The following is a 230,686-nucleotide window of genomic DNA, read 5'->3' as shown; positions in this document are numbered from 1 at the left end:
ATTGTCGCGATTTCAGAATATTGTATTGAAAATCTTATTAAACAAAATGAATTTGCTTAAATTATTCTGATTTAAGATTATTAAGATATTTTTCAACTTCATTGGATTAATGGAGTTGATTTTTTTTTGCTAAATATTTTGATTTTTTTTAACGCAAAGATTGCAAAGTTTTTCTTTAAAATTATTGAGAATATTTTTCGTTCGCAAAGGCGTTTCACTCAGCGAAGTTCACTAAGAGTTTCAATTATATTAAATTGAGAATAATGCTAGATTAATATGCTTCTGAAATCTTTACACGGTAAACGTCCAAAGAATTTCTTTTAATAGATTCTACAAAAAAACCGCCTTCTTCGGGAATTACTTCCATCAGATCAAAGCTTTTGCAATCTTTAGGAAGACCTGAAAATATTAAGGTAAACCAAAAATCCTTCATAAAAGGAACAACCGTCCAGTTTGGAGATAGGGAGATATTTTCTGCGTGGATCAGTTTACTTTTATGGTCTGAATTATTATCGAAAAGATAGGTTGAGTTCCAAATTCTGATCAAATTACCCAAAAACGGAGACGCGGGAAAACAGCAGTGCACAATTACCTGCTTCTCTTCTTCTATTTTTGTTTGAAGAGATTCCAGTAATTCTTTAGCAATAACGGGTTTTACAAGCGTATCTGACATTTTCTTTATGATGAATAATTAGTAATGGGCAATAAGTAATGACTAACCGCAAAATTAATCATTTATTACTCATTGCCCATTGCTTATTACCTATGTTTAATATTCTAATTCTAATTTCTCTTTAGAATAATTTCTTACTTTTTCGGTCAGCTCGGGGTTTCCGGCTAGTTTTTGTCCGTAAGATGGAATCATTTCTAATAATTTGTCTTTCCATTCTCCGTGAAGTTTTTCAGGGAAACATTTTTCAAGAACATTCAACATTGCGTAAGCTGCTGTGGATGCTCCGGGAGACGCTCCTAATAATGAAGCAATCGTTCCGCTTTTATTTACAACGACCTCAGTTCCGAATTCTAGTTTTCCACCGTCTTTTTCATCTTTTTTGATAACCTGAACTCTTTGTCCGGCAACTTTCAATTCCCAATCTGCTTCGTTGGCATCTTTTACAAACTCCCTTAAATGCTGAATTCTTTGAGCCTTCGTCATCGCAACCTGCTGAACAAGATATTTCGTTAAAGGAATATTATGCCACCAAGCACCGAATAGAGATCTGATATTTTTAGTATTAACACTTTCAGGAAGATCAAGATAACTTCCTTCTTTCAGGAATTTGGTTGAAAAACCTGCAAATGGACCGAAAAGCAATGCTTTTTTACCATCAATAATTCTTAAATCCAAGTGTGGAACTGACATTGGTGGAGCGTCTACAGTAGCTTGAGTATACACTTTAGCCTGATGCTTTTCTACCAATTCAGGGTTATGTGTTACCAACCATTCTCCTGAAACAGGAAAACCTCCGTAACCTTCGCTTTCTTTAATATCTGAACTATCCAATAACGGAAGTGCATAGCCTCCGGCTCCGATAAAGACGAAATCTGCAACAACTCCCTGTTTGTGATTGTGAATTCTGTCTTTCACCTTCATTTCCCATTGTCCGTTTTCTCTTGGATCGATATCTTTTACTTCATGATAAAGGAAAACCTCAACATTAGAATCTTCCAACAAATGTCTTCCCATTTTTCTCGTTAAAGAACCAAAATTTACATCTGTTCCAAGATCCATTTTGGTAGCAGCCATCACTTCAGACTCGTTTCTTTTGCTCATTACTAAAGGAATCCATTCTCTTAGTTTGTCGTGATCTGTGGAAAACTGCATTCCGTGAAACAGAACAGATTCTGACATTTTATCGTGACGCTTTTTTAAATATTCAGCGTCTTTTTCACCGAATACCAAACTCATGTGCGGACAAGAATTAATAAAATCTTTCGGCTCCTGAATATATCCTTTAGTTAATAAATAAGACCAAAACTGTTTTGAGATCTCAAACTGCTCTGCAATACTTTCTGCTTTTGAAATATCTATTGTTCCGTCCGGTTTTTCAGGGGTATAATTAAGTTCACAAAAAGCGGAGTGACCTGTTCCTGCATTATTCCATGCTGCGGTACTTTCTTTAGCAAACCTGCCCAACCTTTCGAAGATGGCGATCTCAAGATTGGGATCAAATTCGTGTAATAATGTTGCTAAAGTGGCACTCATAATTCCGCCACCTATTAGTACAACGTCGTATTTTGGTTTCGGCGTTCTGCTCGTAAGCGATTGTGACATAATTCTAAATTTTATATCAAATTTCGGGAAAAGTTTTAGAAGTTTGGGTGTATTTAACGATTTTAACACGTTAATTTTTAGATAAATTTAATGTTTTAATTATCCAAAAAATATGATGGAAATTATCTATTCTACCCGATTGGAATGATGAATTTAGTCTCTAAAAAACAGGTAAAATTTATTCAATTTTAAAATAAAAACTTCGATTTTGCTCGGTTTAATAATCTAAACACATTTGTAATAGACATTTTAACCTTAGCAAAACCGAAGTTTCTGTATTTTGATTTAAATTTTTCTTAATTCAATTTTGTAGTCAGTTTTTTGAACTGTTTTTCTGCATTTTTACCTTCATATAAAATTCCGTAAATCGTATCTACAATAGGAAGTTTAAGGTTCTTCTGTTTTGCTGTTTTATAGATAGAATCTGCAGCGTAATATCCTTCCGCTATCATGTTCATGGACTGGATCGCAGATTTTACGGTATATCCTTTTCCGATAAGGTTTCCTAAGCTTCGGTTTCTTGAGAATAATGAATAAGCTGTTACCAATAAATCCCCTAAATAAGCACTTTCGTTAACGTCTCTCGGTGCTTCATAGATCGCTTCCAGGAAAGTTTCCATTTCACGGATCGCGTTGGATACGAAAACAGCCGTAAAGTTATCTCCATATCCTAATCCACTTGCAATACCGGCTCCGATCGCGAAAATATTTTTCAGGATCGCGCTGTATTCATTACCCAAAACATCTTTGCTTGAATGTACTTTAATGAAATCTGAGTTGAAAATATTAAATAACTTCTCAGAAACCTCATCTTCCACTGTCGCAATGGTAAGGTAAGAAAGTCTTTCCATAGCAACTTCTTCTGCGTGACAAGGTCCCGCAATTACAGCTTGATTTCTGAAACCTATTTTAAATTCGTCTCTTAGATAATGAGCAACGACATCATTCACTTTAGGAATAATTCCTTTGATCGCTGAAACGAAAATTTTGTCTTTATAATCACAATTCATTTTATCCAATGTATCAGATAAATAAATTGATGGTGTTGCCAAAACAACAATATCACAGGCAGAAACCAACTCGTTGATATCTGTTGTTAATTTTAAATTTTTAAGATTAAAAGTTGCCGCTGTAAGGTAGTTCGGGTTGTGACCACGAAGTTCGATCGCACCTTTCACAAACTCGCTTCTTACACACCAATGCACTACTTTGCAGTTTTCAACAAGCATTTTTACGATCGCCGTTGCAAAACTTCCACTTCCCACAACACCCACGGAAACTTCATTTTTATTCTTTTTAGGATTTGAAGATTCTGAAATTATTTTCTTTTTCGCCATAATTGAAATGTGAACTGCAAATATATTAAAACAAAGATTCAACAAAGCTTTTCCAACGACGATAAACGTTATTTTCTGAAAAAATTAACACTTCAGAGCATAATTAAAATCTCAATAATTAATTTTTACGCGAGTCTGTTTCATTTTGATAAAGACTTTTTTAAACTGTTCAAAAAGTTATCGTTAGTTGCTTATAATAAATCTTATTCACAATAGACACCATATGTAAATAAAAACAATCATAATCGATTATTTTCAAATTATCTTTGTTAAAATTAAATTTTAATAGAATTTTTTCAATCCTTAATTAAATTATGACGAAAAACTTACTCATTATTATATTCCTATATTCTACTGCAATATGGGCACAAAAAACTGATGATACTTACGAAAAACTGTACATGACCACTTTGACAGAAGTCGCGGCTAAAGATATGCCCCGAGCACTGAAAATTGCAGATTCTATGACTTTAGCTGCAACAACACCTCAACATGAAGGAAGAAGTATCATGTTGACCGCCAGTCTTTACATGCAGCAAAGCAAATACAACGAAAGTATCAAATTTGCGGAAAAAGCAAAAGATATTCTTGATACAACAGATAATTATGAACTTCAGGCAAAAATCTGCGGACTTTTGGCGACCGAATACAGAATCATCGGGCTGTTACATCAATCTAAAAAGTATGCAGATGAGGGACTAAAAACAGCAGATAAAATCAATGATATTCAGAAACAAGCACAGGTAAAGTCACTTTTCCTACAGGAATTGGCATATTATGAAATTAATAATAATAAAAATTATACGGCTGCCATTACTTATCTAACTCAATCTCTGGAGTATTGTTCAAAAATTCCGGAAGATCAAATCAACTTGGGAAGAACGCACCAAATGCTGGGAGAAGTATATTGCTTTTATTTAAAAAACTATGACCTTGCGGAAAAACATTATCAAATCGCTTTAAAAAACCTTCCCGAAGCTTATTATGTGACTGCACTTGTTCAAGAAGGTCTAGGAAAAATAAGATTTTCACAAAAACGACATGATGAAGCTGAAAAGTTTTATTTAAAAGCATTAAAATTTGCAGAAACAACCGATCATCCTGAAATGAAAAGAAGAATTTACAATGATATTTCAGAATATTATGAAAAAACAGATCAGTATAAAAAAGCTGCCATTTACAGGAAAAAGTTAGCTGAATTAAATTGGAAAGAAGCTGAAAATCACAGTCACACCGTTGACACTGATTATAATAAAATTGAAAACGAAAACCATCAATATGCAATTTGGGACGGATCAAAAAATATTATCATTGGCGTTGCTTCTCTTTTGATTTTAAGCCTTATTGTAATTTTTATTATTAACAAAAAAAAGCAGAAAGCAGAATATCTTAAGTTTAAAACGATTATTGATCATTATAAGGAAAAAGAAGAATATGTTTTAGAAACTAAACTTGAGACTTCAGAACTTGATGAAAGTGAAGAAGAAACTATCTTAGATGAAATTGATGTTAAAAATAAACAGACAGATATCGCCATTAACAAAGAAACAGAAACAAAGATACTTGAATATCTTGATCAGTTTGAAAAAGATGAAATGTTTAATCAAAGCTACATTTCTCTTTCTTTCCTTGCTACGGAATTCAACACAAACAGCAAATACATTTCTTATGTAGTGAAAAAATATAAAAAAACTGATTTTAAGAATTATGTCAATAAACTAAGGATCAATTACATCATCCACAAACTGAATACTTCAGAAAAACACAGAAAATATAAAATGGGAGCTTTAGCCGAGGAATGTGGTTTTTCGTCGCACAGTGCATTTGCAACCATTTTCAAATCTATTACAGGAATTTCACCTTCTACTTTTATTTCATTCATAGAACAGGAAAAAGCAAAGAAAATTTAAATATAATTTCGATACAATTATTAATTTTTTACATGAGTCTGTACTTTACTAAAGTGCAGGCTTTTTTCATGCTTTTTCATCCTATTTTTTAATATAAATCCAAAATTTATTTTTGATTTTCATTAAATAAGGATTATTCCATTTGCTACTATTAAAATTTAAATTATTAAAAATCAAATATTTACAAACACAACCCTTTTGATTTTCCGAAAAACAGAAGGGTCTTTCTTTCCTGATGAAATAGTTTCAGATAAATTTGCAAAACAATGTTAAGCATAGTAACATTTAAACTAAAAACCATCTAAAAAAACTCACCATCCTATTAAAATACTTTTCTATTTCAGTTAAAAACTTATGTAGAAATCATCCATAAAATTTCCCTTTTATCATACGCTGCAAATGATTCTATTACAATTAAAATTTCCCAATTAATTAAACACATAATTGAGTCCTACTATTCCAAATCTGGAATACAGCAAATCATTACACAAAAAATTTAGACTAAGATTCTAAAAATTACAAAAATGAAAAAACAAGTATTAACAACTTTCACTTTGGCAATCGTAATATCTGTAGTTGCCAAAGTCGAAATTAATGCAAAAACATCAACATTAAATATTACGAAACTAGTATAAAATTACTCCTTTTAATCCTCAGAGTAATACCATAAATCATCCATTTAACAAAGCAATGTGCTAACATTTATAATTTATTAAACCACTATTATGAAAAAAAAATTATCGCTGGCTGTCACACTATTTTTAGGTGTATACTCTTACGCGCAAGTTGGTATCAACACAACAACCCCCGCAGCAACATTCGATGTTACAGCTAAAGGGAACGCAACTACCGCAGAAGGTATCATTGCTCCGAGACTTACAGGACTGGAAATTAAAACCGCTACCAGCAGTTCACTTTACACCACAGCGCAAAGTGGTGCTATAGTTTATGCAACTTCAGCTCAACCAATAGCCCCAACTACACCTGCTTCTGCTAATATTAGCGCTCCTGGTTATTATTATTGGGACGGAACTTTGTGGCAGAAATTTGATATCAATTTATACCAACACGACGGTTCTTTAGCCACAAATCGTGTCGTATCGATGGCTGATAGAACTTTAAGCTTTAATCCTGGAGCAACGCAATTGGTAAACCAATTCAGTGTAGATGGCGGTACATTTTCAGTGGATGCTTTAAACAACAGAATAGGTATTAATAATTCGGCTCCATTTAATGAATTAAGTTTGAGTAATAATACCTTTGGTTCCAATCAAACCGATGCTAGTGGAAAGAAATTCGCAATCTATAACGGCGGAAATGCTGATTTCTATGGTCTTGGGATAAGCCCGGGCATACTTCAGTTTCATGCTGCCTCTACTGCTACCGAAGCACCGGGTATGGTGTTAAGTGGTTATGGTTATCTAGGAATAGGTCTTTTGGGAGCAGATCCTAGTCATAGACTTCATATTATTCCTGAGTTAGGTTTTGATCCGGTACGTGTACAAGGTTTGAATGAGGATCTTACCGCACCAAATGTATTGGCAGTTACCAGTACAGGTGTGTTTAAAACAATTCCAAAAACAGGCTTAGGCGCTGCCAGTTTATGGACGCTTACAGGAAGTAACTTATATCCTGCAACCCTTACCAATAATGTAGGTATTGGAACTACTACTCCATCTTCTTTATTACAAGTCAATGGCACGATTACAGCTAATAGAATTCAAGGACCTTCCGATTTTAGATTTAAAAAGAACATCGTCCCAATTGAAAACGCCTTGAAAAAAGTATTGTCATTGAGCGGATATACCTACGATTGGAAGAATGCTTCTGAATTTCCTAATCAGTCACTCGGTAAAGGTCACGACATGGGAGTAATTGCACAGGAAGTCGAGAAAGTATTCCCGGAAGCAGTAACAACCAACAAGGAAGGTTACAAAGCTGTGAATTACCAAGCTCTAGTTCCAGCACTTATCGAAGCAATCAAAGCACAGCAGGAACAGATAAAGACATTACAGGCACAGGTAAACAAGCTTGCCAAATAAGAATAAATTTTAAGGATTATTTGTGACAATGCTGAAAATATGCATTGCGCATAACTGATCCATAATTAAAATATATAACAATGGAAAAATTAAAAAAAACCATACAGGAGTTACTCGCATTAATCCTGATGCTGATGATACTGCCGCTCAATGCGCAGAATAACACAGCAACAGTCAACGGTGCATGGAACAACTGCTCCACATGGAACAGCCCGCCTGCCATATATAACAATTCATCTTCCAATAAAATCATAAATGCCTCTGTAAATGTAACCCTGAACAGCAATTGGTATGCACAAGGTGCAGATTTGGCAGCTTTGGGAGGAATCGATTTTCAAGGCACCAATTGGCTAGATTTTACAGGATCTGGTACTAACCAAACCTGCATTGGAACCCTTACAACTTTGTCTTGTAATGGTGGAACACAGTCTGACAACACAATTAGCGAAAGTCAAGCTATCCCTGCTGGAGTTACACGAACCATCCCCTACACAGGTGGAAATGGAGGAAGTTATCCGGCAGGAAGTTGGAGTGCGAACGGTATTACCGCAGATTTACCGGCAGGAAACTTTGCAACCGGGAATGGCAATCTTGTTTTTAATCTGAGTGGAACACCTACCGCAAACGGCACCATCAACATACCTATTACCGTAGCCGGGATTAGTTGTAATCTAACCGTAAGTGTTTTAGCACCTGTACCTTTAACGATTACAAGTGTTGGTTTTAATATTGCACCAAATTACCCTGTTAGTTATGGCAATGTTACTTACTACCATAATTCATCATCTCCGGCAATATGGAACGGTTCTTATACAGGTTCTCCACAGGTTTTAGGCTCTTTCCAATATAATTATATAAATGGAATAAGAGTTGTTGCCACCAACGGAGCGCCTATCTATTTCCCAGGAGCGACAGTATTTTATGCAGCTGCTAACTTAAGGATGGTAGTGTATGCAGGATGGATTTATCCCGGAGTAAATACGCTTACATGGTCTCTCTATAGAGTAAGTACCAATGTTAATGTTAACTTCTTAGGCGGAATGACTATAAATGTTCTTGGAACAAACCTCAGTTTCGGTTATCAGACAATTAAATCGGGGCTTTAATTAAGAATGAGATTATTCAAATCAAAAATTAATAAGATTTAAAAATTTCATATCAAAACAACGTCCGGTTTAATCTCCGGGCGTTTTTTAATGTTATAGTTAAATTCAAATTCGATTTTAAAATTTAACATTCAGATATTTTATTATAAAAAAATAAACAATAGAAATGAATATTTATCGTTAATTAAGATAGCAATTAAGTTAAAAAATGGGGTGAATATATATTTGCTTGATGACATCTAAACAACAAATACGTTAGATATTTATCAAAAAACAGCCCTTAAAACTTATTTTTAACTAAATTTGCAAGCTTAAAACCGTTTTTTTTAATATACTAAGAGAAGAAATATGAAGAAATTTCTAAGCAGCAAGAAGAACGTAAACATCCTTTTAGGAGGACTTTTATTAGTAGTTTTTGCGCAGGGAATTTTCATAGCTAAATTATTTTCCGATAGGGATGATAAAACCTATGAAGTAAACCTTGTTAAAATAAACACTGAAAAAGACAGTGTAGATTACTTAAAAATGAAGACAGATTTAGGTCTTGTAGATCAAACTGTTGCTCAACTTAATTCATTCTTAAAATCAAAAGATATTTCGAATGAAAAGCTAACAATCCTTAGCAAAGACAGTATTTCAAGTTCTGTTTATCTGGCAAAACAATCTAACCGATACAGCCAGTATTTAATGGACTTACAGAAAAAATTAATGCAAGTTCCACTGGGAATGCCTACTGAAGGTCATATCTCCTCAAATTTCGGGATCAGAAAAAATCCTATTCCTTTCAAAACTGTTTACGCATCCGTAAGATCCGGTGTATCTTCAGAATCTAAACCTGCCGCTGTTGTCGCAGCCGCAAAACCTGAAGTAAAAGCAGAACCTGTTGAAAAAACTATTGAATTAACCGACAGTTACGGAAATAAGCGAGAAGTAAAAGTAATGGTTACACCAAAATCGGCTCCCGTTGCTTCGGCTCCTGCGAGTACTTCTACAAAATCTATTGCCAGTAATTCAAATTCAGGATCTAAAGTTCCTGTTGTTGAAAAAAATAATCTGCCTGCTGAGGCTGATCAGATGCAGTTTCACAAAGGGTTGGATATTGGTGTTGCTTTTGGTTCTGATGTTATCGCAACCGCTGCCGGAACTGTAATTTTCTCAGGACAGAAAGGAGGTTACGGAAACTGTGTGATCATTTCTCACGGAAATGGTTTAGCTACATTATACGGACATTTATCTCAGTTAGTAGCGAAAGTTAATGAAAAAGTAAAAGTGGGTCAGGTGATCGCAAAATCCGGAAATTCCGGACGCTCTACAGGACCGCATCTTCATTATGAAGTACACAAAAACAATACGCCGGTTAATCCGAAATTGTTTATGAATTTATAAATAAAGTTTGAGCTTTATAGAGTTTCGGCGGCACCTTTGGTGCCGCCGAAACTATTTTAATATATCTAAAAACTAGTATGCAGCTGTAAAACGTTCGCGGATATGGTTATTCTGCTCTAATTCATCAACCAAAACTACCGCAACATCCTCTACTGAAAGAATGCTTCTTCCCTCTTCATTTAAAACAGGAGTTTCAAGAGAAGTTCTGTATTTGCCAGTTCTTGATCCTGCATTTGCCTGATTCATTTCGATAGCAGGGCTAAAGAACGTCCAGTCCAATGTATTATTTTCTTTAATTTTATTTAAATAATCTCTTGCTGCCGTTGCTCCCGGTTTGTATGCTTCAGGAAAATCCGGAGTATCAACAATCTGAACACCATCTGCGATATAAAGACTTCCTGCTCCACCAACTGTAATAAATCTTTTAACACCAGCTTTTTCAACCGCTTTCTCGATGTTTTCAGAACCTGTAAGGAAATCGTTGTAAAGATTTGGATTCGTCCAGCCTGCATTGAATGTGCTGATAACCGCATCGTTTCCTTTTAACGCTTCTGACAATTCATCGATATTATTTACATCAATACTTTTTGCAGACACTTTATCGTTTTGCTCCACTTTAGACGCATTTCTCACGATAGCTTCTACCGAATATCCTCTGTTTGCTAATTCGTTTACGACTTGGGTTCCTACAAATCCTGTTGCCCCAATTACTGCTACTTTTTTCATACTATTTTATTTTAAATTAATTGTAATAAAACTTGTTACATTTATAGTTAAAAAATTTTAATCAAACTGATCAGTGAATTGCTTCAATGACTTATCTCCTAAAAATTTTACTACTAATTGATCTGTTTCTACAAACAAATCATTCAGATGATTATTGATTTCACGGCCGACGCTACAAATAGGATTCGGATTATTATTTTTTTTCCCTAACACTTCAGAATTTTTCACTGCTGAATAAATTTCAGAAATCGTTATAGAATCTGCACCTTTTGAAAGCTGGCTTCCACCCTCTTTGCCCTGTCTGCTCGTAATTAAACCCGCTTCCCGAAGAACGCTAATCTCTTTACGAACAACCGCCGGATTTATATTAATGCTACCCGCCATCCACTCAGAAGTTAGCCACTCCTGCGGACTTTTGGCCAGTAAGGTCATAATATGTATCGCCGTAGCAAATCTTGTATTATTCATCTTAATTACATGACAAAAATAGACAAATTTTTAAATGTAACAAATTTTATTACAGTTAAATTTTTCTTAAAGAATTAATTTATCTAAATCCAGCAATAAATAATTGATATTCTGATTAATCGTTCGTGTGGCCGATTGCATTTGATTCAACATGGCAGCCCGATTATGAAGATCATCGGCTCGGTAATACCCTCCATCACTGAAAATAACCGACTGATCGGCTTCTGTTTTACTATCATCAAACTGATAATGCAACCACCTTTCTTTCATGCTCTGAATAATAGAATGGGTTTCTTTATTCGAGAACTTTTTCTCAGTGTACATGTACCAAATGAATGGCGGAAAGTTCGGAGATTCCAATTTTTCTTTCCAAATATCTCTTAAAAGATTTCTTGAATGTACGAATTCAACTTTTTTACCTTTCGGATTTAATGTTGCCAAACCAAAACCGGCTCCCAAAGCTCCACCACCAATATCAATTGCACTGCTCCACGCATCATCTGTTACAATTCCTCCCGCGATAGATGCTGCAGCTCCGGCAACAATTGAATATAAAATCAGTTTATTACTTTTTGAATCATTAAGATTATCAACATAATTTCCAATTTGGGCAACGCGTTCACCTTCACAGTCGAATTCTGCGGCTACAGCGTCTAATTCGGTCAGAGAGATGGTTATTTTGCTATTAATTCTTGTTTTAAGCTGTAAAACTTTAACCTGAGAACTCAAAGAAGAGTCTTTTTTAAGCTCCATAATTTGATGCACCTCATCCAGATTATCCAATGCATTTAAAATCAAAATACTTTGGTCAGAAAACATTGGTTTAAGATCTTTATTCGCCAATAAAATTGAATCAGAATTATAAGAAGGTAATTTATTAGAATAATTATATTGAAAAGGTGCTTTACAATAACTGTCTTTCAAAGTAAGAATGTTCTGTTTTATAGCCTGATTTTTCTTAGAAACACAGGAAGTTATTAAGCTAAAAACAGTAAAAAGGTAAAATATTTTTCTCATTCAATTTTGTTTTTATTAATAATAAGAGAGATTTCTCCTATCGTCGGAATGGCAGACCGCAATATTGAAGTTTTATATTAATACGAATATAACAAAATAAAAAAATTTACCCGAAGTTCAGGTAAATTTTTAATTTATATGTAAGGTAGGATTACTTAATTCCTAACAATTCCACAACAAAAACAAGGGTACTGTTTGGTCCAATCTCTTTGCTAACTTCTTGTTCTCCATATGCTAAATGTGCAGGAATGATCAATCTCCATTTGCTTCCTACAGGCATTAATTGTAATGCTTCCGTCCAACCTTTAATTACTTTGTTTAAAGGAAAAGAAGCTGGTGTCCCTCTTTTCACAGAACTGTCGAAAACTTTTCCGCCAATTGTAGTTCCGTGGTAGTGGCATTTTACCATAGATTTAGGCCCTGGCTTTGCACCGTCTCCTTCGGTAATGATCTCATACTGCAAACCGCTTGGCAATTGCACCACACTTTCTCTTTTACCGTATTCTTCCATGTATTCCTTACCATCGTTAAGGTTTTTCTCTGCTAATTCTTTTTTACGCTTAAATAACAAATCTGCTACTCCCATAATTTAATTTTTTACAAAGATAAGATTTTGAAGCGGGAAGTTTGAAGCTGGATGATGGAAGTTTTGGAAGCTCGTAATTGCCTCAATTCTAAACATCTCCAAAAATTCAAATAAGATTAATATTATTTTAACGTATATCTCGAAACTTGGCGTTATAATTGGATTTTAAAACTAAATGCCAGATCCACTAAAATATAACAAGAAATTTGACCAACTGTCGGACGAGGAAAAAGAACTCCTCGAAATCAATAAAAAAAGCATTGCCGATTTTGTTGAGCAGTCCCCATCAGTAAGCGATGTTGATTATGCTACCCGAAATGCTCACGCGAAAACCTACGCTGTTGCAAAAGGTGAATTTTTAATTGATCCCAATATTCCCGATGAACTGAAACAGTTTTTTGATAAGGAAAAATTTGATTTAACGATACGATTTTCCAATGCTCATTTAAAGGTTAAAAATAGTAAAAAAGATATTCCTGCTTATGGATTTTCCGTGAAAATAAAGGATGAAAACGGTCAGTTGCTTGCCAATTATCCGTTGGTGAATTTCCCTTTATTTCCAATTAATTCTGTAAGTACTTTTTTGAAGTTATTTACTTCAGTTAATCGATTTTTCATTAAAAAATGGAGCTCATTTTCATTAATGATACAAATACTGAAAGTGATTCCGTCTACTTTTACAGGCTCTTTTTTAAAGAATATCATCAAGCTTTTACTTCATAAAAATGATTTTTTCCTTTCCTTAGATTACCATTCTGTGGGGGCTTACCGATTGGGAGAAAATATGATCAAAATAAAGCTGAGTCCAAGATATGTTGATAAGAATTTCGGAAAGAAACTAAAGGTTAAAGATGCTATTGAGAGTTATTTTCAATCTAACGAATTTGTTGCTGATATTTTAATTCAAATCTGCTATAATCTGGAGGATCAACCGATCAATAAACTCAATGTTGAATGGAAAAATTCACCTTTTATAAAAATCGGGGAAGTAAAAATTAAAAAAAATACTCTGCTCGATCCGCGTTCTTGTGAAAACGAAATGCTTTCTTTTAATCCTTTTGAAAGTAAAGCCTTCTTTCAGCCTGTCGGAAAAATACAGAAACTTCGGGATGAAGCGTATAAGGTTTCGATGCAGACGAGACTTAAGATTAATAAGTTGTTGAAATATAAGTAGGTGAATGGTCAATTTTGCTTCGCAAGTGAATGATGAATTTTTGACTAGTTGTAAGTTTCGAGATTATAAGAAATCTATTATTTTTAACGCAAAGTTTGCTAATTTCTTTTGAAAATAATGACTTCCACCCTAGCCCCGATTGGAACGACATCCTTTTTTGTTGCGGCCAGAGCGAAGCGGAGGCCGTAATAAAAAAGATACAGTGAAAAGCGGGATTAAGCTTCTAAAAAAATTCAAATAAAAAAGGCTCTACAATTTGTAAAGCCTTTCTATTTTTAAATTTTAATTGATATTATTCTTCAATTTTATCTTTTTCCTCGTCTTTATCCGGGAATATGATTGATAAAAGAACCGAGATCACCAATACTCCACCCACAATTCCTAATGAAACTGGTGATGAAATGTGAATCCATGGTGCAATTAGCATTTTAACTCCGATGAAAGATAAGATAATTGCCAAACCATACGGCAATTTGCTGAACATGTGAATAAAATTCGCCAACAGGAAATACAATGATCTAAGACCTAAAATCGCGAAAATATTCGATGTATATAAGATAAACGGGTCATTTGAGATCGCAAAGATCGCAGGAATTGAATCCACTGCGAAAAGTACATCCGTAAACTCGATAACCGCAACTACAACTAAAAGTGGTGTTGCCATTTTGATTCCGTTTTGAACTGTGAAGAACTTATCTCCAACATAATTATCCGAAACTTTCCAGAATCTTTTAATTAACCTTGCACCGGCTGTATTGCTGTAATCTTCATCATCGTCATCGTCTCCATCTCCCCAAGATTTGATACCCGCATAAATAAGAAACAAACCGAAAAGAACCATCACAATATTAATCTGAACAGCTTTTCCAAAGATATTCATTTCAGGTAAATAGGTTAAATTAATCAATCCAACTCCTGCAAAAATGAAAATCGCCCTGAAAATCAATGCTCCGATAATTCCCCAGAAAAGAACTTTGTGATGAAGATGTTTCGGAACTTTAAAGAACCCGAAAACCAAGATGAATACAAATAAATTATCCACCGAAAGAGCCTTTTCTACCCAATATGCAGCTTGATATTGTGTGAATTTCTCTACTGCCAATGCATGACTTCCCGGACCTAAATCTGAGTTATAAACCCAATAGACAACTCCTGAAAACACCATAGACAGTGAGATCCAGACAATTGACCATATTGTGGCTTCTTTAGAAGAAACCTCATGACTTTTTTTGTTGAAAACTCCTAAATCCAGGAGCAACATGATAACCACCGTTATCGCAAATCCCCAAACCAAACCAGGATGAAGATCTATAATACTCGTATTTTGTCCCACTTTTTAATGTGCTTATTATATGATAAAAGCAATAACTGTATGATGTACAATTATTGCCCGTTATTTATTTTATTGATTTGTAATTATTTACAAATATTTCTGCTGAACAGTTTTAATAGTTTCCTCTAATTTTCTGTCTGCTGTAGGATCTCCGATCGCGTTGAATTTCCACTCTCCGTTTCTCTTGTAGAAAACTCCCATTACCATGGCAACGTGACCTTTGAAAGAAGCATCATTTGCAATATCATATTTAGCAAAAACTTCTCTTACATTGGTTGGAGTTCCTTCGTAAATTCTGATCGAAGCAAAAGGAATTGTTCCGAAATCCTGACCTCTATAACTGTTTAAAACCAATGCAACGTGCTCTACACTAGCATCTAACTGACTGAAATCAATAGTAATAACTTCGTTATCAAGACCATCGTCTCCATTTACGTCACCTGTTAAATCATCACCGCTGTGCTTTACAGAACCGTTTTTAGATTTTAGGTTTCCGAAATAAATTACTTCAGTAGAATTTTTGTTAGAATCGTATAAAATACAGCTTCCGTCTAAGTCTACCGCCTCTCTTGTAACTCCTCCGAAGAAACCTTTTTTCTCAATTGCACCCCAGTTGATCCCAACACAAGCCTGCGTAAGAGCTGTACCGTTTTCCTTCGTAAGGTTTATTCTTTGACCTTTTTGTAAGTTAATAGCCATCTTTTTATGTTTAGTAGTTTATTATTTGTTTGGGCAAATTTTGCCTTAGCTTTTCAGCTTTTTATTAATTATTTAAATTTAAATTCAACATCGCGCGAAGAATATTCGTTTCTTCATTAATGTCGAATATTTTGCTCATAATATCTACACTTTCGAGATTTCGGAGATAGTCTTTCAAAACATTTGTTACCGCTTCAGGTAATATGCGTTTTCTTTCGTTGATCGTATCTTCCAGCTGTTCGTTTTTTCTTCTCAACTGATTAATAATTGAACTTTGATTTGATTCATTAGGTGTAACATCTATCTTTTCAAGTATTTTAGAATCAATCATGTACATTTTCTTTTCTTCAATATTAAAAATGAAATGATCATCCGACTGAAAAACCTTAAAAAGTTCATACTCATTACCCGTAACAATGTAACCGCATATAAAACGAACTTTAAAACCCTGAATATTAAGCCTTCCCAACAGTTTTCTTTCGATTGAATAATCCAAATACTGATACGATGGAACTGCACTACATTTTAACAGTTCTTCATCAACACTAGATCTGTAAAACTCTGTTGCATATTTTTTATAAAAATACAGAACATTGTCCCACTGCACCCGAAATTTATCTTCTGTAAGATCTTTATAAAGGCTTTTTAACTGATTGGAAAATACACCGCTGTACATTTTCCTGTCGGTTTCAAAACTATCTGCTCTGCCTTCCTCAAAACCCGAAATATATTTATTATTAACATCAATTTCATTAATTACCGTTAACAGATCGTTTTCTTTCTGACGTTTAATTTTCGTCAGCAATTCTATTAAACTGTCTGTATATTGGAGATGAAAAAGCTCAAGTTTACTATAATCCAATCCCTTATTTTCCCGAAATAGATTGTCGATAATATCTGTTTTAATATAAATCGATATGATATCAATATTTTCAAAAAAATTCGAAAGAAGTTTAAGCTTTGTTAATCTTCTTTTACTCTGAGATAATATGGTTATAGCTTCATCATCCACCTTTATACGGTATTAATTATCCTCTGACGTTTGCTTTTAGTTCATGCTCCAATGTCTGTAGATCCTGATCCAGCTTTCTTCTGCCTTCTGCACCTTGCTTTTGGATTTGTTTCACCTCGTTCAAAGTACCGATAAGTTTCGCAGTTGTTTCTCTCAATGTTTCTACAGAAACGATTGTTTGCTCGTTTGCTCTTGCTACATTGATTGTATTCTGACCCAGACGTTCTGCATTTTTTCTCAAAATTTCTTCTGTCGTAGCAGAAACTTTCTGTTGAATCTCAATATTTTGTTGCTGTCTGTACATCGCCACCGCTAATGAAAGCTGATTTTTCCAAAGTGGCAACGTTGTCGTCAAAATAGTCTGCGCTTTTTCAGCGATAGAAACGTTGTTGTTCTGAACCAATCTGATCTGCGGAAGAGACTGCATCATAATCAAACGAACCACTTTAAGATCCGCCAATCTTCTATCTAATCTCGCGATAAAATCTCTTTTATCAGCAATTTGATAATCCTGATAAGTCTGTGGAGCAGCTTCCATTTGAGCTAATTCAACTCCCGCTTTTTCCATTCTCAGATTTCCGACGATTACCAATTCTTCGATTTGCTTGATGGCATTCACATTACTTTCAAAAATAGTCTGCAAAACAGCATTATCTTTGGTAGAAGTAATGATTCCGGCATTTACTTTATAAGCGATCTGATCGATATTATTAACAATCTTATCATATTTTGTAAATAAATTCTCGATCTGCGCCACGATACTCTTCATGAACGGCAGTTTGCTTAAAAAGCTCTTGAATTTATTTTGATTTAATTCATCTACATCTACATAATTAAGCTCCAACAATAAATTATTGATAAGCTCTCCTACTTCTCCGGAATTTGATCTTCTTACATTTCCTAAGAAACTGTCACTCTGATTAGACAGTGTTCTTTGAAGATCAGCTCCAAAATTGACGATAGATCCCGGGTTAGATTCATCGATAGAATCTGCAAGAGTCTCGTATTTTTTACGTTCTTCAATCTGTAACTGAGTCAAATTTACATTTCCGTCTCTGTCTACAAGCGGAGCCGGAGGCATACTTGGAGCAGCCGGTTGAACCGGTGTCGGAGGAGCCATCGGAGTAGGTTCGAATGTCTTTAGAGGTTCAATAGATCCAAGTGGATCAATCGGTTGATTTTCTTGATTATCCATGGTAAATTATTGATAAATTGATACAAACTTGTCAAGACCGTCTCTTTGTCCACTTCCTACAGCTTCAAATTTCCACTCTCCGTTTCTGTTGTAGATTCTTCCGAATTCTACTGCAGTTTCGATTGAGAAATCTTCGTCTAATTCATATTTTAAGATCTCTTCATTCGTTTCTGTATTAAAAATTCTGATGAAAGAATTTCTCACCTGTCCAAAGTTTTGCTTTCTGGATTCAGCTTCGTGAATCGTTACTACTACTGTAATTTCTTTTACAGCATCATCAATTTTAGTTAAATCGATTTTAATTTGCTCATCATCTCCATTTCCGTCACCCGTCAAATTATCTCCTGAATGAATTACCGCTTTGTCCGGAGACTCAAGGTTGTTGTAAAAAATAAAATGATTATCAGAAACTAACTTTTTGTTCTCGCCCAATAAAAATAAAGACGCATCTAGGTCGAATCCTGTTCCTGTAGACGTGTTGTTGGTGTCCCAACCTAAACCTACAGTAAATTTAGGTGCGTTTATGTTTTCTCTTTGTCCTTTTTGTAAGTTAATAGCCATAATATAATTCAGTTTGCGTTAAAGTGTTTATATTGTTTTCGTATTCTTTTATTAAATGATAATTATTGCTGATCGCAAGTTCCAGCAGGTTATCCATATGTTCTTTTGTTACTTTAGACGTAAGATACTCAAAATTACTTGAATCCAGACCTAAAATATATTTCACAATCCTTGTATTGAACTGGAAACTTGGCTTCACCATTACTTCTGCAACATGTTTTACATCTTTCACAGCATAGTAATTGAAGAAGTTTTCAATTTTAGGATCTAACTCAAAATTCATCAATTCAGCGTAATACATGAATAAAAAATCTGCTTTTACATCAAATTCATCCAAGATTTTATTCACTGTAAATTCATGACTTCCCGTAATTTTTATATCGTCTATAAAAATACAAAGTTTTCCTCTTAAAAAATCTTTATCAAGATAATAAGTATCATTGGCAATCAGATTTTTACGGTCTTCAAAACTTAAATTCCCATAATCTGTTGTATAGGTATGATTTCTATTGATTTTTGATAAAATACTCGACTTTTTTCCTTTTTGAAATAAATAAAAATCAAGATATTTTTTTAAATAAAAACATAAAAAATTAGAAGCCGTCGGAATCGCCATGTACGGACTTGGCAACACTACGATTTCTTTATCTGTATTTAAAATTTCTTCGTGTTCAGAAAGAAATCCATCAAATAATTCTTTTGCAAATTTTTCAGCGTACGATTTATCGCCATACTTGAAATAACTGTATTCTGCGGGCGAAAAAGTAAACTCATCCGCCGAATGAATGTGGTGTAAACTGTACCTTTTATTCATTTCTATTAGTTTTTTAATAAATATGCATTAAATCCAAAATCCTTTGCTCCCTTGTAATCTGCAATCGGATTATCACCGATATGCAAAATCTGATCCATCGGCAGATTTTGATTTTTAACTTTATTTTTTACCTCCTGAAAAATAAGAGGATTCGGTTTAGAAATATTCAGTTCATCAGAATAAATATGGAAATCAATGTACTGATCCAAATTTTCATTGATCAGAAATTTTCTCATCGTTTTTCCCTTGATAAATCCTGTATTGCTTAAAACATTAATTGTTTTTCCTTGATTTTTAATTTCGTCAAAAAACTGATGTAAATTTTCGAAAATAACAACAGGTTTATATTCTAAAAACAACTCTTCGCTTTTTAGATAAAAGTCATTTAGTTTTTCTTTATCTATCTGCTTTAAGTCAACATTCAAAGATCCTAAAATCAATAAATAAATTTCAAAAGTATCAATATTCCCGCCCAACACTTCATTGATATTATTACAAAGATCATCATAATATTTTACGACTTTCGCAACTTCTTCAATCGGTTTATTTGCGTTAAAAAATGAGGAGAACAGCTCAACTCTTTTTGCTTTAAATTCAGGGTGAGATTTTATTAAGGTAAGCCACAAATCAAAAGAAAAATGTGAGTGATTGTGGATGTCTATATCTGTTTTCAAAATGGTTTAAGTTAAAAGTTTTTATTTAGCTTTTCTTGAAAAAGATGTTTTAAATGGTTATTATTTGCTGTCATCAATTCGTGTTTAAAATTTTCAGTTTTCCCAAAGATAGAATTTTTCTTATTAATGGATAAATGACTTCTATGTTTTAAGATATTTTTATGATTTCCCGTGATTTTAATTTAATATTTGATGGCGGAAAATTCTTTTTTTAAACGCAAAGCTCGCAAAGTTTTTTTTTAAAATTATTGAGCATATTTTTCGTTCGCAAAGGCGTTTCACTCAGCCAAGGCGTTCTGCTGTCATTTGCTGAACGGAGTGCCTTTGCGAACGAAAAATATTTTCAAAGGATTAAGCAAAACCTAGCGATCATCGCGTTAAAAATAATTTAGCAAATAATGTCTTTAAATTTCAATTTTTTCAATCGTTTGAAAAAAATTGAAAAAAGTTTTTGCCATTTAAATATTTTTTATAATTTCGCAACCGATTAACAATCAACAATGTCAACAAAAATGATAAATATAATAACTTTAAACAATCCTATCAGAGCTGTGTTCTTTGGTAGCACTGAATATTTATCTGAATAGCATCGACCTTTATAAAATCAAAATATAATTAAAGGCCTATCTATCCAGATAGGTCTTTTTTGCTACCCAATTTCCAGCTTTCGAAAATTCAAGTTGGTTGTCTTAAATTTTTAACGAAAAGAAAAATTTTCTTGCTAAAATAAAATGGTAAGATTAACAAAGTTTTGCGTTTAAAAATTTCAATACAGCCTTAAAAATCAACAATTTAAATTTAACAAAATGAAATACAACACACGAAATATAGGGATAATAGCACACGTCGATGCCGGAAAAACAACACTCACGGAAAGATTGCTTTATTACACAGGAATGATCCACAAAATAGGAAACGTAGACGAAGGAAATACTACGATGGATAAAGACATCCAGGAGAAAAACCGAGGAATCACCATTTCATCCGCAGCTATTTCCACGCAATGGAAAAAGGATAACAACGTTTTTAATATCAACATCATTGATACGCCCGGGCACATTGATTTTGCTGTAGAAGTTGAACGATCTTTACGAGTTTTGGATAGCGTTGTCGCTGTTTTCTGTGCTTCTTCGGGAGTTCAGCCACAGACTGAAAACGTTTGGTTCCAAGCAGAGAAACATGGAATTTCAAAAATCTGTTTTATCAATAAAATGGATAGAATCGGAGCTGATTTCTTTGCTGTTTTAAACGAAATCAAGACCAAATTGAATGCAGTTCCTCTGGCTTTACAAATTCCAATCGGTTCTGAGGACAATTTTGAAGGAGTAATTGATTTAATCAAACAAAAAGCCTTGTATTGGATGGATGAAAATGGCGAGACGATTATTGAAAAAGAAATTCCTGAAAATTATAAAACGGAAGCTGATGAATTCAGATTAAAATTAATGGAAACATTGGCCGAATATGACGAAACGTTCTTTGAAGCTTTCATGAATTCTGAAATTCAAATTTCTAAGGAAATGATGATTGATGCGATAAAAAGAGTTTGTCAGGCAAGAGCAATCGTTCCTGTTTTATGTGGTTCTGCTTTTAAGAATAAAGGAGTTCAGCCTTTACTTGATGCGATCGTAAGTTATCTTCCCGCTCCCAATCAATTGGCTTCAATTAAAGGAAAAAATCCTGCAACAGAAGAAACTATTCAATTAGAAAGAAATGAAGAAGAAACTTTTTCAGGATTGGTTTTCAAAGTGATGATCGATAAACATATGGGAAAACTGGCGATGGTAAGAATCTATTCTGGAAAAATAAATTCCGGAGATACTGTTTTGAATGTGAGAACCGATGAAAATTTCAGAATATCTAGGATTTTGCAAATGCAGTCGGACAAAACGTTAACCATTGAAGACGCGAAAGCTGGTGACATTATCGCTTTAACAGGAATAAAAGATGCTAAAACAGGAGATTCTTTATCTTCTCTTCAAAAGCATGTAGTTTTGGAAGCGATTACGATTCCGGCTCCGGTTATCCGAGTTTCGATTGAGCCTAAAACGAATGCTGATGAGAAATCTTTTGGATTGGTTTTAGCTAAAATTCAGGAAGAAGATCCTTCGTTGGTTGTTGAAAGAGACAAACAAACAGGTGAAACTTTATTGAGTGGTTTGGGAGAATTACATCTTGAGGTTACTTTAGAAAAGATCAGATTGAATCACGGAATTGAGATCAATCAAGGAAAACCTAAAGTTTCGTACAAGGAAATTTTAACCGAAACTAAAATTCACAGAGAAAAATTGGTGAAACAAAACGGAGGAAACGGACAATTTGCTGATATTACTTTTGAAATCGGACCTAGAGATCATAATGAAATCGGGTTAGAATTCATTAATAAAATCAAAGGCGGCGTTATTCCTAGTGAATTTATTCCTTCCGTGGAAAAAGGTTTCAGAGAAGCAATGGAAAACGGGGCTTTCAATGGATATCCTTTGGAAAGTATGAAAATTACGCTTCTTGACGGTTCCACTCACTCCGAAGATTCGGGTGCCTATGATTTTGAAATTGCTGCAAGAGACGGTTTTAGAGCAATTGCAAAACAGTGCAAACCAAAATTACTGGAGCCCATCATGCAAGTTGAGATTCAAAGTATAGAAGAATATACAGGAGCTGTGACTGCTGATATCAATAAAAGAAGAGGAATTATTACTTCAATTGATGAAAGATCAGGCAGAAAAATTTTCACTGCGAAAGTTCCTTTGGCTTCTACTTTCGGATATATTTCTGATCTGAGAACGTTGACGAGCGGTAGAGCTTCGATCAGTATGAAATTGTCGCACTATGCTTTAGTGCCTGATTTTATTTCAAATACATTAATAACTTAAAAAGCGAGGGCTGTGAATTTATTTTGCAGTCCTTGTTTGGGTTATGGAGTGAATGGTCAATAGTGAATTGTAAATTTTTTCTCTTGCGGATTTTGCTGATTACGCAGATTTTTTCTTTTTTTGACCACAGATTTCTCAGATTTTCACAGATGTTTGCGTTTTATTTTAAACCTCCATTATCCAACTTCCAACCTAATTCTCAAACACTAAAACCCCTCAAACTCTACAACTCTCCTACTTCTCAGGCATTACCTTATAAGTCGGGTCATCCTGGATGTTGACTTCTATGATTGCTTCTGCGTTTTTCAGCATTTTTCGGCAGTCTTCGCTAAGGTGTTTTAAATGTAATTTTTTGTTTTGCTGGGCATATCTTTTCGATAATTTATCTAAAGCATCGATGGCACTCATATCAACGATTCTGCTTTCTTTAAAATCTATAATTACTGCATTAGGATCATTTGCTGGATCAAACTTATCTGTAAATGCCGTTACTGAACCGAAAAATAACGGTCCATATATTTCGTAATATTTTACCCCTTTTTCATCAACATATTTTTTTGCTCTGATTCTTTTTGCATTATCCCAAGCGAAAACTAATGCGGAAATAATTACCCCAACCAGAACCGCTAACGCAAGATTATGTAAAACAATGGTTATTAAAGCAACCGTAATTCCTACAAAAATATCAGATTTCGGCATTTTATTGACGATTCGGATAGAAACCCATTGAAAAGTACTGATCGCAACCATCATCATAACTCCAACCAAAGCTGCCATTGGAATTTTTTCTATAAACGGAGCGCCGACCAAAATGATAATTAAAATAGTAATGGATGCAATAATTCCTGATAACCTGGCTCTCGAACCTGCATTTAAATTAACTAAAGTCTGCGCTACCATTGCACAACCACCCATTCCACCGAAAAATCCGTTGGTAATATTGGCGATACCTTGCGCAACAGATTCACGGTTTGTGCTTCCTTTTGAGTCTGTTATCTCATCAACCATGGATAAGGTAAGAAGAGATTCTATCAAACCAACACCTGCCATAATCATTGCATAAGGAAAGATAATTTCTAATGTTTTTAATGAAAAAGGAATCTGCGGAATATGAAAACTGGGAAGACTTCCGCTAATGCTGGCAATATCTGCAACCGTTTTTGTATGAATATTAAAACCTAAAACTACCACAAAAACAATTAAAATGCCAACTAAAGAAGCCGGAATAACCTTTGTTATTTTAGGAAAAAAGTAAACAATAGCAATCGTTAAAGCAGTCAAACCCGCCATAATATATAAGGATGTGCCTTGAAGCCAATCTACAACTCCATTGCTGCCTGTGATTTTGAACTGTTCGACTTGAGCCATAAAAATAATCACTGCCAAACCATTCAGAAATCCATACATTACAGGTTGTGGAATTAATCTTACAAATTTTCCGAGCTTAAAAACACCGACCAATAATTGGAAAATACCTGCAAGTACGACCGTCGCGAAAAGATATTCTATTCCGTGAGTTTTAATTAAAGCGATTAAAACGACAATCGTTGCACCCGCTCCACCGGAAACCATTCCGGGACGACCGCCTAAAATTGCGGTTACCAATCCCATCATAAAAGCGGCATACAAACCCGTCAAAGGAGAAAGACCTGCTAAGATTGCAAACGAAAGAGATTCCGGAATCATGGTCATGGCTACTGTAAAACCAGCCAATAACTCATTTTTGTAGTTTATTTTTTTGGAAAAGTCGAAAATATTGAGATAGCTATTCATTTCGGGACAAAGGTATGGACTTGAAATAATTTATACAATTATAAAAATCCAGTACCACAACTTTATGTTAAAATATTCAATAATAATGATGAAAAAATGGTATTATTTCACTAATAAGTGTATTTATTATGATTCTTTTTAATTGAATTTAAATTTTTAACAATATTTATTAATTCATTTTTTGGTTTGATTCTTAATTTTTATATATTTGAATGCAAACTAATTGATCAATTTCTAAGGGTTATTATAGGAGTTATTCAAAATATTTTTTCGAATAAAGCCTGAATAGATCAGGGAAAATCAAAGGTTTAAAACTACATAAATAAAATTGCATGAGAGAGCTTTAATAGGTAATATATTATTCATACTTATAAAAAAAGGAAGTTTGAAATAGGTATATAAGGTTTTATTAAGCAAATGGAGTGAGAATTAAAAGAATCATTGTACAACTTTTATGGTACAAAGAGTTCTTCAATATAAAAACTACCTGAAAACAAATGACCATTAACCAACAAATAATGATCTTAAGCAAACCATATATTAATTATAATTAATTTTTGTATTAGACAAGGCCCAAGTTGGGTTTTATATATTTTAATTAAATTATATTCAAATTATTCTTCAGCTTATAAGTTTCAAAAATAAACGAAATAAATATCATTTTTTTGAAAATAATACATACCTATTTATTCTTTCAATGCACATGTTTAATTAAGAAATATTTATTTAAATAAATGTTATACAAAGAAATACATATAGGAAAGTTCATCAAAGAAAGAGTTCTTGAAAAAGAAATTACAATAGAAAGAATTTGTAATTTCTTAAACAAGGATGAAGATTTTGTTGAAGCAATCTATACAAGCAAATCTGTGGATACGGATCTTCTTTTGAGATGGAGCAAATTATTGGAGTACGATTTTTTCAGACTCTACAGTTCACACCTTATCTTATATGCTCCCCCATCTGCAGTAAATAAAAATGCTAATAAATCTGAAAAAATACCTTATTTCAGGAAAAATATTTATACTCAGGAGATTAAAGAGTTCATTATTAAAAGAATTCTTTCCGGAGAAATGACTCAGAGTGAAGTAATTAGAGAATATTCTATTCCTAAGAGTACCCTTCACAGATGGTTACAGAAAAGCGACGATACTAACGAATAAAAAAAGCCTGATGCGCCCAAATTACACAAAAATTTATCAGGACATGCTAAGGCTGGAGCATCCTGAAAAGCTAAAAGATCCAAAAATTCAACAGCTTATTAAAAATCTTAATACGAGTGAAGATGTATTAAATTTTAATGAAAAATTGTTTGAGCAATCTAAGGAAGCTCAGAAAAATAATCAGAAATTAAAAACTTATGACAAGAAAACAATGCTGAAACTTTTGCAATACCAAAAGAAGCACGGTTTCTCTACAAGTTATATGTCTCGGAAATACAAAATAAGCAGAACCACATTAGCGAAGTGGAAAGTAACTTTTGAAGAAGAGTTTGAAGCTTTAAAATAAAAAAAACGGATGGATTAAATTTCATCCGTTTTTTTTATTCATTTATTATTAATTCAACGACAGATATTTTAATAGTAAAATATTCAAAATAAATCAAACTATTGTTATTATTATTCAAACATACTAAACCAATCTATACATAATAATCATAAAACTGGTAGTATTTTTGCTTCATTGATAGTTTTAGTTTTAATAAATTATAAACTTATAAATCCGCAGTTAAAAACACACCACAATGATTAGTTTCATTAAGAAAAATATTTTATTTCCTACGCTCTTAATTTCAAGTTTAATGCTTTGTCAGAAAAAGAAATTTCAAGAAATCGACAAACTATTAAAAGCTGCAGAAAAAAGCAATACGGAATATAGAGATCTGGAAACATTTGAGTACTCAAAAAAAGCAATTATTTTATCACAGGAAGCCGGAGATTCTAAAAGACTTGCAAACAGTTATTACACAATGGCGCTTTCACTGGCCAATTTAGAATTACTGAAACAAAGCTTAGTGTACATACAAAAAGCCTACGCACAAAAGTCTACAGCCCAAGACACATTGTTATTATCAAAATTAAAAGAATTGAAATTCTATGATTACAACTCGTTGGGCTTAAAGTCAGAAGGTACAAAAGAGTTATTTGAAGCCAAAGAGCTTATTAAAACACAAAAGGATACAGAGTCTGCAAAATTGCTGGCAAGAATTTATGGTGAAATCGGAAATAATTATTACTACCAAGATAACATAGATTCTGCTTTTGTTTACTACAAACTAAAGTTTGATCAGCTAAAAAAATTACCTGAAAAAGACATTTACAAAAACAAAGCATATCTGTATTATTATATGGGAAAATCCTATTTAAAGAAAAAAAATACAGATTCAGTTTTACATTATATTCAAAAAAGCATTGAACTAAAACAAAAATACAAATACCCTTTGCTATTTGCAGATTACACTTTACAGGGAGATTATTATTTTGAGGAAAAAAAATATCACAAAGCACTGGATTTCTATTTAAAATCTCTTCAAAATATAAATGAACACCGTATTCATCGTACTTCCACACCGGAAATTTACAAAAAAATTTCGGAAACATATCGTATGCTGGGAGAGCAAACCAAGTACAAAGAATATGAAAAAATATTTTCCGATAAAGAAAGTAAAATGCTAATTGAAAGAAATAAAAATACAGAATACGCCCTCAATATTATATTAAAAGACAAAGCTGATGAATACGATAAAGCCCAAGAAAAAAATTACATATTCATTTCCGTTGTTATAGTTTCATTACTTATTTTCTTTTTCTTCCTTTATAAATTACTTAATAAAAATATAAAACTGAAAGAAAACATGATCTCGGAAGTAACGAGTACTTTACAGAATAAAGAGGAAATAATTACACAAAAAGATCATGAAACAAAACAACTTCAGCAAAAAGTAAATGATTCTTACCAAGAAGTCATAGAATTAGCGAAAAATAATGACCCTTCATTTTATTTTAGATTTCAGGAAGTTTATCCTGAGTTTCAGAAAAAACTATTGGAAATAAGCCCGGGCTTGAGAACGACAGAACTCATCCTTTGCGCTTACACATTTTTAGGATTTACTATTAAAGACATTGCAGACTACACCTTTAAATCTGTGAACACAGTTCGTAACAGAAAACAGAATTTAAGGAAAAAATTTAATTTACAAACTGAAGAAGATCTGGGAGTTTGGTTAAGAAATTTAATTGATCAAAAAGGAGTAAATTAAATTAAAACAACTCACTATCAACAAGTTAAGCAAAAGTAGTATATGAATGGTATACTGCTTTTTTTGCGTTTTCATGAATTTTGTTTCTCTTTGTATCAGTAAATCAATAGAGAGTATTATTAAAAAATAAATAACACAAATGATGAAAAAATAATTTTAAAATTTTAATCATACCAATCTAAAGATCTACTAAAAAGTAAAAATGAAAAAAAACTTATCCTATTAAGCCCCAACTAAAAGCAATAGGTAAAAAACACAAATGATGAAAAAAAGTATCAGTAAAATGCCCCATTTTTCTGATGCAAACCAAAAACACACAATGATGGAAATTAATAGCTGAGAAAGGGTAATATTCTCATCCAGGTATTTACCCTTCTGCTATTAATTTTCTTTTTACAGGCTCATATTTTATCCCATATTAGTTAATTTTATTAGTTAAAAAAACGAGTGAATTTAGTTTCATTCGTTTTTTTATGTATAGCATTATTAATTTCTCAAAATGCTTATTAATAGTAATATATTCAATACAATTAAAATAAAAGTTACTATTTTCAAACAATTCTAAGTATTTTCTATTTTATTATTATCATAATGATTGTATTTTTGTGCTTCAACATGATTTTAGTTTAAATAATTATTAAGACTAAACCGTAACGTTTAAAAACACATCAATGCTTAGCTTTATTAGAAAAAATATTTTACTGTTTTTAATTTTAATGTCAGGATTTTTATTTTGCCAGGATCAGCAATTGAAAGAGATTGATACACTTTTAAATAAAGCACAAGAAAAAGCTATTGCATTTAAGACATTAAAACAACTAGAATATGCGAAGAAAGCCAACGCATTAGCACTAAAAACCGGCAATTCTGAAAGAATAGCAAAAAGTTATCAGCAACTATCACTAGCGCTTTTTATGCTTCAATTACCCAAACAAAGCTTATTGTACGCGCAAAAGGGAATGGAAGAAAGTTACACAAAAAATAATAAATTATTTCATCTCCAACTATTAGGTCTGAAAGCGGGTAATTATGATGAATTAAATTTAACTTCTCAAGCGGCTAAAGAGAGATTTAAAATAATAAATATCATAAAAGATGATAGTGATGACAGCTCTATAATTTCTAAAGTAGCTCTATTCACAAGTCTTGGAGCCCACTATACTATCGATAAAAAAAACACAGACTCTGCGTTTGTTTATTTTAAATCCGCAAATGAGCAACTAAAAAAAATTCCAGAAAAAAATTATTTCTTATATTCTGATTATTACCTTTATTTAGGAGACACCTTTCTAGCGGCAAAAAAAGCAGATTCGGCTTTATATTATTTTGAAAAAAGCTATCAGCTAAAACAAAAATATAAAATCCCTGTTCTCTATACAGAATATACCTTTTTAGGAAATTATTATTCCGAACAAAAACAATATACCAAAGCATTAGATTTTTATTTAAAAGGTCTTGACAATATAAAAAAGTACTATAACAACTTATCAGATCATGCAGATTTATACCAAAAAATATCAGGAGTTTACGGGAAACTAGGAGATAAAAAACAGCAAACCGAATATCAAAAATATTATTCTGACACTCAGAAAAAAGCATTAGAACTCAAAAATAAAAATATAGATTACGCTCTTAATGTAATCTTAAAGGATAAATCCGATGAGTTTGATCAGGCTCAAAGAAAAAATTACATCTATATTTCTATTGGTATTCTTCTATTACTTATTTTCTTTTTCTTTCTTTATAAATTATTAAATAAAGATTTAAAACATAAAGAAAGTATGATCTCTGAGGTAACCAATAGTTTACAGAATAGAGACGAAATCATTACTCAGAAAAATCACGAAACAAAACAACTTCAGCAGAAAGTAAATGATTCTTACCAGGAAGTAATAGATTTAGCAAAAAATAATGATCCTGCATTTTATTTCCGTTTTCAAGAAGTATATCCGGAGTTTCAGAAAAAATTACTGGAAATAAGTCCAAGCTTAAGAACTACCGAACTTATATTGTGCACCTATACATTTTTAGGATTCAGTATTAAGGACATTGCAGACTATACATTTAAATCTGTAAACACAGTTCGTAACAGAAAACAGAATCTCAGAAAAAAATTCGATCTACAAACCGAAGAAGATATGGGAATTTGGTTAAGAAATTTAACCGGATTAAATTCACAATATTAAATTAAACAATTAATTATCAATAAATTAAATAAAAGTAGTATGCAGATGGTATACTACTTTTTTTGTTTTATCATGAATTTTGTTTCTATTTGTACCAGCAAATCAAACGGAGCATCTGGTTCAAAAAAAACCAACACAAATGATGAAAAAAAAAATTAGAACACTAAAAACAGAATCAGATTTCCATAAAGATTTACTAAAAAAGTAGAAACACAAAAGATGAAAAAATGTATCATTAAAATGCCCCAATTTTTTTATTGATACAAACCAAAAACACACAATGATGAAAATTAATAGCTGAGAAAGGGTGATATTTCTCGTCCAAGTATTTACCCTTTTGCTATTAATTTTCTTTTTTTTCCAACTTCTCATTTAAATTCAAACAAAATACATTTTAATTCATTAATATTATTTCATAATTATTAAAAATATAATTAAAAAGATTATTTATTGATAATTATCCAAAATATCTGTCTATTTTTGCACTAATAAATAATAATCACACATTTTAAGGGGCAAAAGTGATATGATCAAAGAAAAATTTTTCATAAGAAACTGTATAATTATTTTTTTCATTCTACTATCGAATTTGGCGGCATCTCAAGATAGTCAATTAACAAAAATTGATAAATTACTAAAAGAAGCACAGAAAAATCATACTAAATATCGTGATTTTGAAGAACTAAAATTAGCTAAAGAAGCCAATATTCTTGCCGAAAAAACCAATAACTCTAAACTGATATCTGAAAGCAGTTATATAGTAGCCCGGGCATTATGCTCTCTCGAATTACAAAAAGAGAGTCTATACTATATACAAAAAGCTTCAAAACAGAAGTTTACAAAACAGACACCCATTCTTCAAGCCAAACTAATCGAATTAAAATCATATAATTATTACGTTTTATCATTAAAATCTCAAAGTTCAGCGGAACTTCATAAAATCCTGGAAATGTTAAAAGGAAATAAGGATTTTTCTTCTGTTAATATAATATGTAGAACGCATGATAATATCGCCAATCATTACTTTGACGAAAACAAGATAGATTCCGCACTTATATTTTATAGATTATCTACTAAAGAATTAGAAAAATTACCTGTATCTAAATTCCACAATGTATTTTGCGAGCATTATATAAATCTTGGGAATGCTTTCCTGAAAAAGGAAAATGCAGATTCCACATTATATTATTTCAAAAAAAGCTATGAATTAAAACTGAAATACAAAGATCCAATACTTTTCACACAATATATGGTTTTTGGAAGCTATTATGAGAATCAAAAACAATATGAAAAAGCTTTAGAATTATATCTAAAAGCAATTCAAAACATGAAAAAATATTCGGTAAACGAAATTCCCTTTAATTTTATTAATAAAAAAATCTCCGATTTATATGGAATTTTAGGAAATAAGAACAAACAAAATGAGTTTGCAGAACTCTATTCAAAAGAAGAAAATCAACTTACACTTGAAAAAAGCAGGAATGTTGATTATGCCTTGAATATTATCCTGGCTGATAAAAAAAATGAATATAATTCTACTCAACAGAAAAAATATGCATGGATATTTATCGGAGTTTCTGTGCTTATTATAATATCATTATTTATTTATACTCTATTGAGGAATAATTTAAAGCATAAAGAATCTACAATCTCAGAATTCACAAATACTTTACAGCAAAAAGAGGAAATAATTTCAAAAAAGAATGTGGAAACCGAAGAACTTCAACAAAAAGTAAACGACGCCTACACTGAAATAATAGAACTCGCTAAAAACAATAATCCTTCCTTCTATTTTCGTTTTCAAGAAGTTTATCCCGAATTTCAAAAAAAATTACTAGAATATAATCCAAATTTAAGAACTTCTGAGCTCATCCTTTGTGCCTATACATATTTAGGATTTACAATTAAGGATATTGCGGAGTACACTTTTAAATCTGTAAACACAATTCGTAACAGAAAACAAAACCTAAGAAAAAAATTCGCTATACAAACTGAAGAAGATATGGGAATTTGGTTAAGGAATTTAACCCGTGAAAAATCATAAAATAAATTTAAAACATTAATAATCAAAAACTTAATTAAAAATAGTATATGAATGGTATACTATTTTTTTTGTTTTTTTGTGAATTTTGTTTCTATTTGCATCAGTAAATCAATGGGAAAGTTTGGTTAATAAACTTTAAAACACAAATGATGAAAAAAAACAAAAACACAAAGAAAATTAACATTACTATCCAAAAGATTTACTAAAAAGTAAAAATGAAAGAAAACTTACCGGATTGATCCCAAGCCAAGACGGTAAGTTTAAAAACACACAAATGATGAAAAAAAGTATCAGTAAAATGCCCCAATTTTTTCTGATGCAAACCAAAAACACACAATGATGAAAATTAATAGCAGATAAAGGATAATATTTCTCATCCAAATAATTATCCTTTTGCTATTAATTTTTATTTTCAAAAGCCTCAAAATTCCCCCAATATTCTGTTTCATAGAATTTCATTGATCCGTTAAAAAAAACAATTAAAACAAATGTTATCTACCATATTTTTAATATAATTGTTTTATTTTTGCAATAATCCCAAAACCAATTATACAACTTTAAGGGGCGAAAGTTAGTATGATCAAGAAAAACATTTTAATACAAAACAGTATAGCAATTTTCGCTATTCTCATTTCAAATTTCATGTTCTGCCAAAATCAGTTCAAGGAAATAGATCAATTATTACAACAAGCAGAGCAAAGCAGAAAAGAATTTAACAATCTCGATCAATTAAAATACGCTAAACAAGCCAGTATTTTAGCCGAAGAAACAGGAGATTCACAAAAAATAGCGGAATGCTATTATAATATTGCGCGTGCTTTATCCTTTTTGGAACTTCAAAAAGAAAGTTTCTCCTATATCAATAAAGCATCTCAGCAGCCTTATACAAAAAAGAGTAAGCTTATACAGGCTCAACTTAAGGAAATAAAAGCCTTTAATTATTATAGTTTAGGATTAAATTCGCAGTTTAATAAAGAATTGCCTGGCATTGTCAAACTTTTAAAAAAGGAAAATAGCAAAGACGCTATTATTTTACTCCAGCGGACTTACTTAAATATTGGCTCAACAAAACCCGATTCAGCCAAATATTATTCAGAATTATGCTTTAAAGAATTAAAAAAATTACCCGAAAAAGACACTCATTTAGAACTAGCCGATTTTTATAGATACAAAGGCACAGAATTTCAGGAGAAGATTCCGGATTCTGCTCTTTATTATTATCAAAAAAGTATTCAGATAACTCAAAAATATCATGACCCTGTGCTTTTTTTCAATTATACGGCATTTGGTGATTACTACTCTAGTCAAAAAAAATATCATGAAGCGATAAGTTATTATGAGAAAGCCATCCAAAATATAAAAGAGCAAAATATCACTCCATACCATTTTGTAAATAATGATCTTTTTAACAAGATTTCAGATCTTTACGGGAAGTTAGGAGAAAAAGATAAACAAAATGAATATCAGGCAATCTATTCAGATCTTCAAAAAAAATTATTAACTGAAAGAAATAAAAATGTAGAATCTGCACTTAATATTCTTTTAAAAGACAAAGAGGAAGAGTATAAATCGTCTGAACTTCAAAAATATACACTAATCTCCATTGGTGTTTTAGCACTTATTTTCTTATTCTTTTTTATTTATAGAATATTAAGAAAAAACCTTAAGCATAAAGATATAATTATCCAAGAAGCTGCTACCACTTTACAAAGTAAAGAGGAAATAATTGATCAGAAAAATTCTGAGACCCAAGAGCTTCAGCTAAAAATAAATGATGCTTATACCGATGTCGTAGAATTGGCAAAAAAGAATGATCCTTCTTTTTATTTTCGCTTTCAGGAAGTATATCCTGAATTTCAAAGAAAGTTATTAGAAACAAATCCAACTTTAAGAACTTCTGAACTTATACTTTGCGCCTATACTTTTTTAGGGTTCAGTATTAAGGATATTGCAGAATATACGTTCAAATCAATAAACACAATACGCAACAGAAAACAAAATTTAAGGAAAAAATTTAGTATTCAAACTGAAGAAGATATGGGAATATGGTTAAGAAATTTAACTTCTAAGAAAGAATAATAAAATTATACAATTAATTTTCAAATATTTACATAAAAATAGTATACAGATGGTATACTATTTTTTTTATGTTTTCATGATTTTTGCTTCTATTTGCATCAGTAAAATCAATCGGAGATCTGATCATAAAAACTTCCGAACACAAATGATGAAAAAAAATACCACAAGTGAAATTGGTCAGATCCAACCGATAGAAATCAACACAAATGAAAAAAATTGCCGTATTAAAATTCCCAAGTTAAAACGGTAGATTAAACACACAATGATGAAAATCAATAGCTGAGAAAAGGGTAATATTCTCATTTTTATATTGCCCTTATGCTATTAAAAAACGAAAACTAGTATATCATAATAAGGTTTTGACAATAAGGTTCTAAATTATTTATTTAGAGCCTTTTTTATGATTAAAAATATCTACAAATTACAATTTCAATCATTAAAAATTTATCAGCAAAAGGGAGCAAAAAAAAAGATTCATTTTTTTAATTTTAATATAAAACATATATTTTATTAACTGTTCAATAGAGTTTATAAAATACATCGTACGAATCGAATTAAAGAATATCCAGCTACTTATTGGAAATTCAAATGTTTGATTATCAATAATATAAACCAAAATAGTATATTAATGGTATATCTGTTTTTTTGATATAGAAGAAAATTTGCTTCTATTTGCATCAGTAAAATTAATAAGACAGTAAGAGTAAGATTTATTTAAAACACACAAATGATGAAAAATTTATATCAATGAATAATGCCCCCAATTTTCTATGATATAAAAAAAGTTAGTCGTAACAATTATTAAAAAACTCTGATTTTTATTTACCAAACACAAGATGAAAAAACATTAAATGAAAAAGGGCAATACACCATATTGCCTTTTTCTTTTTCTGTTCATAAATTACATTTGAAACATTCATTTTTAAATATATTTTCAAAAAAGCCCGATAAAATAATTATTATCGGGCTTTTGTATTAAAAGGTAACTATCAAGAAAAGTACGGGGCATTCGTTTGCCGGAATCGAACCGGATAACCTTGTTGGAGTTACCAACTTCGCTATTCCTCCCCTTTAAATGGTACGATGGAACTTTTCTCTACGACACTTTTATTTTTATAGAAAACAAGGCAATGAGCAAAAAGCGTAGTCGTGCTCTAACCAACTGAGCTACTCTTCCTATTTTAGATTTTGTGTTTTAGATTGTGGAAGAGACGGGATTCGAACCCGTGACCCCGTCGTAATGAGCGAAGTAACGCTATTCTACGGCACTTGTTTTTTATTTTTAAATTTCTTCTTCAGCGATAAACGTTTTTACAATTGGATGCACTTTTGCATTTTCAGGATGATAGCTCATTCCGAAACCACGCCACCCGGAAGACCAATAGAGCATCATTTCTTTTAGATAAGGAACATCTTTTGTCTTGTCATATTTAAAATTTTCATCAAAAATTTCTTGTATTTCCGGTAATAATTCCGGATAAAACATTTGATCCTCTTCATCAAACACTTGAATATGAATATCAAGATGATTTCTCATTTCATTCAATAGATAAGTTCTAAAATCCCAACCCATAATTACAATATCGGAACCTCTGATAGAAATAATAGGTTTCCATTTAAGGTTTTCATCACTTACTATAAATCTTGTTCCTTTAAGTGGTAGTAGAATTGGAACTCTTGAAAACCATTCATCAAAAATCTCTTTTCTTTTTTCTATAGACTTCGGTTTTAGTCCCCATGATTTTAACCAAACTTTGTTAACAGTTTCAATATCGTCCAACATCCATTCGTAAGGCTCTTTCATGACCTGTAAAATTTCTTCCTCATTTTCTAACCAATTATAGAAAAAAGTATATTCTTCAGTAATAATTTCGCCTTCATCCTCATATTCTATAATTTCTTTTTTATCAATGGCATGGAGAACTTTTAAAAACTCACGGTGCTCAGGAATAAATTTGATTGAATATTTTAATTCAATGGAATTAATCTGTTCTTCAGTGAGTGGCTGCCATTTCGCGCCATAGAATCCTTTAAGACAATCATCTTCATTTGACCATAAATCTTCTGTACGTTTCTTAATCCAATACAAAAATTCAGTGAAATTTTCTGGTATATTCATATTATTAGTTTTAAAAAGAGGCAAAATGCAAGAAAACTATAAAAATATAAACCATTTTCAGGTTTATTCTGGAGTCGAACCAAATTAACCGAAGTAAGTTTTCTCTAACGGAACTCTTTATTTTGTTAAATCAAGGTAAAAAATTATAGAATCTTCCGTGCATTTGCTCTACCTGCTGAGCTACTTCTCCTTTTCGAGGGAAAAGGCAGGAATCGAACCTGCGACCCAATGTTTACTCAATCTCGAAGTATAATTCTAAGACGACACTTGATTTTTATGTTTAAATAATTTTAAAATCGAGCAAAATTTTGAAAGAGTTTTAATTTCAATGTAAAGTAGAAGTAACTCTTTTGTACGGCATCGATTGTTTTAAGTAAGGTAAAAAAGCAAACAGAGACTTACTGGTGAAGTATTACCATTATACTATCACAAGGAGTAGGAATCGAACCTACATCGCCACCCTGAAAACGAAGAAATTCTGTTTTACGACACTTACTTTTTAGTTTTCCATTGGGTTTTTCTGTATTTTTTCCAATTTCTCTGAAACTTAATTTCTTTTGAATTAATTGTTTCGTAGCCATGTGGAAAACAATAAGAACATCCCATATCGTCTCCATATAAAATTCTGGAAATCTGGACATTTGAAATTTTCTTTGGAAAATGAATTAATCCATATTCATTGATTCCGAAAGCTTGTCTTAATGACTTAAATTTTTTCATAAGTATTGAGCATTTAACCTCAATACACTGCTTCTTTAAGACATTTTTTATAATTATTCATGGTTATTGTTTTTGTTGAAGCAAAGATATTACTGTAGTGCGCATTCTTTTTACGCAGTTAAAATTTATTTTTTAATTTGTTCGTTTTGCCTTGAAGCAAAAGAATCAAAAATTCATGACTTCTAGTTCGATTTTACTACTATTCTTTTTGTCATTGCGAGGAATGAAATGACGAAACAATCTCTTTAATCACAGAGATTCCACGCTCCACTTCGTTCCGCTCTGAATGACAAACTAACTGTTAATTAAAACATTGCACTTTCCTAGCCCCGATTGCAACGGCATCCTTTTGTGTAGCGAAGCGTAACAAAAGATATAGTGGAAAGCGGGAAATGGCTCCTAAAAAAATTAATGGTTATTAGTTTTATTTTTAAAAGCAGTGCCTTTTACAGCACTACTTTTTTTATCATTGCTACCGCTGATTTTCGGTCTTCCAAAGCATTCAGTACATCGAAAATTTTGTCGGACCAACCCGCGATAAGGTATACATCATTTTTTCTAACGTCCAACGGTTGTTTTCCGTAACCCGCCAAATCAAAAATATACAATTTTGCATTGGGGTTGAAACTTTTGTATTGACTCCATGAGTTTTCAAAGGAATTTCTACCACCATTACTATCCCAAAGCTGAGTGTCGGTGAACAACATTACTTTATCCACTTTTTCTCTTTTTCTGATCAAATCTTCGATCACCAAATAACCGTTTGTGGAGTAACCAACCTCACCTTCTCTTTTGTAGAATGCATCTACGTTTCTCAGGATACCATTTTTAGGCATCGGAACTCTTTTCCAAGTGTCTCCAAACATACCTGAAACCACATTTTTGCACTGTGACTGCAACATCATCGACATCAACAAACCGATATCGTACAACAATACTTTAGATTTCGGAGAAACCGGCTGTTGCATCGAACCTGAAACGTCTACCGCGATTACCACCGAAGTATCGAAACCAAAACCTTTGATATTTTTTGCACTTACCATCACCGCATCTTCCAATGCTTCCAGGATTGACGAGGTATATTTTGAATCAATCGTTTTCAATTCTCTATACGCCGCCAAAAATCTGAATGGCAATTGTTTTGAATTTCTCACTGCTTTTTCATCCGACAGATAATTGCACACTTTGTACATTGCGTCTGAAGAAACGCTAGCTTCCAAAATATTTCTAAGGTTTCTCAACGTTGCCATATAACCCAGCTTGTTGCTGAAAATCAATTCTTCCCATTTATTTTTGAAAGCTAATTTTCTTTCTGATTCATCAGCAAACTTCGTCTGACCCAACACTGAAAGTTCAACTTCCCAAGTGTATGGAGTTTCCAACGAATCGTTTACGATTTTGTTAAAAATTGCTTGCTGATTTTCGTCTTTTGCTTTTGGGTGAACCAAGAACAAGGCATCTTTCAGAGTTACTTCAGCTTTTCTGTTGTATTTTGCAAATTGGTATTCATCAAATTTATTGAAAGATTTTACCAAACCTTTTTGGATTTGTTTTGAAAGTTTATTCAACTTTTTAGTATCCGTTCTTTCGTTGGCTAATTGGTAATATGCTAACAATTCTGTGATTTCGTCTGCTCTTTGGATAACTCCATCAACGGTTCTGCTTACCAAGTCTGTACCTGAAGTCTGTTTCGCCAATTCTGTCGTCAAAACCAATGGAATCGAACGCAAATACATATCTTTTCTTGCATAAACCGCCAATTTTGCAACGAATTCCGGATCGTTTTTCAGAATCAAAGCTTGGATTCTCGCCAATCTGTCATTTCCTTTTTCATAAGTTGCGTTTGATAATCCTGTTGTAACAACAGCACTGTATAGTTCTTCTGCAGGTGTCATTGTATAAGCTTTTGCACCTTCGTAGTTCATGACTACTTTATTCTCTTTTCTTAAAAAATTAAATTTCATGGTTACTGTTTTTTTGTTAAACATTTGGAAGATTATCACTTCCTCTCTGATTTCTTATGCAAAGTAAGGGTGGCATTACGCAGTCTTTTTGCGTAGTATAGGTTTTTGTGAAAAAGTTTTTATTTCTTTTGATTTAAACACGAATGACACAAATTTTTGCACTAAAAACACGAATGATTGATTGTGATATTTGTGAAAGTATTAGTGTGATTTGTGTTTAGATAAAATCTATCATTCATTTTACATAAAGGAATCGACAGTTTCAGGTTTTTGGAAATCCGTTGTCTAGCTTTGTATACATTAAAATGTAAGCTATGATAAAAGGATTATATGAAACTCACGTACAGGTTAGCAATTTAGAAAACTCGATAAACTTTTATACTGAAGTTTTAGGTTTACAATTTGTTCATAAAGAAGAAAGTCGCAGAATTGCATTTTTATGGATTGGAGAAAATAAAGAAGCAATGCTTGGTTTGTGGGAGCAAAAGGAAAATTTGCAGACAAGACATTTTGCTTTTTCGGCAGATAAAGAAGATATTCTGAATTATTCCGTTGAGTTTTTAAAAAATAAAAATTTAAAGCCGTACAATTTCTTAAAAGACGGAATTGATGAACCAATGGTTTTTGCGTGGATGCCTGCGTTAGCTATTTATTTTAATGATCCGGATGGAAATCAATTAGAATTTATTTCTATTTTGGAAGGTGATGGAAAGCCTGAGTTGGGAGTTATTTCCTATGAAAAATGGTTGGAAAACAAATAAAAAAGCAGGTTCTGATTTCTCAAAACCCGCCTTTATAAAAATGGTTATTAGTTTTATTTTGCGAAGATCTCTTTCAACTGAGAAAGAATATTACTGTTTCCAGAAACGGTGATATCCCCAATTTTGTCGGCGATTTTCTCCATATATTCCATTTCTTTCAGCTTCCATAGGACTTCGTTTTCTTCCATCAGTTTTGCGGTGTTTAGCAAACTTCTTGTGGAAGCCGTTTCCTCACGACGCATGATGCTGTTGGCCTGTGCTTTTTTCTCGGCGATCAAAACCTGATTCATGATTTCTTTCATTTCTCCGGTTAAGATCACGTCACGGATTCCCGCATCAGAAGCTTTCAGACCTAGATCTTCGGCTTTGTTTCCAAGATTTTCAAGAATTTCTTTTCCTACAGAATCTTTTTTCACAAGCAATTCATCCAACGTCAAGGCTCCAACAAATTCACGCAAAGCCAATTGCATCAAAATATACAATTGCTTATCATATTCTTTGTTTTCCATCAAGGCTTTTTCAATATTTTCCACTTGAAAACGCACATAGAAATTGATACGAAGCATCGCTTTATCTTTGGTCAAAAGTTCCTGACCTGCGATTTCCATTTGCTGCATACGAGTATCAATGTTTTTTACCTCAACAGAAATTTCGTTGTTCCAGAAGTAGTAAGTTCCGGCTTCCAGAACTTTGGTCAATTTTCCGTCAATTAATAATAATCCTTTATATTGATTCGTCACAACAAACTTTCTTGTGAAATTTTTCAACTTCATATTTTCCAGGATTGTTTTGGAGATTTTCTCTGTGATCTCAACTTTTGTTAAGTCAACTTTTTGAAATTCTCTATTCAAAACACCCTTCCAGAAAGCATATTGACCAACATTCAATACTTCTTTAAAGATTCCGTTTTCCTGTACCAAAACAATTTCACCATCTTTCACATCAATAACTTCCAACATTGAATTCAAACCTTCATTTTTCAATAAAAGATTCAAGTCTTCTGTTGTTTTAAACTGATTTTTCATTTCATGGATTTCCAATGATTTATTCCCGAAAATCCAATGATTACCTTCTTTTAAAATTTCAATTAAGTTTCGGTTTTTGAAAACCAAACCAACCTGATACGCTTTAATTTGTACATTTTTAAACATCATATTTTATTTTAAGTGTTATTAATTTTAATTAAAAAAGGAAAAATTCGAGATTCTCTCTTCCAAAAATAGCGGAAGGAAAGTTTTTCATAAAATTCCATTCATTTCAGAATAATATTCTTAAACTTATTTCCTAATTATTTAGATCTTGGGCGTGTCCCTTGCCATCGCTAAAGCAACAGCTCGGGTTGTTGTGAACTTTCGTTCGTAAGCTTCATCAAAAGCAATATTTAATTGCTTTCAATTCACTTATACTTCTATCTTTTTTGCGAACAAAAAAGGATATCCGTTACCATCGCAATCGTCCTTCTTAGAAAATTCAATTCAATTAGTGACTATTCATCAACCGAATTTTATTTTCAGAAAAAATCTTTTCTTACAAGCTTTTTCAAAATGTTGATTCAACAACTGAAAAAAACTCAAATTTTCCCATTACAAAATGTTTTTTTAGTGAGAAACATTCAAAACTCTAATAAAAAATAGATTTTAAGCCTATTTTCAACTACAGTGATAGTGTAGTGCTCTAACCAACTGAGCTACCTCATTCGAAGTGAGGGAGGGAGTCGAACCCTCGCATCCAAAAAAGCTATTACTCTAACCGAACTGAGTTATATTCCCTTACGGAAATAGAAGGATTCGAACCTCCGACCCATAGCGCATGGTAGAAGTTTTTTGGCAAACTCCTGAAACCTTCAAGTCAAGTTGAACAGAATCAATAATGTCTCTCAACAAATTCTCCTGCAATGGTGCCATACAGAAACACTCAACAAGACTTGCCTGATATTTTGACTAAAATCTGTTTTTCAAAATTTTAGTGTTGTTTTGTTTTGATGATGCAAAGTAAAAAGGGAATTGCGCAATCTTTTTGCGTTGTTTTTATTTTTATTAATTTTCTTTTGTCTTGAAACAAAAGAAACAAAAGTTCAAGACTTGGAAACTTCCGCTAAAAATTAATTCTGTTCTCTAAAAATTCTAAAACTCGCGCGAATTCGGCATTGGTTCTTCGATTCAATATTGGTCTCGCGCTCAAACAGTAGAATTTTCTTAACGTTCACAAAATTAATTTTCTTAACGCTCCATTTTCCTATGTCAATAAAAAACTCCCTTTTTTAAAGGGAGTCATTGTTACATTTTTAAATTGCTAAATTGTTACATTAATCTTGTTGTAAACACCAATGCAAAATCTTTGCAATATTTTTCGCATCATCCACCCCTCTGTGATGAGTGCCTTCAAGCTTGAAATTCAGTTCGCCTAAAGCTCTTGCCATTCCGACACTTTTTCTGACGGTCGGATGCAATTCTCCGAATAATGTTTTCACATTAATATGATCATCACTCAAAGGATAATCGACATTGAATCTCCTTGCCTGATTTTTAAGCATATTCAAGTCGTAATTTCCATAACTCGCCCAAGTCAGGTCTTCAGAATCGTATTCTGCTCGTAGAATATCTAATGCATCTTCAAGCAAAATGCCTTCTTCATCAAGCATTTTCTGAGTAATGGAAGTCAGTTCCGTACAAAACGGACTTACTTTTGAATATTGAGGTTTCACTAAGATTCCTTCATTTTTCGAAATCTTACCGGTTTTTGCATCCATTATGCAAACTCCGATTTCTATGATTTCACTTTCCTGACCTCTTGGCGGACGGTCATTCCAACACGTGGCTTCGAGGTCTATAATTAATATGTTGTCTGTTGTTTTCACTTTTTTAAATGTTTTAAAAGGTTGGAAGTTTGAAGTTGGGGGCTGGAAGTGAATTATGCACTGCAAAAAAACTTCCCGCTTCCCGCTCCAATCTTCCTTACCAAAATTATTATTCCAAAATTTTTCTTAGAATTCTGGCAGCATTGTAAGCATCGTCTGCTCCGCTGTGATGATTTCCTTCAAAATCCATATTGAAGAACTTTAGGGCTCTTTTTAAACCCATCATTTTATGAAGTCCATGATAGTTTTTGAATTGATTCATCACATTTATATAATTTTCAGAAAAAGGATTTTCGATTCCGAGATAATCACATTGTTCCATGATCTGCTCTTTATCAAAGTTTCCGAAACCTGCCCAAGTAAGCGTGGAAGAATTGTATTCATCCCTTATTTTCTCACAGGCTTCTTCAAAATGAATTCCCTTTTCTTTTATTAATTGTGGAGTAATTCCTGTTAAATCTGTACAAAATTTATTGATTTTAGACCTTTCTGGAATTACATAAATGCTTTGTTTCTTGGAAATTGCTTTTGTTGTTACGTCTAATTCGCAAATTCCTATTTCTATAATATCGACTTTTTGTCCGGCGGGAATTCTGTCGTTTTCCCAACATGTGGCTTCTAAGTCAATGATTAGTATTGTGTTTGTTGTTTTCATGTTTTTTGGTTTAAAGGATGGGAGTTGGAAGCAGGAAGATGGAAGTTTTTACGGTGTGCAATATACTTCCAGCCTCCAACTTCAGACTTCCATCTTATTAATTTCTTGGTGCAAAAGGTGGAGTCCATTTTTTCTTCTTCATCATCTCCTTCACTTCTTCATAAGAAATCGGATAAAAGTTATGACAATCTACGCCCACATCGATACTCAATGCCATCTCGTCATCCGGCAAAGTTCCGTGCGAATGCCCGTAAAGTTGCCAAACTCCGCGGTGTGAACCATTCCAGGTTCTCATTGCGTAATGAAAAAGAATGATTTTCTGTTTGCCATTGTTGTTGTCCGGCTCATCAATTCTTAATTCGTGGTAATCTCGGATGGAAGCAAATCGTTTTGGGTAAGTGAGCGCTGCACCTTCATGATTGCCTTTTATTAAATGAATATTTCCATTCAGTCTGTCCAAAATTTCTTTAGTAAAATCAGGTTTTCCTAAACTCATATCACCCAAATGATAGACCGTGTCACCATCTGTAATTCTTTCATTCCATCTTTTGATGAGTTCTTCATTCATCTGTTCCAAAGACTCAAAAGGTCTTTCGGAGAATTTTATAATATTTTCGTGTCCAAAATGATGGTCTGCTGTAAAAAATATATTGGGTTTCATTTTTTGTCTTGTTTAAATTTTAAATTAATTTTCTCGAAATGCTTTATAAAAAGCAGTTTCAATTTCTAGTTTGTCACTTTCTGTATATCTTCTGGAAAAGTGAATCGGGATGGCTTCTTTCACCTCACATTTATTCATAATTTTTCCTGATGCAGATGCAAAACTGTGATAATTGGTCTTTGCAAATTCCTGATCTTCATCTTTGTAAAATGTTTCTATATAGACCATATCTGCTCCGTTGAAAACAGTTTTTATTTTTTCATAATTGCCTTCACAAACGGCATGATCCATAATTACTCCTAATTTGTAACCTTCATTTCTTGTCAAAAAATGAAATAGATCAGAAGCTTTGTAAACTGTTTCTTCAATCTGAATTTCTTTGTTTAAATCGTTGTTTTCAAAAGCTGTTTTCAATTCGCTGATCCATTTTCCTTTTTTAAATTCGGAAGCGTTTTCATTAAAAGTAACTGAATCTTTTTGTTTAAACAGATAAGCAATGGAATCTGTTTTGTGATCAAGAATTGCGAAATCAACATTCACGTATTCATCTTCAAAAAGGAAATTCTGAGTTGTTACCAATTCAAGATTCCAATGTGGTGGACGAATTTTATAAACATTGATTTCTTCTTTTGAAACAATCTCACGAATTTCATATTCAATCGCATTTTCATCAATTAAGTTCCAAGTGTAAGATTTTAACCTTGCTTCAATTTGTTGATGAATATTTTTCGGTCCGCAAATCACAATTTTTTCTCCGCTTCCAATTTGATGTCTGAAAATTCCATCAAAATTCGAAAAGTGATCAATGTGAGTATGACTAATGAATATCGCTGAAACCGACTGTATTTCTTTCACTGTCAGCAAACTCGCTTCACCGCAATCACACAAATAATGCTTTCCTGAATTGGGAATTTTTATTAATATACTGATGTCTTCTCTTAAAAGACTTTTTATTTCTGCTTGCAACATTTTTTTTTATTTTTTACCACAATTAATCATTCTCAGTGTCATTCTGAATGAAACGAAGTGGAGTGAAGAATCTACTTTAATATTACGAAAATAGATTCTTCCTTCGTCAGAATGACAAACCTTCTGCATATTAAATTGATTATTTTATGGTTTTGTTAAATACATAAAAAAGTTTCGATAATAAATTACCGAAACTAAACTTTAAGAGTCATCAACTCTTCTTTTATAAAGTCGATTACTAAAGAATTCAATTTTTTGTTGATTCTTTTTTGTTCGTCTTTTTCTATAGTTGTGAAAACTTTCGGGAAATCTTTTTCAAAATCTTCCAATATATCCTGTGAGAAAAGACCAATGACTTTTCCAATCATTTTGGGCTCAAATTCACCAATCTTGCTAACAACATTATTCAACCTGTTTACAGTTGCGTATTTTTGGATTTCTTCCCAAATTTCCTGAGCCGTTTCACTGAAATGAACTTCTTTTTGAGCCGGTTTATCTTTTCTAACCATTTTAGATTTTTCGATCCATTTCTCATTTTTATTTTTCAAAATGACCCTTGAACCGTTTCCAAAATATTTGGTTTTCAAAGTTTTTACAATAGTTCCTTCACACATATTATTCTCGATTTCCGGTAATCCCAACCAAGCCGGAATTTTAGAATCGAAAATATTAGGAAACTTCAAAGCCTCATCCAAAGTACCTTGAAACAAAATTTTCGCATAGAAAAATCCAATTTCTTCAAAAATTTGGTTGACCAAATCTGTATCTAAATAAGTTGTTCCATTCAATTTAATATCGAATGCATAAAATTCATTGTAAGGCGCATATTCAACACCTTTTTGAACTTTTATTGCATCTTTTATGGGCTCAACTTCTTTGTGCTTGTAACCACCACCGAACAATTCACCGTAAATAACCACGGTTTCTAAATCAGGGTAAATAGTTTTCACTTTTTCGAAGACATCAATTACGTTTTTTCTGTAACGTTCTAATATTTGATGTGCATTATAGAATTTTTCATCCTTCTCGATGAAAGCGGTTCTTTTAGCGATCTTAATTTCCTTTCCATCGGTAAAGAAAGAGAAATTAGCACCGTGAACTTTTTCCTGTACAATGAAAACCTCATCCCCAAAACCCTGCAACTTGATCTGATCGATCACACGAGTTTGGTAAGTATTTTCTATAGAGTTATATGTTTTGAAAATCATTTTTTTAAATTTTTAATTATTTTAACCACAAAAGAGACAAAAGATTTAACACTTAAGAATACTTAAGTTTTTAAAGCTTAACACTTTGAAAGCATCAAGTACACATAAGAGAAAATCCAAGATTTTCATTTGTAGTTTAACTTATTTTTAATTCGTTATTCTTCATCTGAGTAACGTGTCTTTGGGCATGAAGTGAAAGGAAATAAATGTATTCATACACATTGATTTTTCCCAATTCATTTACGGTCATTGTTGTTTTGCAGAGAAGACCCTCGCCATTTTTCATCAAGTCTAAATAATTTAGACATTGGTGATATTGCTGAGAAATTAAACTTCTGATTTCATTTAAATTTAATTCTCCTTTCGGCTCCATATGTTCTGGTCTAATCCATTCAAAAGCTCCGTACTCACCTACTTTTTCAAACCTTTCTTTATTGAAACTGTAATTTTCAATTTCAAGATTTAAATCATAATTAAGATAATTTCGCATTGCTTTTTTTGAACCTTTTTCAATAAGAATCAACAAATAAAAGTTTGTAAGATAAATATGTTCTAAAATCTGCTGAACCGTCCAACCTCCATTTGAAGATTGATAATTCAACGTTGCATTATCTTTATCAAACCATCTGTCAACCTCATCAAAACTGAGATTCAAATGCTTTTTTATATCTTGAATTAATCTAAAAATATCCATTATAATTTTTTAAAGTTATTCAAAAGACCTTCAATATTTGCCTTTCCAACAGGATTCATGGAGTGGCAATAGAATTTTGGTAAGTCTAGATAATGATCCATACAATATTCTACCAGCCATTTTGCACAATCATATCCTGTTTTCTCTACAAATTCATGAGAATTTGGTTCTAAATAATGTTCATCTGCAAGGTCATGGTCAAAAGAAATCATTTCCGGAAGTCCTTTTTCCAAAATCCTATTGACAAACTGTTCGTAATTACGAACGATATGCCAATCTTTTCTGAGAAAAATATCCTGTTTGGTATACTTATATGCCTCAATCGGATATCTTATATCATCCAGAAATAATAATCTTTTTGTTATTTCCATTGCTTTATTTATTTTTTTGGTTGGAAATTGGAAGCTTGGTGCAGAAAGTTTATATACATTTCAAAAAACTTCCATCTTCCTACATCCCGCTTCCAGCTATTTTACACCATCATATCAGCACAATTTGAACTTGCGAATGCGTAAGGTTTTGCTTTAAACACATATCCCATTCCCAGAATATATCCCATTGCATCTTTCAAAGCGACGTTGGATTTAAAATCCGGATCGGTGTTAATGTCTGCGTGTACCTCCATTTCTACATCATAAGTTTCCAGAATAGAGCAAATTGCATAAGCGATTTCTACAGATTTGTTGACTTCGTTCAACATTCGCTCTTTGATACTGATATTCTGTATTTCTCTTTCTTTTCTGATAAAGGTAAACGCTCCTTTTCCCTCACGAATAAAGACAACTGCCGTAGCATAATTAATGGCGTCACCATAAACGTGAGAGTCTGAACCCACACACACTTTCAGTCGGTGTCCATTTGCCTGTTCGCGGATGATGGCTTCTTCTACCAGCTGTGTGATAGAGTGTTGGAAAAATTTTCCAGTCATATTTTGCCATGTTTGTTGTTGCGCTTCCATTTTTTCTACATGTTTAAGTTTTATACTTTTTATAATTCATAAATGATCATTGATAAATGATTTTTACTTTCAGTTACTGTTCTAATTTCTAACCTCTAGTTTCTAATTTCTATTTTTCTGTTGATTCATCAGGACTCGAACCTGAACAACAAGAGTCAAAGTCTTGTGTGCTGACCAATTACACTATGAATCAATTCATTAGTAATGAGTAATCGGTAATTAGTAATATTAAAATCATATTTAATAATTTACATTCGTAATAATTACTCATTGCACATTACTTATTATTTATATTTTGGCGGAACAGACAGGAATTGAACCTGTACCTTTAGTTTTTCAGACTAACGTGCAGACCTTCTACACCACTCTTCCAAGTTTATTAGTAATGATTAATAGGCAATTAGCAATATTAAAAATCTTCATCAATTACCTATTAATCATATTTTGTACGGGAAAAGGGACTCGAACCCTCAAAACCTTGAGCCTAAATCAAGTGTGTCTACCATTTCCACCATTCCCGCAAATTTTTATGAGTAATCAGTAATGTGTATTGGTAATATTAAAAACGTTCAATATAATTACTCATTGCACATTACCCATTACTCATATTTTGTACTCCATAAGGGAATCGAACCCTTGCTTTCTGCTCGAAAGGCAGGCGTCCTAACCGTTAGACGAATGGAGCATTAAAAAAAATCAACCAACCAGGAATCGAACCTAAACAACAAGAGTACATTTCCTGCATGCTGCCGTTACATTATCAGCTGATTTTTTTGGTGGAAGTAGTAGGATTCGAACCTACTCAGCAATGAAGCAACAGATTTACAGTCTGCCCCGACTCTCCAACTTCGGCGTACTTCCGGATTTTGGTACTAGTTGATTGTTGTTGGTTAATAGTTTTTCAGATGATGCAATATCTCTAACTTCTAATCTCTAGCATCTAACTTCTTTTTTGTGAAGAAAAACAAAGCTTGTCATTATTTTTTTAGTTTGATATATGAACTTCTTCGCTCGACAAACTCTTTTTTTCTTCGGAACTAATCTCATTTTAGTTATTTGAGATGGTTATGGGATTCAAACCCACTCAGTTTTCACAACGGTTTTGCAGACCGCCCCGACTCTTCCACTTCGGCGAACCATCGTTTTTTGTGAGTAATAAGTAATTGGTTAATGAGTAATTTTTCCAATTAACTTTTAACTCTAATTTTTTTGAAGAAAAACAAAGCCTGTCTTAATTTTTTGTTTGATATAAGAACTTCTACGCTCGACAAACTCTTTATTTTCCTCTTTGAAACAATTAACATTTAGTTTTTGCGATTCTGGAAAGATTCGAACTTTCAACTTCCGGTTTAACAGACCGGTGCTCTACCATTGAGCTACAAAATCATTTTTTGTAATTTCGGAAGGACTCGAACCTTCAACCTTCGGCGTATGAAACCGATACTCTAACCTATTGAGCTACGAAATCTTTTATGTGAACTGCCAATTATTAATTCTCTTTGCTATCAATTTTCAAATTCACTTACGAAGTGAAATTCACTATTGACTATTCACATTACTGCACTCCATAAGAGAATCGAACTCTTATCTACTGCTCGAAAGGCAGCCGTCATAAACCATTAGACGAATGGAGCAAATTGTCTGGAAAGCAAGATTCGAACTTGCGACCTCCCGCGTCCAAGACGGGTAAACAACCACCGTTATCTTTCCAGTTTTGCAGATTCATTTCAAAATTCTTTTCCGAGAGACAGTCGGATCGGAAATTATCCATGAATCTTTGCGGTCTATGCGAGAATCGAACTCGCAGTGCCTGAGCGACAGTCAGGCAGGTTAGCCATTACCTCAATAGACCTTTTTTGTGATTCCGACAGGACTCGAACCTGTAACCCTGGGTTTAGAAAACCCATGCTCTATCCAATTGAGCTACGGAACCTTAGTTAACTTGAATTGTGAATTGTCAATTCGCTTTGCTTGTCAATCTTAAATTCACTTACGAAGTAAAATTCACCATTGACTATTCACTTTTTAGTAATCCCAGAAAGATTTGAACTTTCAACCCCCGGTTTAAAAGACCGGTGCTCTAACCATTTGAGCTATGAGATTGTTTTTGTAATCGCAGAAGGGCTCGAACCTTCAACCTTCGGCGTATCAGACCGATGCTCCAACCAATTGAGCTATGCGATTGTTTTTAAACTTGTGAATAGTCAATTGTCAATTCTTAAAATTCACTTGTGAAACAAAATTCACCATTGACTATTCACTATTAATCATTCACATTTTTGGGTTTCTCCGGGGATCGAACCCTGTTCTCCGGTGCACAGACCGACGCTTTACCAAATAAGCTAAAGAAACCATAAAAAAAGCGCCTCTTTTTGGGAGGCGCTCTATATTTTTGACGTATCAGTTCATTAACTGACGCATTTATATAAGCACCTTTTATCCACAAATTCACTATCAAGAATACATGCACATCCCATCGGCTCTTGTCCGTGTAGTCTTGAATACTGATTAGATATGTTATGTAATTGTTTCATTATATTCTTGTTATGTTAAAAAGTTTTTGAAATGTTGAAAACTCTGTTGCTTTCAATTTTCGGTTGCAAAGTAAATGTGATTTTTTTTAACTCGCAAATTTATTTTTAATTTAACTGATTGAAAGTCAATTAATTATGATCAAATTTTAGAATAGAGAATTTCTGTCCGTAATATTTTACAGATATCTTAATTACCTAAATGACTGTCTCTCATCGGGTTTACTTATCACGCTTATTTATCGTATTAAATGTTCATTGTTGATTAAATAATTTTCACTTTTATGGTTATTTTTTTTCATTCTAAATAATTTCTGACCTAAAAACACAAAAAACGCCTCGATTGTCGAAGCGTTTTTGTGGTATTTTGATTAAATTTTTACGAATTTACAGTAAATAATTTCCAAAGCAAGCACATTTCGCTTCATTCCATATCATCCATTCATATCCAAACGATCCCTTTATTGACGGGCGATCGCATAGATTTAAACTGATATGTGCTCTTTGTATTGTCATAATTTTGTTGCCGCAAAGATAAATCTTTTTATTAATTTGTTGGTAATTTTATATTTGTATTGGTTGCTTCGGGAGCCTAAATCAAAAGTTTTTCACTGATTCTACTTCTCGTTTTCTTCATTCATCAATTTATCCAATTTTTCAAGATCTGGAAGTAAGCTTCCTTGATAATCGTATAAACTTTTATACCCCGAAGTGGAAATAACTACAATCTCTTTTGCTTCAATTAAAGAAAGAAGAGGAAATATTTCTCTTATTTTTTTCACTGCAAATAGCTGCATTTTTCCAGATGATATAATTTCATTCACAATTTCAAAAGCATTTTTACCTTCATGCTTTAAATAAAGATATTTCATCATGTTATCCATTTAAAAATCTTTTATTTTAATTACAATTAATTTCTAAACATTTTATTTCTCCCAGTTTTAAACCTAGAAATATCTTTCAAAATAATTTCATCTTTTGGATTGAAATGTTTCAGCTCATTTACGATTTCAGAATGGGTATTCACTTTTTCTGCTATAATTTCGTAAGCTATATTTCTTGTTGTTGACTGAAGCTTTTCATCTTTTTTAAACTCATACTTCAAGGCTTCCAGATAAATATTCTTTTTATCAGATGGAGTTTTCTTATATAAATTTTGAATTTCGCTGTCCAGTTTTTTCACATCAAAAATATTGGCGAAATAATTATTAAGGCAATTGAAAGCATCTTTATTTTCCTCCCACCCCTTTAATAAAATTTGTTGAGCAGCTTCCGGTGTTTCCATTTTTTTGCGATAAATTAAAGAAGCTTTTACCATCTGATTATTGTTTACATAATCATCAACTATCATTTGATAGTAAGTATGGGCATTTTTTATATCATGAATTTCAATGTATAAATCGCCTACTTTTTCCTTTTGCTCAAGTTCTTTATAAAGATCGATCGCTTTTCTATATTGTTTTGCCCTTTCGTAACATGATGCCGCTTCCGATTTATTTTTCAGCTTTTTAAGATAGATTACCGCTGCTTCATTATAAAAACCTCCATCTTCCAATGTTTGGGCACCACGATAATGGTCACGAAGAAGATTCATATACACTTTTGCTGCTCTTTTATAATCTTTTTCGTCGATATATTTTTGCGCCAGGTCTTCATATTTACTTCTAATCTTGTCAAAAAGTGAAGGTTCAAGATAAAAATTTCCACCACCTGCTCCACCTTTACGGCCAGATGCTTGTTTTTCTTTTTCCTTGTCTTCCAGACGAATCAGGACAATAAAAATGATGAAAGCAACAATGGCAAAAATCACCAAAGTCCCAATAACACTCCAAAAACTCTGATGAAAAAGCTGCGCCAGAATCCCGATAACCTTGATGATCACCAGGATAAAAAATGCCGCCATGAACTTGTCTATAAACTTCTGCCTATTCATCTTTATCTGATTTTAAAATAGTTTTATCTTCACTGAAAAGCCTGTAAAGAAGCAATACAACTCCAATAATGAGAAGCCAAACAAACCAGTTGTAGCCAAACATTTCGATCAAAGGGTAGAAAATATATGCTAATAAAGCCACAAGCACAATGATTAGAAAAATTTTAATTCCACTTGGGACATTGTCACCTCCAATATTCAAAGATCTTCTTTTTACGATAAAAGAATACAGTCCGACAACGCCTGTCATGAAAATTATTAACCAAATAATTTCTGAAAAAGAAATGTCATATTTTGAATAAGGTTTTTCTTTTTGCAATGTTTCCACTTTTTGTGCCTTGTTCGGATCAATTGGAGGTTCAATATATTCTTTTGTTCCGTAAAGTCGGCCTAAAGAATCTTCAATTAAAACCTGTTTCTTTTTCAATATTGTTTTTACAATTCCCTGATCGGCTGGTTTTCCTGAACTTATTTTGTTAAGAGAATCTGTAATTTTTTTCTTGTATTTTTTTTCACTTTGAGCAAGATATTTTACAATTTTCTTGCTGTAAACTTTCTTTAATGAATCTTTTGAAACATCTGTTTTATCATTAAGTTTGAAAATTTCATCCTGAATTTTATTAATCGGTTTACCACCATTCTTTAAATATTCTTCATAGCTTTTTCCGTTATCTCGATCGCTAAGATGTAATGATGCTTTCATGTGTTCGTCCATCAACCCACGTCTTTCTCTTCCGTACATAGAATCGATCTTCATATCAATATCTGTAACACCGGATTGATAGGCGACAACAGGATTCATCATGTTTTTATCCACTTCAGAAACCTTTCCAGATGAAGGCATCGGAGGGGTTTGTACAGGTTTTTCTTTATTCAAAAAAATGAATAATCTAAACAATCCGATTACAATTAAAAACACAAAAAATATCCATCGGTATTTTTGAGAATAGGTAGATTTTTCATCATTTGAAGAATTTCCACCGAATAATTTACCGAGCCATGAATTCTGAAATTTAAATTTACCGAAACCGTCACCTCTGGAAGTTCCCATCACGTCAAGTGGAACGCCTAATTCTACTGCTCTGTCGGGATATTTTTCGATATAACTTAAATATTTTTCAACTTCTTTTTTATTTCCTGCCATCACTTTTTTCAAGTCAAAAGGCAGGTTTTTCATCCACTCTTCCTCTGTTTGTGGTTTTTCAAGAGCTTCAAGAATTTTTTCATCATCCATTTCAACAGTGTAACTCTCAATTTTTTGAGGAATTTTTACGCCGTTTGATGGTTTTCGAACAGTAATATTTGATTTTTCAGGATATTGAATTAATGAAATCCAGTCGATTTGTTCTGATAATTTAACCAAACCAAATTCGGGATGCATAATGAGATATTCAGCATCTATATTTTGCCAGTCTTCAGGATTTATTTTAGGATAAAAAATCGTGTTTTCAGGAATGAATAATTTATTATCAAAACATTGGAAATAAGAATTTTTTCCAATTTCAGTTGGTGTATTTTGATCAAAAATTAAAAAACATCCATACAAAATATTCGGTTCGTTGGAAGGAATCGGAAATGACTGAATTTGGTTTAAATCAATTCCTAAAATTTCCATTTCGTAAAGCCAAATCGATGGCGAAGAATCTTTTATTAAAAGTCCTTTTTTCGGAAAATTATTTTTCGGAAAAGGTTTAATTCTAAGCTCCATATTCCAAAATTTGATTAATAAATTTTTCCAGATATTCCGAATACATATCTTCCATTTTCCTTACTTTCAACAACGTATTTTCTGGCAGATAATATTCTGAACCACCGAATTCTACATTAGTCGACAACGACAAGAAACCCTGTTCTGTAGAAGGTATATAAAATGTCGGAATATTTCCGTTACTGCTTTTAAAGGTCAACATTCCGCGGGAATCTGTAATGATCTCACTTCCATCAGGAAAAGTGAATTTGTTTTTATTTTGTTCAGCGAAAATTTTAATCTCAAACTTATTTTTGATGAAATTTATTGAATTTTCATAATTCTTGTTTAATTCACTTCCGGACACGACTAAATTACCCTTTGTATTAATTCCAATTTTACTGAAATTACCTACTATTTTAATTCCACTATAATTTAATCTCGAAGCTTCTGCCAATGCTTTTGTATCATTTTTTTGAATTTCAGCATCGTTTTTTACGGATTCAATAGAGATATTTCCATCAATATTTATTTTAAAAATGGACGGCATGTCTGCATGGAATAAGTAAAAACTCCTGCCAAAATAAATCAGTCTTGAATCTGCAGGAATATTCTGCCCCGTTACATTAAGATCTGAATATTCTTTTGTACTTAAATTTAATTTAGAAATCAACTTCTTATCCGGTTGATATTGACATAAAATAAATTGTTGTTGTTTATTTTTCGCCAAAGCGAACTGTCCTTTGGGTTTTACAGAAATATTTTCAATCAAAACTTCACTTCCATGATAAGTTTTATAATAATCGTAATAATCTCTATTATAATAATTATCAGAAAGATAAGTCTTTAACAACTGCTTTTTATTGCTTAAAATAAAAAATTCACCTTCATATAAAAATTGAGCAATTTTATAAGTCGGCGTTGGAAATAAAATCGGATAATTTAATGGTAAATCTGTCTTTTTACCACTTGACGAAATATCATTATCTCTATTTTTTCTTCTCTGTGGCGGATTTGCCCATAATTCTTTCAGAGGAAGAATTATTTTTTGAACATGCTTTCTTGTTCCTTTATGATGTTTGTAGAAATTTAATTCTCCATCCGCCGAAGTGGTGACTAAAAATTTTAATCGATCTCTATTTTCGTGAATCGTTCGTTGAATATTTTCGTTCGCCAAGTTTTCCTGATGGGTAATGAAGAAAACCTCCAGATCTTTTTCTTTATGTTCCTCTTGAAAAAATCTTTCCAAAGCAGATGAAACTTCTAAAACCGGACTAACCTGATTTAAATTATCAACCACTTCTTCCACTTTATCTAAAGAAATCGCTACATTGGTTTGCCCTAAAGCAAAAACTTTACATTCAGAATGTGCTTTCGGATGTTTGATTACAGCGATGGCTGAAGCAAAAGCCAAAACCTTTGGCGTTCCCCAATTTTTAAGGGAAGTATCAATTAAAATTATTCTTTCAAAAATATTTTCCTCAGGCGGAATTTCACGCTGAATGTACAAGGCTTCATTATTAGCAACACGATTCATGAAAACCTCATCTTCATTCGCAAATTCAGATAAAAGCATTCTTGATAATTCGCCTTTGTTGGTCATATCAGAAATTCCTCCAATAGGCTGTTCTCCTGGAGAAAGATGACGCATTGGAATTTTAAGACCGCTCCAAATTCTTTTTATTAAGCTCCCAACCTGAAATGTTTTTGGGTCTTCAATTAATTCCTGAATAAAGTCTTTGTTGGTTTCAATGGTTGTTTCTTCCTGTACTACTTCATCATCCAGATCGGCAATTTTAATGTTACCTTTCATAGCTTCGATGATTATGGCTGCTGTAGGAAATTTATTATTTAAAGACGATAAAATTCTCAGGTCACTCGAAAATGTCCCAACTGTAAGTCCAATTTTCTGAGCAGAATTGGCAATTTTTTGTGGGTTTCGTAAATATTCAATTAATATATTTTCAGATTGCTTTACTGAAACTGCGTTAAATTCATTACTAAATATTGTCTGTAAAAGAAGAATTCTATTTCTCCCTTTTTTATAATTGTGGGGTAAAGATTTTAGTGTTTCTAAAAATTGAAATGCCGGTTTTATCCAATCTCCAACATATTTCTGCATTGTCAATGGATTTTTTCGCATTTCAATTTTAATACCTTTTAAATCTAAATACCCTTCATTTGTTGCATATAAAGCCAATAAAAGAGGACTTAAAGCAGGTAATCCTATTAATTGAAATTCCTTCAAAACCTCAATTATATAAGCCCTATAAGCAATTGCACCTATATTCGGAATCGAAATAAGATTGTTTTCATTATATCCAGTGTCATCATGAATATCTTCATCAGTTGTCCATTCCCAGAAATAATTTTCATAAGATTGGAAATATTGCTTTAAATCCATTCTTGTGCTTTTTCAGTGAGACGAAACGAGCTTACCGACAGTTTTCGGAAATCATTTTTATTAATTGAAACATAACTTCCGCCTTCATTCCATACAAGCCAGTGATCTTCATTTTCATTATACTTTTTTTGAAGTAATGAACTTAAATTTTTATATTCAAAATCAAAACCTGTGGGCAAAAGATGTCCGTCTTTCGTCCAATATGTTTTCCCAGGAAAACTTAATAATGGAGTTCCGAGAAATAAAGCTTGATCTTCCATCACAATCCATTCAAGTTTTTCTAATTTGAATTTTGGAGTCGCTATAATAACGTCTTTAATTTTAGATATAGAACTTAATAAAGCTGTTGCAGATTGTTCTTCTTCACTTGATTTTAAGTTGACTTTTACTTTTTCATCAATTCCAAAAAAATTATGATTTGATGGCGGAAAAGTCAGACGTAAAGCTTTATCAATTGGAGTCCACAGCAAAGCCGTTCTCACTTTTTTAGTTGGAACTAAAGCATCTTTTCGGAACAATAATCCGTCTCTTAATTCATATAATAAAAAGTTGGGCAATTGCTGAATTTCCGCAGAATCGGCTTGTTCATCGGTAAAGTTTTTCAACCAGATTACATCTTCCTCCAAAGCGATCTGAATATTTTTCCAATCACGAATGGAACCCAGAAAATCTTCATCAGCTCGGGGAAGTTCTGCCCAAAATTCTTTTATACGGTTTGAAGAATCTTCTGCCATAGACTTTCAATTTCTTTTTGAATGTATTGTTTTTGCTCAGGATTTCTGATCCAGTCGCATCGGGTTTGAAGGTATCTTAATTTATCTTTAATAACATTTTGCTCTTCAAAACTTAAAGTACCGCCTTCCCATTTATCAATTAAGATTTTTACGTCTTTCATCACTTCCTCCGGATTCGGCGTCTTGTTTTGTAAAGCTTGAGGATGCGATTTAGGATCTTCATCTTTTTCGATGGTTCGGTTGATAATTCCTTCTAAAATTTCAATCTGTTCTTCTGTATCCCAAATGTGTTTCAATACCCAAAGATCAGAAAGGATCGCTTCATTTCTGCCACAAATCAAAGCACTTGCTGCAATTAAATTTTGCAGTTTTACGGCTCGACGGTCGGAAATTGCAATTCCTGTATTTCGAAGGCTGATAATTGTATTTAGATAGACTTCATAAATCGGTTTCAGATCTATATTTCTACACAAACTTTGAAGTTCTCTGATTTCATCTGAAAGAATCTCAGGCGTTTCTGTTTCAATATTATTTTCTAATTTTCTTCCGGCTAAAAGTACTTGTTGCAGCAGATCCGGATGCACATAATCAACATTAATTCTGATCAAAAAACGGTCGAATAATGCATTCAAAGCTTCATCTTCTGGAAGAACATTACTTGCTCCCACAAACATTAGCGCAGGAAGACTTTTTGTTTCTTTTCCTCTTTTGAAGATCTTTTCATTCAAGGCCATCAAAAGTGAGTTCAATATCGCAGAATTGGCATTGAAAATCTCGTCCAGAAAAACCATTGAGGCTTCCGGCATCATGCCTTCTGTGTTGGTTAAAAGTTCACCATCCTTTAATTTTCGGATATCAAAAGGTCCAAAAATTTCATTTGGCTCTGTGAAACGGGTTAATAAATATTCGAAGTTTTTACCGTCTTTCACTGTTTTTGCCAAGGTTCTCACAATGGCAGATTTTGCTGTTCCAGGAGGTCCGTACAAAAAGGCATTTTCTCTTGCTAATAAACAGATTCCCAGTAAATCGACTACGTCGTTTTTGCCAACGAAGGTTTCTTTAACGTAATTAAGAACTGTGTTTAATTTATTTATATTTTGAGTCATTGATTAAAATTTTAAAATTTCCACCATTTTTTATTTTTTGGTTTTTCCTCTTCTTCCTTTCTTTTTTTAGAGAGAAAAATTGATCTCTGGTAAGCATCAGTAATATCAAAATGGACTTCGGATCCGTCTTCTAGTGTTAAAACATCCAAATATTTATCTTCATGTTGAATTAATCTTTGTTGGATATATTTTTTTTTCAAATGAAGTTCCATGAAATCCTTTTCATCAGAAACCCTAATAACAATGTATGGATTCTCTATTGATCCATCTCCCGTTTTCTCCATACAACTCAGAATATTATGACAGATAAACATTACGCTTTCTGCAGCTTTTGTATTTCCAATCTGCTTTAAAGAAAAATATTTTCTAAAATGAGCTCTTGGGCTTAGCAGTACATTAATCGTAACATAATAATTCAGTTTATCGTATTCTTTATTCTCATATAATTTTTCCATGATATCTAAATCATCAGAATAAGGGTCATAATCGGGATTGGTTATAATTAATTCTCTATGTTTCAGAAAATTTTCTTTTGTGGGGTCTGCCACAAAATCAAATACTGTCTTTTCTCTCATTTTCTTCGGTTATTGTTTTTAATTCTCTCCAAAAAGCATCTTTATGCAGACCAAATTCTGCCATCAATAATTTTTTAATAAACGGAATTTCAGCCAATTTATATGCTTTCTTTTCTACAATTCTTTCAAGATATAGTTTTCGGTAGGTTTTGTCTTTTAATTCTTCTTCCCAATTTACTTTTTCTAAATCAATGTCAGATCCGATTGCTGAATAATGAAATTGTGATAAAATACTTTCCAACATTTTAATTAAAGGATCTTCTGGATCTGCAATCTGTAATCCGTCAACAATTTGCGGTAAAAACCTTAACGATAAATCTGCTGAAAGTATGGAAGAAATGTCTCTTGCTCCTTTATATGGTGGAATCAATTTATTTAAATCCTTTGCTGTATCTCTACGAATTAAATACAATTGAGCACTGTGATATACTATTTTTCCTGCCCAAACTGCTGTTTCTTTATTGCAGTTTATTTGATCTGATAAAAATTCCAGCCTTTCTTTTTCAAACTCGGTTTCAAAATAATCGGATGCATCTTGTTCTTCCTTTTTTGAGATTTCTTTTATATCTGAAAAAATCGTGATGCATTCATCTTTTCGGAGAAGAAATAAGGTGTCTAAAAATGGGGAGGTGTTTTCCAGCATCTAACAAAAATAAAAATATTATTCGTTATTGGTGAATTAAAAAAATATTAATATCTGATTTTAAATCTTGACTTTTAACGTAAGGTTCGCAACGATTTCGTTTATGATATTTGAGAATATTTTTCATCTGTTAAATCGTTTCACTCAGCAATATTTTTTTATTACTAAATTTTCATGAGATTGCTTCACCTTCGGTTCGCAATGACAAATTTTGAAAGAAAGGCAAAGACCATAGCCCCGATTGGAACGGCATCCTTTTTTGTTGCGGCCGGAGCGAAGCGGAGGCCGTAACAAAAAAGATATAGTGGAAAGCGGGAAATAGCTTCAAAAAAAATAAGTAATGAGTAATATTTTTTTTGAGATTGCTTCTTCGCTTTGCTCCCCGCAAAGACTTAATTTATAATCTCAATAATATTATTTTCAGGGTCGAGAATTACACTCTCGTAGTAACCATCGCCGGATGTACGAGGTTCTCCTACAACTTCGTAGCCATCATTTCTCAACGTTTCTGTAAGTGTGTCAACTTTTTCGTTGCTTCCTGTTGAAAATGCAAGATGCACAATTCCAAATTTCTGAGCGTCAAATGAGTTGTTTCCTTCCTGAATATCTGGTCTTGTCATGATCTCCAATCGTGAACCGTTTTCAAAACTTAAGAAATATGACTCAAAGTTTTTTACGGGATTATGGTATTTTTCATTTGAAGTTGCCCCAAAATATTTTTGATAAAATTCCTTAATTTTTTCTAAATCTCTAACCCAAATAGCGATATGCTCTATCTTCATATTTTAAATTTTAATTAAAGATAATAATTGTCTTCTATAAATTGACAAGTTGAGCAAATTGACAATTCGCTTTTCACAGATTTGCTATCTTTGTGCCATTCAAAATAAAATTATGAGTATTCACATTAGTGCAAAAAAGGGAGAAATTGCTAAAGTTGTATTGCAGCCGGGGGATCCGCTTCGCGCACAGTATATTGCAGAAAACTTTTTAGAAAACGCAAAATTAGTAAGTAAAACAAGAGGTATTTTTTATTACACCGGTCTTTATAAAGATAAAGAAATTACTGTGGGAGCCAGCGGAATGGGATTTCCAAGCATTGGAATCTATTCTTTTGAGTTGTACACAGAATATGAAGTGGAGACGATCATCAGAATCGGAACTTGTGGAGCGTATACAACAGATTTGAAAACTTTTGATATTTTAAATGTTGAAAATGCAGCAAGTGAAAGTACTTACGCAAAATATGCCTGGGAAATTGAAGATGAAATTCTTTCTCACCAAGGAAATATTTTTGATACAATTAATGCAACTGCAGAAGAATTAGCTTTAAAAACTAAAGCGATCAACGTTCACAGTAGTGACATTTTCTACAGAAAAGATCAGGCAATTCCTGCGATTGCAACGAAATATAACTGTCCGGCTGTTGAAATGGAAGCTTTTGGATTGTATGCCAATGCAAAACATTTAGGGAAAAACGCAGCAACGATTCTTACCGTAACTGATATTATTCCGACTCACGAAAATATTTCGGCTGATCAAAGAGAAACTGCTTTGAAACCAATGATCGAACTTGCTTTGGAAGCTGCTTGGAAAAGTATTTAAGGAAAAATCGATTTATAAAATTAAAAAGAGCTTTACATTAATTTGTAGAGCTCTTTTCTATATTCTGAAAAATTTTCTGGCGACTTCTGTCGTTTCATCCGCAACTTCGGAAATACTTACTTTCTTTAATTTTGCAATTGTCTGTGCGACATAAGGTAGATAGGATGGTTCATTTCGGCGGTTTTGTGTTCTCGGCATATTTTTCGGCAGCATGAAAGGCGCATCTGTTTCAATCATCATTCGGTCAAGTGGGACATATTTGATGACATCTTCCAAATGTTTAAATCTTTTATCATCGCTGATCGCTCCCGTAAATCCTAGATAGAATCCTTTATTCAAATATATTTTTGCTTCATTCAAAGTTCCTGTAAAACAATGAACAACAGCCTCGGGAAGTTTTGAAAGATATTCGTCAGTAATTTCATTAAATCTTTTAAACGCAGATCTTTCGTGAAGAAAAAGAGGTTTATCAACTTCAATGGCTAATTCCAGTTGAACGCGATAACATTTTTCCTGAATAGGTCTTGGTGAAAAATCGCGATCAAAATCCAATCCACATTCTCCGACTGAAATGACGTGATCTTGTCTTAATAATTTTCGAAGTTCGTTGATGCTTTCATTGTTAAAAGATTTCGCATCATGAGGATGAATTCCTGCGGTTGAAAATAAAATTTCGGGATAATCTTCTGCAATCTCTGCTGATTCTTGGCTTCCGCGGACGCTCGTTCCTGTGAGAATCATTTGCTCTACTCCATTATCCAACGCTCTGTTGATGATTTCTTCGTGTTCGTTGTGAAATTGTTTATTGGTCAGGTTAATGCCAATGTCTATAAATGTTTTCATTTGTTTTTGTTATTATTTTGTTCATTATGTATAGTAAAATATCTTACGACATGAGGACTTGTAATGGCACTTTTGAATGATTTTTCTGTAGCATATTTTCGAAAATCAGAATACTTTTCTCCATTAATTTTTTTTGTAATTTTTACCCAAATCATTTTTTGTTTTTGCTTTCTGGTTTTCCAAAATTTCACTTCTTCAATTAATTGATCTTGAACGGCAGATTTTTCTGTTCTTCTCCATTTTTTATTTCCATACTTTTTTAAATAAGGTGGAATTTTTCCCCATTCATAAGATCGGAAAGTTCCTTTATTGTAAAGATTTTTCATAGCGTTTTAAAAAGGGAAGCAAGCAAGATTTGAACTCGCAACTCCTCTGGGTTTGAGGCATTTTTCCATTTAAACTATTGCTTCCATTTGGGAGATAAGCAGGATTCGAACTTGCAACTCGTCTTAGCAAAACGTATTTTTCCATTACTACTATTATCTCCATTTTGGGAGTACAGCAGGACTCGAACCTGCAACTTTGCCTTGGAAGGGCAGTATTTTTCCAATTATCAACTATGTACTCCTGCGAAACGTACGGGACTCGAACCCGTAACATCTGACTTGGATGGTCAGGGCTCTTCCATTGAGCTAACGTTTCTTTTATTTTACCAAGTATGAATTTTATAATTTTTCAATAAAACTCCACTAAAATAATTACCTCTAATTCCTTCAATAACAGGCTGTAAAATTCTAGCAGCACCATCCACAGAATCAAGTGGCGGAATATATCCCTGTTCAAACTGTTTCTTTCTTAAACTTTCTTTTGCTCCTGTAGAAATCCAGCCAACATCAACTGCACTCATGTAAATCTGATCTTTTTCAAATTCTTTTGCAGAAGTGAGCGTCATCATATTCAAAGCCGCTTTCGTCATATTTGTATGTGGATGAAAAATAGTTTTATTTTCATAACTGAAAATACCTTCAGAAGATGTAACATTAATGATAAATTTTTCTTTGAATAAAGAGTTTCTCATTAATTGTTTTAATTCTTTAATTAAAAAATAAGGGGCAATATGATTGATGAGATTAACCTCTACCAATTCATACATTGAAACTTCTTCCAAAGTAGAATTCCAACTGGTTTTATCGCGATTATCAACAGGTTGCCCAAAACGCGTCAAAGCAACTGTGGTTTCTTCATTTTGAGCATATTCCAATTTTCCGATCTCATTTGAAATTTGTGTTTGATTGGGAATTAAGTTCTGAATATTTTTAAACTCAACCAACATTTCATTTTCACGTTTTATAATTGGAAGATAGTATTCATCGGGATATTTTATAGTTTGAGCAGCATTATTGATCAGAATATCAAGTGTTTCAAAATTATCTTTATAAAAATTGATGAATTCCTGAATTGCTTTTAAATCTCTAAGATCCAATCCGTAAACCCAAAGCCTGTCTTTCCATTCAAGATAATCCTCTTCCTGCTGAAGCTGTTCCAGAGCCAAAGCGGGGAAACGGGTCGTCAAAACCAAATTTGCACCATTTCGCAAAACTTTTAAAGCTGTTGCAAGTCCTACTTTTACACGTCCTCCCGTAAGAATTATATTTCTTCCTTTTAAATTTACAGATTCAAAACGTTTTTCATAGTTTTCTTCTGCACATTTCGGGCATAATCTTGTGTAAAATGAATGTGCATATGTATAGCTTTGATTACAACAGTAACAATTTTTAGGAATCTGAAGTTTTGTAAGTTTTGTTTCATCTTTTTGGTTATCATAAAAAGCAGAAACTCCTGCCAAAGCTTTTTTCAGCAATACAGATTCTGAATTGACTTCCAGATCCTGAGTTTTCATTTGGAAATAACTTTCCTGACGATTTTGTTTTTTAGCGTTCTTATGAATTTTTGTAATCAGCCCTGAAAACATTCTGTTATCAGGATTATGAAAAGGCTCGTCTTTCAAGGCATTTAAAACCTTCAGACATGCTTCCCATTCGTTTTCCGAAAATTTTTGATTAGAAAAATCCATTGCTTCAATTTTATGATGACAAAATTATTAGGCATGTACGCAATCTTTTTACGCAGCTAAAAATATTTTTATTCATTAATAAAAATTTCCAGAAAACCAATCAATTGAGTTCCGCCGTGGCTCCACCGAATTCCATGACCGTCTTTTTCTCTTATCTCAAAAACTAACTCATGCTTATAATGAAAGAAAACATTCCACCAAGTTTGATTGTCGATGATGTAATTAATTTTCTCCATTACTTTTTGTTGTTTTTGTTGATTATTTCCTTTCACTTCACCCCAAAACAGATCGTCCATTCTTCCAACATGTTTTTCCCAAGCGCGTTGGGCAATTGTGATTTCATCATTAAAAGGTTTCATACAACTTTCAATCAAAATATCTTTAGAAGGCGGAATTGCATTTTCATCCCGAATACTCGTTGAAGTTAGTCTTTGGCCTAAAATATCCAGCCAATATTCGAACGGAATTTCCTGTAATTGTTGAGCGATAAACTCATCTGAATCATCGGGTTCAAGAATATTGATGAATGTAGAAAAACTTTTGTCGCGGTCAATTTTTATTTCTTCATTAAAATAAGGCAAATCCCAATCTAAAGTTTTGTCTTTATATTTCCGAATATTTTTTGATAAGCTTTCAAGATGTTCTGGCGACAAAATCGGATGGTACTTTTCTGTCCAAGATGTTGACAGTAATGGAATATATTTTTCGAACAGATTCATTTTAAAACATTTTAATCAGATTAACAGAAAGTTTTTCTTCCTTAATTAAATAATCAATTACGTTAAACCATTTTTTGCAATGATCTAAAATCCATGCATCGGAAGAAGCTATGATTTCGACATTTTTCGCTAAAAATTTATCGGGATTGAATTGTAGGTCAACTTCCCAATTGAGGTTGTTTTCCTGAGCAAATTCGAGAATAATTTGCATGATTCTACCGCTGTTGGAGACGGGTTTATCGAAAATCCAGATTAATTTTTGAAGTTTTGCCTTTTGAAAAAACTGAGAAACCAATTCTATACTTTTTTGAGTCTGATTGACTCTTTTATACGTTCCATAAACCCCGGAAAGGTCGCGATAGCAACCGTCAAGACCTCTAAAAATATAGGCTTCGGAAAGTAAACTTTCCAACAAAATCAAAATATTAAATCCATCCAAATAAATGACCTTATCTTTTAAATCTAAAATTTCAACTTGCTTGAATCTTCTATTTTTAATCTGATTTTCCGATGCAGAAGCACCACGAAGCGCCTGAATTTGTCGGGTTTTTAATTTGTAGTGATTTCCTACCAATTCTGAACTCGCTCTTTCAGCATAATCTCTGCTTAGAAGATAATTCATATCCTGAACAGCCAATTTTAATTTATCAATTTGCTTTTCTGATCCGAATAGTGTGTCGTCGCCTGTGTTTTTACCGCGGTTTCTATTGTTCATGGTCAAATGTAAAAATATTTATTTAAAATTTGAAGCATGAATTGTTGATAAAGATTATTAGGTTCTATTTTGTTTTAAAATAAAAAATAAGAGAATATTTAAAACAAAAAATACAAGAGCACAAAATAATATATAGGATCATATTCTTTCAAATCATTATTTATCACACTAAATACAATGTAAATAAAACAAATAGAATTCGAAACAAGAAAAGCATTCATATTATTCTTTCTATATATCCAGTATAATAAATTATCAACAACTAAACTATAAATTCCGATAATTGAAAAGAAGCAAAATATTGTCATAAAAATTATAATATCGGCTTGATTTTCATATTTATAGAAACTCATATGCAAAATAAATGACACTATTATTCCAATTAAATAAACGAGAATAGTTCTGATAATATTTTTTTTAATCATTATTTAAATAGGGCTCAACTGCTTTTATGAATCTCCATCCATCCTTTTCGAATTCCACATCATAATAACCGTAACCTTTTTCCATCTTTAATTTATGTTTTGGGGCATAAAGTAAATAACCTATTTTGTAACCTTCGAAACGTGGTTTTTGATAAATAATAAACTGAATTGTAGAATCCTCATTAATATAGATAGAATTGGAAACCGAATATTTGTTATTAGCATCCACAACTAACTTTTTATTATATAGGATGTTAATTGGGTTAAAAAAAGTTTTATCTCCTTCCTTTCTTTTTAGTAAATCAAAATAACTTTCATTTGTTACAAAACCCCTTTCTTTACTAAATATTATTTTATCTGAAGGGTTTAAGATCGGTTCTAAATTATGAGTCATAAAGTATTCATGATTTTTGATTATACTATCCTTAGCATTATCAAAGTAAACCATGTCTTTCTCATTTATACTAGGAGTATGAAAGTAATAATAAATACTTCCTACTACTAAAATTAAAATAAATATTAAAAATTTATTTTTCATTATTGAGGTTTAAATTCTGTTAATTTATTATCCAGTCCTTTAGGAGTATTTCCCCCTTTTACACCATTTAATGCTCCTGTTGAATTCCATAATGCATGATCACCATCTTGCCATATTTTATACCCCAGAAAACCTCCTTTTTCAACAGTCTCATCATCTATTTCTATCTTTTTAAAATTCCCATGCCATGTTGGTTGATAGTCTGACCTAGTCTTGAATGCAAAAACAGAAACACCAAGGTATTTTGCTAATTTTTGAGCCAAACTTTGTTCTGAATGAATATCTGAAGGGAAAGTTGATGGCTCATACAAATACACATTTGAAAAACCTCTCTTAAGTTCTTTATACCTTTTTTGAGCAGATTCTTTAGTTAGATGTTTTTCTGTAAAATCAGCTTTCCCTGCAAAATAATGAATAGTATAGTATGGTGTGAAATCATCTTGCATAACATCTTCTTGATTATTTCCTGTTCTACATGCATAAGAATGAACCTGAGCATCCTTTGTAAATATTTTTTTATTTATCTTATTTATTTCTGCAAAAGTAAATGTTTGTGGCCCATTTATATTATCTCCAATATGTCCTAATCCAAAAGTAATTTTGCTAGGCATTCCATGTGAATAAAAATGTAAGGCCTTAATATTTTTATAACTGTTAATTTTATTTATCATTTCTGACACGTTTTTAATTTCAGTATAATCAATTTCAGTATTTGAATATTTTGATAATAAAGATTTTTTCATTTCGTTGATTTCCTCTTGATTATATGACTTCTTTTTTAGAGGTTCTACCGTATTAAAATAAATTAGGCTAACCTTTTTCCATTTGCTTTTATTCAAAAGTAATGTCCTTACTGCTTGTGCAAAAAATCTCATTTTATTACCATATGTCGGTTCATGAAGTTCAGAGCCTACAACCATCACGGCATCACACAAAGTTTCGACATTCGCTTTAACACTTGCATTCTCATTAGGTGCTTTAAAAAATACATAAATCCTGAGCTTAGACGCATTGTTATTATCTAAAACTTTATGTGTTATTTCTTTATAACCTTTACAAGAAATCTCATTAAGTTCATTTACTTTCCCATCATCATATTTCACAGCCCATTTTAAATTTTGAAGCTCTCCTTTTTTAGGCTCTCTATTAAATTTTGCAACTTTGTAAGTATACCATTTATTTTTTTCTATTACATCTACTTTCCTATCGTTTTCATCAAATGGCCCATCTATTTTTAAAATCCTTAGCTCTACTGGAGGTTTTCTATTTTGGTTTTTACTATTATTTATTCCTCCGCTTGATCCATTCTGTAGATGCTTTAATCCTGCGGTATTTTGAGTTCGTTTACTTTCTTCAAGTATTTGACCTTTTGCACTACCCTTTATATTTTTAGCAAAAATTAGAATCTGTCCTTTCTTATTTTCAGTTGTCATAATTTATATTTTAAGCGTTATGACCTTTTTCTCCTGAAAGATTATGAACAGTAGTTTCAATATTTTGTATATAATCTTTTCCAGCAGCAATATCAATATTTTCTGTAGCATTTTTATGAATATCGTTTGCTTCATAAGAATAGTTTTCAGATGCAATCTTTGTGATATTTGTTGCATTAAGCATATAATCCAATGTTGCATTCTGCATCATCATACCTCCTGCAAAGCTACTATGATTAACGCCTGCTGTTTCAGAAATATTCATTCCTGCATTAGATGTAATATTCATTCCCGCAGTAATTGTAACATTCTCTCCTGCCGTAAACGTCATATTCTTCGGTGCATTCACATTAATATTTCCCGCTCCATCCATCAAATATGTATTTCCACTCGGATCTTCTATGAAAACAGAACCCTCCGCATCATTCAAAATAATCTTCGTTCCTGAACGGGTATGAATCACTTTTTTATCGTTTCCTGATGTGTGGTATGAACTTGTCTCACTGCCATTATAATGTGTTCCCGCCACAAAAGGTTTTTCAGCATTCTGGGATTCAAAATCAACCAAAACTTCTTCCCCGATTTCTGGGATAAAATGAAACCCTTTTCCACTTCCTGAATGCGGTTGTATCAGTCTTATCCAAGGTGTTTGCAAATTTTTCTTTTCCTGCCACGGGAACTGAACTCGTACCCTTCCCATTCCCATCGGATCGTTGTTATCCAGAACTTTGGCAGACTGCTTTTCTCCCAACGGTAAGGTTTCATCATCCTGATAAGGTGCTGTAAACAAATCCGGAATGGCTACAAATTCATTGTAATACGTATTTCCGTCATGGAAATGTTTGATCTCAATGATACGGTACGTTTCCATGGCTTTACCATTAATATCGCTGAGCTTGGCTCTTCCGCCTATTTTAAGCTCGGGATCTTTACTTTTTCCACGAACTAAGATCAGGTTTTCTCGTTTTTCCCTTTCTTTTCTTACTGCTTCCTTTAATTCTTTGTCTGAACCTGACGAAATTCCGGTGTGGTTGAACAGCATTTCCGGTTTCTTTTTGTAGACATTTTTTGAAGCATTGATGGCAACCGCCTGAAAAGGGTTTTCTTTATATTGTATCTGTGCCGATGACGAGTCTTTTTCTATTTTACTTCCATTTTCAGCATCGTAGGAGATATAATTGAAGTCCTGAGGTTTAATTTTTAATTCAAATTCAACATCAATTAAATCAATATTTTCTTCCAATACGACGATGGGCTGTACTTTATTTCCGAATATCAAATTCTGACCATTATAGTAGAAGTATTCTCCGTATCGGGTGGCCAGTCTTTTAATAAACTGATAATCTGACTCTTTGTATTGTACGGTATAAGGAATCTGGTATTTTGTGTTTGGATTTTCGATCTGAACTTTGCAGTCTTCAGGATATTCTGACGTTGCCGTTTTGATGATCTGTTCCAGTGTTTTTTCTTCGTAGCTTTGGCAGTCTTGTCCGTTTTCCAATAAGATACTTGGAGCGTAACCGCTGATGTACAGCTTGCCGTAGCCATTTTCTTTTTTATTTTTTACGTTGGCAACAATGCCTGTAAATAACTGTTTCACTTCCCCGAAACGGTGAAGGTTTAAGGTAAGTCTTTTTCCTAAAATATTTTTGGAATTCTCCATGACATAGCCTTCAAAGCTATCCAAAGAATCATCAGGAACGATAATGGTAAAACCGTCATGATCGTTGGTTTTCTGATGAAGCTCCACAGAATAACTCGACTTTTCAAGAAAGTCTTTACCCTCCATTGTCAGCGTACAGTAAACCAACGGATTGGTTTTATCTAAAAGATGATCTTTAAAAGTTTTTGATGAAAAATATTTCTTTAAATCGTCGGGATGATTCAGTCTTCCGCCCTGAGAACTTGAGTACTGGCTGTTATTTTCTTCCATTGCATTTTGTTTTTTTAGTGATAAGCTTTATTGATGAGTAATTAATAATGGGTAATAAGTAATTTTAGATAATATTTCATTATTTATTACTGATTACTTATAAACTATTCTCTCCATGTTTTTTCATGAGTTGCTCCATTCAAATCAAACTTTTTTGCGATAAGATGAAGTTCTATCTGTAAAGGCTCCGTATTTTTAGATTCAAAATGTTCCGAAAATTTGATGCAGTATGCTTTCTCAAAACTCAATTCCTGAAGTTTGCTCATCGCATCTCTTCTGTAATAAATGATTTTTCCGTTTTTGGTCTGATGATGATCCAGCATCCATCCTAGTAATTCAGGGTTTCCTGTACTTTCTATTCTGATGGTGATCTCACCTCCCTGAGGCATTCCCTGGGGTTTTCCCGTACCGTCGGTCTGTTGCGTAAAACTATAATGACATTCAAGTACATTATACGTATTTCCGTCTAATTCTAATTTTGATAAAAATGACATATGTGTTTTTTTGTTATGAGTTGAAAGTATAAATGATAAGTGATGAATGATAATTGATAAATCATAAATGCTTCGACAAATCAGCATGACATCGCTAATACTAACTGTTTAATTATATGTTTAAAAAATATTCTCAATAATTAAATCATTAATCATTTATAAAAAATAAAGAACGGGCAACAAGCAATTACTCATTACCCATTACTTATTATTCATGAATTACACCCATTCGTTTTCATAAGCTCCAGAGCCTAATTCAATTTTTCTTGCAGAAATCGTGAAAGATTCTGTAAGTGGATTATCTCCTGTAGAATCGAAGTTTTCTCTGTGCTTAACCAAGTACCCTTCAGTGAATTTCAATTCTTTCAAAGTAGCGTCGCTATCACGTTTTACAAATACTACGCTTCCGTCTTTTCTTTCGAATGAGTTTGTCATCCATTCAAAAAGGTCTGTAGATCCTGTACCTTCGATGATAATTTCAATTTTACCACCTCTCGTTACTGTAGAAGGTCTTCCTGTTGCATCTGTTTCCTGGAATAATCCGTAGCTTACATTTAGAACGTTATATTCTTTTCCTGCTACTTTTAATTTTGCTTTAAATGACATAATGAATTGTTTTTGTATTAAAATTTGTTGTTAAATTGTGCTTTTTCTCTCGGTTTGGGTAATCTTTTTTCCATCATCAATATATTTCCTTGATATTCCGAATGGTTTGAAAACATAAGAAAACCGTCCTTAAGTATTTTTGTTGTATGTGTTAAATAAAGGTAATATTAAAGGTATATTACACCCATTCATTAACGTGTTTTCCAGTCCCTAGCTGAATCTCTTTGGCCGAAAGTGTGAACGTTTCTGTTAAAGGATTATCTCCGCTGGAATCGAAATTCTCACGATAATTAACGATGTAAGCTTCTTTGAATTTGAGTTCTTTCAATGTAGCATCTCCGTCACGTTTATAGAAAATAACGCTTCCGTCCTTTCTTTCAAATGAATTGGTCATCCATTCGAATAGATCGGTCTCGCCCGTTCCTTCTACCGTGATCTCGATTTTCCCACCTCTTGTAACGGAAGATGGTCTTCCTGTAGGATCTGTCTCTTGCAGTAAGTCGTAATTAATCGACAATACATTGCGGTTCTTCCCCGCAACTGTTAGTTTTGTTTTAAATGACATAATAAATATATTTTTAATTTTAAGAATAAATAATACCAAATATGGAAATATATCTGTCGCTAAGATATAAATAATTTTCCACCGTGCAACTTTCCTATGTGTTTTTTCAACATGACTAACAGAGAGTTACAAATAAAAAACCTCTATTAGTCATGGTTACAAGCAAATTATTTCTGCTCGTATTCAGTGTCCCATTCGTTACCATCATCACCCTTGTGGCCATCCATTTTAATAAGGAAATTTTTAGCCGGGAAATAAGGTTTCATATGAATATCTAAATGGATTCTATCTTTCTGTACAGGATCCTGCTCAAATCTTTTTACATCAAAATTTTCGATCAGTTTTCCTGGACCTGTGATCGCATCAAGGAAACGAACCATCTGACCCATAATTTCTTTTCTTGTAACTGCCGTAAAGTTTTCGAAAGCTCTTCTGTTTAAGAAATCCATCAACACTTTAGTTACATAATCGAAAACTCTTACTACAGAATACGTCTGAAGTCCTAAGTTATCTCCGTTAAATAAAGTTTTCCCTGAAAATGCCATTACTTTTCCGTACTCGTTAACCATTGGGATTAATCCAAGATTTTCAAGATTCGCGATTTCACTTTTCTTAAGGTCGAATTTTACTCCGTCGATTTCATTAATTCCACCGAATTTTTTACCTGCAGTCACCTGAGACATCAACGTTTTGTAAATTTTACCCGCCAAAGCTCCTGAAGGTGGAATAAACAGATCTTCACTTTCATGAATTTCCTCAAATCGTCCTCTTCCTACCAACCAGTTACAAGTCATTAAGACGTTCGATCTGTAGATCTCGCCACCTGTAAGATATGCTTGATCAAACATTTCCATAACATCATCCGGTTCATCCAAATGTTCGAAATCAGTAACCAACATCACTTTGTTTTCGTGCGCAATTTTAGCCCATTTTTCAACCACTTTATTAGATCCCAAATATCCTGGAATTACAAGAATTCCATAATTATTTTTAAGGTCTAATCTATCGTAATTATCAGACAATTCTGCATGAATAGAATCAATAAATCTCGTATTATCAAGATCTTTCAACTGCTCAAGATTGGCGTTGACGATTGTTATATTTTTTACTTTTTCAGCTTCTGTATTTTTATAGAACATCCCAACCGTTCTGTAGTTGGCCTCCAATTCTCTGGTAACATCAACTGCTTTAGAAAGGTTTTTGGTTAATAATCCTTCAGCCATTTTTCTCTGATCTTCACAATCAGCTACCATATCTGTTAAAGATTCGCTTTTGCTGATTACTTCTGCCCAAAGCTGAAGCGTTTTTTTCAGCGTATCTCTTTCTTTTTCCTTGCTTTTTTCTGTTAAGAAAATTTTTCTTCTTGCTTTTCTGTCCGGATTGATGTTCTGTACGCCTTCAATAGAAGTTTCCAAAAGATCAAAACCTCCGTATCTTACTAACTTTTCTAAACTTTTTTCTACAGAAACTTTTCCAGTCTGTACTTTTTGCTGTTCCAATACCGGATTTTCAGCATTTTGTGTTTGTGGCTTATTTGACATAATTTTTTTCGTTTTTTTGGTGTTTTTTTATTTATTTTCTTCTAATTCACTGATCAAAGATTGTAATGTATCATACAATGCTTTCTTAGCATCGGCGTCTTCTAATGCAGCTTTTAAAATTTTATTTGATTTCAACTGCTTAATAATTTTTTGATACTGATCTTTTTCAGTTTCCAAACCTGAAAGAAAATTACTCTGCTCGGTAATTCCTTTCGTTCCAAAGTCTCCTAAATTCTTAAATCTAAGATTTTCCATTTTTACGGCTCCGTCGGCATCTTCAAAATCTACCTTAAATTCGGGCTTAAAATGTTCAAATACTTTGTCAATCGTATTAAGACCTTCTACAAGCTCCGGTTTTACAGGATCATCTGCTGTAAGTTTGTGAGCCAATATTGTTCTGTTTTGAGGGATCTCGGCGATGGCCTCATTTGCGTCGCGTGGAACTTCATTTCCACCAATTCCTTTGTTTGATAACATAAATTGTGTTTTAAAATTGTTTATAATTATTTTTCGAAAATTCTGTATGGATATATGTTTGCTGATTTTTCTTTGAGTTTCAGCAGAAAACTTTCACATAAATATTCCCATTCGGATTGTGCCAGATTGTTTATAACTTCGATATTCCGAACAAGATAAACATCTATTGTTCTGCTAAATCCTCCTTTTAATGAAACTTCTTTTTTGGTTCCTTTTTTTACTTCAATATCTTTAATTGTACTTTTAAAATGACTCATCCCAAAAGCTCTGATATCGGCAACTGTAACAATTCTTCCTCTTGTCAGCAAAGAATTTCTATATTCTAAAATCTTATCCTGTGACGACAAACTTTTTCTGCCACCAACGGAAGCTTTAATCATAACCGCAGATTTATCTAAAACCGAATTCTCAGATTCTTCAACAGAAAGGACTGTTCCGGGTTTAATATCATTTCCCTCTTCCGCCAACGTGAGCCAATACGAAATAGCGCAGGCAATTTCTTTTTCCTGAGAATCTGCATTAATAATCAAATAAGGATTATTGGTTTGAGAAAAACTTTTTTCCTTGGCTAATTGATGTAATGCCGCAATATTCTGACTGATCTGTCGTAAAGTTTCCTTAGCAGAATCACCGCCAATTCCGGCGAAAGCCGCAGTTTCATCTTTAATTAACTCTAACATATACTGCAAAAGTTCGGAAGCACTTCTTTGATCAAATCTTGAAATTCCACCTTTTCTGAGAACGGCAGAAATATTTTCAGATTCAGCATTATAATTTTTAACATCAAATCTCCGTCCTGTTTCATCCGTCACAAAATCCAGATCCAAAAAGCTGTTTTCTGAAATGATCGGAATAATATTAAGCCTTCCTGTCACTCTGTGAAACGATCTGGAATTATTCATATTAACAGCCGGAATACAGTTCAGAGAAATGTGGACATTCTCTAAAATATCTCCAACAATAGCTTCTGAAAATTTGAATTTTAACCAGATTAAATTATCATCTTCACCCAGTTTGGTATTTTTAAAATATTGGGTAAATAATTCCACATTTTCAGGCTTTTCATTATGCTTCAAATTATCTTTTAATGTAAAATAATTAGAAAAATAATACTGATTTACGTCTGTATAAATCTGCTCGAGATCCGAATAATTCTTTGTAATAATATTATCCAGATTAAGATTTTGATTGTCTACATTATATCCCTCCTGCATACCAATTTCCTGATCTCCGAAATATACTTTCACCTGCTTTAAATAATAGAAAAACAGCTCTTTCTGATAATTATTATTGATATCAATATAAAGCATCAACTGATCAAGATCTTCCTTATTCGGGCATCGAATTCCAAACCATAATTCTCCGGGCGGAAGATGGGTTTCACTTTTCGCAATGGTATCACTGAAAAAGAAACTTTCAATATGGTTCAGTGTATTTCCATACGCGATATATTCTGCTTTTGCTGTCGTTAAAGCTGCTTCTAAAGTGGGTGTAAAATATACATCTTTACTAAGGATTTCAGTCGGATTATACACATTATGAATCCTTTTGGAGGTTTTAAAATGATTATAAAGCGATACTTTGACGTTATTTTCCAGAGGCGTCACCTGCAGTAATGTCCTTGCCGGAATTACTCCAGAAACTTCTTCGGGAAACATGATTTCCAACACACGCTCAATAATTCTTGATCTTGAACTTTCAAGCTCAAAACCTAATTTTTCCAATTCGGATGCACAAGCCGATAACAGCAAACTTACAATCGGGTCGAATGAAGTTTCTGCTTCTAGTTCATTATACCCCCAAAGTCTGGCAGCGCGCCGTAATATTCTGTCTTTTATACGTTCCTGATTCATAAATTTAATATGATAATGGTCCTACGAAAAAAGAGTTTTGAAATAAAAAAGGACGGTTTGTTTCTAAAACAAGGCCTTTAACGGCAATGTTTACGCGCTTTTTCATTCTTTTTTTTCCTAATCCTCCAATATTATGGTCATCGATATATATTTCAACATCTCTTAGTTCAAGTCTTTTTTCGTGCATCGCAATTGCTTTTTTCAAAGAATTTCCGATGAATTCTTTTAATATATTATCACTTTTCAAAAGGTCGAAATCCATTTCCCAAATCTCAGAACCGAATGATTCATCGAACTTACATTCACCCAAAGATGTTGTGGCAATAAGAAATATCTGTTGAGCGATAGAATTGTCTATCGATATTTTTTCTGTATCTTTTTTTTCTACTAAAGCACCAAAATCAATTGGTATTTTATAATAAATCCCTTTCATACTTGCGCAATTTGTGTTTGTTTATAAATATATCAGCTTGCTTATATTTCCTTTTTCATCAAATTCAAAATTCTTCGGAATTTTTTTCCTTTTTATGATTTGAAGCTCAACTTTTGGAGTGAGTTTCAATAATTTTTCTCTGTATAAAATATTTCCAATAAAGCTCATTCCATCGTGATTATCAACGATCATAAAATATTGTGAAATATCTTCTGGCTTTTCAAATTCATTAATCTTTCCGGCATACAGCATTACATTTTTTCCATTTCCTGATAATTTGTAGGTAAGATTTTCTTCAGATAAGCTTCTGTACTTTGAAAGATCAAACTTTTCTATACTCTCCAAGTTGGGTTCAAAAGGAATATTTTCATATAAAAAAGAGGTTTTATCAAATCTTTTAAACCCGAAAAAGGATAGAAAACTCTTTTTTGTTTTTGAGGTCACAAAATTTAACGTATCACGTGTAACCTGATAAGCTTCTGTTTCATTGGTTTTATCATCCGTAACCGTTAATTTATAGGTCGGAATTTCAACTTCTTTATTTCCTATTTTCAACTGAATTTTTCCCACTTCCTGATCAGAAATTATCATTGTAATTGTATATTTTCTGAGCTCAGAATCTGTTCTCACAATAATTTCTCCATCACCCTTTGCGTGGGATGAGGAATGAGGATCTTTGGCGATTCCTAAATTCAGATTAAGTTCCGGAAGAGGGCTCATTCTTTCGTGTTCTTTTGTTTTTTAATTTTCACCTCATCTGTCTTTTTAACTTTATAAGCAGTCAGGCAATCAATCTGATTATCAATATTATAATTGTCGATATCGCTTACATAATATTCATAATTCTTTTCGTAAGTATATACTTTAATTAAAGTGATTTCATTTGTCTTTAATTTCTCTAACTCTTTCTTTTTTAACTGCTTTGCAAAAAAACCTTCACAATTCAGAGGATATTCGTTTTTAAGGGTAATTACTTCACCGGATTTAAAATAGATATCCACATTTTTATCTTTTTTAATACAAACATTATTAGCCAAAATCTGGATATACATAAATATTTTATTGTTTCTTTTCCCTAGCTGTAAAGTACTGTAACTGTATTCTTCATTATTCGCTCTTAAATGTAAAGGCGCTGTGCTGGCAAAAAATTTCTTGTTCAGTTTTTGTTTAGTCTGTACAATCTCACAATCGAAACTTACGTACGCAGAATCGGAAGAAGCCTTCTGTGCCTTTGAGAAAAACACCGAAAACAGCAGACTTAGAAAAATAATCTTATATATTTTCATAACAAATCTTGTTATTGTGCCTGATAAAGCTGTCTGCAGACTTCCAAGTCGGTTTTCATTTTATCATATTCATCTTTCAGAGTTTTGTTGATAGAGCTTAAACTATCCATCGTCATCTGATTTCCTGAGAGTTGCTTGATCTGTTTTTTAGCATCAATCAAATCTTTATATCCAATGATCGTATTATTGTATAGAACTTTATTCTTCAAAGTATCTTTGGGAAGTTTGCTATACATTTCCGCAAGAATTGAGAGTGCTAATTTTTCATTAAAAAAATCATTCTGCTTCGGTACTCCGATTGAATCTGTTGCCGCCTTTACTTTTTCTAACTGAAACGAAAAACTATCCTGAATTTCCATTTCTTTTTTCATTTTTGCATTTTCGGATTTCAATAAACTATTTTCTTTAAAAGGGAAATAAGCATTAAAAAGTATCGCCGTTATCAAAACAACAACCGTGATGATAAAGAATAGTATAAACAGTGAAAAAGCCTTTGAACGCTCTCTTTTATTAAGGACCTCCATAAATTTGTGTTTTAATTAAATTAATCTGCCAAGAAAGTTCTACTACGTTTTGCATGAATTACAGAATCTCTATCATCCGTATTTTCTGAAACGAAAATACTTCCGTCACGTTTTTTACCTATATAATCAAGTCTGCTGAGAACTGAATACAGCTCCTCTAAAGTTTTCATAAATCGCTCAATCTTGGCAATTGTAATATCCATTTGATTATGGTTATACTCTGCGTTGATGACATCAGAAAATATCATTTCAAAATTCCCCTGACTTACGTTGCACCATTCTGCAAAATAATTCAGCAATTCTTCCTTTCCGGCTCCAGATCTTGCATCGATGAAGTTTTTCAGTGTTCTTGCCAATGCTACAACGGATAAAAACATGTTTGCAGGTTCGGTATGCGGAGACATCCATCTGAATCGGTTGATTTCTTTTCCTAAGTAATTCAGGGTTTTGTCTGTCATTAATTCCATCATTAAGGCTAATGCGTTAGACTGTTTTTTACCATAAATCTTCTGAGCAATCTGAACCGAATACAACTCAATCTGCCCATAAAAACGGTCGATTTCCATATACAATTCCTGCAGTTTTTTGTGACTTGAAACATACACGGAAGGCGGAATATAATTTTCATCAATCCTTGATTCATTGGCATTAACAAGGATTTTTCCGATTGTAAGATGACTAGATCCAAAACCTAAAGTATTTTTAAGTTCGGCTTCCTGAATTAAATTCAGTGAATATTCCGGTTGCGTATAAGGATATCGTGGCGGATTTTCATCCGGATCCGGCTCTCCGCAAGGAGTTCGCTTAAAATTATTCACCGAAAGACACGCAAAAAGAACCAGACTTTCATTGTCTTTTATCTCATAAGCCGCCTCCGGATAAGGCAATGAAAGGGAAATGGAATCTGCTGCTCCTCCTCCGATATCAATCCTCGATCCATTGGGAGTAATGGCATAACACTGTTCTACTCTTATTCTTAAAAGTTTATGATTATCAATGATCAAATTCATTTTTATGGAATCATTTACAGGCAGTAATCCGTAGTTAATCATCGTCGTGTGGATCCCTACCGAATCTCTTATAGAATCACTGATAAAATCCTGAACCGCATTGAAATGCGTTTTATTAATCTTCATCCCATCGATCCAGTTTACGGGGAAGTGGTTTAATTTTTCTATCATTGTTTTGTTTTTAAATAATTGTTTTATTTTTCAGTTTAATAACTAGGATTATTATTAATACAATTGTCAAATAATTTTCTCCATTTTGCATCAAATTTAAGTTCATGAGCCGTTTCTAAATTTGCAGAAGTATCAAATAGCTTTCCTGTCTTTTTATAATATTTAACCCAACCTATTGTACCTGTCCCACCTGTCTCAAAAAAAAGTTTTGCAGAAACGTATTCTTTATTATCATCATCAATTTCAAGATTAACTTTTTTCTTTTCAATACCCCAACTTGAGAAAGGAAAACTACTACTTCTTACCAATTCAGTTAAGTAATCATAACAGTTTTCAGATTTATTTATATGATTATTTGCTATGTTCGTTGTATCAGTTTTGAAATAACAATCTGTAATTTTGTTATATAATTGATTATCATATTCTAGCTCGATAGGGTCTTCTGGATCATTGGTTATATCTAATATTTTTTTATTATCTGCATCAAAAATTATCCAACCAACAGGATTTTTTGTTGCATCTAAACTATCATATAATTTTAAAGTTAATTGCTTACTTTCTTTTTTATCGATTTCAACATTTAATGTTGATAAAAATGGATTTTTTATTGAAGATGTAGTAATTAGTTTTTTTATTAATAAACTACAATCATCATTTTTAGTTTTCGTTATTTGATTTGCAGAAACTGTTTTTATTATTTCACTTTTTATATCCTTCACTTGTAATTGAGTATTTTCTTTTTTACAAGCATTAAATAAAACGACTATAAATAGTATAATCGAAACTAGGAATCTATTTGTTTTCAAAATTTTATTTTTCATATAATTTGAAAAATTTATTTCTATTTCAGTTTTATTGGAATATGTTAACATTGCATTATAAACATCAACTCCTTCTTTAGGCTCTTTTTGACACAACTTCTCGTGTACTTTTACATCATCAATTTTTAAATTAAAACGGTTTAGTATTTGTTTTTTGTAATGGCATTTCATTATTTCCAGGATTAATAAAATATATAGGATTTCCAGAAATATAATATTCATTATCAGATTTTTCAATAAAAATTAATCCCATGTCATCTGATGATGGATTATAACTTATCTTAATTTTGTCAGTGTCAACTTTTTCTGCTTTTATATTTGGATATTTATTTTTTACACCCTCTTCAGTAACATTTACCAAAATATCTTCCAACGAATTTATAGTTATGTCGAAAATTGTTTTTACACCATCTCTGTTTGATGCTTCAAAATGGTAAGTTCCTTTCCATGAATCGTCTTCAGTTCGTATTATTTTTTCAGAATTTTTAACGGAAAATATTTTTTGTTTTATTAAAACTATTTTTCCTAACGAATTTATTTTGTTTTGTGACCATCTTTCTACACTTGTTCCAGATTCATCTTCTGCTACATCAAGTAAGTAGATATTATCATTATCAATGAAGTAATTTCTTTCTTTTACCGTTAAAGCCTCAGAAAAATTTATTGAGTGATAAATAACAACAGAATCGGTAATCTTTTTGTTAGCTTCTATAAACAATGTTGTCTGATTATATATATCTGCGTTTTCAGTATTGTCAGGTTTAGTAACTTTAATGAAAATTTTGGTTGTAGGATTTATATTTCCTATGAAAATTTTAGAATTTAAAGAGTTTAATTTTTCATAATTAAATTTGATTTTTGATAAAGCACATTTTAAATTATCATCTTTTATTTGCTTATCAGTACGTCCAAAGAAAGAGCTATTTAATTTACATGTTGGCCCAATTGAATTTACGAAATTCAAATCTGAGATTAATTGATCTCCCTGCCATTCTTTATTTAATTCAATTGTTTTTGAAATTGTATTTATGCTAATATTTTCTTGTGCCTTCTTACAAGAGAATAATACTAGAAAAATTATTAGATAAACTATTTTATTTAATTGCATTTCCATCTTTATCAAATTTTGTTTTCATCTATCTTCTGCTTTATAGTCTATTTATAGTCACCATTATCCTTAGACTCTAAAGTATCTATATCAAGATCTTCAAGATTTGTCTTATTTGAAACTTCTTTTGTAGTCCATTCATTCTCTCCTGTTTTTGCACTTATTCCAAAGTTTGCAACAAATAGTTTTTCAATATAAAATTCTTTGTTTTTAAATAAAACAGGAATAGTAACTTTTCTAAAAACATTACCATATTGATCTTTATTTTCAATTTTAATATTAAAGATTTGCCCATATTTGACTTGTAGATCTAGTAACATAGAGTCGCAATAGAATAGTTTGCTGAAAAATAAATTTCCATTTTTATACATTTCCATTTTAAACTCTTGTTGTTGTTCAGTTTTCTGTTTAATAATTATCGAATCACTTATTTTATCATTATCAAAATCAACTTTATATGTATTTTTTACTTTATAATTTGAATCATTAACAGATTCAGCTTCATCATTCATATCTTCTTTAGGAAGCAAAAAATATTTTTGACATTTAGGATCATCACAACCTAAAATTGTAATTTTTGAACCATCTGTAATCTGTAAATTAGAACCACCATTTATAAATAAATTAACCTTGTTTCCTTTTAGATTAAATCCCTTAATATCAATATTACAAGGAGTTATGGGATAGGTATAATGAACTTCCTGAGCATCAATTTCTTTAGATAAACTAATTATTGATAAAACATCACTTTTTGTTAAAGACCATTTTTTTTCTCTCTCAGTTGTTTTCTGGCCTGTGGAATATTCTCCTTCACATTTAGCTTTATAAACTTCAGGCTTTTGCTTTTCTTCTTTATCCTGCCCTTTACATGAACTAAAAATGTATAATGGCATTAATAAGATTAAAATTATATTTTTCATAAATTTTATTTTAAATACTCTTTAATTGCATCGAAAACAATTTGTCCCTCTCCTTTTTCTTTGGGAGCTAAATGTTCATGACAATCAATTTTGCTTATATCTAGACTATAATAATTTAATAATGCCTTAACAAGACATGCAACTGATTTCGCTTGCTTTTCAGTTAAATTTTCCCATCCAGCAACTGGGTTTTGGCCTTTCAAGCCTAATGTTGGTTTACCATCTTTATCAATTGCAAAACCAACGACCTCAATTCCTACAGATTTTGAGTTCCATCCTGCACAATGCCATGTAACTTTTGCTAAATTTGCAGTTTGAGTTATAACTCCATCTTTGCCTACTATAAAATGTGTTCCATAATGATCAATCCCTCCACTCTTGTTTTTTCTTCCATTCTTAAAAGCATTTTTACACGCTTGTGTTGTACCTCCTGCTGTCCTATGTAAAACTATTTTTTGAATACTTGTTTTTGGATCTTTGAATAAACCATGTTCAATAATACTAATATGATCTTTTATAACCTTTGAATGATTTATAAAGCCATCTTCAAACTTAAATGCGGTAGTACATATACAATCATCTGAACCACTTGGACATAAATTATTTTCATTTGGGGTTTCTTTTTCATTTAAACTACAACAATTTTGAGGATACTTAAAAACAACCTTTAATGCATTAACTGCGTTAACTCTTTGATTATATCCATTTATAGAGGATGATTTTGTCGCATTAGGTTTATTAACTAATCTTGAAGTATCAAAAACACTATCTTTATCAGCAAATGGATTTATATTTCCTTTATCATTATATCTCCAATACCATCCACTAGATTTAGCCGCAATTTCAATATTTGTAGAAACCAGTTCTGGGTTATTTACAACGTCAAATTTTGAATCTTCTTTAAATTTTTGGTAGTTTCCTTTCAACGTTAGATGGATAAATCCTCTTCCTCTGTATGGATCATACCAAAATTTATCATCCTTACCTCCTTCCACACTTCTCATAAAAGCGCCTGTTTCATGATAACATTGTGCAAGAAAGTGGATTTTTCTAATACAAGATGTTATCTCATATTTTTCGAACGTACTTTTTAATACTTCCGCAAATTTAGCATAGGATTTATCATTAAATTTTTCATGTCCTCCTGTGAAAAGTAAATCTTTATTCCATTTGTAAAAATTTTCACCCGCATCGTCATAGGTTGCTTTTCTCATTGCAATTACCATTTCTCTTAAAGTTTCGGGTGTAATTTCTTTATTACAAAAACATTCACATTCTTTATTTTCTTTCTTCTTCTCATCAGGTTCAAACACCGTCACCACCTTATTCCCCGTATTCACAGGAGGATTAGTCCCTATTTGTTTTTTAAACTTTCTTTTAACAATAACCTCTTCAATCACAATCCCTTCATAAATTTTTTCGGTATCAACACCACTGCTTACGGTCTGCACTTTCACATAATCAGGATTTTGTACATCTACATTTTTACTTACCGATTTATGCTCGGCAGTTTCCACGACTACATAATATTCATGAAGCTTGTCGTGACTGCCATCCATCATGGCATTGGCAATTTTAGCAAAATTGACATTCAGCTTAAATTCATGTACCATAAAACCTTTTTTATTCAGAGGTTTTTTGATGTAGGCTACCCTATTATTTTTATTCTTTGGACTGTCGCCACCACCCTGAGCATCATCTTCGTACAGACTTAACTTCATCATTTCGTTCTGCATATTCTGGGTGTAGACCTTTACTTTTATAGTCTGACCATACTTCATAACCGTATCGTCCTTGATAGGAGTATCATCTACTTTAAAAAGATCCACACGTGTGATTTTCTTCTCAATTCCCGGCAGAACTTTGATCCTTAATCCCGGCGGAATACGCTTTTCAGGTTCATAAATATAAGCTTCCAGCATCAGTTCGCTTCCAACCAACGATTGATTGGTTACTATAACAGGAACGCGATACCCAATTTTGGGAGGAGTTCCGGCTTTGGGTGTCAGCTCGCGCCAATTACCCTGATGTTTAAAATCTAAAGCATACAATTTCCATCTTGCGGCGTCTACTTTCTTTTTATCATCAAGATCGTATATTCGGCTTACTTCATAATAAGCCGTCTCACCAAGACGAATCTCGGAAGGACCTTTTATTTGCGAAATACCTTTTTTGCTCATCGTGTCTTTGTGTTAAGATTTACATATAATCTGCTTCCTCTTCTTCCATTTCCATATCTTCTGCCATCTCTTTAAAATCAAAAAACGGACATATTTCTACCAAAACATGGTTGTCTGCATTTTTGAAATTCTGAGAAGTTATCTCACTTGTCTGTCCGTGGTTAATGATGTCTATACAATCTTTTCCTCCTATGGGACAAGTGGCCTTGCTGTCTTCCAGCAAAACTTTTCCTTTATTATCTTCTATTACTATTTTTTCGTAATATCCGCTCCACTCTGTTACTACAGCCTGACAAGGATTATTGTTCATTTTTGCACAGCTTCCGAAAGTATTTTTTTCAAAGGTTTTCCCGATGTCTTTGTGGGTAGCCGTTAATTTTTCTTTTCCATCTTTGTCATTGATGTAGCGTTTGCTTTGGGTTTTCACCTTCAGCTTGTCCGGCGTAGTTCCGAACTTACATTTGCAGGTTGCTCCCTGACATACTAAATGTTTTTCGCTCATCTTATGTTGTTTTTTTATAATTGATACAATTCAAAATTGATCAACCTTACATTTTTTTCATCCCTACTTTGTAGACTGATTTCTGCTTGTATCGAAAAAACAGAACCATCTTCTTTATTAAATTGATAGGTTAAGTCTACTTTTCCAACACAGTTATTTTCCTCTTCATCTGATTCTGCTATTTTTCTATTATTAATAATTTGCTCACAACTTCTCGGATCGATACATTTTCCTGAAATTCTCATCACTCCTTTTCCTTCTTCTGATAACTTAGAATCTATAATTTTAATGTTATATTTCACTTTATTCTTAAAAGGAAATACAGGCAGATACAAATCAAAATCATCATTTTCTTCTTTTATATAATCCCGAAACGGTAAAAAATAAAGACGATAAAAAAGGCTATTCAGAATCCTGTTTTGTATTATATTTTTTGATTCTAATTCATCTTCTACATTTTTTATAAGCTCTTGTGTCAATTTTCCTTTATAATATTCTTCAAGCTTTGGTTTTAGGCTTTTCCAACGTTTTCTAATTTCATCTAAATTACTGATATGCTTCAAATTACCATTTTCCAATGTTTCTACTTCCAACGGAAAAAATACATTTCCAATTTTCTCAGAAAGCTGTTCTATAACAAGATCCGGAACTTTATCATTAATTAATATATTCTTTCGTCTGATAGAATATTCAAAAGGTTCAAGCCTTTCAATTTCAGTAATAAAAGTGAGTTTGCTTTTTTCTTTATCGTTTTCAAAAAGAGTCTGCACAACACTATATTCTTTACGGAAAGGATATTTTTTCTCTAAAATATTCTGAATCATCCTTATTGATTTTGATCTATTACTTCTACCTCTTCTTCTTTCTTAGCGGATCTTTTTCTTTCATCTTCTCTTGTAAATTCGTAGTCAGTTTCTTTAATTTCTTCTCTTTCATCGGCCATTACCTGTTCTGTTCTCAGACAAAAAACAACGCTGTTTTCTTCAATTCCATTCATGTAAAGAGTAAGATCAGGGTCAACATATTTGGTAGCTTCATACCATTTGGGTTGCAGAAAAAACACCCAATTAAACAATCCGTTTTGGTCTTCAATCTGAATCTGACCTCCCGGATGTTTATCATTATAATCTAAAACGAAATTATAGAAAAGCTTTCCGAAATCTACTCTGGTTGGTCCTTTTGCCCGATAAACACTATACTTTTTAGCATTTTTATCTTTATCCATTAAAAATGTAAACACGACCATATTTTTCATTTCCGCATCGCTTAATCCTTCATCATCTTTATAATTTTCAGGAAACATCCATGTTTTATAAATTTTTGGAGGAATAGACATTGCTCTGTTGAAAGTATCATTAAGAAATGTCGGAATAAAGAATATAATAAAGTGTCCAAGCATCAGATAAACAAAATCCGATGAGTTAAGGAAAGTATATATCAATGAAAACGGAATCAGGGCATACAACACAGTTATCAAAGCAAAAAGATATTCTGTTCCTATTTTTTGAGAATCAAACTTGTTGAAAATATTTCTGTAAAGAATGCAATGGATAATCCCCATAGTCAATGATGAGATCTGATAAAAAATAAATTCATATAAATTATCATTAGAAAAAAGTTTATTATACCCAAGCAACGCCGCTGTAGCATATATAAAAGCAAAAGAAAATAAATAGGTGTAAAATTTACCTTTATATTTTTGTTTAAAAGAGGGCACTTTCTGACCAAAAACCATGGTCAGAATTATACATAAAGCCAAAACGATGAATAGCATCACCAAAAGTTTTGGATCTAAAAGATTAATAAAATATTTTTTTATGTTTATCTGTGTCATATCATTGTGTTATATCCTTGTATTATATCCTAAAACAGGGGTTTCTGTAGTATTAAATTCAAAATCCTGTTTTTCTTTCGGCAGGAGAATAATCGTATTTATTTCCACTTCAATGGGGAAAAAGTGATCATAAAACATTTCAATAAATTTTTTCTTTTTTCCTTCATGAATATAATCGATGAAAGAAGAGTTTTTCAGAGGCCCAATCTGCAGATCCAAATGACATGAATAATCATCATATGTTGTCCCTGCAATAAGATCTAATCCCAGCCTATTCATGCCCAATTCAATGCTTTGGCTTTCGTCCGAATACTCATGATGTCCTTTATAGGTTACACTCACATTTTCTTCCAATAAAATAGAAAGAATGTGACATGCCTCCTCAATATTTCCTACAATTTTATAGGCAAAAGGCAATAATCTTATAAATTTTGAAATCAATAATGGCGGAAAATCTTTGTCGATACCCCAAAAATCATAAAACATTTCCGGCGCCAGATAACTGTTTAATTCAAATAAAAAATCATTCTCTAAATTTTCAACATTCACGCCATAGCTGAACATCTCATTATCAAAAGGTTGAAAAAAAATTCGGGCAGCTTTCTGTTGTTTTTTTTGAGTCTGATACTCTCTGATCATTACATCAACATCCTTATTCGGAGTATCATTTTGGGTTTGATGAGTAAGGTTTTCAGGAAGCATATCATAGATGCTGTCTCTGGAAAGATTAAGTTTCAGCATTTGCTTACTGTCGTAGTCATAATCTGTAACTTCAGACTGTAAAATATCAAATCGATAGGCACGTGAAAACTGTCCTTCTTTTTGGATTACATATTGATTTTCGTCAATTTCGTTATTTTTAAGCAAGTCATTAATAACAACCTCCGCTCTTATATCATGTTTTAAAGCATTGATTTGCTTTGTAAGATGTTCTAAGTTTTTCATGGTTTATTATTTTTGCTTTAAACGTCCTGCAGCAACGTATCTTAACTGAAAATATTCATCATTGAAATTGTAGATGTTAAGGCCGTTTGTGGTACATGCTACAATCCTGTCGTTATGGAGATAAATCCCAACATCAGAGATGGGATGGCTTTTATCATAACGGAAAAACAATATGTCTCCTTCCTGTAAGAAAGATCTTACTGTAAATAACTGAATATCTTTAGATCTGAAAATACCGTCCGGTGTTTTAGAAAAAGTTTCTCCGTAAACATCACTGAAAAGTGCCTGCACAAAATAAGAAGCATCAACACCAATATTTTTTTCAAGCATTTGTTTTCTGTACGGAGTTCCCAGCCAGCCATCGACATAAGAATACAGTTTGTAATCCTTAATATCTTTAGGCATCACCCCCATAAGGATAGAGTATTTTTCTTTTACTCTTAAAGTATCATCGCTTAAACCTTCTGAATTATCATCTACTATAGAATAAGTAGATGTAGATATTTCTTTTTTTTGAGTCTTATCCTTCAAATATTCATCTGAAGAATAATTGTAGGGAATGTCTTTTATATATTTCTTTGCCCCGCACGAAAGGAGAAGGAGCATAACAAATATATGTATATACCTGTTAATGAATTTCATCGGTGTTGTGTTTCGACAAATATATAAATTTTTTTGAAATAAATAATTTAATTCTCTTTTTTTTGAAAAAATTTTTGCCATATAAAAAATACTGAATATATTTGTCCGAACACAAATGACATCAATGACAAAAAATAATCACACATTTTTCCAAAATGTAGATTACAGAATCTACATTAGCCTTGGAATCTTGCTTCTAGTAAGCCTTTCTCTACTTCTATACCAATATACAAGACATGTCGATTGCGATGATGCGAAGTTTTTTATTCATGCAGATGAATATGTAATTAACCGTGTTGTAGAATATCAGGATAATACAAAAGGAGCCCAAAATTGGGAATGGGATTTTGGTGATAGCACAGCTATAGATAGAAGACAAATCACTTTCCATAAATATAAAAAGCCCGGAAATTATATTGTAAAATTAAAGATAAACGGGAACTGTATTCATGAAAAATTACTTACAATTACCAGCATTAGTCAGGAAACAGGATATTTACCAACTATTATTGCTCCGAATGTAGTGACCATGGGAGAAAGCATTCAGTTTGACGCCGAAAAAGAAGGTGGAGAATCTTGGGAATGGAGTTTTGGAGAAACTTCCAGAACCGATGCTTTAGGAAAAAATCCAAGCTACAAATTTAAATCTGTTGGCGAGAAAAAAATTACTCTAATTGTAAACGGAGATGTAGAACATACTGCCGTAAAAACAATTTATGTCGCTCCAAAAACGATTAAAGCAAAGCAAAAAATAGATATTCAGTCTTATGAATTTGAAAAACAGTCCGTTGCTTTTTCATTGCCAAGAGGAGCCGCACAAAAAGATCCTTTGGTAGACATGCTTCAGTACATTCCGGTTTCTCCAAAATCTAAATCGAAAAAAGACTCAATTATCGCTGAGAAAAAAGCACCGGAAATTTCTAATGAACAATTTCAACTACTTCTTAATCAGGTAGCAGCACAGGCAAAAACAAAAGATGATTTTAAAGATTATCTATGCGGAAATTTTGAAATTCCTGTTGTTATTAATGATAAAAAATTAATGCCTTTCGGGCAATTCTGCCAGAATATTATGGGCAAAAAAATCAAAATTACAGCGCTTAGACTTAATAAAGATTCCAAAAACTGTATCCAAAACATCAATGTTCAGTATAAAGTGAAAAAAATGATGCTTTGGGTGAGAGATTAATTAAAATCCTTAAACATATTCTTTAATAAAACTAATAATATGCTTAGTTAGGGAACAAAACTTATTATTTAAGTAAAAAACACAAAGCCTTATGAATCAAAATGAAATAACCTATAGTCAGGAAGTTACAAAAGCACTAAATATTGCTCAAAAAATAGGTCGAGAAAACCTTAACAAATACTTCAATAGTGCACATTTGCTTAAAGCTATGCTCAACAGAGATCTTGGTCTTTTGAAACAGTTGGAAAATCTGGGAATTGATGTTTTTTATCTTGAAGAATGGGCAGAAGTAAGGATCGAAGAAAGTCCTAAATCTTCAACAAATATTTACTCTTGTGAGCCGGATGAAATCATTGATGAGATCTTTGCAGAAGCCGATTCGGTAAGAGAAATTCTGGACGAAGAGGAAATATCTTTATTTGCTGTGATGACTGCGATCAGTTCTCCAGGAGTGGCATTCAGCTTTGATCAGATGAAAACTTTTCCAACCACAAGAAATGAATTACTGAAAGATGTTAATTCATTTGGATTAAAAACCGAATCTGAACCTTCAATATCAAAAAAGACAAGTAATACTTTTATCAAAAAATACTGTATCAATAAAAATGATCAGGTAAAAAGTAAAAACAAAAAAGAACTTTTAGTAGGTCGAGACACGGAAATTAATAAAATCACAGAAATTCTTTGCCGTTTCAGTAAACAAAATGTATTAATAATTGGTGATCATGGCGTTGGAAAAACAGCATTAATAGAAGGTTTTATTCAAAAAAATATTGCAAAACAAATTCCGGATGTGCTTTCCGGTCTTCAAATTTTCGAGCTGGATATGGGCGTTTTGGTTGCCGGAGCTTCTTATAAAGGTGAAATCGAAGACAGAATCAAAAGTATAGCTCAGGAATTTAAAGCTTTTCCAAAATCTGTTTTAATTATTGAAGAATTTCATTCGCTTTTTGGAAATCAAGGTTCAGATTCAGGGATTGTCAATCTTTTGAAAAGTGAAATATCCAATGGCTTGACGATTATTGCAACCTCAACCATTGAAGAATACACGAAAAAAATAGAAAAAGAACAAGGTCTCGCAGGAATGTTTGAACTTCTAAAACTGGAAGAAACAGAAGATGAAACCCATCTGAGAATGCTGAAACAGACTTTAGAAGATTATCAGATTCACCACAAAATTAAGGTGGATGACGAAACCATGAAGGAAGCTATTCGCCTTTCCAAGCGATACATGAAGGAAAAAAGTCTTCCCGCTTCTGCTATCGATCTGATTGATCATACAATGTCTGTGTTGAAAACTGCAGGAGAATCTTTTTTAAAGGAAAAAAATCATTTATTAACCAAGATTATTCATCTTGAAGATAATTCCAACAATTATAGTGATACTGAACAAAAACAGCACTCCGAGTGGCAATTAAAAGACTTGATTGAAAAAACAAAATATTTAATCAGCACGTCAGATATATATAAGGAAGAAGGTCAAATTCCTGAATTTGAAAATGCGGACGAAATTTTGAAATATTCAAGAGAATTAATTAATAATGTTGAAAAAATAGCTCAACAAAAAAGAACGCATATTACAGAACTTGATTTAGCCTTAATAATTTCTCAAAAAACAAACATCCCGATCGGAAAACTGAAAGAAGAAGAAAAACAAAGGCTCAACGACATGGAAAATGTCTTGGCAAAACGTGTTGTCGGGCAAGATCATGCTATTTCCATTGTTTCGGAAGCTGTGTTGGAAACCCGTTCAGGACTAAGTAAAGCCGGACAACCCATCGGATCATTTTTCTTTTTAGGCCCAACAGGAACCGGAAAAACCGAGCTTGCAAAGTCGTTGGCAGAATTTTTATTTCAGGACGAAAATGCAATTATCCGTTTTGATATGTCTGAATTTAAAGAAGAACATTCCGCGGCGTTGCTTTATGGTGCGCCTCCTGGATATGTTGGTTATGAAGAAGGTGGACTTTTAGTGAATAAAATCAGGCAAAAGCCCTACTCTATTGTTCTTTTTGATGAAATTGAAAAAGCGCACGCATCAGTTTTCGATGTTTTTTTACAAATTATGGATGAAGGAAAACTTCATGACAGACTTGGAAAAGAAGGTGACTTTTCTAATGCAATTATTTTATTTACATCCAATATCGGTTCAGAATTTATTGTTGAATCTTTTGGAAAAGGTGAAATTCCGCCTTCATCTAAATTAATGGAAATGATGAGTCGTTTTTTCCGCCCGGAATTTTTAGGAAGATTAACTGAAACGATTCCTTTTGCTCCAATCAGCAGAGAAAACGCATTGAAAATTTTCGAAATTCATCTTAAAAAAGAACTTTTAGATCTTGTAAAAAATCTAAATATCGAATTAATTATTACTCAGGAAGCCAAAGAGTTTTTATCAATGGAAGGTTACGACATTAAGTATGGGGCTAGACCTTTAAAAGGTATTATCAGAGGAAGTTTGAGACGACCTTTGGCTAAAAAAATTGTTGCAGGAGAATATAAAGAAGGTGATAAAGTAGAAGTTTCTTTGGAAAATAACGATCTGATTTGGAAGAAAATTAATTAGACTTACATTTTATGTTCAACCACAAAATGCACAAATATTTTCACAAATAAACACAACGTTGCTATCAATAGGAGCGAACTTTAGTCCGCTTAAAAATAGATGAAAGATGGTTGGCTTTAGCCAAAGCTTAATTTTTCAAGAATAAAGTTTAGATTTTTTCAAGAATCCAAGATGTGACGAATCAATAGTAAACTGTTTGTATACTCAATTTTCAACATCGTGCAATCAATTATCCAAATTCAAACTTCGGATACCATTTTGGGAGAAAAAATCATTGAAAAATTCTTTTATTTATAATACTTATCATAAAATTTACAATAAGACTATTCCTTAAACGCCTGTAAATAAATACTCAAGAAAACAGTTACCATAACAATTCACAAATTCATAATAATTTATTGAATATTGCATAAAATTATTACATTTAGGAGTTAATAAATAGTTAATTCTAATTATTTAAACATTTATCGATTTTAATTACAATTAAATGCAATCGATTACATTTTTGAATTTAAATATTAGAATTAATAAAAACCATCAATCACAATTAAAACTAAACTATGCAAATTATAGATTCGGGACCGAAATATTCTTCAGGCACAAAAGCGCAGATTAACATGATGTACGTTACAGTATTGACGCTGGTTGCCACATTGGGCGGACTTTTGTTCGGATATGACACTGCAGTAATTTCGGGAGCCGAAAAATCAATTCAGGAATATTTGATCATTCCGCTGGGATTAAGTTCATTAGCGCATGGAGCAACAATTTCAAGTGCTTTAATTGGCTGTATCATTGGAGGAGCAGTTTCGGGGTATTTTTCTACAAAACTGGGGAGAAAAAAATCATTGATGCTTGCTGCATTTTTATTTTTCATCAGTGCTTTGGGAGCTGCTTATCCTGAATTTTTATTTTTTAAGCACGGGGAACATTCAATGGGAGTTTTGCTGGCTTTTAATTTTTATCGAATTATTGGCGGTATCGGTGTTGGACTTGCCTCTGCGGTTTGTCCGATGTACATTGGGGAAATTGCCCCTGCCGAAGTTCGCGGAAGATTGGTTTCTTTAAATCAGTTTGCCATAATTTTCGGGATGCTGGTCGTTTATTTTGTCAATTGGGGAATTGCCGACGGAAAAAGCATTGAATGGATTAACCAGATCGGATGGCGCTACATGTTCTTATCATTAACGATTCCTGCAGTATTGTTCGGAGTTCTACTATTTTTCGTTCCGGAGACACCCCGTTATCTTACTTTGATTAAACAAGATGATGAAGCCTTGAAAATTTTAACCAAAATAAATGGCGAAGCAAGAGCAAAAGAAATATTTTCTGAGATAAAAGGAACCGTTGCAGAACATAAAAGTGAAATTTTCGCTTTCGGAAAAACAGTCATTATAATTGGGATTTTGCTTTCTGTTTTTCAGCAATTTGTAGGAATTAATGTGGCTTTATACTATGCTCCGAGGATTTTTGAAAGTATGGGCGTTCATAAAGATGCATCCATGCTGCAAACTGTTGTGATGGGATTGGTTAACGTAGTTTTCACCGTTGTTGCTATTTTCACGGTTGATAAATGGGGAAGAAAACCTTTATTGATCATCGGTTCTATCGGAATGGCGATCGGAATGTTTGCAATCGCTATTTTCTCTTATTATCATATTATTGGGATTGCAACGTTGGTTTTCATTATTGTTTATACAGCCTCTTTTATGATGTCTTGGGGACCGATTTGCTGGGTTTTAATCTCAGAAATTTTCCCAAATAAAATCAGAGGAAGTGCTATTGCTATTGCGGTTGCAGCACAATGGGCAGCCAATTATTTGATCTCTTCAACCTATCCTTTTATGATGGAATTCAGTGGAGCTTTCACATACGGTTTTTACGGAGTGATGAGCGTTTTATCATTAATTTTTGTCTGGAAAATGGTTCCTGAAACAAAAGGAAGATCATTGGAAGACATTGAAAAAATCTGGAAAAAATAAAGTATTTTTTATATCAGTTAGTAAAATAGGGCATCGATTTTTCGGTGTCCTATTTTGGTTAAATTAACCACGCATTTTTGGTATTTAAATTCATCATTAATTGTCATTTTTTATGATAAGCACCATTGATTATATGCAAGTACAGCTTTTTATCTCATATAGAAAACAGCCTTAAAACAAAGATAACTAAGCATTTAAACAAGTTTTATCTTTAATTTAATCATAACCAACCATAACCTGATATAAAATACATAATATTTCCTTTCTGATAGTTATAATTTGATTAAATTTACCTCAACAACGTATATCGTTTTGATATATAAAAAACAGCTAGAAAAACTCATTTATGAATAAGAAAAGTGCCACCATATACGATATTTCAAAGAAAATTAATGTGAGTGTGGCTACTGTTTCCAGGGCGCTTAATGATCATCCGAGGATAAGTCAGGCAACAAAAGATTTGGTGAAGAAAACCGCCAAAGAAATGAATTATAAACAAAATAATCTTGCCAAAGCTCTTAAAAGTGGTGAAACAAAAAATGTAGGAATTATTGTTCCTTTTGTTAATACCAACTTCTTCTCCTCCGTTATCCGCGGAATTGAAGAAGAACTTTCTCCGCACGGTTATCACGTAATTATTTGTCAGAGTCACGAAGATGTCAATATTGAAAAAAGACATTTGAATACTTTGCTGAATGCTCAGGTTGACGGGATTTTCATGTCCGTTTCAAGAACGACAATTGATACAGAACATATTCAGAGTATTTTAGATACAACCAACACGCCAATCATCTTTTTTGACAGAAAAAAGGATATTCCGGGCATCAGCACCATCGTTATTGATGACTATCGAGGCGGTTACATGGCTACCGAACATCTAATTAAAGAAGGTTATAAAAATATTTGTCATTTTGCGGGAGATCTTAATCTCGAGATCTATCAAAACCGTCTTAATGGTTATAAACAGGCATTACTTGACCATAATTTCCAGGTTAAAGAAGACAATATTATCATCACAGGAAGTTCGATTGATGAAGGAATTGATGCCATCAAAAAACTTTGGGACGGAAAATCTGTTCCCGATGCGATCTTTTCATCCAGTGATTTTGCAGCGTTGGGCGCTTGTCAGGAATTAAAAAAACGTAAGATTAAAATACCTCAGGAAGTAGCGGTTATTGGTTTCTCAAACGAGCCTTTTACCCAGTTTATGGAGCTTTCGATGAGTTCTGTGGATCAAACTCCCGTTATCATGGGAAAAATGGCCGGACAAGTATTTATTGAAAGCGTAAAAGAAAATGGTTCCGGAGTTTCTATTGAGAAGAAAGTGGTGCTGGCGCCGCAGCTTTATATTAGGAAGTCTTCGAAAAGGAAATAGTTTTTTATATTGATTTTCTTTTGTCTTGAAACAAAAGAAACAAAAATTCAAGACTTGGAAACTTCCACTAAAAAATATTTTTGTTCTCTAAAAATCCCAAGACTCGTGCGAATTTGACATTTGTTCTTCGATTTGATATTTGTCTCGCACTCAAACAGTGGGATTTTCTTAACGTTTACAAAATTATTTTTCTTAACGCTCCATTTTCCTATGTCGTTATTGACAATTCACAGTGTAGTTTGTCATTCTGATGAAGGAAGAATCTCAACTTTATCATTAAAAATATTTAAGTTTTGGCTAAAGCCAATCTCGATTGTATATTTATTAAACGGGCTAAAGCCCGTTCCTATTGATGCAAACTTTGTGTTTATTTGTGAAAAAAATTTGTGTCATTTGTGTTTAAACTGAATTTCCTCCAAAAGAAAATGCCTCCCACAAATGTAGAAAGCATTTTCAACCCTAATATTTATATAATTAAAACAATTATAAACTTACTCCCCGTCTCCAGGGAATAAAATCGTTTTGATTTAAAATTGCGGCTTTTGTTTTTACCTCTCCACTTGCCACTTCGATGATAAATTCTAAAAGCTCTTCTGCCTTTTCGTCGATTGTTTTTTCACCTGTAATCACGTCTCCTGTGTTGAAATCGATTATGTCGGGCATTCTTTGTGACAAAGAAGTGTTTGACGAAATTTTCACCACGGGAACAACCGGATTTCCAGTTGGAGTACCCAAACCTGTAGTGAATAAAACTACGTTTGAGCCTGAGCCAACCAAAGCGGTTGTACATTCCACATCATTTCCGGGGGTGCATAATAAATTTAAGCCCGGTTCTTTGATATATTCTGTGAAATCAAGAACGTCATTTATTGGTGATGAACCACCTTTTTTAGCCGCTCCTGCAGATTTCATGGCATCGGTTATCAATCCATCTTTAATATTCCCCGGCGATGGATTCATATCAAAACCTGATCCTGCAGCAACGACTGATTCTTCAAAATCTTTCATTAACTGTAAAAATCTTTCTGCATCATTTTCATTCACACAACGATTCACTAGCTCCTGTTCTACTCCACATAATTCCGGGAACTCGGAAAGGATGGTTGAGCCACCGATTCCAGCCATTAAATCTGATAATTGTCCTAAAACCGGATTGGCAGAAATTCCTGAAAAACCGTCTGAACCACCACATTCCAATCCTAAAACTAACTTAGAAATTGGGGCTGGTTTTCTTTCAATTTCGTTGGCTTGTTTGATGGCTTCGTAAGAATCTTTGATGATTCCGTTTAGCATTTCATCAACCGTTCCGGACTTTTGTTGTTCGTAAACGATGATCGGTTTTTTATTATTCGGACTGATTTTTTGCAATGCATCCGTAAAAATCTGAACCTGTAAATTCTGACAACCAAGACTTAAAACCGTTGCTCCGGCTACATTCGGATTATTCACATAACCTGCCAATAACCTTCCTAACGCTTCCGCATCCTGACGAATACCGCCACAACCGCCTTGGTGCGTGATGAATTTTACATCTATATTTTTAAAAACCCTTGAGTTTTGATCTTCTTCAACAGCAGTTTCAGTTTCAGAGTTATTTATTAATGATCTTAGTAATAATTGATGCTTCGTTGCTTTTTCAAACAATAATTCTTTTTCAAAAACATCTTTTAAAATCTCCACATTCCTGTTCTCACAAAAGACTAATGGAAAAAATAACCAAACATTTTCTGTTCCGACCTGCCCGTCTTCTCTGTGATAACCCATGAAAGTTTTATCCTTCCATTTGTCAACATTCGGGGCAGTCCATGAAGTTGTCTCTGTTTTGCCTTCTACTTTTGCGCTTTGGTGCTTAACGTTTTCAGTCGTGATAACCTCTCCTTTCTGGATCGGCTGACTGGCTTTTCCCACCAAAACACCGTACATAATGATCTCGTCTCCAATCGCAAGATCTTCGGTCACGAATTTGTGTTTCGCCTTCGTGTCTTTTATAATGTCATAAGTAAGTTCACCCAAAGTAACAGTTTCCCCCTGCGTCAGATCAACCAATGCCACTGCTACATTATCTTTGGGATTTACTTTCAGTACTTTCTTTTGCATAATTTTTTAAGAATAAAATTGTATAAAGTTGTGATATGCAGTTTCGATATCGTTGTGATCTATTTCCCACAATGCTTTTGCTACTGCAGATTTCAAACCATTAACCTTTGTAAGATCTGTATCCCAGAAAGATGTTTCGCTTAAAGCCAATTCTGCGACTTTTTCGTAATCTTCGTTTGCCCAGATTTCTTTGAATCTAGTGACAATCACTTCTTCATCATTTATCGGTAGAGATTTTTCACCAAAATTCCCTTGATAGAATCTGATTAAACTTGCCAATGAGAAGGTTAAATTAAGCGGTAATTTATGGTTAATTTCAACATATTTTAACAAACTCGGAAGAATTCTTACCTTAAATTTAGAAACAAAATACAACGCGATACTTGCCTGATAATGCTTGATAAAAGGATTCCTGAATCTGTCGAAAACTTCTTCAGCAAAATCTTTCAATTCATTTTCATCTAAACCTAATGTAGGATTTACTTCATTAAAAATCGTTTCATTTAAAAATTTACCTAAAAATTGATTATCGATAGATTCTTTTACCGTTTCTTTTCCTGATAAAATCGCTGGAGCCAACATCAATGTATGACCACCATTCAAAATTCTCACTTTTCTTAAACGGTACGGTTGAATATCATCAACAACCAAAATCTGTTCGTCAATTTTATCAAAAGGAATTCTTTCGTTTAAATTTGCCGCATCCTGAATGACAAAAAGTAAAAATACTTCCGAAACAACCATCATCTGATCTTCGTAATGCAATTGGTCTTCGTACGTATCTGAGTCATCTTTTGGATAACCCGGAACAATCCTGTCTACCAATGTATTATGGAAATAATTATTTTGTTCAATCCATTGCACAAAGTTAGCTTCTAAATTCCAAAGTTGTGCATATTTTAAGATAATATCTCTCAACGCAAACGCATTGTCTTCAATTAATTCACATGGAATAATTCTCAATCCTTTGTCTTCCGCTCCATTGAAATGTTTGAATCTTTCGTGTAATAAAACGGTTAGTTTTGCAGGAAAATTCTTGTGCGGACCAGCGTAATCATTTTCTGATTCGTCATAAGCAATTCCTGTTTCTGTCGTGTTTGAAAAGATAAATTCTAATTCTTCTTCTTTCGCCAACGTTAAAAATTCATCGTAATTTGTATAAGGATTGATCGACTTCTGAATCGCAGAAATCACCTGTTTTGTATCAATTATCTCGCCTTTTTTAATTCCTCTCGAGAAAAGCGTGTATAAATTATCCTGCTCTTCCAGTTTATGAACCGAACCGCCCGCCGTTGGCTGAACGTTTACGATTCCTGCATTAAATCCTGCTTCTTTATTTAATTTATCAATCACATAATCTGTGAATCCTCTCATGAAATTCCCACCTCCAAACTGTACAATTTTGATTGGGAGTTTTTCCTGAGAACCATGTAATTCACGATTTAATTTTTGTTTTGTCTGATTTTCCATCTTTCTATTGATGATTTTATTTTTAACGCAAAGTCCGCAAAGATTTTTTGACTACTAACTGTTTTTAAGTTCGCAAAGGCGTTTCACTCAGCTAAGACCGCTATAAAATCTTTGGATCTATTTTTTATTTAATCAAACCTTCAAGATTTTTGAAACCTTGAAGGTTTAGACTGGATTTAATTATTTACTTATCACTTTATATTTAGGAACTAATGATTTCATTACTACCCATGCAATCAGGTAAGCGACTGCGCAGATTGAGAAAATGATCATGTATCCTTTATCAATTCCGTCTGAAACTACTGCTCCGGATTTTTTTAACTGCTCAAAGAAACCATCCGGTAAACGATCGTTGATGTATTGAGGATATTTTTCCAACAAAGGAACTCCGTCCACTGTTGACCAAGCTTTATGAGCGTGATCGAATAATACTCCCGAGGATTTATTAATAATGAATGAACCGATTCCTCCTGCCATTCCACCAATTCCGGTGATGGTTGCAATCGCTCTTTTAGGAAACATATCGCCAACTGTCGAGAAAATATTTGCTGACCAAGCCTGGTGTGCTGCTCCTGCAATACCAATAATTAAAACAGGAATCCAATATGTTGCAGTACCTAATGGTTGTGCTAAAAGTGCTAACAAAGGGAAAAATGCGAAAATTAACATCGCTTTCATTCTTCCTGTGTAAGCGTTCATTCCTTTCTTTTCAACAAAATATTTTGGAAGCCAACCTCCGATGATCGACAATAAAGTGATCATATAAAGAACGAATAATGGTAATGCACTTTGTGTGGAATCCATCCCATAAACTGAACTTAAATAAGCCGGTGTCCAGAATAAAAAGAACCACCAAACGCCATCTGTCATAAACTTTCCGAACGCAAAAGCCCAAGTCTGTCTGTAGCTGAAACATTCTTTGAATGTAAATACTTTTTCCGGAACAGAAGTATCTTCATTGGGAATATCGTCCTGATCCTGATTAATATACGTTAATTCATGTTCGTTAACTCTCTTGTGTAAATGCGGTTTTTTGTAAACAAATACCCAAAGTCCCATCCATACAAATCCTAAAGCACCAATAATGATAAATGCCCATTCCCAACCCATTGATTTTGCAATAAAAGGGATAGTAAGTGGTGCTGCCAAAGCTCCAACTGTTGCTCCTGCATTCCAGATACTTGTAGAAAATGCTCTGTCTTTTTTAGGGAAATATTCTGCCGTAGTTTTAATCGCCGCCGGGAAATTTCCTGCTTCACCAATTGCCAATACGAAACGTGCAAAAACAAATAATGTAACACTTGTACTGATGATTGCAGAAGTATTAGAAACCGTACCGATCAATTCTTTCGAACCATGAAAACCAGCTAACCAGTTTCCGGTAAGAATTCCTGAAGTTGCAATTCCACAAAATGCATGTAAAACCGCACCAATAGACCAAACACCGATTGCCCAAAGGAAACCTTTTTTAGTATCCATAAAGTCCACAAACTTTCCAGCGAAAAGCATTCCTACTGCGTAAAATATAGAAAATAATGCAGTGATGTTTCCGTAATCATTATTATTCCAGTGAAATTCGGGTGCGATAAAATCTTTCCACGTTAATGACAACACCTGACGATCCAAATAATTGATCGTAGTAGCGAGAAATAACAGAAGACATATCGTCCATCTGTAGGTAGTCGGCTTAAGAGATTTAACTGAACTCATATTAATATTCAGAATTTAGTTATTGTTTAAAGTCTGAATAATTTCCAGCACTTTTTTTGTTTCGTTTTCTATGGTTGTATAGTCTTTAGCAAGCATCAATTCTTTGCTTACCAATTTGCTTCCCATTCCTACCGCTGAAACACCAGCTTTGAACCAGCTTTCGATACTCTCTTTTGTCGTATCTACTCCACCCGTTGGCATGAATTTCAGATTTGGGAAAACATCTTTAATCGCGCTCATAAATCCAGTTCCTAAAGAATTTCCAGGAAATAATTTAATGAAAGTTACTCCTGAATTTTCAGCTTCGATAATTTCTGTCGGAGTCATACAACCTGGGCTGTACAACAAGTCTTTCGGAATTAAAAATTCTGCAACATCCGCCACAAAACCCGGACTGATAAAGAAATCTGCACCCACGTTGAAATATTCTTCAGCTTGTTGTACATTCTTTATTGTTCCGATTCCCAAAAGCATTTCCGGCATTTCTGCGTTACGGATTTCTACCATCTTCGTGAAATTACTCAACGCAGCTTCACCGCGGCTTGTATATTCTACCGCACGAATTCCGGCTTTGTAAAGTGCTCTCAATATCTCTAAAGTTACTGTATCATCAGCATTATAATACAGAGGTAAAACTCCTTGGTTGATGATGGTATTTGTAACTGATTGAATTTTTGTCATTTTGCTTAATTATCTTGTTTAAAAATAATTTTTGATGGGATTAAATCCATCCTTTAGTATGCTGTACTTGCAAGACTTTTTTTAAATCTTTTTTTAACGCAAAGAGCGCAAAGATTTTCTTTTTAAAAACTTGATGTATATTTTTAAGTTCGCAAAGGCGTTTCACTTAACCAAGTCCGCAATGTTCTAATTTAATTATCTCTTGATGCGTCCACCGGAATCCCCGTTCATAACTTCCAGAATATCTTCTGCGCTGCTGTAATTGATGTCACCTAAAATGGTGTGTTTGATCGCGCAGGCTGCGTTGGCGAATTTTAATGCTTTTTCGTCATCAAAATTGATTAAGCCATAGATCAAACCTGCTGCAAAAGCATCACCTGTTCCGATTCTGTCGACTACAGGATTAACTTCGAGTAATTCAGTTTCAAAATAATTTCCATCGACTAAAGCTCGTCCCTGCGTTTGCTGAGAACTTGCCGTAACTCCGATTCTTATCTTGTCGAAAATTTTATGAATAGAAGGACATTGCTGTTTTAGTTCTTTGCACGCTTCGATAAACCCTTCTTTATCTGACGAAAACTGAGTTCCGAGAATTTCATTAATTTCATTCACTCCACCGATGAAAATCGTTGAATAAGAAACCAATTCTTTCAAGACTTCGTTTCCGTTTTTGCCATATTTCCAAAGATTTGAGCGGTAAGCCGGATCTGAAGTAACTTCAATTCCCAGTTCACGGGCTGTTTTTAAACCTTCTTTCAAACTTTTATAAGCTGACTCAGAAATTCCAGGGCTGATGCCGGTCCAGTGGAAATATTTGCAACCTTCAAGGGCATTTTTCCAGTTAATTTGTTCAGGCTGAATATTTGCAAAAGAACCATTTAATCTGTTGTAAGCAATTCTGCTGGCGCGAACTGATGAACCTACTTCCAAAAAGTATAAACCTAAAGGATGCTCATTTTTGTTGATAAAAGTCGTATCGATTCCAAAACTTTTAATGAAAGAAACCGCCGATTCGCCCACAAAATCATCGGAAACACTGCTGATATGTCTCACGTCACAACCCATTGTTGCCAATGAAGATGCTACATTAAGCTCTGTTCCGCCGAAAAAAAATTCCATTTCGTGGCTTTGCTTCATCGTTCTGTTTCCGGGTGGCGAAAGTCGCATGATGACTTCTCCGAATGTGACTATTTTATTGCTCATGATTTTAATTAACCTTTTTAAATTTAAGGTGAATTTTAGTTTATTTTTTTAACCATTAAGATTTATTTAAGGAGTTTAGAAAAGTTAAGTTTGGCTTTGCCTTAAGATTATTTAAAATCAATTTGATTTTTCTTAATTCAACTTAACTTCTTAAATTTCCTTAATGGTTTAAAATTTTATTTTTATTTCTCACAGATTTCGCAAATTTCGCAGATGATTGTTTAAAAAAGATCTGCGTAATCTGCTAAATCTGCGAGAGTTTTTAATTCAATTAAAAATCAAAATAATTTTTAGCATTATGATAACAAATATCTGAAATTGTTTTACCAATCAGTTCGATATCATCAGGTAATTCACCATTTTTCATTTCTTCTCCAAAAAGATTACACAATACCCTTCTGAAATATTCGTGTCTCGGGTAAGAAAGGAAACTTCTGGAATCCGTTAACATTCCAACGAAACAGCTGATCAATCCCATGTTTGAAAGAGCATTCATCTGCTTGATCATTCCGTCTTTCTGATCCAGGAACCACCATCCTGAACCGAACTGTACTTTTCCTTTAATACTGCCGTCATTGAAATTCCCGATCATTGTCGCGAAAATCTCGTTATCGGCAGGATTTAAGTTATATAAAATGGTTTTCGTTAATTTATCTTTTCCGTCTAAAGTATTTAATAATTTAGACAAAGTTTCAGCCTGAACGAAGTCACCGATAGAATCCCAACCCGTATCAGGACCCAGAATTCTGTGCATTCTTTCGTTATTATTTCTCAATGCGCCCAAGTGGAATTGCTGAACCCAACCGTATTTATGGTAAGCTTCACCTAAGAATAATAAAATAGCTGTTTTGAACTGATTTACCTGCTTTTCAGCGATTACTTTTCCTGAAATTTTATCATTGAAAATCGTGCTAACTTCTGCTTCTGTAAACTCTTCGAAGGAAATATTGTTCAGTCCGTGATCGCAAAGTCTACATCCGTTTTCGTGGAAATATTCAATTCTTTTAATTAAAGCATCACACAAAGTCTGGTAAGAATTAATTTCAATTCCGGCTGATTCGCCTAATTTTGAAATATAATCTGCAAAGTTGTGGTTTTCAATTAAAATGGCTTTATCCGGACGGAAAGCTGTGCTCACTTTAATAGAAAAATCGCTTTTCGCCAAATCCTGATGATAATTCAATAAATCTGTAGGGTCTTCCGTTGTACACAGAGATTCTACATTCATCATTTTTAACAAACCTCTTGTCGATTTTTCAGGTGTCTGAAGCTGAGCGGTGATATTTTCGTAAATTTCTGATGCGTTGTCTGCATTTAATAATTCATCAATTCCGAAATATCTTTTTAATTCTAAATGCGTCCAGTGATACAAAGGATTTCTCAATGTATAAGGAACCGTTTTTGCCCAGGCCTCAAATTTTTCTTTATCTGAAGCATCTCCGGTGATGAATTTCTCGCTCACCCCCATTGTACGCATCGCTCTCCATTTGTAATGGTCACCTGCAATCCAAACCTTTGAAATATTTTCGAAAACAGTGTCTTCTGCAATATCTTTGGGAATCAAGTGATTATGATAATCAATGATGGGTTGTTTTTCTGCGTATTTGAAATATAATTCTTCAGCGTATTTATTTTGTAATAAAAAATTATCTGTAATAAAAGGTTTCATTCTAATCTAATTCTGTTGTTATTCATTAGCAGGTTTTCCGATGGTCGCTAAAATTCCGCCATCAACGTAAATGATTTGTCCGTTAACGAATCTGCTTGCGTCCGAAGCAAGGAAAATAGCTGTCCCAGCAAGGTCTTCCGGGTTGCCCCATCTTCCAGCCGGAGTTCTGTTAATGATAAAATCGTTGAAAGGATGTCCATCCACTCGGATTGGTTCTGTCTGAGAAGTTGCAAAATATCCGGGACCGATTCCGTTCACCTGAATATTGTGTTTTGCCCATTCTGTCGCGAGATTTTTAGTAAGCATTTTAAGACCGCCTTTTGCAGAAGCATAAGCGACTACATTGTCACGACCCAACTCACTCATCATCGAGCAGATGTTGATGATCTTTCCGGATTTTCTTTTAATCATATGTTTGCCGATTAATTTCGACATGATAAAAGGTCCTGTAAGATCTACATCGATTACTTTTCTAAAGTCTTCTACCTCCATCTCAATAGCGGGAACACGTTTGATGATTCCTGCGTTGTTGACAAGGATGTCTATTTTTCCATGAGTAGCTTCCATCAAAGCTACTTTCTGAGCGGCTTCCAGCTCGTCCGTCACATCAAAAAGATAACCGGTTGCTTTGTACCCTTTGTCGTGATAATAGTTTAAAGCTTCCTCTAATTTTGACGGGGTTGTGCTTGTGATCGCCAGTTCAGCGCCTGCAACAGCAAGACCTTCAGCCATTGCCATTCCTAATCCGTGAGTACCGCCTGTAACGACTGCTACTTTACCGGATAAATCAAATAAATTCATTAGAAAAATTACTTTAGTTCGTTAGTTTTGATACCGTCCATATCGCCGTAGTCCATATTTTCCCCTGCCATACCCCAGATAAATGTGTAGTTGGAAGTTCCAACTCCTGAGTGGATAGACCATTCCGGAGATAATACCGCATCATGATTTTTCATAAAAATATGACGCGTCTCATCAGGCTGTCCCATAAAGTGACTTACGGTTTGCCCTTCTTCCAAATCAAAATAGAAATAAGCTTCCATTCTTCTGGTGTGAGTGTGCGCAGGCATTGTGTTCCAAACGCTACCAGATTGAAGTTCTGTCATTCCCATTTGTAATTGACAAGTTTCAAGAACAGAATTTACAATCAGTTTGTTGATCGTACGCTTGTTGGCATATTTTTCTTCGCCCAATTCTACAATTTCGGCTTCGTTTTTCGTGATTTTTTTTGTAGGATAAGTATGATGTGCCGGAGCTGAGTTGATGTAAAAATAAGGTTGTGCATCACCTGATTTTTCAAAAATCACTTCTTTTGCACCTTTACCTATATATAAAGCTTCCTTGTTGGCAAGCTCATATACTTCACCGTCTACTGTTACTTTTCCGGCACCGCCTACGTTGATAATTCCCAACTCTCTCCTGTCAAGGAAATGTTGAGCTTTTAAATCGTCTGTCGGTTCCAGTTTCAAAACTTTTGTTGAAGGCATGATACCTCCTACAATCAGCCTGTCGTACATGGTATAGACCAATTTTATCTTATCTTCATTAAATAAATCATTGATTAGAAACTCCCTCCTAAGATCTTCAGTGTTATACTTTTTTGCATCTTCTGGATGGTGGGCGTAACGAAATTCTGATTGTGTCATACTACTTGATTTTTATACTTTTTCTTTTGCGGTTTTCTCAAACCTGTTAAACTTTGCGTAATCGATTGCATAAAATTACACTAAAATTTGATAGAATTACTGTTGGGATAAATATATAATTATTCTTTAATTAGTTAACAAAAAATTAATTTTAATTTATAATTAACTGTAAAACAGCTTAATAATTTTTAAAATTTAAAAAGAATAAAGAATATTTTATGGAATTTCAAGGTAAAAAATTAACCAAAAGTTAATCCTAACCGTTAATTTTAAATAAAATCATGCCAAAATAAAGCAGCAAAACCAGAGTTACAAAATCGTTAATAATAACTTCATTTCTCTATACATATGATGTGTATTAAGTTTAATCTTTAGTATTAAAGAAAAACGGTTAAAAATATTAACCTAAAAAGATGACAAAAATCAGGAAAACAGCTGAAATTTTGAGTTTGAGTATCAATTTTGGGAATTTTTAAGACAAAAAAACAGGCATTTTTTAAGTAAATTTTAAGTTTTTGATTATTAAACAGCAAAAAAATCCATCTATTTTAAAAATATTTCAATATTATTTAATTTTATAATAAATATTTAATTATCAACTAATTAAAATAGACTAACTAACAAATGTTCTGTTAAATTTAACAACTTAAACAATCAAATTAATGAAAAAATAATATTTTTTTCTTTGCGTAATGGAAAATAATATTAGTTTAGGAGCCAAGATATTTTATAACGAAAAATTACGCAATCGATTGCACTTGAATAAAGCGTACAATTTTTAAAAATATTAATCACTAAAAAGAATAGAATACTTACTAAATCCACAAAACAAAAGCAACAAAGCTTGAAAAAAAACTTTCAACCAAAGAATTAAAACTATAAGGATACAATAATGGATAAAAGAGTACAATCAGTAAAGTGGTTATATTTAACTGTCTTTCTTCTTCCTGTCCTTGCAATGGCTCAAGAAAAAGAAACGAAAGCAGAAAAAGAAACTAAAATCGACGAAGTGGTTTTGGTAGGATATTCCAGAGTTTCTAAAAAAGACGTTACCAACGCCGTTGGTTCTGTAAAAGCCGAAGCTGTAAAGGATATGCCTGTGAACAGCGCTGCAGAAGCCATCCAGGGTAGAATTGCCGGTGTACAGATTACTGCAAGTGAGGGCTCGCCCGGTGCAGAAGTTGAAATTAAAGTAAGAGGTGGTACTTCTATCACGCAGAGTAACGCACCCTTATATATCGTAGACGGAATTCAGATGGATAATGCACTATCTATCATTTCGCCGAAAGAAATTGAATCAATTGAGGTATTAAAAGACGCTGCTTCCACTTCTATCTACGGATCCAGAGGTGCAAACGGGGTTGTGATAATTACAACAAAAGGAGGACGCAAAAAAGCAGTTACAACAATTAACTACAGCGGTTACACAGGGGTTAGAAAAATCACGAATACAATTCCGGTTTTAGATCCTTATGAATTTGTAATGTATCAGTATGAACTTTACAACAAAAACGGTGTAGCTGAAGATATTACAGCCTTTAATACAAGATATGGAACTTATGATCAACTTGCGACCAAATATCAGAATATTAAAGAAAGAGATTGGCAAAATGAGCTTTTCGGACAAGAAGCTTTCAACTTTACGCATAATTTAAGCTTAACAGGAGGGTCTGATAAATCTGCATTTTCATTAACATTAAATCATGTGGAAGAAGACGGAATCATGCTAAATTCTGGTTTCAGAAGAAGTATGGCCAACTTTAAATATGATTATGATATTTCTAAAAAATTAAAAGTTGGATTCAATGCAAGATACAGCCGACAGTTAATTTCCGGAGCAGGAACGTCTGCTACAGGTTCTCAGAGTACCAACAGACTGAGAAATGCGGTAAGATATCAACCATTCGAAGGAGGAAGTAATGTTCCTATCGATGATTTTGATCCGAACTACGCAACAAATACCAATTTGGTTAATCCTTTGTTGTTGAATGACAATGAAATAAAGGACGCAAGAACCAATGACTTATTATTAAATGCTTATTTAAACTACAATATTACGAAAGACTTAACTTTCAGAAGTGTTGTAGGTTATGTACAGAAAGATAATTTTGTGAATCAGTTCTGGGGAACTATTACAAGTGATGCCAGAGCGAATAACAATCAGCCGATTGTACAATTAACGAGAAACCAAACCAGAAGGATTACCAATACGAATACTTTAAACTATACAAAGAAGTTCGGAAATCATAAACTTGATTTATTATTGGGTCAGGAAACGGTACAGACCGATGGTGAAGTATCAAGTACTTACACAAAATGGCTTCCGGTTTCTATTCTTCCTAACGAGGCATTTGCTAATATTCAGGCTGCAAGTCCGCCATCAGGAATGATTCAGGATGCACCAAGAACGAGTGCATTACCTCCGGACAGATTAGCTTCTTTCTTTGGTAGAGTCAATTATATCTATGATAACAAATATATCATAACAGCTTCCGTAAGATCAGATGCTTCCAATATTTTTGACTACGAAAACAGATGGGGAACATTCCCTGCAGTTTCAGTAGCTTGGAAAATGAAGGAAGAAAAATTCCTTAAAAACAAGGAATGGCTGGATGAACTTAAACTTCGTTTTGGATATGGTTTAGCTGGAAACAACAGAATTACACCTTATTTATACAATACCTTTTTTACCACATCTACAGACTTTGGATATACATTCGGAAGCGGTGTAACGCCTGGAGCGAGTACCGGAACTATTTTAGCAAATCCTAATATTAAATGGGAAGCTACAGTTTCTAAAAACTTAGGGATTGATTTCGGATTTTTCAACGGAAGATTATACGGTAGTGTAGACGGATATATTACAGATACAAAAGACCTTTTGGTTTTAGCTAAAATTCCACAGACTTCGGGTTATGATTCTCAATTCCAAAATTCAGGGAAAACTCAGAATAAAGGAGTTGAAGTTTCATTAGGAGGTATTATCGTAAATAAAGAAAACTTCACTTGGAAAACTGATTTTAATATCTCTGCCAACAGAAATGTTATTAAAAGTTTAGGAGCCAGTAACGGACCAAACAGTACTCAATATCTTGTACCTTCAGGTTGGGTAAACAATTTATTCGATTTTGTTGCTAAAGTTGGGAATCCTGTAGGAACTTACTACGGTTACGTTACAGAAGGCAGATACGAGATCAGTGATTTTGATTATAATACTGCAACACAAGCCTATACCTTAAAGGCAGGAGTTGCAAGCAGCAGTGCCGTGGCAAACGGTTCAAAACCAATCCAGCCGGGAGATCTTAAATTAAGAGATCTTAATGGTGACGGACAGATCACAGCAGCTGACCAGACAGAACTAGGAAGCGCTCAGCCGAAATTTTTCGGAGGTTTCAGTCAGACTTTCAGATACAGAAACTGGGATATGAGCTTATTCTTTAATTTCTCTGTTGGAAATAAAGTGTACAATGCTAATAAAGTGGAGTTTACCACTCAATATTTATACAGAGACAACAACATGTCAGCAGAGGTTGCAGACAGATGGAGATGGTTTGACAATAACGGTGTTAAAGTTAACGATCCTACTGCCCTAGCCGCTCTGAATGCCAATACAACAATGTGGACACCACCACAGGGAAGTTACATTCTACATTCTTATGCCATTGAAGATGGATCTTTCTTAAGATTAAACAATGTAACAATAGGATACAGCCTACCAAAAAACTCATTAGAAAGCCTTGGTATCAAGAATTTCAGATTGTATGCTACGGTTAATAATCTATTTACCATCACAGGTTATAAAGGTTACGATCCTGAAGCGAGTACAAGAAAAAATCCTTTAACTCCAGGTGTAGACTATGCTGCCTATCCTAGAAGCAGATTTATTTTAACAGGTGTTGATATAACCTTTTAATTAAAACTTAAACATGAAAAAGACAATAATTATTTTAAGTTGCATCCTTTCCTTAACTACACTGACTTCATGTAATGATTATCTGGAAGCAGAAAATTATTCAAGTGTAGCAGAAGCGCAACAGTTCGACAGTACATCAGATACATTTTCCGCTTTGGTAGGGGTTTACAGCCAATTGGCAGGTGACGACGGATATGGACAAAGATTAGCATTAATCTATCCTCACTCAAGTGACGATTTCAGGACTTCAGGAGATTACAACTGTAATGACAGAAGAGGAATTGCTACATTCGGATCTTGTCCTACCAATACAGAACTTAATAAACCATTCTTAAAATTATATTCAGGAATAGAAAGAGCGAATCTTTGTATTAAAAACATTCCGCTTTCTCCGGTTTACAAAACAGGTTCTGATGCCGATAAAAAATTAATGGATCGCTATCTTGGTGAAGCATTAACCTTAAGAGCTCAATTTTATTATGAATTGATCAGAAACTGGGGAGACGTACCATTTCAGGATAAGCCGTCAGCAGATATGGCAGATCTTTATCTTCCAAAAACAGATAGAGATATCATCTACGAAAGAATGATTGCGGATCTTGCACAGGCTTCAGCATTAGTTCCATGGAGATCAGAAGGAAGCACAACCAACGCAAGAATTTCAAAAGGTTTTGTAAAAGGTCTTAGAGCAAGAATTGCATTGGCAAGAGCAGGATATTCTTTAAGAAGAAGTCCGCAGGTAATGGCGCAGGGATCTAATCCTCAAACTTATTATCAGATTGCTTTAGACGAGTGTAAAGATATTATGAATCACGCTGGAGAACATAGCTTAAATCCTAGTTATGAATCTGTTTTCAAAGCCTTACACACCAATTCTCAAGATACTACAAACGAAATTATTTTCTGCGTGGGAGCTTTTGGAGGTAACGCAAGAACAGACAGTAAAATTGGATATTATAATGGTCTAAAACATGATGACAACTCCAACTGGAAAGGCGGTGGTGGGATCAACGCACTTCCAACTTACTTCTATGAGTTTACTAAATATGACTTAAGAAGAGACATGAATGTGGGAATTTTCAAAGTAAACAACACCAATCAGGCAGAATTAGTGACTGCAATTTCTTTCACAGATTCAAAATACAGAAAATCTTGGACGAATATCACAGGACCTTCTCAAAACCTTGCGGTAGACTGGCCTTTGCTACGTTTTTCAGATGTATTATTGATGTTTGCTGAGGCTGATAATGAAATTCACGGAGCGCCTTCTGCAGATGCAATCAATGCTGTAAAAGCAGTAAGGAACAGAGCATACACAGGAAACTTAGCTCAGGTAGGAACAATCCCGACTGATAAAACAGGATTTTTCAATTATGTTGTACAGGAAAGATTATTAGAATTGGGTTCTGAAGGAATAAGAAAATATGATTTGATCCGTTGGAATTTATTAGCTTCTAAAATAACAGAAACAAGACAAAAACTGACAGCTTTCGCAAACGGAACTGGTCAATATGCAAACGTACCTTTAAACCTTTACTTTAAAAAATCGGTTTACGATCCTACAAAATCTGCACAGCAAAATATCAACGACATCGATATTTATTACACTGGCGGAGACAAATCTCAGGTATTTTACATGGCTTCACAAGATGCAACGCCTACAGGTTATACAAAAATTGCATGGAGAGCAGCAGTTTTACCAACTTACATCAGTGATCCGGTAAAAGGTTTCGCTCAGTATTTCCAGCCAAATAAGAGAGAATTATTGCCAATTTATAGCGATATCATCCAATCTAACTACAATCTTACCCAAGATTACGGTTACTAGGAGATAAAAAATACATTCATATCAAGTTAGATACAGACTTACTCCATAACAAGAGCTAAGTCTGTATTTTTTAAAAAAATCCAAAATCAAATTCAATGAAAGCTTCCACTTTTCATAAAAATTTTATTCTGTTTTCTGTTTTTTCTGTATTAATTTTAAGCCTTCTTTCTTTCAAAGCTAATGATAAAACAATCGTGGTTTCGAAAGACGGAAAAGGCAACTTCACCACAATACAACAAGCCGTTGACGCGGTTGAAAACGGAACCTCAGCAAGAACAAAAATTTTAATTAAAGCAGGAGTTTACAAAGAAAAAATTACCGTTCCCGAAACAAAAGGAGCAATTTTGATGGAAGGAGAAAATCCCGAAAATACCATCATTACCTTTAATGATTTTGCTTCAAAAAAGAATTCGGAAGGAAAAGACATTGGAACAACGGGTTCTTCAACGATTTTTATTTATTCAAATGATTTTACGGCAAAAAATATTTCGTTTGAAAACAGTTCAGGAAGAGTCGGCCAAGCCGTTGCTGTTTTGACTTCAGGTGACAGGATCATTTTTGAAAACTGTAAATTCTTAGGAAACCAAGACACTTTATATTTAAAAGGAGCTCAGGATTTAGCTGATAAAACAAAACCATCAAGAAATTATTTTAAAAACTGCTACATCGAGGGTACAACCGATTATATTTTCGGAGCCGGAACAGCCGTTTTTGAAAACTGTACAATTTACTCCAAAGAAACAGCAAGTTATGTAACAGCCGCTTCTACTCCACAGGAAAACGAGTTTGGATTTGTTTTTATTAAATCTAAAATCATCGGAAATGCTCAAGAAAATTCAGTCTATTTAGGAAGACCGTGGCGACCTTTTGCCAAAACAGTTTACGTCGATTGCGAAATCAATTCAACCATAAAACCTGAAGGATGGCATAATTGGAGCAAACCTGATGCAGAAAAAACAACTTTCTATGCAGAATCAAATTCAAAAGGAACAGGATCTAATATTTCAAAAAGAGTTTCATGGTCACACCAATTAAGCAAAGAAGAAAGAAAAAAATACACACCAGAAAATATTCTCAAAGGAAACGACAACTGGAACATCACAAAAAGCTTGAAATAAATTTTTAATCTAAACCTCAAAAACACCAAAGAATTTTCAATTATGAAAAAACACTTCACAAAACTATTCACATTAGGAATTTTATGCGGTATTTCCTCATTGCTAAATGCTCAGGAAGTGTTGAGTTTCCCCGGTGCTGAAGGTTTCGGAAGATACACAACAGGTGGTCGTGGCGGAAAAGTTTATTTTGTAACGAAATTGGCAGATGACGGTTCAGAAGGTACTTTGAGATATGCTTTAGACCAAAAAGGCCCGAGATATATTGCTTTTAAAACAAGCGGAACAATTTACCTTGAATCTCCATTAAAAATAAAAGAAGGCGATGTTACCATTGCCGGACAAACTGCTCCCGGAGACGGAATTACCATTGCCAATTACGAAACTTTCGTTGGCGCAGACAATGTGGTTATACGTTACATGCGATTCCGAATGGGTGATCAGAAAAACTTTGAAGGTGATGCTTTGGGCGCAAGATTCATCAAAAATTTGATCGTTGATCATTGCTCGATGAGCTGGTCAACAGACGAGACGGTTTCCATTTATGTCAACGAAAATACAACACTTCAATGGTGCGTGATTGCAGAAAGTCTGAGAAATTCTGTCCATCAAAAAGGTGCTCACGGATATGGTGGAATTGCAGGTGGAAAATTTGCCTCTTTTCATCATAATATTTACGCTCATCACGACAGCAGAAATCCGAGATTGGGAGAATATGCAGGAAGTAAATTTGCATTGACCGACCTTACCGATTTTAGAAATAATGTCATTTACAATTGGGGACACAACAATGTTTATGGCGGTGAAGGAATGAACGTCAATATCGTCAATAATTACTATAAACCTGGCCCTGCAACAATGACAAAACAACGAATTGTTGCTATCGATAAAAACGAAAAACCGGAGACAGAAGTTTACAACATCTGGGGGAAATATTACATCAACGGAAATGTCGTTGAAGGCAATTCTGAAGTCACAAAAGACAATTGGACGGAAGGTGTTTTCAGTCAGATGAAACCTTCTTATAACTTGACGGATAAAGATAAAAATACCATAAAAATTAACCAACCACACGATATTCAGAATAATGTAAAAACACAGTCTGCAAAAGAAGCTTACGAGAAAATTTTACAGATCGGTGGAGCAAGTTTAGTGAGAGATGCAGTGGATCTGCATGTTTTGAAAGATGTAAAAAACGGAAGTTTCACTTACAAAGGTTCAAAAGGAAGTACCTACGGAATCATCGATTCTCAAAAAGATGTCGGCGGATTCCCAGACTTAAAACAAGGGAAAACTCTACTCGATTCAGACAACGACGGAATGCCCGACGAATGGGAAATTAAAAATAAATTAAACCCAAAAGTGGCCAACGCAAACGGAAGGGAATTAGATAAAAACTACGATAATATTGAAGTCTATTTTAATGATATTGTTAAAAAAATAACCGAAAGACAATTCTAATAACCATGAAAACTCTTTGTTAAATTCGGTAAAAAAAATAATCAACTTTAAAGTTTAAAATCATGAATTTCATTAATAATAAAATAAAAGCATACGCAGTCGCAATTTTAGGTTCAGGAATGTTCCTGGCATGCGCTCAAACTAAATCTGTAGCATCAAAACCTGCAACAGAAAATTCAAAATCAGGAAAAGTAGTTCCAACTAATCTGAAATGGTCTGAAAGAATGCTACTTTCCGAAATGAACCGTTTCCCGGAATCATGGATGCTCGATTTCAGCAAAAGCCCAAAATGGACCTATCCATCAGCAATTGTTTTAGATGGAGCTGAACAGGTTTATGCAAAAACAGGCAAAAAAGAATATTACAATTATATTAGTGACTTTGGTGAAAAACTAGTCAAAGAAGACGGCAGCATCCTTACCTACGAATTAGATAAATATAATATCGACCTTCTAAACAGCGGAAATGTACTTCTTTATCTTTACGAAAAAGAGAAAAAAGAAAAGTACCTAAAAGCGTTGAAAATGCTTCGTTCTCAGATTGATGGACAACCAAGAACATCAGAAGGCGGTTTCTGGCACAAAAAGATTTATCCAAGCCAAATGTGGCTGGATGGTCTATACATGGGACAACCATTTTATGCTCACTACACCAAAGATTTTGTAAAAGGTGCAGAAGCAACAAAAGCTTTTGATGATGTTGTTTTGCAGTTTGATTTAATTCAAAAACATTTGGTAGACAAAAAAACAGGATTGCTGTATCACGCTTGGGACGAAAGTAAAGAACAGGCTTGGGCAAACAAAGAAACAGGAGTTTCTCCGAATTTCTGGGGAAGAGCAATGGGTTGGTACGGAATGGCAATGGTAGACGTTTTGGATTATTTACCGAAAGACCATCCGGGAAGAGCAAAATTAATTTCTTATTTAAAATCTTATACCGATGCCGTGATAAAAGTTCAGGATAAAGACAACGGACTTTGGTATCAAGTATTGGATAAAGCAGGAGAAAAAGGAAATTACACGGAAGCTACGGCTTCATCAATGTTTGTCTACACAATCATTAAATCAGTCAACAATGGTTATCTTCCAAAATCGTATAAAGCTGCTGCCAAAAAAGGCTACGACGGAATAATCAAAAACCTTATTTCTGTAGACGAAAATGGTGTAGTTAATTTAAATAAATGCTGTGCAGTCGCAGGTTTAGGCGGAAAACCTTACAGAGACGGTTCTTACGAATATTATGTGAATGAAGAAATTCGTTCCAACGATGCAAAAGGAACAGGACCATTTATCCTGGCAAGTATAGAATTTGAAAAATAATTGATTAGCGTTTTGATTGTCATTCAGAACGAAGCGAAAGCGTAGTGAAGAATCTATAAAAATACATAATAGATTTATCCTTCGTCTAAATGACAAGATGAAAAAGCATTCAACCTTTGCTGAGTAAAACGCCTTTGCGAACGAAAAATATACAGTAAGCCATTAAAAAAATCTTTGCGCGCTTTGCGTTAAAATTAAAACAGATCTAAAATCTGATTTATGAAGACAAAAAACATTTTAAATATACTTTCAATCACAGTTTTTTCTATTGCATCAAATTATTTGAACGCACAGGAAAAAAACTACGTCTCCGAAGTCTGGACAGCAGATCAGGGAAAAAATTTCAGAAATCCTGTTTTGTATGCAGATTATTCCGATCCAGACGCAATCCGTGTTGGTGACGATTATTATATGACGGCTTCAAGTTTCAATGAAGCGCCGGGGTTACCCATTCTTCATTCAAAAGATATGGTGAACTGGAAATTAGTGAATTACGCACTTCCTGATGTTCTTCCGAGCGAGCATTTTTCGACTCCAAAAAGAGGTGACGGAGTTTGGGCGCCGAGCATCAGATTTCATAAAGGTGAATTCTACATTTATTGGGGAGATCCAGATTTCGGAATTTATATGATTAAAACCAAAGATCCGTTGGGAGCTTGGGAAAAGCCTGTTTTGGTGATGGAAGGAAAAGGCTTGATCGATTCATGTCCGTTCTGGGATGAAGATGGAAATGCCTATTTAGTTCATGGTTGGGCGGGAAGTCGTGCCGGAGTGAAAAGTATTTTAAGTCTTAATAAAATGAATCCTGAAGGAACAAAAGTTTTAGATAAAGGCGTTCACGTTTTTGATGGTCACGATGCACATCCAACCGTTGAAGGTCCCAAGATGTATAAAAGAAACGGTTATTATTATATTTTTGCCCCTGCTGGCGGTGTCGCAACAGGTTGGCAATTGGTTTTAAGATCAAAAAATATTTACGGTCCTTATGAAGAGAAAGTTGTGCTGGAACAAGGTTCAACAAAAATCAACGGACCTCATCAGGGAGCTTGGGTAGATACGCCTTCGGGAGAAGATTGGTTTTACCATTTCCAAGATGTGGACGCAGGCGGAAGAATTGTTCACTTACAGCCAATGAAGTGGGAAAAAGACTGGCCTGTCATCGGAATCGACAATAATAAAAATGGAATCGGAGAACCGGTACTAACCTATAAAAAACCAAACGTAGGACAATCCTATCCTATCGTTACCCCAAATGAAACAGATGAATTTGATGGTGAAAAATTAGGAATTCAATGGCAATGGAGCGCGAACGAAAATATCGTCTGGTCATCCAAACTTCCAGGACAGAAATTTTTAAGATTATTCTCAATGAAAGTTCCTGAAGGTGAAAAAAACCTTTGGAATGTCCCGAATTTATTAACTCAAAAATTCCCGGCGCCGAATTTTGCAGCTTCAACAAAAGTGAAATTAACTCCCGAAGATGCCAAAGAAGGAAAAACCGCAGGACTTTTGATCATGGGATTAGATCATGAATCAATCGCAATTACGAACAAACCTGACGGATTTTATTTACAATTAAGAAGAGCCGAAAAAGCAGATAAAGGCGGTGAAGAAAAGGTTTTATTTGAAACCAAATTAAAAGGAAATGAAGCCTATTTAAAGGTAAATGTAAACGAACCGAATGGCTTATGTCAGTTCAGCTACAGCGAAAACGGAAAAAATTTCACAAAAGTAGGTGACGTTTTCCAAGCAAAACCCGGAAAATGGATCGGAGCCAAAGTTGGTTTATACAGCATAAGTTCAGCAAAAGCACCTCGTGGAGGATATGCGGATTTTGATTGGTTTAGGATAACTAAAAATTAATTATTTCCCACAGATTACACGGATTTTCACAGATGATTGGGCTTAGCTTTTAAAACTTATAAATAAAAAATATTACATAAACATCTGTGAAAATCTGTAAAATTCGTGGGAGAAAAATTTTGAAATAAATCAATGATAAAAAAAATATACAAGATCGTTTCATTTTTATTCGTTGTTTTGCTTTTATCAGCATGCCAATCACAAGCTCATCGTCAAAAGTCAACGGCAAAACACAATAAAAAAGTTACGCACATCTACCTCATCGGAGACTCTACAATGGCGGATTATACGGGAAATTACGAACCTGGAAAAGACTATATGAAAGTCCGTTATCCAATTACAGGTTGGGGACAGGTTTTTCAGCCGTTTTTTGTGAAAGACAGTTTAGTTTCTCTAAAACCAGCCATTACAACAGATTCTGTCGCAGTTATCGACAGAGCTCACGGCGGAAGAAGTACAAGAACATTTTTTCAGGAAGGAAGATGGAGATATGTTTATGAACATTTGCAACCAAACGATTATGTGATCATGCAATTTGGCCACAACGACGGCTCAGAAAAACATACAGAACGATATGTAAATATTGAAGGTTATAAAGAATTTTTAAGGCTATTTGTAACTCAAACAAGACAAAAAGGTGGAAATCCTATCATTTTAACACCTGTTGCCCGAAACTTTCCTTGGAAAGACGGAAAATTAGAAAATGTACACGGAGAATACGCCCAAGCTCCGATTGATATCGCTAAAGAAATGAATGTTCCCTACATTGATTTAAACAAATTATCAATGGATTATTTTACAAAAAAAGGACAGGATTTTACTACAAATCATTATTTCATGAATCTTCCTGAGAATGTGTATGAAGCCTATCCGAAAGGGCAAAAAGACAACACACATTTTCAGCCGGAAGGAGCAAAAACAGTGGCGTCAATTGTTTATCAAGAATTTAAAAAAGTAATTAAAACTCAAAAAAAATAAAATGAAGAAGTCTCTCAAAGTTATTGGTTTAGTAGCAGCAATGATGTTTTCAGGGCAAATTTATGCTCAGAATCTGGATATTTATAAAAATATTGAGTTTAAAATGCCTCAGGTTACAGAAACTTCTTTTGCAGCCAATACTGTTTCCATCACACAATATGGTGGCGTTGCAGGCGGAAATGTAAAAAATACAGAAGCTTTCAAAAAAGCAATCGAGGATTTAAGTAAAAAAGGAGGCGGAAAATTGGTCGTTCCCCGCGGAATGTGGTTAACAGGTCCTATCGAACTAAAAAGCAACATCAATCTTCATGTAGAAGAAGGTGCTTTCATCATTTTCAGTAAAGATAAAGCAGATTATCCTTTGGTTGATGTAAGTTTTGAGGGATTAAATACAATCCGTTGTCAATCTCCAATTTCAGCAAGAAACGCAACCAATATTGCGATTACAGGAAAAGGGGTAATCGACGGAAGTGGTGATGCATGGAGAGCCATTAAAAAAAGCAAAGTCGCAGAATCTGAGTGGAAAGAAATCGTAAAATCCGGTGGAATTTTATCTGCTGACGGTAAAAATTGGTATCCTTCAGAAAGCTATAAAAAAGGATTTGAAAGCAGTTCAAGCTTCAATGTTCCTGACAAAATTTCTAAAGAAGAACTTACAACGGTTAAAGATTTTCTTCGTCCTGTGATGGTAAGTCTAGTTGGCTGTGACAAAGTTTTGTTGGATGGGCCGACTTTTCAAAATTCCCCAGCCTGGAACCTTCATCCATTGATGTGTACAAATGTCATTTTAAGAAATCTTACGGTTAGAAATCCTTGGTTTTCTCAAAACGGTGACGGTGTAGATTTGGAATCTTGTAAAAACGTTTTGATATACGACAATACTTTCGATGTAGGCGATGATGCGATTTGTATTAAATCAGGGAAAAATGAAGACGGAAGAAAAAGAAATATGCCCACTGAAAATGTGATCATTAAAAATAATGTCGTGTACCACGGTCACGGAGGTTTTGTGGTAGGCAGCGAAATGTCTGGTGGAGCAAGAAATATTCACGTTTCCGACTGTACTTTCATCGGAACAGATATTGGTCTTCGTTTCAAAACAACTCGTGGAAGAGGTGGAATCGTTGAAAATATTTACATTAAAAATATTGATATGATTAATATTCCTACACAGACAATTGGCTTCAATATGTTCTATGAAGGCGCTTCTCCAGTTTTGGAAGACGGACAAAAACAAGAAGGCAACAAAGCACCTGAAAAAGTGTATCCGGTAACAGAAGAAACACCGATTTTCAGAAATATTTTCTTTAAAAATATCAATGCAGTTAATTCTTATGAAGCGATTACTTTGTTTGGTTTAGCAGAAATGAACCTTAAAAATATCGTGATTGAAGATTCTCAGTTCGACACAAAAAAAGCTTTAACCATCGTTGACGCAGACGGAATTCAACTGAAAAATGTTAAACTGAAATATTCTGAAGGAACCGGAGCAACGATTTACAACAGTAAAAACATCAACCTTTCAACGGTGAAATTTGAGTCTACAAATAAACCATTAGTTAAGGTTTTAGGAAATAAAACAGGAGCAGTCTTGTTGCCTAAAGAAATCATATCTGATAAAAATTCGCTTTCTATCGGATCTGATGTAGCTAAAAATGCAGTTAAATAAAATGTATCAATAGTATTTAAACCATTAAGTTCAATAATTCTTAATAGTTCAAAATTTTAAAATTTGACAACATGAATTTTAGCAAAAGACTTACTTATATTTCTATTTTTTGGTTAGGAGGCACATTAGCATTCGGTCAAGTTCCACGACCGAATGCTACTCCTTATACCAATGAAACGACGTATGAAAAATTCAAGAAAAAATATTCTTTCATCTCGCCTATCGATCGACCAGTTCCACAAAATATTGGAGTTGATAAAAATGTAGAATATACCAACATTAACGGACTTTCGTTAAAAGCTGACGTTTACTATCCTCTTCATAAATCAAAAAAATATCCGGGAATCGCAATGGTTCATGGTGGTGGCTGGGTTTCTGGAAGTAAAGAAAACGAGAAATTTATGGCTATGGAATTAGCTTCAAAAGGATATGTGGTCATTGCAATCGGATATCGGTTGGCTGATGTCGCAAAATATCCTGCCGGAGTTGAAGATATTGAAACAGGCATTAAATGGTTGAAGAAAAATCACTCCACCTATTCTTTAAATAAAAAGAAAATGGTCGTTTTGGGTGAATCTGCGGGAGCACAAATTGCCACTTTAGTTGGAGTCAAGAAAAAGAATAAATTACAGGCTATCGTAAATGTAGACGGCGTTGTTTCATTTGTTCATGAAGAATCCGGAAAAGAAGGAACTTATGATGCCTATTGGCTTGGCTATCCACAAAAAGACAATCCGAAAATCTGGAAAGAAGCCTCACCATTGGAATATGTGGATAAAAATACACCTCCTACCCTTTTCATTAATAGTTCTCAACCACGTTTTCATGCAGGTCGAGATGATATGATGAAAAAATTGAAAAGTTATAATATTCCGACAGAGTTTCATGAAATTAAAGATACGCCGCATTCTTTTTGGTCGGCAGAACCGTGGTTTACAGAAACTTTAAATTTAACGGTGGATTTTTTAGATAAAGTTTTGAAATAATAATTTTAAACGCAAAGTTTTATTAATAAATATGTTAAACTTTAAGGAGCAAAGAAGAATCAATAAATTGATTTTATTAAGCAAAACTTTTAACAATAAAGCTTCATCAGCGACAAAGTCGCACTCTTTGCTTCTTAAAATAAATAATAAGAAAAAATAAATCTTTGCGTTAAAAAATAATTCAGCCTATGAAAAAATTATTCTTAATTCTATTTATTTCCATTACTAATTTTCTGTTTGCAGGAAATGAACCGTACATCAAAATTACCGTTGCAAAAGACGGAAGCGGAGATTTTACATCCATTCAGAAAGCGATCAATTCGATAAGAGATTTAGGTCCGGCAGAAGCTTTAGTTTATATTAAATCCGGAACTTATAATGAAAAAGTTGTTATTCCATCTTCAAAACATAAAATTACATTAGAAGGCGAAAATAAAGACAACACGATCATTACTAACAATGATTTTTCAGGAAAACAGGATTCATTTAATGAAAAAATGACGACTTTTAATTCCTACACTTTATTGGTAATGGGTGATGATGTTAAAATCAGTAATCTGAACATTCAAAACAGTTCTTGTAACGAGGGACAGGCGGTTTCGCTTCATGTGGAAGGTGACCGTTTTGTTATTAAAAATTCAAAAATTCTGGGTTGTCAGGATACCATTTATTCCGCAACCAATCACAGCAGACAGTATTTTGAAAACTGTTATATCGAAGGAACAACCGATTTTATTTTCGGACAAGCAACGGTTGTTTTTAAAAATTGTACAATTAAAAGCTTAGCCGATTCTTATATCACAGCCGCAGCAACGGAATCCGATAGGCAGTATGGTTTTGTATTTTTTGGCTGTCAGTTAATTGCAAAAGAAGGCATCACAAAAGTATACTTGGGAAGACCGTGGCGACCTTACGCGAAAACGGTTTTCATCAACACAGAAATGGGAAAACATATCCTTCCTGAAGGTTGGAATCCATGGAAAGGCGACAAAATGTTTCCCGATAAAGAAAAAACAGCTTTCTATGCTGAGTTCGGAAGTAAAGGCGATGGCGGAAATACCGCAAACCGAGTAAACTGGTCGCATCAATTGACAAAAAAAGATTTGAAAAATTATACATTAGAAAAAATTTTTAATGATTGGAATCCTCAACATGAGTAATAAGTAATTGGTAATGAGTAATTATAACCATAGTTAAATCGACATAGGAAAATGGAGCGTTAAGAAAATTCTACTGTTTGAGTGCGACATAAATATTAAATCGAAGCACAAATATTAAATTCGCGCGAGTTTTAGAATTTTTAGAGAACAGAAATAATTTTTAGCGGAAGTTTCCAAGTCTTGAACTTTTGATTCTTTTGTTTCAAGACAAAAGAATATTAATTAAAAATTTATTTAAAATGAAAAAAATACTTTTAATATTTAGCATAGCAATTTCAAATTTAATTCTAGCTCAACAAAAAACAACTCTATTCCTTATTGGCGACTCAACGATGGCTAATAAGGAAAATCCAGAAAAAAATCCAGAACATGGTTGGGGACAGGTTTTACCTCAATTTTTCACAGCAGGAATTGAAATTCAGAATCATGCGATGAACGGCAGAAGTTCAAAAAGTTTCAGAACGGAAGGAAGATGGGATAAAGTCGAAAAACAACTGAAAAAAGGAGATTTTGTGATCATCCAATTTGGACATAATGATCAGAAGTTGAAAGATTCCACAAAGTTTACAAATCCTTACACTCAATACAGAGCGAATTTAGAAAGATATGTGAATGAAACAAGAGCAAAAGGCGCAACGCCAATTTTGATGACTTCTATTGTAAGAAGAGATTTCAATGAGAACGGAGTTTTAATTGATACGCATAAAGAATATCCTTTGGTTGTAAGAATGGTTGCCAATGATCTGAAAGTTCCTTTTGTAGATTTGCAGCTATTAACAGAGCAACTGGAAATTTCTTACGGTCCTGAAAATTCAAAAAAGCTACATTTACATTATAAAGAAGGTGAAAATCCCTACTATCCAAAAGGAAAAGATGATGACACGCATTTATCAACACTCGGAGCAGAATCTATTGCAAAACTGGCGGTGAAGAATTTGAAGAGCTTGAAAATAGGATTAGAGAAATATATTAAATAGTTTTTTAACCTCAATAATCAAACAGCAAGTGTGTCATTCAGAACGAAGCGAAAACGCAGTGAAGAATCTATTAAACAGATAGATTTCTCCTTCGTCGAAATGGCAGAGTTAATGTGAATAATTTACTTTAAAAATTAAAAAACATATAAAAAAAATGAAGTTCAAAAAAGAGCCCTTCTTTGACGGAAATTCCGAATGGGAAGATTTAGGAGGTGGAGTATCAAGACAATTCGTTGGATACAATTCTCAGGTAATGATGGTGATTGTAAAATTTGAAAAAGATGCGATTGGCGCTTTGCATCAGCATTTTCATTCTCAGATCACCTATGTTGCATCAGGGAAATTTGAAGTGACTGTAAATGATGAAATAAAAGTTCTACAAAAAGGTGACGGATTTTTCGCTCAGCCAAATATTTTTCATGGCGTAAAATGTCTGGAAGCAGGTCAGCTTATTGATTCGTTTACTCCGTTTAGAGAGGATTTTCTTAAAGATTAATTTGAAAAAAACAAACCTTCAAGGTTTTTGAAACCTTGAAGGTTTAGTAAACATACTTTTACTATAATCACAAATTAAAAGACCATGAAAAAATTTGTTTTCATATCATTAATTTTATTCTTCACTCAATTTTCTGCGCAGGAAAAAATCATGGTTTGGCCAAAAGGTCAGATGCCGAATTCCAAAGCATTACCCTTAAAAACAGAAGAAAAAGATGGAAGAATTATACAGATAAAAGAAACCGAAATGTTTGCTTTCCTACCTCCAAAAGAAGAAAGAAAACAGATGGCTGTAATTGTCATTCCAGGCGGTGGATATTACAAATTGACTTACGATTTAGGTGGTTATCAGATTGCAAAATGGTTCAATACTCAAGGAATTTCGGCTTTTGTTTTAAACTACAGATTGCCGACTTCTCCTGACTTAAAACAGAAAGAAATCGCTCCGTTACAGGATGTTCAGGCAGCCATAAAATATCTTAGAAAAAATGCTGAGCAATATGGTATTTCACCAGAACAGATTGGTGTAATCGGAACTTCGGCCGGCGGGCATTTGGCTGCATCGGTGAGTAATATTCCTACAGATTATACAGAATTAAAAGGAGATTGGGTATCCATTCCTACCATTCCAAATTTTGCAATTTTAGTTTCTCCGGTTATCGATTTGGGCGAATTTGCTCATGTCGGAAGCCGAAACAGTTTGCTTGGAGAAAATGCTTCTCCTGAAAAGATCAAAGAATATTCAATGCAAAATAGAGTGACGGAAAAAACTCCGCCTACGATATTATTTCATGCACAAAACGACAAAACAGTTCCTGTGATGAACAGTATTTTATACTATCAGGAAATGACAAAAAATAAAGTAAAAGGCGCACTATTTATTTTCCCGGAAGGTGAACATAAAATCGGTATCACCAATAAATCTGAACTGACGGATAACTGGAAAAAATTATGCTCAGACTGGCTTAAGACTATCGGCAATAAGTAATTGGTAATGAGCAATTAATCATTACGTTTTTACGACTCTAACAAAAAATAAATCTCTCTCAGATTTCACGAATCCTGCAGATGTCTTGCGGTTATATTTCTGATTTTAAATACTTTATAAATAAAAATTAGACAAAAAATGACTGAGCGTAGTACTCAGTCATTTTCTATTTATAATAATATTTTACTTTTATTTAGGAGCTTTTTCCCGCTTTTCATTACAATCTTTTTTTTCAAAAAAGGATTTTCATTGCAATCGGGGCTAGGGTTGCAGTCGCCTTTTTCAATATAAGTCGCATTAACCATCAAGTTTGTTTTAAAAGAGATTGCTTCGTCGCTTCGCTCCTCGCAATGACACCAAAAATACAACAAATCCACTACCCTAAACACTCTCAAACACTCCCACTCTCAAACCCTAAAACTCTCCAAACCTAAAACCCTAAAACTAAAGCATCACACCGTTCTTCTGCGCCCATTTCGGAAACTCTTTATTAATCAATTTATCCGGAGCATCACCGAACCAACTGTAGCCATTTCTTCTTTCTTCAGAAACATCATTGTAATTATACTTTACACTTCCGTCACGGTCTCCGAATAACGGTTTGTTATTATTAATATCATAAAATCTTGCCCAAATGATGGAGTTTTTATCTTCAGCTAAAGTCCTGACTGCTTTTCCGTTTTGTTTGGTAACGTTGTAGCTGTAACCTTCAATTTTATTCTGTTTAAACCAATTTACTGCAGATTTTATTGATTTTTGAATCTCAGGAGTTGCAGTTTGCATCATTAAAAATCTAACAATATTTACCGATTCCCCCGTTGCCAAAGAAATAGGCTCAAAAGCTCGGGCTTTATCGGGCTGCATTGTAATTTCATTATATTGATCTCCCCAAATCGATGGATCTCCTTTCTGTACAACCTGAGTTTTCAAGATACAGTCAATTCCTTTTTGAACAGCTAGTTTTGATTTTTCCTTTAATTTAGAATCAACAACATCGAAATCATTTTTTCCTTCTGCAACGTTGTATAAAACCGTCAAGGCATTGATCATCGCGTTGTCATTGTACGTAATCTGCTTTCTGTACAGTCCTGAATTCGGATAATACTGAGGAAATCCTCCATTTTTATATTGCATCGAAAGAAGATAATTAATCCCTTTTTCTGCAGATTTTAAATATTCCGGATTATTCGTGGTTTTATAAGACTTAATTAAGGCATTGATCTCTCGTGAAGTAGCATTGTTATCAATCGTTGCATGGTCATCTCCTGTCTCTTTTATTTTTGCTAAAAGTTTTTTATCGATGGGTAAATTATAATCCACCACAGATTTGTCATCAAGCTGTTTTCCCCAACCTCCGTTTGGAAGCTGATACACCAACATTTTTTCAGCCAACGTATCTTTTATTTGGGCTGAAAATGTAGCAGTAATGAAAGATGCTGCTATTACCGAAATTTTAAATTTCATCATTGTATTTTATTATTTAATCTTAATTAGTAGTGGATTGGTAATAATCTGAAACTGTTTACTCTGAAGGGATTTTTGTAGAACAATCTACGTTAATGCAACCGATTGCATTAATTAATCCGAAAAGAGAAATTTTATTAATAAACATATTGAGTTGTTTCGCCAAAATTAAAAAATATTTTCAGTTCTACACAAAAAATCCTCATCAATGATAAGGATTTAACAATACTTTTAGAAAAAAATATTATTATGTAAAATTTATAGATCTTTTCGAACCTCAGCTACTCACTCCAAGGCGAGTGAAGAATGCAATCACAGAAGTTTTTTCTTTCAAAATTAGGAATCATGAAAGCGCAGACATCAGCTTTTATATTCCCGAAAGTAGTTTCCGTTTTGTTTTTAAAACCATCAAAAAAAGTTGGAATTATTTTATTTTTAAAATCATTTCTAGGAAAAGCTCCGATGATTTCGTTTCTGTTTTTTTCGCTTAAATGTTCGTAACCTTCGCCCATCACATCCAATCCAACCCCGGAATACATCAAGGCTACTTCATTTTCTTTATGTTCGGCAATCCCGATGGTTGTATGAAGCGCGATCGTATCCCAAACCAATTGCAATTTTTCTTTCGGAATTCCGTGGCTTTTCAGAAAATCTCTTGCTGCGTTGGCTCCATCCACTTCAAATCTTAAATCAGAACTGCTGTAATGCGGAACCAAGCCTAAATCATGAAAAACAGAACTCACATACAGCAACTCTTCATCGTATTCAAGGTTTTTTCTTTTACCATTTAATGAAGAAAAAAGAAAAACTCTCAAAGAATGATTGTAAATAAATTCCGTTCCGTGTTCGAGTAACAATTCTGTGGCTTCGGTTGCGATTTTACTATCGGGAATGGTGATTCCTGCAATATTTTGTAATCTTTGAACTGACATACTTTTTAATTTTTATTATAACAAAAGTAGGCTCATTTAAGACTGAAAGGAATGTCAGAATCTTCACATTACCTGCCAATTTTTACAAAGATCTTACGGTAATCTAAAGGTGAGATGTCGGTATATTTTTTGAAAAAATGACTGAACTGTTCCGGTGTACTGAATGACAATTCATAAGCAATTTCTTTAATTGTTTTAGCCGAAAACTGAAGCAAACGCTTTGATTCTGCGATAATTTGTCTGGCAATAATTTCCTTTGCTCCTTTTCCGCTTTTCTTTTTTGAAATGTCTGAAAGCTTTCGGGGTGTCATTAAAAGTTTTTCCGCGTAATACAAGACATCGTGCATCTGATGATATTCTGTACTTACAAGCTCCAAAAATTTTCGATAGATCTGATTATCAAAATCATCAATTCCTTCGTGAAAAGATGGTGCAAGATTGGCTAATTTAATCATCAGAATTTTTAAATAGGCAGCCATTGCATCAAGTTTATTCGGATAATCATCGCTGAGATATTCTTTTAATAAAATCTCACAAATAGGATCAAGCCCGAGAAAATCTTTTTGATCTAAAGATATTTTTTGATGAAGAGCAGCATCGTTAAATAATAAAAGCTTACAGTTTGAAGCACTTGCAGGAGCCTTTTCCCAGAAGCAGTCCCCAAAGCCTATTTCAAATCCTGATAATTTTGTTTTCGGGGAAAATGAAAATATCTGACCTTTTGAAATTAATAAGATTTCTTTATCATTAATATCAAATTCTTTATCATCAATAATAGCAGTTCCTTTTCCTTCATTAATAATAAATACACGATTGTAGATCACACTTATCGAATATTCTGTATTAAATAAGGTGTTATTTAATTTACTAACCTGAAAAGAATCTTTTATTTCCCGGTCAAGAATAAGTGTTGCTATTTGTTGCATTATGATAAGAATCTTAGGTTCTCAAATTTACGAATATCAATATTTACACAAGCTATATCGAATATTTAAGAAAACATTAACTATAAGTGATATTTTTTACAACAAAAGAGATATTTCGTACAATCTTTTGAGTTGAATAACGGATATGTTTGCAAGGATTTAAAAATATAAATTATGAGTACATTAAAAAAATTATGTTATCTGTTCACAGCTTTCACCCTGACTGCCACTACAATATCTTGTTCAAATGATGATGATCAAGTAATTGTTGAAGAACAACTGACTCCCTCGCAAGTTTTATCTTCTACTCCATGGGAAACTACGGGTGCTAAAAACAACAACGGGCAATCTGTTGCCTTAACCGATCCTGCAGTAGCCGGTTTTGTTGGCTTCGCATATTTTAATGCAGATGGAAAATTTGCAATCTACAGTTTGACTGATGTATTAAGATCAATGGGAACATGGTCTGTAGATCCTCAAGGAAAAACAAGAACTATTACTGCGCTTCGTCCTGACGGAACTTCAATCTTCACGCGTGATGTAGAAATTCTTGAGTTGAACAAAAATGTTTTCACGTATAGAATTCACACCAACGCGAGTGATCCGTCTGTGTATTACGATATTATCCACACAAAAACAGCTCACGGAGAGCCAAGTAATGGACAGAGAACTTTAGCTTCTACAGCCTGGGAAACTACTGGGGCGAAAGATAAAGACGGGAATTCAATGAATTTAACCGATGCCAATGTAGCTGGTTATGTAGGGTTTGCTTATTTCAGAGCTGGCGGAACGTATGCTATTTATGGATTGAATGATGTTCTGAGAAATCAAGGTGATTGGTCTATTTCTGCAGACGGAAAAACAAGAACTATCGTGGCAAAAGATCCAACCAGCGGGGCTGTTATCTTTACACGTGATGTACAAATTCTTGAACTAAACAGCGACAAATTTACCTACAGAATTACTCCTAATGCGAGTGATCCGACTGTATTTTATGATATTATCCATACGAAAGTAAATCATTTGGAACCTTAATGAATGGTTGAGTTAGTTTTTTAATAATGAAGGGGAAACCGGTTCTTTTAGGAGCCGGTTTTTTTATGGAAAAACGAGATTTAAGCAAAAAAAAAGCTTCTACAAAAATGTAAAAGCTTAAACACAACACTAAAGTATATGGGGAAATTCATACCTTATATTTTTTGTGATTAAAATATATTCCCCCTCTTTTTAATAATTTTTTTTCATCTAAAAGTAGTACTAACTGTTTTGGGAACAATTTGAGGGGGAAAATATTTATTTAATCATCATCTATGTAAATTTTATTTCAACAAAGCTTTTTTAATTCTATCAATCAATCATTTATGTTTTGTTGAATTTTCTACTGCAAATGTATGTCGGAAATATGAAAATAATATTACTACATGGCTACTTCATAAATTTAATCACCTAATAATCAAAACATTAAAAATAATTTGGTAGTATAAATGTAGTGTGTAATTTATAAGTCACATATAAAAAAAACACTTACTTTTTGTAGATGTTTTACTTTTCATTACTGTTTTCCAGATAGATATATTAATAAAGTAATTGTTTTTTACTGTTATTTCGCCATCCCGCCTGACTATCATATTTTACAAAAAAGATCTTAAGATCAGCTTGGCTTTCATAATCAACAAAAAAGATCTTCTTTTTAGCCTGACTTCCATATTCTGTAAAAAACCATTTCCCGTCGTTGCTTCCCGCCTGGCTGTCATACTGTACTTTGTAAACTTTAAGATCAGCCTGACTTTCATATTCAACCACAAAAACTTTTATATCTGCCTGACTAGAATATTCGGTTGAAAAAACTTTCTGAGCTTTTAATTGAGTGCCCAAAACGAAAAGAAAAAAAATAAATAGTTGTTTCATCTTGTATCTTTTTTAATCAACTTAAAAATAATCATTTTTAAATCTAATTCAATAATAAAAAAGCAAGAGCCGGTAAAAAAACCGACTCCTGCCACACTAACATTCATATTAACATATTACATCCTTTATCTAAAATTCAAATTCTCCGATTAAAACGCCATCACGATTACTTGTATCGCGTTCACTTTTATTTTGGAAAACCACGATTTTTCTTTCCTGTTTTCCTGAAGCATAATTGATGAAAACTTCGGCCATTATTGCTGTTGCTCCTGCAACACTTACTTGGTTTTCATTAAAGAAATTAGTTTCAATTTTATATTTTCCTTTGATAGCTTTTTTCAGTAAAAACTGCTCCGGCCCGAAACCTCCAGTGAAATCATCGCTTAATCTTCCTCCAATTTCCGTTGATTTATGAGAATACATGCAACGCTCATTCTTGGGATCTGTTACCCAAAGATCGATGTCTGTATTGTCTTTGTTCCAGTTGATCACCACTCGGATGTTCACAGGTAAATCTGCAATAATTTTTGGGTTGATATTTTTAAGATCTAGCTCATTTCTGTGATTGCTGATCAGTTCATTGATCTCCATGATGATGGTTTCTTCAATTCCATGGTCACGATTGGCCATTTCGCGGGTGTAAGACTGATTTAAAATTTTATATAAATTGTCTAAAGCTCCCTGATAATCCTTGTTATCTTCTAAAGCCAGTGCATAATCTCTGTAACTTTGTGGATCGAAAGGTCGCCATTCCAACACTTTTTTACTGATCCAAAGTTCTTTATCGTAAACCTCAGCTTGTTTTAATTTATAGGCCAATAATTTATATAATTCCTCATTTTCAATATCAAGGTCAGCGATAGAACTTAATACTTTTAATCCTGTTTTTTTATCATCAATTTTGAAAAATAACTGAGCCACATCAAAATAATATTGCGGCGTTTCAGCGTAGTCTTTTCTGTTATTAAGGTAAATTTGATAGATCTCTTCTGATTTTTTAGCAGACTCAAAAAACTTCATATAAGCAGCGTCTGATTTTACATCTATCGTTGTTATTTTTCCTTTTTGAATGATTGTTTCAGCGATTTCTTTACTCTTAAAGTCTCCACGCACAGAACCAGCTCCTCTGATAGATATTCCCTGAGCTCTACCCTCAAGAGCCTGTACTACATTGTCCTGCAATGAAGGTTTTGCTACCGGAGATGAAACAACAGTACTTGACGCACTCGCAACTGATCTATTTACTGTCCTAGCTGAATAACCTACCATTACAACCTCTTCAATGTCCATAACTCTGGCTGTATCTTTTGACCTTCTGGGTGTAGGATAATATTTTGGCTTCTTTTCAAAATCTGTATTCCACCATTTTTTAAGATTCTCAGTCATTACTTCAGCTTTTGCCATTAAATCATTAACACGAACATCTTTTTGAGCCTGATTACTTTTTACAATCTGATTGTATTCTTCACGCAGTTCAGATGGCGGACTGATTTCATATCGAACATAATCCTGAACATTTTCCAACACCATCAAGCTCATGTTGTTGCTTACCAAACCGAATTGTCTGCTGATATTTTTGATCTCATTTTTGTTTTGTTTTTCAAAAATTTCCAGTTCGTTAAGCTTTTTCTGAGCCCAGAATTGTGAAATTTCCCAATCTTTTACGGATTGCTTATTCACGTCTAAAGAAATCGCTTTTGCCTCTGTTACTTCATTTCCATAACCAAATAAAACTTTTATGGTTGCTTGATTTCCTTTCAGAATACCAGTTAATACAAAATCCTGAGAAATTGTTTGTGACAACGAAGGATAAACTTCCGTCAATGAAGAATTATTTTCAATTCCTATGAATTTTAAAGACTGGTACAACAATTTACGGACTTCTTTTTTAGGATCGTTTTCACTTAAATTTAAAAATTCACCTCCAGTTTTATTACTGATAAATTTCAATTGATTAAAATTCGCATTATTGGATGAAGAAATTGTGTAAACAGGATTCTTTATAGTCAATTTAAGATCTCCGAAAGAAGACAGACCGTCTGTGAAAAATAAAACCTCATCTTCTTTTACTGATTTTAATTGTCCGAAATCAGTTCCTCCATCGTAAGTAACTTGAGATAAATATGATTTTAATTCGTTCCAGTTTCCATCGTTTATTTTAAAGCTTTTTCCTTCATCAAACGTATTATTAAGTAAATAAATTTTCACGGAAAGGTTTTTATTTACCTTAAAATATTCTTCCAATAAGCTCCATTCTTTTGCATGATCTCTTTTTGATCCACTTAAAGAATTATCCCAAATAATGGCTAGTTTATTAGGTAATTTCTTTGCTTTTTCTTTAGGATCAATTCCTAAATTAGCAAGAAAATAAGAGGAATTATCCGAAGCTTTCTGAATCAATACATTTTGATTTTCATCAGTTTGAGGAAAATTAATTTTTAAATTTTGAGTTGGTTTATAATTCAGTTTATGTGTTTCGGCCACCCAAACGTTTCCGTTTTTAACAAAATTAAAGCTTCCATCAGGCTTTTCTTCCAACTGAGGAGAAACCGAATTCTGAAAAACGCTTGTCTTGATATTAAACTCAGGAATTTGAGTAGAATAATTAAGCGGTAAAAAATACTGGTAATTACTTCCCTGTTTTTTCAATTCATAATTATAAGAAATCTGAACTGTTCTTTCTCCACCATTTGCATTGATCGGATAAATTCTTGTACGGAAATTGTTTCCCTCAACTTTTTCTAAAATTCCGGGATCAACATTTCTCTTTTGAATGGTTTCAAAAACTTCCTTTGCTTTTTCTTTTTCTACGGGAACGGCATTTCGCAGTTTTCCGTTAATATCCAAAGCATATCCGCTCACATTTACTCCTTCCGGAAGTGGGAAAGTCAATCGCCCTTCCATCAATCGGTTAGAATTATTTTTAAAAACCATTGTGATAACGTTGGTGGAAATTCCGCCCGTAATTTTGGTTTCGATATTCAGTTTCTGAAGAATAACCTTATTATTATTCTCAAATCCTCCTTTTTTATCGGGTGTTTCAATAATCGGTATTTGCGCCCAATATAACATCGGGAAAAACAGCAAAAGTTTCAGGCATATGTTCTTCATCTTATAAATATTTGAGGTTAATAATTGTCTCTATCTATAAAGATGCTTGGTGAACCAAAAAGGTTGGAAATAATTTTATAAAAATTTAAAAATCATTAATAATCAACACTATAGAAACAAAAAAAACACCTACATTTTTGTAAGTGTTTGTATTTATTGGAAAACTATTTATAAAAATAAAATTTATTTTTTAGTTCAAGATTTCATTCATTTGAGTTAAAATAATTGGCTTTCCGTCGGTCACAACGATTGTATGTTCGTGTTGTGCCATGTAACCGCCCTTATTGCCGACCATTGTCCAACCATCCTTCAATTCTACAGCTAGGTTTGAAGATGTTGAGATAAATGTTTCAATCGCAACAACAGAATTTTTTTTGAATCTTCTGTTATCAAAACGGTTTCTATAATTTAGTAATTCATTCGGCTCTTCGTGTAAACTCCTTCCAATACCGTGTCCGCCAAGGTTTTTAATGACTTTAAAACCTCTTTTTTTAGCTTCAGTTTCCATCAAAAATCCGATATCAGCTATTTTTACGCCACCTTTTATATTATTGATTGCTTTCTCTAAAATATCTTTAGAAGCGTCAACTAATTTTTGATGTTGATTGATATCTTTTCCGATGATAAAAGAACCTCCATTATCTGCCCAAAAACCATTAAGCTCTGCTGAAACATCGATATTAATTAAGTCTCCCTCTTTCAAAATTCTTTGATCTGTAGGAATACCGTGGCAGAATTCATTATCTACGCTGATGCACGTCCATCCCGGAAATCCATAGGTAAGATAAGGAGCAGATTTTGCACCGAAATCGGAAAGTATTTTAGCTCCGTACTCATCAAGATCTTTTGTCGTCATACCAGCCTGAGCATAATTAATCATTTCCTTTAAGGTATACGCAACGGCTTCACTTGCTTTCTGCATTCCTATTAATTCATGTTCGTTTGTTATTGACATTGTTTTCGTTTTTTGTTATTAAATAACTGTTGGAGACTACAAAGTTACGGATTTTAAAGAATAGCAATAAAAAAACCACTTACGTTACTGTAAGTGGTTGATATTATTGTGGTCCCACCTGGGCTCGAACCAGGGACCACCTGATTATGAGTCAGGTGCTCTAACCAACTGAGCTATAGGACCTCAAAATTTGGTTAAATTTTGTGATTGCAAAAATAGTAAAATTTCTTTCACTACAAAACTTTTTATTGCTTTTCTTGGCAAAGTTCTACCAAGACTCCGTTTGTAGATTTAGGGTGAAGGAACACAACCAATTTATTATCAGCACCTTCTTTCGGTTCTTCGGAAATAAATTGAAATCCTTCTTTTTTTAATCTTTCTACCTCTTCAACGATATTTTCAACACCAAAAGCTAAATGATGAATGCCTTCTCCCTTTTTATCAATAAATTTTGAGATTGGACTTTCCGGATTACTGGCTTCCAAAAGCTCAATTTTACTTTCTCCGGTTTCATAAAAAGAAGTGACTACTCCTTCCCTTTCTACGGATTCTTTTTTATAAGATTCCTTACCTAATAGTTTCGTAAACAGTTCATCAGAAATGCCCAAAGATTTCACCGCGATGCCAATATGTTCTAGCTTCATAAATAAAAATAAATATAATTAAGTCGTAAATTTGATAATGGTATCAAATTTCAAATAGCAATTCAAACAAAAGTACTAAATTTGCACAACTTATGGAAAGTAACAGACAAAGAAAAGTAGCACAGATTATACAGGAAGATTTCGCAGAACTTTTCCGCAAACAGGCTGCAGAAAGCAAGCAAAGTTTTTTAGTATCCGTTTCGGATGTAAAAATAACTCCCGATTTGAGTATTGCTAAAATTTATTTAAGCATATTCCCTCAGGAATTCAGAACTTCTATCATGAAGGAAATTGAGGAAAATAAAACTCAGTACAGAAATTTTATCGGTCAGAAAATGGGTAAGCAGGTGAGAATCATTCCACAGCTTAATTTCTATTTGGATACTGCCCTTGATGATGTAGAAAAACTTGAAAAAGAATTAAGAGGCGAAGGCGACAATCCCGTTTTATAGATTTTGAAAAACATTGCATTTTACATAGCTTCACGCTACCTTTTATCGAAAAAAGGAAGTACTGCCGTTACGTTTATTACGTGGCTGGCTGTAGGAGCAATGACGGTTGCTGTAACTGCAATGTTTGTAATTATCTCCGTTTTTTCGGGGCTTGAGGATCTTAATAAAGACCTTATTTCTAATCTTCATGCCGATTTAACGTTAAAAAGCAGTACCGGAAAAACAATCAAAAATATAGATAAAGTTGATAACGTTTTAAAAAGCGATAAAGAGATCACAAGTTTTTCAAAAGTTATTGAAGAAAAAATATACATCAGCTATAACGGAAAAGGAGACATTGCTTATTTAAGAGGTGTTGATTCCGCTTACACAAAGGTAAATCCTATCGATAAAGATGTTTTTTACGGATCTTATCCAAGTTTCGAATACTCGAATGAAGTATTAATGGAAAACTCTTTAGACAACAGATTATCTATTCCTATAGCTTCGTCCGGTGATTACGCAACGCTTTTTATGCCTAAACCCGGAACTGGTATTATCAATAAAGAAGAAGATATCTACAATAAAAAAGACATTCTGATTACGGGAGTTTTCCCAGGAAAGGATCAATTAGACAATTATATCATTTCACCAATAGAACTGACTCAGGAATTACTTAATTTACCTAAACATTCTGCCTACCAGATTGTCATTAAATTAAAAAATCCCGACAACACAGATTCAGTAAAACAAAGGCTATTATCGTCTCTTGGAAAAGATGTTGAAATCAAGACCAAAGAAGAAGAAAATGCCGCCTTTTGGAAAATGATCAATACTGAAAAGCTATTCATTTATCTGATTTTTGCTTTGGTAATTTTCATTACAACATTCAATCTTGCCGGAGCGATTATTATTTTACAACTAGACAAAAAGGAACAGGCTAAATCATTGATTTCTTTAGGTTTTCCTTTAAGTCATTTAAGAAGAATTTATTTCTATACAGGAATTCTTATTGTGGTTTTAGGTGTTATTTCTGGCTTAATATTGGGTACAGCACTTTGCTATTTCCAATTATACACTGAGTTTTTTAAAGCTAATGAGACGCTTCCTTTTCCGGTAAGAATTGTTGGCAAAAATTACTTCACGGTAGCCATTACCGCTTCCCTATTCGGTTTCATCATTTCTTGGGCATTTTCTAAGATCAGTAAAGAGTATATTACTAAAAATTAATAAGTAATTTTTTTAATTTTTCGTACCTTTATCGCCCAATTTTTATAAATGAAACGCACTTTACTCTCTTTTTTATTGACATTTGCATTTATTACTGCATTTGCTCAGATCCCAGCGGGATATTACGATGGAACTACCGGCCTTTCAGGCGCGGCTCTGAAAACGAAATTAAAAGAAATCATCTCAAATGGTCATCAGGATCATGGTTATGGAGGCCTATGGACAGGCTACCAAACTACCGACCGAGACTATTCTTACGAAAACGATGGAACAATTTTAGACATCTATTCTGAAAATCCTAACGGTCCAGATCCATATAATTTTAATTATGGTCCAAGCGACCAATGTGGAAGTTACGGCAATGAGGGCGACTGCTACAACAGAGAACATATTGTTCCGCAAAGTTTATTCAACGAAGCATTTCCAATGAAATCAGACATTCACTTTATTCGTGCTACGGACGGAAAAGTGAACGGAATGAGATCAAACTATCCTTTCGGAAAAGTTGGTTCAGCTTCATTCACGTCTTTAAATGGTTCGAAATTAGGAACTTCTATTTCAGCAGGTTATTCTGGTATTGTATTTGAGCCTATCGATGCCTTCAAAGGAGACGTTGCAAGAATGATCCTTTATTTTGTAACAAGATACGAATCTCAACTTGCGAGCTTTAGCTCAGGAAACATGCTTGGAGGATCTCCTTTCCCGGGACTTCAGACATGGGAACTTAATCAATTACTTGCATGGAATACTTTAGACCCGGTATCTCAGACAGAAATTACGCGAAATAATGCAGCTTACGTTTATCAGGCAAATAGAAATCCATATATTGATCACCCTGAATATGTTGACCAAATCTGGGGAACTCCGGTTGTAGATACTCAAGCTCCAACGGCTGCTACGAATTTAGCAGCAAGTAACCCAACTTCAAACTCTATTGCCTTAGCATGGACTGCTGCTACAGATAATATTGGAGTAACATCTTACGACATTTATGCAAACGGAATCTTAAAGGCTACTGTTTCAGGATCTTTAACATCAACTGTTGTTTCAAACCTATCATCTTCTACATTATATAATTTCTATATTATTGCTAAAGATGCTTCTGGAAACCCATCTCCTCAAAGTAATATCGCTACAGAAACTACTCTTGCGGGTACAGGTGGCGGAACAACAGGTTGTGGAACAGAAAATTTTGAAACTATTCCGGCTACTTCAAATCCTGTGTATGCTACCCAGACATGGACAAACAATAATATTACTTGGTCTGCAACAGATTCAAGAATAGACCAGACTATTAACGGAAAAGCAATTAACGTACGAAATGGAAGTCTTACAAGCTCTACTATTTCTGGAGGGATTACTAGCTTAACAGTTACCACAAAATTGCCGTTTTCTGATACTGCAGGAAACCTAACTTTGCAAATCAATGGAAACAATGTCGGGACTATTCCTTTTAGTACATCAAATACAACAACTACTATCAGTAGTCTAAATATTTCCGGTAATATTGTTATTAAAATTATAAATTCAGAAACAGGTAAAAGAGTTTCTATTGATGACTTAAGCTGGACTTGTAATACGGTATTGGCAACAACTGAAACTGCAAAACAAAAAGCATTCAGCATCTACCCTAACCCGATTAAAAACAACGAGCTTTTTGTAAAAGGTGAAAACTTAAGCAAAATTACAAAAGCACAGATCTATGATCTTTCAGGAAAATTGATCGAAACAATTGCAAACCCTTTTAAAAACTCTAATAAGATCAATCTTAAAGGAATTACAAAGGGAAATTACATTCTTAAAACTGATATTGCTACAACAAAATTCATTGTAGAATAACAGAAAAAAATATTTTTAAACTAAGACCGATTTATTCGGTCTTTTTTTTATTTTTGATATATGGATTCCAATAAAAAATTAGGCTTAATAGGAAGAAATATTTCTTATTCTTTTTCCAAAAAATACTTCGAAGATAAATTTCAAAAGCTGATGTTAAAAGGCTTTTCGTATAGTATTTTTGATTTAAATGAAATTAATGAAGTGGAAGCTTTATTTTCAACACCCGATCTTTTGGGTTTTAACGTAACGATTCCTTATAAAGAAAAGATCATTGATTATTTGGACGAATTAAGTGATGAAGCGGAAAAAATTGGCGCTGTAAACTGCGTATTAATTCAAGATGGTAAAAAAATTGGTTACAATACAGATGCCGTTGGATTTGAAAAAACATTGCTTCTTCATAAAAAAGCGTATCAGGATTCTGCTTTAATATTAGGAAATGGTGGTGCTGCAAAAGCTGTAAAATATGCTTTGGATAAACACGGAATTTCTTCAAAGATCATCTCAAGAAATTCAGAAATTAATTTTGAGAATTTGGATAAAGAAACCGTTCAAAATCACAAAATTATTGTACAATGCACACCTGTAGGCACTTTCCCGAATGTGGAAGACTGTTTAAATTTCCCTTTTGAAGGTCTTTCAAAAGAGCATTTAATTATAGATCTTATTTACAATCCGAATTACACGCAATTCATCATTAAAGCTTCTGAAAAAGGAGCAAAAACAGTGAATGGTTATTACATGCTTGAACAGCAAGCAGAAAAAGCTTGGGAAATTTGGAATTTTCAAAAAAAATAACATAAATTAGTACTCAAATTGGCTTTTAAGCTATTTTTAAAGGATATTAACTCCATTCACATAATATAGATTTGCTATGACAACAGAAAATAATCTTTCTGAAAACGAAGAAAATAAAATTTCTACCGAAGTATCTCAAGAAGAAACATCAGAGAACACCGTACCTGCTCAGGAAAATGCACATGAAGATGATGCAGAACATCACGATGAGCACGCTGTTGCAGATATCACATTGAGCGAGGCTTTGAAGGAAATGGAAAAAATCATCAACACGCCTAATGCTGGTGAAGATTTTAGAAAATTCAATGTATTAAAAGAAAAAGCAAGTCATTTTATCCATGATGAAGTGGAAGACAAAAAGCATGAATATGTAGAAGGCGGAAACTCAGCTGAAAATTTCAGTTACGAGCATCCTTCACAAGCTAGATTTTCTGCTTTGGTTAATATTTTCAGAGAAAAACATGACGACTTCCAAAAAGGACAGGAAGAAGAGCAGAAAAAAAATCTGGATCACCGTCAAAGTATTATTGAAAGACTTAAAAATCTTTATACCAATTCTGAGCCGGGAACCAATCTTTTCAAATCTATTCGTGAAATAAAAGAAGAATGGTCTCATGCAGGACAGGTTGCGAAATCTGAATTCAAGATTCTTAATAACAATTATTTCCATCATTTGAACCAGTTTTATCAAATGTTAGATTTAAATAAAGAATTTTTGGAGCAGGAATACAGCCACAATCTTGAAAAAAGAGAACACATTATTGCTCGCGCCAAAGAATTGGAGAATGAGCCCGTAATCCAAAAAGCATTAAACGAATTACAATATTTACATAAACTTTGGAAGGAAGAAGCTGAGCCAGTTGCAGAAGAATTCCGTGAGAAAACTTGGGAAGAATTTAAAGAAATTTCCAACAAAATCCACGAAAGAAAATCTGAACTTTCTGCAGCCATTGAATCTGAACAAAATGAAAATTTTGAAAAGAAAAATCAGATCATCACAGAAATCAAAAAACTTTCTGAGCCGTCTGATACTCCAAACCACAGCTATTGGCAGAATTCGATCAAAAGAGTTGAAGATCTTCGTTCTGAGTTTTTAAAAACCGGAAGTGTTCCAAGAAAATTATCAAACCAAAACTGGAATGATTTTAAAACAACACTAAGAGCTTTCAATACAACAAAAAACAATTATTATAAGTCTTTAAAAGGTTCTCAGCAGACCAATCTGGATGAAAAATTAAAATTGATCCAAACTGCAAAAGACAATATGAATAATGAAGAGTGGGATATTGCTGTTCCGTTATTCAAAAAATTACAGGAAGACTGGAAAAAAGTTGGTCACGTTCCAAAGAGCATGACGAATAAGATCTGGGACGAATTCCGTGATGCTTGCAACACTTTCTTCAACAATTACAGAGAAAAAAGCAATGCTTCTACCGATAACTGGAAAGAAAACTACAAGCACAAAAAAGAAATTCTTGAAGACTTAAAAACCGTTTCAAACGAAGAAGGAAGCATTGAAAGAATTGAAGCCATAAAATCTGCATGGAATAATATTGGAAAAGTTCCGAGAGATAAAATTGCGATCAATTCTGAATTCAACAAAACTTTGAGAGAGAAATTGAAGCTTAATAAAATCAACGAACTTGAATTAAAAGAAGAAGGTCTTTCTGAAAACCAATTAACCGATAAAGCAAGAAAAATCAAGAGTCAAATCTCTGATCTTGAATCTGAAATCGTGAAATTGGAAAATAACTTGGCGTTCTTCAAAAATCCGTCAAGAGAAAATCTTATGTTGAAGGATACTTTCGATTCGATCGACGAGAAAAAAGCTCATTTGGAAACTTTAAAACAAAATCTTCACAAAATTATCGCTGGAGAATAAAATAATTTAAAATATAAAAAAAGGCGGAGCAAAGAAATTTGTCTTCGCTTTTTTCTTTACTATGCAGGACGAATTTTATATAAAAAGATGTATCGAATTGGCTCAAAAAGCATTGGGCAAAACCTACCCCAATCCTTTGGTAGGAAGCGTTATCGTTCATAACGGAGAAATTATTGGTGAAGGCTATCATCATAAAGCCGGGGAAAATCATGCTGAAATCAACGCCATTAATTCAGTAAAAAACAAAGATCTCATTCCGGAATCGACTATTTATGTTTCTCTTGAACCTTGCGCGCATTATGGGAAAACTCCGCCGTGTGCTTTAAAAATTAAAGAACTTGGTTTCAAAAAAGTAGTGATCGGTGCAATGGATTCTCATGATAAAGTGAACGGAAAAGGAAAAAAGATCATTCAGGATGCTGGAATTGAAGCCATTTCAGGAGTTTTAGAAAATGAATGTATTGAACTTAATAAAAGATTTTTCACCTATCACAAAAAGCAAAGACCTTACATTATTTTAAAATGGGCAGAATCCGGAGACGGATTTATGGATAAAGATTTCAAACCCTACTCTATTTCAAATTCTTTGGTGAATCAATTTGTTCATCAATTAAGAGCTGACGAACACGCGATTTTAGTGGGAACACAAACTGCTTTGAATGATAATCCAAGTTTGACAGTAAGGAATGTTGAAGGCGTAAATCCTGTTAGAATTTTAATTGATTTTGATTTAAAAGTTCCAAGAGATTTTAAAATATATAATGACGAAGCAAAAACGTTAGTTTTCAATTCAACTCGAGAAGGAATTGAAAATAATATTCATTTTATTAAAATTGAAAAAGAAAATTTTCTATCAGATTTAATGAAAGTTTTATATAAAGAACAAATTCAATCTGTAATTATTGAAGGCGGAAGTTTTACTTTACAGCAATTCATTAATGAAAATCTTTGGGATGAAGCAATTGTTATTAAAAATGAAAATTTGAAATTGGAGAATGGAACAAAAGCTCCTGAATTTGATGTAAAACCTAGTAAAATTGAAGATTTTAGAGATAATTCAATCCAATTTTATAAGAAACAAGGATAATGCAGTTCGAATACAAAACCATAGAAAAACCCATAGAAAACACTTTATTAAAAGAAAAAGGAAGCAAGTTCATCGGATTTGCCTTTCCTGTTAACAATGAAACCGAACTTAAAACTGCTTTAGAAAAAATTAGATCAGAACATCCAAAAGCGACGCATCATTGTTATGCTTTCAGAATAGGTTTGAATGGAGAAAATTATCGTGCAAATGACGACGGTGAACCATCCGGAAGTGCCGGATTACCAATTTACAATCAATTATTGGCTCATGAAATTACAAATGTTTTAGTGATTTCAGTTCGTTATTATGGCGGAACAAAACTCGGAGTTTCAGGTTTGGTTAAGGCTTATAAAGAATGTGCAAAAATAACTTTAGACGAAGCCAATATTATTACGAAAGAATTAGAAACGGAAATAGAAATTCAATTCAGTTTTAATCAACAAAACACAATCTTCACATTGCTTTCTAAATTTGATGCTAAAGTTTTAAATTTTGATGCTAATGAAAACTGTATCCTCACCGCGTCATTAAAAATAGCACAAAAAGAAAGCATCTCAGACAAATTGTCCGAGATGCAGAATATTTCGTTTGAATTTATTGATTAATTTCTTCTTCCTCCCATCAATAAAGATGCCCAGTAAAGAAGTTGTGCCAAAGATCCGATCGCTGCTACAACATAGGTTCTCGCTGCCCATTTCAGACTGTCCTGAACACCAACATATTCTTCAGCCGTTACAGTTCCGGTATCTTTCAACCATTTCATTGCTCTATTACTCGCGTCATATTCCACGGGAAGTGTTACGAAAGCAAAAAGCGTTGTAAAGGCAAACATCAAAACTCCGATCGCCAAAACAATCGTATTTCCGTTTGGATCTTGAATTGATCGAGTCGCAGCCATAATACCAATACCTGCGATAAGAACGAATTGCATCAAATTAGAACTAATATTAACAATAGGAACTAATTTTGAGCGCAATTGAAGCATTGAATATCCCACAGCATGTTGTACGGCATGACCACATTCGTGAGCAGCAACAGCTGCAGCCGCGGCATTTCTCTGCATATAAACACCTTCCGAAAGATTTACGGTTTTGTCAGCAGGATTATAATGATCTGTCAACTGTCCGGGAACCGAAATCACCTGAACATCGTTAATCCCATTATCTCTCAACATTTTTTCTGCAACTTCCTTTCCGGAAAGCCCGTTTCTAAGGTGTACATTGGAATAATATGCAAACTTGGATTTCAATTTTGATGAAACATACCAGCTTACCAACATTGAAATACCAATAATTATGTAATAACCAATCATTTTTATTTGATTTAATGTAAATTTTTAACCTTTAAGATGTAAAAACTGTGCCAAAGTATTACATTTTATTTATTTATATTTGCTTTACAATTAGCCCTATTAAACTATGTCTACAATTGCAATTATTGAAGTAAAAAGCCAAAAAGAATTAAAACAATTCGTAAGATTTCCGATGGATCTTTATAAAAACAATCCTTATTATGTTCCTTCTTTTATTAAGGATGAATTTAAAATTTGGGATGCTAAAGAAAACCCGGCTTTAAACTATTCAGAATCAAAACAATATCTGGCAATAAAAAACAATAAGGTAGTTGGAAGAATCGCTGTGATCATCAATCATAAGGAAGAGAAAGAATTAGGCGTTAAAAAAGTTCGTTTCGGATGGATTGATTTTATTGATGACAAAGAGGTTTCAGCAGCTTTAATTCAAAAAGCAATTGACTACGCTAAAGAAAACAATATCGATAAAATTGAAGGCCCAATGGGTTTCACCAATCTTGACAAAGCAGGAATGCTAACGATGGGCTTCGATAAATTGGCAACAATGATCGGTATTTATAACCACGAATACTATCCTAAACATCTTGAAGAACTTGGACTTACAAAAGAAAAAGAATGGGTAGAATTTGAGATGAATTTTCCTAAAATTTTACCTGAAAAAGTAGAGAAATTCAGTGGACTAATTGCTCAGAAATATAAGCTTAAAGTACTTCATTTCAACTCAAAAGAAGAGATTTTACCATATGTAGAACCTATGTTTAAATTGCTAGATGAAACTTATAAACATCTTTCAACATACACTCCGATTTCGGATGAACAAATCCAAACTTACAGAGAAAAATATTTTCCTTTTATTGATAAAAACTATGTAATTTGTGTTATTGATGAAAATCAGGAACTGGTTTCTTTTGCCATTACAATGCCTTCATATTCAAGAGCTTTACAAAAATCTAAAGGGAAATTATTTCCGTTTGGATGGTGGCATTTTTTACAGGCAAGTAAGAAAAATGACCGTGCTAATTTCTACCTTATCGGAATTCACCCTGAATATCAGAGACGTGGCGTAACCGCTATTATTTTCAAAGAAATTTTTGTCCGATTTACAAGCATGGGAATCGATTTCGCAGAAACCAACCCAGAATTAGAGGAAAACAAGAGCGTACAGGTTCTTTGGCAGGACTACAATCCTACAAACCATAAAAGAAGAAGAACCTACTCTTTGGATATAAGTAATGAATAATTGGTAATAAGTAATTTTACCTATTTTCAACACACTCAATAACTTCATCTCTAAAACCCTCAAACTCTCAAACCCACCAACCCCTACCACCCAATAATGAAGCCACATCTTATCATTTTCGCGATTTTAATAGCAGGTTTTATCGCTTATAATTTGTTTTTTAAGATTGAAGACGACCGAACAAACACAGTAGTTAACATAATGTATGCAAGTATCCTATTTGCCTACATTTCGTTTATGGCCTACTCTCTCCTCAAAAAAATGAAGAAATAACAGCTATTTTTATTGATTCTAAATTACCACTTTTCCTAATTTTAATCCCACTTTTAAGGTTATTAATTTCATGCTTTCTTGTTTATTCTGTAAATTTGCAAATTGAGATAATAATGCAAAAATGAATTTACCTGAAAGTTATATTCCAATCCTTATCCAAGCCGGTGTTGCGGTTGCTTTCGTAGCTGTTTCATTACTTGGAGCGCATTTTTTAGGCCCACAGCAGAAAAAAGGAGATTCTGTTAAGAACCAAAGCTGGGAATGTGGAGTTCCTGTAGAAGGAAATGCCAGAACACCGTTTTCTATCAAGTATTTCTTGACTGCGGTATTATTCGTACTATTCGATATTGAAATCGTATTTTTTTATCCTTACGCTGTAAACTTCAGAGAATTCGGATTTGAAGGATTCTTTGCTGTGCTTACGTTCGTGGCGATTTTCTTCGTAGCATTTTTCTACGTTTGGAAACGTGGCGCACTTGATTGGGATAAATAAAAAACAAATTGTGAATTATAAGTTTTGAGTTTAATCTAAAATTTATATTTCAAAATCTAAAATTAAAAGAAATGTCAGATAACAAACCAGTAATAAGAACAGATGCACCTGCTCCCGAAGGATTTGAAGGAGAAGGCTTTTTCGCAACGAAACTGAGCAGTGTAATCGGGATGGCTAGAAAGTTCTCTCTTTGGCCGTTACCATTTGCAACCTCTTGTTGTGGTATCGAGTTTATGGCTACCCTAAACCCTACTTATGATGCTTCAAGATTTGGTATGGAAAGAAACTCTTTCTCACCAAGACAGGCAGATATGTTGATGGTTTGCGGAACGATATCTAAAAAATTAGGACCAGTCCTAAAAGAAGTGTATACTCAGATGGCTGAGCCAAAATGGGTAGTTGCTGTTGGAGCTTGTGCTTCCAGCGGTGGTATTTTTGATACATACTCTGTGTTACAGGGAATTGATAAAATTATTCCGGTTGACGTTTACGTTCCCGGATGCCCGCCAAGACCGGAGCAGATTATTGAAGGTGTAATGCAGGTTCAGGCTTTGGCAGAAAGCGAAAGCATCAGAAGAAGAGATATGCCTGAATACCAAAAATTATTAGATTCTTACAACATTAGCAACTAACGGAAATGACGAACGAATTTGTATTAGAAGCAATCACAAGAGAATTTCCGGAATCTGTAATCACAAGTTCAGAGCCTTACGGAATGTTGACTGTTGAAGTGAAGAAAGAAGATATCAAGAAGATTATTCATTATCTTAAAGATTCATCGCTGGAATTTAATTTCCTTACAGATATTTGTGGAATCCATTACCCAGAATTTCCGGACAAAGAAATAGGCGTTGTATATCACTTACATAATATGATGGCCAACTTCAGAATCCGTTTGAAAATATTTATGTCCAGAGAAAATATCGAAGTTGATTCTCTTGTAGAATTATACGCAGGAGCCAACTGGATGGAAAGAGAAACTTTTGATTTCTACGGAATTAAATTTAAAGGACACCCTGATCTTAGAGCTATTTTAAATATGGAAGATCTTGGATACCACCCAATGTTGAAAGAATATCGTCTTGAAGATGGCACAAGAACAGACAAGAACGATAGCATGTTCGGAAGATAAAATTAATGCAATAAGCAGTAAGCAGTAAGCAATAAGCTTAAAGCCTAACGCCTATAGCCTAAAGCATTTAAATTATGAAAGATAACTCATTATCTAATATACTAAACCAGTACGACAGTAAGGAGCAAATTGATGGTCAATTATACACCCTTAATTTAGGTCCTACCCACCCTGCTACTCACGGGATTTTCCAGAATATCTTAACGATGGATGGAGAAAGAATCCTTCACGCAGAGCAGACCGTGGGTTACATCCACAGAGCATTTGAAAAGATTTCTGAAAAAAGAAATTATTCTCAGATCACTACCCTTACCGACCGTATGAATTACTGTTCTGCACCAATCAACAATTTAGGTTGGCACATGACAGTTGAAAAGCTAATTGGAGTTAAAGTTCCTAAGCGTGTAGATTACATGCGTGTAATTTTGATGGAATTAGCAAGAATCGGTGACCACCTTATTTGTAATGGGGTAACCGGGATGGATGCAGGAGCAATTACAGGTCTTACGTACATGTTCATCGAAAGAGAGCGTATTTATGATATGTATGAGCAGATTTGTGGAGCAAGAATGACTACAAATATGGGAAGAATTGGAGGTTTTGAAAGAGATTTCACTCCAAAATTCCATGAGTTACTGAAGGATTTCTTAAAAACTTTCCCTGCAAGATTTGCAGAATTCGGTCAGTTATTAGAAAGAAACCGAATCTTTATGGACAGAACCATCGGTGCAGGAGCAATTTCTGCCGAAAGAGCATTAAGCTATGGTTTTACAGGTCCAAATTTACGTGCAGCAGGTGTAGATTATGATGTAAGAGTTGCACAACCTTATTCTTCTTATGAAGATTTCGACTTTATCATTCCGGTAGGAACTGCAGGTGATACTTACGACCGTTTCATGGTTCGTCAGCAGGAAATCTGGGAATCTCTTAAAATAATCAATCAAGCATACGATAATCTTCCAGAAGGGCCATTCCACGCGGATGTTCCTGATTTCTATTTACCGGAAAAAGCTGATGTTTACAGCAAAATGGAAGCATTAATTTACCATTTCAAAATTGTAATGGGAGAAACTGATGTTCCTAAAGGAGAAGTTTATCACGCTGTAGAAGGTGGAAACGGAGAATTAGGTTTCTATCTAGTGAGTGATGGTGGAAGAAGTCCTTACAGACTGCACTTCAGAAGACCATGTTTTATCTACTACCAAGCCTATCCTGAAATGATTACAGGTTCTGTAATCTCTGATGCGATTGTGACGATGTGTAGTATGAATATTATTGCGGGAGAATTAGACGCATAATTTAGATATTAGAAAAAAGATGAAAGAAAAAAGACTTTCATCACCTTATATAAAACGAATTTAGAATATTGAACTTTAGAATATTTCCTTGGTTCTTTAGTCTTTAATTAGAGATAAAAAATGAGCGAAACAATAGCTTTTAAACCGGAAAGTTTAGCACAGGTACATAAAATTATGGCGAGATATCCTGAAGGTAGACAAAAATCTGCTCTTCTTCCTGTTCTACACATAGCACAGAAAGAATTCGGAGGATGGTTAGACGTTCCTGTGATGGATTATGTTGCTGAATTATTAAGTATTAAGCCAATTGAAGTATATGAAGTAGCTACTTTTTATACCATGTTCAATATGAAACCGGTTGGTAAATATGTCTTGGAAGTTTGCAGGACCGGACCTTGTATGGTTTGCGGAAGCGAAAAAATCCTGGACCATATCAGAACTAAACTGAACATTAAGGATGGAGAAACTACAGAAGATGGAATGTTCACACTAAAACCGGCTGAATGTCTTGGTGCTTGTGGATATGCACCAATGTTACAGTTAGGGAAATTCTTTCATGAAAATTTAACAATAGAGAAAGTTGACGAAATCCTAGATCTTTGCAGAGAAGGGCAAGTTGATTTGGGCTAATAAAAATTTAAATTTTAACAATTAAATGCAAGAAGCCAAAAGCCAATTGCAATAAGCATATTAAAATGAGTAAAAAACTTTTACTTAAGGACGCACATATAGAAGGTATCCGCTACTTTGAAACTTACCGTAAACAGGGAGGTTACACAGCAGCTGAAAAAGCCTTGAAAATGACACCCGAGGAAATCTTGGAAGAAGTAAAAGCTTCCGGACTTCGTGGACGTGGTGGAGCAGGATTCCCAACAGGAATGAAGTGGAGCTTTTTGGCAAAACCGGAAGGCGTACCAAGACACTTGGTAGTAAATGCTGATGAATCTGAACCTGGAACGTTCAAAGACAGATATTTGATGGAATTTCTTCCTCATTTATTGATCGAAGGAATGCTTATTTCATCTTATACTTTAGGTTCAAATGTTTCTTATATCTACATTCGTGGAGAATATTCTTGGATTCCGGATATTTTAGAAGAAGCTATTGAAGAAGCTAAAGCTGCAGGATTTTTAGGTAAAAACATCTTAGGAACTGGTTTCGATTGTGAAATTTATGTTCAAAGAGGTGGTGGAGCTTATATCTGTGGTGAAGAAACAGCATTGCTTGAATCTCTTGAAGGTAAAAGAGGAAACCCAAGACTAAAACCGCCATTCCCTGCTGTAAAAGGACTTTGGGAAAGACCAACGGTTGTAAATAACGTTGAATCTATTGCTGCAATTGTTCCTATCATTGATATTACAGGAGCTGAATACGCTAAAATTGGAGTTGGAAGATCTACAGGTACAAAATTAATTTCTGCTTGTGGAAATATTAATAAGCCAGGAGTTTATGAAATCGACATGACCATTACGGTTGAAGAATTCATTTACTCTGATGAATATTGTGGTGGTATTGCGAACGGTAAAAAGCTAAAAGCTTGTATTCCGGGAGGTAGTTCAGTTCCAATTGTTCCGGCTAATCTATTATTAAGAACCGTAAACGGAGAACCAAGATACATGAACTACGAATCATTAGCTGATGGTGGATTTGCTACCGGAACAATGATGGGTTCAGGAGGTTTCATTGTTTTAGATGAAGACCAGTGTATCGTAGAACATACCATGACGTTGGCAAGATTTTATCACCACGAAAGTTGTGGACAATGTACACCTTGCCGTGAAGGAACGGGATGGATGCATAAAATCTTAAAGAAAATTGAGAAAGGAGAAGGAAAAATGGAAGATATCGATCTACTTTGGGATATCCAGAGAAAAATCGAAGGAAATACCATTTGTCCTTTAGGTGATGCAGCAGCTTGGCCTGTAGCAGCAGCAATTCGTCACTTTAGAGACGAGTTTGAATGGCATGTGAAAAATCCGGAATTGTCTCAGACACAAAATTACGGACTGGCAAATTACGCAGATCCAATTCCTGCTGTTGAAAAAAATGCTTAGACAAATTATAATGAAGAAGTTATTAGTTGTTGGATTAGTTATTTCGAATTTTGTTTTTGGACAAAACGCCAAAAGTGATAGTTTGAAATATCCTTATGAAGATGGTAACGGACCAACTGTAGGCCCAGTTCCTGTTAAGAAGAAAGAAAAACCTTATCCATTAAGCAAAAAAGGTCAGATATTCGTTTTCTATGGTTGGAACAGAGCTGCTTATAGTAATTCTGATATCCATTTTCAAGGAAACGGTTACGATTTTCAATTGAATAATGTATCAGCACAGGATAGACCTACAAAATTTGGAATCGTTTATTTTGATCCAAGTTGGTTTACCGTAACGCAGTATAATTTCAGGCTAGGATATTTTATTAAAGATAATTTAGCATTGGTACTTGGGATAGATCATATGAAATATGTGATGGATCAGAACCAGACAGTAGATTTTAAAGGTCATATTTCAGATCCTCAGTATGCAGGAATGGTACAAAACGGACAGGTAGATTTATCTGATTCACAGTTTCTTACCTTTGAGCATACAGATGGACTTAATTATGAAAATTTAGGTCTTGAGAAATATAAAAATCTTATTCATAAAAAAAACATAGATTTAGTATGGTCTTATGGAGCCGGAATCGGAGTAATGTTTCCTAAAAGTAATGTAAAACTTTTCGGAAATGAAAGAAGTGACCGTTTTCACGTTGCAGGTATGGGAACTGATATCAGATCCAGTTTAAACTTAGTTTTCTGGAAAAACTGGATGATCAGAGTAGAAGGAAAAGCCGGTTATATTAATATGTGGGATATAAAAACCACATTAAATAACAAACCTGATAAAGCACAACAGGATTTTGTTTTCGGACAGGTTCTGGCAGGAATCGGATATACATTTAATACTAAGAAAAATAAATAACAAAGCCTATTGCTTAATGCAGAAAGCTTAAAGCATATGATATGAGCGAAGAAGTTAAAAAATTCACAATAACTATAGACGGACAAACTACCGAAGTTTTGCCTGGTACTTCTATTCTTGAAGCAGCAAGACAAATCGGTGGAAAATCTGTACCTCCTGCAATGTGCTACTACAGCAAATTGGAAACCAGTGGAGGAAGATGTAGAACTTGCTTAGTAGAAGTTTCGAAAGGATCGGAAGCAGATCCTCGCCCTATGCCAAAATTAGTTGCAAGTTGCAGAACTAACGTAATGGACGGTATGGAAGTTAAAAATCTTTCTTCTGAAAAAGCTCAGGAAGGAAGAAAGGCGGTTACCGAATTCTTATTGGTTAATCACCCACTAGACTGTCCTGTTTGTGATCAGGCTGGTGAATGTCATCTTCAGGATCTTGGATATGAGCATGGAAATCTTCAGACAAGAACTGAGTTTGAAAGAAATACATACGAAGCAGACGATCTTGGTCCGAACATTAAGTTGAATATGAACCGTTGTATTCTTTGCGCAAGATGCGTATTGACGGCAAATCAATTAACAGAGACTAGAGAGCACGGAATTCTTTTCAGAGGAGATCACGCAGAAATTTCTACCTATTTAAATAAAGCTTTAGATAACGACTACATCGGAAACATTATCGATGTTTGTCCTGTTGGAGCATTAACAGACAGAACTTCTCGTTTTGCAAGCAGAGTTTGGTTCACAAAACCAATGAATGCTACTTGTAAATGTGGTAAATGTTCAGGAAAAGCTGTTGTTTGGATGAAAGGTGACGAAATTGTAAGAGTTACTGCCAGAAAAGATCAGTGGGGAGAAGTTGAAGAATTCATCTGTGATACATGTCGTTTCGAAAGAAAAGAACTTTCAGATTGGAATATTGAAGGCCCTAGACATATTGACAGACATTCTGTTATTTCATTGAATCACTATGAAAAGCCTAAAGATGAGCTAAGAGTTTTAGACAATCCAATGGCTAAGGAAATCAGTGAAAAAGACGAAAAATAATTTTAATAAGATTGCAGATTTCAGAAACAGATTGAATCTAATTTCTAACTTCTAATATCTAACATCTATAAAAATAAAAATGGATTTACTTACATTTAAACTTATACTTGTACTTGCGCTTTTCTTGTTATCATTAACGATAGCAGCCTACTCTACTTGGGCAGAAAGAAAAGTTGCTTCTATTATGCAAGACAGAATTGGTCCCAACAGAGCCGGACCTTTCGGATTACTACAGCCTCTTGCAGATGGTGGAAAGTTTTTCTTTAAAGAAGACTTTACACCTGCCAATGCAGAGAGATTCCTATTTGTATTAGGACCGGCTTTGGTAATGTTTATTTCATTAATCACAGGAGCGGTTATTCCTTGGGGTAAAAGTTTAAATATTGGAGGTACTTCTTTTGATTTACAAGTTGCTAACATTGATGTTGGTGTACTTTTCATCATCGGAATGGCTTCTATTGGTGTTTACGGAATCATGATCGGAGGTTGGGCTTCGAATAACAAATATTCATTATTAGGTGCCATCCGTGCTTCGTCTCAGATGATTTCTTACGAATTGGCAATGGGATTAGCTTTACTTTCTATCATTATGATGACCGGAAGTTTAGATCTAAAAGTAATTACTGAAAGCCAAACTACAGGAAAACTTTGGGGAGTTATTCCTTGGGTTTCCGGTATGAACTGGAATATTTTCTACCAACCAGTTGCCTTCCTTGTATTCTTTGTGGCTGCTTTGGCAGAAACCAACAGACACCCTTTCGATTTACCTGAATGTGAATCTGAATTGGTAACAGGATATTCTACAGAATACTCATCAATGAAATTAGGTTTATACATGTTCGGTGAATATGTGAACATGTTTATTTCAAATGCATTTATGGTTGTTCTTTTCTTCGGAGGTTACAACTATCCTGGAATTGATTGGGTAACTCAGCACTGGGGTGAGAACATCGCAGGAATCTTGAGTATCGTAGCATTTTTATCTAAAACGATAATCGGAATCTTGATCTTTATGTGGATCAGATGGACGCTTCCAAGATTTAGATATGACCAATTAATGCACCTGGGTTGGAAAACATTAATTCCAATGGCATTGGTGAACTTAATTATTACAGGTGCTGTAATTTTAGCATTTGCAAACTAAGAAATAGATAAGAATATATTTTTAACGCTGAATAAAAATTCGGCCTAAAAAAAATAAAATAAATGAAACTTACTAACAGATCAAAAGTTGTTTCTAACAAAGAAATGACCCTTGCTGAGAAAATCTACCTTCCGGCGATTTTCAAAGGTATGGGGATTACATTTAAGCATGCTGTAAGAACCGTTATGAAAGGTGCTCCTGCAGTTTACTCGTATCCTGAGGTACAGAAGCCGAGAACTACTATCTGGAGAGGTCAGCACGTTTTGAAAAGAGACGAGGAAGGCAGAGAAAGATGTACAGCTTGTGGACTTTGTGCGGTGGCATGCCCTGCAGAAGCAATTACAATGACTGCGGCTGAAAGAACTAAAGAAGAAAAAGGCCTTTACAGAGAAGAGAAATATGCTTCAGTATATGAAATTAATATGCTAAGATGTATTTTCTGCGGTATGTGTGAAGAAGCTTGTCCGAAATCTGCAATCTATCTTACAGACAGATTGGTAGACGTAGAAACCAACAGAGGTTCTTTCATCTACGGAAAGGAAAAGTTAGTCGAAAAAATAAATGAAAGGATTGATATCACTACAAGACAATCCGAGAAACAAAAAAATGCGGTAAAATAATGGATCAGTTTTTATTTTTCTTGGTGGCGTTTTTAGCAGTGGCTAGTGCAGTGTATTTTGTATTTGCAAGAAATCCTTTATATGCTATTTTGTCATTAATTGTCACGATGTTTTCCATTGCAGGAATGTACATTCTTTTGAATGCACAGTTCTTAGCAATTATTCAGATTATAGTGTATGCCGGAGCAATCATGGTATTATTCCTTTATATACTGATGATGCTTAACCTTAATAAAGAAGACGAAAGTAAGAAGAGCAATACTTTAAAATTTATTGGTGTTTTTACGGCTGGTCTTTTATTAATTGGAGTTTTAGGCGTATTCAGAGGAATACAGGACAATCATATTGTTGCAGATAATGTAGACAAGGGTGTTGGTCTTACTAAAAATCTGGGTAGACTTTTGTTTAACGAATATGTTTTGCCGTTTGAGCTTGCCTCGATTCTTATTTTAGCAGGTATTGTAGGTGCGGTATTAATCGGTAAAAAAGATTTATAAAATTATGGGAGAAGTAAATACATTTATACAAAGCGTCCCTCTAGATTATTTCATAATTCTTTCTTCAGTATTGTTCTGTTTGGGAGTTTTGGGAGTATTGTTGAGAAAAAACGCTATTGTTATTTTGGGTTGTGTTGAGCTTATGCTGAATTCTACAAACCTTTTATTAGCTGCATTTTCAGCCTACAAAGGGAATGGCGACGGACAACTTTTAGTTTTCTTCATTATGGTGGTGGCTGCTGCGGAAGTAGCAGTAGGTTTGGCAATTATTGCTATGCTATATAGAAATACCCGTTCTGTGGATGTAAGTATATTTAATAAATTAAGAGGATAAGAATGGAAAATTTAGTGTATGCAATAGTACTTTTACCACTTTTAGGTTTTCTTATTAACGGTTTATTCGGGAAAAATCTTCCAAAGATAGTTGTTGGAAGTTTGGCTACGATTGCTGTTTTCGGATCTTTCTGTATCGCAGTAAGCCTTTTCATGAATTTCGATTCTGAAAGTCAGCCTGTGATCGTAAAAGCTTTTGAATGGTTTAGAGTAAATGGAATTCAAATCAATTTTGGTTTCCAGATCGATCAATTATCATTAATGATGATTATGGTCATCACGGGAATCGGATCTTTGATTCACCTGTACTCTATCGGATATATGAGTCATGATAAAGGTTTCTATAAGTTTTTTACTTATTTAAATCTATTTATCTTCTCAATGTTATTATTAGTAATGGGAAGCAACTACCTGATCTTATTCATCGGATGGGAAGGTGTAGGACTGTGTTCTTATTTATTGATTGGGTTCTGGTATACCAACGAAGAATATGGTAAAGCGGCAAGAAAAGCTTTTATCATGAACAGAATTGGTGACTTAGCATTATTGATAGGTATCTTTATGATCGCTTCTCAAACTAATGCGGTAGATTACCTTACAGTAGCTCAAAACGCTGGAAAATTTGAATTAGACGGATCTGTAATTATCTTTATTACAGCGAGTTTATTTATCGGTGCAACTGGTAAATCGGCTCAGGTTCCTTTATATACTTGGTTACCGGACGCGATGGCAGGACCAACGCCTGTATCAGCATTGATCCACGCGGCAACGATGGTTACGGCTGGTATTTATTTAGTGGTAAGATCAAACTTCTTATTTACGTTAGCGCCAACCGTTCAGGACGGAATCTTATTAATAGGATTCTTAACCGCTGCTTTAGCCGGTTTCTATGCTCTTCGTCAAAACGACATCAAAAAAGTATTGGCATATTCTACAGTTTCACAACTTGGATTCATGTTCATTGCTTTAGGATTAGGAGCGTACACAACAGCAATGTTCCACGTAATGACGCACGCTTTCTTCAAAGCATTATTATTCTTAGGAGCAGGTTCTGTAATTCACGCAATGAGCAACGAGCAGGATATGCGTTTCATGGGAGGTCTTAAAAAGTACATTCCTATTACTCACGCTACCTTCCTTATCGGAACATTGGCAATTTCAGGATTCCCTTTATTATCGGGGATGATTTCTAAAGACGAAATTTTAGTGGCTGCTTATGCTAAAAACCCTATTTACTGGGTAATGTTATTCATTTTAGCGGCAATCACTGCAACGTATATGTTCAGACTGTATTATTTGACATTTCACGGAGAGTTCAGAGGTACAGAAGATCAGAAACACCATTTACACGAAAGCCCGACAAGCATGACATTACCATTGATCGTCTTGGCTATTCTTTCCGTATTGGGTGGATTAATTAACCTTCCTCACTTCATCGGACACGGTCATTATGCTAAACTAATGGAATGGCTGAAACCTGTTCTTACTGAGGAAAGTTTCAAACAAATGGAAAATACCCTTTCAGGAGTTACTTTTAATACTGAAATGATCCTTCTTGGAGCAACAGTATTAATGTTCTTCGCTGTTTGGTTTATTGTGAAAAATACTTATGTAAATAAGAAGAAAATGGCTCTTGCTGAAGAGAACTACACCGGATGGGAAAAGCTTTCTGCTAAAAAACTATATGTAGACGAACTTTACAATGCATTAATTGTAAAAACTGTTGAAGGATTAGGACGTGGAGGAAAGATGTTTGATAAGGGAATACTGGATCGTTTCGTTGACTTTGTGGGCGAAGGCGCTGAAGACAGCGGTAGATCTATGAAACGTATCCAAAACGGAAACGTTGAGACATATATCCTTATCATGTCTTTAGCTGTGGGAATTATACTGATTGTTAACTTTATATTACAATAATGTCTGGTTTATTATTAACATTATTACTATTACCTCTAGTAGGTTCGGGACTGGTTTTTGCATGGAAAGACAAATCCAGCAAATATTTGGCATTAGGAATTGCATTGGTGCAAATGCTTATTACGTTTTACATCGCAGCGGATTTCGATTTTAATCCAACGGTAGACAGCGTATTACAGCACGAGATCAATTATCCTTGGTCACAATTTATTAAAAGCTCTCTTCATTTCGGGATTGACGGGATGAGCTTGCTGCTTTTATTATTGACCAACATCTTAACGCCGATCATCATTTTATCTTCGTTTAATGAAAATGTGAGTTACAGAAACTCTTTCTATGGTTTGATCTTGCTTATGCAGTTCGGATTGGTAGGAGTTTTCACCTCTTTGGATGGTTTACTGTTCTACATTTTCTGGGAAGTAACTTTGATCCCAATTTGGTTTATTGCCGGACTTTGGGGACAGGAAAATAAAAGATTGGAATTCACTACGAAATTCTTTGTCTATACATTCGTTGGATCTTTATTCATGTTGGTAGGATTGATTTATGTTTACAATCATTCCGCATCATTTGCATTAACAGATTTATATAATGCTACATTAAACGAAACTCAGCAGACTGTGGTCTTCTGGTTTATTTTCTTTGCTTTCGCAGTGAAATTACCGGTATTCCCTTTCCATACTTGGCAGCCTGATACTTATACCTACTCTCCTACTCAAGGATCGATGTTGTTATCTGGTATTATGTTAAAGATGGCAGTATACGGAGTTCTTCGTTATTTATTACCAATTACTCCAATTCCAATTGCAGGAATTTCAGGACAAATTGTAATCATTCTTGCAATTGTAGGAATTGTTCACGGAGCATTAATTGCAATCATCCAGACAGATATGAAGAGAATCATTGCATACTCTTCTTTCTCTCACGTTGGATTAATGGTTGCAGGGATCTTTGCTTCCGCAGTAGTTACTTTAAGAGGATCATTCACAATCGAAGGTGCTGAAGGAGCTTTAGTACAGACTTTTGCTCACGGTATCAACGTGGTAGGTTTATTCTACTGTTGTGATATTTTATATAAAAGATTTAAATCAAGAGACATCAGACAAATGGGAGGTTTAGCGAAAGTGGCGCCGAAGTTTGCTGTATTATTCTTGATCATTGTATTAGGTTCAATGGGAGTTCCATTAACCAACGGATTCATCGGAGAATTTATCTTGTTGAAATCTGTATATGATTTTAACGGATTAGCAGCAGTAATCGCTGGTCTTACGGTAATTCTTTGTGCTGTTTACTTATTGAGATTCTACGGAAAAGCAATGTTCGGAGAAGGAAATGATGCCGTATTAAGCACAGCAAAAGATCTATCTGCAGTAGAATTTTCTGTATTGGCAAGTATCGCAGTTTTTGTGATCTTACTAGGTATTTTTCCTCAACCGGTAATTACAATGGTAAGTAGCTCAGTGAAGTTTATCTACACGGCTATGGCTAATTAAGAAATTAAAAGATTTAAAAATTAAAAAATTAAGAGAGAGTATGAAATTTAGAAGCTATTTTTATTCTAATGCTCAGTTCTCAAATCTCAAATCTATATTATGAGTGTTTTAATTATTGTTTTCCTAACGGCAATTGTTGCGTTATTTTCAGGAGTTTTCGAACAGGGAAAATTCGCAAGATACATTGGGATTTTTGGATTAATCATCGCATTGTATGTAAGCTTCATGCCAGAACTTGCTTTTTTCGAAAAGTACAGACACATGTATGACTATACTGCAAATACTGCCTTATTTACAAAAATATCAATTGTAACTACTTTATTATTATTCTTTTTGGGAGGTTTTGCATTCAGCAACCACAGAAGCCACCAGTCAGAATTGTATGCATTGATGTTATTTGCTCTTTGTGGAGGAATTACCCTTTTCGGTTTCCAAAACTTAGTGACATTATTCTTAGGAGTAGAAATTCTTTCCATTCCTTTATATGTAATGGCAGGTGCCAATAAAACTGATCTGAGATCAAACGAAGCTTCTATTAAATATTTCCTAATGGGTGCATTTGCAACAGGATTCCTCTTGTTTGGTATCGCGTTTATTTATGGAAGTACAGGAACTTTCGATTTATATAAAATTCATGATTTCGGAACACAGAATCCTAAAAATGTAATGTTTATTCTGGGAGTTCTGTTGATGCTTTGTGCAATGGCATTTAAAGTGGCATTAGCACCTTTCCACATGTGGAGTCCTGATGTTTATTCAGGTTCACCATCATTGATCACAGCTTTCATGGCAAGTGTTGTGAAAATCTCAGGATTCTATGCGTTATTCAGATTAATGACAATTGGTTTCGCTGGCGTTACTCATGACTGGATCAATGTATTTGGAGTGTTCTTAATCATCACCTTATTCTTAGCGAACGCAATGGGTCTTGCACAGACCAATGCAAAGAGAATGTTGGCCTATTCATCAGTATCTCATGCAGGATACATCGGTTTGGTTTTCTTCGGAATGACGAGCCTTTCTACGTATAACTTAGCATTCTATTTATTTGCATATTCGTTATCTACAGTAGGAGTATTTATGTGTTTGATCTGGGTAGAAAAATTAAAAAGAGAAACTTCTTTTGGAGCATTCAAAGGATTGGCAAAATCTGAGCCTTTATTGGCAACGGTTGCAGCAATCTCATTGCTTTCAATGGCCGGAGTTCCTTTAACAGCAGGTTTCATGGGTAAATTTGCTTTATTCTCTCAAGCAATGAACGGTGCAGCTTTCTTAGTATTGGTAGCCGTTTTAGGCTCTGCTATTTCAATTGCTTTTTACTTAAGACTAATTGTTGCCATGTTCTTCTTTAAAGAAACAACATTTAAAACTTCAGAAAAAGTTACCCTAACTTATAATATTGTTGCAGTTTTCATTATCGCTTCAATTATTATGTTAGGAGTCTTCCCGGATCTGTTTGCAAAGCAGTTCGGATTGTAAGAATCAACATAAAAAATAAAAAGCACAACCTTCAAGTTGTGCTTTTTTCATAACTTTACTTTAAATTTCAGCTTTTGTCAAATCTTTATAAAAAAGATGCTCCATTTCAGGTTTTTATATCATTCAAAAAATATTTGGATGTTCTTGAGCATATCCGATATAACGACAGATTAGAATACCGTGTCAACTACGCTGAATCTTTAATTGAAAAAACCAAAAACTTTAAAGAACTTAAAGAAGGTTTTCAGGATACTGCATTATTAGACAAGCATGAAGAGCTCATCAGGCTTTTATTGGCCGATCTATTCCCAACCGGTTTAACGAATAATGAGATAAAAGCGGCAAGTATTCCACTTTCGGATATTACTTTTAATTATACTGAAAGGTTTAAAAATATACTTAAAGACGCCGGAAAAGATTTCGAAATAGAGCTTAGAAATATTGATGACGATGAGTTTTATGTATTTTGTTGTTGTCTAATTTTACAGAGTTACTTCAAAAAAGATATAAAAAGTACCTTCCCGTTTTATTATGACATTCCCAACAAACTGGGAATCATGAAGCATTATAAAATTACGGTAAATTCTGATTTTACTGAACTTTTTCCTACAGATAAGGCAACCCTACCATCAGATGAAGTCATTGAAATGCTTTTAGAGAATATCGATGATTATAAACTTTGGAAAAAACATTTCCCGTCACAATCTTGGTTATTAAAAGGTTTTACCATTATTTCCCTTGTAGATTGTACCTCGGAGGTTGCACTGTCAGATCTGAAATCAAGCATGATACAGATCGATCCTGAAAATCTGAATCCCGATGAAAATTTAACCGAAATATTCAAATCCTATTTTGATGTTCCGGAACTTAATTTTGGGTTAATGCTTTTCAATAAAAAATATCAGAGCCTTGAAAAGCTTCCGATTTATGAAAACGTTTTTACCAATCATATTTTAGATTTCTGGATTAATGCTTTTGATGAAGAAACAAGGAAAAATACGTTTGATAATTTAAATCATAATTCTAAAGCAATTGTTGTTTCAAATGTTGATAAGTTGGATGAAGAAGTAAAAAATATAGCTTCTTTCAATATTTTAAAGGATAATAATATCAACAGTTTCATGGTAATTCCTATCATGAGAGATAATGAATTGGTGGCGATTATGGAGTTTACATCTTCACATGCCAATAGTTTCAACGGATTAAAGCTAAAAAAGCTTGCATTTTTTACAGATATGATTCTTTTCTCAATCAACCGATTCAGTTTTGAAAAAAATTATCAGATCGAAGCCATTATTCAGCGAGAATATACTTCCATTCACGACAGTGTTGTATGGAAATTCAGAAATGAAGCGGAAAAATATTTCAACGCTTCTTTGGGTAAAAAAATATACACTTTAAAACAGATTTCATTTAAAAATCTTACGCCGCTTTTTGGTTTTTCCGATATTCGTTCGTCTTCGGAAAAGCGTTTTAATTTAATGCTTGAAGATCTTAATCAACAGATTGATGGTCTTCATGAAATTTTTTCATTAATTAATTCAGATTCCGAGAAATATTTATTGGCTTTGGATGTATTTGAGAATGAATTAAACAATGAAATAAAAGCAGATACAGAACAACGTCTCCAAAGATTATTAAGAGAAGAAATACACCCTTATTTGCAGGGAAAACTGGAAGTACAGTCAAGTGGAGAAATTAAAACAAAGATCAAAGATTATTTTACACAGGTTTTTACTCAAAACGATTTGTTTTACGCCAACCGAAAAAGCTTAGACGACTCTATCACTTTGGTCAACCGAAAATTAGCGGATATTTTAGATGAAAGCCAGGTCAAAGCTCAGCAGATCTTTCCACATTATTATGAGAGATTTAAATCAGACGGAATAGAGCATAATTTATTCACAGGCCATAATATTGCTCCGGATCTTCAATATTCGTCAAAAGTTGTTCATCAGTTAAGATATTGGCAATTGAAAACGGTCTGTAAAATGGAGCAGGATTTTCAAAGTTTCAAAAAAGATCTGCCGATTTCTTTAGATATTGCTTCATTGATTTTTGTTTATAACGAAAAAATAGACATCCGTTTCCGAATGGATGAAAAGCGTTTTGATGTAGACGGAGCCTACAATTCGTACTATGAAATTATCAAAAAACGTCTTGATAAAGCCCACATAAAAGATTCATCGGAAAGGATTACCTGTCCCGGAAAGATCACAATCGTCTATTTCGGAATGGAAAATCAAAAAGAATATCTGGATTATATTTCCAGACTTCAGAAAAAAGGAATTCTTCAGTCTGATGTAGAGTTTTTGAGGGTTGAAGATTTGCAGGGAATTACAGGATTACTGGCGTTGAGAATTTCTTTAGTTCAAATTTAATCAACAAAATAAGAATCCGGTTTCTTCAATTCACCTTGTGGAATTTCTGCCTGTTCGAAAATGGAAAATTCAATCGTTCGGCAGATACTGTTCAAAGCAAGATCATTTTCTTCTTCACCAAATGGTTCTGCAATCTCCTGAATAATAGCATCTAAAGCAATAAAAGTATAACTGATCAACAGAACGATCAAAGGCATCATCCAGCCAAGGCTGTCGACCAATCCAAAAGGCAGCCAAAAACAGTATAAATAAACGGTTCTGTGCAGTAAAACACTGTAAGCAAAAGGCAAAGGAGTATTGTAAATTCTCTCGCAACCACCGGAAATATTAGAAAATTGGTTCAACTGATGATCCAATGAAGTCAAAACAATCGTATCGATATTTCCTTTTTTATTCTGCTCGCTCAGCCAATCCGCAATAAACCCCAAAATAATACTTGGAATGAATTTTTTCCCCTCCAATTGTTTAACCTGTTCAGGAGAAAGCAATCGCGAAAGATTCTCAGTGCCGGATTTATCTCTTAATTGATAATTTAGTGACCAGCAAAATGCCGAAATCATTTTTACAATTTTTCGTTTTTCTTCTTTAGCTTCGGGAGAATTATTATTAATTAATGAAAAAATCTGTCTTGTCAGTGACCTTGTTTCAATAACCAACAATCCCCAAAGTTTCCGGCCTTCCCAATAACGGTCATAGCTTGCAGAATTACAGAATCCCATAAAAATAGCTAAAGCCAAACCTATCAACGTAAAAATTGTAGGATTAAGATGAACTTTATAATCGTAAATTTTTCCTTTAAAAAGGTAAACCGCGAAAGAAAACAACGTAATAAGAACAAGCTGAACAATAATTTTCTTCAATACAGAACCTTTCCATATGAACAACATTTTCAGCCAATTCGTGCGCTGTCTTACAATCATTTTTTTAGCTTAAATTAAAAATTATAACGAAAGAAAAGCATACGCAAAAGACAGAACGGAAATAATAATTCCGGCCATAAAAATCTGATACGTGATCGATAAAAGCTTATATTTTCTGTCTAAAACTTTCCCCAAATAATACAAATCCTTAACCATAGAATCGTAAATGTAGTCTCTGTCTTGGATCAAATCTTTCATCGCATTGTGAAAGTCTCCAAACAACATCTGATGGAAATTTCCGAAGAATAAAAGGTTTACTTTTCTATCAGCAATATCTTGGTTCGTAAAATTGGTTTTGGTAACGTTCGGTTTTGTAGATAAAATAGCAAAAATGATCGTCAAAACACTCGATAAAAGCAAAACAAAACTCGGAATAATAAGATGCGAGTTTTTCGGAGTATCCAATTTTGGAACCAAAACAGAAAGACAAACCGAAATAATGATCGCGTTTACAGAAAGTAAAATATTCGCTTTGCTGTCGGCAATATCACTTAATCTCGTGTGGTTATTCAATGTTACTCTAAACAAGGTATCAACACTTCTGTCCGGCTTTTGTTCTTTTGGCTCTTTAGGTTCTTTTTTGCTGTCGGAATTATCTTTTTTATCTTCTTCTTTTTCTAATTTCTTCTCGATTTTTTTGATGTTTTTCTTTTTCAAAGGGTTCCAGTTTTCTTTGGCATAATCGGTATAATACTGGTGCTTATTTTTAAGCATATCCAGATTTCCCTCATTCCATTCGTCGTTTGAAAAACATCTTACGTTGGTCAACTCCCACTCTTTTCTCAAAGAATCAGAAATATCATTATAATCATGGCTTGCGAAATGGCTACAATCCGCATCTTTAGCTATTTTTTCTAAAAGATTTTGAGGTTCATACGTAATTTTAGTCGCTAAAATCAACTTAGAAACATCTTCAATATAATTTTCCGGATAATTTTCTTTTTGTAGAAAATTTTTCAGGATCTCTACTCCTTTTTCTTCATGATTCTGAGCGCACTCAATGTAGCCCGTATCATGAAACCAAAGCGCTAACAATACTTTTTCCTGATCCTCATTGGATACAGGTGTATTTTTCATAATTTCTTCAGCTTTGTTTACCGTATATGTGGTATGAATAAAATTATGATAAAAATATACCGAAGATAACTTATCTTTGAATAAGATTTCAACATAATCTTTGGCTTTGTGTAAAATGCTCATTCCTGAATTTTTGTTATTGTAAATTTATGAATTTATCCTTGAAAAATCATCTAAAAAAAATTCCGATTATCCTCAGACTATTATTGTTCGCAGGACTTGTCTATTCGTGCGCAACATATAACGTAAAAAAAGGTAAAAACTTATTTGAAGTTAAAAATTCTGATATAAAATCTGAAAATGACTTTAAAATATTCTTAATCGGTGATGCAGGTAATGCAGACGAAATCCAAGCTCAGAACACCCTGAATCTGCTTAAAAATAAATTAGATTCTGCAGACGAAAAATCAATGTTGATTTTCCTGGGTGATAATATTTATCCGTCAGGAATGCCGAAAGAATCTGATAAAGATTATGCTCTGGCAAAACAAAAGCTGGAAAATCAGCTTGCGATCACAAAAAATTTCAAAGGAAAAACATTAGTTATCCCCGGAAATCACGATTGGTATCATGGTTTGGAAGGATTACAAGCTCAGGAAGATTTCGCTAAATCATATTTAAACGATAAAAAATCTTTTTTACCCAAAAACTCCTGCCCGATTGATGATATCAACCTTACCAAAGACATTAAACTAATTGTAATTGATACAGAATGGGCGTTGGTCAATTGGGACAAATATCCGGGAATCAATAAAAATTGCAACATCAAAACCCGCGAAGATCTTTTCACTGAATTTAAAGATTTAGTTAATAAAAATCAGGACAAAAGAATAATTGTTGCCCTTCATCATCCGGTAATCAGTAGCGGAACTCATGCAGGCTACACTTCTCCGAAATCTCATCTTTATCCTTTAAAAGGTAAAGTTCCGGTTCCCGGAGTGGCAAGTTTGGTTAATGTGTTGAGGAGTTCGTCAGGTGCAAGTTTAGAAGATATTAATAATCAACATTATGCAGATCTTGCTAACAGATTGAAAAGTATTGTTCAGGAAAAAGAAAATGTGATCTTTGTTTCCGGACACGATCATAATTTGCAATATCACGAGCAGAGAAATATCAGACAAATCATCAGCGGAGCCGGATCAAAGACAGATCCTGCAACAATTGCTGAAAAAAGTGATTTTTCATATGGAGGAAATGGTTTTGCTGTTTTAAACCTAAGAAAGAATCAAAGTTCTGATGTAGAATTTTTTTCAACAAAAGATAATAAATTTCAAAAGCTTAGTCATATTTCGGTTGTTTCAAAACCTGATGTGTTTGTAAACAATTATCCTACTTCTTTTCCGGCTACTGTTTCATCTACAATTTATCCTAAGAAATTAACCAAAAAAGGAAAATTTTACACTTGGCTTTGGGGTAAGCATTACAGAAATTATTACGGAATGCCAATTGAAGCTCAAACAGCCAATATTTCTGAACTGGATGGAGGTTACACGCCTTTTAGAGAAGGCGGCGGAAACCAATCCAATAGTTTGAGATTAAAAGCTAAAGATGGACAGGAATTTGTAATGAGAGGTGTTAAGAAAAGTGCCGTTCGTTTCCTGAACAATATGGCTTTTAAGAAAAGTACTTTCGGAAATGAATTAAACAATACTTTTCCGGAAAAATTCTTGCTGGATTTTTATACTACCAATCACCCTTTTACGCCATTTTCTGTTGGAAATATGGCAGATAAGATTAATATTTTTCATAGCAACCCAAGATTATTTTATATTCCCAAACAACAAGGTTTAGGTGAATTTAACATCAATTACGGAGACGAAATGTATATGATTGAAGAACGTTTTTCATCAGATCCAAAAACTTTACAGTCACTTGATAATGCAAAAGACATTCTTTCGACGGATGATGTTTTGAAGAATTTTACGAAAAATTATAAATATTCGGTAGATCAGGAATCTTACATCAGAGCGAGAATTTTTGACATGCTGATCGGTGATTGGGACAGACATTCCGACCAATGGAAATGGGCAGAATATCAGGATGGAGACAAAGTGATTTACAAACCGATCGCGAGAGACAGAGATCAGGCGTTCAGTAAATATGACGGAGCTGCTTTCAAAATCATCATGAATGTTCCTGCAATTCGTCACATGAAAACATTTAAAGATGATATTAAAAATGTAAAATGGATGAATATGGAGCCTTATCCATTAGATTTGGTCTTTTTAAAAGGTTCTACCGAGGAAGAATGGATCGCACAGGCAAAATACATCCAGGAACATCTGACTGATAAAGATATTGATGAAGCTTTCAATAATATTCCGAAAGAAGTAAAAGATGAAACGATTGCTGATATTCAACGAAAATTAAAATTAAGAAAAACCAAATTACAGGATTACGCAGCCAGATATTTTGATGTTTTACAGGAAAAAGTTCCGTTAGCAGGAACCGTGAATCCCGATAAATTTGTGATTACTAAAACCGGAAATTCTGTTGAAGTAAAGCAATATAAATTAGACAAAAACAAAGAAAATCCAGAGTTGGTATTCGAAAAAACTTATAATGATTCTAAAACAAAAGAACTTTGGATCTACGGTTTGGAAGATGATGATATCTATGAAGTTTCGGGAGACGGAAGACCAAAAATAAACATTAGACTGATTGGAGGTTACAACCACGATGTTTATAATGTTGCCAATGGAAGTAAAGTGAAAATCTATGATTTTAAATCTCAGAAAAACACCTATACAGGTTCAGGAACTAAACATATTTCTGATGATTATGATGTTAATACTTACAATTATAAACACCCTAAATATAATTTTGTAGCAGGTTATCCGAATGCTGATTACAACCCTGATGACGGTTTAATCATCGGTGTTTTGGCGAATTATACAGTCAATAATTTCATACGCGATCCTTATACTCAGAAACACAGTTTGAAAGCTAATTTCTATACTGCAACGGGTGGATTTAATTTAGTCTATAAAGGAATTTTCAAGAAAGCAATTTCTGATTGGGATTTTAATTTGGATGCTTCATTTACAACTCCAAGATTTTCAGAAAACTTCTTCGGTTTGTCTAATGAAAATGAATATGATAAAGAAAATGTAGAGAGAGAATATAACAGAGCGAGAATTTCAAAAATCAATTTTGCGCCGTCAATTTCTAAGAAAAGCTGGATGAATTTGGAGAATAAATTTCAGCTTACTTTTGAGAATAATAAAGTGCAGAAAAATAATGACCGTTTTGTAGATCAGTCGCCTGATGTAAGACCTGAAGTTTTTACAAGTCAGCAATTTGCGGGCGCAAACTATACTTTTAGTTTTAAAAATTTAGATAATAATGCTTTCCCAACTTTAGGGTTAGAATTCTTGATAAATGCCGATTGGAAAACCAATCTTTCAAATTTTGATAAAAACTTTTTAACATTAACAGGAACTTTAGCAATCGATCACAGACTTGATAAGAGAGGAATTTTTGTCTTTGCCAATTCTAGTAACGTAATGTGGATCAACAATAATAATTTTGAATTCTACCAAGCTGCAGCCATCGGTGGAAGTAATGGAATGAGAGCTTTCAGAAACGACAGATTCTCAGGAAGATCTTATTTTACTAACAATTCAGAGATCCGTTGGGATTTTGGTAGAATAAGAAATACAATCATCCCTGCTAATATGGGAGTCTTGGTTGGTTACGACATTGGACGAGTTTGGAATGATAACGAATATTCAAACAGATGGCATCAATCTGCCGGAGTTGGATTCTGGATCAGCGTTGTAGAAATGTTCTCCGCAAGGCTGAATTATTTCTATGGTTCGGATGGCGGAAGAATTTCCGGAGGTGTGGGAATGACGTTTTAATTTCCTTGACAAATAATAAAAAAATCCGCAGATAATTTCTGCGGATTTTTTGTTTTTATAAAGAATGATATAACAAAACTTGCCCGTTGTTGTCATATTGGTAAGTCCATTGCGAATTAAAAGATCCAGGAGGAAACTGATTTGGATTATAAAATTGATAAACGGTTCCTTCAACCTTCCTATAATTATTGATAGATAAACTTTTCTCATAAAGATTATCATTTATTAGAGATAATTTCTTAAATGGATTTTTTGCTTGATCAAAATTTGAGTAGTTTGTCGTCGTTAATGTCTTATCAACACCCCCAGCCTTTTCTAATTTCTCACTTTTAATTAAGTTTTGATTTGAGTCAAAAAGATAAGTTATAAAAACTTCCTTATTCTTATTATATGTATCTTCATATACCATGACTTTATTACTTTCATAAGTATAGCTTTTTGAAGTCACCAACTCATTATCTATATACAATTCTGACTTTTTGGGCTTACCATTTTCCATTGTATAAACTAGAGTTGTGTAAGAATTATCTGAATATTTTAATTCTACCTTATTATTATTGTACGACAAAGTACGATAGGCATCTGGTGAAAAAAAACCATTTTGTTCCATTTTACCATTCATTTTTATCAATCTGTCATTCTCATAATTAAATGTATAATATGATGGACTAAGTGGTACTATTTTAGGGAACTCCATATAATGTACAAGCGCTTTTTCAGGTGATAAGTCTGCTGTTTGTTGCTGATTTTCCGAAACAATATCGTCATCGCTACCACAAGACATTACACTTAAAGCAAATAATAAATAAAAGATTTTTTTCATAATTGGTTAAAAATAATGGCAAAAATAGCTTTTACAAATTTAAAAAGAGAATTTATAAACATTCCCTCCTGTTTTTTTATCCTTTTCATCAGCGATCAGTAATGTTTTATCATCAACAAAAACAATTGCTTCTTTTTGAGAATTATGGTTTAAAGGTATTTTCTGAATTTTAGCTGAATTAAAATTATTCACCGTAAATCCTGAAAGTACATGAATATTTTTATGGGTCAATAATACAATCTTATCTTTTGTACTATTAATTGTAGCTGAAGTAATCGCAGCATCATTGTAACCTCCTTGAAGCTTCAATTTCCCTATCAATTTCGCTTCAAAATCACCTTCTTTATTAGGAACCTGGAAAACTAAGAAAGTGCCGTCAAACCCTTTGCTCCTATTTTTTGTGAACAGATAAAAATTTCCGTCCATTTCTACGAAAGCTTCACAATCATATAACCAATTTGATTTTTTTGGTGGAAATTCTGTTTGTCCTTCATAATGAAAATTTGTAGTCTGAACAGCCGTTGCCGTTTTTTGAGAAGCATCTTTTAAATCTAATTTTAAGATAGAAAGATTTTGTCTGTTATTATCATTATTTCCAAAATTTCCGATGTAAATATTACCTTGAGAATCTTTTGTAATATCTTCCCAGTCATTGTTTTCCGCATTTTCAACCAATACATCGACAACCAAGTTACCCTGAGTATCTAATCCGTAAACAACATTTTTATTCCCCTGATCTTCTATTGCCCAGATCGTTTTTTTATCCTGAGACAAAGCAATTCCGGAAACTTCCTTTAATTTTTTAGGTAAAGAAAATTCTATTTTTAAAGTATCTTCTTTCGGCTGATCGGTTTGGTTTTTCGGATTGCAACCAACAAGCAAAAGCGAACTTATCGCACAAAACATATACATTTTCATTAGTTTTTATTTAATAGTTTAGCTTCTTCCCACAGAACGTCCATTTCTTCCAGAGACATGTCTTCAAGCTTTAAATTTTTGTCTAAAGCTATAGTTTCCATTTTTTGAAATCTTGAGATAAATTTCAAATTGGTTCTTTCCAATGCTGAATCTGGATTAATTCCTGAAATTCTCGCATAATTGATTAACGAGAAAAACACATCGCCCAATTCCAATTCTTTTTTATTAAGATCTGTTTCAGCATGAAATTCCTGAATTTCTTCATCTACTTTTTTCCATGCATCTTCAGCATCGTGAAATTCAAAACCGATTCCTTTTACCTTGTCCTGAATTCTGTACGCTTTTACCAAGCTCGGCAAACTTTTCGGAACTCCGCCAAGAATAGATTTATTACCTTCTTTTAATTTTAATTTTTCCCAATTCTGTTTCACTTCTTCTTCATCTTTTACTTCTACATCTCCGTAAATATGAGGATGGCGGAAGATCAGCTTTTCATTTAAAGAATTAATCACATCAGCAATATCGAAGCTTTCTTTTTCAGACCCTATTTTCGAATAGAAAACAAGATGAAGCAGCACATCACCCAATTCTTTCTTAATCTCCTGCAAATCGCCCTGCAAAATAGCATCTGAAAGCTCGTAAGTTTCTTCCAAAGTCAAATGACGAAGAGATTCTAACGTTTGCTTCTGATCCCACGGACATTTTTCGCGCAGATCATCCATAATATCCAACAATCTTCCGAAAGCTTCTAGTTTTTCCTGTTTGGTATTCATTAATTTTTATTTTTGTGAAAGATCTTTTTCATCAACATTGTATAGTAAAGGTACTTTATTTGAGTAAATTATTCCTCTAAAAATCTTAGCATCCTTATAGTTGTTATCAGGTATCATGAAAAATTCATCTATTATATCTTTTGGAGCTTGTAAGAATATTTGAAAATAATATTTACCATTATCTTTAAGATCATACACTATTGTTCCATTATCTGAAGGAGCATAATAATGAGGGAAAAGAACTTTTGTAAAAAATTTTTTGCTACTTTTGGGAGCTAATAAAAAAGTATTCTTTGCAATCCAGTAAGAAGTATTTATATCAGCAAGATTATTACTTCTATTATATCTAAATTTTTTCTTAAAAGTTCTACTATCCTTTTCTGAAATTAAAGTTCTAAAATTTGGAAGTATTGTAGAATCATAGCTACCGTAAACAGCTTGCATTAAAGTATCTTTTTCAAAAATTCGATAGTCTAAAAGACCGATATATGGTGCATCAACTACATTATTTTCTCCCGAATTAAATCCCGAATTATCTAAAACCAAGTAATAGTAATGGTTTGAGTTATTCGTAAGACTATAATAAACATTATTATATTCAGTTGCAGAGAGGTTTCTAATCGAATCATTAAGTATCCGAAGTTCAATATCATTATTCTGACAAAATAAAAATTGATAAGAAAGCAAAAGTATAATTGCAAAATATTTCATTGAAAAATAAATAGAAATTAATTTTTGTATAAAGTTAAGTTCTATTTTCTTAAAACAAAAAACCTTGTCAAGAAAATCTCAACAAGGCTTTATATTTAAAAATTAAGATAGATAGACTATCCCATTTTTCTGTGTGTACTTTTTGTAGCTGCTTTTGCTCCAGAAGACGCTTTTGCTTTTGGTGCTGCAGGTTTGTCAGCCTTTGGAGCTGCTTTTTTAGGAGCTTCTTTATCTGTTAAAGTTACTTCACCTGTTACTGGATCTAAAGTTTCAGGTTCAGCTTTTACAAAACTTTCAGGAGTGATGTATCCTGCTTTGTGTAAAATGTTGTACCATTGAGCCAATTTCTTGATATCAGAAGCATAAACTCTTTCTGTATCGTAGTTTGGAAGAGACTCACCCATGAAATCCTTCAATTCAGCATCAGTAGATTTGTGAGAAATCGTTTCTTTATAATCTTGGTTTTTAGCAATATTTTCAAATACTTCAAACAAAGGAACTTCCTTATCAAATGTAAACATCGCAATATTATCAAGTAAACTTACTTGACTAGAGTTTCCAATGCTTACTTTCTTTTTTGTAGTAACATCTTCAATAATAAAACCGTTTCTTAATTGAGAAACTAATTTGTAAAGTCCTGGTTTTCCAGAGATTGAAATTATTTTTTCTAACAGCATAATTTTATTTTTTTTAAATGTAGCAATCGGCTTTTACGCTTCAACAAGCTCAGCGTTGCAGCTTTTTGCAGTTTATTATTTTTTTACTTAATTATTCTCTACCTATTTTGGAAATCTCATTTTATAGCTGATACTTACATCACCCTGAGAAATCTTTGTCAATTTACCTTTCACCAATTTCTTCTTCAAAGAGCTTAAATGATCGGTAAACAGCGTTCCTTCAATATGATCATATTCATGTTGAATTACGCGGGCTCTAATATCGGAAAAAGTTTCCGTATGCTTAACGAAATTTTCGTCATAATATTCTATAAGGATATTGCTTTTTCTCTTAACGTCCTCTCTTACGTCAGGAATTGAAAGACATCCTTCATTAAATTTCCATTCTTCGCCGGATTCTTCAAGAATTTTAGCATTGATGAAAATTTTCTTAAAGTTTACCAATTCATCCTTAATACCCTCATAATCATCATCATCAGCTAATGGAGAAACGTCTATGATAAATAAACGGATATCCAGACCAATCTGCGGTGCAGCCAATCCTATGCCATTTGCACTGTTCATTGTATCGAACATGTTTTCTATCAATTCTTGTAATTCGGGATAATTCTTGTCTATATCTTTGCCTACTTTTCTCAAAACAGGATCCCCAAAGGCTCTTATCGGTAAAATCATCTTGTTCTTTGTTCTAAAAAATTCTGCAATATGATGGTTGCACTTACTTTATCTATTAATCCTTTTTCCTGTCTCTGTTTTTTGCTTTTCCCACTTTGAGAAATAAAAAACGAAGCCATTTTGGACGTAAATCTTTCATCTAAACGATGAACGGGTATGTCTGAAAATTCTTTTTTAAAATTTTCTATAAATTTTAGAATATCAGTTTCTATCTCGGAAATATTTCCTTTTAAATCTGTAGGAAGCCCTACAACGATGTCATTTACTCTGTTTTCGGTGAAATATTTTTTTAAAAATTCCATTAAAACCGGAGTTTGTACAGTGTCTAGACCACTCGCAATGATCTGCATGTCATCTGTCGCTGCAATACCGCAGCGAGCCTTTCCATAGTCTATTGCAAGGATCTGTCCCATAAGTTTGCAAATTTAGTAAATTTTAATGATTTTATTCATCACGTAGTTTTTTTTATAAATCATGTTTCATTCCATTATTTTTTTTATAATTTTAATCTTCCAAAAACGAAATTATGAAGAAACTCATCCTTGTAAGACATGCAAAAAGCGACTGGCCGGAAGAAACAGAGGATTTTGACAGACCTCTGGCAGACAAAGGGTTAGAAGATGCTATGAATATGTCCAGATTTTTAAAATCAAATAAAATTTCGATAGATTATCTGGTATCGAGCCCGGCAGTCCGTGCTCTGAATACGTGTAAAATTTTCAATCAAGCTTATCAGATCAAAATTATGACTGATGAAAAACTGTATAATCCATCGGAAAGAAATTTTGAATCTGTAATTTATGACTTGGATAACGATCATGATTCCGTAGCAATTTTCTCACATAATAATGGGATTTCTAACTTTGCAAATTCTATTTCTGACGATATTTTTCATTTTCCGACTTGCGGTGTTGCTGGTTTTGAAATCGACTGCAATTCGTGGTCGGAATTCGATGGCGCGAATAAGAAATTATTATTCTTTTATGAGCCTGGGAAAATTTAATTTCATTTTTAAAACCTTTTTCTTATCAATATTCATATTCTTTTTTTCATGTGAAAAGAAGGAAAAGACTTATTTTGAAACCATTTCATTAAATGACATAAAACTTTCGGCTCCACAACAAGGTGAATGGAGATATGATCGGAATGAAAAATTTCAGACTTTTGGTGATTTTCAAAAAATGGAAAAAATTAAACCTGAAGCTGGGAAAAATACGATTTATCTACAGCCAATTGGAGATTTTAATGATTTACAAAAGAAAGAAATTGAACTTACTAAAGAATATTTAAAAATTTATTTTCAGCTTGAAACTAAGGTTTTACCAACTTTATCTAATGCTATTTTTCCAAAATCTGTCAAAAGAATATTTAAAAATGGGCAAGAACAAATTCTCGCAGGATATGTTTTGGATAGTATTTTAATTAAAAGAAAACCAAAAGATGCCGTTGCATTCATGGGAATAACAGAAAGAGATCTTTTTCCGAAACCTGAATGGAACTATGTTTTTGGAATAGCATCCTATCAAGATGGCGTTGGCGTTACTTCAATGTATCGATTTGCTGATGGAAATTTAACCGAACTAAATTTTAATAAAAGTCTCGAAAGGCTTATAAAAATAAGTTCCCATGAAATTGGACATATGTTTGGAATCAGCCATTGCCTGAATGCCAATTGTGTGATGAATGGAACAAATCATCTTCCTGAAACCGATTCTCATTTCGCGAGAGCCTGTTCACTTTGCCAACAAAAACTGAATTCAAGTATTAAATATGATAATAAAAAACGATTGCTTGAATTAAAAATATTCTTTGAAAAACAACACTTAAAATCTGAACTGACAAGAACTGAACAGGATTTGAAATTGTTAAAATAAGTTTCGGCTAAAGCCAATATTAGGCTACAAAACAAAAAAAACGGACTAAAGTCCGTTCCTATTGATAATAAATATTTTGTTTTTATTTTCTCTTCAAATCCAAATCTTCAAAATCGAAGCTGAAATCGGTAACGTCCGAAATAGGTTTCAATTTTGCAGACTGTGCTTTTCCATTTTCATCATAATTAAAAATAATGTAAGAATCGGCGTCATAGCTTCTATCATCCCATTTTATAATGAAAGAATTGTTCGAATATGGAAGAAGTTCACCTTTTAATCTAGGAGAATTTTTACATGAAATTCTATAATTACTTCCTTGCTGAGAAATTTCTACATCTCCGAACCAAATATCATTATAGCTTCCTACAAACTGCTCTGTTTTTGGTTGAAGATTTTTATCTTTTTTAAATGACTCAGATTTTGCAAAAGCTTCTTTCTTTTGTTTTTCATAAACAGCTTCATTTTTTACCATTTTTTCACCGTAAGTTTTGAGCCAATTTCGGTCTGCAACACCTAAATAAGAATCTTTTACAGTATTGGTTATTGTATTGAAAGCTGCTCCAGACTGTTGATTAGTCAAGACTACAATCCCTAGTTTCAGATCGGGAATTAATGTAAACTGAGTTACCGTTCCAATCAATCCACCTGTATGTTGAACTTGTTTGTGGCCTTTAACATCACTTAAAAACCACCCCATCCCATAACCGTAAAAGCTAGTATCATAAGGACTTTTAGGAGCTATTTTATCTGGGATCTGTAAACTCCAAAGCTGTTGAACATTTTTATCTGAAACTAATTTTTTCCCGTCTTTTGTAGTAAAATTATTCAATAAAAATTCTGCCCAAGTCGTCATGTCTTTAATGTTGCTCATAATTCCACCTGCAGCGTTGGCTGTTTCATTCCAGTCGTGAGGAACTGCGATCGCTTTTCCGTCTACAGGAGCGTGAGCATCAATTTTATTGGTTACGGCTTTTGCTCTGTTATAACTTCCGAAACTTGAAGTCATACCAACAGGTTTCATAATTCTCTGTTCGATAAAATCTGCCCAGCTTAATCCTGAAACTCGGTGAATCACTTCTCCAGCAACAATAAACATGATGTTATTGTAATCTAAAGTCGTTCTGAAAGGGTTTTCAGACTGCAGATATCTTACGTTATGAATAATGTCATTCACCGTTAAATTTCCACCTTCAGGAAAAAACATTAGATCACCTTGTCCCAACCCTAATCCGGCTCTGTGCGTTACCAAATCTTTAATCGTTACATTTTGAGAAACATAAGGATCATACATTTGAAATTCAGGAATATATTTTGAAACTTTATCATCCCAGCTCAGTTTTCCTTCATCCGCTAAAATCGCCAATGCAGTACATGTAAAACCTTTTGAATTGGAAGCAATTCCTACCAAAGTATTGTCGTCCATTGGCTGTTTTGTTGTTAAAGAACGTACTCCAAACCCTTTTGAATAGATTAGTTTACCATCTTTGATCACTCCGACAGACATTCCGGGAACGTCAAAAGTTTTTAATGTATTCTGGATCAATTCGTCCAGTTTTTTTTCTTCAACCTGCGCAAAAGACATCAGAGAAAGAAAAATAAAGAACAAAGAAAAGTTATGCTTCATTATTTTAAAATTTTCTCAAAGTTAATCAATTCAGCATTTATTGAGTAAATTTGCATTTCGATTTAAACACTAAAAAATGACAACAAAAAAACTATTAGCTTTTTTTTTATTTATACTCAGTTTTAATTTTTATTTCTCGCAAGAAGTTGTGATAAAGGATGATAAAGTTCTTCTTGATGGAAAGCAGATTTTAAAAGCAGAAAAAATCAATGTTTTTCAATATTCTTTCTTTACAATGAAAGATGATGATGAAATTTTAATGTGGAAATATATGGATAACGAAACTCCCAAATACATGGAAGACGATTATTTTATCCTGAAATTTCTGACTGAAAAAGTAACGGTAGAGACAACAGATATTTCAAAAATTGCCAATTTTATGAACTCCAGAAAAGGAATGGAAAAGTTGATCAAATGGCTATTAAAAGAAAGAGTGATCAATAATGAAGGTGAATTAAACCCAGAACGGGTTGCCATTTTCAAGGAAAAATATGACGAAAATATTACCGAAAGAACTGTTAGATAATGACCAAAATTCTCCTCCTTTCCGATTCTCATTCCTACATTGATGACCGAATTTTAGAATATGCCCGACAAGCTGATGAAATTTGGCATTGCGGCGATTTTGGCAGTTTCGAGATCATTGAAGAGCTTGAAAAAATTAAACCATTAAAAGGCGTTTACGGAAATATTGACAATGCTAAAATCCGTTCTGAATTTCCTGAAGTAAACCGGTTTTTTTGTGAAAATCTGGAAGTTTTAATGATCCATATCGGAGGTTATCCCGGAAAGTATACACCTCTAGCTAAAGAAGAAATTACAGAAAAAGCTCCGAAATTATTTATTTCAGGGCATTCTCATATCTTAAAGGCGATGTATGACAAAAAAAATGATCTTCTTCACCTTAATCCCGGAGCTTGCGGAAAACAGGGTTGGCATAAAATGAGAACAATGATGCGTTTTGTGGTTGATGGTGAAGAAATAAAAGATTTGGAGGTTATAGAATTGGGATCAAAAACTTGATGTTTTAAACACTATATCACTATTTAAATTCTTGATATTATTTGTGTCTTTTGTGTTTGTATTTAAAAATTATTATGAAGATAGGCGATAAAGTTTCTGTGGTAGACGAAGATTTAAGTGGAATTGTGACTTCCGTTCATGGAAAAACTGTGGTTTTTAAAGATGAATATGGATTCACCTATCAATATCCACAAGAGAAATTAGTTCCTAAAAATGCTGATCTTTATGAAAATATTAAAGTTGTAAGAAAACCCGAAGCTAAAAAGATTGTTTCAAAAAAACATCAGAATAATGCTTTGGTTTTGGACTTACATTTTCATAATTTAGTTAAAAATCCTAATGATTATGATAGTTTCGAAAGACTGTTTATTCAAAAGGAAAAGCTATTACAAACCATTACTTTTTGCAGAAAAAACAATTTAAAAAGGCTGGAAATCGTTCACGGAATTGGTGATGGCGTTCTTCAGAGAATGGTTTTTGATGTTTTGGAAAGCCAAAGTAATCTTGATTTTTACAATAAAGATATACTTCATCATCAATCGGGTGCGGTAATGGTAGAATTTCACTAAATTTGCAACAATTGTAATATGAACGTACTTAATTTACTTTTTACCAAAGACGGATTGATCTACCAAATAGCTAAGAATAAAAGCATTTTGGAGGAAAAATCTTATTTCGTGACAGAGGAAACTCCGGAAAATTTCATTGCTGATCAACTGGATGATATTCTCATAAAACAAAGATTTGACGAAATTCATGTAATCTCGTCACTGAATCATTTTACTCTAATGCCTGAAGGATTTTCAGAGCATGATGCAGGCTTTGAGCTGATTGCTTTCAACGCTCCTGTAGACAAGGAAAACGAGGAACTGATGCTTTCTGTGAATAAAAAATTCAAGGTTCAGTTTTATTATACTTTTCCGAAAACTTTTTATAAGAAAATAAAAGAATTGGCGATTCCTGTTCATTTTAATTTTTCTGGGGAAAAGTTTTTAAATTCGATCAACAATAAAAATAATAAAGAAATTCACATCAATTTATATCATAATCAGTGTGAATTTTTTGCCATTGACAATAAAAAAATCATCTTATACAATAATCTGGATGTAAATTCGGAGGTAGATTTTCTTTATTTTGTAATGTTTACGTTAAGCAAAATCGGTTTTGGAATCAATGAAACCAGCTTTTTTGCTTACGGAGAAACCACTGAAAATGAAACCTTTATTTCAGAATTACAGAAATTTGTAAAGAATCTGAAAATTGTATTTGATAATATTCCTAATAAGAATTTTATACTTGTATAGTCTAATTTCATATTTCAACTAAAAACTTTAACCATTTATCATGAAAAAATCTGTTTTTTATTTTGTAATAGCTATATGTAGTTTCGTTATTACTTCTTGTGGCTCGACTAATATCAGTGATCAAAAAGACGGTCTATCTTATGAAACGGCAGTCAAAGCAAAAAGTGTAGAAAACGAATATTTATTTATAAGACAAAACTGTAATGATTGTAAAGTAAAATCACAATCATTAACTGAACACAACGGGAAGCCCTTTGATGTAATAACTGTAGAAAAAACTGACGGAACAACATTAAAATATTATTTTGATATAAAATCTTTTTACGGAAAATTTTATTAAAAAATAAAACAACAACTCAACTAAAAAAATGTACAGAATAATATCCGGCCGATGGAAAGCCAAAAAAATAGCAGCTCCAAAGAATTTTGATGTAAGACCGACGACGGATTTTGCAAAGGAAGCTTTGTTCAGTATCATAGAAAATACGTATGATATGCAGTCGATCTCCGTGCTGGATCTTTTCGCAGGAATCGGGTCTATTACGTTTGAATTTGCGTCGAGAGGCTGCAAAGACGTAACATCCGTAGAGATGAATCCAAAACACACTTCTTTCCTTAATTCGACTGCTGCAGAGCTTGATATGTCTGTGCAGGTGAGCGTTCAGAGAGGAGATGCTTTTGATTGGTTAAAAAAATTCAGAAATAAAAAATCTTTTGAGATCGTTTTTTCTGATGCGCCATTCGAGATGGAAGAAAAAAAATACTACGAACTGCTTTCTTTAGTATTGAATAACAAATATTTAAAAGAAAACGGTGTTCTGATTGTTGAACATCAAAGCAGACTGAAATTCGATCATCCCAACTTTTTAGAAACCAGAAAATACGGAAACGTGAGTTTCAGTTTTTTTAAACCGAATACTGTAGAAACAGTAGAAATAGATAACCAGGAAATTTAATTCTTGGTTATTTTTTTTGAAATTTCTACCGCATCTTGTCCCCATTTTGTAATTTCAGTTAAAACAGGAAGCAATGTTTTTCCAAAATCCGTTAATGAATATTCTACCATTAAAGGTGGCTTTTCTGTGAAAACTTTTCTGTCGATGATATTATCTTCTTCCAATTGTTTTAGTTGAAGACTTAACGTTCTTTCCGTTATTGTCGGGATTAATTTTCTTAATTCGTTATATCTTTTTGCTCCATCAATTAAATAAAACAAAATTACTGCTTTCTATTTTCCGCCTATAAACCTCATTGTGACGCTGGTACAGCAAGGATATGGCTTGTTATCTACTGTATACATTTATACTATCATTTTTTACCGTTATTGCAAAGTTAATAAACTTAAATTAATTTTGTAACTATAAAAATGATAGTACAAAATTATGAACTTTTTAAACAAAATGAAAACGAGGTATACTGTAAAAAAATACAATCCTCAAGGAATCATCAGCGAAGAACAAATAGCTCAATTAAAAGAAATTTTAAACCTGAGTCCATCTTCCATCAACAGCCAGCCGTGGAATTTTGTGTTTGTAAATAATCTTGAAATCAAAACTGAATTGGCAGAAGCTTCTTATTTTAACAAAGAGAAAATTGTAGACAGCAATCAGTTGGTTGTATTTCAGGTGATCAAAAACGTTAAAGATTTTGAAGAGCAGATTGAGGAAAATCTTCCCGAAGGTTCTATCAATTATTACAAGAACTTTGTAAAACCAAAAGGTGAAGAAGCTATAAAATCATGGCTTGGACATCAGGTTTATCTGTCTCTTGGAGTTTTTCTTTCTGCTTGTGCTGATATGGGAATTGATTCCACACCGATGGAAGGAATTGAAACAGATAAATACAACGAGATTTTGAAAAATGAAGCCTATGAAACTTTGTTTGCAGTAGTAATCGGTGAGAAATCCGAAGAAGACAGCAATCAACCTAAATTAAACCCAAAGAAAAGATTAAAAGCTGAAAAAGTAATTTTAGAATTTTAATTACAATAAAAGCTGTTTCAAATTGAGACAGCTTTTTGTTTTTATAATACTTTAAATTCTAAATCAATGGACTTTCCGAAGAATTTTTTTGAGATTTTTTCAAAGTTTTTGGTGAGATCCGATAGGTAAAAATGATAATTGGGTTTTGGATTACTCTCATTCAACAAATTATATTTATCTAAAATAATCTTCAAATGATTGGCAACAATATTTGGTGAATCAATTACACGAACGCGGTTTCCGTAATATTGTTTGATTTCATCAATCAACAAAGGATAATGCGTACATCCTAAGATCAATGTTTCAATATTTTTTAATTTACTGTTGCTTAAATAATTATAAATGATTGCATGTGTGATCGGATGATTTTTAAACCCCTCTTCAATAGCCGGAACCAATAAAGGCGTTGCTAATTCATCAACTTTGATCCACTTGTTATGCTTTCTAATGCTTTTTTTATACAAGCCTGAATTCACCGTTGCTTTTGTAGCAATAACTCCAACGTTATTATGAATTTCGTACGAAACTTTTTCTGCAACAGGATTTATTACATCAATCACAGGAACTTTTCCGGCAACAGATTGCATCACTTCATTCAAAGCATTCGCCGTCGCCGTATTACAGGCAATTACAATCGCTTTGCAATTTTGAGCCAACAAAAAATTGGTGATCTTTGTAGAATATTCGATGATCACTTCCTTTGATTTTTCACCGTACGGAAGGTGTTTTGTATCTCCGAAATAGATCAGATCTTCATTAGGAAGAAGTCTTTTTATTTCTTTAGCAACCGTTAATCCTCCAACCCCACTATCAAAAATTCCGATAGGCTGTTTTGCTGAAAGATGCGAGTAATTTACTTTTTTAGTTTTCAAGTGAGCTGAAATTTTATACAAAAATAGTGAAATTGTTGAATGCTGAATGCTGGATGCTGGAAGTTTTTCACAAACAACTCTTCCAACTTCATGCTTCTGACTTCCAATTTAAACTACAAACAAATCCGAAGCAATTCCATCTGCCATAAACCAATGCTTTTCAGGAATTTTAAGATGATTGTTTTCAACTACTAAAATACCGTCAGAAACTTTAGATTTAATATCATTTTGAAATGTATCTAAAATTTTATTTGAGAATTTATTATTCAAACTTTCAAGATCTACACCCCAAATTGTTCTTAAACCAATCATGATCATTTCATTAAATTGATCTTCCTGAGACAGAATTTCTGTTTCTTTAGCTAAAATTTTTGAGTTTAATTTCTTAATATACTGTTGATTATTGGCAATATTCCAACTTCTGATATCATGACCGTTGTAAGAATGTGCAGATGGGCCGATTCCCAAGTACTCTTTATACTTCCAATACGCAGAATTATGTCTTGAATAAAAGCCGGGTTTCGCAAAATTTGACACCTCATAATGATCAAAACCGTTGTCTTTTAGGAAATCTGAGAGGTAATAAAACTCTTCATTCTGCTCTTCTTCCTTAGGATTAGCAACTTTGCCTTTCGAGATCCAGTTTTCCAACGCCGTTTTTGGTTCAACAGTTAGCGCATAAGAAGAAATATGAGGAACTTCTAACGCGATTGTTTTGTTTAAATTTTCCTTCCAGATGGCAAGATTGGAGGTTGGCGAACCGTAAATTAGATCAATACTTAAGTTTTCAAAGCCAAAATCCTGAGCTCTTTTGATAGAACTTTCGGCTTCGGAAGCATTATGTGCACGATTCATCAGCTTTAAATCTTCTTCAAAGAAGCTTTGAGTTCCGATCGACAATCGATTAATATGAGAATTTGATAGTCCTTTTACAAAGTTTTTATCTAAATCATCGGGGTTGGCTTCCAAAGTTATCTCAATATCTTTTTCAAAACTGAAATGTTTTAAAACCTCATCAATCATAGAATTGATCTCATCAACAGAAAGAATGGAAGGCGTTCCACCGCCAAAATAAAGGGAATGCAGGTTTTTATTCTGCAGTTCATCTTTTCGTAAAAAGATTTCTTTCTTCATAGCAGCAATCATTTCATCCTTAAAATTTAAAGATGTTGAAAAATGAAAGTTGCAATAGCTGCATTTTTGCTTACAGAACGGGATGTGAATATAAATCATAAAAAAAGCTCTGAAAAAATCAGAGCTCAAATTTATTTAAATTAAATTGATTAATATCTATAACCTCTATGATTAATGAAGTTATCAAAGTTATAACCTAGACCAATCATGAAGCTATTCCCTCCATATTCCTGAATATCAGATAATCCAAGATTGTAACTAGCTCCGATCATAAATTTGTTAAATCTTACTTTAACGATTGGAGAAATACTTAACTGTTGGCTATCGAATCTATTCTGAACAGATCTATAGTTAACCCCGAAAGAGAATGAATTGATGTCGTTGAAGAACGTTGCCAACAAGTTATAATCAATTGTTCTTGTAGAGTTTGTATTAAGGTTGATTAATGCAGATGGTGTTACATACATATTGTCTGCAAAATGCCAGTCATATCCTAAGTTTAAGAAGAATTTGATTGGAGAAGGCTCACGACCGTTGATGATAGACTCATCATTTGTTAACGCGATATCGTTTACAGAAACGCCTGCAAAGATATTGTGATAGGTAGCCGCTACCCCAAAGTTGGCATAAGCCATAAAGATATTACTCTCACTACCCTGTAATAGAGGGTCAGACGCATCTTCAGTATTAATCTTTGAGTAATCAAAATTCATATTGTAAAAGCTTACGCTTGTACCGAAAGAGAATTGATCTTTTCTGTCTCCTTCACTGCTAAGAGGAATGAAATATGAAGCACCAGCTGTAATACCCCCAGCCGAGATAGGTCCATTACTATCTCTAAAAACAGAAATACCAGCACCTACTCTATCAAAGATATTCGCGTTGATCCCCACAGACTGTACGTTTGGAGACTCGCTAAACTTTGAAAATTGTTGTTGGTAGTTAAGATTAAGCTGAACATAGTCCGTTTTACCGTATTGTGCAGGGTTGAACAGGAACTCACCATCCAAAAGATATTGTTGATAGTATGGTAATGTTTCTTGTGCTTTATATGCATTTGACAAAAGAGCCAAACACACGATAGCATATAGTTTTCTCATAACAAATCTTGATTTCAATTCAACAAATATAAAAAAATTCTCAATATATTTTTAGTTTTCTAAATAATTTCTCCATTTTTTTACAGCATCCGTCATATCTTGGGGCATTGGGCTCTCAAAATACAATTCCTTTTTGGTAGTTGGATGTATAAATCCTAAAGTGTGGGCATGAAGCGCATGTCTGGGTAAAACCTCGAATACGTTTTTTATAAAATGCTTATACTTAGGTAGGTTAACTCCTCTTAAGGGCGTATGCCCCTCATATCTCTCGTCATTAAAGAGCGTATGACCAATATGTTTGAAGTGCGCCCTTATCTGATGGGTTCTTCCGGTCTCTAATTTACATTCCACCCAAGTCATATACTTAAATCTTTCAAGGACTTTATAATGGGTTACAGCGTGTTTTCCGTGGCTTCCGTCTACATAGGTGTGCATTTGCATTCTATTTTTAGGATGTCTTCCGATGTGTCCGGTTATTGTTCCTTCATCATCCTTCACATTTCCCCACACAAAAGCCCAGTATAATCTTTTGGTTTTTCTTTCAAAAAATTGTTTGGCAAGGAAACTTAAAGCATATTCATTTTTAGCAATAACCAATAATCCTGAAGTATCTTTATCAATTCTATGAACCAATCCTACTCTGTCGAGATCAGATTTTTCATTATTTTGTTCAAAATGATAAGCAAGAGCGTTTACTAAAGTTCCGTCCCAGTTTCCGAATCCTGGGTGAACAACCATTCCAGGATTTTTATCCACGACCACCAAATCATCATCCTCATAAATAATATTAATAGGAATATTTTGCGGAACAATAACATTTAGCCTTGGAGGATGTGCCAGCAATACCGAAACCTGATCTCCAGGCTTTACACGATAGTTTTGTTTTACGGGTAATCCGTTTACGACAACATTTCCGGCTCTGCAGGTTTGTGAGATTTTATTTCGTGAAGAATTCTGACGATAAATTAATAGAAACTTATCTATTCTTAATGGTTCTTGCTTTTTATCAACAGTGATATTAAGATGCTCATACAACCCGCTATTTTCCTCATCAATATCAATAGAATCGATACTGTTGGAATCTAATAATTCTTCATCTAAAAAATCTTCGTTATCTTCTGTCATTGTTTTATTTTTTTACACAAAAGGCCTCAACATTATGAAAGTTGAAGCCTTAATTTTTATAATAAGTAGGTATTATTCTACGACTACTTTTTTAGCTTTCGGCTTTTGAGCAGGTTGCTGTGTTGTGCCTGTAGCCGGTGTTTTATTATTACTTCCTGTATTCGCATTAGTCGTGCTTGCGGAAGTTTTTGGTTTATTTTCAGTTGTAGAAGCGGCAGGTTTTGTTGTTGCCGGTTTAGGTTCTGTTTTCACAGGTTCCGTTCTTTGTACAGGCGCCGGAGCAACAGGTACAGGTTCCGGAGCTGACTGATAATTCGGAACTTCTTCGTAACGTACAGGAGGTAATGATGTATCAACCTTCATACGGTATATCGAATTTAACTGCTCAATTTTAGCACTTAATTCAGCCGGAGTTTTCTTACTCGCCCAGAGGTCCATCTGCATTCCCTGATCCCTGACATCACCCGAAGCAGGATCCTGATAATAAATAATATCAGATTCGTCTTTGCTTCCGTCTTCATGTTCTACAAGACCAACTTCAAACATACTTCTTGCAATAACTCCTCTTGCTTCTTTCACGGTTAATCCTACCACATTTGGTATTGAGATATTTCTCATCGGTCCTGAGCCTACGACAACATCAATCGTTGAGAATCTAGGAATCAATGTTCCAGGTTTTACGGCATTTCCTTTGAATAATACTCGAATAATAGCATCTTTTTGAATACTTGGTTCAAAAATAGTATCTCCAACCTTTAATCCAACCTGAGTTATTCTCTGGAAGGCTAATCCTGAATATTTATTAATAACATCAGGAATCGCAACAGGTGCCCAAGTTCTAGGATTTACTCTCAATTCAATAGCTCTACCGTCTTTTACACGAGAGCCCGCAAATGGAGACATTTTAAGAACCTGAAAAGCTCTATATTTAGGATCATACGTAGCACTGTCTACAGAATATTCTAAACCTGCGTCTTCTAATATCTTAACAGCATCATATACAGATTTATTGACAACATTTGGAACCGGAGTTTCCTGACCATGTTTCGTATGGTATTCTAACCAACGAAACGTAAGCCATACCAACCCAACAAAAACTGCGATGGCTACTAATAAGTTCAGTAAAACTTTCCAATTGAAAAGTGATTTAAGCATACTTAAAAAGACTTTAATTATAACGGCAAATATAATTAATAATTTTAGAAAGTCCTTTTTATTTAACACAATTCATTTTTGATTTCAAATTTTCCGAATTTCCCTTATTGCATTGTATAAAATCATTAAATTTGCCCTAATTGATACTATATGGTTATGAGCAAAAAAACTGTTGCCGTAGTTATGGGAGGCTATTCAGACGAATATGTTGTTTCCCTGAAAAGCGGTCAATTAATTTATGATTCTTTAGACAGAGACCTCTATGATGTATATAAAGTGGTCATTCTTAAAGATGAGTGGTATTTTTTAGGTGAAAATGATAAAAAATATGCCATCAACAAAGGTGACTTCTCCGTAGCATTAGATAATAACGAGCAACTAAAATTTGATGTTTGCTTTAATATTATCCATGGAACTCCGGGCGAAAATGGAATTTTACAAGCGTATTGGGACGCCATCGGGCAAACTTATACAGGCTGTGATTTTTACCAAAGTGCTTTAACATTTAATAAAAAAGATACGTTAGCGGTATTGTCTAAATATGGAATTCCTTCTGCGAAAAGTGTTTATTTAAGAAAAGGAGAAGATATTAATGTAGATAAGATCATTGATGAATTGGGACTTCCTGTTTTTGTTAAGCCTAATCAATCCGGTTCTTCTCTAGGAATTTCTAAAGTGAAAGAAAAGTCTGAATTAATTGCAGCAACCGAGATTGCCTTTAAAGAAGATGATGAAATTTTAATTGAAAGTTTCTTAGACGGAATGGAAGTTTCTGTAGGCGTAATTGATTTTAAGGGTGAAACCATCGTTTTGGGAATTACAGAAATTGTTCCTCAAAATGAATTCTTTGATTATGAAGCTAAATATGAAGATGCTTCCGAAGAAATTACCCCTGCAAGAATTGATGCTGAAACGACAAAAAGAGTTGAAGAAATCTCAAAAAGAGCGTACGATTCTCTTGGAATGAGTGGCTTTTCGCGCAGTGAGTTTATTTTGATGGATGGTATTCCTTATATGTTGGAAATGAATACAAATCCAGGATTTTCTCCTGCAAGTATTCTTCCTCAACAGGCAAAAATCTACGGAATTTCTATCACAGATCTTTGCGGAAATGAAGTTGAAAAAGCATTAAATAAAAATAGAAATTAGAGGTTAGATAATAGAGATTAGAAATTTATAATGATTTTTCACCTCTTAATTGATAACTCATAACTTATAATTTAATTACGCATGAAAATTGCTGTTTTTCCGGGATCTTTTGATCCTATCACTTTAGGACACTATGATATTATAGAAAGAGCGGCTCCGCTTTTTGATAAATTAATCATTGCCATCGGACAAAATTCTCAAAAGAAATACATGTTCCCGTTGGAAAAAAGAATGGAATTCATCCAAAATTCCGTTGCCGAATTTCCAAACGTTGAAGTAGATTATTTTGAAGGCTTAACGGTTGACTTTTGCTTTGAAAAAAATGCTCAGTACATTCTTCGAGGACTAAGAAATCCCGCAGATTTTGAATTCGAAAAAGCAATTGCTCACACCAACAGAACTTTGGCTCATAAAAAACTGGAAACCGTATTTTTATTAACTTCATCAGGAAAATCTTTCATCAGCAGCAGTATTGTGAGGGAAATTATCAATCATGGAGGAGAATATGAATTACTAGTTCCCGATGCAGTAAGGGTAAAATTATAAGTAATGGGTAATTGGTAATCAGTAATATTTACAATCATGGATTTTAATCAAATATTTAGAGATAGAACTAAAAACTTCTCTATTTCCATAATTAAATCTTTATCATCATTACCATATTCTGACGGCCTTTCAATAATTAGAAAGCAAATAATAAGATCTGCAACCTCTGTAGCTGCAAATTATAGAGCCGTTGCAAGAGCTAGATCTGAAAAAGAAAGGTTTGCTAAAATCTGTATTGTAGTTGAAGAAATTGATGAAACTCAACTTTGGTTAGAAATAATTGAAGAAATGAGATATTTAGATTCTGAAAATATTTTACATTTAAAATCAGAATGTGAAGAACTTGTAAAAGTAATGACAACCTATAAATTTAAATTATCCCAAAATAAAACAACATAATTTATTACTCATTACCAATTACTTATTACCCATATTAAAATATGCACGAACAGTTCAATTTTGCCATAGAAGTACTCGGAACGATTTCCTTTTCGATGTCGGGAAGTTTTGCAGCGATGCAAAAACGCCTTGATCCGTTTGGTGTACTTATTATTGCCTTCGTAACTTCGGTTGGAGGCGGAACTGTGAGAGATTTATTATTAGACATTCCGGTTTTCTGGATGCACGATCTTCTGACTTGTGCCGTGATTATCATTACAAGTATTTTTTCAATGATATTTAAATCTTTAGAGAAAAACTTTAAGGTTACTTTATTTATTTTCGATAGTTTCGGATTAGGACTGTTTACCATAATCGGAGTTCAGAAAGGTTTGAATGTAGACATCCATCCTTTAATATGTATCGGACTTGGAACAATTACCGGTTGTTTCGGCGGTATTATCCGGGACATTTTGCTGAATAGAATTCCATTGATTTTTAGGAAAGAAATTTATGCTACAGCTTGTATTGTCGGAGGTTCTGCATTTCTATTAATGACAAAATTCACGAATCTTTCTTATACTTTTATTCAGATTTTCACCATTTTATTAATTGTAGGAATAAGAACATTGGCTGTGAAATACCACTGGCAGATTCCGAAATTTTATGGGCATGATCATAGTTCGGAAATGTAGATTCAAACCATTAAGATTTTAATTAAGAAGTGAAATTTGTTTCTCATAATGAAAGAAAAGCGCGAGCGAAGCGAGCGTCAAAGCAGATAGTATTAGTGATGTCGCGAAACATATTAAAATCTAATTATTCAAAATAAAAAATGCACTTGGAAAAAATCAAGTGCATTTATATTTATAAGCAAATTCTCAATTAGAATTTCCCTCTTTGTCTCATATGAGGATTGTGAATGTGCTTTTGCATTGTAGGCATTTTCAACTGATCTTTCATCATTTTGATTTGATCCGTCATCATTCCTGCAGTGTCCAATCTTTTCGCTTCCTCCAATAGTTTTTGACCTTCCTGTCTTCTCCCTTTAGAAATGGCTCCCGCAGCAAGATTTAATGTTGCCATTGCTCTGTCGTGTTTCATGTTTAAACCATATTCCAACGCTTTTTTCATTAAAGGCTCCACTTTTGTAGGGTGATCCTGAGCTAATGTCAACCCTTGCAGATAATGGAAATATCCATACTGAGATTTGTGAAGCTGACTTTGATAATTGGTGATACCGGTTAAATAGTTTGCTGCTTTTGGCATATTCTGCTTTCTTAATTGCCAGAATGCCAAAAGGATATATTCATTTTTAAAGAAAAGAAAAATAGGCAACGCTGCAAGAAGAAATATTACAATTCCCCATCCTAAACTTCTTGTAAAGATCATCAGATAAAGACCTGCGATAATAAGAAGGGCTGCAATTACAATTTTTATGTACTTATTCATTATTAAAATTTAGAAGTGCAAAGATAAATAATTTAGAGGTTAGAAGCTAGAAGTTAGAGCCTAGAATTTCTATAACTATTCACTCTTAATTTTCTCAAATGTCTGAAAATAGAAATCATATTGATTTTTTTCATCTTTTTCATGAAATACTTCTTCTGTTTTTTTCCAAACCTTAGGATCAATTTTAGGGAAATAGGTATCGGCTTCCAAATCGGCTTTCACTAGAGTAACTTCTAATTTATCTGCCAAATCTATCGTTTGCTCATAAATATTTCCGCCACCGATGATGAAAACATTTTCATCAATTTTCTTAGCGAATTTTACGGCTTCTTTAATACTGCCGACGATTAAAATTCCTTCTTCAAACCAGTTTTTCTTTTTTGAAATAACAATATTAGTACGATTAGGAAGAGGTTTCCCGATACTTTCATATGTTTTTCTTCCCATAATAATTGGATGCTCCGATGTAAGATCCTTAAAATGTTTTAAATCTTTTGGAAGATGCCAAAGCAACTGATTATTAAAACCAATCTCATTCTTCTCTCCCATTGCCACCACTATTGTTGTCATTAAAATAATTTTCTGCAAAATTAGCACATAATTTGTATATTTGGTTAGCACAAAAAATATTTAAAAAAATTAAACTATGAAAAATAAAGGTTGCCTGAGCGCCGGAACGATCGGTATTGCTCTTCTTATTATTGTTGCTGTTCTATTCTTTTGGGGAAAGAGCGGGTATAATAACTTCGTTACCAAAGAACAAACGGTAAATACAAAATGGTCCAACGTGGAGACTGTTTATCAAAAAAGAGCCAATCTTATCCCTAATTTGGAGAGAACAGTAAAATCGTATTCAAAATTTGAGCAGGAAACATTAACTAAAGTTGTTGAAGCACGTTCTAAAGCAACTTCTATCAACATCGATCCTACGAATATGACTGAAGCTGATATGGCGAAATTCCAAGCAGCACAAGGAGAATTATCAGGATCACTAAGCAGATTGATGGCTGTTGTGGAGTCTTATCCAAACTTAAAGGCAGATCAACAATATATCAATTTCCAAAGAGAATATACTGCGATTGAAAACAGTATCAGATCTGAAACCGTTTACTATAATGAATCAGCTCAGGATTACAATACTTCAATCAAAACTTTCCCAAATAATATTTTGGCGAATTTTACCAACTTTAAAGAAAAACCTTACTTCAAAGCTGAAGCAGGAGCTCAAAAAGCACCAGACGCATTCAAAGAATAATGGGTAATTTCTTAACAGATCAGCAAATAGCTTCCCTCGTGGAAGCTATTCAATCAGCAGAAGAACATTCTACAGGTGAGATTAGAGTGCACATAGACTCTACAACCGAAGATCAAAATGCAAAAACGGCATTTGAAGTTTTCAAAAAGCTTTGTCAGAATAAAACTGTTGAAAGAAATGCTGTGCTTTTTCATGTCAATTTCGAAAAGAAATACCTTACTATTATTGGCGATGTTGGAATTCATGATAAAGTATATCAATCTTTTTGGGATCATCTGCACGATTATATTACGTCTGAATTTGCAAAAGGAAATTATCATAAGGCATTAAAAAGTGCCATTCTGGAAACAGGTCTTGAACTAAAAAAACATTTTCCCGTAAAAGGAGAAAACCCCAACCAACTTTCTAATGAGATTACGTTCTCTTAAAATAGTATTTTCATTTTTATTGATTTGCTTTTACAGTTTTGTATCAGCACAATATACTATTCCTGCAAAACCTGCAGTTTTGTATCCTGTTTTTGATGAAGCCAATATCCTTAGTCAACAGGAAAAAGATCAGCTTAATAACAAACTTATTAAGTTCGCAGATTCTACCTCAACAGAGATTGAAGTTATTATTATTCGTTCTTCAAAAGGAGAAGATGTGAATTTTCTGGCGACAATGTTTGGCGAAAAATGGGGAATCGGAAAAAAAGGCGTTGACAATGGTGTTGTTTTCTTAATTGCAACGGAAGATCACACGATGTCTATCCAGCAAGGAAGAGCGGTTGAACAATATTTAACAGCATCCGTTGCCGGACAGATCTTAGATTATATCGTTACTCCCAATTTCAAACAAGGACAATGGTATGAAGGTATCAATCGTGGTACCTCAGCTATTATGGAAGCTGTGCAGGGGAAATTTAAACCTGCTGCTCCAGAAAGTGGAGGAAGCGGAAGTACTTTAAAAATACTACTCATTGCATTTGTTATCTTTATTATTCTAATCATTTTGTTCGGAAATAAAGGTGGCGGAAGAGGTGGAAACAATGACGACGATGACGTAATTCTATCCAGAAGAGGTCGCAGCAATTATCCGGGTGGATTCTTTCCTTTCCCGGGAAGTTTTGGCGGAGGTGGCTTTGGTGGTGGAAGTTCCGGCGGAGGCGGCGGTTTTGGAGGCTTCGGAGGTGGCGGAAGTTTTGGCGGCGGTGGCGCTTCGGGTGGATGGTAAAAATTTGATTTATTAAATTATAATTTTTTATTTACTCTGTTTGTCATTCCGCAGGAATCTAGACTTAGTTTTTAAATATAATTGTTGAGATTCCTACGGAATGACAAACGATACGGTTATTTTTTGAGAATTAATTCCCACATATTATTTAAAATTCAGTTCAAGCAAAATATAGGATCGGTCATTATTTGGCCGATTTTTTTATGATTGAATTTAAACCATAAGATTTTTATTAAGAAGTTTAGTTTATTTAAGATTAAATATTCTGATTTTAAGATGCTTCGACAAGTCCAGCATGACATCGCTAATACTATCTGCATTGACGCTCGCTTCGCTCGCGCAATTTATTTTTTTATTTAAAATTCTAAAAACGAGACGTTTCATTGTCTTATTTTAACATTAAATTCAATTTTACATATCGAAAAGTTAATAAAACCACTATAAAAACGTCTTTTATTCAATATTTTTTCATTATATTTACTGAAAACAGGTTTTATGAAGAAGACGTTGGTAGTTTTTGCGCATCCTTATTTAGAGCACTCAAACTCAAATGTAGAGCTCATTAATTTCTATGTTCGTCACCAGCATTTTACCCTTAGAGATCTTTACGAAGAATATCCTGATTTTCATATTGCAGCTTTCAGAGAAAGAAAACGATTGAAAAATTATGATCGTTTTATTTTCCAATTTCCGATTATTTGGTTCGGAATTCCGCCATTATTAAGATTGTGGGTTGATGAAGTTTTTGACCGCGATTGGCTTAAAGAAGGTGAGAACAATCCACTGGAGGGCAAAGAAGTTTACATCCTTGTAACCACGGGCGGAAAAGAAAGATCTTTTACCAAAACAGGAACTTATAAATATACCATTGATGAACTCATCAGCGGTTTAATCGTTTCGTTGAATGTTTTCAAAGCTGATATTAAAAATATCAAAATCGTTTACGAAGCCAATAAACTCTCAAAAAAAGAGATCATTTTACATAAAAAAGAATTTGTAGAACTTCTGAATCAATAAAATATGGAATCCAGCTTAGCAATGAATACATTAATTTTCTTAGGCGTTGCCATCATTATGGTTCCGCTGGCTAGGAAATTGGGGTTAAGCTCTGTGATCGGCTATATTTTTGGAGGAATTATCATTGGTCCGTACGTTCTCAGACTAACCGGAAAAGATGTTAATGACATCATGCACGCCAGTGAATTCGGTGTAATTATGCTTTTATTTCTGGTTGGATTAGAACTGGAACCAAGAAAATTCTGGGAAATGCGAAAGAAAATAGTCGGTTTGGGACTCACACAAATGTTACTTACCATTTCCTTATTATTTCTAGTTTTCATAAGTGTAGGCTGGAGAATTGATAAAGCGATTTCCATTGCGATGTGTTTTGCACTGTCTTCCACAGCTATTGTTTTACAGACTTTACAGGAAAAAAATAACCTGAAAACTCTGGCGGGTGAAGCATCATTTTCTACCCTCCTATTTCAGGACATTGCGGTAATTCCAATTTTGGCAATTTTACCGATTATTGCGAATTATAAAGCGAGACACAACGATAATGAAGTCCAGATTTTAATTCAAAAACTTCCGGAATGGTTGCAGGCCGGAACGGTAATTCTGGGTGTTGTAATTTTGATTTTATTGGGTAGATATGTTTTCGTTCCATTTTTAAGATACGTTTCAAAATCAGGAATGACAGAATTATTGACTGCCTCTTCCCTATTTTTAGTAATCGGTGTTTCAGAATTAATGGTTGCAATTGGATTATCTCCGGCATTAGGCGCTTTTCTTGCAGGAGTAATGTTGGCCAACAGTGAATTTCGTCATGAATTGGAAGCTCAGATCGATCCTTTTAAAGGATTATTGCTTGCCGTCTTTTTCGTGAGTGTGGGTTCTACGATGAATTTTAATATTATTCAACAAGATCCGCTTTTCATTTTCAGTACGGTCTTTGCGGTTTTAGCGGTGAAGTTTTTTGTCTTATATGCGATCGGAAAATTTTTCAAAATAGATACTCCTCAAACTTTATTTTATGCTTTTGCGCTTTCTCAGGTTGGAGAATTTGCTTTTGTATTAATTAATTATGCCTCAAATTTATATCTTTTAAGTCCGGAACTTAATGCACAAATGATGGCTGTTACAGCGATTACGATGTGTATAACACCCTTCCTTTTAATTATTAATGATAAATTTCTTACTCCAAAATTCATTAAAGAAATTCCTGAGGAAGAAAGTGCTTTTAATATTCTGGACAATGATATTACTCAAAAAAAGATCATCATTGTTGGGTTTGGGCACTTTGGAAGTACCGTTGGTCGATTATTGAAGGCCAATAAAGTTACGGCAACCGTTTTGGACAGAGATTCTGACCGTGTGAAACTTCTGAGAAGTTATGGTTTTAAAGTATATTATGGTGATGCCACAAGAATTCCAACTTTAAGAGCGGCAGGAATTGAAGACGCCGAAGTTTTGGTTTTATGTCTTGATGATGCTGATGACAACAAATTCATTGCAGATCTCGTACGTGAGCATTATCCGGACGTGAAAATTTTTGTCCGGGCAAAAAACAGAATTGACGCCTACACTTATCTTAATAACGGAATTGATAATATTTACCGTGAAACATTAGGAACTGCTGTTGATATGGCCGTTGACGTTCTTCATGAAACAGGAATGAGAAAATATGCTGCAAGACGTCTCGGACAGAGATTTATGGCGATCGATAAAGCGTCTATCAGAAGGTTAGCCAAAGCAAAAGAGGATGATGAAATTCTTCTCTTTACCACAAAAGAAATCCTCCAGCGAGAGGAGGAATTATTGGCTTTTGATAATCTTAATTTTGATAACAAAAACTGGGAAGGCTCCTCATCCACAGATGATGAAGATGAAGAACCTCTTGTTTAATTTTTATTGAATAGTAACGCTTCCGCCACTGCTTTCATCTTTCTTGATGTCTGTAACATTTCCTTTTTTGTAAACATTTACACTTCCGCCTGATGAAGCTTCTGCGTCTATGCTTGATGTTGCACCTACCTCAACGCTTGCACCGCTTGAAGCCTCAACTTTAAGGTTATCTGCAATAAGATCTTTCGCAGAAAGACTGCTTCCTGAAGAAGAATTAAGATCAACATTTTTAGCCTTTCCGGAAATACTGATACTTGCTGCCGAAGATGCTTCTACATTTAAATCAACTGCCCAGATTTTCCCTTCAAAACTACTGCTGCTGTCTGCGGAAATTTCAAATTTATTAGCTTCTAAATCTCCAGTAACACTTGCTGCACTTGATACTTCGATATCTGTTTTTTCTTGGGTAAATTTGTCGTTTACTGTAATACTTGCTGCAGAATTAGCAATCAGTTTAGAGAAATCTTTAACGTAAATTTTAGCTTTAACATTATGTCCGTTCATTACTCTGATTCCGGATTTGTAATGAATGTGTACTTTACTTCCGATCTTATCAATTAATATTTCATCAATAATGTTGGCAGGTGCATAAACCACTACTCTTTCCGTTTCAGATTTTATAATTTCAGCGCTGATAGCTTGAGAAACTTCGATTTCATCAAAATCACCTGTATATTGTTTTTCCTTGCCCGGGCCGTGATCTTTATTGGTTACCTTATCTACCCAATTGCTTTTGTCTTCTCTGTTTCTCTCATGTTTATCATTACACGAGGACAATAAGACGAAGGCCGAAAAAATAAAAATAGTTGTTGATTTCATGTTTACCGTTTTATACATTAAGTTTTTAATATCTTTATACTTTAATAACAACTAATTTATGAAAAATATTACATCGGTATTATTAATTTCTGCATTAGCATTTAATTACTCTTGTACTACAATGAAAAAAACCGATAATCAACAGGAAATTCCTGTACCGGACGCTTCTCTTTCATCAAATCCTTTTATGAAAAAAAGCAAACTTCAATACGAAGCTCCCGAATTTGATAAAATTAAAAATGAACATTTTAAACCAGCTTTCGATTTTGGATTAAAACAGCACGACGCTGAAATTTTAAAAATCGCCAACAATCCTGAAGCTCCGACTTTTGAAAACACCATCGTTGCTTTAGAAAAAAGTGGTGAAGTGTTGAAAAGAACGGTTATTGTATTTTCAAACCTTACAAGTGCGAATACCAACCCAACTTTACAGGCTTTAGACGAAGAATATGCTCCTATTTTTGCAGCACATTCTGATAAAATGTATTTAAATGATAATCTTTATAAAAGAATTAAATCAATCAAAGAAGATGGTTTAGACCCTGAAAGTAAAAGATTGGTACAGTTTTACAAACAAAACTTTGAAATTGCTGGAGCGAATCTTTCTTCTGCGGATAAAGAAAAATTAAAGCAGGTAAACCAAGAATTGGCTTCACTTTCTACTCAATATTCAAATAAATTATTGGAAGCTAGAAAAGTAGGTGGCGTTTTCTTTTCTGATGCAAAAGAATTGGACGGACTTTCGGCCGACGAAATTGCTGCTGCGGCAACCGATGCAAAAACTGCCGGAAAACCAGGTCAATATCTTTTAGCTTTACAAAATACGACTCAGCAACCTTTATTGCAAAACCTTACCAACAGAGCAACGAGAGAAAAGTTATTCAAAGCTTCTTGGTTAAGAGCTGAAAAAGGTGATGGAAATGATACCAGAGGAACTATTGAAAAACTGGCAAAATTAAGACTTAAAAAAGCTCAAATTTTAGGTAAGAAAAGTTTTGCAGAATGGAAATTGCAGGATCAGATGGCAAAAACACCTGAAGCTGCGACCAACTTAATGAACCAAATTGCTACCCCTGCTGTAGAAACAGCAAGACGTGAAGCGAAAGATATTCAAGATCTTATTGATCAGCAAAAAGGAGGTTTTAAGGTTGAGCCTTGGGACTGGAATTTTTACGCTGAACAGGTAAGAAAAGCGAAATTTGATTTAGATGAAAACCAAATCAAACCTTATTTTGAAATCACAACGGTTTTAGAAAAAGGAGTTTTCTTCGCTGCTGAAAAATTTTATGGACTGACGTTCAAAAAGAGAACAGATCTTCCGGTTTATCATCCTGATGTGGTAACTTATGAAGTTTTCGATCATGATGGAAAATCTATTGCCATCTATTATCTGGATTTCTACACAAGAGATTCTAAAAACGGAGGTGCCTGGATGAGTAATTTCGTTGAGCAGTCTTATTTATTGGGAACAAAACCTGTTATTGTAAACTGTTATAATTATCAGAAACCGGCTCCGGGAAAACCTTCATTGATTAGTTTTGATGATGTTTCAACTATTTTCCATGAATTTGGTCACTCAATTCACGGAATGTTTGCAAGTCAGAAATATCCATCGCTTTCAGGAACAAATGTACCGAGAGATTTTGTAGAATTTCCTTCTCAAATTAATGAACATTGGGCTTTAGATCCAACTGTTTTAAAGAATTATGCGCTTCATTACGAAACAAAACAACCCATTCCACAAGCTTTAGTTGATAAAATTAAAAAAGCAGGAACATTCAATCAAGGATATATGACAACAGAATTGGTTTCTGCTGCTGAACTTGATATGGATTGGCATACTGTGACGAATGAAAGTCAGTTAATCCCTGTTTTAGACTTTGAAAAACAATCGTTAACGAAACACGGATTTACCTTAGCAACTGTTCCACCAAGATATCATACTCCTTATTTTGCTCACATTTGGGGAGGTGGATATTCAGCCGGATATTACGCTTATTTATGGTCTGAAACTTTAGATAACGATGCTTGGGAATGGATTTCAAAGAACGGAGGACTGACTAGAGAAAATGGTGACCGTTTCAGAAAATATATTCTTTCCGTAGGTAATTCTGTTGATCTGAATCAGGCATTCAGAGATTTTACAGGACATGATCCGGATATTAAACCTTTATTGAGAAACAGAGGATTTATTAAATAAAATATCATTTATGGTATTAAATATTGGCATTAAAGTATTATCCTCTTTATCCATATTAATTCTGACTTGTTTTGCGATGAAAAATAAAAAATTCGAAAGCAAGTCAGAATCTTTCTATAAGACAAAATCTGATACAATTTCCGATTCAACTTATATCGAAAGAGCCAAATGGATTGAAGAAGAAAAAAAATATTGGGATTCTACCTGTCAAGCAGAAACAAAAAGAGCTAAAGCGGACATCAGGAAAAATAAGCTTGTTTATTTTCATTACTTTGGAATGGTAGATGAGTATAAAGGGAATACAGAAATGAATGACCTTTTAAGAAAATACAATATTGATATAGATTCCGCATTATCTTATTGCACTGTTCCTTCTAACTTACAAAATTGCTATCCCCAAATAATGAGGGCAGAAATAAACCGTAAGTTCGGCTCAAAATTTATTGATTCTTTAAGAAGTGTTGCAGAAGTTCAATATATAAAGAAGTATCCTGATAAAGTTTACAGATTTGAAGAATGTGATATGCTTTCAAGATATCCCGGAGATAAAGATTACAGTGATTTTTTTAAAAATAGTGAAAGAGATTTCTGGAAAGACGTAGATTATCCCAATGATTTTGAATATCGAAAAGATAAAGACTATTACTCTCACATCTCTGCAGAATTTATTTTATATAAAACAGGAAAAACATCTAGTCCTAAAATTGATATTAAATTTCAGAATAAAAAAAACTATAAATACTCATCTTATTTTATTAATCATTTAAAAAATTTCGTTAAAAACACAAAGTGGGTTCCAGCAAAAGCAGCGGGAATACCTGTAAACAGCGAAATGGAAATAACCCTATTTTTTAAATAACAATGAAAAAAATTATTTTAAGCACATTAGTATTAGCCTTTGGAACCATTTATGCCCAGACAGCAAAGCCACAGGCAAATAAAATCGACAAAAACCTTGTCGGTTTATGGAAAGGAAGTGAAAAAGATCAGCAAGTAAGAGGCATGGAAAAACTGTGGATCATGGAAAGAAAAGAAGATGGTACATTTATGCTTCTTTTCACGACAGTTCAGGATTGTAAGGTTAACCAACAGGTGGAAAGAGGACAATGGTGGATTGAAAATGGCGACTTCCATGAGCTGCATTTCAATTCTGGTCAAACGGATGTTTACACCTATCAGGTTACTGATTCTTTACATGTAAAATTCAGATCCAAAGAACAATCTATGACAATGGCAAGTGATGAATACACTTTTGTAGATACAAGAATTGAAGACGAAGATCAATAAAAAATAATAGGAAAGCATTCATTTGGATGCTTTTTTTGTTTTTAAATGGTGGATATTTTTTTTATTTCCCACAGATCGCACAGATTTTCACAGATGTTTGTGTTATATTTTATTGTAATTAAAAAGATTATGCGCAATCATCTGTGAAAATCTGTGCAATCTGTGGGAGAAATATTAATTTATAAGTTTTGGCTAAAGCCAATTGGAATTAATTTATTATTTAAACGGGCTAAAGCCCGTTCCTACTGATACAAGGATTTGTGTTATTAATGAAAAAATATTCGTGTAAATTTGTGTTTTGAAAATTAAAATTAGAAAAAATGAACTGTCCCTGCTGCTCAGGAAAAACCTACGAAGAATGTTGTAAACCTTATCATACAGGAGAGAAGAATGCACCTACCGCAGAGGCTTTGATGCGTTCAAGGTTTTCGGCATTTGCTATTCCCAATGGAAAATATTTAATGGAAACAACATCTCCAAGCAAAAGACAATTTCATAATACAAAAGATTTGCAGGAATGGGGAGAAATCAATGAATGGACAAAACTGGAGATTGTGGATAAACCTTCAATCAGCAAGGTTGAATTTAAAGCTTTTTATACTGACGAAGACGATCAAAAGCAGGTTCATCATGAATTATCAAAATTCAAAATGATTCAAAACCGTTGGTTTTATGTAAGTGGAGAATTTTTAGAATAATATAAATGTCCGATAAGAAATCGGACATTTATATTATATTTTAGTGAGCTTCGTTTCCGTCAACTCCGTGAGCATGACCGTGAGACAATTCTTCTTCTGTCGCAGGACGTGTATTTAAAATTTCTACCTGGAAATCTAAAACTTTCCCAGCCATTGGATGGTTAAGGTCTGCCACAACAAATTCTGGCGTTACCTCTACTACAAATGCCTGGAAATTATTTCCTTCATTATCAGATAAAGGTAAAATAACTCCTACAGGAGGAATTCCAGCTTCTTTAAACATATCTATTGGCAATTGAGCAATAGCATCCGGTTGTTTTTCACCGTAAGCTTCTTCCGGCTGAATTACAAAAGCTGCTTTATCACCAGCTTTTAAACCATGGATATTTTGTTCAAACTTAGGAATCATCATTCCCATACCGTATAAGAATGTAAGTGGATTTTCGTTTGTTGTTTCTTCTACAAGAATTTTACTTCCATCCTCTTCGATAGTGTGAAGTATGTACTTTACAGCTACAACATGATTGTTTTCAATTGTCATATTTTCTCTTTTTTTCGTGAGCTTTTTTCACGATTAACGGCACAAATATACTATTTTTGAAATTATTGACCGAAGAAATACTTTTAAAGAAGTATCTAAAACCTAGCGTTTTTAGTTTTCACTTTTTGGTTCGTTCTTCTTTTTCTGTCTTAGCACATAAAGATAAAGGCTTTCAACTTTTGTTCTTGCCCAATCTGTTTTTCGTAAAAATTTCAGGGAAGAATTGATGCTTGGGTTATCGGTAAAACATTTAATATTAATCTGCTGTCCCAATTTCTCAAATCCATCGTAATATTCTACCAATTCTTCAAGAATAGCATCGAGTCTTTTTCCGTGTAAAGGATCTTTCGCTTTTTCGTGCATAATTTTCTATTCTTAATTTTTGTTACTATTATTTTTGTCAGATTTCTCAATACTCTCTGCCATTCTTTTAAAATCTTTTTCTTTTATAATAACCAAATTGTTGGTTTTATTTCTCCAGATGCTTACGAAGTCTTTAGAAACTACAAAATAATCTTCCCAATTGGTGAATTTATAGTAAAGCATTAAGGTACAAATATCAGTAGGCGTTATCGTCTGGTGATTCTCCAAAACATGAGAGTGAAGTCCGGAAATTGCATTTTCCATTTTTTCCTGTTTCATGGCCTGAATAATAATTCCCTTATGGAGTTTTTCTATATTTTTCACTTCGTTTTTATCATTAAAACTGATCAGATAATCATTTCCAAAAATGACAATATTGTCCACCGAAGGACCCGTAACTGCATACACTTTCTTAACATTATTTTTATCAATAATAGGGATTAAGTTCATACTCGTATTATTATATTGCTGAAAAATGGTATCAGTTTTTACTTTTTCGTTCGCATTTTGTCTGATCGTGAAGTAGTCTAATTCTTTCGTTGTAAAATCTCTTTCGTTCATATCTATCTTTGCATCTCTCGGATTATAATTCGCAGGAAACGCAACTGTAGCTAAAACTTTACTCTTTTCAGAAAAGAAAATACATTTTGGAACTCCGCCATCAATGTAAGAAAAGTATCCTTTTACATTTTCCATCTTATCATAATTCGCCTTCAAAACATCGGTTCCGTACCAACTCGCCATTTCACTTCGATACAATTCAATACCCTCTTCCTGTATTTCCTTTGCTGTTGTTTTTAAATCCTGAGCATTTATTAATGTTCCGATTAAAGCAAAGAAAACGACCCATAAATTTTTCATATCAAGTTTGTTTCAATCAAAAGTAGCATTAATATTCTCAATATTCTTTAAACTTTTTATATTTTAGTTTAATGAAAAAACTATGGCCGCATATTATACTGATTCCATTGCTGTTAACTATACCTATAGTTTCTTCCCCGGATTTTGACGGTACATTGTCTGTTTTTAGGGTTTCTCCTTTTCAGAGAGAGTTTATTCGTTTTGTTTTAATTATTATATTTTTCTATTTAAACTTACTTATTTTTCTTCCTAAATTTTATAGTAAGAAAAAATATTCAGCTTTTGTTGTCTGTGTGGTGATAAGTTTTATCATCATGGTATTTTTACCTTATTATCTTACTTCCGAAAATTTGTTGAATTCACAACAGACTTCACCGATGCCGATGCCTCAACATGAAATGTTTCCACCAAATGGAAGTATGCCACCACCGCCAATGGATGGACAACAGCCATTTCAAAATTTTGGACACAGAAATGACGGTTCTTATTATCAGATGATCTTTTCTTCTCTCCTACCCTTTTTATTTTCTTTCTTATCATCACTTTTTATTTATCGAAACAATGAGAAAAAAGAACTGGAAAGATCAAAAGCCAAAGCCGAATTATTAAATTTAAAATATCAACTGCAGCCTCATTTTTTGTTTAATATTTTAAACTCTATCTACTCATTAGCTTTATTAAAATCTGACGATGCTCCCAACGGAATTTTGAAGCTTTCGAATGTGATGCGATATGTTGTTCAGGAAAGCAGTAAAGATTTTGTTGAACTAAGCAAAGAAATTGAGTATTTAAAAGATTATATCGCACTTCAATTAGTGAGAACAGACAGCAGTTTAGATTTTACCTATACTGAAATCGGTGAAACAAAAGATCTTAAAATTGCACCTTTTATCTTGGTTAATTTTATCGAAAATGCTTTTAAATATGGCTTTAATGCTGCCGAAAATTCGAAAATATCCGTGAAAGTGATTGTTCAGGAAGATATATTAAGTTTTACGGTTTTCAATAATGTTGTCAATCATCACATTACAGATGAAAACAGTTTAAAAGTTGGTTTAAAAAATACAATTGAGCATCTTAATCAGGTTTATGCTGACAAACATACGCTGACAATTACGAACAATGTCTTGACTTATGAAGTTGATTTAAAAATTAATTTAACCTAAAAAATATGATAAAAGCCATCGCTTTGGACGACGAAATTCTTGCCCTGAAAATCATTGAGAATTATGCCGGAAAAATTGAAAATCTTTCGCTGGAAAAGGTTTTCAATATACAAAGTGATGCTCAGAAATATCTCAATAAATTTCCTGTTGACCTCATTTTTTTAGATATTGAAATGCCATCCAAAAACGGGTTGGATTTCTATAAAAACATTTCCCAAAACACAAAAGTGATCTTTACGACTGCCTATTCTGAATATGCGGTTGATGCTTTTAATATTAATGCTGTAGATTATTTATTGAAACCGTTTTCTTTTGAAAGATTCAGGTCAGCTGTAGAAAAAGTAAAGATTAATACAGAAAATGATGAGGTAAAATATCTTTCTATCCGCGCAGATTATAAGCTTCATAAGATCAATTTTAATGATATTCTGTTGATTGAAGGGTTGGATGATTATATTCAGATTCATTTAAAAGATAATTCTAAAATTACGGCACGTTCTTCCATGAAAAATATTATGGAAAAGCTTTCTGAAAAGGATTTTGTACGGGTTCACCGTTCTTATATCGTTCCTGTAAATAATATTAAAACTATTGTTAATCGTAATATTCATATTGGGGATTTTATTATTCCGATTGGGGAAACTTATAAAGAAGAAGTGATGAGGATTGTGAATAAATAATTCTCATCTGGAAAAGATCTAATAATAGAAATAGATTGAATGGGCGACAAAAACTCTAGCCCTGATTGTAGAGAAAATCCTTTTTTGCAAAAAAAGATTGTAACGAAAAGCAGGAAATAGCTCCTGAAAAATGGGTAATAAATAATGGGTAATGAGTAATAAAACCCCGTTGAGATTCTTCCTTCGTCAGAATGACAATCACATTGCTAATACGATGCACAAAGCATATACTAATTCTTAACGTTTCTTAAAAAATCAGTATTTACCGACACATTTCATCCGTTTACCTCATAAATTTTCGGGAAGGGTATTTTGAAAATACATTTGGGGTATCAAAATTGAAAAGATAACAGAGACAGACTTTATCCCTTTAATTTTTAACCTTAAAAACCCGTATTATGAGAACAATGAATAGAAAGTCCTTTTTAAGAAGTCTGGGTTTAGCGGGCGTAACAGCAGTTGCAGCTCCTCTTTTGATCCATTGTGGAAGCGATGATGACGTTGTAGATTCTTCCGGTACCTCATCCGGATCATCTACAGGATGTTCGGTAACCAATTCTGAAACAGAAGGTCCGTTTCCTACAAAAACGCCATCAAGTTTGGTTCAGAGCAATATTATAAGCGACAGAACCGGAGTTCCTTTTACGATTGCCATTACAATTCAGAATGTTAATGCGAGCTGTGCCAATTTACAAGGTGCTCTTGTGGATATCTGGCATTGCGATAAAGACGGAAATTATTCCGAATATGGCGGAACAGGAATGCAGTCGACCAACTACACATCATTTCATTTTTTAAGAGGAAGACAGACTACGGATGCTAATGGTAAAGTGAATTTTACCTCTATTTTTCCGGGTTGGTATAATGGAAGAGCGACTCATATTCATGTTCATGTTTATAATGCGGCGGGACAATCGCTTTTGGTGACGCAAATTGCGTTTCCGGAAGCAAGTGACAGTGCGGTTGTGCAAGTAGGCGCAAGTACCGGCTACAAGGGCATGAGCGGATATACTTATAATTCGAATGATAACGTGTTCAGTGATGGAACCTCCAATGAAATGTCCAGTATTTCAGGAAGCGTAAGCGGAGGTTTCGCTCTGACCCATACCATAAAAGTTTCGGCTTAAGTTTAGAGGTTGTTTAATTAGTTTCCACAAAAGCACAGGTTTTCATCGATAGAAACTATATATGTGAAGTGTTGAAAATCAAAAGCAGATGTTGATCTGTGCAATGTGGAGATATTTAAAATCAGGAAATTATGTTAGTTCAAAGCCCGTCAAGAATATTTAAATCAGATCTTTCTGTTTGGAAGAAAGAAAATTCATCTGCTTTTAATGAAATAAGTTTCAGTGAAGAAAATTATAAGCTGAGAAAAGTTTCTGAAATCGTTTTAGATAAAAACGGAAGCTATAATTTTGAATATAAAGAGAACTGTACTATTCTGATGATCGTTCTGTACGGCGAAATTGTAATTAATGATTTTGAAAAACCTATTTCAGCAGAACAAATTTTCACTTTAAAATCAAGTGAAAGTAATTTTTTAACCTTAAAAAATAATCTTCCGAGCGAAAAAGCAGATGTTTTGATCTTGGAATTAAAAAGTAAAACATCAGAAAACTCTTTCTCGATTGAAAACTTGAATTTGAACGAAAAAAATACATTAATTCAAATCTCGAAAAACTTAGAATGTCCGAATTTCATCGGATTATATGAAGGCAGAAAAGAGCAGGAATATTCTTTATATGAGAAAGGAAAATCAATTTTCGGAATGGTAATTAATGGTGCTTTTGAGTTTCAAAACAGATTAATGGAAACCAGAGATGCGATCATTCTCAACGAAATTGAAATATTGGAATTTGAAGCTTTAAGTGAAAATGCACTTATTATATTATTCGAAGTCTGATAAAAGCTCAATGTGAAAAAAAATTACCCAAATCCCTTTCTTAGTGAAATTATTTTTCCTCTTGTTTTAAATGAAAGAGCGGTTGTAAGTATAGAATTAATTGATGAAGAAGGACAAGTTGTTAAAATACTTAATGAGCAGGAACTTTTAAAGGGAAAACAGGAAATTAAGGTCACTAAAAATCAATTAAAATCCGGTATCTATTCCGTGAAAATTATAATAGAAAATTCTAAAGGAACATCTATAGAAAATACTAAAGTTGCCATTCATTAGTATACTTTAAGTGTTAGATATTTTTTCATATCATTTGTGTTTTGTACCAGGGCAGGCATGGAAAACTGCCCTGATTTTATTAAAAATTTACTCTCATGAAAGCAAAAATAAAACTGGCATTCCGAATTGTAATCGATCAGAATTCTACGATGCCCTGGGATAAATATGTTTTTGAAGATACTTATTTTGAGTATAAAATTCAGCATCAGGTTTTTGATGACAAAGAAGATTCCGTTAAAAATTATTGGGAACTTTTGGCTAAAAACTCACACGCAGAAAGAATACCTTTTTTGTTGAGTTCATCGGTGGTTAATTATATTTCTCAGCTTAATGGCGAAATCAAAAGTCTTCCTGATGTTTTGGGAAATACTTTTTTCCCTGTTGAAAGTTTCAAATTAGACCTCATCAGTTCAAATACAGAAGATCCGTCAAAACATAAGATCGGACTTACATTTTACACCCCAGAACTGGCATTAATTGATATTATCGACAATAAATATCTTTTAAGTAAAAATAGTAAGCCCGAAAATGGCTTTGAGACTTTCATGTTCTCTTTTCATCCGCAGGTATCAATCGCTTACTACAATGCGGATCTCGATTAATAAACTCGCCATATTTTTGGCATTTTTATAAGATGATTTTAAGAAAAACCTCCGTTGAAAATTTCAACGGAGGTTTTGTTTTTTATTAATTGTGGATAAATATTGTTGAATACGTAATTAAACAATATGTATGACAGGATTATATCCTGCCCTGGGTTAAGTCGCCCCTTTGGGGCTCTTTTAATTTTGAACAGCAGGTTTTACCTTTTCACCAAACAGTTCAATAGATTTCATCATGACATCATGAGTCGGATCGCCGACATCCATATGACCGATAAATCTTGTAATTCCGAAAATTTCTTTCATGTATGCAATTTTATCTGCAACTTCAGCCGGACTTCCGATGAATAAAGCGCCATCTCTGTTTCTTCCTCCGTCATACTGCGCTTTTGTATAAGGTGCCCAACCTCTGGAAGCTCCGATTCTGTCCATCTGAGATTTATAATTATTAAAATATCCATCTACAACATTTTGATCATCACTTACAAAAGTGTGTGAGTGAATCGCGATCTGCATTTTAGATACGTCATGCCCTGCTTTTTGATATTCCTGCTTATAAAATTCAATTAAATTTTTAAACTGAATCGGCATTCCACCAATGATCGCAACTACTAACGGCATTCCTAATTGTGCAGCACTTAAAACCGATTGTGGTGTTCCTCCAACAGCTCTCCAGATCGACAATTTGCCATCATTTTTTGCTCTTGGATAAACGGTTTGATTTTGCATCGGCGCACGAAGCTTTCCGGACCACGAAACATTTTCTTCTGAATTTATTTTTAATAATAATTCTAATTTTTCATCGAAAAGCTGTTCGTAATCATTCAAAGAATATCCGTACAAAGGAAAAGATTCTATGAAACTTCCTCTTCCTACGAATATTTCTGCTCTTCCGTCTGATATTAAATCTAACGTTGAAAAATCTTCATATACTTTTACAGGCTCGGATGAACTTAAAACCGTTACCCCACTCGCCAATTTTATATTTTTTGTGATACTTGCAGCCGCAGCCAAAACAATCTCAGGTGATGAAACCGCATAATCGGGACGGTGATGTTCTCCCATGGCAAAAACATCAATTCCAACCTCATCCATTAATTTTACCTGCTCAAGAATTTCACGGATCTTTACACCTGCATCTCTATATTTTCCGGTTGTCTGGTCAAAAGATAAGTCGCCAAACATTCCTATTCCTAATTCCATATTTTTTGATTTTTAGATAGAACAAAATTACGGATATCAATATTCAAAAACATTGATCGATGGTAAGAACGGTTGTTGTTCTTTTATCTTAATTCAAAACTATTTCTAAATATATTCAAATAAAAAATCCAGCCGATAAGACTGGATTTCAATATTTATTTCTTTAAATTCTGATCAAAATAATCGGTTACTTTCTGCATCAAATGCACTCTGTCTTTTCCGATTACGTTGTGTGGATGTCCAGGATAAACAAAATAGTCTAATTGTACTCCGTTATCAACTGCAGATTTAATGAATTTGATCGAATGCTGCCAAACCACCACATCATCCTGCGCACCATGAATCATCAATAATTTACCTTTTAAGTTCTGAACTTTATCCAATAAATTAGCTGCTGCATATCCTTGCGGATTTTCCTGTGGCGTATCCATATATCTTTCGCCGTACATGATCTCGTACATGCTCCAATCGATCACCGGACCTCCTGCAACACCTACTTTGAAAACTTCAGGATGACGAGTCATGAAACTTGTCGTCATAAATCCACCGAAGCTCCATCCGTGAATACCCAATTTTTCTGAATCAACGTAAGGAAGAGATTTTAGATAATCTACCCCTTTCATCTGGTCATTCATTTCGGTTGTTCCCAAGTTTCTGAAAACTGCCTGCTCGAATTTCATTCCACGGTTGGCAGAACCTCTTCCGTCCATTGTGAAAATGATGTATCCGTTTTGCGCCATATATTCGTACCAAAGATTTCCTGAGGCAGGGAAAGTATTTGTTATCAATTGTAAATGTGGACCGTTGTACAGATAAACAATTACAGGATATTTTTTGTTCGGATCAAAATTCGTTGGAAGGATGATTTTACCGTATAAAGGTGTACCGTCATCAGCTTTTAGGTTTACATTTTTAATTTCAGGTCTTTGATAATTTTTTAATGTATTTTCAGCTGTAAGAATATTGTCGGATTTTAATGTATTTGTATTAATGATGTTCGCAACTTTTGGGGTGTTGGCATTGCTGTAAACATCATACAGATAATTCCCATCACTGCTTAAAACTCCTGTGTGAACACCTTCTGCGTTGTCTAATCTCTGTAATTTAAAGTTCGTCCAGTTGATTCTGTATAAATGTTTTTCCAGAGGAGTTTCTTTCGTGGAAGTGAAATAAATTTCCTTTTTCTTTTCATTAAAACCTAAAATATCCGTCACCAACCAATCTCCTTTAGTAATCTGAGCAACCAATCCTTTTTCTAAGCTATAGTGGAATAAATGATTGTATCCCGTTCTCTGACTCTGCCAGATGAAGTCCGTATTAGAATTAGGGAAGAAAGTTAGCGGATGTTGTGGTTCAACATATTTACTGTCTGATTCTTCAAATAAAGTTTTCACTAAATCTCCTGTAGCAGCATCATACTGATTCATTTTCATATGATTCTGGCCTCTATTTAATACTCCAACAAAGATGTATTTTGAATCCGGACTCCAGGTAATTGCAGTTAAATATTGATCTTTCTCACCTTCCACTTTCAGGAAAGTCGTTGATTGGTTTTTAATATTATAAACACCCAACGTAACTTCGTGAGACTTTTGTCCCGCCATTGGATACTTGATGTTGTGATTTACCGCAGGAGTTACCGACCAATCGATCACAGGATAATCTGCAACCATCGTCTGATTCATTCTGTAGAACGCTACACTTTCTGAATTGGGAGAAGGGAAAATTCCCGTGTCAATCCCGAATTCATTTCTGTGAACATTGGCAGCACCGTTAAGAATATTTTCGTTAGAGTCATTCGTTACGGCAATGACTTTTCCATTTTTATTAACAAATAGATTATTTTTTACTGTGTACGCAAAAGTCTGATTATTGCTAAACATTTTTACGTTGGCAGCATCTCCATCCAAAGATGTTGAGCTTTTCACTTTCCAGTCGCTTCCGGATTTATCAACCCAAATCATTTGATCATTCGCGTTAAAGTATCCTTGAGATTTACTGATAAATTTGATTTGCGGAACTGCTTTTAATTTTTTGTCTGAAAAACTTCTGTTCAACTGCGTCAAAGAAACCAAAGTATCTTGCTTTGCCGTCTTTAAATCTGTGATCAAATATCCGCCTTTCACTGCCTGAATGTAAGATTTACCATCTCCAGACCATGAAAACTGCGAGATGTTTTTCACCGCTAAGTTCGTTCTCAAGCCGTTTACAGCCTCCGCCATCGTGAATTTCTGAGTCTGGGCAAAAACTGATCCGCCCAAAACTACCATCAATAAAGAAAATCTATGTAATTTCATTGTATAAAATTGAATCCATCAAAAATAAGAAATAAAAGTTAACCGTTAAGAAATGTTAAATTAGATTTAATAGTTTTTGGTTGATTGTTGTTAGTTTTTGGTTTTTGGGAACTTTGTCAGCAATGGTTATTCGGTCTCTTTGTCATTCAGAGCGGAACGTAGTGGAGCGTGGAATCTAAATTTACATTGTATTTATAATTGTTGAGATTCATGGCGGAATGACAAACTGTATGGTGATTGGTTATAAATATTTTGATGTTTTGAGATTGCTTTACTTCGACAGGCTCAGCACAGGCTTGCTTCGCTCCCCGTAAAGACAAATCGTAATGATGGCGACCAATACCCTAGCCCCGATTGCAATGAAAATCCTTTTTTGAAAAAAAAGATTGTAGTGGAAAGCGGGAAATAGCTCCTAAAGAATAAGTAATGAGTAATTGGTAATGAGTAATAGATTTCTCCTTCGTCGAATGACAGGTTGTAATATTAATTTGAAGTTAAAATTGTTGTCATATTTATTTCTTATCCTACGTCAATGATTTGTACCTGTCCCTTATCCTAAATTTGCACTATAAATAACAATAAAAAATATATTACAATGGCAACAAAATGGAACCTAGACCCAACACATAGTGAAATTACTTTCAAAGTAAAACACATGATGATTTCTAACATTAAAGGTAACTTCACCAACTTCACTGCAGAAATTGATGCTGATGATGATACTTTCGCTAATGCTAAAACGACTGCAACGATTCAGACTGATTCTGTTTCAACTCATAATGCAGATAGAGACAATCACCTTAAATCTGCTGAGTTTTTCAATGCAGAAGCTAATCCTACAATCACTTTCGATTCTCAAGCGTTGAATGGTGCTGTAACCGGAAATTTAACAATCAACGGAATTACAAAACCAATCACTCTTGAGGTAGATTTTAACGGAATCAATGTTGATCCATGGGGAAATACTAAAGCTGGTTTCTCTTTTGAAGGGAAAATCAACAGAAAAGACTTCGGATTAAACTGGAATGCTGCTCTTGAAGCTGGAGGTGTAATGGTAAGCGAAGATGTAAAATTAGCAGGAGATTTACAGTTTGTAAAACAAGCATAATAAAACGGATTTTGGGGAGCCCCGAAGGGGCGACATATTCAAGAATAGGATGCAATCCTATTAAAATAAAAACACCTCAAACATCCAAAAAATTTAATCATAAAAGGTTCAGGGATTTTCTAAAAACCTTGAACCTTTTTTCTTTTTTAATATTATAGTATGAACCTCAACGATCTACAAAACATCAGTGACAATTTTCAAAGTACACAAAGAATGCCTGTTTTATTTCTTGGGCACGGTTCGCCGATGAATGCTATTGAAGAAAATCAGTTTGTACAGGGTTTCAGAAAAGCCGCGACGGAAATCCCGAAACCGAATGCTATTTTGTGTATTTCCGCCCATTGGTATACACAGGGAACTTTTGTGACGGCAATGGATATGCCGAGGACGATTCATGATTTCGGAGGTTTTCCGAAAGCGTTGTTTGATGTAGAATATCCCGCTCCCGGAAGTCCTGAATTAGCCAAGGAAACAGCTGAACTTTTATCTCCTATCTTGGTTGAAGAAGATCATAATTGGGGATTGGATCATGGCGCTTGGTCTGTTATCAAACATATGTATCCTAATGCAGATATTCCTGTAATTCAATTAAGCATTGATTATACAAAACCTCCGCAATATCATTTTGAGTTAGCTCAAAAATTAAATAAACTCCGCGAAAAAGGTATTCTTATTATCGGAAGCGGAAATATTGTTCATAATTTAAGATTAATCGACTGGAAAAATATCGATACCGTTGGAGCCGGCTGGGATTGGGCAATCGAAGCCAGAGAGAAAACCAACAATTGGCTTCTGGATGGCAATTTCCAACCTATTATTGATTATCAAAAACAGGGAACGTTTTTACAGTATGCTGTTCCAACTCCGGATCATTATTTACCGTTGATCTATACATTAGGGTTGAAAGATAAAGCAGAAAATTTAGTTTTATTTAATGATGAATTAATTGGCGGTTCGTTGAGTATGACAAGTGTAAGAATCGGTTAAATTATTTTCATCCATCGAATATTTAATAAAAACTTTTTTTATCACTATAAATATAGTAATATTGTTTTACCATGAAAAAAACGATATTACTATTTCTATTTTTACTACCTTTTTATAGTGTATTTGCTCAGATCATTAAAGGTACGGTCGTGAATGATGCCGAACAGAAAATTGCCAATGTCAATATTTATCTGGACGGAACAAAAATCAGCACTACTTCAAAAGAAGATGGTAGTTTTACTTTAAATTTAGCTTCACAAAACATAGGAAGTCTGGTTTTTCAAAAGGAAAATTATGAAACTTTTACAACTAAGCTTTCTGAAGTTATCAATAAAACATTGAAGGTTGTTTTAATTAAGACCAATACGATTGAAGAGGTCAGAATAATTCCTTATACCGAAGAAGCCTACAAAAATTATATCTATTATTTTCTTGACACATTCATTGGTTCGGATAGAGAAAATGTGAGAATTAAAAATCAGCGATCTTTAAAATTTGCCTACGATAAAGCTAATAAGATCCTGAAAGTAAAAGCTCCACAGACTTTAGTTATCGAAAATAAAAATTTAGGCTACGAAATACAATACAATCTCATCAGTTACTCTGCGGATTTTGAATCTAAAATGGTCAATTATTCAGGGACAAGTTTTTTTAAAGAAACAAAAACTTCAGACAAAGTAAAACTTAACAGGATGAATGCTTTTGACGGAAGTTTACTGCATTTTTTCAGAAGTATTTATAACAATAAGGTTTCAGAAGACGGATTTATTGTGAATAAAGTCGTAAAATTCCCCAATCCGAAATATCCAACCGAAGAAGAATTAAAAACATTGAAAAACTTTTCAGAAATGATGAAAAATTCAAAAAATATGAATATTCCCGAAGATATGAGTGATATTCTGAGACGAAAAAATAATGAAAAGCCTTACGCACTGGCGATTACAAAAACAAAAATCCCTGATGCTGATTATGTAAAAAGATCGGGTGAAGAAATCCTTTTTAGCTTTGCAGACATGCTTCAGGTTAATTATCCCAAATATTTTTTTGAAAGAAAAGGAAAAGATTTTGTTAAAAATACCACTCCTGTAATTTTATCTTCTTTTTTACATCCCGAAGGTGAAACATTTGAAGTTTCAAAAGACGGAAACATCACCACACCCGATCTACTCATTACTGAAGGAGATTTTTCAAAAAATAAAATTGAAAATATGCTTCCTTTAGATTATCAGTTGGGGGATTAATTTAAATCAGTAAAAAATTTAACCACAAAAGTTGCAAAAGATCTTATTCGTGTAAATTTAAGTTGATCAAAGTTCATAAAAGTCAAAGATTTTTCAAACTTATGTGCTCTTAATTTACAGTAAATAATCAACTTAAAAATATTTAAGTATTATATCTTTTGTCTCTTTTGTGGTTAAAATTAAATTTTCAGTTAAATCTTATTGAACAGCCTGTAAAACATTAATATTTCCATAACCGTAATCTGAATTCGGACTTGGGTAATAGGTTGCCGACTGTCTCATTTTATTCAAAACCTGATCTCTCGTCCATGATGGATTTTTAGACCAAACTAATGCTGCAATTCCAGCTGTAGAAGCAGTTGCGACAGAAGAACCTCCAACATAATCGGTTTGTGCATTGTAATAACTTAGAACCGGAATATTGTTTCCAGAAGCTCTTTCCATTTGGTACGTAAAATCAATTTCAGCTCCTGAATGGCAAACATCACATTTCTGATTAGATGTATTTTCCTTCACTCCGGTTATTGCTTGTGTTTCAGGCATCCAGGCTGGGAAAATAACCCCGACAAAAGTAGTGAAGCTTGTAGAAGTTCCGCCTGCACAGAAAATTAGTTTTCCTTTTGAGTAAGCATATTTCACTCCATCTTCAATTTTACCCACTGAAAAAATATGTCCCATTGACATGGAAATAATCTTCACACTGTTATTATTCGCTAATTCTGTGAAAGCTATTTTCACTCCGTTTTGCTCGTGATAACCATCCAAAACAACGTTGGTTGCTGCACGGTAAGCGATTAGATTTGCGTTGTAAGCTACTCCAACAGGTTGTCCTTGGTTATTTCTTGGAGCTGCCATTGCAGAAGCCATGCTTGTTCCGTGTCCGCACTGATCGTTTGGCCCATCGTAGCCTGTAGCCCATGGCCAGACAGAATCTACATGCACACCAACTTTACTGATTGTTCTGCCCGATGATAATCCATTATTAAAACTGCTTCCCAACAGACTTTGTTCAGGAGAAACTCCGGAATCGATCAAACCAATCGTCACACCAGCTCCTGTACTGTAGCTCCAGGCGTTTGTAATATTATGTTTGTAGAAAGACCACGGTGCTTTTGCGTTGGGAGTTACGGTTGTATAGTCAGCAGCATTTAAGGCCGTTGATTCAAATCCGCATCCTGAAGAACTTCCACTAGATTTTGCGGTTCCGTTTAATTTATTTTCGTTTTCGAAATAATGATAATCGGCAGGCTCCAGATAACGAATGTTTTTCATTTTACGAAGAGCGATCACAGTTTCCTGCTTTTCAATCGCAACATCAATCTGATTCAAATATTTATCAGCATTAAGTAAAACTCTGCTCTTTTCCTTTCCCTCATATTTCTCGACAAGCGCTAGAATTTCGTTTTGAATTTGTTCATTATCAGAAGACAGGCTTCGGTCAAAGTCGTCTTTTGAAGAACCAAAGCCAATTGAAGCTACTTTATTTCCTTGAAAAATAGCACTCCAGACAAAATGGTCGGAAGATTTCGCCCATGAGAAAGATCCGGTACTCTTAATAGACTCATTAATTTTACCGTTAATTTGTTTTACATCGAGAGGATCTTTTTGAGCAACCTCAATTTCGGTTACCTGATTCTGAAGTTCGTCCCTGTTACATGAAACCGCCACAAAAAGCAGAAACATCACATAAAATACGTTTTTTTTCATATAAATTAATTTTTATTTGGTAATACAAGATATCACTTTCTCTTGAATTACAGTTCGTTAAAAATTAATTTCCCATGATTTTTACATTAATTTTACTATGCTAAAAATAATATAGGGCTATGATTTACAATGTTTTTTCGTAGCAAACGCTTTTATCAATTCCGATGTATTGTCCATAATTCGGAATTCTTTGATAACCGCTTTTTTCGTATACAGAAAGTGCTTCATTTTGTTCTAAAGAGCTTTCCAGAACAGCTTTTTTATAGCCAATTTCCTTTGCCCAGTTTTCTAATTCTTTTACGATTGTTCCTGCTAATCCTCTTTTTCTAAAATCAGGATGGGTGTACATTCTTTTGATCTCAACTGTATCGTCTTCAAATTTTTTGAAAGCGCCGCAAGCTGCAGGATTATCATCTATATAAATAACGATACAGTTTTTGATCATATCAATTTTGTTGAATTGATCGTAGAATGCATGATCTTCACCGTTACGAATAGCCAAATCGGCATCAAGAAGCTTTACAAGATTTTGAAAATCTATGTTCGAGGAATCTGTTTTTGTTATTGTCATCGTGTTGTTTTTACTTTTACAAAAATAATGTTTTTTTATACTCCCACAGATTTCACAGATTTACACAGATGTTTGTGTTTTAAATTTCTCGGAATTATTTATGAGAATATTAATAATATTTGTCTTAAAATATTATACAGATTTCTTTCATGTTATCAATTATCAATAAAAATATGCGTAAACATCTGTGTAAATCTGTGAAATCTGTGGGAAACAAAAAAGCTCCCTTTTTCAAGGAAGCCTTCATATATTTTATGTTTGAAAAATTAATTCACAACAAATTTTCTATCATTAATCAATTCAGCAATTGCTAACATATCTTTTCCGATCAATCTGTCCTCTTCTAGTTTAGCAACTTTAGAACGGATGATGGCAAAGTTTTCTTCAATGATTTTAGAACATTTTGCAGGTCTTCTGAATTCTAATCCTTGCGCAGCAAACATTAATTCAACAGATAAAATATTCACCAAATTTCCAAGAACCTGATTGAATTTTCTTCCTGAAATACTTCCCATCGAAACGTGATCTTCCTGACCCAAACTTGTAGGAATTGAATCTGCAGAAGCAGGGAAACACAATGTTTTATTTTCTGTAACCAACGCCGCAGAAGTATATTGAGGAATCATAAAACCTGAATTTAATCCTGAGCTTTCTGTTAACAATCTTGGTAAACCGTATTTTCCTTCCAATAATAAGTAGCTTCTTCTGTCAGAAATATTTCCTAATTCAGCCGCAGCTAATGTTGCATAATCTAAAGGCATCGCCATTAACTGTCCGTGGAAATTTCCTCCTGAAATTGATTCTTCAGCACTTAAAACAATTGGGTTATCTGTAACAGAATTTAATTCTGTATTCGCCATTAATTTAAGGTGTTCAAAAGCATTTCTACTTGCTCCATGAACCTGAGGAACGCATCTCATTGAATAAGGATCCTGTACACGTTCACATTCTTCGTGAGCTTTCATATTTTCAGAACCTTTCAGAAATTTAACCATTCTTGCCGCTACTTTTTTGCTTCCTTCAAATGGTCTGATGTCATGAAGTTCCTTTTTGAATGGGCTTTCAGAACCTCTGTAAGCTTCCAAACTCATTGCAGCCGTCAGATCAGCAAGATCCAACAGATATTCGAATTTCTCTAAACCTTTGATTGCATGCGCTAAGATAAACTGAGTTCCATTAATTAATCCCAAACCTTCTTTTGGGCCTAAAGTCAACGGTTCAAGATTATGTTTTTCTAATATTTCAGCAGTTTCGAAAATCTGATCTCCTTCCCAAACCTGTCCTAAACCTAAAAGTGGTAAAACCAAGTGTGATAAAGGAGCCAAATCTCCCGAAGCCCCAACAGAACCCTGCTCAGGAACTACAGGGATGATATCTTTTTCCAACATCGTGATCAATCTCTCGATTACCTCCAAAGAAACTCCCGAAAAACCTTTTGACAATGCATGAACTTTAGCAATGATCATGATCTTTGAAAACTCTTTGTCAATCGGTTTTCCTACGCCTACCGCGTGAGAAATAATTAAGTTATATTGTAATTGTGCTGTTTCGTCAGCAGAAATTTTGGTATCGCAAAGAGGTCCAAAACCTGTATTGATTCCGTACACGCATCTGTCGGACTCTACAATTTTCTGAACGTTTTTCTGTGATTTTAAAATTTGATCTTTTGAAGCTTTATTAAGTTTCGCTTTTTTTGGATTTTTGCAGATTTCCAATACGTCATGGAAACTGAAAACATCTATCCCGTATATCATTGTCTTAATTTTGCTTAAAATTACACATTTAACGATAACTGTAAAAGCTAAATTTTACTGAAATTATTATTCCTGAAACTGAATGATCAACTATCCGTATTTTCACTCAATATCTTTCTTACTTTTTTATAATTTTATATGAATTACTTATCTCTTTATTATAAATTTTCAGAATATAATTTCCTGAATTTAAACTCCTTAAATCAACAACATCTGTATTACTAACACGTAATACTTCTCTTCCGCTTGTATCATAGACAATCAGAATTTCCATTTTTTCGGAGACTTTTATATAATCACTCGAAGGATTTGGATACACTAAAATATTATTCTTTTCTTTATTTGATACCTCTTCATTTACAGATAAAAAGTTTACTGTAATTGGAAATTTAGAAAACCAGACATTTGTATTATATGGTGAAGCAACTAAAGCATAAGTATCTGTCCAGAAACTAATAATTTTATTATCATTTGTAACAGATAAAGACGTATTTCTAGCATCAGAATAAAGTTGATTAGATCTTAAAACATAGGTAGGATTGAAAAGATTCATCCCTATAGAATTAATGAAAACTATATAAAGACTAAATTGCCCTAAATGTGTAGGTATACCTGCATAATGATAACCATTAATCACAAAATTACCATCTTGTACTTTATTCATTGCCTTAACATATGCCGGAATTGGGGTATATTTCACTGTATTTCCTGCTCCATCTGTTTTAATCATCCAGCCAGAAGAAAAGCCTACCGGATTGCCGGTATTTCCGAAAAAGACATAATTATTATCACTTGTTTCCTCTGCAAATAATCCCTCATCTTTGATACCGTCACTACTTGAGCCTGACATATAATATTTCTTCCACGTCAATGATCCGGCAACTGATACTTTAGCAAAATAGGCATTGTAATTTTCATAAATAATTCCACTAGATGCTGTATAAGGAAAATTTTCTGTCCCCGTTATAATATATCCATCATTAACTATTTTTACATCATTAGCAACATTTAACTGCTGAATATCGGAAGATTCTATTGCAGAATTCATGAGTATATTCTCATTAATATCAAGTTTAAACAAGAATCCTTTATTTTTACCCGCCACCGTATTGCCTGAGTAATCTCCATCAGCTGAGCTGGAATTCACAAGTACGACAAAATTATTATCATTTATTTTTTTTAATTTCGCTGATGTCTCATCTAATGATCCCTGCAAGAGTTTTTTCCATACGATATTTCCAGCCTCATCAATTCTTATTACCCATACATCTTTACCTGTACTTCCTGCATGAGCAAAATCAAAATCATTAGAATTGGTATTTACAGCCATTACATAGCCATTTGTTACCGGTATTATCTGGACATTCGATTCATCTCCTGATCCGGCGATAGATTTGTTCCAGATCATATTTCCATTAATGTCTAATTTTGTCACCCACAAATCATTATTGCCCCGGTTTGTAGTGAAAAAATTTGTATTGGATTTTGACTGGGATAGTAAGATCATTCCTCCATCATTTGAATTGATGATGTCTAATGGGACATCATCATTATTTCCTCCAAAATTTTTTTTCCATAAATAGTTTCCATCTGCATCAATTTTTGTTAGAAAAACATCTTTTGTACCATAATTTACAGTAATATCTCCGTTATTACTAAGCGTACTTCCTGTAAAAACATAATTGTGATCTACACTTTCTATATGCTTAATAAAATAGTCATCACTTGTACCTCCAAAAGTCTTTTGAAAATCAAAGACCTGGGCTTTGAAGGAAAGGCAAAAAAACAGAACTCCTAAAATTATTTTTTTTTTCATAAAATTTCAATTTTCAGGTTATAGTTATTAAAAGTCATTTTTAAATGTTGTTTGAAAAGTACAGGACTTCTGATGATCAAAAATTTATGGAAAATCTGCACTCTTGGCAATATTCACAATTCATGATTTGATTTGTTTTAGTAGATTTCCAATACGTCATGGAAACTGAAAACATCTATCCCGTATATCATTGTCTTAATTTTGCTTAAAATTACACTTTTAACGACAACTGTAAAAGTAAAATTTCGGGCAGTATTTATTTTTCAAAACAAGTGATTTATTTCATTACTTTTACGTCCGAAAATAAAAAACAATAAACTATGAAATTTAAAGCTTTACTGCTTGCATTCTGCTTTGTAAGTGTTGCAACTTTTGCCCAGGACAAGGTAAAATACTCAAAAGAAGACATCAAAAAAATGGAAATGTATCTTTTTAATGAAGGATTCAATACTCCATCTCCAAAGAAAACATCTACCGTAATTTTAAAGGACGGAACGACTTACAAAGGATTTTGTGGTAAAATCGATACTAAAAAAGGACAGATCTTCGAAGTTGCTATCAAAGACAGTATTTCAAAAAAGAGTACGACTTTCAATGCTGATCAAATTGACGAAATGTACGTTTACCCAAGCAATGCTGAAAAGTATGCAAAAGTGGCCAAGTACATGGGAAATATCAGAAATTTTGGAACAAAAAGTTTAAATAAGAATACAACAAACGAGCGTATTCATTTTGTAAACCAAACTGTTTCTCTTAAAAATAAGAAAGACGATAAAGAATTCTTAATGCAGGTTATCAATCCTGGATTTGATGATATTATTTCTGTTTATTACGATCCCAGAGCGAAAGAAACAACCGGATTTTCTGTGATGGGTTCTCCTCAATTAGGTGGTGGTGTTATTAAATCTTATTACGTTAAAAAAGGTGATAAAGTAATGTGGCTTCACAAAGATGATTTTGAAGACAACTATGATTTCCTTTTTGGAGATAATGCAGAATTCATGAAAAAATATCCTAAAAAATCTGTTGAATGGGATTATTTCAGCTTCTTGGTGAGCGAGTATACTCAAATGACAAACGGATAAAATATTCAATCATATCATGTACAAAGCTGTAGAAATTTTCTGCAGCTTTTTTTGTTGTTTTTATGAAAAAATAGAAATTGTATTTTTGCAGTAAAATTATCATCATGAAACTTTACATCAACACAATACTGATTTTCAGTCTATTATTCTGGGGAACTTTGGGACGAGTTTTCAAAGGCTGTTCGAAAGCGGATGATGTAGCTCATGCTGGCAGTTATGTGAAAAGCCTTGATCATATTCCCTATCAGACCAATTATAAAACGATGGGGAGATATCTTACTTCTGAAGCTGTGATTAAAGAACCGCTTCTGCTGAAAAGAAATCTGGAAGCTACTGAAATTGTTGATACCAAAGTCATTAATGATTTAAAAATGAAAGATCCGTCTATAAAAAGTCAGGTTGACAATATTGATGAAAAATTTCTTCCTTCCGAAAGAATAGCCGAGTATCAAAAAATTATTGAAAAACATGCTAAAAACATTAATTTTCATGATTATAAAAAGCTGTTTAAAGTTGTAAAGCTTGCTTCTAAAATGAAAAAATTCTACATTTTGGACGGTAATGTAAAAGATGATAATAAAGAAGTGTCCGAAAATTATACTTATTCTAAAAATGGTTTTAATGTTCATGTTCCGAAAGGTTTTTATGAAATAACTTCGCTTCAAAATCCTATTATTGATAAAATTTGGATGAGTGACAATGCAATGATCACCGTTTACTCTTTTGAAAAAAATGATAAAAAATCATTAGAACAATGGAAAAATTTCAAAGGCGAAAACCGTAAAATTTTACAGTTATTTGAAAGCGATGAAAGACTTATCAATCATTCAGTCTTTTTTGAGGGTGAAAAAATTTATGGTTCTTTAAAGATTTTAAAACAAGGAAATAAAATTTTATTCGTAGAAATAAGCTTTGACGACCATTTATCTTATATCGACGGCCGAAAAGATTTGTTATCTAAAATTTAAAATAGGTTAAAAAATATTAGTATCAACAGATAAAAGCAAAATTCCGTAATTTTGTTCTATGAATCCTTCTTTAGAATTACAACTCAAAACTTTACCTTCCGAACCCGGTGTTTATCGTTATTATGATAAAAATGAGCATTTATTGTATGTCGGAAAGGCGAAAAATTTAAAGAAAAGGGTTCTCTCCTATTTCAACAAAAATCTTCCGGGTTACAGAACAAGAATAATGGTTGGCAAGATCCAACGATTAGAAACAACTATTGTAAACAGCGAATACGACGCTCTTTTATTGGAAAACAATCTGATAAAAGAACATCAGCCATTTTACAACGTCATGTTGAAGGATGACAAAACCTATCCTTGGATCTGTATTAAAAATGAAAATTTTCCAAGAATATTTTTAACGAGAACGAAAATTAAAGACGGTTCAGAATATTATGGGCCTTACGCAAAAGTACGTCCTGCAAAGATTTTATTGGAAACTATTAAACATATTTACAAGCTCAGAACCTGTAATTTAAATTTAGCTCCAACCAAAATTGCAGAAGGAAAATATAAAGTTTGTCTTGAATATCACATCAAAAATTGCGAAGGACCTTGTGAAGACCTGGAAAGCAAGGAAGATTATGATGAAAAAATAGACGCCATCCGCGGAATTGTAAAAGGAGATTTCCGAAAAGCAAAGGAATATTTGGTTAATCAAATGATGAAACATGCTGAAAATCTGCAATTTGAACAAGCCCAAATTATTAAAGAAAGACTAGATATTTTGGAAGATTATCAGTCCAGAAATACCGTTGTCAACCCAAATATCGACGATGTAGATGTGTTTGGAATGACCAGTGATGAAACTGCTGCTTATGTAAATTTCTTTAAAATCAGAAATGGAAATATTATTCAGAGTTTTACGACAGAAATTAAGAAAATTCTTGAAGAATCGGACGAAGATATTATGGAAGAAGCTTTGATTGAAATTCGTCAGAAATTCGATTCAGATTCTAAAGAAGTGCTGCTTCCTTTCCATTTATCCGTTGAAATTCCGAATGTAAAATTGATCGTTCCCAAAATGGGCGATAAAAAACGAATCGTTGAACTTTCCGAGAAAAATGCCAAGGAATATCGTTTAGAAAAATTAAAACAGGTTCAAATTATAGATCCGGAAAGGCATACTAACCGAATCATGGCAGAAATGCAAAAGTTGCTGAGAATGCCTGTTGAGCCAAGACATATCGAAGGTTTTGATAACTCGAATATTCAGGGGACAAATCCGGTTTCTGCTTGTGTTGTTTTTAAAGATGGAAAACCCAGCAAAGCCGATTACAGAATTTTTCACCCTAAAACCGTGGAAGGCGCCAATGACTTTGCAACGATGGAAGAAGTAATCTACCGCCGCTACAAAAGACTGTTGGATGAAGGTGATGCCTTGCCACAATTAATTTTGATTGATGGTGGAAAAGGACAGCTTTCCTCTGCTGTAAAAAGTTTAAGATTATTAGGACTTTACGGAAAAATTACCATCGTCGGGATCGCCAAAAGATTAGAAGAAATCTTCTTCCCCGAAGATCCTATTCCTTTATATCTTGATAAAAAATCTGAAACCCTTAAAATTCTTCAAAGAGTTCGAGATGAAGCCCACCGTTTTGGGGTAAAACATCATAGAACCAGAAGAACAAATTCTACCATAAAATCTGAGTTGGAAGAAATTCCAGGAGTCGGAGAAAAGACAATTGAGTTGCTTTTATCTAAATTAAAGTCTGTAAAACGTATAAAAGAATCCAATTTGGAGACGTTGGAAGAGATTCTTGGAAAAAGTAAGGCGAAAGTTATTCATGATTTTTTTAATAGTTAATTAAAATTGTATTTAAAAATCAATATTAAAATAAAATTAATCTAAAAATTTAACTTTTATTAGCAATTAAGCATAAAAATTAGATGTTTTCATATTTTTTCATAATTTAGTTTTACAACAAAAAACATCAGATATTATGAAAAAAAACTACATTTTGGCAAAAGTTTTTGCGTTATTTTCAGTGTTAGCAACTACTGCTCCATTTTATTCTCAAACATACTGTAGCCCAAGTTATCCCAGTGGATGCAGCTCTTGGAGAATTACCCAAGTAACCGTTCCTGAAGCAGGATTCAATAATTCATTTGCATCCGGAACCTGTACTTCCGGAAGAGACCGTACTTCTGTTATTATGAATTTAAATACAGGTACAAATTATACACTCAATGTGTCTACAACCAACTGGACAGCCTGTGGAATGGCAATAGATTTCAATAAAGACGGAGATTTTGACGATGCAGGAGAAAACCTGTTCTTACCAGCTTATATCGCCAATCAGAATCAGACATATACCGGAACTTTTATGGTTCCATCATCTGTAACGGCCGGAAATTATAGAATGAGAATCTGGAACCGTCTGGCCAACGCCGGAGCAGGAACGCCTACCGCCGATTCTGCCTGTGCAACTTATGCCTATGGAACTTGGACGGACTATACTGTGAATGTTTTAGGTCCGTTATCTACCTCAGAAGTTTCTTTATCTTCTGCTAAAATTTATCCAAATCCAGTTTCTGATATTCTGACAATTGAAGATACCAAAGGTATAAAATCTGTGGAAATATATGATTTCAATGGTAAATTAATAAGAAACGAATCTTTTAAAAACAATAAAAATACATCTGTAAAATTATCTGATTTGGTTCCCGGAACTTATACTGCAAAAATTATAAGTGAAAAGGGAAATCAGAGTATAAAGTTTATCAAAAAATAATTATTTATCAACCATTTGCTAAGAAATAAGCTCTTGAATTTCAAGAGCTTATTTTATTTTACATTATATTAAATATTAATTTTTAGACTTCACCCATTACATACATATTTTCCATGGTCGGCGTTGCACTTCCACCCTTTTTCTCAAGAGTTATCGCAAATGCCTGAGCATTTTTTATGTTGGCAAGAGCTATTTTACTGTCTTTATCTTCTGTGTACATTCCTGCACTTACAGGTTTACCGTCTGCAATCGCCCAAAGCTGATATTGCATTCCTTCCGGAGCTTTTGGTAAGCTGTCGGCATTTAAGTAAACTTCTTTAGATTTTTTATCCCAGAAAACCATTGCTTTAGAATCAGAATGTTTTTCCACTCCTTTCAAAACAACCATCTGCATATCTGCACCTGACAACATTTGCCATTTCTGCTGCATTTTTTGATATGCTAAATCTTTAGACTGCTTTTCAGTTTCAAGTTTTGCAATGACTTCTTTGTTTTTAGACTGCGTATTCATCCAGAATAAATTTCCGGCAACACTTACTAAAAACAGCACCGATGCTGCAACAGCGTAGGTTTTCCAGTTGTTATTTTTCTGAGTATTAATCTCTCTTATTTCTCCCTGAACTTTCAGATCTGGTTTTATTTCTGAAATTACAGGTCTCGCTTCTTCAACAATCTGTTCCTGTTGAATTTTATTCCAAATCTTAGATTTTAAATCATTTGGAGGAGTCACGGCCTGAGCCGTTGCCAAATCTTCCAAAGTTTTTTGAGCTTCTTCAAAAGCTGCTTTAACTTCAGCATTGTTCTTCATCACACACTCCAAAATGCCTGCTTCCTCTTGAGAAGCAAAACCTAGAATATAAGATTCTATAATTCCGGATGATATGTATTCCTTAGTGTTCAATTTATTGATAATCTTTTAACAAATCCTTTAATTTTATCAATGCATTCCGCATTTTCGTTTTAACAGTACCCAGCGGTATCTTCAGTTTTTCGGATATTTCATTTTGTGTATATCCCTGATAATACGCCAGATCTATAAGCTCCAGCTTATCAGTCTCCAAACCTCCAAGAACATCTTTAAACCCGATAAAGTCGGATGATTTATTAGTTGTTGAAAGTTCTGCACTGTTATATACGAAATCAGGGAGTGGTTGGTTTTTAAGCTCGTTTTGAAAGCCTTTTGATTTTAAATAATCAATCGCCGTATTCCTGGCAATATTGATCATCCAAGTGTAAAATCGGCCTTTGGTAGAGTCATATTGAAGAATGGAGTTCCAGATTTTCACGAAAACATCCTGAATTACTTCTTCTGTATATTCTTTTGATTGTACAATTCGGAATATCACACCATAAAGCGCGCCAGAGTAATGGTCATACAAATAATGAAAACCAGCTTCGTTTTTTTCTTTCAATAAAACGATAAGTTCCTCTTCCGAATAGTTTGTTTTAATAACGAATATTTTTCAATCCAAATGTAATGAAATAAACTGTATTATAAAGAAAAACCAAAAAATAATTTATATCGTAAATGATTTTGAAATGAATTCAACCTTTTATTAACTCAGGAAAATAATTTAAATAAAAAAAATAATTTTTAAATCTAAAACAGAATCTACATCGTAAATGGTAGGTAAGAATAAGAAATCAAACAATATTTAATTTAAAAAATCAAAAAAATGAATACAAGATCAAAAATCGCAGTTTTAGGAATGGTAGCTTTATCATTTGCTTTCAGTGGAAATCTAACTGCACAAATGAAAGAAAAAACAGTAATGGTAGGTGGAGCAGCAATGTATCCTTCTAAAAATATCATTGAAAATGCTGTAAACTCTAAAGATCACAAAACACTAGTTGCAGCAGTAAAAGCAGCAGGTTTAGTTGAAACTTTACAGGGAAAAGGACCTTTCACAGTATTAGCTCCTACAGATGCTGCCTTCGCAAAACTTCCAAAAGGAACAGTAGAAACTTTGGTAAAGCCTGAAAATAAAGAAATGCTTACTAAAATTTTAACATACCACGTTCTAGCAGGAAAATATAGTGCTAAAGAAATTTGGGCTGCGGTAAAAGCCGGAAACGGAAAAAGTATGATGAAAACCGTTGAAGGTGAAGATGTTACTTTCTGGACAAAAGGAAAAGATCTGTATGTTACAGATGCTAAAGGAAATAGTGCAAAAATCACGATATCTGATGTAAATCAGTCTAATGGTGTAATTCATGTAATTGACACTGTTCTAATGCCTTAATAATTTTTGTTTTTATGGTTAGCTGTTATTAAAAGCCCCTACCTGAATTTCAGGTAAGGGCTATTTTTTATTTTTTGATGTTGTAAACTTTATTTTCCGGCAAAAACCTCCTTAGAATATTCTCCATTCGCCTGAGGAATTTCTATTACAATATTTCCATTTTCAAAATAACCGATTGTAGAATCTCCATTTTCTAATTTCACTCTGAAAACATCTCTTTTTGTAGTTGCTTTAAAAGTCGCAAATGGTAAAGAACTATTTGGTTTAACCAAAATAAACTGGTTATTATCAATTTGTACTTTCTGTAGATCTAACTTTCCATTACTGTATTTACTCGCTGTACTTTCTGTAGATACAGCAACAGTGCTGGAAATAGTATTATTCACAGGCGCTTCAACTTCCCTTTGAGCTACAATTGCAACTGGATTAGAAACCGGAACTACAATCAATGCCTGTTTTAAAGCATCTTGAAAACCTTCTTCAAATTCTTTGATTGTCGAATTTCCTTTCGATTCAAGTATAGTTTTACCATTACAGTCTTTAAACTCTAAAATCACTCTGTTTCTCAACATCGTCTTATCATTAATAACATCTGCATTAATAATACTACAAGAATTCCCCATCGCTTCCGACGGCCACTTCAGTTTATCGCTTGGAAGAATTACATATTTTTTTCCTTTTAAAGCATTTGCTAAAACTGTTTCTAAATCAAAGCTATTTTTAAAAGTTTGAAATTTTTCAGGAATAGAAACATATTTATAATCAGAAACCTTTTGCCCAAAAGCCATTACTGAACAAATTGTAAGTATAAGTATTGATAGTTTTTTCATTTTTAAAATTTTAATCATTTCTAAATGTTCCCATATCCAATTTAAGAGAGAAGAAATTAGAATAGAAATTAGAACCTCCAATTCCTGAGTTTGTAATTGCATAATCTAAAGTAAGACCTCTATATTTAATCCCAATACCCGCACTCGGTTGGAAAGAAACTTTTCTTTTAAGATCTTCAATATCTGTAATATTTTGGAATCTGTTGACCCCTAATCTTACAAAAATCATTTTTTGATAACCTACTTCAGCTCCAGCATAAGGCGTAATACTTGCGAAATCTGTAGAAACAAGAGCTGCCGTTTTAGCAAAATCTACATTAATACCAGCTTCAGGCAAAACGTAAATACTGCTGTTAATATTGAAAACCTTACTTGCACCTACATTTAATTTAGGCATTGTAAGTTCCATTTTATCCTTTGGTGCAGGGTTAAATTCTTCTCCATCTACAATTGTGGAAAGTTCTTTTTGGTTTACACTCCAAAAATTGACGGTTGTTGTTGCATCTCGAAGCATCCCTCCAAATTTCCATCCGTTATCTGCCTTATAGATTGCACCTACGTCAAAACCAAAACCATAACCGCTTGCGAATTTCCCTACATTTCTGTAAACAATTTTAGCGTTTACTCCGACATCCAATTTTGTGTTTCCAGCTGGATTAAATGCATAAGAAATAATTGCTGCATAATCGGATTGTGAAAATTTAGTGATTTTATCGTAGTCAATATTTCCTTCTGGGTCAATTAATTGAGTAGTATTCAAAATATTATCAATACCCAATCTCACAACAGAAACTCCGAAAACTCCTGTTTCCAGAACTTTTGCATAAGCCAAGTAATCATATTTTGCAATCGATTCGAAATATTCGGCGTGCATTGCTGCTCCCTGCCAATCTCGTTCTATCGACATCAAACCTGCCGGGTTCCACATAGGAGAATATACATCGTCCTGATTGGAAATCACAGCTCCTCCCATAGCAAGGCCTCTGGCTCCTGCTCCGATATTCAGGAATTCATTAGAATATTTCCTTATAATTTGAGCCTGAGAAGTCCCAAATAATACGAAAGAAGCAAGTAAAAAATATTTTTTCATCATATAAGTTTGATGCTTAGTTAAAGTTTTTTTGTTTTTCTGGCTTTTATTAATCCATTTGCAATGATTGCCAGTATCATAACACCAGATGCAATATAAAATATTGGGCTCATATGTTCCGATTCTCCAAAGATAAAAAAAGCTAGTATAATTCCGTAGACTGGTTCTAAATTAACTGTTAAAATTAGTGTAAAAGGCGAAATATACTTCATTAGGTTCACCGATTCCAACATCGGGAAAGCTGTAAAAACACTTGCCAATAAGCATATTAACGCAATATCGCTATAACTTATTTCATTCATGTGAAAAATTTGACCACTAAATAAATAAAATATCAATAAAACGAACCATCCAGAGAAGATTTCATAAAAAATAATGTTCCCGGAGCTTGTTTTCCCAAACATTTTTCCATTAAAAACAGAAAATATAGTCCCAAAAATAGCACAAAAGACTCCGTAAATTATTCCTTCTTTATATTGAAACTCTGTTTTAAAAATCAATAAAATACAGGAAACAATCACCACTCCCATGATAACCTCCGATGCATCGATCTTCCTTTTAAAAATAATGGGTTCTAAAATGGAAGCAAATAATGTTGATAATGATAAACAGCTTAATGCTATTGAGACGTTTGAAACTTTGATCGAATAAAAGAAGCAATACCAATGTAAAGCCATAGCTACTCCGATCGCAGCCAACTGAAAGAATATTTTCTTAGAAACTTTTATACTCTCTTTTTTATAGACTCTGATAAAAGCGTATAAGAAGATTGCGGCAAACAGCATTCTGTAAAATACCAGGATTTGTGCATTAGCTTGAATCAGCTTTCCCAGAATTGCGGTGAACCCCCACAAAAAGACAATTAAGTGTAATCTGAAAAGCGCTAATTTATGCATATCCTATCTCCTTTTATTTTTTAACATGCAAATTTACAAATAGCTTTTACAAATCTTATAAAAAATACGTATTTACTTCAATTAAATTTAAGAAATTATATTAAATATTAATATTGGCTTCAATTTTCTTTAGAAAAGACATTCATCCAAACAAAAAACCCTGAAAGTCTGTTAAACTTTCAGGGCCTTCAAATAATAAACTATTAAAAAAATAAACTAGGAACTTAGAGTATTTCATAGAGAATATTATCCCTATAACTCTTATGTAAAGTTAGAAAAAATATCAAACATTTAAAACATTTTTTTGTTAAATATTTCACAAAAATCTGAAAACCAATCTATTAAACACTTGTTTTATTTAAATTCAGAATTCTTATAAAAAGAGTATCTTTAGACGGAAAAATTTGAAATTTTATGGACATTGAATTCAACAAAAGAGAAGATCAGAACAGATTAAAACTATCCGAAATAAATAGACTACTTGCTGAAATAAAAAAAGGAGGAGGCGAAAAACGACTTCAAAAACTTCGCGATGAAGGAAAAATGACGGCAAGAGAAAGGGTGGAATATCTTCTTGATAAAGATTCAGATTCTATAGAAATCGGTGCATTTGCAGGTTACGAAATGTACCCGGAACATGGAGGATGTCCGGCTGGTGGTGTTATTGTGATGATGGGATATGTTTCCGGAAGACAATGTTTGATTGTTGCCAACGATGCCTCAGTAAAGGCTGGAGCTTGGTTTCCAATTACCGGAAAGAAAAATTTAAGAGCTCAGGAAATCGCCATGGAAAATAAGCTTCCAATCATTTATCTGGTAGATTCTGCAGGCGTTTATCTTCCAATGCAGGACGAAATTTTCCCTGATAAAGAGCATTTCGGTAGAATTTTTAGAAATAATGCTAAAATGAGCTCGATGGGAATTATCCAGATTTCAGCAGTAATGGGAAGCTGCGTTGCTGGTGGAGCTTATTTACCTATCATGAGTGACGAAGCGATGATTGTTGATAAAACAGGCTCAATTTTCTTAGCAGGAAGTTATTTGGTAAAAGCTGCAATCGGCGAAACTATTGATAATGAAACGCTTGGAGGAGCAACTACACACTGCTCAATTTCAGGAGTTACAGATTATAAAGCTAAAGATGATAAGGACGCTTTAAACAGAATTAAAACGATCATGAAATCTATCGGAAGCACTGAAAAAGCGGGCTTTGATAGAATTGAAAGTTTCCCACCAAAAGAAAGTCCAGACAATATTTTCGGAATTGTACCTGTTTCCAGAGCTGATCAATATGATACATTGGAAATTATCAAATGTATGGTCGATAATTCTGAATACGATGAATATAAACCCGATTACGGTAAAACGATTATCTGTGCAACTGCCAGAGTTGATGGTTGGTCCGTAGGAATTGTGGCTAATCAGAGAAAATTAGTAAAAAGCGGTAAAGGAGAAATGCAGTTTGGTGGAGTTATTTACTCCGATTCGGCTGATAAAGCAACAAGATTTATTGCAAACTGTAATCAAAGAAAAATTCCTTTAATATTCTTACAGGATGTTACCGGTTTTATGGTCGGTTCAAAATCTGAGCATGGAGGAATCATAAAAGACGGTGCAAAAATGGTAAATGCTGTTGCAAACTCTGTTGTTCCTAAATTCACCATTATTACAGGAAATTCTTACGGAGCAGGAAATTATGCAATGTGTGGAAAAGCTTACGATCCAAGATTAATCGTTGCATGGCCTTGGGCAGATCTAGCTGTAATGGGTGGATCTCAGGCTGCTAAAGTTTTAGCTCAAATCCAAGAATCTACATTGAAAAAACAAGGTAAAGAAATTACCGAAGAAGAACATAATGAAATTTTAGATACTATTTCTAAAAGATATCAGAAACAAACGGAGTCTACTTATGCAGCAGCAAGACTTTGGACAGATGCTATCATCAACCCTACAGATACCAGAAAATGGATCTCTATGGGTATCGAAGCCGCAAATAATGCTCCTATTACAGAGAAATTTAATTTGGGAGTTATACAAGTCTGATAAATCGATTTTAATTAAAATATCAAGTCTTACTTTAAAAGTAAGGCTTTTTTATTGAGTTAAAAAATATTAAAGAAGCATAAAGTTTCAAAACTTTCTTCAGTAAGGCAGAATTTTTGTTACTAAATTAAGCTTAAAAGCTAATAGCATTATAACCTTTTTTATTACTAATCCCAAAAGGAAACCTATGAAAAGATTTTTTGCAGTACTTATTACTATTTACACTATTTTGCTTTTATACATGATGTTTATCGGATGTGACAGAGAAACGTCATCTACAAGCTACTTTCAGCTAATTCCATTTAAAACGATTCATCATTTTTTCTGTGATGATCATATTCACAGACAAACATTTTTAATTAATATAATTGGAAATATCTTTGTTTTCAGTCCGTTTGGATTTTTAGGATTAAGTATTAAAAAACTAAATAAAATTATTCCTACCACTCTATCTTTTATCATTTCAATAAGTTTAATTGAATTAATTCAGTCTATTACAGGCAGAGGTGTTGCTGATATTGATGATGTATTTTTAAATACTCTAGGAATGCTACTGGGTTACTTTATATTCAAATATGCAGCTTGGAAAAATATAGCTAATATTAGAACTTATTTTGATCTGGAATATAAATTGCAAACGGCTTAAATTATATGAATTCAATTATTTTCTTTTGTATATCTAAATAATAGCAATCAATAAAGTCTTATTTTAGGTAGGTTTTGAGTATTACTTCAAGAATATACTATCATAAATAATACAACATAATAAATTAGCCATTTCTGATTTCATCAATAGGAGCGGGTTTTAACCCGCTTTGATTATATATATAATCGGCTTTAGCCAAAATTTAAAATTTCAAGATAATACTTCCTGGAAAATCTTCTATATAGGTTTCAATTACCTACCATTTATTTAACAAGATTAGTTTAGATCCTTCCAGGATGACAAAGAGACTGCTTCTAGCTTCTATCAAAAATACTGATCAATGATAATTTATCAATAATCAATGATTTCTTATTACCCATTACTTATTGCTCCTGTGCTGAGTTCTTGAGGTATATATCAAAAAAAAGTCTCATACAAATGAATGTATGAGACTTTTAAATAAAAACTGGCGGCGACCTACTCTCCCGCTTTCGCAG

207 protein-coding genes, 20 tRNA genes and 2 pseudogenes (1 of these 229 cut by a window edge) are annotated in these 230,686 nt (G+C 33.5%); 96 read left to right on the top strand and 133 right to left on the bottom strand.

What is annotated here, in order from left to right; genetic code table 11:
- A protein-coding gene (locus tag SB689_RS14780; protein ID WP_410692871.1) for a GMC family oxidoreductase N-terminal domain-containing protein crosses the window boundary here: on the top strand, nt 1-60 show its 3' end. It extends 1,518 nt beyond the left edge of the window; 60 of the gene's 1,578 nt are visible here — the last part of the coding sequence; its start codon lies beyond the left edge, outside the window; it ends in the stop codon at nt 58-60.
- Between the two features lie 211 nt (nt 61-271).
- Here SB689_RS14780 and SB689_RS14775 read toward each other — a convergent pair whose 3' ends face one another.
- The 3 genes from SB689_RS14775 to SB689_RS14765 form a co-directional block, all read right to left on the bottom strand.
- Nucleotides 272-673, bottom strand: a complete 402-nt coding sequence (locus tag SB689_RS14775) for a hypothetical protein (RefSeq protein WP_066751760.1) — start codon at nt 671-673, stop codon at nt 272-274.
- A 96-nt stretch (nt 674-769) separates the two neighbouring features.
- On the bottom strand, nt 770-2,275 hold the full coding sequence (gene mqo, locus SB689_RS14770; protein ID WP_410692870.1) for a malate dehydrogenase (quinone): 1,506 nt from the start codon (nt 2,273-2,275) through the stop codon (nt 770-772).
- Nucleotides 2,276-2,571: 296 nt separating this feature from the next.
- The gene (locus SB689_RS14765) at nt 2,572-3,612 is read right to left on the bottom strand and encodes an NAD(P)H-dependent glycerol-3-phosphate dehydrogenase (protein ID WP_410692869.1); all 1,041 of its coding nucleotides are present in this window, start codon (nt 3,610-3,612) and stop codon (nt 2,572-2,574) included.
- 314 nt (nt 3,613-3,926) lie between these two features.
- Here SB689_RS14765 and SB689_RS14760 point away from each other — a divergent pair, with 314 nt between their 5' ends.
- From SB689_RS14760 to SB689_RS14745, 4 genes are all read left to right on the top strand, one after another.
- Complete coding sequence (locus SB689_RS14760; protein WP_410692868.1) at nt 3,927-5,522, top strand: helix-turn-helix domain-containing protein; 1,596 nt, start codon at nt 3,927-3,929, stop codon at nt 5,520-5,522.
- A 725-nt stretch (nt 5,523-6,247) separates the two neighbouring features.
- Complete coding sequence (locus tag SB689_RS14755) at nt 6,248-7,564, top strand: tail fiber domain-containing protein (protein WP_410692867.1); 1,317 nt, start codon at nt 6,248-6,250, stop codon at nt 7,562-7,564.
- A gap of 80 nt (nt 7,565-7,644) precedes the next feature.
- The gene (locus tag SB689_RS14750) at nt 7,645-8,670 is read left to right on the top strand and encodes a hypothetical protein (protein ID WP_410692866.1); all 1,026 of its coding nucleotides are present in this window, start codon (nt 7,645-7,647) and stop codon (nt 8,668-8,670) included.
- Nucleotides 8,671-9,018: 348 nt separating this feature from the next.
- The gene (locus SB689_RS14745) at nt 9,019-10,056 is read left to right on the top strand and encodes a M23 family metallopeptidase (RefSeq protein WP_410692865.1); all 1,038 of its coding nucleotides are present in this window, start codon (nt 9,019-9,021) and stop codon (nt 10,054-10,056) included.
- A 72-nt stretch (nt 10,057-10,128) separates the two neighbouring features.
- On the opposite strand, the gene SB689_RS14740 is transcribed toward SB689_RS14745, so the two are convergent.
- The 4 genes from SB689_RS14740 to SB689_RS14725 form a co-directional block, all read right to left on the bottom strand.
- The gene (locus tag SB689_RS14740; RefSeq protein ID WP_410692864.1) at nt 10,129-10,782 is read right to left on the bottom strand and encodes an NAD(P)-dependent oxidoreductase; all 654 of its coding nucleotides are present in this window, start codon (nt 10,780-10,782) and stop codon (nt 10,129-10,131) included.
- 57 nt (nt 10,783-10,839) lie between these two features.
- A complete protein-coding gene (locus tag SB689_RS14735; RefSeq protein WP_066751789.1) occupies nt 10,840-11,250 on the bottom strand; it encodes an Rrf2 family transcriptional regulator in 411 nt (136 codons plus the stop codon).
- Nucleotides 11,251-11,316: 66 nt separating this feature from the next.
- A complete protein-coding gene (locus SB689_RS14730) occupies nt 11,317-12,267 on the bottom strand; it encodes a hypothetical protein (RefSeq protein WP_410692863.1) in 951 nt (316 codons plus the stop codon).
- A 151-nt stretch (nt 12,268-12,418) separates the two neighbouring features.
- Nucleotides 12,419-12,853, bottom strand: coding sequence for an FKBP-type peptidyl-prolyl cis-trans isomerase (locus SB689_RS14725; RefSeq protein ID WP_066751795.1), 435 nt, complete (start codon nt 12,851-12,853; stop codon nt 12,419-12,421).
- A gap of 175 nt (nt 12,854-13,028) precedes the next feature.
- Between SB689_RS14725 and SB689_RS14720 the strand changes: the two genes are divergently transcribed.
- Entirely contained in the window at nt 13,029-14,027 is a 999-nt protein-coding gene (locus tag SB689_RS14720) for a catalase (RefSeq protein WP_410692862.1), read from the top strand.
- Nucleotides 14,028-14,319: 292 nt separating this feature from the next.
- On the opposite strand, the gene SB689_RS14715 is transcribed toward SB689_RS14720, so the two are convergent.
- The 7 genes from SB689_RS14715 to SB689_RS14685 all read right to left on the bottom strand — a co-directional run bounded on the left by SB689_RS14715 (nt 14,320) and on the right by SB689_RS14685 (nt 20,315).
- Nucleotides 14,320-15,360 carry a TerC/Alx family metal homeostasis membrane protein gene (locus SB689_RS14715; RefSeq protein ID WP_410692861.1) on the bottom strand — a complete coding sequence of 347 codons (1,041 nt, stop codon included), beginning with the start codon at nt 15,358-15,360 and terminating at the stop codon, nt 14,320-14,322.
- 87 nt (nt 15,361-15,447) lie between these two features.
- Nucleotides 15,448-16,059 (bottom strand): TerD family protein, encoded by a 612-nt coding sequence (locus SB689_RS14710; protein ID WP_066751804.1) that lies wholly within the window; start codon nt 16,057-16,059, stop codon nt 15,448-15,450.
- A gap of 64 nt (nt 16,060-16,123) precedes the next feature.
- Nucleotides 16,124-16,921, bottom strand: coding sequence for a hypothetical protein (locus SB689_RS14705; protein ID WP_410692860.1), 798 nt, complete (start codon nt 16,919-16,921; stop codon nt 16,124-16,126).
- Between the two features lie 166 nt (nt 16,922-17,087).
- On the bottom strand, nt 17,088-18,266 hold the full coding sequence (locus SB689_RS14700) for a toxic anion resistance protein (protein WP_410692859.1): 1,179 nt from the start codon (nt 18,264-18,266) through the stop codon (nt 17,088-17,090).
- Nucleotides 18,267-18,272: 6 nt separating this feature from the next.
- Nucleotides 18,273-18,827 carry a TerD family protein gene (locus SB689_RS14695; protein ID WP_410692858.1) on the bottom strand — a complete coding sequence of 185 codons (555 nt, stop codon included), beginning with the start codon at nt 18,825-18,827 and terminating at the stop codon, nt 18,273-18,275.
- A complete protein-coding gene (locus SB689_RS14690) occupies nt 18,817-19,641 on the bottom strand; it encodes a phosphoribosyltransferase family protein (RefSeq protein ID WP_410692857.1) in 825 nt (274 codons plus the stop codon). The genes SB689_RS14695 and SB689_RS14690 overlap by 11 nt, the downstream gene beginning before the upstream one ends.
- A 5-nt stretch (nt 19,642-19,646) precedes the next feature.
- Complete coding sequence (locus tag SB689_RS14685; RefSeq protein WP_410692856.1) at nt 19,647-20,315, bottom strand: HAD family hydrolase; 669 nt, start codon at nt 20,313-20,315, stop codon at nt 19,647-19,649.
- Nucleotides 20,316-21,121: 806 nt separating this feature from the next.
- Between SB689_RS14685 and fusA the strand changes: the two genes are divergently transcribed.
- Nucleotides 21,122-23,188, top strand: a complete 2,067-nt coding sequence (fusA, locus tag SB689_RS14680) for an elongation factor G (protein WP_410692855.1) — start codon at nt 21,122-21,124, stop codon at nt 23,186-23,188.
- A 234-nt stretch (nt 23,189-23,422) separates the two neighbouring features.
- Here fusA and SB689_RS14675 read toward each other — a convergent pair whose 3' ends face one another.
- On the bottom strand, nt 23,423-24,961 hold the full coding sequence (locus tag SB689_RS14675; protein WP_410692854.1) for a SulP family inorganic anion transporter: 1,539 nt from the start codon (nt 24,959-24,961) through the stop codon (nt 23,423-23,425).
- Between the two features lie 734 nt (nt 24,962-25,695).
- Between SB689_RS14675 and SB689_RS14670 the strand changes: the two genes are divergently transcribed.
- The 6 genes from SB689_RS14670 (at nt 25,696) to SB689_RS14645 (ending at nt 34,529) form a co-directional block, all read left to right on the top strand.
- The gene (locus tag SB689_RS14670) at nt 25,696-26,124 is read left to right on the top strand and encodes a transposase (RefSeq protein WP_410692853.1); all 429 of its coding nucleotides are present in this window, start codon (nt 25,696-25,698) and stop codon (nt 26,122-26,124) included.
- 10 nt (nt 26,125-26,134) lie between these two features.
- On the top strand, nt 26,135-26,470 hold the full coding sequence (locus SB689_RS14665) for a helix-turn-helix domain-containing protein (RefSeq protein ID WP_410692852.1): 336 nt from the start codon (nt 26,135-26,137) through the stop codon (nt 26,468-26,470).
- A 235-nt stretch (nt 26,471-26,705) separates the two neighbouring features.
- Complete coding sequence (locus tag SB689_RS14660; RefSeq protein WP_410692851.1) at nt 26,706-28,220, top strand: hypothetical protein; 1,515 nt, start codon at nt 26,706-26,708, stop codon at nt 28,218-28,220.
- 671 nt (nt 28,221-28,891) lie between these two features.
- Nucleotides 28,892-30,406 carry a hypothetical protein gene (locus SB689_RS14655; RefSeq protein ID WP_410692850.1) on the top strand — a complete coding sequence of 505 codons (1,515 nt, stop codon included), beginning with the start codon at nt 28,892-28,894 and terminating at the stop codon, nt 30,404-30,406.
- Nucleotides 30,407-30,995: 589 nt separating this feature from the next.
- Nucleotides 30,996-32,450: a helix-turn-helix transcriptional regulator gene (locus tag SB689_RS14650; RefSeq protein WP_410692849.1), complete on the top strand. Its 1,455-nt coding sequence runs from the start codon at nt 30,996-30,998 to the stop codon at nt 32,448-32,450.
- Nucleotides 32,451-33,026: 576 nt separating this feature from the next.
- A complete protein-coding gene (locus SB689_RS14645) occupies nt 33,027-34,529 on the top strand; it encodes a transcriptional regulator (protein ID WP_410692848.1) in 1,503 nt (500 codons plus the stop codon).
- Between the two features lie 1,282 nt (nt 34,530-35,811).
- Here the strand turns inward: SB689_RS14645 and SB689_RS14640 are convergent.
- The 3 genes from SB689_RS14640 to SB689_RS14630 form a co-directional block, all read right to left on the bottom strand.
- Nucleotides 35,812-36,648: a hypothetical protein gene (locus SB689_RS14640; RefSeq protein WP_410692847.1), complete on the bottom strand. Its 837-nt coding sequence runs from the start codon at nt 36,646-36,648 to the stop codon at nt 35,812-35,814.
- Between the two features lie 492 nt (nt 36,649-37,140).
- Complete coding sequence (locus SB689_RS14635) at nt 37,141-37,368, bottom strand: phosphate ABC transporter substrate-binding protein (RefSeq protein WP_410692846.1); 228 nt, start codon at nt 37,366-37,368, stop codon at nt 37,141-37,143.
- A gap of 446 nt (nt 37,369-37,814) precedes the next feature.
- Nucleotides 37,815-39,332, bottom strand: coding sequence for a TROVE domain-containing protein (locus SB689_RS14630; protein WP_410692845.1), 1,518 nt, complete (start codon nt 39,330-39,332; stop codon nt 37,815-37,817).
- 314 nt (nt 39,333-39,646) lie between these two features.
- Here SB689_RS14630 and SB689_RS14625 point away from each other — a divergent pair, with 314 nt between their 5' ends.
- Nucleotides 39,647-40,093 carry a VOC family protein gene (locus tag SB689_RS14625; protein WP_410692844.1) on the top strand — a complete coding sequence of 149 codons (447 nt, stop codon included), beginning with the start codon at nt 39,647-39,649 and terminating at the stop codon, nt 40,091-40,093.
- A 53-nt stretch (nt 40,094-40,146) separates the two neighbouring features.
- Here SB689_RS14625 and SB689_RS14620 read toward each other — a convergent pair whose 3' ends face one another.
- From SB689_RS14620 to SB689_RS14460, 33 genes are all read right to left on the bottom strand, one after another.
- The gene (locus tag SB689_RS14620) at nt 40,147-41,247 is read right to left on the bottom strand and encodes a slipin family protein (RefSeq protein WP_410692843.1); all 1,101 of its coding nucleotides are present in this window, start codon (nt 41,245-41,247) and stop codon (nt 40,147-40,149) included.
- Between the two features lie 1,151 nt (nt 41,248-42,398).
- Nucleotides 42,399-42,950, bottom strand: a complete 552-nt coding sequence (locus SB689_RS14615) for an exonuclease domain-containing protein (RefSeq protein ID WP_410692842.1) — start codon at nt 42,948-42,950, stop codon at nt 42,399-42,401.
- 109 nt (nt 42,951-43,059) lie between these two features.
- Nucleotides 43,060-43,605 (bottom strand): exonuclease domain-containing protein, encoded by a 546-nt coding sequence (locus tag SB689_RS14610; RefSeq protein WP_410692841.1) that lies wholly within the window; start codon nt 43,603-43,605, stop codon nt 43,060-43,062.
- Nucleotides 43,606-43,702: 97 nt separating this feature from the next.
- Complete coding sequence (locus SB689_RS14605) at nt 43,703-44,266, bottom strand: metallophosphoesterase (protein ID WP_410692840.1); 564 nt, start codon at nt 44,264-44,266, stop codon at nt 43,703-43,705.
- Nucleotides 44,267-44,290: 24 nt separating this feature from the next.
- On the bottom strand, nt 44,291-45,235 hold the full coding sequence (locus SB689_RS14600) for a peptidase (RefSeq protein WP_410692839.1): 945 nt from the start codon (nt 45,233-45,235) through the stop codon (nt 44,291-44,293).
- A gap of 194 nt (nt 45,236-45,429) precedes the next feature.
- On the bottom strand, nt 45,430-46,443 hold the full coding sequence (locus SB689_RS14595) for an RNA ligase, Rnl2 family (protein WP_410692838.1): 1,014 nt from the start codon (nt 46,441-46,443) through the stop codon (nt 45,430-45,432).
- A gap of 136 nt (nt 46,444-46,579) precedes the next feature.
- Nucleotides 46,580-47,137 carry a DinB family protein gene (locus SB689_RS14590; protein WP_410692837.1) on the bottom strand — a complete coding sequence of 186 codons (558 nt, stop codon included), beginning with the start codon at nt 47,135-47,137 and terminating at the stop codon, nt 46,580-46,582.
- Nucleotides 47,137-47,508, bottom strand: coding sequence for a cyclic-phosphate processing receiver domain-containing protein (locus SB689_RS14585; RefSeq protein ID WP_410692836.1), 372 nt, complete (start codon nt 47,506-47,508; stop codon nt 47,137-47,139). Before SB689_RS14585 ends, SB689_RS14590 begins: the two co-directional genes overlap by 1 nt.
- A gap of 101 nt (nt 47,509-47,609) precedes the next feature.
- A complete protein-coding gene (locus SB689_RS14580; RefSeq protein WP_410692835.1) occupies nt 47,610-48,095 on the bottom strand; it encodes a ribonuclease H-like YkuK family protein in 486 nt (161 codons plus the stop codon).
- A 120-nt stretch (nt 48,096-48,215) separates the two neighbouring features.
- Nucleotides 48,216-48,288: transfer RNA gene (locus SB689_RS14575), tRNA-Gln, on the bottom strand.
- Between the two features lie 103 nt (nt 48,289-48,391).
- Nucleotides 48,392-48,467: transfer RNA gene (locus tag SB689_RS14570), tRNA-Phe, on the bottom strand.
- Between the two features lie 75 nt (nt 48,468-48,542).
- Nucleotides 48,543-48,616, bottom strand: a tRNA-Leu gene (locus SB689_RS14565).
- A gap of 92 nt (nt 48,617-48,708) precedes the next feature.
- Nucleotides 48,709-48,780: transfer RNA gene (locus SB689_RS14560), tRNA-Glu, on the bottom strand.
- An 89-nt stretch (nt 48,781-48,869) separates the two neighbouring features.
- Nucleotides 48,870-48,956: transfer RNA gene (locus SB689_RS14555), tRNA-Tyr, on the bottom strand.
- 198 nt (nt 48,957-49,154) lie between these two features.
- Nucleotides 49,155-49,236 (bottom strand) — tRNA-Cys (locus tag SB689_RS14550).
- Between the two features lie 173 nt (nt 49,237-49,409).
- A tRNA-Asn gene (locus SB689_RS14545) sits at nt 49,410-49,481 on the bottom strand.
- 8 nt (nt 49,482-49,489) lie between these two features.
- Nucleotides 49,490-49,563, bottom strand: a tRNA-Met gene (locus tag SB689_RS14540).
- A gap of 93 nt (nt 49,564-49,656) precedes the next feature.
- Nucleotides 49,657-49,729, bottom strand: a tRNA-Glu gene (locus tag SB689_RS14535).
- A gap of 6 nt (nt 49,730-49,735) precedes the next feature.
- Nucleotides 49,736-49,807, bottom strand: a tRNA-Pro gene (locus tag SB689_RS14530).
- A 68-nt stretch (nt 49,808-49,875) separates the two neighbouring features.
- Nucleotides 49,876-49,947: transfer RNA gene (locus SB689_RS14525), tRNA-Asp, on the bottom strand.
- A 7-nt stretch (nt 49,948-49,954) separates the two neighbouring features.
- A tRNA-Arg gene (locus SB689_RS14520) sits at nt 49,955-50,028 on the bottom strand.
- Between the two features lie 96 nt (nt 50,029-50,124).
- A tRNA-Lys gene (locus tag SB689_RS14515) sits at nt 50,125-50,198 on the bottom strand.
- A gap of 7 nt (nt 50,199-50,205) precedes the next feature.
- Nucleotides 50,206-50,279: transfer RNA gene (locus SB689_RS14510), tRNA-Ile, on the bottom strand.
- Between the two features lie 97 nt (nt 50,280-50,376).
- Nucleotides 50,377-50,448: transfer RNA gene (locus tag SB689_RS14505), tRNA-OTHER, on the bottom strand.
- Between the two features lie 795 nt (nt 50,449-51,243).
- Nucleotides 51,244-51,501 (bottom strand): hypothetical protein, encoded by a 258-nt coding sequence (locus SB689_RS14500; protein WP_410692834.1) that lies wholly within the window; start codon nt 51,499-51,501, stop codon nt 51,244-51,246.
- A 35-nt stretch (nt 51,502-51,536) separates the two neighbouring features.
- Nucleotides 51,537-52,559, bottom strand: a complete 1,023-nt coding sequence (locus SB689_RS14495) for a tetratricopeptide repeat protein (protein WP_410692833.1) — start codon at nt 52,557-52,559, stop codon at nt 51,537-51,539.
- Nucleotides 52,552-54,267, bottom strand: coding sequence for an APC family permease (locus tag SB689_RS14490; protein ID WP_410692832.1), 1,716 nt, complete (start codon nt 54,265-54,267; stop codon nt 52,552-52,554). Before SB689_RS14490 ends, SB689_RS14495 begins: the two co-directional genes overlap by 8 nt.
- Nucleotides 54,257-56,650, bottom strand: coding sequence for a hypothetical protein (locus SB689_RS14485; RefSeq protein WP_410692831.1), 2,394 nt, complete (start codon nt 56,648-56,650; stop codon nt 54,257-54,259). Before SB689_RS14485 ends, SB689_RS14490 begins: the two co-directional genes overlap by 11 nt.
- Complete coding sequence (locus tag SB689_RS14480; protein ID WP_410692830.1) at nt 56,641-57,384, bottom strand: hypothetical protein; 744 nt, start codon at nt 57,382-57,384, stop codon at nt 56,641-56,643. Before SB689_RS14480 ends, SB689_RS14485 begins: the two co-directional genes overlap by 10 nt.
- Entirely contained in the window at nt 57,357-58,490 is a 1,134-nt protein-coding gene (locus SB689_RS14475; RefSeq protein WP_410692829.1) for an AAA family ATPase, read from the bottom strand. The genes SB689_RS14480 and SB689_RS14475 overlap by 28 nt, the downstream gene beginning before the upstream one ends.
- Nucleotides 58,491-58,501: 11 nt before the next feature.
- A complete protein-coding gene (locus SB689_RS14470; protein WP_410692828.1) occupies nt 58,502-59,065 on the bottom strand; it encodes a DUF4919 domain-containing protein in 564 nt (187 codons plus the stop codon).
- The gene (locus tag SB689_RS14465; RefSeq protein WP_410692827.1) at nt 59,043-59,708 is read right to left on the bottom strand and encodes a hypothetical protein; all 666 of its coding nucleotides are present in this window, start codon (nt 59,706-59,708) and stop codon (nt 59,043-59,045) included. Before SB689_RS14465 ends, SB689_RS14470 begins: the two co-directional genes overlap by 23 nt.
- 392 nt (nt 59,709-60,100) lie before the next feature.
- Nucleotides 60,101-60,490, bottom strand: coding sequence for a VOC family protein (locus tag SB689_RS14460; RefSeq protein WP_410692826.1), 390 nt, complete (start codon nt 60,488-60,490; stop codon nt 60,101-60,103).
- A gap of 112 nt (nt 60,491-60,602) precedes the next feature.
- On the opposite strand from SB689_RS14460, the gene deoD reads away from it, so the two are divergent.
- Nucleotides 60,603-61,313 carry a purine-nucleoside phosphorylase gene (gene deoD, locus SB689_RS14455; protein ID WP_410692825.1) on the top strand — a complete coding sequence of 237 codons (711 nt, stop codon included), beginning with the start codon at nt 60,603-60,605 and terminating at the stop codon, nt 61,311-61,313.
- A gap of 57 nt (nt 61,314-61,370) precedes the next feature.
- On the opposite strand, the gene SB689_RS14450 is transcribed toward deoD, so the two are convergent.
- From SB689_RS14450 to SB689_RS14295, 32 genes are all read right to left on the bottom strand, one after another.
- On the bottom strand, nt 61,371-62,156 hold the full coding sequence (locus tag SB689_RS14450; RefSeq protein WP_410692824.1) for a TatD family hydrolase: 786 nt from the start codon (nt 62,154-62,156) through the stop codon (nt 61,371-61,373).
- A complete protein-coding gene (locus SB689_RS14445) occupies nt 62,153-62,482 on the bottom strand; it encodes a hypothetical protein (RefSeq protein ID WP_410692823.1) in 330 nt (109 codons plus the stop codon). The genes SB689_RS14450 and SB689_RS14445 overlap by 4 nt, the downstream gene beginning before the upstream one ends.
- Nucleotides 62,483-62,496: 14 nt before the next feature.
- Nucleotides 62,497-62,566 (bottom strand) — tRNA-Val (locus SB689_RS14440).
- Nucleotides 62,567-62,572: 6 nt separating this feature from the next.
- A tRNA-OTHER gene (locus tag SB689_RS14435) sits at nt 62,573-62,642 on the bottom strand.
- 7 nt (nt 62,643-62,649) lie between these two features.
- A tRNA-Gly gene (locus SB689_RS14430) sits at nt 62,650-62,723 on the bottom strand.
- Between the two features lie 3 nt (nt 62,724-62,726).
- A tRNA-Gly gene (locus SB689_RS14425) sits at nt 62,727-62,798 on the bottom strand.
- 7 nt (nt 62,799-62,805) lie between these two features.
- A complete protein-coding gene (locus SB689_RS14420) occupies nt 62,806-64,170 on the bottom strand; it encodes an SDR family oxidoreductase (protein WP_410692822.1) in 1,365 nt (454 codons plus the stop codon).
- Between the two features lie 68 nt (nt 64,171-64,238).
- A complete protein-coding gene (locus SB689_RS14415; protein WP_410692821.1) occupies nt 64,239-64,889 on the bottom strand; it encodes a hypothetical protein in 651 nt (216 codons plus the stop codon).
- A 1-nt stretch (nt 64,890) separates the two neighbouring features.
- Nucleotides 64,891-65,604 carry a DUF434 domain-containing protein gene (locus SB689_RS14410; protein WP_410692820.1) on the bottom strand — a complete coding sequence of 238 codons (714 nt, stop codon included), beginning with the start codon at nt 65,602-65,604 and terminating at the stop codon, nt 64,891-64,893.
- A 417-nt stretch (nt 65,605-66,021) separates the two neighbouring features.
- Complete coding sequence (locus tag SB689_RS14405) at nt 66,022-66,567, bottom strand: hypothetical protein (RefSeq protein ID WP_410692819.1); 546 nt, start codon at nt 66,565-66,567, stop codon at nt 66,022-66,024.
- Nucleotides 66,567-68,000, bottom strand: coding sequence for a hypothetical protein (locus SB689_RS14400; RefSeq protein WP_410692818.1), 1,434 nt, complete (start codon nt 67,998-68,000; stop codon nt 66,567-66,569). The genes SB689_RS14405 and SB689_RS14400 overlap by 1 nt, the downstream gene beginning before the upstream one ends.
- Nucleotides 68,001-68,010: 10 nt before the next feature.
- The gene (locus SB689_RS14395; RefSeq protein WP_410692817.1) at nt 68,011-69,933 is read right to left on the bottom strand and encodes a type VI secretion system Vgr family protein; all 1,923 of its coding nucleotides are present in this window, start codon (nt 69,931-69,933) and stop codon (nt 68,011-68,013) included.
- A 104-nt stretch (nt 69,934-70,037) separates the two neighbouring features.
- Nucleotides 70,038-70,427 carry a type VI secretion system tube protein TssD gene (gene tssD / locus SB689_RS14390; RefSeq protein ID WP_410692816.1) on the bottom strand — a complete coding sequence of 130 codons (390 nt, stop codon included), beginning with the start codon at nt 70,425-70,427 and terminating at the stop codon, nt 70,038-70,040.
- Between the two features lie 219 nt (nt 70,428-70,646).
- Nucleotides 70,647-71,033: a type VI secretion system tube protein TssD gene (tssD, locus tag SB689_RS14385; protein ID WP_410692815.1), complete on the bottom strand. Its 387-nt coding sequence runs from the start codon at nt 71,031-71,033 to the stop codon at nt 70,647-70,649.
- A 178-nt stretch (nt 71,034-71,211) separates the two neighbouring features.
- Nucleotides 71,212-71,598 carry a type VI secretion system tube protein TssD gene (tssD, locus tag SB689_RS14380; RefSeq protein WP_410692814.1) on the bottom strand — a complete coding sequence of 129 codons (387 nt, stop codon included), beginning with the start codon at nt 71,596-71,598 and terminating at the stop codon, nt 71,212-71,214.
- A gap of 167 nt (nt 71,599-71,765) precedes the next feature.
- Entirely contained in the window at nt 71,766-73,139 is a 1,374-nt protein-coding gene (locus SB689_RS14375; protein ID WP_410692813.1) for a DUF5458 family protein, read from the bottom strand.
- Nucleotides 73,140-73,166: 27 nt separating this feature from the next.
- Nucleotides 73,167-73,616: a hypothetical protein gene (locus tag SB689_RS14370; RefSeq protein WP_410692812.1), complete on the bottom strand. Its 450-nt coding sequence runs from the start codon at nt 73,614-73,616 to the stop codon at nt 73,167-73,169.
- Nucleotides 73,617-73,642: 26 nt separating this feature from the next.
- On the bottom strand, nt 73,643-75,469 hold the full coding sequence (locus SB689_RS14365) for a type VI secretion system baseplate subunit TssF (protein ID WP_410692811.1): 1,827 nt from the start codon (nt 75,467-75,469) through the stop codon (nt 73,643-73,645).
- A 4-nt stretch (nt 75,470-75,473) separates the two neighbouring features.
- Nucleotides 75,474-75,902 carry a GPW/gp25 family protein gene (locus SB689_RS14360; protein ID WP_410692810.1) on the bottom strand — a complete coding sequence of 143 codons (429 nt, stop codon included), beginning with the start codon at nt 75,900-75,902 and terminating at the stop codon, nt 75,474-75,476.
- Between the two features lie 21 nt (nt 75,903-75,923).
- Complete coding sequence (locus SB689_RS14355; protein ID WP_410692809.1) at nt 75,924-76,622, bottom strand: hypothetical protein; 699 nt, start codon at nt 76,620-76,622, stop codon at nt 75,924-75,926.
- Nucleotides 76,619-77,188 carry a hypothetical protein gene (locus SB689_RS14350; protein WP_410692808.1) on the bottom strand — a complete coding sequence of 190 codons (570 nt, stop codon included), beginning with the start codon at nt 77,186-77,188 and terminating at the stop codon, nt 76,619-76,621. The genes SB689_RS14355 and SB689_RS14350 overlap by 4 nt, the downstream gene beginning before the upstream one ends.
- An 11-nt stretch (nt 77,189-77,199) precedes the next feature.
- Entirely contained in the window at nt 77,200-77,712 is a 513-nt protein-coding gene (gene tssO / locus SB689_RS14345; protein ID WP_066751956.1) for a type VI secretion system TssO, read from the bottom strand.
- A gap of 20 nt (nt 77,713-77,732) precedes the next feature.
- On the bottom strand, nt 77,733-78,893 hold the full coding sequence (locus tag SB689_RS14340; RefSeq protein WP_410692807.1) for a hypothetical protein: 1,161 nt from the start codon (nt 78,891-78,893) through the stop codon (nt 77,733-77,735).
- A gap of 35 nt (nt 78,894-78,928) precedes the next feature.
- Nucleotides 78,929-79,936 carry a hypothetical protein gene (locus SB689_RS14335; RefSeq protein ID WP_410692806.1) on the bottom strand — a complete coding sequence of 336 codons (1,008 nt, stop codon included), beginning with the start codon at nt 79,934-79,936 and terminating at the stop codon, nt 78,929-78,931.
- A complete protein-coding gene (locus tag SB689_RS14330) occupies nt 79,845-80,828 on the bottom strand; it encodes a hypothetical protein (protein WP_410692805.1) in 984 nt (327 codons plus the stop codon). Before SB689_RS14330 ends, SB689_RS14335 begins: the two co-directional genes overlap by 92 nt.
- Before the next feature lie 41 nt (nt 80,829-80,869).
- Complete coding sequence (locus SB689_RS14325) at nt 80,870-81,742, bottom strand: hypothetical protein (RefSeq protein ID WP_410692804.1); 873 nt, start codon at nt 81,740-81,742, stop codon at nt 80,870-80,872.
- Nucleotides 81,743-81,747: 5 nt separating this feature from the next.
- Nucleotides 81,748-83,922: an N-acetylmuramoyl-L-alanine amidase gene (locus tag SB689_RS14320; protein ID WP_410692803.1), complete on the bottom strand. Its 2,175-nt coding sequence runs from the start codon at nt 83,920-83,922 to the stop codon at nt 81,748-81,750.
- Between the two features lie 19 nt (nt 83,923-83,941).
- Complete coding sequence (locus SB689_RS14315; RefSeq protein ID WP_410692802.1) at nt 83,942-84,424, bottom strand: DUF4280 domain-containing protein; 483 nt, start codon at nt 84,422-84,424, stop codon at nt 83,942-83,944.
- A 14-nt stretch (nt 84,425-84,438) separates the two neighbouring features.
- Entirely contained in the window at nt 84,439-85,248 is an 810-nt protein-coding gene (locus tag SB689_RS14310) for a hypothetical protein (protein ID WP_410692801.1), read from the bottom strand.
- 2 nt (nt 85,249-85,250) lie between these two features.
- The gene (locus SB689_RS14305; protein WP_410692800.1) at nt 85,251-86,258 is read right to left on the bottom strand and encodes a TssN family type VI secretion system protein; all 1,008 of its coding nucleotides are present in this window, start codon (nt 86,256-86,258) and stop codon (nt 85,251-85,253) included.
- 9 nt (nt 86,259-86,267) lie between these two features.
- Entirely contained in the window at nt 86,268-87,203 is a 936-nt protein-coding gene (locus tag SB689_RS14300) for a hypothetical protein (RefSeq protein ID WP_410692799.1), read from the bottom strand.
- Nucleotides 87,204-87,209: 6 nt separating this feature from the next.
- Nucleotides 87,210-87,809 (bottom strand): C40 family peptidase, encoded by a 600-nt coding sequence (locus SB689_RS14295; RefSeq protein WP_410692798.1) that lies wholly within the window; start codon nt 87,807-87,809, stop codon nt 87,210-87,212.
- A gap of 160 nt (nt 87,810-87,969) precedes the next feature.
- Here SB689_RS14295 and SB689_RS14290 point away from each other — a divergent pair, with 160 nt between their 5' ends.
- From SB689_RS14290 to SB689_RS14275, 4 genes are all read left to right on the top strand, one after another.
- Entirely contained in the window at nt 87,970-89,034 is a 1,065-nt protein-coding gene (locus tag SB689_RS14290) for a PKD domain-containing protein (protein WP_410692797.1), read from the top strand.
- 91 nt (nt 89,035-89,125) lie between these two features.
- Entirely contained in the window at nt 89,126-91,600 is a 2,475-nt protein-coding gene (locus tag SB689_RS14285; protein WP_410692796.1) for an AAA family ATPase, read from the top strand.
- 560 nt (nt 91,601-92,160) lie between these two features.
- A complete protein-coding gene (gene xylE / locus SB689_RS14280; protein ID WP_410692795.1) occupies nt 92,161-93,582 on the top strand; it encodes a D-xylose transporter XylE in 1,422 nt (473 codons plus the stop codon).
- A 346-nt stretch (nt 93,583-93,928) separates the two neighbouring features.
- Nucleotides 93,929-94,957, top strand: coding sequence for a LacI family DNA-binding transcriptional regulator (locus SB689_RS14275; RefSeq protein ID WP_410692794.1), 1,029 nt, complete (start codon nt 93,929-93,931; stop codon nt 94,955-94,957).
- Nucleotides 94,958-95,440: 483 nt separating this feature from the next.
- On the opposite strand, the gene SB689_RS14270 is transcribed toward SB689_RS14275, so the two are convergent.
- The 8 genes from SB689_RS14270 to kduI form a co-directional block, all read right to left on the bottom strand.
- Nucleotides 95,441-97,054, bottom strand: coding sequence for a UxaA family hydrolase (locus tag SB689_RS14270; protein WP_410692793.1), 1,614 nt, complete (start codon nt 97,052-97,054; stop codon nt 95,441-95,443).
- A 6-nt stretch (nt 97,055-97,060) separates the two neighbouring features.
- Nucleotides 97,061-98,524 carry a tagaturonate reductase gene (locus SB689_RS14265; RefSeq protein ID WP_410692792.1) on the bottom strand — a complete coding sequence of 488 codons (1,464 nt, stop codon included), beginning with the start codon at nt 98,522-98,524 and terminating at the stop codon, nt 97,061-97,063.
- A gap of 180 nt (nt 98,525-98,704) precedes the next feature.
- Nucleotides 98,705-100,234: an MFS transporter gene (locus SB689_RS14260; protein ID WP_410692791.1), complete on the bottom strand. Its 1,530-nt coding sequence runs from the start codon at nt 100,232-100,234 to the stop codon at nt 98,705-98,707.
- A gap of 15 nt (nt 100,235-100,249) precedes the next feature.
- Nucleotides 100,250-100,915: a bifunctional 4-hydroxy-2-oxoglutarate aldolase/2-dehydro-3-deoxy-phosphogluconate aldolase gene (locus tag SB689_RS14255; RefSeq protein ID WP_410692790.1), complete on the bottom strand. Its 666-nt coding sequence runs from the start codon at nt 100,913-100,915 to the stop codon at nt 100,250-100,252.
- Nucleotides 100,916-101,110: 195 nt separating this feature from the next.
- Nucleotides 101,111-102,118, bottom strand: a complete 1,008-nt coding sequence (locus SB689_RS14250; RefSeq protein ID WP_410692789.1) for a sugar kinase — start codon at nt 102,116-102,118, stop codon at nt 101,111-101,113.
- A gap of 271 nt (nt 102,119-102,389) precedes the next feature.
- Nucleotides 102,390-103,787, bottom strand: coding sequence for a glucuronate isomerase (uxaC, locus tag SB689_RS14245; RefSeq protein ID WP_410692788.1), 1,398 nt, complete (start codon nt 103,785-103,787; stop codon nt 102,390-102,392).
- 18 nt (nt 103,788-103,805) lie between these two features.
- Nucleotides 103,806-104,588: a gluconate 5-dehydrogenase gene (locus tag SB689_RS14240; protein ID WP_410692787.1), complete on the bottom strand. Its 783-nt coding sequence runs from the start codon at nt 104,586-104,588 to the stop codon at nt 103,806-103,808.
- A gap of 8 nt (nt 104,589-104,596) precedes the next feature.
- Complete coding sequence (gene kduI / locus SB689_RS14235) at nt 104,597-105,433, bottom strand: 5-dehydro-4-deoxy-D-glucuronate isomerase (protein WP_410692786.1); 837 nt, start codon at nt 105,431-105,433, stop codon at nt 104,597-104,599.
- Nucleotides 105,434-106,325: 892 nt separating this feature from the next.
- On the opposite strand from kduI, the gene SB689_RS14230 reads away from it, so the two are divergent.
- From SB689_RS14230 to SB689_RS14170, 13 genes are all read left to right on the top strand, one after another.
- Nucleotides 106,326-109,346, top strand: a complete 3,021-nt coding sequence (locus SB689_RS14230) for a SusC/RagA family TonB-linked outer membrane protein (RefSeq protein ID WP_410692785.1) — start codon at nt 106,326-106,328, stop codon at nt 109,344-109,346.
- Nucleotides 109,347-109,359: 13 nt separating this feature from the next.
- Nucleotides 109,360-111,174, top strand: a complete 1,815-nt coding sequence (locus SB689_RS14225) for a RagB/SusD family nutrient uptake outer membrane protein (protein ID WP_410692784.1) — start codon at nt 109,360-109,362, stop codon at nt 111,172-111,174.
- 95 nt (nt 111,175-111,269) lie between these two features.
- Nucleotides 111,270-112,292, top strand: coding sequence for a pectinesterase family protein (locus SB689_RS14220; protein ID WP_410692783.1), 1,023 nt, complete (start codon nt 111,270-111,272; stop codon nt 112,290-112,292).
- A 42-nt stretch (nt 112,293-112,334) separates the two neighbouring features.
- Nucleotides 112,335-113,750 (top strand): polysaccharide lyase family 1 protein, encoded by a 1,416-nt coding sequence (locus SB689_RS14215; protein ID WP_410692782.1) that lies wholly within the window; start codon nt 112,335-112,337, stop codon nt 113,748-113,750.
- 62 nt (nt 113,751-113,812) lie between these two features.
- Nucleotides 113,813-115,069, top strand: coding sequence for a glycoside hydrolase family 105 protein (locus SB689_RS14210; protein ID WP_410692781.1), 1,257 nt, complete (start codon nt 113,813-113,815; stop codon nt 115,067-115,069).
- A 219-nt stretch (nt 115,070-115,288) separates the two neighbouring features.
- Nucleotides 115,289-116,932 (top strand): glycoside hydrolase 43 family protein, encoded by a 1,644-nt coding sequence (locus SB689_RS14205; RefSeq protein WP_410692780.1) that lies wholly within the window; start codon nt 115,289-115,291, stop codon nt 116,930-116,932.
- Between the two features lie 132 nt (nt 116,933-117,064).
- Nucleotides 117,065-117,910, top strand: a complete 846-nt coding sequence (locus tag SB689_RS14200; protein WP_410692779.1) for a rhamnogalacturonan acetylesterase — start codon at nt 117,065-117,067, stop codon at nt 117,908-117,910.
- 1 nt (nt 117,911) lies between these two features.
- Entirely contained in the window at nt 117,912-119,579 is a 1,668-nt protein-coding gene (locus SB689_RS14195; protein WP_410692778.1) for a glycoside hydrolase family 28 protein, read from the top strand.
- Nucleotides 119,580-119,650: 71 nt separating this feature from the next.
- Nucleotides 119,651-120,565 carry an alpha/beta hydrolase gene (locus SB689_RS14190; protein ID WP_410692777.1) on the top strand — a complete coding sequence of 305 codons (915 nt, stop codon included), beginning with the start codon at nt 119,651-119,653 and terminating at the stop codon, nt 120,563-120,565.
- Between the two features lie 188 nt (nt 120,566-120,753).
- Nucleotides 120,754-121,725, top strand: coding sequence for a pectinesterase family protein (locus SB689_RS14185; protein ID WP_410692776.1), 972 nt, complete (start codon nt 120,754-120,756; stop codon nt 121,723-121,725).
- Nucleotides 121,726-121,964: 239 nt separating this feature from the next.
- Nucleotides 121,965-122,702 carry a rhamnogalacturonan acetylesterase gene (locus tag SB689_RS14180; RefSeq protein ID WP_410692775.1) on the top strand — a complete coding sequence of 246 codons (738 nt, stop codon included), beginning with the start codon at nt 121,965-121,967 and terminating at the stop codon, nt 122,700-122,702.
- 154 nt (nt 122,703-122,856) lie between these two features.
- On the top strand, nt 122,857-123,198 hold the full coding sequence (locus SB689_RS14175; RefSeq protein ID WP_410692774.1) for a cupin domain-containing protein: 342 nt from the start codon (nt 122,857-122,859) through the stop codon (nt 123,196-123,198).
- A gap of 84 nt (nt 123,199-123,282) precedes the next feature.
- On the top strand, nt 123,283-124,185 hold the full coding sequence (locus SB689_RS14170) for an alpha/beta hydrolase (RefSeq protein WP_410692773.1): 903 nt from the start codon (nt 123,283-123,285) through the stop codon (nt 124,183-124,185).
- A 444-nt stretch (nt 124,186-124,629) separates the two neighbouring features.
- On the opposite strand, the gene pelA is transcribed toward SB689_RS14170, so the two are convergent.
- The 3 genes from pelA to SB689_RS14155 all read right to left on the bottom strand — a co-directional run bounded on the left by pelA (nt 124,630) and on the right by SB689_RS14155 (nt 127,507).
- A complete protein-coding gene (gene pelA, locus SB689_RS14165) occupies nt 124,630-125,652 on the bottom strand; it encodes a pectate lyase (protein WP_410692772.1) in 1,023 nt (340 codons plus the stop codon).
- Between the two features lie 278 nt (nt 125,653-125,930).
- Nucleotides 125,931-126,581: an HD domain-containing protein gene (locus tag SB689_RS14160; RefSeq protein WP_410692771.1), complete on the bottom strand. Its 651-nt coding sequence runs from the start codon at nt 126,579-126,581 to the stop codon at nt 125,931-125,933.
- Between the two features lie 68 nt (nt 126,582-126,649).
- On the bottom strand, nt 126,650-127,507 hold the full coding sequence (locus tag SB689_RS14155; protein ID WP_410692770.1) for a helix-turn-helix domain-containing protein: 858 nt from the start codon (nt 127,505-127,507) through the stop codon (nt 126,650-126,652).
- 174 nt (nt 127,508-127,681) lie between these two features.
- Here SB689_RS14155 and SB689_RS14150 point away from each other — a divergent pair, with 174 nt between their 5' ends.
- Nucleotides 127,682-128,542: a DUF4822 domain-containing protein gene (locus tag SB689_RS14150; protein WP_410692769.1), complete on the top strand. Its 861-nt coding sequence runs from the start codon at nt 127,682-127,684 to the stop codon at nt 128,540-128,542.
- A gap of 540 nt (nt 128,543-129,082) precedes the next feature.
- Here the strand turns inward: SB689_RS14150 and SB689_RS14145 are convergent.
- From SB689_RS14145 to mce, 5 genes are all read right to left on the bottom strand, one after another.
- Nucleotides 129,083-129,415 carry a DUF6150 family protein gene (locus SB689_RS14145; RefSeq protein ID WP_410692768.1) on the bottom strand — a complete coding sequence of 111 codons (333 nt, stop codon included), beginning with the start codon at nt 129,413-129,415 and terminating at the stop codon, nt 129,083-129,085.
- A 129-nt stretch (nt 129,416-129,544) separates the two neighbouring features.
- Nucleotides 129,545-132,526 (bottom strand): VIT domain-containing protein, encoded by a 2,982-nt coding sequence (locus SB689_RS14140; protein WP_410692767.1) that lies wholly within the window; start codon nt 132,524-132,526, stop codon nt 129,545-129,547.
- A gap of 190 nt (nt 132,527-132,716) precedes the next feature.
- Nucleotides 132,717-133,481 (bottom strand): type I methionyl aminopeptidase, encoded by a 765-nt coding sequence (gene map / locus SB689_RS14135; RefSeq protein WP_410692766.1) that lies wholly within the window; start codon nt 133,479-133,481, stop codon nt 132,717-132,719.
- Between the two features lie 109 nt (nt 133,482-133,590).
- Nucleotides 133,591-133,664, bottom strand: a tRNA-Ile gene (locus tag SB689_RS14130).
- A 62-nt stretch (nt 133,665-133,726) separates the two neighbouring features.
- A complete protein-coding gene (gene mce / locus SB689_RS14125; protein WP_410692765.1) occupies nt 133,727-134,125 on the bottom strand; it encodes a methylmalonyl-CoA epimerase in 399 nt (132 codons plus the stop codon).
- A gap of 92 nt (nt 134,126-134,217) precedes the next feature.
- Between mce and rbfA the strand changes: the two genes are divergently transcribed.
- From rbfA to SB689_RS14090, 7 genes are all read left to right on the top strand, one after another.
- Nucleotides 134,218-134,577: a 30S ribosome-binding factor RbfA gene (gene rbfA, locus SB689_RS14120; RefSeq protein WP_066752154.1), complete on the top strand. Its 360-nt coding sequence runs from the start codon at nt 134,218-134,220 to the stop codon at nt 134,575-134,577.
- Between the two features lie 3 nt (nt 134,578-134,580).
- Nucleotides 134,581-135,786 (top strand): ABC transporter permease, encoded by a 1,206-nt coding sequence (locus tag SB689_RS14115; RefSeq protein WP_410692764.1) that lies wholly within the window; start codon nt 134,581-134,583, stop codon nt 135,784-135,786.
- Between the two features lie 48 nt (nt 135,787-135,834).
- Entirely contained in the window at nt 135,835-137,625 is a 1,791-nt protein-coding gene (locus SB689_RS14110) for an endonuclease (protein ID WP_410692763.1), read from the top strand.
- Between the two features lie 60 nt (nt 137,626-137,685).
- Nucleotides 137,686-138,423 (top strand): shikimate dehydrogenase family protein, encoded by a 738-nt coding sequence (locus SB689_RS14105; protein WP_410692762.1) that lies wholly within the window; start codon nt 137,686-137,688, stop codon nt 138,421-138,423.
- Nucleotides 138,424-138,499: 76 nt separating this feature from the next.
- The gene (locus SB689_RS14100; protein WP_410692761.1) at nt 138,500-140,305 is read left to right on the top strand and encodes a DUF349 domain-containing protein; all 1,806 of its coding nucleotides are present in this window, start codon (nt 138,500-138,502) and stop codon (nt 140,303-140,305) included.
- Nucleotides 140,306-140,366: 61 nt separating this feature from the next.
- Entirely contained in the window at nt 140,367-141,392 is a 1,026-nt protein-coding gene (gene ribD, locus SB689_RS14095; RefSeq protein ID WP_410692760.1) for a bifunctional diaminohydroxyphosphoribosylaminopyrimidine deaminase/5-amino-6-(5-phosphoribosylamino)uracil reductase RibD, read from the top strand.
- Complete coding sequence (locus SB689_RS14090) at nt 141,392-141,997, top strand: IMPACT family protein (RefSeq protein ID WP_410692759.1); 606 nt, start codon at nt 141,392-141,394, stop codon at nt 141,995-141,997. The genes ribD and SB689_RS14090 overlap by 1 nt, the downstream gene beginning before the upstream one ends.
- On the opposite strand, the gene SB689_RS14085 is transcribed toward SB689_RS14090, so the two are convergent.
- Nucleotides 141,994-142,704: a zinc metallopeptidase gene (locus tag SB689_RS14085; protein ID WP_170857333.1), complete on the bottom strand. Its 711-nt coding sequence runs from the start codon at nt 142,702-142,704 to the stop codon at nt 141,994-141,996. The genes SB689_RS14090 and SB689_RS14085 overlap by 4 nt on opposite strands.
- A gap of 106 nt (nt 142,705-142,810) precedes the next feature.
- Here SB689_RS14085 and SB689_RS14080 point away from each other — a divergent pair, with 106 nt between their 5' ends.
- From SB689_RS14080 to SB689_RS14000, 17 genes are all read left to right on the top strand, one after another.
- On the top strand, nt 142,811-143,944 hold the full coding sequence (locus SB689_RS14080) for a GTP cyclohydrolase (protein ID WP_410692758.1): 1,134 nt from the start codon (nt 142,811-142,813) through the stop codon (nt 143,942-143,944).
- A 394-nt stretch (nt 143,945-144,338) separates the two neighbouring features.
- Nucleotides 144,339-144,710, top strand: a complete 372-nt coding sequence (locus SB689_RS14075; RefSeq protein WP_066752178.1) for an NADH-quinone oxidoreductase subunit A — start codon at nt 144,339-144,341, stop codon at nt 144,708-144,710.
- A 71-nt stretch (nt 144,711-144,781) separates the two neighbouring features.
- Nucleotides 144,782-145,342, top strand: coding sequence for an NADH-quinone oxidoreductase subunit B (locus SB689_RS14070; protein WP_047397471.1), 561 nt, complete (start codon nt 144,782-144,784; stop codon nt 145,340-145,342).
- A 5-nt stretch (nt 145,343-145,347) separates the two neighbouring features.
- Entirely contained in the window at nt 145,348-145,842 is a 495-nt protein-coding gene (locus SB689_RS14065; RefSeq protein ID WP_410692757.1) for an NADH-quinone oxidoreductase subunit C, read from the top strand.
- A 74-nt stretch (nt 145,843-145,916) separates the two neighbouring features.
- A complete protein-coding gene (locus SB689_RS14060) occupies nt 145,917-147,140 on the top strand; it encodes an NADH-quinone oxidoreductase subunit D (protein WP_066752182.1) in 1,224 nt (407 codons plus the stop codon).
- A 120-nt stretch (nt 147,141-147,260) separates the two neighbouring features.
- Nucleotides 147,261-147,770 carry a complex I 24 kDa subunit family protein gene (gene nuoE, locus SB689_RS14055; protein ID WP_054512959.1) on the top strand — a complete coding sequence of 170 codons (510 nt, stop codon included), beginning with the start codon at nt 147,261-147,263 and terminating at the stop codon, nt 147,768-147,770.
- Nucleotides 147,771-147,835: 65 nt separating this feature from the next.
- Nucleotides 147,836-149,194 (top strand): NADH-quinone oxidoreductase subunit NuoF, encoded by a 1,359-nt coding sequence (nuoF, locus tag SB689_RS14050; protein WP_410692756.1) that lies wholly within the window; start codon nt 147,836-147,838, stop codon nt 149,192-149,194.
- A 10-nt stretch (nt 149,195-149,204) separates the two neighbouring features.
- Nucleotides 149,205-150,101, top strand: a complete 897-nt coding sequence (locus tag SB689_RS14045; protein WP_410692755.1) for a hypothetical protein — start codon at nt 149,205-149,207, stop codon at nt 150,099-150,101.
- 41 nt (nt 150,102-150,142) lie between these two features.
- On the top strand, nt 150,143-151,141 hold the full coding sequence (locus SB689_RS14040; RefSeq protein WP_054512961.1) for a 2Fe-2S iron-sulfur cluster-binding protein: 999 nt from the start codon (nt 150,143-150,145) through the stop codon (nt 151,139-151,141).
- Nucleotides 151,142-151,220: 79 nt separating this feature from the next.
- Nucleotides 151,221-152,285 carry an NADH-quinone oxidoreductase subunit NuoH gene (nuoH, locus tag SB689_RS14035; RefSeq protein ID WP_410692754.1) on the top strand — a complete coding sequence of 355 codons (1,065 nt, stop codon included), beginning with the start codon at nt 151,221-151,223 and terminating at the stop codon, nt 152,283-152,285.
- A 62-nt stretch (nt 152,286-152,347) separates the two neighbouring features.
- On the top strand, nt 152,348-152,905 hold the full coding sequence (locus SB689_RS14030) for a NuoI/complex I 23 kDa subunit family protein (protein ID WP_054512963.1): 558 nt from the start codon (nt 152,348-152,350) through the stop codon (nt 152,903-152,905).
- Nucleotides 152,905-153,402 carry an NADH-quinone oxidoreductase subunit J gene (locus SB689_RS14025; RefSeq protein ID WP_410692753.1) on the top strand — a complete coding sequence of 166 codons (498 nt, stop codon included), beginning with the start codon at nt 152,905-152,907 and terminating at the stop codon, nt 153,400-153,402. The genes SB689_RS14030 and SB689_RS14025 overlap by 1 nt, the downstream gene beginning before the upstream one ends.
- A gap of 4 nt (nt 153,403-153,406) precedes the next feature.
- On the top strand, nt 153,407-153,736 hold the full coding sequence (gene nuoK / locus SB689_RS14020; protein ID WP_054512965.1) for an NADH-quinone oxidoreductase subunit NuoK: 330 nt from the start codon (nt 153,407-153,409) through the stop codon (nt 153,734-153,736).
- A gap of 2 nt (nt 153,737-153,738) precedes the next feature.
- Nucleotides 153,739-155,652, top strand: coding sequence for an NADH-quinone oxidoreductase subunit L (nuoL, locus tag SB689_RS14015; protein ID WP_410692752.1), 1,914 nt, complete (start codon nt 153,739-153,741; stop codon nt 155,650-155,652).
- Complete coding sequence (locus SB689_RS14010; RefSeq protein WP_410692751.1) at nt 155,652-157,145, top strand: complex I subunit 4 family protein; 1,494 nt, start codon at nt 155,652-155,654, stop codon at nt 157,143-157,145. Before nuoL ends, SB689_RS14010 begins: the two co-directional genes overlap by 1 nt.
- Before the next feature lie 99 nt (nt 157,146-157,244).
- On the top strand, nt 157,245-158,624 hold the full coding sequence (locus SB689_RS14005; protein ID WP_410692750.1) for an NADH-quinone oxidoreductase subunit N: 1,380 nt from the start codon (nt 157,245-157,247) through the stop codon (nt 158,622-158,624).
- A gap of 74 nt (nt 158,625-158,698) precedes the next feature.
- On the top strand, nt 158,699-161,005 hold the full coding sequence (locus tag SB689_RS14000) for a GAF domain-containing protein (RefSeq protein WP_410692749.1): 2,307 nt from the start codon (nt 158,699-158,701) through the stop codon (nt 161,003-161,005).
- Here the strand turns inward: SB689_RS14000 and SB689_RS13995 are convergent.
- Nucleotides 161,002-161,925, bottom strand: a complete 924-nt coding sequence (locus SB689_RS13995) for a bestrophin family protein (protein ID WP_410692748.1) — start codon at nt 161,923-161,925, stop codon at nt 161,002-161,004. The two genes, SB689_RS14000 and SB689_RS13995, sit on opposite strands and share 4 nt — an antisense overlap.
- A gap of 21 nt (nt 161,926-161,946) precedes the next feature.
- Nucleotides 161,947-163,125 (bottom strand): Pycsar system effector family protein, encoded by a 1,179-nt coding sequence (locus SB689_RS13990; RefSeq protein WP_410692747.1) that lies wholly within the window; start codon nt 163,123-163,125, stop codon nt 161,947-161,949.
- 38 nt (nt 163,126-163,163) lie between these two features.
- On the opposite strand from SB689_RS13990, the gene SB689_RS13985 reads away from it, so the two are divergent.
- The gene (locus SB689_RS13985) at nt 163,164-166,865 is read left to right on the top strand and encodes a metallophosphoesterase (protein WP_410692746.1); all 3,702 of its coding nucleotides are present in this window, start codon (nt 163,164-163,166) and stop codon (nt 166,863-166,865) included.
- Nucleotides 166,866-166,920: 55 nt separating this feature from the next.
- On the opposite strand, the gene SB689_RS13980 is transcribed toward SB689_RS13985, so the two are convergent.
- From SB689_RS13980 to ruvX, 7 genes are all read right to left on the bottom strand, one after another.
- Complete coding sequence (locus SB689_RS13980; protein WP_410692745.1) at nt 166,921-167,688, bottom strand: hypothetical protein; 768 nt, start codon at nt 167,686-167,688, stop codon at nt 166,921-166,923.
- Between the two features lie 39 nt (nt 167,689-167,727).
- Entirely contained in the window at nt 167,728-168,606 is an 879-nt protein-coding gene (locus tag SB689_RS13975) for a hypothetical protein (RefSeq protein WP_410692744.1), read from the bottom strand.
- Nucleotides 168,606-169,379: a nucleoside triphosphate pyrophosphohydrolase gene (mazG, locus tag SB689_RS13970; protein WP_410692743.1), complete on the bottom strand. Its 774-nt coding sequence runs from the start codon at nt 169,377-169,379 to the stop codon at nt 168,606-168,608. The genes SB689_RS13975 and mazG overlap by 1 nt, the downstream gene beginning before the upstream one ends.
- Nucleotides 169,380-169,385: 6 nt before the next feature.
- Nucleotides 169,386-170,090 (bottom strand): hypothetical protein, encoded by a 705-nt coding sequence (locus tag SB689_RS13965; RefSeq protein ID WP_410692742.1) that lies wholly within the window; start codon nt 170,088-170,090, stop codon nt 169,386-169,388.
- A 116-nt stretch (nt 170,091-170,206) separates the two neighbouring features.
- Nucleotides 170,207-170,767: a DUF5606 domain-containing protein gene (locus SB689_RS13960; protein WP_123982996.1), complete on the bottom strand. Its 561-nt coding sequence runs from the start codon at nt 170,765-170,767 to the stop codon at nt 170,207-170,209.
- A 102-nt stretch (nt 170,768-170,869) separates the two neighbouring features.
- The gene (gene def, locus SB689_RS13955) at nt 170,870-171,442 is read right to left on the bottom strand and encodes a peptide deformylase (RefSeq protein WP_410692741.1); all 573 of its coding nucleotides are present in this window, start codon (nt 171,440-171,442) and stop codon (nt 170,870-170,872) included.
- On the bottom strand, nt 171,439-171,855 hold the full coding sequence (gene ruvX, locus SB689_RS13950) for a Holliday junction resolvase RuvX (protein ID WP_410692740.1): 417 nt from the start codon (nt 171,853-171,855) through the stop codon (nt 171,439-171,441). Before ruvX ends, def begins: the two co-directional genes overlap by 4 nt.
- Before the next feature lie 113 nt (nt 171,856-171,968).
- On the opposite strand from ruvX, the gene SB689_RS13945 reads away from it, so the two are divergent.
- Together SB689_RS13945 and SB689_RS13940 are read left to right on the top strand one after the other, a co-directional pair.
- Nucleotides 171,969-172,445, top strand: a complete 477-nt coding sequence (locus SB689_RS13945; RefSeq protein WP_410692739.1) for a SixA phosphatase family protein — start codon at nt 171,969-171,971, stop codon at nt 172,443-172,445.
- Nucleotides 172,446-172,623: 178 nt separating this feature from the next.
- Nucleotides 172,624-173,316, top strand: a complete 693-nt coding sequence (locus SB689_RS13940) for an archaemetzincin (protein WP_410692738.1) — start codon at nt 172,624-172,626, stop codon at nt 173,314-173,316.
- A gap of 82 nt (nt 173,317-173,398) precedes the next feature.
- Here the strand turns inward: SB689_RS13940 and SB689_RS13935 are convergent, their stop codons facing one another.
- On the bottom strand, nt 173,399-174,940 hold the full coding sequence (locus SB689_RS13935) for a serine hydrolase (RefSeq protein WP_410692737.1): 1,542 nt from the start codon (nt 174,938-174,940) through the stop codon (nt 173,399-173,401).
- Nucleotides 174,941-175,016: 76 nt separating this feature from the next.
- Between SB689_RS13935 and SB689_RS13930 the strand changes: the two genes are divergently transcribed.
- The 6 genes and pseudogenes from SB689_RS13930 to SB689_RS13905 all read left to right on the top strand — a co-directional run.
- A complete protein-coding gene (locus SB689_RS13930; RefSeq protein ID WP_410692736.1) occupies nt 175,017-175,466 on the top strand; it encodes a hypothetical protein in 450 nt (149 codons plus the stop codon).
- On the top strand, nt 175,466-175,963 hold the full coding sequence (locus SB689_RS13925; RefSeq protein WP_410692735.1) for a metallophosphoesterase family protein: 498 nt from the start codon (nt 175,466-175,468) through the stop codon (nt 175,961-175,963). Before SB689_RS13930 ends, SB689_RS13925 begins: the two co-directional genes overlap by 1 nt.
- 74 nt (nt 175,964-176,037) lie before the next feature.
- Complete coding sequence (locus SB689_RS13920) at nt 176,038-176,532, top strand: Smr/MutS family protein (protein ID WP_410692734.1); 495 nt, start codon at nt 176,038-176,040, stop codon at nt 176,530-176,532.
- A gap of 18 nt (nt 176,533-176,550) precedes the next feature.
- On the top strand, nt 176,551-177,267 hold the full coding sequence (locus SB689_RS13915) for a DUF3822 family protein (RefSeq protein WP_066752249.1): 717 nt from the start codon (nt 176,551-176,553) through the stop codon (nt 177,265-177,267).
- A 40-nt stretch (nt 177,268-177,307) separates the two neighbouring features.
- The gene (locus SB689_RS13910) at nt 177,308-177,607 is read left to right on the top strand and encodes a hypothetical protein (protein WP_410692733.1); all 300 of its coding nucleotides are present in this window, start codon (nt 177,308-177,310) and stop codon (nt 177,605-177,607) included.
- A 25-nt stretch (nt 177,608-177,632) separates the two neighbouring features.
- Nucleotides 177,633-178,223: pseudogene (locus SB689_RS13905) on the top strand (RsmD family RNA methyltransferase); the annotation flags it as partial.
- Here the strand turns inward: SB689_RS13905 and SB689_RS13900 are convergent.
- Nucleotides 178,220-178,567 (bottom strand): annotated as a pseudogene (locus SB689_RS13900) (winged helix-turn-helix transcriptional regulator). The pseudogenes SB689_RS13905 and SB689_RS13900 sit on opposite strands and share 4 nt — an antisense overlap.
- Nucleotides 178,568-178,649: 82 nt before the next feature.
- On the opposite strand from SB689_RS13900, the gene SB689_RS13895 reads away from it, so the two are divergent.
- Nucleotides 178,650-179,249 (top strand): nitroreductase family protein, encoded by a 600-nt coding sequence (locus SB689_RS13895; RefSeq protein ID WP_410692732.1) that lies wholly within the window; start codon nt 178,650-178,652, stop codon nt 179,247-179,249.
- Nucleotides 179,250-179,290: 41 nt separating this feature from the next.
- Here the strand turns inward: SB689_RS13895 and murI are convergent, their stop codons facing one another.
- From murI to SB689_RS13870, 5 genes are all read right to left on the bottom strand, one after another.
- Nucleotides 179,291-180,121, bottom strand: a complete 831-nt coding sequence (gene murI, locus SB689_RS13890; protein WP_410692731.1) for a glutamate racemase — start codon at nt 180,119-180,121, stop codon at nt 179,291-179,293.
- Nucleotides 180,122-180,229: 108 nt separating this feature from the next.
- Nucleotides 180,230-181,354 carry a radical SAM family heme chaperone HemW gene (gene hemW / locus SB689_RS13885; RefSeq protein WP_410692730.1) on the bottom strand — a complete coding sequence of 375 codons (1,125 nt, stop codon included), beginning with the start codon at nt 181,352-181,354 and terminating at the stop codon, nt 180,230-180,232.
- Between the two features lie 50 nt (nt 181,355-181,404).
- The gene (locus SB689_RS13880) at nt 181,405-182,355 is read right to left on the bottom strand and encodes a type IX secretion system membrane protein PorP/SprF (protein ID WP_410692729.1); all 951 of its coding nucleotides are present in this window, start codon (nt 182,353-182,355) and stop codon (nt 181,405-181,407) included.
- Nucleotides 182,356-182,406: 51 nt separating this feature from the next.
- Complete coding sequence (locus tag SB689_RS13875; RefSeq protein WP_410692728.1) at nt 182,407-183,480, bottom strand: RluA family pseudouridine synthase; 1,074 nt, start codon at nt 183,478-183,480, stop codon at nt 182,407-182,409.
- Nucleotides 183,481-183,552: 72 nt separating this feature from the next.
- Nucleotides 183,553-184,635, bottom strand: coding sequence for a PASTA domain-containing protein (locus SB689_RS13870; RefSeq protein ID WP_410692727.1), 1,083 nt, complete (start codon nt 184,633-184,635; stop codon nt 183,553-183,555).
- A 156-nt stretch (nt 184,636-184,791) separates the two neighbouring features.
- On the opposite strand from SB689_RS13870, the gene SB689_RS13865 reads away from it, so the two are divergent.
- The 4 genes from SB689_RS13865 (at nt 184,792) to SB689_RS13850 (ending at nt 187,403) form a co-directional block, all read left to right on the top strand.
- Nucleotides 184,792-185,784 carry a D-alanine--D-alanine ligase gene (locus SB689_RS13865; RefSeq protein ID WP_410692726.1) on the top strand — a complete coding sequence of 331 codons (993 nt, stop codon included), beginning with the start codon at nt 184,792-184,794 and terminating at the stop codon, nt 185,782-185,784.
- 81 nt (nt 185,785-185,865) lie between these two features.
- Nucleotides 185,866-186,330 (top strand): pantetheine-phosphate adenylyltransferase, encoded by a 465-nt coding sequence (gene coaD / locus SB689_RS13860; protein WP_410692725.1) that lies wholly within the window; start codon nt 185,866-185,868, stop codon nt 186,328-186,330.
- A gap of 36 nt (nt 186,331-186,366) precedes the next feature.
- Nucleotides 186,367-186,729 (top strand): four helix bundle protein, encoded by a 363-nt coding sequence (locus SB689_RS13855; protein ID WP_410692724.1) that lies wholly within the window; start codon nt 186,367-186,369, stop codon nt 186,727-186,729.
- A 41-nt stretch (nt 186,730-186,770) separates the two neighbouring features.
- Nucleotides 186,771-187,403, top strand: a complete 633-nt coding sequence (locus SB689_RS13850; RefSeq protein ID WP_410692723.1) for a trimeric intracellular cation channel family protein — start codon at nt 186,771-186,773, stop codon at nt 187,401-187,403.
- 190 nt (nt 187,404-187,593) lie between these two features.
- Here the strand turns inward: SB689_RS13850 and SB689_RS13845 are convergent, their stop codons facing one another.
- Both SB689_RS13845 and SB689_RS13840 read right to left on the bottom strand, forming a co-directional pair.
- Nucleotides 187,594-188,160 carry a DUF2892 domain-containing protein gene (locus SB689_RS13845; RefSeq protein WP_410692722.1) on the bottom strand — a complete coding sequence of 189 codons (567 nt, stop codon included), beginning with the start codon at nt 188,158-188,160 and terminating at the stop codon, nt 187,594-187,596.
- Between the two features lie 75 nt (nt 188,161-188,235).
- Nucleotides 188,236-188,730, bottom strand: a complete 495-nt coding sequence (locus SB689_RS13840; RefSeq protein WP_410692721.1) for a dihydrofolate reductase — start codon at nt 188,728-188,730, stop codon at nt 188,236-188,238.
- Between the two features lie 76 nt (nt 188,731-188,806).
- On the opposite strand from SB689_RS13840, the gene SB689_RS13835 reads away from it, so the two are divergent.
- From SB689_RS13835 to SB689_RS13815, 5 genes are all read left to right on the top strand, one after another.
- Complete coding sequence (locus SB689_RS13835; protein ID WP_066752292.1) at nt 188,807-189,415, top strand: LemA family protein; 609 nt, start codon at nt 188,807-188,809, stop codon at nt 189,413-189,415.
- Nucleotides 189,415-189,843 (top strand): TPM domain-containing protein, encoded by a 429-nt coding sequence (locus SB689_RS13830; protein WP_410692720.1) that lies wholly within the window; start codon nt 189,415-189,417, stop codon nt 189,841-189,843. Before SB689_RS13835 ends, SB689_RS13830 begins: the two co-directional genes overlap by 1 nt.
- Nucleotides 189,824-190,630: a TPM domain-containing protein gene (locus SB689_RS13825; RefSeq protein WP_410692719.1), complete on the top strand. Its 807-nt coding sequence runs from the start codon at nt 189,824-189,826 to the stop codon at nt 190,628-190,630. The genes SB689_RS13830 and SB689_RS13825 overlap by 20 nt, the downstream gene beginning before the upstream one ends.
- Nucleotides 190,631-191,125: 495 nt before the next feature.
- A complete protein-coding gene (locus SB689_RS13820; RefSeq protein ID WP_066752300.1) occupies nt 191,126-191,647 on the top strand; it encodes an NAD(P)H-dependent oxidoreductase in 522 nt (173 codons plus the stop codon).
- 3 nt (nt 191,648-191,650) lie between these two features.
- The gene (locus tag SB689_RS13815) at nt 191,651-193,534 is read left to right on the top strand and encodes a monovalent cation:proton antiporter-2 (CPA2) family protein (protein WP_410692718.1); all 1,884 of its coding nucleotides are present in this window, start codon (nt 191,651-191,653) and stop codon (nt 193,532-193,534) included.
- A 3-nt stretch (nt 193,535-193,537) separates the two neighbouring features.
- Here SB689_RS13815 and SB689_RS13810 read toward each other — a convergent pair whose 3' ends face one another.
- Nucleotides 193,538-194,353, bottom strand: coding sequence for a head GIN domain-containing protein (locus tag SB689_RS13810; RefSeq protein ID WP_410692717.1), 816 nt, complete (start codon nt 194,351-194,353; stop codon nt 193,538-193,540).
- A 58-nt stretch (nt 194,354-194,411) separates the two neighbouring features.
- Between SB689_RS13810 and SB689_RS13805 the strand changes: the two genes are divergently transcribed.
- The 4 genes from SB689_RS13805 to SB689_RS13790 all read left to right on the top strand — a co-directional run bounded on the left by SB689_RS13805 (nt 194,412) and on the right by SB689_RS13790 (nt 198,538).
- The gene (locus SB689_RS13805) at nt 194,412-196,553 is read left to right on the top strand and encodes a M3 family metallopeptidase (protein WP_410692716.1); all 2,142 of its coding nucleotides are present in this window, start codon (nt 194,412-194,414) and stop codon (nt 196,551-196,553) included.
- 10 nt (nt 196,554-196,563) lie between these two features.
- Nucleotides 196,564-197,412, top strand: coding sequence for a hypothetical protein (locus SB689_RS13800; protein WP_410692715.1), 849 nt, complete (start codon nt 196,564-196,566; stop codon nt 197,410-197,412).
- Between the two features lie 2 nt (nt 197,413-197,414).
- Nucleotides 197,415-197,840, top strand: a complete 426-nt coding sequence (locus SB689_RS13795) for a hypothetical protein (protein WP_410692714.1) — start codon at nt 197,415-197,417, stop codon at nt 197,838-197,840.
- A 320-nt stretch (nt 197,841-198,160) separates the two neighbouring features.
- The gene (locus SB689_RS13790; protein ID WP_410692713.1) at nt 198,161-198,538 is read left to right on the top strand and encodes a YchJ family protein; all 378 of its coding nucleotides are present in this window, start codon (nt 198,161-198,163) and stop codon (nt 198,536-198,538) included.
- 40 nt (nt 198,539-198,578) lie between these two features.
- Here the strand turns inward: SB689_RS13790 and SB689_RS13785 are convergent, their stop codons facing one another.
- The 3 genes from SB689_RS13785 to SB689_RS13775 all read right to left on the bottom strand — a co-directional run bounded on the left by SB689_RS13785 (nt 198,579) and on the right by SB689_RS13775 (nt 200,303).
- Nucleotides 198,579-199,079, bottom strand: a complete 501-nt coding sequence (locus tag SB689_RS13785) for an FKBP-type peptidyl-prolyl cis-trans isomerase (protein WP_410692712.1) — start codon at nt 199,077-199,079, stop codon at nt 198,579-198,581.
- A 111-nt stretch (nt 199,080-199,190) separates the two neighbouring features.
- Nucleotides 199,191-199,442 (bottom strand): VF530 family DNA-binding protein, encoded by a 252-nt coding sequence (locus SB689_RS13780; RefSeq protein ID WP_410692711.1) that lies wholly within the window; start codon nt 199,440-199,442, stop codon nt 199,191-199,193.
- 12 nt (nt 199,443-199,454) lie between these two features.
- On the bottom strand, nt 199,455-200,303 hold the full coding sequence (locus tag SB689_RS13775; RefSeq protein ID WP_410692710.1) for a hypothetical protein: 849 nt from the start codon (nt 200,301-200,303) through the stop codon (nt 199,455-199,457).
- A 71-nt stretch (nt 200,304-200,374) separates the two neighbouring features.
- Here SB689_RS13775 and SB689_RS13770 point away from each other — a divergent pair, with 71 nt between their 5' ends.
- The 6 genes from SB689_RS13770 (at nt 200,375) to SB689_RS13745 (ending at nt 204,927) form a co-directional block, all read left to right on the top strand.
- A complete protein-coding gene (locus SB689_RS13770; protein ID WP_410692709.1) occupies nt 200,375-201,469 on the top strand; it encodes a sensor histidine kinase in 1,095 nt (364 codons plus the stop codon).
- A gap of 5 nt (nt 201,470-201,474) precedes the next feature.
- Nucleotides 201,475-202,149 (top strand): LytR/AlgR family response regulator transcription factor, encoded by a 675-nt coding sequence (locus SB689_RS13765; RefSeq protein WP_410692708.1) that lies wholly within the window; start codon nt 201,475-201,477, stop codon nt 202,147-202,149.
- Between the two features lie 398 nt (nt 202,150-202,547).
- Complete coding sequence (locus SB689_RS13760; RefSeq protein WP_410692707.1) at nt 202,548-203,276, top strand: intradiol ring-cleavage dioxygenase; 729 nt, start codon at nt 202,548-202,550, stop codon at nt 203,274-203,276.
- A 131-nt stretch (nt 203,277-203,407) separates the two neighbouring features.
- A complete protein-coding gene (locus SB689_RS13755; protein WP_410692706.1) occupies nt 203,408-204,052 on the top strand; it encodes a hypothetical protein in 645 nt (214 codons plus the stop codon).
- Nucleotides 204,053-204,064: 12 nt separating this feature from the next.
- Nucleotides 204,065-204,325, top strand: a complete 261-nt coding sequence (locus SB689_RS13750) for a T9SS type A sorting domain-containing protein (RefSeq protein ID WP_410692705.1) — start codon at nt 204,065-204,067, stop codon at nt 204,323-204,325.
- Nucleotides 204,326-204,420: 95 nt separating this feature from the next.
- On the top strand, nt 204,421-204,927 hold the full coding sequence (locus tag SB689_RS13745) for a hypothetical protein (RefSeq protein ID WP_410692704.1): 507 nt from the start codon (nt 204,421-204,423) through the stop codon (nt 204,925-204,927).
- Nucleotides 204,928-205,107: 180 nt separating this feature from the next.
- Here the strand turns inward: SB689_RS13745 and SB689_RS13740 are convergent, their stop codons facing one another.
- Nucleotides 205,108-206,130: an LLM class flavin-dependent oxidoreductase gene (locus SB689_RS13740; protein WP_410692703.1), complete on the bottom strand. Its 1,023-nt coding sequence runs from the start codon at nt 206,128-206,130 to the stop codon at nt 205,108-205,110.
- A gap of 155 nt (nt 206,131-206,285) precedes the next feature.
- On the bottom strand, nt 206,286-208,427 hold the full coding sequence (locus tag SB689_RS13735) for a DPP IV N-terminal domain-containing protein (protein WP_410692702.1): 2,142 nt from the start codon (nt 208,425-208,427) through the stop codon (nt 206,286-206,288).
- A 595-nt stretch (nt 208,428-209,022) separates the two neighbouring features.
- On the opposite strand from SB689_RS13735, the gene SB689_RS13730 reads away from it, so the two are divergent.
- The 3 genes from SB689_RS13730 to SB689_RS13720 all read left to right on the top strand — a co-directional run bounded on the left by SB689_RS13730 (nt 209,023) and on the right by SB689_RS13720 (nt 211,763).
- Nucleotides 209,023-209,535, top strand: a complete 513-nt coding sequence (locus SB689_RS13730) for a YceI family protein (protein WP_410692701.1) — start codon at nt 209,023-209,025, stop codon at nt 209,533-209,535.
- Nucleotides 209,536-209,694: 159 nt separating this feature from the next.
- Complete coding sequence (gene ygiD, locus SB689_RS13725) at nt 209,695-210,522, top strand: 4,5-DOPA dioxygenase extradiol (RefSeq protein ID WP_410692700.1); 828 nt, start codon at nt 209,695-209,697, stop codon at nt 210,520-210,522.
- 71 nt (nt 210,523-210,593) lie between these two features.
- Nucleotides 210,594-211,763, top strand: coding sequence for a carboxypeptidase-like regulatory domain-containing protein (locus SB689_RS13720; RefSeq protein ID WP_410692699.1), 1,170 nt, complete (start codon nt 210,594-210,596; stop codon nt 211,761-211,763).
- A 198-nt stretch (nt 211,764-211,961) separates the two neighbouring features.
- Here SB689_RS13720 and SB689_RS13715 read toward each other — a convergent pair whose 3' ends face one another.
- The 4 genes from SB689_RS13715 to SB689_RS13700 all read right to left on the bottom strand — a co-directional run bounded on the left by SB689_RS13715 (nt 211,962) and on the right by SB689_RS13700 (nt 217,611).
- Complete coding sequence (locus SB689_RS13715; RefSeq protein ID WP_410692698.1) at nt 211,962-213,470, bottom strand: S8 family peptidase; 1,509 nt, start codon at nt 213,468-213,470, stop codon at nt 211,962-211,964.
- 124 nt (nt 213,471-213,594) lie between these two features.
- Nucleotides 213,595-214,041, bottom strand: a complete 447-nt coding sequence (locus tag SB689_RS13710) for a GNAT family N-acetyltransferase (RefSeq protein WP_410692697.1) — start codon at nt 214,039-214,041, stop codon at nt 213,595-213,597.
- 266 nt (nt 214,042-214,307) lie between these two features.
- A complete protein-coding gene (gene hutH / locus SB689_RS13705; protein ID WP_410692696.1) occupies nt 214,308-215,795 on the bottom strand; it encodes a histidine ammonia-lyase in 1,488 nt (495 codons plus the stop codon).
- 118 nt (nt 215,796-215,913) lie between these two features.
- The gene (locus SB689_RS13700; protein WP_410692695.1) at nt 215,914-217,611 is read right to left on the bottom strand and encodes a T9SS type A sorting domain-containing protein; all 1,698 of its coding nucleotides are present in this window, start codon (nt 217,609-217,611) and stop codon (nt 215,914-215,916) included.
- A gap of 320 nt (nt 217,612-217,931) precedes the next feature.
- On the opposite strand from SB689_RS13700, the gene SB689_RS13695 reads away from it, so the two are divergent.
- From SB689_RS13695 to SB689_RS13680, 4 genes are all read left to right on the top strand, one after another.
- A complete protein-coding gene (locus tag SB689_RS13695; RefSeq protein WP_410692694.1) occupies nt 217,932-218,696 on the top strand; it encodes a hypothetical protein in 765 nt (254 codons plus the stop codon).
- 104 nt (nt 218,697-218,800) lie between these two features.
- The gene (locus tag SB689_RS13690; protein WP_410692693.1) at nt 218,801-219,664 is read left to right on the top strand and encodes a hypothetical protein; all 864 of its coding nucleotides are present in this window, start codon (nt 218,801-218,803) and stop codon (nt 219,662-219,664) included.
- A gap of 58 nt (nt 219,665-219,722) precedes the next feature.
- The gene (gene uvrC, locus SB689_RS13685) at nt 219,723-221,513 is read left to right on the top strand and encodes an excinuclease ABC subunit UvrC (RefSeq protein WP_410692692.1); all 1,791 of its coding nucleotides are present in this window, start codon (nt 219,723-219,725) and stop codon (nt 221,511-221,513) included.
- A gap of 136 nt (nt 221,514-221,649) precedes the next feature.
- On the top strand, nt 221,650-222,441 hold the full coding sequence (locus tag SB689_RS13680; RefSeq protein WP_410692691.1) for a T9SS type A sorting domain-containing protein: 792 nt from the start codon (nt 221,650-221,652) through the stop codon (nt 222,439-222,441).
- 82 nt (nt 222,442-222,523) lie between these two features.
- Here the strand turns inward: SB689_RS13680 and SB689_RS13675 are convergent, their stop codons facing one another.
- Nucleotides 222,524-223,342: an anti-sigma factor domain-containing protein gene (locus SB689_RS13675; protein ID WP_410692690.1), complete on the bottom strand. Its 819-nt coding sequence runs from the start codon at nt 223,340-223,342 to the stop codon at nt 222,524-222,526.
- 1 nt (nt 223,343) lies between these two features.
- A complete protein-coding gene (locus SB689_RS13670) occupies nt 223,344-223,853 on the bottom strand; it encodes an RNA polymerase sigma factor (protein WP_410692689.1) in 510 nt (169 codons plus the stop codon).
- Nucleotides 223,854-224,117: 264 nt separating this feature from the next.
- Here SB689_RS13670 and SB689_RS13665 point away from each other — a divergent pair, with 264 nt between their 5' ends.
- Nucleotides 224,118-224,684 carry a fasciclin domain-containing protein gene (locus SB689_RS13665; protein WP_066752374.1) on the top strand — a complete coding sequence of 189 codons (567 nt, stop codon included), beginning with the start codon at nt 224,118-224,120 and terminating at the stop codon, nt 224,682-224,684.
- 89 nt (nt 224,685-224,773) lie between these two features.
- Here SB689_RS13665 and SB689_RS13660 read toward each other — a convergent pair whose 3' ends face one another.
- The 3 genes from SB689_RS13660 to SB689_RS13650 are packed head-to-tail and all read right to left on the bottom strand — an operon-like array spanning nt 224,774 to nt 227,500.
- A complete protein-coding gene (locus SB689_RS13660; protein WP_410692688.1) occupies nt 224,774-225,514 on the bottom strand; it encodes a hypothetical protein in 741 nt (246 codons plus the stop codon).
- Between the two features lie 10 nt (nt 225,515-225,524).
- Nucleotides 225,525-226,607: a PorV/PorQ family protein gene (locus SB689_RS13655; RefSeq protein ID WP_410692687.1), complete on the bottom strand. Its 1,083-nt coding sequence runs from the start codon at nt 226,605-226,607 to the stop codon at nt 225,525-225,527.
- 17 nt (nt 226,608-226,624) lie between these two features.
- The gene (locus SB689_RS13650) at nt 226,625-227,500 is read right to left on the bottom strand and encodes a DMT family transporter (protein WP_410692686.1); all 876 of its coding nucleotides are present in this window, start codon (nt 227,498-227,500) and stop codon (nt 226,625-226,627) included.
- A gap of 414 nt (nt 227,501-227,914) precedes the next feature.
- On the opposite strand from SB689_RS13650, the gene SB689_RS13645 reads away from it, so the two are divergent.
- On the top strand, nt 227,915-229,543 hold the full coding sequence (locus SB689_RS13645; RefSeq protein ID WP_410692685.1) for an acyl-CoA carboxylase subunit beta: 1,629 nt from the start codon (nt 227,915-227,917) through the stop codon (nt 229,541-229,543).
- Nucleotides 229,544-229,730: 187 nt separating this feature from the next.
- A complete protein-coding gene (locus tag SB689_RS13640; RefSeq protein WP_410692684.1) occupies nt 229,731-230,189 on the top strand; it encodes a VanZ family protein in 459 nt (152 codons plus the stop codon).
- Nucleotides 230,190-230,686 lie beyond the last annotated feature (497 nt).

Origin of the sequence: Chryseobacterium sp. SIMBA_038, from assembly GCF_046535115.1 — a bacterium.
Lineage (GTDB): Bacteria > Bacteroidota > Bacteroidia > Flavobacteriales > Weeksellaceae > Chryseobacterium.
The sequence above is the reverse complement of the archived record's forward strand: the minus strand, read 5'-3'. Positions and strand labels throughout refer to the sequence as shown.

Excerpts from the sequence above, each read along its gene's own strand:
- SB689_RS13770 (WP_410692709.1), top strand. The coding sequence starts at position 200,375 with ATGAAAAAACTATGGCCGCATATTATACTGATTCCATTGCTGTTAACT.
- SB689_RS13785 (WP_410692712.1), bottom strand. The coding sequence starts at position 199,079 with ATGACAATTGAAAACAATCATGTTGTAGCTGTAAAGTACATACTTCAC.
- hutH (WP_410692696.1), bottom strand. The coding sequence starts at position 215,795 with ATGATATACGGGATAGATGTTTTCAGTTTCCATGACGTATTGGAAATC.
- SB689_RS14595 (WP_410692838.1), bottom strand. The coding sequence starts at position 46,443 with ATGATTTTCAAAACATATAACTCTATAGAAAATACTTACCAAACTCGT.
- SB689_RS14655 (WP_410692850.1), top strand. The coding sequence starts at position 28,892 with ATGCTTAGCTTTATTAGAAAAAATATTTTACTGTTTTTAATTTTAATG.
- SB689_RS13975 (WP_410692744.1), bottom strand. The coding sequence starts at position 168,606 with ATGAAAATGTATATGTTTTGTGCGATAAGTTCGCTTTTGCTTGTTGGT.
- SB689_RS13800 (WP_410692715.1), top strand. The coding sequence starts at position 196,564 with ATGGTATTAAATATTGGCATTAAAGTATTATCCTCTTTATCCATATTA.
- SB689_RS14230 (WP_410692785.1), top strand. The coding sequence starts at position 106,326 with ATGGATAAAAGAGTACAATCAGTAAAGTGGTTATATTTAACTGTCTTT.
- SB689_RS14275 (WP_410692794.1), top strand. The coding sequence starts at position 93,929 with ATGAATAAGAAAAGTGCCACCATATACGATATTTCAAAGAAAATTAAT.
- SB689_RS14085 (WP_170857333.1), bottom strand. The coding sequence starts at position 142,704 with ATGATTGGTTATTACATAATTATTGGTATTTCAATGTTGGTAAGCTGG.
- SB689_RS14760 (WP_410692868.1), top strand. The coding sequence starts at position 3,927 with ATGACGAAAAACTTACTCATTATTATATTCCTATATTCTACTGCAATA.
- SB689_RS14210 (WP_410692781.1), top strand. The coding sequence starts at position 113,813 with ATGAATTTCATTAATAATAAAATAAAAGCATACGCAGTCGCAATTTTA.
- SB689_RS14185 (WP_410692776.1), top strand. The coding sequence starts at position 120,754 with ATGAAAAAATTATTCTTAATTCTATTTATTTCCATTACTAATTTTCTG.
- SB689_RS13710 (WP_410692697.1), bottom strand. The coding sequence starts at position 214,041 with ATGACAATAACAAAAACAGATTCCTCGAACATAGATTTTCAAAATCTT.
- SB689_RS14025 (WP_410692753.1), top strand. The coding sequence starts at position 152,905 with ATGGATCAGTTTTTATTTTTCTTGGTGGCGTTTTTAGCAGTGGCTAGT.
- SB689_RS14350 (WP_410692808.1), bottom strand. The coding sequence starts at position 77,188 with ATGAAAATATATAAGATTATTTTTCTAAGTCTGCTGTTTTCGGTGTTT.
- SB689_RS14725 (WP_066751795.1), bottom strand. The coding sequence starts at position 12,853 with ATGGGAGTAGCAGATTTGTTATTTAAGCGTAAAAAAGAATTAGCAGAG.
- tssD (WP_410692816.1), bottom strand. The coding sequence starts at position 70,427 with ATGTCATTTTTATCAAAATTAGAATTAGACGGAAATACGTATAATGTA.
- SB689_RS14420 (WP_410692822.1), bottom strand. The coding sequence starts at position 64,170 with ATGGATTTTTCTAATCAAAAATTTTCGGAAAACGAATGGGAAGCATGT.
- pelA (WP_410692772.1), bottom strand. The coding sequence starts at position 125,652 with ATGATGAAATTTAAAATTTCGGTAATAGCAGCATCTTTCATTACTGCT.
- kduI (WP_410692786.1), bottom strand. The coding sequence starts at position 105,433 with ATGACACAATCAGAATTTCGTTACGCCCACCATCCAGAAGATGCAAAA.
- SB689_RS13815 (WP_410692718.1), top strand. The coding sequence starts at position 191,651 with ATGGAATCCAGCTTAGCAATGAATACATTAATTTTCTTAGGCGTTGCC.
- ruvX (WP_410692740.1), bottom strand. The coding sequence starts at position 171,855 with ATGGGACAGATCCTTGCAATAGACTATGGAAAGGCTCGCTGCGGTATT.
- SB689_RS14075 (WP_066752178.1), top strand. The coding sequence starts at position 144,339 with ATGAATTTACCTGAAAGTTATATTCCAATCCTTATCCAAGCCGGTGTT.
- SB689_RS14695 (WP_410692858.1), bottom strand. The coding sequence starts at position 18,827 with ATGGCTATTAACTTACAAAAAGGACAAAGAGAAAACATAAACGCACCT.
- SB689_RS14580 (WP_410692835.1), bottom strand. The coding sequence starts at position 48,095 with ATGGAAGCGCAACAACAAACATGGCAAAATATGACTGGAAAATTTTTC.
- SB689_RS14645 (WP_410692848.1), top strand. The coding sequence starts at position 33,027 with ATGATCAAGAAAAACATTTTAATACAAAACAGTATAGCAATTTTCGCT.
- SB689_RS14665 (WP_410692852.1), top strand. The coding sequence starts at position 26,135 with ATGCGCCCAAATTACACAAAAATTTATCAGGACATGCTAAGGCTGGAG.
- SB689_RS14700 (WP_410692859.1), bottom strand. The coding sequence starts at position 18,266 with ATGGATAATCAAGAAAATCAACCGATTGATCCACTTGGATCTATTGAA.
- SB689_RS13660 (WP_410692688.1), bottom strand. The coding sequence starts at position 225,514 with ATGAAAAAACTATCAATACTTATACTTACAATTTGTTCAGTAATGGCT.
- SB689_RS14465 (WP_410692827.1), bottom strand. The coding sequence starts at position 59,708 with ATGCTGGAAAACACCTCCCCATTTTTAGACACCTTATTTCTTCTCCGA.
- SB689_RS13650 (WP_410692686.1), bottom strand. The coding sequence starts at position 227,500 with ATGCATAAATTAGCGCTTTTCAGATTACACTTAATTGTCTTTTTGTGG.
- SB689_RS13875 (WP_410692728.1), bottom strand. The coding sequence starts at position 183,480 with ATGACAGAAGATAACGAAGATTTTTTAGATGAAGAATTATTAGATTCC.
- SB689_RS13840 (WP_410692721.1), bottom strand. The coding sequence starts at position 188,730 with ATGACAACAATAGTGGTGGCAATGGGAGAGAAGAATGAGATTGGTTTT.
- SB689_RS14755 (WP_410692867.1), top strand. The coding sequence starts at position 6,248 with ATGAAAAAAAAATTATCGCTGGCTGTCACACTATTTTTAGGTGTATAC.
- fusA (WP_410692855.1), top strand. The coding sequence starts at position 21,122 with ATGAAATACAACACACGAAATATAGGGATAATAGCACACGTCGATGCC.
- SB689_RS13780 (WP_410692711.1), bottom strand. The coding sequence starts at position 199,442 with ATGCACGAAAAAGCGAAAGATCCTTTACACGGAAAAAGACTCGATGCT.
- SB689_RS13730 (WP_410692701.1), top strand. The coding sequence starts at position 209,023 with ATGGCAACAAAATGGAACCTAGACCCAACACATAGTGAAATTACTTTC.
- SB689_RS14670 (WP_410692853.1), top strand. The coding sequence starts at position 25,696 with ATGTTATACAAAGAAATACATATAGGAAAGTTCATCAAAGAAAGAGTT.
- SB689_RS14500 (WP_410692834.1), bottom strand. The coding sequence starts at position 51,501 with ATGATGAAATATCTTTATTTAAAGCATGAAGGTAAAAATGCTTTTGAA.
- SB689_RS14145 (WP_410692768.1), bottom strand. The coding sequence starts at position 129,415 with ATGAAACAACTATTTATTTTTTTTCTTTTCGTTTTGGGCACTCAATTA.
- SB689_RS14270 (WP_410692793.1), bottom strand. The coding sequence starts at position 97,054 with ATGCAAAAGAAAGTACTGAAAGTAAATCCCAAAGATAATGTAGCAGTG.
- SB689_RS13980 (WP_410692745.1), bottom strand. The coding sequence starts at position 167,688 with ATGAAAAAAATCTTTTATTTATTATTTGCTTTAAGTGTAATGTCTTGT.
- SB689_RS14375 (WP_410692813.1), bottom strand. The coding sequence starts at position 73,139 with ATGTCAAATAAGCCACAAACACAAAATGCTGAAAATCCGGTATTGGAA.
- SB689_RS14310 (WP_410692801.1), bottom strand. The coding sequence starts at position 85,248 with ATGATTCAGAATATTTTAGAGAAAAAATATCCTTTCCGTAAAGAATAT.
- SB689_RS14605 (WP_410692840.1), bottom strand. The coding sequence starts at position 44,266 with ATGAAACCCAATATATTTTTTACAGCAGACCATCATTTTGGACACGAA.
- nuoK (WP_054512965.1), top strand. The coding sequence starts at position 153,407 with ATGGGAGAAGTAAATACATTTATACAAAGCGTCCCTCTAGATTATTTC.
- SB689_RS14260 (WP_410692791.1), bottom strand. The coding sequence starts at position 100,234 with ATGAGTTCAGTTAAATCTCTTAAGCCGACTACCTACAGATGGACGATA.
- SB689_RS14300 (WP_410692799.1), bottom strand. The coding sequence starts at position 87,203 with ATGAAAAACTTAGAACATCTTACAAAGCAAATCAATGCTTTAAAACAT.
- SB689_RS14205 (WP_410692780.1), top strand. The coding sequence starts at position 115,289 with ATGAAGACAAAAAACATTTTAAATATACTTTCAATCACAGTTTTTTCT.
- SB689_RS14460 (WP_410692826.1), bottom strand. The coding sequence starts at position 60,490 with ATGAAGATAGAGCATATCGCTATTTGGGTTAGAGATTTAGAAAAAATT.
- SB689_RS13735 (WP_410692702.1), bottom strand. The coding sequence starts at position 208,427 with ATGAAATTACATAGATTTTCTTTATTGATGGTAGTTTTGGGCGGATCA.
- SB689_RS14635 (WP_410692846.1), bottom strand. The coding sequence starts at position 37,368 with ATGAAAAAATTTAAGTCATTAAGACAAGCTTTCGGAATCAATGAATAT.
- SB689_RS13720 (WP_410692699.1), top strand. The coding sequence starts at position 210,594 with ATGAAAAAAACGATATTACTATTTCTATTTTTACTACCTTTTTATAGT.
- SB689_RS14360 (WP_410692810.1), bottom strand. The coding sequence starts at position 75,902 with ATGAAAGGGATTTATTATAAAATACCAATTGATTTTGGTGCTTTAGTA.
- SB689_RS14225 (WP_410692784.1), top strand. The coding sequence starts at position 109,360 with ATGAAAAAGACAATAATTATTTTAAGTTGCATCCTTTCCTTAACTACA.
- SB689_RS14295 (WP_410692798.1), bottom strand. The coding sequence starts at position 87,809 with ATGCTCCTTCTCCTTTCGTGCGGGGCAAAGAAATATATAAAAGACATT.
- SB689_RS14495 (WP_410692833.1), bottom strand. The coding sequence starts at position 52,559 with ATGAATAGGCAGAAGTTTATAGACAAGTTCATGGCGGCATTTTTTATC.
- SB689_RS13740 (WP_410692703.1), bottom strand. The coding sequence starts at position 206,130 with ATGGAATTAGGAATAGGAATGTTTGGCGACTTATCTTTTGACCAGACA.
- tssD (WP_410692814.1), bottom strand. The coding sequence starts at position 71,598 with ATGTCATTTAAAACAAAACTAACAGTTGCGGGGAAGAACCGCAATGTA.
- SB689_RS14070 (WP_047397471.1), top strand. The coding sequence starts at position 144,782 with ATGTCAGATAACAAACCAGTAATAAGAACAGATGCACCTGCTCCCGAA.
- SB689_RS13755 (WP_410692706.1), top strand. The coding sequence starts at position 203,408 with ATGTTAGTTCAAAGCCCGTCAAGAATATTTAAATCAGATCTTTCTGTT.
- SB689_RS14740 (WP_410692864.1), bottom strand. The coding sequence starts at position 10,782 with ATGAAAAAAGTAGCAGTAATTGGGGCAACAGGATTTGTAGGAACCCAA.
- SB689_RS14720 (WP_410692862.1), top strand. The coding sequence starts at position 13,029 with ATGCCAGATCCACTAAAATATAACAAGAAATTTGACCAACTGTCGGAC.
- SB689_RS13850 (WP_410692723.1), top strand. The coding sequence starts at position 186,771 with ATGCACGAACAGTTCAATTTTGCCATAGAAGTACTCGGAACGATTTCC.
- mce (WP_410692765.1), bottom strand. The coding sequence starts at position 134,125 with ATGAAGCTAGAACATATTGGCATCGCGGTGAAATCTTTGGGCATTTCT.
- SB689_RS14585 (WP_410692836.1), bottom strand. The coding sequence starts at position 47,508 with ATGGAAATAACAAAAAGATTATTATTTCTGGATGATATAAGATATCCG.
- SB689_RS13765 (WP_410692708.1), top strand. The coding sequence starts at position 201,475 with ATGATAAAAGCCATCGCTTTGGACGACGAAATTCTTGCCCTGAAAATC.
- SB689_RS13760 (WP_410692707.1), top strand. The coding sequence starts at position 202,548 with ATGAGAACAATGAATAGAAAGTCCTTTTTAAGAAGTCTGGGTTTAGCG.
- SB689_RS14485 (WP_410692831.1), bottom strand. The coding sequence starts at position 56,650 with ATGGATTTAAAGCAATATTTCCAATCTTATGAAAATTATTTCTGGGAA.
- SB689_RS13835 (WP_066752292.1), top strand. The coding sequence starts at position 188,807 with ATGAAAAATAAAGGTTGCCTGAGCGCCGGAACGATCGGTATTGCTCTT.
- SB689_RS13745 (WP_410692704.1), top strand. The coding sequence starts at position 204,421 with ATGAAAGCAAAAATAAAACTGGCATTCCGAATTGTAATCGATCAGAAT.
- nuoE (WP_054512959.1), top strand. The coding sequence starts at position 147,261 with ATGAGCGAAACAATAGCTTTTAAACCGGAAAGTTTAGCACAGGTACAT.
- SB689_RS13715 (WP_410692698.1), bottom strand. The coding sequence starts at position 213,470 with ATGAAAAAAAACGTATTTTATGTGATGTTTCTGCTTTTTGTGGCGGTT.
- SB689_RS14730 (WP_410692863.1), bottom strand. The coding sequence starts at position 12,267 with ATGAGAAAAATATTTTACCTTTTTACTGTTTTTAGCTTAATAACTTCC.
- mazG (WP_410692743.1), bottom strand. The coding sequence starts at position 169,379 with ATGAATACCAAACAGGAAAAACTAGAAGCTTTCGGAAGATTGTTGGAT.
- SB689_RS14620 (WP_410692843.1), bottom strand. The coding sequence starts at position 41,247 with ATGATGTTTAAAAATGTACAAATTAAAGCGTATCAGGTTGGTTTGGTT.
- uxaC (WP_410692788.1), bottom strand. The coding sequence starts at position 103,787 with ATGAAACCTTTTATTACAGATAATTTTTTATTACAAAATAAATACGCT.
- SB689_RS14340 (WP_410692807.1), bottom strand. The coding sequence starts at position 78,893 with ATGATAGAAAAATTAAACCACTTCCCCGTAAACTGGATCGATGGGATG.
- SB689_RS14625 (WP_410692844.1), top strand. The coding sequence starts at position 39,647 with ATGATAAAAGGATTATATGAAACTCACGTACAGGTTAGCAATTTAGAA.
- nuoH (WP_410692754.1), top strand. The coding sequence starts at position 151,221 with ATGGATTTACTTACATTTAAACTTATACTTGTACTTGCGCTTTTCTTG.
- SB689_RS13960 (WP_123982996.1), bottom strand. The coding sequence starts at position 170,767 with ATGCTGTTAGAAAAAATAATTTCAATCTCTGGAAAACCAGGACTTTAC.
- SB689_RS13965 (WP_410692742.1), bottom strand. The coding sequence starts at position 170,090 with ATGAAATATTTTGCAATTATACTTTTGCTTTCTTATCAATTTTTATTT.
- SB689_RS13795 (WP_410692714.1), top strand. The coding sequence starts at position 197,415 with ATGAAAAAAATTATTTTAAGCACATTAGTATTAGCCTTTGGAACCATT.
- SB689_RS14325 (WP_410692804.1), bottom strand. The coding sequence starts at position 81,742 with ATGAAAAATATAATTTTAATCTTATTAATGCCATTATACATTTTTAGT.
- def (WP_410692741.1), bottom strand. The coding sequence starts at position 171,442 with ATGATTTTACCGATAAGAGCCTTTGGGGATCCTGTTTTGAGAAAAGTA.
- SB689_RS14010 (WP_410692751.1), top strand. The coding sequence starts at position 155,652 with ATGTCTGGTTTATTATTAACATTATTACTATTACCTCTAGTAGGTTCG.
- SB689_RS14365 (WP_410692811.1), bottom strand. The coding sequence starts at position 75,469 with ATGAATCAGGAACGTATAAAAGACAGAATATTACGGCGCGCTGCCAGA.
- SB689_RS14060 (WP_066752182.1), top strand. The coding sequence starts at position 145,917 with ATGAAAGATAACTCATTATCTAATATACTAAACCAGTACGACAGTAAG.
- SB689_RS14480 (WP_410692830.1), bottom strand. The coding sequence starts at position 57,384 with ATGGCAGAAGATTCTTCAAACCGTATAAAAGAATTTTGGGCAGAACTT.
- SB689_RS13830 (WP_410692720.1), top strand. The coding sequence starts at position 189,415 with ATGGGTAATTTCTTAACAGATCAGCAAATAGCTTCCCTCGTGGAAGCT.
- SB689_RS14305 (WP_410692800.1), bottom strand. The coding sequence starts at position 86,258 with ATGACACAGATAAACATAAAAAAATATTTTATTAATCTTTTAGATCCA.
- mqo (WP_410692870.1), bottom strand. The coding sequence starts at position 2,275 with ATGTCACAATCGCTTACGAGCAGAACGCCGAAACCAAAATACGACGTT.
- SB689_RS14745 (WP_410692865.1), top strand. The coding sequence starts at position 9,019 with ATGAAGAAATTTCTAAGCAGCAAGAAGAACGTAAACATCCTTTTAGGA.
- SB689_RS14445 (WP_410692823.1), bottom strand. The coding sequence starts at position 62,482 with ATGAAAAATCTTTACAATAAAGGAACTTTCCGATCTTATGAATGGGGA.
- SB689_RS14065 (WP_410692757.1), top strand. The coding sequence starts at position 145,348 with ATGACGAACGAATTTGTATTAGAAGCAATCACAAGAGAATTTCCGGAA.
- SB689_RS14005 (WP_410692750.1), top strand. The coding sequence starts at position 157,245 with ATGAGTGTTTTAATTATTGTTTTCCTAACGGCAATTGTTGCGTTATTT.
- SB689_RS14735 (WP_066751789.1), bottom strand. The coding sequence starts at position 11,250 with ATGAATAATACAAGATTTGCTACGGCGATACATATTATGACCTTACTG.
- SB689_RS14355 (WP_410692809.1), bottom strand. The coding sequence starts at position 76,622 with ATGAGCCCTCTTCCGGAACTTAATCTGAATTTAGGAATCGCCAAAGAT.
- SB689_RS13895 (WP_410692732.1), top strand. The coding sequence starts at position 178,650 with ATGAACTTTTTAAACAAAATGAAAACGAGGTATACTGTAAAAAAATAC.
- SB689_RS14175 (WP_410692774.1), top strand. The coding sequence starts at position 122,857 with ATGAAGTTCAAAAAAGAGCCCTTCTTTGACGGAAATTCCGAATGGGAA.
- SB689_RS13930 (WP_410692736.1), top strand. The coding sequence starts at position 175,017 with ATGACAACAAAAAAACTATTAGCTTTTTTTTTATTTATACTCAGTTTT.
- SB689_RS14710 (WP_066751804.1), bottom strand. The coding sequence starts at position 16,059 with ATGGCTATTAACTTACAAAAAGGTCAAAGAATAAACCTTACGAAGGAA.
- SB689_RS14690 (WP_410692857.1), bottom strand. The coding sequence starts at position 19,641 with ATGAATAAAAGGTACAGTTTACACCACATTCATTCGGCGGATGAGTTT.
- deoD (WP_410692825.1), top strand. The coding sequence starts at position 60,603 with ATGAGTATTCACATTAGTGCAAAAAAGGGAGAAATTGCTAAAGTTGTA.
- SB689_RS13640 (WP_410692684.1), top strand. The coding sequence starts at position 229,731 with ATGAAAAGATTTTTTGCAGTACTTATTACTATTTACACTATTTTGCTT.
- SB689_RS13775 (WP_410692710.1), bottom strand. The coding sequence starts at position 200,303 with ATGAAAAATTTATGGGTCGTTTTCTTTGCTTTAATCGGAACATTAATA.
- SB689_RS14290 (WP_410692797.1), top strand. The coding sequence starts at position 87,970 with ATGACAAAAAATAATCACACATTTTTCCAAAATGTAGATTACAGAATC.
- SB689_RS14170 (WP_410692773.1), top strand. The coding sequence starts at position 123,283 with ATGAAAAAATTTGTTTTCATATCATTAATTTTATTCTTCACTCAATTT.
- SB689_RS13990 (WP_410692747.1), bottom strand. The coding sequence starts at position 163,125 with ATGAGCATTTTACACAAAGCCAAAGATTATGTTGAAATCTTATTCAAA.
- SB689_RS14600 (WP_410692839.1), bottom strand. The coding sequence starts at position 45,235 with ATGTTGCAAGCAGAAATAAAAAGTCTTTTAAGAGAAGACATCAGTATA.
- SB689_RS14490 (WP_410692832.1), bottom strand. The coding sequence starts at position 54,267 with ATGGAGCTTAGAATTAAACCTTTTCCGAAAAATAATTTTCCGAAAAAA.
- SB689_RS14450 (WP_410692824.1), bottom strand. The coding sequence starts at position 62,156 with ATGAAAACATTTATAGACATTGGCATTAACCTGACCAATAAACAATTT.
- SB689_RS14330 (WP_410692805.1), bottom strand. The coding sequence starts at position 80,828 with ATGGAAATGCAATTAAATAAAATAGTTTATCTAATAATTTTTCTAGTA.
- SB689_RS14395 (WP_410692817.1), bottom strand. The coding sequence starts at position 69,933 with ATGGAAGAAAATAACAGCCAGTACTCAAGTTCTCAGGGCGGAAGACTG.
- SB689_RS14750 (WP_410692866.1), top strand. The coding sequence starts at position 7,645 with ATGGAAAAATTAAAAAAAACCATACAGGAGTTACTCGCATTAATCCTG.
- SB689_RS14160 (WP_410692771.1), bottom strand. The coding sequence starts at position 126,581 with ATGTCAGTTCAAAGATTACAAAATATTGCAGGAATCACCATTCCCGAT.
- SB689_RS14250 (WP_410692789.1), bottom strand. The coding sequence starts at position 102,118 with ATGAGCAATAAAATAGTCACATTCGGAGAAGTCATCATGCGACTTTCG.
- SB689_RS14610 (WP_410692841.1), bottom strand. The coding sequence starts at position 43,605 with ATGAAAACAACAAACACAATACTAATCATTGACTTAGAAGCCACATGT.
- SB689_RS14080 (WP_410692758.1), top strand. The coding sequence starts at position 142,811 with ATGTCTACAATTGCAATTATTGAAGTAAAAAGCCAAAAAGAATTAAAA.
- SB689_RS14410 (WP_410692820.1), bottom strand. The coding sequence starts at position 65,604 with ATGAACAATAGAAACCGCGGTAAAAACACAGGCGACGACACACTATTC.
- SB689_RS14675 (WP_410692854.1), bottom strand. The coding sequence starts at position 24,961 with ATGAATAGCTATCTCAATATTTTCGACTTTTCCAAAAAAATAAACTAC.
- SB689_RS14265 (WP_410692792.1), bottom strand. The coding sequence starts at position 98,524 with ATGGAAAATCAGACAAAACAAAAATTAAATCGTGAATTACATGGTTCT.
- SB689_RS13790 (WP_410692713.1), top strand. The coding sequence starts at position 198,161 with ATGAACTGTCCCTGCTGCTCAGGAAAAACCTACGAAGAATGTTGTAAA.
- SB689_RS13915 (WP_066752249.1), top strand. The coding sequence starts at position 176,551 with ATGAACGTACTTAATTTACTTTTTACCAAAGACGGATTGATCTACCAA.
- SB689_RS13810 (WP_410692717.1), bottom strand. The coding sequence starts at position 194,353 with ATGAAATCAACAACTATTTTTATTTTTTCGGCCTTCGTCTTATTGTCC.
- SB689_RS14030 (WP_054512963.1), top strand. The coding sequence starts at position 152,348 with ATGAAACTTACTAACAGATCAAAAGTTGTTTCTAACAAAGAAATGACC.
- nuoF (WP_410692756.1), top strand. The coding sequence starts at position 147,836 with ATGAGTAAAAAACTTTTACTTAAGGACGCACATATAGAAGGTATCCGC.
- SB689_RS14220 (WP_410692783.1), top strand. The coding sequence starts at position 111,270 with ATGAAAGCTTCCACTTTTCATAAAAATTTTATTCTGTTTTCTGTTTTT.
- SB689_RS13865 (WP_410692726.1), top strand. The coding sequence starts at position 184,792 with ATGAGCAAAAAAACTGTTGCCGTAGTTATGGGAGGCTATTCAGACGAA.
- SB689_RS14045 (WP_410692755.1), top strand. The coding sequence starts at position 149,205 with ATGAAGAAGTTATTAGTTGTTGGATTAGTTATTTCGAATTTTGTTTTT.
- uvrC (WP_410692692.1), top strand. The coding sequence starts at position 219,723 with ATGAATCCTTCTTTAGAATTACAACTCAAAACTTTACCTTCCGAACCC.
- nuoL (WP_410692752.1), top strand. The coding sequence starts at position 153,739 with ATGGAAAATTTAGTGTATGCAATAGTACTTTTACCACTTTTAGGTTTT.
- SB689_RS14100 (WP_410692761.1), top strand. The coding sequence starts at position 138,500 with ATGACAACAGAAAATAATCTTTCTGAAAACGAAGAAAATAAAATTTCT.
- SB689_RS13695 (WP_410692694.1), top strand. The coding sequence starts at position 217,932 with ATGAAATTTAAAGCTTTACTGCTTGCATTCTGCTTTGTAAGTGTTGCA.
- rbfA (WP_066752154.1), top strand. The coding sequence starts at position 134,218 with ATGGAAAGTAACAGACAAAGAAAAGTAGCACAGATTATACAGGAAGAT.
- SB689_RS14630 (WP_410692845.1), bottom strand. The coding sequence starts at position 39,332 with ATGAAATTTAATTTTTTAAGAAAAGAGAATAAAGTAGTCATGAACTAC.
- SB689_RS14640 (WP_410692847.1), bottom strand. The coding sequence starts at position 36,648 with ATGAATATACCAGAAAATTTCACTGAATTTTTGTATTGGATTAAGAAA.
- SB689_RS14180 (WP_410692775.1), top strand. The coding sequence starts at position 121,965 with ATGAAAAAAATACTTTTAATATTTAGCATAGCAATTTCAAATTTAATT.
- SB689_RS14470 (WP_410692828.1), bottom strand. The coding sequence starts at position 59,065 with ATGAGAGAAAAGACAGTATTTGATTTTGTGGCAGACCCCACAAAAGAA.
- SB689_RS13920 (WP_410692734.1), top strand. The coding sequence starts at position 176,038 with ATGAAGATAGGCGATAAAGTTTCTGTGGTAGACGAAGATTTAAGTGGA.
- SB689_RS14590 (WP_410692837.1), bottom strand. The coding sequence starts at position 47,137 with ATGGATATTTTTAGATTAATTCAAGATATAAAAAAGCATTTGAATCTC.
- SB689_RS13805 (WP_410692716.1), top strand. The coding sequence starts at position 194,412 with ATGAAAAATATTACATCGGTATTATTAATTTCTGCATTAGCATTTAAT.
- SB689_RS14155 (WP_410692770.1), bottom strand. The coding sequence starts at position 127,507 with ATGCAACAAATAGCAACACTTATTCTTGACCGGGAAATAAAAGATTCT.
- SB689_RS14110 (WP_410692763.1), top strand. The coding sequence starts at position 135,835 with ATGAAACGCACTTTACTCTCTTTTTTATTGACATTTGCATTTATTACT.
- SB689_RS14200 (WP_410692779.1), top strand. The coding sequence starts at position 117,065 with ATGATAAAAAAAATATACAAGATCGTTTCATTTTTATTCGTTGTTTTG.
- SB689_RS14150 (WP_410692769.1), top strand. The coding sequence starts at position 127,682 with ATGAGTACATTAAAAAAATTATGTTATCTGTTCACAGCTTTCACCCTG.
- SB689_RS14240 (WP_410692787.1), bottom strand. The coding sequence starts at position 104,588 with ATGAATTTATTTGATTTATCCGGTAAAGTAGCAGTCGTTACAGGCGGT.
- SB689_RS14660 (WP_410692851.1), top strand. The coding sequence starts at position 26,706 with ATGATTAGTTTCATTAAGAAAAATATTTTATTTCCTACGCTCTTAATT.
- SB689_RS13645 (WP_410692685.1), top strand. The coding sequence starts at position 227,915 with ATGGACATTGAATTCAACAAAAGAGAAGATCAGAACAGATTAAAACTA.
- xylE (WP_410692795.1), top strand. The coding sequence starts at position 92,161 with ATGCAAATTATAGATTCGGGACCGAAATATTCTTCAGGCACAAAAGCG.
- SB689_RS14320 (WP_410692803.1), bottom strand. The coding sequence starts at position 83,922 with ATGAGCAAAAAAGGTATTTCGCAAATAAAAGGTCCTTCCGAGATTCGT.
- ygiD (WP_410692700.1), top strand. The coding sequence starts at position 209,695 with ATGAACCTCAACGATCTACAAAACATCAGTGACAATTTTCAAAGTACA.
- SB689_RS14775 (WP_066751760.1), bottom strand. The coding sequence starts at position 673 with ATGTCAGATACGCTTGTAAAACCCGTTATTGCTAAAGAATTACTGGAA.
- tssO (WP_066751956.1), bottom strand. The coding sequence starts at position 77,712 with ATGGAGGTCCTTAATAAAAGAGAGCGTTCAAAGGCTTTTTCACTGTTT.
- tssD (WP_410692815.1), bottom strand. The coding sequence starts at position 71,033 with ATGTCATTTAAAGCAAAATTAAAAGTAGCAGGAAAAGAATATAACGTT.
- SB689_RS14415 (WP_410692821.1), bottom strand. The coding sequence starts at position 64,889 with ATGAATCTGTTCGAAAAATATATTCCATTACTGTCAACATCTTGGACA.
- SB689_RS13870 (WP_410692727.1), bottom strand. The coding sequence starts at position 184,635 with ATGCTTAAATCACTTTTCAATTGGAAAGTTTTACTGAACTTATTAGTA.
- ribD (WP_410692760.1), top strand. The coding sequence starts at position 140,367 with ATGCAGGACGAATTTTATATAAAAAGATGTATCGAATTGGCTCAAAAA.
- SB689_RS14140 (WP_410692767.1), bottom strand. The coding sequence starts at position 132,526 with ATGAAGAACATATGCCTGAAACTTTTGCTGTTTTTCCCGATGTTATAT.
- SB689_RS14765 (WP_410692869.1), bottom strand. The coding sequence starts at position 3,612 with ATGGCGAAAAAGAAAATAATTTCAGAATCTTCAAATCCTAAAAAGAAT.
- map (WP_410692766.1), bottom strand. The coding sequence starts at position 133,481 with ATGTCAATAACAAACGAACATGAATTAATAGGAATGCAGAAAGCAAGT.
- SB689_RS13680 (WP_410692691.1), top strand. The coding sequence starts at position 221,650 with ATGAAAAAAAACTACATTTTGGCAAAAGTTTTTGCGTTATTTTCAGTG.
- SB689_RS13655 (WP_410692687.1), bottom strand. The coding sequence starts at position 226,607 with ATGATGAAAAAATATTTTTTACTTGCTTCTTTCGTATTATTTGGGACT.
- SB689_RS14090 (WP_410692759.1), top strand. The coding sequence starts at position 141,392 with ATGCAGTTCGAATACAAAACCATAGAAAAACCCATAGAAAACACTTTA.
- SB689_RS14285 (WP_410692796.1), top strand. The coding sequence starts at position 89,126 with ATGAATCAAAATGAAATAACCTATAGTCAGGAAGTTACAAAAGCACTA.
- SB689_RS14040 (WP_054512961.1), top strand. The coding sequence starts at position 150,143 with ATGAGCGAAGAAGTTAAAAAATTCACAATAACTATAGACGGACAAACT.
- SB689_RS14405 (WP_410692819.1), bottom strand. The coding sequence starts at position 66,567 with ATGAAAAATAAATTTTTAATATTTATTTTAATTTTAGTAGTAGGAAGT.
- hemW (WP_410692730.1), bottom strand. The coding sequence starts at position 181,354 with ATGATTTATATTCACATCCCGTTCTGTAAGCAAAAATGCAGCTATTGC.
- SB689_RS14190 (WP_410692777.1), top strand. The coding sequence starts at position 119,651 with ATGAATTTTAGCAAAAGACTTACTTATATTTCTATTTTTTGGTTAGGA.
- SB689_RS13910 (WP_410692733.1), top strand. The coding sequence starts at position 177,308 with ATGAAAAAATCTGTTTTTTATTTTGTAATAGCTATATGTAGTTTCGTT.
- SB689_RS13880 (WP_410692729.1), bottom strand. The coding sequence starts at position 182,355 with ATGAGAAAACTATATGCTATCGTGTGTTTGGCTCTTTTGTCAAATGCA.
- SB689_RS13820 (WP_066752300.1), top strand. The coding sequence starts at position 191,126 with ATGAAGAAGACGTTGGTAGTTTTTGCGCATCCTTATTTAGAGCACTCA.
- SB689_RS14105 (WP_410692762.1), top strand. The coding sequence starts at position 137,686 with ATGGATTCCAATAAAAAATTAGGCTTAATAGGAAGAAATATTTCTTAT.
- SB689_RS13700 (WP_410692695.1), bottom strand. The coding sequence starts at position 217,611 with ATGAAAAAAAAAATAATTTTAGGAGTTCTGTTTTTTTGCCTTTCCTTC.
- SB689_RS14335 (WP_410692806.1), bottom strand. The coding sequence starts at position 79,936 with ATGAATATTATATTTCTGGAAATCCTATATATTTTATTAATCCTGGAA.
- SB689_RS14255 (WP_410692790.1), bottom strand. The coding sequence starts at position 100,915 with ATGACAAAAATTCAATCAGTTACAAATACCATCATCAACCAAGGAGTT.
- SB689_RS13925 (WP_410692735.1), top strand. The coding sequence starts at position 175,466 with ATGACCAAAATTCTCCTCCTTTCCGATTCTCATTCCTACATTGATGAC.
- SB689_RS14195 (WP_410692778.1), top strand. The coding sequence starts at position 117,912 with ATGAAGAAGTCTCTCAAAGTTATTGGTTTAGTAGCAGCAATGATGTTT.
- SB689_RS14475 (WP_410692829.1), bottom strand. The coding sequence starts at position 58,490 with ATGACTCAAAATATAAATAAATTAAACACAGTTCTTAATTACGTTAAA.
- SB689_RS13945 (WP_410692739.1), top strand. The coding sequence starts at position 171,969 with ATGAAGAAACTCATCCTTGTAAGACATGCAAAAAGCGACTGGCCGGAA.
- SB689_RS14400 (WP_410692818.1), bottom strand. The coding sequence starts at position 68,000 with ATGACAACTGAAAATAAGAAAGGACAGATTCTAATTTTTGCTAAAAAT.
- SB689_RS14315 (WP_410692802.1), bottom strand. The coding sequence starts at position 84,424 with ATGAGCGAAAAACATTTAGTATGTCAGGGAGCAACCTGCAAATGTAAG.
- SB689_RS13690 (WP_410692693.1), top strand. The coding sequence starts at position 218,801 with ATGAAACTTTACATCAACACAATACTGATTTTCAGTCTATTATTCTGG.
- SB689_RS13855 (WP_410692724.1), top strand. The coding sequence starts at position 186,367 with ATGGATTTTAATCAAATATTTAGAGATAGAACTAAAAACTTCTCTATT.
- coaD (WP_410692725.1), top strand. The coding sequence starts at position 185,866 with ATGAAAATTGCTGTTTTTCCGGGATCTTTTGATCCTATCACTTTAGGA.
- SB689_RS13825 (WP_410692719.1), top strand. The coding sequence starts at position 189,824 with ATGAGATTACGTTCTCTTAAAATAGTATTTTCATTTTTATTGATTTGC.
- SB689_RS14370 (WP_410692812.1), bottom strand. The coding sequence starts at position 73,616 with ATGTTATCAAACAAAGGAATTGGTGGAAATGAAGTTCCACGCGACGCA.
- SB689_RS14215 (WP_410692782.1), top strand. The coding sequence starts at position 112,335 with ATGAAAAAACACTTCACAAAACTATTCACATTAGGAATTTTATGCGGT.
- SB689_RS13935 (WP_410692737.1), bottom strand. The coding sequence starts at position 174,940 with ATGAAGCATAACTTTTCTTTGTTCTTTATTTTTCTTTCTCTGATGTCT.
- SB689_RS13665 (WP_066752374.1), top strand. The coding sequence starts at position 224,118 with ATGAATACAAGATCAAAAATCGCAGTTTTAGGAATGGTAGCTTTATCA.
- SB689_RS13940 (WP_410692738.1), top strand. The coding sequence starts at position 172,624 with ATGGAAAAAATTAAACCTGAAGCTGGGAAAAATACGATTTATCTACAG.
- SB689_RS13995 (WP_410692748.1), bottom strand. The coding sequence starts at position 161,925 with ATGATTGTAAGACAGCGCACGAATTGGCTGAAAATGTTGTTCATATGG.
- SB689_RS13845 (WP_410692722.1), bottom strand. The coding sequence starts at position 188,160 with ATGAATAAGTACATAAAAATTGTAATTGCAGCCCTTCTTATTATCGCA.